The following is a 227,105-nucleotide window of genomic DNA, read 5'->3' as shown; positions in this document are numbered from 1 at the left end:
GCGACCAGAACGCTTCCACAACGCCTTCCGGCGAGGGCAAAATGCGGCTCGACAGCCAGCCGGTTGACGACGCTAGCTGCCAGACGAGGACAATGCCGACGGGCAGAAACCACGGCGCGGCGCGCAGCAGCCATTTTTGTGCGATTGCAGACATGGCGGCTCCTTAGCTTTGCGCGACTTTTCTCGGGATAAACGCGTTTGCCACGGCTTCACCCTGCAACTGAAGCTGACGCGGCTGCGGAATTTCCGGGATAGCGACATCCAGATGCGGGAACAGCAGTTCACCCACCTTATACGCCTCTTCCAGATGCGGATAGCCGGAGAGGATAAAGCTGTCGATTCCCAGCTCCGCATATTCATTAATGCGTGCCGCCACGGTTGGACCGTCGCCCACCAGCGCCGTACCGGCGCCGCCGCGCACCAGTCCCACACCGGCCCACAGGTTTGGGCTAATCTCCAGATTCTCGCGCTTGCCGTTGTGCAGGGAGGCCATTCGGTGCTGGCCTACGGAGTCGGTTTTGGCAAAGGCGGCCTGTGCTTTGGCGATGGTGTCGTCGTCCAGATGAGCGATCAGACGGTCTGCGGCTTGCCAGGCCTCGTCGTTGGTTTCGCGTACAATCACATGCAGGCGAATACCGAAGCGTACCTTACGACCGTGTTCTGCGGCTTTAGCGCGTACCTGGGCAATTTTCTCTTTGACCAGCTCCGGCGGCTCGCCCCAGGTCAGATAGAGTTCGACCTGCTCGGCCGCCAGCGCCTGCGCCACGTCAGACGATCCGCCGAAATAGAGGGGAGGGCGCGGCTGCTGTACCGGCGGGAAGTAGAGCTTCGCATCGCGAACGTGGATATGTTTTCCTTCGAAGGTAACGGTTTCCCCTTCCAGCAGACGCCGCCAGACGCGGGTGAACTCTGCGGAAGCTTCATAACGCTCGGTATGATCGAGGAAGACGCCGTCGCCCGCCAGCTCCTGCGGATCGCTGCCCGTCACCAGGTTGAACAGCGCGCGTCCGTTAGATAGCCTGTCCAGCGTTGCCGCCTGGCGCGCCGCGACGGTGGGAGACACTACGCTCGGGCGCAAGGCTACCAGGAACTTCAGGCGCTGGGTGACGGGGATCATGGATGCGGCAACCAGCCACGCATCCTCACATGAGCGGCCCGTCGGGATCAGCACCCCGGTAAAACCGATGCGGTCTGCCGCCTGGGCGATCTGCTGTAGATAGCCGTGATCGACCGGGCGGGCGCCTTCTTCTGTACCAAGATAGTGTCCATCACCGTGAGTGGGTAAAAACCAGAAAAGATTCAGACTCATGATTTTTTTCCTTCAATGCCAGCGGGTTGCCAGATGCGTTCGCGAATATTCACCTGCTTTGGAACCAGGCGGTTTTGATAAAAGAGATCGGCCGTTTGTTGCTGAAGCGCGGCAACGTGGGCGTTAACCGGCGCAATGGTGGTGGGTGGACGATGGTCAAGATACGTGGCGATCACCGGTTCAGGTAAGCCCATGGTTTTTGCCAGCAACGTGATGCTCTGCTGACGCTGGCTCTGGGTCAGCGCATCGGCCTGGGTAAAGGTATCCAGCACCTGCTGAATAAAGGCGCCATTTTTCTCTGCGTACGGACGTGCCGCCAGGTAGAACGAACCGGTCTGCTTCAGGGTGGTGCCGTCTTTCAGCACCCTTACCCCGCCCTGCAACAGCGCGGCGGAGTAGTACGGATCCCAGATTGCCCAGGCATCGACGTTCTTCTGCTGAAACGCCGCGCGCGCATCGGCAGGCGTCAGGTATACGGGCTGGATATCGGTGAATTTAAGGCCGGCTTCCTGCAACGCGCGCAGCAGCAGGTTGTGCGAGCTGGAACCTTTCTGGAATGCAACCTTATGGCCTTTAAGATCGGCGACGCTTTTAATATCGCTGTTTTCCGGTACCAGGATCACCTCTGCCTTCGGCTTGGCGGGCTCAACGCCAACGTAAACCAGATCCGCCCCGGCAGCCTGAGCAAAGATAGGCGGGATATCACCGGTGCTGCCTAAATCAATACTCCCGACGTTCAGCGCCTCCAGCATCTGTGGCCCGGCGGGAAACTCGACCCAGGAAAATGTGGTCTCCGGAAAGCGCGTCTCCAGCAGCGCATGGCTTTTCGCCAGCACCATGCTGACGCTGCCTTTCTGATAACCGATACGCAGGCTCTCCGGCGCGGTCTCCGCCGCCTGAGCCAGTGACGCCACTGCCAGCAGACCTGCCAGCCCGATACGGGTAACGGTTTTAAACATGGGCCACTCCTTGTGATTGATGACTTGCCGCTGCGTGACGATCCCGGCGGTTCAGGGCATGCCAGAAGGTTTCAAGCGCGCCGTCGAGGCGGGTTTGCAGGTTCGGCGTAAAATGCGGTTTATGCTGGTAATCAATCACCTGTGAGTCGTCAGCGAACACGCCATGAAGGATCTCCTGGGCTTTCAGCGCGTTCAGAACCGGCTTAAGGGCATAATCTACCGCCAGCAAATGGGCGACCGTGCCGCCCGTGGCCAGCGGCAGGACGACCTTGCCGTCCAGCGCGCGTTCGGGTAGCAGATCGAGCAGCGTTTTCAGCGCACCGGAAAAAGAGGCTTTATAAATCGGTGTCGCGACGATCAGCCCGTCAGCACTCTTAAACTGTTCGATCAGGGTTTTCAGCGCCGGGCTGTCGAAACGGGCGTAGAGCAGATCTTCAGGCGCGAAATTGTGTAAATTCCAGTGACACACTTCCACATCCAGAGCATTAAGCTTTTCGCGAGCGTATTCCAGCAGAGCGCTGGAGCGAGAGGGGAAGCGTGGGCTTCCGGCCAGAGTAATGACGCGCATGGTTGCTCCTTATAACTAATTGTTTGCTTTTATCTAACATTCATAACAATTTTCAGGAGTGTGACATTGCGTGGTTATTCCACTAAATGATTTATCCTTAGGATGAATGCCGAAAAATGCATAAGAAGCTTGCCGATAAGTAAACGATTGCGTTTTAAACGGCTTTTTTTGCCACAGGTCAATTCCCTTTCCGGGCGGGATCGCACATAATCCCCTCCCGGTTTGCACACCGGGAATCCAGGAGAGTTCATGTACTACCCCTTCGTTCGTAAAGCCCTTTTCCAGCTCGATCCTGAGCGCGCTCATGAATTTACATTTCAGCAGTTACGCCGTATTACAGGAACGCCTCTGGCCGCGCTGGTGCGTCAAAACGTGCCGGAAAAACCCGTTCAGTGCATGGGCCTGACGTTCAAAAATCCACTGGGCCTGGCGGCCGGTCTGGATAAAAATGGCGAATGCATTGATGCACTCGGTGCGATGGGCTTTGGCTCGATCGAAATCGGGACGGTGACGCCGCGCCCGCAGCCGGGAAATGACAAGCCGCGTCTGTTCCGCCTGGTTGAAGCCGAGGGGCTGATCAACCGCATGGGCTTTAATAACCTTGGCGTCGATCGTCTGGTTGAGAACGTAAAAAAAGCCCATTTTGATGGCGTGCTGGGTATTAATATCGGCAAAAATAAAGACACCCCAGTCGAGCAGGGTAAAGATGACTATCTGATTTGTATGGAAAAAGTCTATGCCTATGCAGGTTATATCGCGGTGAATATATCATCGCCTAACACCCCAGGGCTGCGTTCATTACAATATGGCGAAGCGCTCGACGATCTTCTTAGCGCCATTAAAAATAAACAAACGGCGCTACAGGCGATCCACCATAAATATGTCCCGGTCGCGGTTAAGATCGCCCCGGATCTTTCGGTTGAAGAATTGATCCAGGTTGCCGACAGTTTAGTTCGCCATAATATTGACGGTGTGATTGCGACCAATACAACCCTCGACCGTTCCCTCGTTCAGGGAATGAAAAACTGTGACGAAGCGGGTGGATTAAGCGGACGTCCGGTTCAATTAAAGAGCACTGAAATTATTCGCGCACTGTCTGCGGAATTAAAAGGCCAGCTGCCGATTATTGGCGTGGGCGGCATTGATTCTGTCATTGCTGCACGTGAGAAGATGGCGGCTGGTGCATCACTGGTGCAAATTTATTCCGGCTTTATTTTCAAAGGGCCGCCGTTGATTAAAGAAATCGTCACGCATATCTAATCTTTTCTCTTAATCAGACAACCAGGGCTTTATTTCCAGCCCTGGTTGTTTTATATTCCGTCATTGTTGCTTATTTAGACATTATAGTCTTTTATTACTAGTGTTATAAGCGAAGCGGCAAACAGGACATTTTTAGTACAGGACGTTTTGGGGACGGGAGAGAAACATGCGAATTAAACCTGACGATAACTGGCGCTGGTATTTTTGTGAAGAGCATGACCGCATGATGCTCGACTTAGCCAATGGCATGTTGTTTCGTTCTCGTTTTGCGCGCCGAATGTTAACCCCAGACGCGTTTGCTCCTTCAGGCTTTTGCGTTGACGACGCTGCGCTCTATTTCTCTTTCGAAGAAAAATGCCGCGACTTCGATCTCTCCAAAGAACAGCGCGCTGAACTGGTTTTAAATGCGCTGGTGGCGATCCGTTTCCTGAAACCACAAATGCCGAAAAGCTGGCATTTCCTCGCGCACGGCATGAGCTGGACCCCGGCTACCGGCGATGCGGCAAGCGTCAATCTGAGCGATACCGAAGAAGAGGTGAATTTGCTGGTGGTTGAACCCGGTGAAAACGCCGCGCTCTGCCTGCTAGCCCAACCCGGCGTGACCATTGCCGGGCGAGTGATGCAGTTAGGCGACGCCATCAAAGTGATGAATGACAGGCTGAAGCCACAGCTGCGCGTCGATGCCTTCAGCCTCGAGCAGGCGGTTTAAGCTTCGAGCTGTACGCTCGTTTTTGGCACACAGCTACAGCACAGGATCGTGCCATCGTTGCCAATCGCAGATTTCTTCAGGGCACTCACTTCACCATCGACCAGTTTAATGCGACAGCATCCGCAGATCCCCGCGCGACAGGAATACGGTACGCGGATCCCGGCCTGCTCCAGCTGCTCCAGTAGCACCTGCTGATTATTGCCACGAATGACCTTGCCTTCCCAGTGAATATCCACCGCAGCGGCGACGTTTGTCTCAGGGGCGGCCATTTCATCTTGCTGGCCTGCGCCGTACACTCGTGCAGGCCCGCGAGTCAGAATTTCGACCTCGTCGCCCACGCGGATCACGCCGCTTGAGCGGGGGATCAGGTTCTGGCCGAAGTCGACATCACCCTTATCCTGCGCGGTACGAAATGACTGCAAGGTTTTCAGCGGTTCGCCGGAAGGGTGTTTCTGGCCTTTCTCCGGGCTTACGGTGGTGAAAATACAGCGGCTGCACGGCTTCACGACATCAAAAATAACGCTGCCGATGCGGATGACTTTCCAGGTATCTTCATCCCAGGCGTCCGCGCCGGTCACCACCAGATTTGGGCGGAACTGCTCCATCTGCACGCTGGCTTTGCAGCGGTGCTGTAGATCACGCAGCGAGGCCTCGCTGGTCAGCAGGAAGGGAAATCCATCCGCGAAGGAGAGGGGAACCGCGTCGTGGCGTTTTACGCGACGGGTCAGCGCGGGTCCAACCCAGCGCAGCTGAACGTCGCGGGAGAAAAAGCCGCTCAGCCACTGGTTTATAGCGTCCGGCGCGATGCGCGCGGTAAAATGATTCCCCCACACTTCCGTTGGCGCATCGACGGGCGCAAAATCAGCAAAGCGGACAACCACGCTTGAGCCGTCCGGCGCGGTCAAATGCAAACCGTCATGAAGCGGGGAAGGGGTAAAGCGAACCATCTGCGGGAACTGGCGCGCGGTGATGAACGTACCGTCAGGCTCGGTGACCATAAAAATGCGATCGAAGGCGAAGCCGCTCATATCGGCCAGCGCGTGGGTCACGCCGATGCCGCGCATGGATTTCACCGGATGAATAAAAAGCCTGGATAACGTCGCCACTGCACACTCCCGCTAAAGAAATAAGCCTTCAACTTTATGACATACACGCCATATTAGCTATAATGCGCGACAATTTTCTATGAGTAAAAGTGACGATATGAATTCTCTGTTTGCCAGTACGGCCCGTGGGCTGGAAGAGCTGTTAAAAACTGAACTGGAAGGCCTGGGCGCGAAAGAGTGCCAGGTGGTTCAGGGTGGTGTCCATTTTGAGGGCGACACGCGGCTTATTTACCAGAGCCTGATGTGGAGCCGTCTGGCGTCGCGCATCATGCTGCCGATGAAAGAGTGCAAGGTCTACAGCGATCTTGATCTCTACACCGGCGTACAGATGATCGACTGGACAGAGATCTTCACGCCGGATGCCACCTTTGCGGTGCATTTCAACGGCGTCAACGACGAGATCCGCAACAGCCAGTACGGTGCCCTGCGCGTCAAAGACGCCATTGTGGACTGCTTCACGCGTCGTAATAAAGAACGTCCGAACGTTGACCGCGAAAACCCGGATCTGCGCATCAACGTCTGGCTTAACGGCGACACGGCGAGCATCTCCCTGGATCTGAGCGGGGCGGGCCTGCATCTGCGAGGCTACCGCGATCGCACCGGCATAGCGCCAATCAAAGAGACCCTGGCCGCCGCGATCGTGATGCGCTCCGGCTGGCAGCCAGGTACGCCACTGCTCGATCCCATGTGCGGTTCCGGTACGCTGCTGATTGAGGCCGCGATGCTGGCCACCGACCGTGCACCAGGCCTGCATCGTGGACAGTGGGGCTTTAAAGGCTGGGCGCAGCACGATGAAGCCATCTGGAAAGAGGTTAAAGACGACGCGCAGACCCGCGCGCGTAAGGGGCTGGCGGAGTACACGTCTCACTTTTACGGTTCGGACAGCGACGCGCGGGTAATTGAGCGCGCGCGCAGCAACGCCCGTCGTGCCGGGATCGGTGAGCTGGTGACCTTTGACGTTAAGGATGTGGCGAACCTGACCAATCCGCTGCCAAAAGGCCCGTACGGTACCGTTATCAGCAACCCGCCGTACGGTGAGCGTCTGGGCAGCGAGCCGGCGCTGATTGCCCTGCACAGCCTGCTGGGCCGCAACATGAAGGCGCATTTCGGCGGCTGGAATCTTTCTCTGTTTAGCGCCTCGCCGGAACTGCTGAGCTGCCTGCAACTGCGTGCAGATCGCCAGTTCAAGGCGAAAAACGGCCCGCTGGACTGCGTACAGAAAAACTACCATCTGGCAGAGATTGCGGCGGACAGCAAACCGTCCGGCGTGGCGGAAGACTACGCCAACCGCCTGCGCAAGAATCTGAAGAAATTTGAGAAGTGGGCGAAGCAGGAAGGCATTGAATGTTATCGCCTGTACGACGCTGATTTGCCGGAATACAACGTGGCGGTTGACCGCTATGCGGACTGGGTGGTGGTTCAGGAATACGCTCCGCCGAAAACCATCGATGCGCAAAAAGCGCGTCAGCGTATGCTGGACGTGATTGCGGCCACCATCGCCGTGCTCGGCATTTCGCCAAACAAGCTGGTGCTGAAAACCCGCGAGCGTCAGAAAGGCAAAAACCAGTATCAGAAGATGGGCGAGAAGGGCGACTTCATCGAAGTGGGCGAATATAACGCTCGCCTGTGGGTAAACCTGACCGACTACCTCGATACCGGCCTGTTCCTTGACCACCGTATCGCCCGCCGTATGCTGGGCCAGATGAGCAAGGGCAAAGACTTCCTGAACCTGTTCTCCTATACCGGCAGCGCCAGCGTTCATGCGGGGCTTGGCGGGGCGCGTAGCACCACCACGGTGGATATGTCCCGTACCTATCTGGAGTGGGCAGAGCGCAACCTGCGTCTTAACGGCTTAACCGGTCGACAGCATCGCCTGCTACAGGCCGACGTGCTGGGCTGGCTGCGTGACACCGACGAGCAGTTCGATCTGATCTTCATCGATCCGCCGACCTTCTCTAACTCCAAGCGTATGGAGGATAGCTTTGATGTTCAACGCGATCACCTGCGCCTGATGACCGACCTGAAGCGCCTGCTGCGTAAAGGCGGCACCATTATGTTCTCGAACAACAAGCGCGGATTCCGCATGGATCACGACGGCCTGGCCGAACTGGGACTGAAAGCACAAGAAATCAGCCAAAAAACGCTGTCTCAGGACTTTGCCCGTAACCGTCAAATTCATAACTGCTGGCTGATTTCCGCGGTCTGAAAGGAAAAATAAATGTCTTTAATTAGTATGCATGGCGCGTGGCTCTCGTTCAGCGACGCACCGCTTCTCGATAATGCAGAACTGCATATCGAAGATAACGAGCGCGTCTGTCTGGTGGGCCGTAACGGCGCGGGTAAATCGACGCTGATGAAAATCCTCAACCGTGAGCAGGGGCTGGATGATGGCCGTATTGTTTACGAGCAGGATCTGATCGTCTCTCGCCTGCAACAGGATCCGCCGCGTAACGTTACCGGCAGCGTGTACGATTTCGTGGCCGAAGGGATTTCAGAGCAGGCGGAATACCTCAAGCGCTACCACGAGATTTCGCATCTGGTGATGACCGATCCAAGCGACAAGAATCTCAACGAGCTGGCAAAAGTGCAGGAGATGCTCGATCACCACGGCCTGTGGCAGCTGGAAAACCGCATTAACGAAGTGCTGGCTCAGCTTGGCCTGGAAGCGGATATGGAGCTGTCGGCGCTCTCCGGCGGCTGGCTGCGTAAAGCCGCGCTTGGACGTGCCCTGGTGAGCGGGCCTAAGGTGCTGCTGCTGGACGAACCGACGAACCACCTGGATATCGAAGCGATTGACTGGCTGGAAGGGTTCCTGAAAACCTTTAACGGCACCATTATCTTCATCTCCCACGACCGTTCGTTCATCCGCAACATGGCCACGCGCATTGTCGACCTCGACCGCGGCAAGCTGGTGACCTATCCGGGCGATTACGATACCTATCTGCTGGAAAAAGAAGAGAACCTGCGCGTCGAAGAGCTGCAAAACGCCGAATTCGACCGCAAGCTGGCACAGGAAGAGGTGTGGATCCGTCAGGGCATCAAGGCGCGTCGTACGCGTAATGAAGGCCGCGTTCGTGCCCTGAAGGCGATGCGCCGCGAACGTAGCGAGCGCCGCGAAGTCATGGGCAGCGCCAAAATGCAGGTGGAAGAGGCGTCCCGCTCGGGCAAGATTGTCTTCGAAATGGAGAACGTCAATTATTCGGTTGACGGCAAAGTGCTGGTGAACGATTTCTCCGCTCAGGTTCAGCGCGGCGACAAAATTGCGCTTATCGGTCCAAACGGCTGTGGCAAAACCACCCTGTTGAAACTGATGCTGGGCCAGTTGCAGGCCGACAGCGGTCGCATTCACTGCGGTACCAAACTGGAAGTGGCGTACTTCGACCAGCACCGCGCAGAGCTGGATCCGGACCGTACGGTGATGGATAACCTCGCAGAAGGGAAACAGGAGGTGATGGTTAACGGCAAGCCGCGTCACGTACTGGGCTACCTTCAGGACTTCCTGTTCCACCCGAAACGCGCCCTGACGCCTGTGCGCGCGCTGTCCGGCGGTGAGCGTAACCGTCTTTTGCTGGCGCGCCTGTTCCTGAAACCCAGTAACTTACTGATACTCGATGAACCGACGAACGATCTGGATGTCGAAACGCTGGAACTGCTGGAAGAATTGATTGATGGTTATCAGGGAACCGTGATGCTGGTCAGCCACGATCGTCAGTTTGTCGATAACACCGTGACCGAGTGCTGGATCTTCGAAGGTGAAGGACGCATCGGACAATATGTGGGCGGCTATCATGACGCGCGTGGTCAGCAAGCGCAGTCGCTGGTGCAAAAACAGGCGAAGACTAAAAATGTCGCTGAACCTGCTGTTGCAAAAGCAGAAACCGCCAAAAAATCTCCAGCTAAAATGAGCTATAACTTGCAGCGCGAGCTGGAAGGGCTGCCGCAGCGTCTGGAAGAACTGGAAGCGGCGCTGGAAGCACTGCAAATTCAGGTCGCGGATGCGTCATTCTTTACGCAGCCTCACGACTATACTCAGAAAGTATTGGCTGAACTCTCCCAGGCCGAGCAGGCGCTGGAAGAAGCTTTTGAGCGCTGGGAGTACCTTGAGTCTCTGAAAAACGGCGCATAACAGGGATAATCTATGTGTGACCAGCACCGTGCCGATCGGCATATATTATGCTCGCAATGCGATATGCTCGTGGCGTTGCCAGAGCTTGGTCACGGACATAAGGCTGCCTGCCCGCGCTGCGGGGCTACGCTGACGACCGAGTGGGACGCGCCAAGGCAGCGTCCTACGGCTTACGCGCTGGCAGCCCTGTTCATGTTACTGCTCTCCAATCTCTTCCCTTTCATCTCTATGAAAGTGGGCGGGATGACAAGCCAGGTGGATTTACTGGAAATTCCAGGCGTGATGTTTTCGGAAGATTACGCCAGCCTCGGCACCTTCTTTCTTCTGTTCGTTCAGATAGTCCCGGCTTTTTGCCTGGTCGTCATTCTTTTGCTGGTCAACCGCGTCAGGATGCCTACCGCCCTTAAAATCAAACTCGCGCGCATCCTGTTCCAGCTGAAAAGCTGGGGGATGGCAGAAATTTTTCTGGCAGGTATCCTCGTCAGCTTCGTGAAACTGATGGCCTACGGCGACGTGGGGATTGGCAGCAGCTTTATTCCGTGGTGTCTGTATTGCGTGTTGCAACTGCGCGCGTTCCAGTGCGTGGACCGACGCTGGGCCTGGGACGATATCGCCCCGGCCCCGACGCTCTCGCGGACGGTAAAGGTGGGCGTACCGGGTATTCGTCAGGGGCTTCGCTCCTGCTCCTGCTGCACCGCCGTGCTGCTAGCGGAGGTCGAGGTGTGCCCGCGCTGTGAAACAAAAGGTCACGTGCGGCGCAAAAATAGCCTGCAATGGACCATGGCGCTGCTGGTGACCTCCATCATGCTCTATCTGCCCGCCAATATATTGCCAATCATGATCACCGATCTGCTTGGCGACAGAATGCCCTCGACCATCCTTGCCGGGGTCATTTTGCTGTGGAGCGAGGGATCATACCCTGTTGCAGGGGTCATATTTCTCGCCAGTATTATGGTCCCGACCTTAAAGATGATTGCCATTGCCTGGCTTTGCTGGGATGCGAAAGGGCACGGTAAGCGTGACAGTGAGCGTATGCATCTGATTTATGAGGTCGTGGAATTTGTTGGCCGCTGGTCGATGATTGACGTGTTCGTGATTGCGGTTCTCTCTGCGCTGGTGCGTATGGGAGGGCTGATGAGTATTTATCCCGCTATGGGAGCGCTGATGTTTGCGTTGGTCGTCATTATGACCATGTTTGCGGCCATGACCTTCGACCCTCGTTTATCGTGGGATCGTGAGCCCGATTCAAGCCATGAGGAAGAGTAAGAGCATGGAAAATAAGAGTGGAGAGGCTAAAGTGCAGAAGGTCAGAAACTGGTCGCCGGTGTGGATTTTCCCCATCGTGACCGCGCTGATCGGTGCATGGATCCTGTTTTATCATTACAGCCATCAGGGACCGGAAGTGACGCTCATCACCACCAATGCAGAGGGGATTGAGGGCGGGAAAACCACCATCAAGAGCCGCAGTGTGGATGTGGGCGTCGTCGAAAGCGCGACCCTGACGGATGATTTAACCCATGTTGAAATCAAGGCCCGCCTGAATGCCGGCATGGAAAAACTGCTTCATGAAGATTCCGTTTTTTGGGTGGTGAAACCTCAGGTCGGAAGAGAAGGCATCAGCGGTTTAGGGACGTTGCTCTCAGGGGCTTACATTGAACTCCAGCCCGGCAGCAAAGGTACCCAGCCAGCAGACTATCAGCTGCTGGATTCACCGCCGCTTGCGCCGCCGGATGCAAAAGGGATCCGCGTTATTCTGGACAGCAAAAAAGCGGGTCAGCTCTCGCCGGGCGATCCGGTGCTGTTCCGTGGGTATCGCGTCGGTTCGGTTGAAACAAGCACCTTCGATCCGCAAAAACGGACCATCAGCTATCAGCTTTTTATCAATGCGCCTAATGACCGCCTGGTGACCAGCAACGTTCGCTTCTGGAAAGACAGCGGGATCGCGGTGGATCTGACCTCTGCGGGTATGCGCGTTGAAATGGGCTCGCTCACCACGCTGTTTGGCGGGGGCGTCAGTTTCGACGTGCCGGAAGGCATGGATCTCGGACAACCGGTGGCGGAGAAAACCGCCTTCAGGCTGTTTGACGATCAAAAAAGTATTCAGGATGCGCTCTATACCGATCACATTGACTACCTGATGTTCTTTAAGGACTCCGTACGCGGCTTGCAGCCAGGGGCGCCAGTCGAGTTCCGCGGTATCCGTCTGGGGACTGTGGGACAAGTGCCTTACTTTGTTCCGGGTCTTAAGCAGATGCTTGATGATGATTATCGTATTCCGGTGCTGATCCGCATCGAACCTGAGCGTTTGATTAACCAGATAGGTGAGGATCAGGATATTGGGGAGCATATCAGCGACCTGCTGAACCGCGGCCTGCGCGGCTCGCTGAAAACCGGCAACCTGGTGACAGGGGCGCTGTATGTGGATATGGACTTCTATCCTAAAGCGCCTGCCATGACGGGTATCCGTGAATTTGGCGGCTACAAAATCATTCCTACGGTCAGCAGTGGTCTGGCGCAGATCCAACAGCGTCTGATGGAAACGCTGGATAAGATTAATAATCTGCCGTTGAATCCTATGCTTGAAGCCGCGACGGGTTCACTGCATCAGAGCCAGGCGACGATGCAACGTCTGCAAACCACGCTGGATAATATCAACAAGATCACTGCTAACCAGTCCATGCAGCAGCTGCCGCAGGATATGCAGAAAACCTTGCGCGAGCTGAACCGCAGCATGCAGGGCTTCCAGCCGGGCTCGGCGGCCTACAACAAGATGGTGGCGGATATGCAACGTCTTGATCAGGTTTTACGCGAGCTACAGCCCGTTCTGAAAACGCTCAATGAAAAGAGCAACGCGCTGGTGTTTGAAGCGAAAGATAAAAAGGATCCTGAGCCTAAGAGGGCGAAACAATGAAAAAATGGCTAATCATCGTGGGCGCACTGGTATTAACGGCCTGTAGCTCCGGAAGCGACAATAAAAGCTACTACCAGCTGCCGCTAAGCGCGCAGCCGGGTGCGCAGAGCAGCACCTCGCAGGGCAGTCGTCTGCTGTGGGTTGAACAGGTTGCCGTGCCGGATTATCTGGCGGGCAACGGGGTGGTCTACCAGACCAGCGATGTGCAGTACGTTATCGCCAACAATAACCTGTGGGCCAGCCCGCTGGATCAGCAGCTTCGCAATACGCTGGTGGCGAACCTGAGCAGCCAGCTTCCTGGTTGGGTAGTCGCCTCACAGCCTCTGGGAAGCGATCAGGACACGCTGAATGTTAACGTGACGGGATTCCACGGCCGCTATGACGGCGCCGTGGTTATCAGCGGAGAGTGGCTGTTGAATCACCAGGGCCAGCTGATTAAGCGTCCTTTCCATCTGGAGCTTAAGCAGCAGAAAGATGGCTATGACGAAATGGTGAAAGTGCTGGCACAGGGATGGGCACAGGAGTCGGCGGCCATTGCCAGAGAGATTTCCCGTCTGCCATAAGTAAAATTCATCGACAAAAGCCGCACTCAGCGACGCGCTGATGGCGGCTTTTTTTTCGTTTTGCGTTCAGGCTGTTACTTGTGCCGCATCACATTTTTTGTACAAACGATCTTCCATGTAGCTCACAAATATGACACCCGTATGAATTTTGAACGTTGACGCTGAAGCTGATTCGGGGTATTCGTTAACTGTGCTTGCACATATTGCAACCACTGTTTTCTTTCCACCAGACAAAAGAATGAGGGAAACGAGGCATGAAGAGACAGAAACGAGATCGCCTGGAAAGGGCTCATCAACGTGGTTATCAGGCTGGCATCGCCGGACGTTCTAAAGAAATGTGTCCCTATCAGGCCCTGAATCAAAGGTCCCAATGGCTAGGGGGCTGGCGAGAAGCCATCGGAGACAGGGCAGTACTTGCCTGATACCGTCTCTTTAAAAAGAAACCTCCGCAATGCGGAGGTTTCGCCTTTCTGGGAGGCGCTAAAAGCCGTTATCAGAAAGCAGAGGTATCCTGGAACAGACCCACTTTCAGATCATTTGCGGTATAGATCAGACGACCATCTACCAGCACTTCGCCATCCGCCAGGCCCATGATCAGACGGCGGTTAACGATACGCTTGAAGTGGATGCGGTAGGTGACTTTCTTCGCGGTAGGCAGAACCTGACCGGTAAATTTCACTTCGCCTACGCCCAGCGCGCGGCCTTTGCCTTCACCGCCAAGCCAGCCCAGATAAAAGCCTACCAGCTGCCACATAGCATCGAGGCCCAGGCAGCCAGGCATTACCGGATCGCCAATAAAGTGGCAACCGAAGAACCACAGGTCCGGGTTGATATCGAGTTCTGCTTCTACGTAACCCTTATCAAAGTTGCCGCCGGTTTCGGTCATTTTCACGACACGGTCCATCATCAGCATATTTGGGGCTGGTAACTGCGGGCCTTTCGCGCCAAACAGTTCACCGCGACCAGAGGCAAGAAGGTCTTCTTTCGTATAGGATTCGCGTTTATCTACCATGTTCTCAGTAAGCCTTATTTTAGTGAAGCACGCAGGATAGCTAACACGTGTACGCTGAACAAGTCCGATCAGTTTGAACTAAACCAACTTAACCAGCGCAACGGCCACGGATAACGATGACGAGCATCCTGCTGTGTCGCCTGAGCTATACGTTCCTGAATGGTCTGCATCAGGGTTGTCTGGCCTTCGCCGTCCCAGACCAGGTTCGTCAGTAAGGGTAGTGCATCCTCAACGCCTTCGATGGCCCAGACGGTGAATTGTTCCTGCTCTACCGCATCCAGAATCGCCTGGCTCAGGCTCAAATGGCGAGCGTTAGGTGCCGGAATAATCACGCCCTGTTTGCCGTTTAAACCGCGCTGCTGGCAGATAGCAAAGAAACCTTCGATTTTCTCATTCAGTCCGCCCACCGGTTGGGCACGACCAAACTGATCCACGGATCCGGTAATCGCAATGTTCTGGTTGATCGGCACGTCTGCAAGCGCGCTGATCACGGCGCACAGCTCCGCCATGGAGGCGCTGTCGCCGTCGACTTCGCTGTAGGACTGCTCAAAGGTTAACGAGGCAGAGAAGGGGAGCTGCTGCTCGAGCTGGAGTTCAGACATCAGGAATGCCTGCATGATCATCATGCCTTTAGCATGAATATTTCCGCCCAGTTCCGCCTTGCGTTCAATATCGGTAAATTCGCCGTCACCAATGTGCACCACACAGCTGATGCGGGAAGGCTCGCCGAAGGCGCGCGGGTGTCCAGGGAACTCGATGACGGATAAGGCGTTGATTTGCCCGATACGTTCGCCCTCGGTCTCCACCAGAATCTGTTCCAACAGAATTTCATCCTGCATACGGTCAGCAAGATAGCCTTCGCGCCATTCGCGCTGGGCCAGCATCTGGCTAAGCTGCTCGCCGCTAAACGTACCGTTGCCGCTGATTACGCCGACTTCACGCAGCTGTTTACCGATCCAGAGCGGGCAGAGCGGCAGGGTTTCCTGATCGCCAGTGTAGCGTACGGCCTCGCGGATTAAACCAGGCCACGCATCGCTGGCAGGCGAGGGCAGCGCGAAACGTTCCGCCACGGCCATCACCCACTGGCACCACTGCGCCATATCATCGGCATCAGCAATCTGAATATTGTCTTCAAATTCGCTGTAGACAGCCTGCTCCGCGAGTTCAGGCTCCATTTCCTGGAAGTCCGCCAGCGATTCGCGATCGCCCGTCAGCACGACGGTCAGCGACAGCGGCATCGACGGGATGGAGACCGGCAGAGGACGTGAATCGTCGTAGCCTACCCAGTCAAAACGTTGCTGCGTCACTACCGTTTTCAGGCGCATCCACAGCAGCGGCTGCGCAAGCAGCGTGCGAAGGGAGATGAGCAGCACGCCGCCGTTCGCGCGGTGTACCAGCCCGGGTTGCAGTGACACCTCGCCATTGAACTGACGAAGGCAGCCGAACAGCTGTTCGGCTTCCGCCCAGCTGGCAGTAATCACTTCGCCTTTGGCAGCGAACAGCCCGTCGGCCTGTGCGGCGGTTTCGAACGTCACGTCGCGTCCGGCAATATGATACTGACCACCAAAAACGGCGTTCGTTTTTGGCTGCAACTGGCGCATGGCATCACCGAGAAGCGTCAAATACTCGGCTTCTTCCGGGGCTTTGAGCAGCATGAAGGGAGATGTGGCCCATGGGGATGACATCTGCTCCAGCGCATAATGCAAACGCGGTTGTGTCTCGCTAAGTATGTATTCGTGTTCTTTTGTGAGGTCTGGCAGTGTAAACAGCTCCTGATAGCTTTCGGTATCCGGAACAAGGTCACGCCATGCAAGTTTCGTAATGGTCAAAGTTGATGTTTTTTAGTCAGAAGTAAAACCGTGGAGTATACCGTAAGCGGCGCACTCTGCCCAATCAGGATTCGGGTTTTCATCATGCGGTTTGCCGCAGCGTTTCACAGGATATGATTTCTTTTCAGCAGATTGCCAAAAAACTGATATTCTGAACTGAGTTACACGGTAACACTGAGATCGCAATGAAATATCAACAACTGGAAAACCTCGAAAGCGGCTGGAAATGGAAGTACCTGGTCAAAAAGCACCGTGAAGGGGAGCTGATCACCTGCTACATCGAAGCCAGCGCGGCACAAGAAGCTGTGGATATGTTGCTGACCCTCGAAAACGAACCGGTACAGGTCAACGGCTGGATCGAGAAACATATTAATCCGGCCTTGTTGAACCGGATGAAGCAAACTATCCGCGCTCGTCGTAAACGGCATTTCAATGCCGAGCATCAGCACACCCGTAAGAAATCTATCGACCTGGAGTTTATGGTCTGGCAGCGTCTGGCCGGGCTTGCGCAACGGCGCGGGAAAACGCTGTCGGAAACGGTGGTGCAGCTGATTGAAGATGCCGAGCATAAAGAGAAGTATGCCAGCCAGATGTCGACGCTGAAGAACGATTTGCAGGCACTGCTGGGTAAAAAATAACGTTTTTGCTTTTATTCAGATAATAAAAAACCCCGCATGGCGGGGTTTTTTTATAAGACGATAACTTATGCCGCAGGCTGAGTTACAACGTCTTTGATACCTTTAACTTCGATCTCTACGCGACGATCTGGTGCCAGGCAGTCGATCAGTGCAGCGCGTGGTTTCACGTTGTCACAGGTAGAACCGGTAACTGGGTTAGATTCGCCCATACCACGTGGGGAGATCTTGTTAGCTGGGATACCTTTAGATACCAGGTAATCAACTACAGACTGAGCACGTTTCTCAGACAGACCCTGGTTGTAAGCGTCAGAACCGATACGGTCGGTGAAGCCCAGAACCACTACAGAACCGTCTTTAGGATCCAGGTTGCTCAGCTGGGTGTACAGCTGATCCAGTGCCTGCTGACCTTCTGGTTTCAGGGTAGCTTTGTTGAAGTTGAACAGAACGTCAGACTTCAGAGTGAAGTGCTTGGTCTGTACTTCTGGAGCTGGAGCCGGCGCTGGAGCTACGACTGGCGCATCTTCCTGCTGACCGAAACGGTAAGAAACACCAACGCTCAGCATGCCGTTGTCTGGACGAACGCCAACGGTAGCACCGTCACCGATGTTGTTAACCCACTGGTATTCCAGACGGGTAGCGATGTCGCGGGTCATTGCCCACTCAACGCCGCCAGCGAATACTGGGGAAACGCCAGTGTCGTGGTCGTCACCAGCGATGCTGTTGCTGGAGTCTGCACGCCATACCATGCCGCCCAGACGGGTGTACACGTCCAGATCGTCAGTTACTGGGTAACCCAGTTTAGCGGTCAGCTGAACGCCTTGAGCTTTGAAAGCGCCATTTACGTTGTCGCCTTTGTACGGCATACGACCTAACCAGTCGTAACCCATTTCAAAGCCAACATACGGGTTAACCTGATAGCCACCGAACGCACCTGCACCCAGCTGGCTCTCGTGAGTAGGGCCATCGTTGTTCAGGCTGCTGTTGTACCAACCGGTGTCATGGAACTGAGACCAGCCCAGTTTACCACCTGCATACCAGGTATTATCTTTCGGAGCGGCCTGCGCTACGGTAGCGAAGCCAGCCAGTGCCACTGCAATCGCGATAGCTGTCTTTTTCATTTTTTGCGCCTCGTTATCATCCAAAATTTGCCATGAATATCTCCATCGGAGAAATCACGGTTAAATCCTTCACCGGGGGGCGTGGTCAAATATAAACCTACCGATATCTTCGGCTTAGGCCGAGCACCCCTGGCGATGTAAAGTCTACAACGTAGCTGAAAACTTACAAGTGTGAAGTCCGTCAGGCATATGAAAAAAAAAGTTCCGTATACCTAATATTTAACATTTTTTGAACGATTTTTGTGCAGTAAAATTAACGAGAACCGCGTCAGACAAGCCTTGCCGCAGTTTTGGCGCATTGAACTTTTTTTGCATACTGCGGTCGAAAAAAATTCCAGGAAAACTCTTAAAATGACTCAATGGTACACATTTGAGTGAATTTTTAGCCCGGGATGTTGTCCTCTGCGATAGGAATCTTCACGAACCGGCCGCATGATGAACCCCATCGCATTACCTTCTTCAGCAGCTTCAGTCAGACGCAAATGTTCCTCTTGCGACAGATCTTCAGGTAACCATCCAATCACGACGCTATAGTTCCCGGTACGTAATGCCCGAACCATCGACTCAACCGTATCGCAAGGGGAGAGTTGATTGATCTGCATTACCTTCGCCAACGGCAGTCCCGCCGACTGAACCCATTCACGACTTAGTTTCTGCTGTGGCGTCAGCCAGAGCTGCCAGCGAGACTGTTGGCCGAGCTGCTGCAAAAGCGGCAGGAGTAACAGTTGTGTTAACAGCGGCTGGTCTTCACGGTAAACCACTTCACTGATAAGCCCTGTCGATACACGCCCGATAGAATTCTGCGCAACATTGCCTGCGGCAGAAGTAGAAGGTGTTAAGTGATTTGCATAGCCTGAAGTGTACATGTTCATTCCAGCCCTGTAGTTACTGTATGGATATACAGTAACTCCTGTGTGCATAAAGATCAACCTCATTTTCGGAAAGCGACTCGCAAATTTCATCCATTCCCGGTGAACCTGAAAAAATCATCTTGCCCAACGGCAATAAGTTGCCTATTTTCCTGCTAACGGATCCGTTAGTAAGAAATATCGTGTTTACTCTATGATTTTAAATGGAATTATCATGAAAAAGATATCCTATGAGCGGATTTATCAATCGCAGGAATACCTCTCTCCGCTGGGTGAAATTCACCATCGAGCCCTGTTTGGCGGTTATACCCTGGCCGTGGATGAAGCGGTGTTTGCAATGGTGTCTGACGGTGAGCTTTATCTTCGCGCCTGTGAGCAGAGTGCAAAATATTGTGTAAAAAATGCCTCCTCTTTTCTGACGCTGATGAAACGAGGACGTCCTGTTCTGCTTAATTACTATCGTGTGGATGAGGGGCTTTGGCAAAACAGGGAAAAGTTGCTTCAGCTCTCCTCGTTTGCGCTCGATGCTGCAAGGAAAGAGCGCTACCAGCGACATCAGCGTAACCGGCTAAAAGATCTGCCAAACCTGACTTTTCAGATTGAGGTCCTGCTGATGGAAGCGGGCATCACCAATGAAGAGACGCTACGACAGCTGGGTGCGAAGACGAGCTGGCTGAAAATGCGCTCCAGGAATAAGGCGCTGAGCATCCGGGTTTTGTTCGCGCTTGAAGGCGCCATCGAAGGGCTTCACGAAGCGGCACTCCCGGCGGATATTCGCCGGGAGCTTACGGAGTGGTTTAATGCGCTGCCTGAGTCGCAGGGGCATCATTCCGCCAGGTAGCAATCTGCTGTCGCAGTCGACAAATTTCCGGCAGCAAAGCGATAAGCAGGCCAATTTGCTGTAGGACCAGCGGAGCTTTGTTGTCGGTGCCCGGATCCAGGTGTGCGATACGCTGCACCAGTTCATCCAGTGCCTGGTGTACCCGCGGCTCATCAGCAGGTTGATGATGAAGCGCATCATCAACGTAGCAAACGGCATCGTCCAGCAGCGCCAGGATCCCCGGATTGGTCAGCTTCTCACGGTGGGCGCCCAGGGTAGAGATATAGCTGGTGAACGTATGGTTCAGGCACAGCAGCCGGAAGGCCGTTTCGCGAATTTCTGCCGTGGCGCGCGGCTCTGTTGACATATTAGAGACGACTGAAGCCAGCTCTGCGTCAGTATTATGCGCATCGCGGCGGGCAATGCGATAGGCCAGACGGTTATCGCGACCCTGATGGTACTGCTCAAGAATGGCGTCCAGATAGCGGCAGTTGGCGTTCATTGCTCTGTCTGAGACGCGCGGTAAGTTTCGAAAACGCCAGTCAGGCCAGATGAAGCTCACCGCTGCCCAGGCAATGGCGCAGCCGATTAGCGTGTCGATCACGCGGGGGAGGGCAACTTCAAACCCTTCCCCCAGCAAATTGAAGCAGAGCAGCACCAGCAACGTGATGAACATTGTGGCGTGAGCGTACTGCACATTGCGGAAGGCGAAGAACAACACACCGGTGATCACAATAAGGATAAGTTGTCCTTCTACAGAAGGCACAAAATAGAGCACCGGCAGACCGATGGCGACCCCGACTAACGTCCCGACAATACGCAGCGCAAGTCGATGGCGGGTAGCGTTATAGTTCGGCTGGCAGACGAACAGGCTGGTCAGCAGGATCCAGTATCCGTGATGCAGCCCTGTTATCTGGATAAACGCATAGCCCACGCACAGCACCAGCGACATCCTCACCGCATGGCGAAAGAGTGCGGAATCCGGCGTAAAATGACGGCTCAGGCGCAGCCAGATATCGCTGAAGCCGTTCAGACTGTCATCCGCAAGCCGGTTGTCAGCATCGTTGGCCGGCATCGCCATCGCCTGTTCAGACTCAATGGTGGCCAGCTGGGCATCAATGGCTCGCAGGTTGTTGAGCAGGAATCCCAGGGCTTTGAACTGCTCCGGCGAGGTTCCGCTGGCCTGAACGCGATCGAGCGCCGCATCCAGGTGACTGAACGCTCGCTCAAAGCGAGGATCATGCTGATAGGGCGTGCGCAGCAGTATTGAGCGCGCAAGCTGCTGGCAGGCCTGAGACTGCATCGACAGCAGGCGCTGGAAGCGGAACATCACGTCGCTGTAGCGGAATTTCTCGCGCAGATCAGCGTACTGCACATGCGAGGAGCTGGCGCGCTCGTGAATATCCTGGGCGACAAAGTAGTAGTGGAGGGTGCGTCGGGTACCGCGCTGACCGCGATCGCCGCGCAGACGGGTGAGCAGAGACGCTTTGGTCTGGTTCAGCGTAGCGACCAGTTGTCCATTTGCCAGCGCCAGATCGTACAGCGGCGCCTGGCTATCCTCTTCGATATCCGGATCGAACAGCCGCGACTTCAGTTCCAGATAGTGGGCCAACTGCTCATAGCTGCGGGCAAGGTTGTCCTGCAAGGCACGGACCGGAAAAATAAGATGCCCGGTTAAGGTCAGCAGGTTATACCAGATAGCACCCAACAGCAGCAGGACTGGCTGCTGATACCACTGATCGTAAAGGGAAACCCCCAGCATGGTGTAAATGGCAATCAGCAGGGCGCCGAACGCGATAGTGGCGTAGCGTTGTCCAAGGCCGCCGAGCAAAATGAAGCCGCTGGTCGACACCGTCAGCCCTAAGGCAAACAGCCAGGGCCAGGGGAAAAGCAGCTCCACGGAGGCGGAGGCAATAAAGAAGCAGACCAGCGTGATGACCAGGTTACGCAAACGTCCGGCCAGGCGGTCGTCGAGATCGGCCAGCGCGCCGGCCACCACCCCAAGCGTGAGGGGAATAGTGAGCTTAACGTCATTCAGCCACCACGGCAGCGCCACGGTGCCGCAGAGAGCGATAAAGATCCTGACGTTATATAGCCAGTTACTGTTCCACGTATAGCGACGAATCAGGGGGCTTAGCATGAGAGCGGCCAGTCCTTATTACTGAAAACGACGACGGGCATTGGCTTCACGCGCGGCTTGCGCCACTTCGACCGGGACAACGCGGCGTCCGACCGGCCACAGGGCGATGGTGGCAATCTTGAAATTAGCGATGCCAACCGGAATGCCAATAATCGTAATGCACTGGGCGATACCGGCGAAGATATGCATCAGACACAGCCACCAGCCAAAGAAGATCAGCCACAGAATATTCAGCAGCGTGCCGCCGGTATTCATCAGGGCATTTTTTCTTTCCGGCTCCAGCTCATCCACGTGTACGGCTTCATTTCCATAAGGAACGAGGGACAGTTTGGTGATTTCCCAGCAGGAGCGCGTCAGCGGAAGCGTAAAGATGAGCACAATGCTCACCAGGGTGGCGAAAAGCCAGGAAAGGGTGGTGGCAAAACCGCCAAGGACAAAATTCAACACATTCAGAACGGTACGCATAAACCCTCATTTCCTTCGATATGATTAACGCCTGGTGATTGTAACGTTTTTTTGGGCTGGAGCACCTTAAAACTGGCAGTTAAACTGTCTGACAAATTATTACCTCGTGGATCCGGCAGGATATGGAACTGAAAGCTACTTCAATGGGCAAACGCCTGGCGCAGCACCCTTACGACAAGGTTGTCCTCCTCAATGCGGGAGTGAAAGTCTCCGGTGAACGCCACGAATACCTTATTCCGTTTAATCAACTGCTCGCCATCCACTGCAAGCGTGGGCTGGTGTGGGGCGAGCTGGAGTTCGTCCTGCCGGCAGAGAAAGTGGTGCGACTCCACGGGACGGAGTGGGCTGAAACCCAGCGCTTCCATCATCATCTGAACGCGCGCTGGCAGCAGTGGAGTCAGGAGATGAGCGTGATTGCCGCACAGGTACTGCACCAGGTGCTGGACGATATCGCGTTAAGTAATACCCAGCAGAAGTGGCTGACGCGTCAGCAAACCGCCGGGCTTCAGCAAAAAATCACCCAGGCGCTGACGGCGTTGCCTTTACCCGTGGCGCGGCTGGAGGAATTTGATAACTGCCGTGACGCGTGGCGGCAGTGTCAGGCATGGCTCAGCGATATCGAGAAAAGCCGTCTGGCGCACAACCAGGCCTGGACCGATGCGATGCTTACGCAATATGCCGATTTCTTCAGCACGGTGGAATCATCGCCCCTCAATCCTGCCCAGGCGCGCGCCGTGGTGAATGGCGAGCAGTCTCTGCTGGTGCTGGCAGGGGCCGGGAGTGGCAAAACGTCGGTGCTGGTGGCGCGCGCGGGCTGGCTTCTGACGACGGGCGAGGCGGTTGCCGACCAGATTTTGCTGCTGGCCTTTGGCCGCAAAGCGGCGCAGGAAATGGACGAGCGCATTCAGGCGCGTTTGCATACTCAGGATATCTCGGCGCGCACGTTCCACTCTCTCGCGTTACATATCATTCAACAGGGCAGCAAAAAAGTCCCTGTTGTCAGCAAGCTGGAGAGTGATGCTCAGGCTCGCCAGGCGCTGTTTATCAAGACATGGCGTCAGCAGTGCAGCGAGAAAAAGGCGCAGGCGAAAGGCTGGCGTCAGTGGCTTGAAGAGGAACTGAACTGGGCGGTGCCGGAGGGCAGCTTCTGGCAGGATGAAAAGCTGGCGCGCCGGCTAGGTTCCCGTCTCGACCGGTGGGTAAGCCTGATGCGCATGCACGGCGGCTCTCAGGCCGAGATGATAGAAAGCACACCGGAAGCGATTCGCGCCGTCTTCTCTAAGCGGGTTAAGCTGATGGCGCCGATGCTCAAAACGTGGAAAACCGCGCTGAAAGAGGAAAACGCGGTCGATTTTTCCGGGCTGATCCATCAGGCCATTATCATTCTGGAAAAAGGGCGCTTCGTTAGTCCGTGGAAACACATTCTGGTGGATGAGTTTCAGGATATCTCGCCGCAGCGCGCTGCGCTGCTTTCGGCGCTGCGGGCGCAGAATAAACACACGTCGCTGTTTGCCGTGGGCGATGACTGGCAGGCAATCTACCGTTTCAGCGGGGCGCAGCTTTCCCTCACCACGGCTTTCCACCACTATTTTGGTGAAGGCGACCGCAGCGATCTCGACACCACCTACCGCTTTAACGCGCGAATTGGTGAAATTGCCAACCGCTTTATTCAGCAGAACCCGCATCAGCTGTCGAAGCCGCTTAACAGCCTGACGCCGGGGGATAAAAAGGCCGTCACCCTGCTGGCGGAGGATCAGCTGGAGCCGCTGCTGGACAAACTGAGCGGCTATGCGAAACCTGATGAGCGGATCCTGGTGCTGGCGCGTTACCACCACCTCAAACCCGCGGCGCTGGAAAAAGCGGCGACGCGCTGGCCAAAACTACAGCTCGATTTTATGACCATTCACGCCAGTAAAGGGCAGCAGGCTGATTACGTGATTGTGGTGGGGCTAAAAGAGGGGAGCGACGGTTTCCCGGCACCCGCGCGGGAATCCGTGATGGAAGAGGCGTTACTGCCGGTTCCCGAAGATTTCCCGGATGCCGAAGAGCGGCGTTTGTTGTACGTGGCGATAACCCGCGCGCGGCATCGCGTGTGGCTATTGTTCAACAAAGAGGAGCCGTCGGTGTTTGTCGATATTTTGAAGAGTATTGACGTGCCGGTAGCGAGAAAGCCGTAACATGTCGGCCCGGTAAGCGCAGCGCCACCGGGCAAAAAACTACTTCAGCCTTTCCGCAAGATAGCGCGGGTAATCCGGGATCAAAATCTCTACCGGATCGTTAAACTGCGGTGATTCAATGATGAAATCGGCCGTTGAAAGATTTGTCGCCACCGGAATGTTCCACACTGTCGCCAGACGCAGCAGCGCCTTAACGTCCGGGTCATGCGGCACCGCATTCAGCGGGTCCCAGAAGAAAATCAGCACGTCGATTTTGCCTTCCGAAATCTGAGCGCCGACCTGCTGGTCACCTCCCATCGGGCCGCTCAGCATGGCATTCACTTCCAGACCGGTTTCGCGGTGGATCAAATTACCGGTTGTCCCCGTGGCGGAAAGAGCATGATGCTGGAGAAGAGGCTGATGGCGACGAACCCAGTTAAGCAGCATTTGTTTACAGTGATCGTGCGCAACCAGAGCAATGTGCTTGCGCGCCGGAAGTGTGCGTGTTGTCAGTTCCATAATCTTATCCGTGAAGTTACCTCGCTACACGATGACGGGAACTGACTGATGCTGCAAGAGAAAGGACGAAAAAATGTGGCTTACGACGACGGTTGTCGTTTCACCCATTGCAGAAAACGGGCCCGCGTATCCGTATCGGCACTCTGGAACCAGAACCTGAGGCGTTGCTCGGTGAGCGTCTGCGACTGAGGGGGAAGCACATCCAGTTCCGGTACGCCCGAAAGCAGGGTGTTGTCGTCTGCCATCATGGTAGCGAACTGAGGCAGGGAGGCGGGCCGGCTGGCTCGGTTATAGATCGCCGTGTCTGCTTCGTAATCCGTTCCTTTGGGCCTGTTTGTCAGCGCCAGGATATCCAGCTTTACCGGGATGGGCATGGAATCCCCGTCCACCAGTTCAAGGCGTGGCGAAGCGTTAAAGGCCTGTGACTCTTTCTCTGTATTGAGACGCGGAAGCCTGAAGTTGACCTTACTGATACGCTGCGTGTTAAAGCTGACGACCAGCGGCGGAGAAATGTACATATGCTGTTCGTTGTCGGCGAGGCGAATCGTCTTTTCCACCCGAAAAATGACCTGATGCGGACCGTTATCCAGCTCAATGCTGTCTGCGCCTCGCAGCAGGGAGCTGGAGACTTTTTTCCCGTCCAGCACCAGCAGGTCAACGTCCGGTGAGAGTCTGAGGGTGGTTGCGAAAACACACACCGGCATGATCAACGCAACCACAGCCGAGGCAATGCCGGTTTTCATAGCAGACTCCTGTAGACAAACTACCTATGTAAGAATGTATCAAATTTTTTCGATAATCACGTTTACTAACATATAGACATATTCTGCCGTTTTGCCCGCATACTTCTGTAGGGACAGCGTGGTTGAGATGGCTGCTTTGACGTACACTTTGAAAAAAACCAGGAGGAAGAGCATGAAAGAGAACGACATTGTCGAGATCCTGACGTCCACGCGCACTATCGCGCTGGTTGGCGCGAGCGACAAACCGGATCGTCCAAGCTATCGGGTAATGAAATACCTTCTGGATCAGGGTTATCACGTGATCCCGGTCTCGCCGAAGGTGGCGGGGAAAACGCTGCTGGGCCAGCAGGGCTATGCGACGCTCGCGGACGTGCCGGAAAAGGTGGATATGGTGGACGTGTTCCGCAATTCAGAGGCGGCCTGGGGCGTGGCGCAGGAGGCGATCGCCATTGGTGCGAAAACGCTGTGGATGCAGCTGGGCGTGATCAATGAGCAGGCGGCCGTGCTGGCACGCGATGCCGGGCTTAAGGTGGTAATGGATCGCTGTCCGGCAATCGACATCCCCCGTCTGGGGCTCGCAAAATAAAAAAAGCCCGCTTGACGGGCTTTTTTACACCTTTAATTTCGCAGTCTTGGTGCCTGTAACTGTTTGCGGATGGTCTGAGCAAGCTCGTCCATAGTGGGTTGTTCCGGATGCTCATCCTGTAATTCACCACTCAACTGCGCTTCGGCAAGATAGGTATGGACAGGCTGACCATCGTCGCCCTCCATGACCACATGATACCAGGGCGCGGCGCGAAGCTCTGCGTCAACCGCCAGCTCGTCTGCTGACGGTTCATCAAGGGAATACTCCGGGTCGATATCCACGACCACACCCAAATATCCAAGCAAGGTGTGGCGGACCTGCTGGCCGATACCGAATTTGCTGGCAATCATAGTCACCTCCCGGGAAACATCACATACACACTATGTGCGGGCAATATTTCTCTTTTCAAGTTACATGACGCGACAGGCAAACCCTTTCAGATACAGCCCTTCCGGGTAGGTGGCGATCACCGGGTGATCGGCGGCCTGACGGAACTGCTCTATAAATTGTACATCACGACCCGCATCTATTGCGGCATCGGCGATGATTTTTTGGAATAAATCTGTCGTCATCAGGCCAGAGCAGGAGAATGTCAGCAGTACGCCGCCCGGGTTCAGCAGCTGGATCGCCAGCATGTTAATGTCTTTATAGCCACGGCAGGCGCCCATCAGCTGGCTTTTATTTTCCACAAATTTCGGCGGATCCATCACGATGACGTCAAATTTCTCGCCCTGATCGCGGTATTTACGCAGCAGCTTAAACACGTCGTCGCGCACAAACTCCGCTTTGCTCAGATCCAGCTTGTTCAGCTCGACGTTCTGCTTTGCCACGTCCAGCGCTTCCTGGGAGGTGTCGACGCTGACAACCTGGGCACAGCCGCCCATCAGAGCAGAGACCGCAAAGCCGCCGGTATAGGAGAAGCAGTTCAGCACGCGCTTATCGGCAACGTACTGGCGCGTTGCCAGACGACTGTCACGCTGGTCGAGATAATAACCGGTCTTATGGCCGCCCTGGATGTCCACCAGCAGCTTCATGCCGTGCTCCTCGATAGGCAGCAGGGCAGGCGGCAATTCGCCGGTGACCGGGCCTTGCGTCAGCTCCATGCCCTCTTTTTTACGTACCGCCACGTCGCTGCGGTCGTAAATGGCGCATGACGGGAACAGCGTTTGCAGGGCGCTGATTAGCGCAGCACGCTGGTATTCCGCCCCGGCGCTCAGCAGCTGCAACACCAGGAAATTGCCGAAGCGGTCGATGGTCACGCCCGGCAGGCCGTCAGACTCACCGGCAATCAGACGATAGCTGTCCAGTCCGTCGCGCTTTGCCAGCCACTCGCGCCACTGCTGCGCCTGTTGCAGACGGCGGACAAAGAAATCGATATCGATGGTTTCATCTTTATCGAACGTCCAGACGCGCGCGCGGATCTGAGAGGCGGGCGAGTATGCGCCGCGTGCTAACCATTTCCCCTGATGGTCAACAATATCGATGGTTTCGCCGAGGCTGGCTTTGCCTTCCATGCGGGCAACCGCGCCGGAGAAGACCCAGGGATGGCGGCGCAGTAATGACTTCTCGCGCCCTTTGGCTAACACTAAACGTACGCTCATAATTTGCTATTCTGTCGATTCCAGTAAAATGGCCGCCATTTTCCCGACTTCAGTGAGGAAATGCAACGCGCCAGTCGGATAAGGAGAAGGATGATGTCAAAAGTTTGCACCATTGCCTGGGTCCACGGCCTCGTACAGGGTGTCGGTTTCCGCTACAGCACCCAGCGCGAAGCCCTACAGCTCGGGCTGACGGGGTATGCACGTAACATGGATGATGGCAGCGTGGAGGTAGTCGCCTGCGGTGATGCGGATAAAGTTGGGAAGCTGGTGGCGTGGCTAAAAGCGGGCGGACCGCGAAGCGCGCGGGTTGATAAGGTTTTAACGGAACCGCATCAACCCGGCCGGGAATACGCTGACTTCAGTATTCGCTATTAAATGCATTTTACCGGTTTTGGCAGGCCGGCAATTTTTGTCGCCTGTTTTGCCGGGCCTTTCGGAAACAGGCGATACAGATAACGGCTGTTGCCTTTCTCTTCGCCAAACTTATTCGCCATGGCTTTGACCAGCATGCGGATCGCCGGCGACGTGTTGAATTCAAGGTAAAACTCGCGCACAAAGCGCACCACTTCCCAGTGCTCAGGGGAGAGGGTGATTCCTTCGTTTTCCGCAATTTTCTCCGCCAGCGCTTCGCTCCACTGGCTGCTCTCTTTCAGATAACCGTCGTTATCGGTTTCGATCTCTTTGCCTTCAAAACTCAACATAATCATTCACGCGTTAGTCAAAAACCGCATCAGTTTACCAAAAAAACAAAGCCCCGCATAAGCGGGGCCATGTTCACAGCACGGTGGGTTAATCGCGGCTGGCGAAGCCCAGAATGCTCAGCAGGCTGACGAAGATGTTGTACAGCGACACATACAGGCTCACGGTGGCGCGGATGTAGTTGGTCTCACCGCCGTGAATGATGTTGCTGGTTTCATACAGGATTGCGCCGGATGAAATCAGGATGAACACCGCGCTGATTGCCAGATGCAGAGCAGGCAATTGCAGGAAGATGTTCGCCAGCATACCGACCAGCACAATCACGATACCCGCCATCAGCATACCGCCGAGGAAGGACATGTCCTTACGGGTGGTCAGCACGTAGGCCGAGCAGCAGAAGAACACCAGCGCGGTGCCGCCCAGCGCCATACCGATCACGTCGCCCATTCCGGCAGACAGATAGGCGTTCAGGATTGGCCCCAGGATGTAGCCCAGGAAGCCCGTAAAGGCGAACGCGGAGAGAATACCCACCGGCTTATCCGCGGTTTTATAGGTCAGGAACATCAGACCATACATACCCACCAGCGTCAGGATCAGGCCCGGAGAAGGCAGCATCAGCACGGTGCTGGCCGTCGCGGTGATGGCTGAAAACGCCAGCGTCAGGCTGAGCATGAAATAGGTATTGCGCAGCACCTTATGCGTGCTGAGTAGCGATGTGCGGTCGCGTGAAGAAGAAATTATACGATCCATGAGTCACTCTCTTATGACAGATGTAATTAGCGCAAAGAATAAGAAACGGCGCGGCAGACGCAAAGTGGTTTTACCCATCTTTACTCAGCCCCTTAGGGATTATGCTGGTTTTTTCTTCTGAAAAATCGCTTGTCCTCAGAATGAAGTGCGGTTTGCAAAGCGGATGCAGATCAACCTCTTATAGGTTACTGAAAAATATTGCGTTATTTCCCTAAGGCCGCTAAGAGTTATTTCCGGATCGTCATAAAAACAGACAATAAGGCGAAGGAAATGAAACCACAAACACGCACGCACTTTACGCTCTCTTTGTTAACCGCGGGGATCCTGTGCGCCAGCACGGCAACCTGGGCGGCTAACGTGCCGGCAGGAACCCAGCTGGCAGAGAAGCAGGAACTGGTCAGGAACAACGGCAGTGAACCCGCCTCGCTCGACCCGCATAAAGTCGAAAGCGATGTCGAATTTAATATTATCAGCGATTTATTCGACGGGCTGGTCAGCGTCTCTCCAACAGGTGAAATCCAGCCGCGCCTGGCGGAGAAATGGGAAAATAAAGATAACACCGTCTGGACCTTTCATTTGCGTCCGGGCATCACCTGGAGCGATGGAACCCCCATCACCGCAGAAGATATCGTCTGGAGCTGGCAGCGACTGGTCGACCCGAAAACCGTTTCACCGTATGCCAGCTATCCCGGCAGCATGCGTATCGTTAACGGCACCGATATCGCAGAAGGCAAAAAAGCCCCCGAGTCGCTGGGCGTGAAAGCCATCAATGACGCCACGCTGGAAGTTACGCTCACGCAGCCAAATGCCGCTTTCCTGGCGATGCTGGCTCACCCGTCTCTGGTGCCGATAGATAAAGTCCTGGTCGGTCGTTTCGGTGAGAAGTGGACTAAACCGGAGCACTTCGTCAGCAGCGGGGCCTATACGCTGTCACAGTGGGTGGTTAACGAACGCATCGTGGCGGTGCGGAACCCACATTACTGGGATAACGCACATACCGTCATCAACAAGGTGACCTATCTGCCCATCTCCTCTGAAGCCGCAGACGTTAACCGCTACAAAGCGGGCGAAATCGACATTGTTTACACGGTGCCGATCAACCAGTTTGCTCAGCTGAAGAAAACGCTGGGGAGCGAGCTGGACGTTTCACCGCAGCTTGCCACCTATTATTATCAGTTCAATACCACCCGGCCGCCGTTCAACGACGCCCGCGTGCGCAGGGCGCTGAACCTGGCGCTGGATAAAGACATTATCGCCGGGAAAGTGTTAGGGCAGGGGCAGCGGCCGGCATGGCTGATCAGCCAGCCGGACATTGGCGGCGTCAAGTTACAGAACCCGGATTACGCCAGCTGGCCGATGGATAAACGCATTGCCGAGGCGAAAAAGCTGCTGGCCGAAGCCGGATTTAACGATAGCCATCCGCTCAGCTTTAATCTCCTCTATAACACCTCGGAATCGCACCAGCGCATTGCGATTGCCGCCAGTTCAATGTGGAAGAAGAACCTCGGCGTGGAGGCGAAGCTGCAAAATCAGGAGTGGAAAACCATGCTCGATACCATGCACACCCACAACTTTGACGCGGTGCGCTACGCCTGGATTGCCGATTACGACGATGCGGCAACCTTCCTGAACACTTTCCGTACCGGGGACAGCCAAAACACCACTCAGTACAGCAATCCGGACTACGATCGGGCTCTGGTGAATGCGGCGAAATCGAAAACGGCTCAGGAGCGCGGTAAGTTCTACCAGCAGGCAGAAGATCTGCTGGGACGTGACGTACCGGCGATCCCTGTCTATCACTACGTGCGCACGCACCTGGTGAAACCGTGGGTAGGGGGATTCACGCCGGACAAGCTTGGGTACTACTACACCAAAGATATGTACATCAAAAAGCACTCGCGCTAAGCCGGGGATAGTATGCTGCCAAAATGGCCAATCTGTCGTCAATTCAACCGATTAAACGCATTTTGGCTATTTTTAAAGCGAACGAATGCCCGCGCTCTTTACAGCGCGCGGTGAGGTGTTTATAGTTCGCCTCACTTAGGAAGCGTGGCCGAGCGGTTGAAGGCACCGGTCTTGAAAACCGGCGACCCGAAAGGGTTCTAGAGTTCGAATCTCTACGCTTCCGCCAAATTCGAAAACCCTGCGATAGCGATATCGCAGGGTTTTTTGCTTTTGCGCCTGGTCTTTGCCATGCCACCCATGCTGTAGCTGATCGTTATCCCGTCGTCGGTCTTGTAGACCTGAGCTTTTACGCACCAGGTGTTCTCGATGTTCGCTGGGGTCAACACCTCTTCGGGCAGGCCCGTGGCTGATATCTGTCCGGCTTTCAGGAGGATCAGCCGCTGGCAGAAATTGGCCGCAAGACTGAGATCGTGCAGCGCAACCACGACGGTAAGCGGCAGGCGCGAAATCAGCCCCATCAGCTCCAGCTGGTGCTGTATGTCCAGGTGGTTTGTCGGCTCATCGAGCAGCAGCACCTGCGGCTGCTGTGCCAGCGCGCGGGCAATCTGGCTTCGCTGACGTTCCCCGCCGGACAAATGCTGCCAGCGCCGCTGGCGTAATCCGCCCAGTTGCATCAGGCTTATCGCCTCTTCAACCGCCTCATCATCCTCGCGTGTGCTTCTTTGAAACGCCTTTCGGTAAGGGGTACGTCCCAGCCGTACGATTTCTTCGACGGTCAGTTCCCCATCGACTTCAGCATGTTGCGGGACAAACGCCATGTGCTGCGCACGTTTTTTCAGCGGCAACATGTCAAGCGTCGTGCCATTAAGCGCAACACATTCGCTCAGTCGCGGAAACAGCCCGGCAAGACAGCGCAGCAGCGTAGACTTGCCCGAGCCGTTTGGTCCTAACAGGCCGACAATCTGCCCGGATGACAGTTTGAAATCGATCTCCTTAAGCACCGTCTGCGCTTGTCGGGTTACGGTTAACCCGGCCACGGTAATATTCATCTATGCTCCTTCCGGTTCTGATAAAGCAACGCCATAAAGACGGGGGCACCCACCAGCGCAGTCACCACGCCGATGGGCAGCACCTGGTGCACAATCAGCGTGCGCGACACGATATCGGCCAGGATCATAAAGTGTGCGCCAATAAGAAACGTCAGAGGGAGCGTGCGCCGATGGCCCGGACCGCTCAGCATGCGCGTCACATGGGGAATGACCAGCCCCACAAAGCCGACTGCACCAATAGCGCTCACCAGCGTTGCGGTAACGACGGCACAGGTCAGCAACAAAAGAATACGCACGGCGGTGACCGGTATGCCCAGCGTTGTAGAGACCTCATCCCCGAAGGTAAAGGTGTCCAGCGCACGCGAAAAGAGAAGAACCACCAGTAAACCCGCAAGCGTCACGGTCAGGGCCAGCAGCGCGTCCGGCCAGCGCACGCCGCTCAGGCTACCCATTAACCAGAACATAACGCTACGGGACTGCTCGGCATTCGCGGAGGTGCTGACGATATAAGCGGTCATAGCGTTGAAGAGCTGGGTGCCCGCGATGCCGGCCAGCAAAATGCGCGACGGGCTTTCACTCATGCCGTTGGTAATCAGCATGATGAGCGCAAAGGCGGCGCAGGCACCCACAAACGCACCGCTGCTCACGCCAATCACGCTTCCTCCGATGCCGAGAAGCATCACGCAGACGGCCCCCAGCGAGGCGCCCGCGGAAATGCCCAGCAGATAGGGTTCCGCCAGGGGATTACGCAGGATCGACTGTAACACCAGCCCGCACAGCGCCAGGCCGCCGCCGCTGCACGCAGCCATCAGCGCCCGGCTCATGCGGTACTGCCAGACGATGCCTTCCTCTGGCTGCGGCAGATCGTATGACGTCAATCCCAGGCCGTTGAGGATCGCTTTTCCGGTAATGGCATACGATACCGGCATATCGCCGAGACTCGCGGCAAAAACCAGCATCAGCGGCAGCGCCAGGAGGCCTGCCGCCAGTAACCCCTGCTGGCGGCGGTCAGTGAAGAAATGACGCATTATTCGTCCTGAAATGAAGCCAGCCGATCGCTGATAAGCTCAACCGCATCGACGTTACGCATTGAAGGGTTTAACGACATCGCCGGCACCACAATAATGTGGTTGTTCCTGACCGCAGGCAGGTTCTTTGTCACCGGGTCACTTCGTAAGAACGCCTGTTTTACCGCAACGTCATCGGCAGGGTAGAGCCTGCGAGACATCTCTGCGATGACAATCACGTCCGGCTGCGATTGGGCAATATGTTCCCACGTTACGGCAGGCCATTCGTCGTGGGAGTCAATAATGTTCTTCAACCCCAGCGTACGGCTGATCCAGCCCGGCGCGCCATAATTTCCCGCCACCCAGGGATCGCCATTCAGACGGCTGCTGGAGAACCAGAAAACGACGCTAAGCGGTTTTGCGGAGACGCGCGCCCGGGCCTTTTCGATACGTGCCGTCAGGGTGCGGTTGAGCTGTTCACCCCGTGCGGAAACATCAAAAATCGTCGCCAGCTCTGTCACTTCCCGCGTGATTTCCGCCAGCGAAAACGGCGCGCTTCGTGCTCCGTCTGCGTTTGACGTTTCCGTCACCGCTTTATCCGTGCAGTCGGCGGGGGAAATCCACGTATTAATCCCCAGCGACGCAAACTGCTCACGTGTCCCCACTTCGCCCTGCGGACCAATGTGCCAGTGATACTGCGCGAGAACGAGCTCAGGCTTCTGCCCCACTACGGCTTCAAATGATGGTGAGTTATCCGCAAGCCGGGGAAGGTGTTTCCCGGCCTCCGCCAGCGGAGCCGGAAGTTTGCCAAACCAGACCGACGTCGCGGCTATCTTTTTCTCCAGCCCCAGAGCGAGCAGTAATTCTGTTTCATGCTGACCTACGGTCACGACGCGCTGAGGAGCCTTCGCAAAGGTCTGCTTTATGCCGCAATTTTCAACCGTAAGGGGCCAGGAGGTCACTGCAAAAGCGGCAGGCGCAATGGAAAGCAGCGATGCCAGTAATAACCCTTTTTTAAGAAACATAGAACGCAATCCAGTAATTGTTATGTTATAACATAATACATGTATTGTGATTGAGAGCAACCGCAGTTGCCCGCAATGAACTGCATAGCCGGAGACAGGGTGCGTTTAAGGAATTTAACGGGCAGATCGGGTCACAGCTTCTGATCGACAATCGCCGATTTCACCCGGGACATCGCCAGAATGTTTTTAGCGCGCATATTTAATTTTTCGAGGATCTTCACGCGGTAGGTGCTGGTCGTTTTTTGTGATAGTTGCAGCTTTTTCGCAATTTCATGGTTTTCCAGATGAAAAAGCTTCAGCACGTCATACTCGCGTCGCGTAAACGAGTGTGTGCGGAGCGCCCGATAAAATCGCATCAGCTGCTGAAAAGGATGAACGCTAAAATGCATCGATGAATAGATAATATTGTCGATTCTCACCGCGCGATTCGCTTCTATCTCATGCATCAGGACAATGTAATCACGCCTGATTTTTTTGACCTGCTGGATAGTGCTATTGCGTAACGTATCCTGTTCAATTGCAATGATGAAATCCAGCGTCGGATCGACCTCATCAAGATCGTGAATATCCTTCTTATCGCGAATTAAATGGGTCGATGTCATGGCGCTTGAGACCCCGCGGCACAGGTAATAGTTATCACTGATAAAAATAAAATTCATAATTGCCGTTGAATAAAGTCATGGGGACTCACTTATCGCAGTGAGGCTGGGTTAACGGGTGTTGTACGAAAAAAAGTCTAAATCACACCCGATAAAACTGATAAAAGTAATGAATGTAAAAATAAATGTTTACATTTTAGCCAGTCGATGACGAAGAAATCATCTGGGCGGAAGGGAACGACGCAAGATGCTCAAGGTAATGCAATTTCCTGCTTTACATCATGCTCAGAGATGTTTATAGTGCGCCTCACTTTGGAAGCGTGGCCGAGCGGTTGAAGGCACCGGTCTTGAAAACCGGCGACCCGAAAGGGTTCTAGAGTTCGAATCTCTACGCTTCCGCCAAATTCAGAAACCCTGCGATAGCAATATCGCAGGGTTTTTTCGTTATTCCAGCCCCAGCGTATACTGCGCGATTTTGAAGTAGATAATCAGCCCGGTACCGTCGATCAGCGTGGCGATAAACGGCGCGGAGACGACCGCCGGGTCGATTTTGCAGCGTTTCAGTACCATCGGGATCACCGACGAGACGATGGCGCTCCACAGCGTAATGCAGACCAGCGTCAGGCTGACGATAAGCGTGATTTCCATCCCGATACCCATCATCCAGGCGCGAACGCAGCCCGCCAGACCCAGCGTGGCGGCAATCATCAACGACGTGCTCATCTCTTTGCGCAGCACGCGGCCCACATCGCGAAGGTGGACCTCACCCAGCGCCATGGCGCGCACCAGCGTGGAGGTGATCTGCGTTCCGCTGTTCCCGCCCGTGCCAATCAGCAGCGGAATAAAGAACGCCAGCGCAATGGCAGACTCCAGCGCCTCTTCAAAATGCTGGATCACCGAGCTGGTATACGCTTCCGCAACAAACAGCAGCAGCAGCCAGACGGAGCGCTTCTTCCACAGGCTGAAGGCGCTGGTTTCCAGGTAGGGTTTTTCCAGCGGCAGGGTCGCCCCCTGAAGCTGCGCATCTTCGGTGACGTCATCTTCCAGCAGGTGGGCGATTTCGCGCTCGGTGAGGCAGCCCACCAGCTTGCCGTGGGTGACAACCGGCACGACATCCGCACCCGCGTGCGCCAGCACCCCGGCGACATCCGCCCGCTCATCTTCCGGTTTAAGCTGAATAAAATCCGATATCATCAGTCGCTTAACCGGCTGCACGGTATCCGTGGCCTGCAATAATTTGCGAACGGCAATCAAACCCGCGAGGCGACCGTTATCCTCGATAAAAATATGTGAAGGAATATCATCGTCTTTTAATTTTTCGAAAAACTGCTCGCGTGCCAGAGCCACGCATAATGAAATATCGATAACAATAAAATCGGTATTCATATATTGCGCGATGGCGCTGTCATTAAAAGCCGGGTTTTGGTTGTGAATAGCGTAAGACATAGTAAATTCCCTTTGAATAATAAAATCTCTCAGGGGCGAGCAAGACAGGGCATGTCGGAAAGGAGATCCCCACGTCCTGGGTTCAGCACTGTACACCGTATCCCGTAAGGGAAGTTATACTGACAAAGCCTTGATTCGACAGTGCCTGTTTTACCCTGTGCCGGTTCTCTCGAACCCACCAGAGCGATAACGTGTATTTGTACAGGAGCCTCGCCATAACGAGATCGTTGTAAAACGTGAGGGATAATACGCTTATTTAAAACCGCTGCTGAGGAATTTTAATAATGTTTAAGAACGGTTTAAATGAATAGTATTAAACGCATGTTGAGGTTTTATTTAACTGTTTTCTTTTTAAATGGAGAATTCATCTGTTACCGGAGAGAGTAAAATGGCATGGCTGGACACGCTGCTGGATCATTTTGCGCATTATCCGACGCATCTGTTCGCGCTGCTCGTTGTTATGGCGTTGAGTAAATCGACGGTGCTGGTCTCGTCGGTGCTGCCGCCCGCATCGGTCATGCTGATGGCGGGGATCGCCGTCAGCCAGTCGAGTCTGCATCCCGGAATGACGTGGCTGGCGGTGGTGATGGGCGCTACGGCAGGTTCGGTGCTGAATTACCATATCGGCCAGCTAATGGGGCATACCCGGCTGGTGTCACGCCTCACCGCAAAACATGCCGATAAGTTTCTGCGGGTACAGCATCAGCTGCAAAAGAACGGCGTAGTCGCGCTGTTCACCTCGCGTTTCCTGGCGGTGCTGCGCTATATCGTGCCGCTGGCGGCCGGCATGCTCAGGATGAGCGCGATGAAGGTTTACGTCGTTAGCCTGCTGTCAGCCTGCGCATGGGCGGCGCTGTACGTCGGCATCGTCACCGGCATCAGCGTCTGAACGTATTCATCAGTTTGAGAAATGCTTCCCGAAAAAACGGTCACCAGTCTGTCACACTCAGCGTGACGATAAAAACGCATGAGGAAAAAGGGATGAGAAAAGCACTACTCGCTGTCGCCGTGGCAGGAACGCTTTCAGTGACGTTTGGGGCGCAGGCACAGGACGCGCCGGAAGGTTATCAGTTACAACAGGTGCTCATCATGAGCCGCCATAACCTGCGCGCGCCGCTCGCCAATAACGGCAGCGTGCTGGAGCAGTCCACGCCGAAGCAGTGGCCGGAATGGGACGTACCCGGTGGACAGCTGACCACCAAAGGCGGCGTGCTGGAAGTGTATATGGGCCACTATATGCGCGAGTGGCTGGCAGAGCAGGGGATGGTGAAGACGGGAGAGTGCCCGCCAGCGGATACCGTCTATGCCTACGCAAATAGCCTTCAGCGCACCGTGGCGACCGCGCAGTTCTTTATCACCGGCGCGTTCCCGGGGTGCGACGTTCCTGTGCATCATCAGAAAAAAATGGGCACCATGGACCCCACCTTCAATCCGGTCATTACCGATAACTCCCCTGCGTTTCGTGAGAAAGTGCTGAAGGCGATGGAGACGGAACGGCAAAAAATGCAGCTGGATGAGAGTTATAAATTGCTGGAACAGCTGACAAACTACAGCGACTCGCCGTCCTGCAAGGAGAAAAACGTCTGCTCCCTGACGGAGGCAAAAGATACGTTCAGCGCCGACTATGAAAAAGAGCCGGGCGTATCGGGGCCGCTGAAGGTGGGTAACTCACTGGTGGATGCCTTCACCCTGCAATATTACGAAGGCTTCCCGGCCGATCGGGTGGCCTGGGGAGAGATCAAAACCGATCAGCAGTGGCGGGTGCTGTCGAAGCTGAAAAACGGCTATCAGGATTCGCTGTTTACCTCGACGGAGGTGGCGCAAAACGTGGCGAAACCGCTGGTGAAGTACATTGATAAAACGCTGGTGACTGAGCAGGCAAACGCGCCCAGAATCACCCTGCTGGTGGGACATGACTCCAACATCGCCTCGCTGCTGACCGCGCTGGACTTCAAACCGTATCAGCTGCACGACCAGCAGGAACGCACCCCGATTGGCGGCAAAATTGTTTTCCAGCGCTGGCATGACAAAAACAGCAACCAGGAGCTGATGAAAATTGAGTATGTCTACCAGAGTTCAGCCCAGTTGCGGAACGCCAGCGTACTGTCGCTGCAATCCCCTGCTCAGCGCGTAACGCTGGAGCTGAAGGGGTGTCCGGTTGACGGAAACGGCTTCTGTCCGATTGATAAATTCAATGCGGTGATGAATAACGCGGCGAAATAGAAGAGACCCCCGCGCGAGCGGGGGGATACGTTCAGACGTTTTTACGTTCGATGGTTTGCTCGCCCCAGAACAGCGAGTCTTTGTCGGTTTTTTCGAAGGCGCGAATCAGCACCTCATCGTTGCCTTCTTCCCAAATCTGCTCGGCCAGCTTTTCGTCATAATTGGCGACTTCAAAGATGGCTTCGGCAATCTCCGGAGAGGTATTGCGTAAACTTGCCCATTCGCCCACGTGATGAGCTTTGGATTCTTGCGTTGGCATACTTGTCCTCCTGTTGGGTTAGCCGTTCAGTTTTTTGGCAAGACCCGCGACGTATTCACCCTGGTAGCGGGCGATTGAAAGTTCTTCATTGCTTGGCTGACGTGAACCATCTCCACCGGCAATCGTTGTTGCGCCATAGGGCGTACCCCCACGGACCTGAGAGACATCAAACAGTTCCTGCGCGCCGTAGCCAATCGGCACAATGACCATCCCATGATGCGCAAGCGTTGTCCAGGTGGAAGTGATCGTCTGCTCCTGGCCGCCGCCCGTGCCGGTAGAGCTGAACACGCTGGCCAGCTTGCCGTACAGCGCGCCGGAGGCCCATAGCCCGCCTGTCTGGTCGAGGAAGGTGCGCATCTGGCCCGACATATTGCCGAAGCGGGTTGGGGTGCCGAAGATAATGGCATCATAGTCCGCGAGTTCCTGCGGGGTAGCCACCGGGGCATTTTGTGTTTTCCCGCCGGCTTTGGCGAAGGCTTCCGCCTGCATGGTTTCCGGTACGCGTTTAACCACGACCTCAACGCCGTCTACTCTGTTAGCGCCTTCTGCTACAGCGTGAGCCATGGTTTCAATGTGTCCATACATGGAATAATAGAGCACCAGAACTTTTGCCATTTTGCATCACTCCTCGTTGGTTTTTCTGACAGCGGATCGCTGCGTTACTTTAAAGATATGACATCACGGCCAGACTGCAAAAATGAACGGCATTTATTTGATATATAACAATATCTTCTGGATACGTGCTTTGTAGCAAAATGAAACAACTTTCGCAGCGCGGATTTTTCAAAATATAAGAACGGCTTATGAATAACCCGCGCAATATTTCATACGAAAGGCTGAGATCATGTTGCAGAATATTACCTCTCGCTTGCCGGATAGCCGCATTACACTAAGCTTAACTTCACGCGGCACAGATAAAGGCACTGTCCTTGAGCCGCGAGGTGAAAGAATCCTCTTTTACTGAATGCAATATGATGTCTAATGTTTCACACTCTGGAGGTTAGAGATGGCAAACCATCGTGGTGGTTCAGGTAATTTCGCTGAAGACCGTGAAAGAGCATCAGAAGCAGGTCGTAAAGGTGGCCAGTCCAGCGGGGGCAACTTCAAAAACGACCCTCAGCGCGCATCAGAGGCTGGTAAAAAAGGGGGTAAAAATAGCCACGGCAGCAACAAGTAGTACGCCGGGTTAACTCTCTGCCGCCGGGTTTCCCGGCGGTTTTTTTATGTCTGTCACATTGAACTGTCGCCAAAGGCATCGCACACTACAGGATTGAATCTTCGTGCTGGTGTCTCATGTCCGTTTCCCGTTATACCTTCTCCATAAAGCCTCAGGAAGCCATTCTGATCCTGATCACCATGTTCTGGGGCGGAACCTTTCTCGCCGTTCAGTACGCGGTCACGCTCAGCGATCCCTTTTTCTTCGTCGGGCTGCGCTTTGCAACGGCGGCCATTGCCGTGGCGCTTATCTCGCTGAAAACCCTGCGCGGGTTGACCCTGCGGGAGCTTAAAGCCGGCGTGGCCATTGGCGTGGCAATTGCCATGGGCTACAGCCTGCAAACGTGGGGACTACAGTCTATCTCCAGCAGCAAATCCGCCTTCATCACCGCCATGTACGTGCCGCTGGTGCCGCTATTGCAGTGGCTGTGCCTCGGCAGGATCCCGGGCCTGATGTCGTGCATCGGCATCGTGCTGGCGTTCATCGGTCTGATTTTATTAGCCGGGCCGGAAAATAATCTGCTGGCGCTGGGGCCGGGGGAGATCATCACCCTGGTGGGGGCCGTTGCCATTGCGGCAGAAATTATTCTGATTAGCGCCTGGGCAGGAAAAGTGGACGTCAAGCGTGTGACGGTCGTGCAGCTTGCCACCGCGTCGCTGGTGGCGTTCGCGACAATGGTACCGGCGGGGGAGTCTGTCCCGCCGATGTCCACCGGACTGATCGTGGTGGCGTTGGGACTGGGCATTTTCAGCGCCATTATTCAGGTCACCATGAACTGGGCACAGCGCAGCGTGTCGCCGACGCGGGCGACGGTCATTTACACCGGTGAGCCGGTGTGGGCGGGGATATTCGGGCGTATTGCCGGGGAGCGTCTGCCGCTGCTGGCGCTGTTGGGCGCGGCGTTTATTATCGCCGGGGTGCTGGTGAGCGAGTTGAAGTTAAAAAAACGACGTAAGGCGACTGCCGGATTGAGCGCTGAACAAGGGGCAGATAGCTAACAATGCGCATTCTGCCCGTTTAGCCCAGCGGCGCTTCGCTTGCACGGGCCTACAATTAGCATGTAGGCCGGGTAAGCGTAGCGTCACCCGGCTATTTCAGATTCAGGGGGTGATGGCTTCCGCTTGCGCTTCATCCCTTTTCCGGCGGCACAGCAGGGCGTTGAGCAGGATCGCGCCGAACGTCGCCGTGCCAATCCCGCCAACCGTAAATCCGCCCAGCGTCAGGGCGAAATCCCCCGCACCCAGCACCAGCGTCACCGCCACCATGATCAGGTTACCGTTCTGGCTCAGGTCAACATGGTTCTGCACCCAGATGCGAGCTCCCGCGACGGCAATCAGACCAAAGACCACAACCGAGGCGCCGCCAATGACGGGGGCCGGAATGGTGTGGATCAGCGCGCCGAATTTCGGTGAGAAGCCGAGCAGCATCGCCATGACCGCTGCCGCCACGAAGACCAGCGTGGAGTAGACTTTGGTCACGGCCATGACGCCGATGTTTTCCGCGTAGGTCGTGACGCCGCTGCCGCCGACCGAGCCGGAGAGCATGGTCGCCAGACCGTCGCCCACAAACGCCCGTCCCATATACGGGTCCATATTGCGCCCGGTCATTCCCGCTATGGCTTTCAGGTGACCCAGGTTTTCAGCCACCAGAATCACCGCGACAGGCGCGATGAGCATCATCGCCTGAGCGTTAAAGGTGGGCGAGGTCAGCTGCGGCATGCCGAACCAGGCGGCCTGATGAATCAACGTGAAATCAACCGGCTTGCCAAAACCGAACGCGTTCGTCAGCAGCGCGTAGATCAGACACGCCGCAATCAGCCCGACCAGGATCAGCAGCCGCTGGATCATCCCGCGCGTAAAGACCGCCACCACGCCGATGCACAGCACCGTCATCACCGCCATCCAGCTTTCAAACGGCGAGCCGGAAACGCTCTTAACTGCTATCGGCGCCAGGTTCAGGCCAATCGCCATCACCACCGCCCCGGTGACGACGGGGGGCATCATCCGCTCGATCCAGCGCGTGCCGACTTTCATTACCACCAGACCGATCAGGGTGTAGACCAGCCCGCAGGCGATAATGCCGCCGAGGGCCACGCTCAGGTTGGGGTTAATGCCCTGGCCGTTAAATCCGGTCGCTGCAATGACCACCCCCACGAAGGCGGCGCTGGAGCCCAGATAGCTGGGCACGCGCCCGCCGGTGACAAAAAAGAACAGCAGGGTACCGATACCTGACATCAAAATGGCGAGGTTAGGATCCAGCCCCATCAGCATGGGCATCAGCACCGTCGCGCCAAACATCGCGACCGCATGCTGTACGCCCATCACCATCGTCTGCCCGAGCGGGAGCCTTTCATCCGGCGCGACCACGCCTGCGTCTGTGGAGGTCGATTTCAACTGCCAGTGGGGAAGTCCGAACATGATCTGTCTCCTCATACGGGTTAACAGGCGGGTCGCATAAGCGCGTGGTAGCCGCGGTCGAACCACACCAGCCCTTGCGGCGCAGGGTGGCGAACAATGGACACAATGTCGCAGAACAGAATGTCGTGGGTGCCGACGCTGACCACCTGGCTGATGCGGCAGTCGAACGAGGCCAGCGCCGCCTCCAGACGCGGGCAGCCCGTCTCACCCGTCTCCCATTGCGCGGCGGCAAAGCGTTCCTCCATCGGGGTTTTGCCGCCAAAAAGAGTGGATAACGGCTCCTGTCCGGCGCTGAGCGTGTTTACGCACAGGGTGCGGTTTTCGCTAAACGTCGGCCAGACGGACGCGCCGCGGTTGAGGCAAACCAGCAGCGTCGGCGGCGAATCGGTCACGCTGCATACCGCGCTGGCGGTAAAGCCCGCCATTCCCGCCGGGCCGTCGGTAGTGATGATATTGACCGCCGCACCGACGCAGGCCATGGCGTCGCGGAACGTTTGTTGGTCGGGTGTCGTCATGATGGCTCCTTACGCCAGCCCGCAGGCATCTTCGAAGGTCAGACGCGGTAAGCGTCCATAGACTTTGCTCATATCGCCATAGCCGATGTTGATCAGCAGGTTGCTTTTCAGCAGCGTGCCGGTGAAAAAGGCATCGTCGACCTTTTGCCGGTCAAAGCCGGACATCGGCCCGGTGTCCAGCCCCAGCGCGCGGCAGGCGAAAATCAGGTAGGCGGCCTGCATGGCGCTGTTGCGAAAGGCCGTTTCTTCGGCGTGTGCGGGGCTGGAGGTAAACCAGCGCTTTGCATCGGCGTGCGGAAACAGTTCGGGCAGGCGCTCATAGAATTCGCTATCCCAGGCGACAATCGCCGTGACCGGGGCAGTGAGCGTTTTTTCCAGGTTGCCGCTGGAGAGCGCCGGGCGCAGCTTCGCTTTCCCCTCAGCGCTTCGCACAAAGACAATGCGCGCCGGTGAGCAATTGGCAGACGTTGGGCCCCATTTCATCAGGTCATATATCTCGCGCAGCGTCTCGTCGCTGACCGGTATATCCAGCCAGCCGTTATGGGTGCGCGCGCCGGTAAACAGCGTTTCCAGCGCGGCGGGCGTAATGGCTTCGCTCATTAAAACTCCTTACAAAGCGGGTTCAGGGCTGTGCAGCAGGCTGGCAAGCCCGTTCAGCAGCAGGGTGTTAAAGGTGTCCGGCTCGGTCACGTTGCAGGCATGCCCGCCCTGGCGCATAACCGTTTTACGGGCATGCGGAAGGGCGGCGTGCAGTTCAGCGGAGCAGACGGACGGCACCAGCAGATCGTCGGTAGAACAGATAATCTGCACGGGGCAGCGAACGCGTGCAGCGTGGCGGCTAAAATCGGCCTGTTTCAGCGCATGCAACCGGCGCAGCAGGTTGGCTTTGCCCTGAAAATGGGCCAGCGCCAGCGCTTCCTCAGCCTCCAGGCGCGGCGCGCGTGCGGTCATCCAGTCTGCCGGGTAGAGGAACAGCGGCTGCGCCTCGACCCACGCCTGCGCGCCACCCGCATGCAGCAGGCGTTCGCGAACGTCAAAACAGCGGCGGGTATGGGCATTGAGGGTCAGCCAGCCGTTGACGCAGACCAGCGCGGTAAGGGCGTCGGGCTTATCGATGGCCAGCCGCAGGCCCACCAGCGCCCCCAGCGCGTGGCCCACCACGCAGTAACGGGCGAACCCGGCCCCGGCTAACGCCAGCGCAAGCTCGTCGGCCATCTGCGCCAGGGTGTAGTCTTCCGGCAGGGTATCCGGGTTATTTCCCGTGCCCCGCTGGTCATAGCACACCACCTGATACTCTTGCCCCAGCACGGCGAGCTGGGGCAGCCAGTAGCTCCCGCTGCCGCCGAGCCCGGCAATCAGCACCACCACGGGCGCGCCCTCGAAGGGGGGCGGTGAAATGGACAGTTTCATGGCCGCCTCACTGTGCAATGTGCGCCACGGTGGCGATTTCAACCAGCGCGTCCGGCTTCACCAGTCCGCACTGAATGCAAAACCGCGCCGGTTTATCGCCGGGGAAAAACTCCGCGTAGATTTCATTAATCGCGGCGTAGTTTTTCCAGTCGGTGATAAAGATGCTGTTGAAGGTCACGTTCTCCATCGTGCCACCCGCCGTTTCGATCACGGTTTTGATCGTCTCCAGCACGTGGCGGGTTTGCGCCTTTGGGTCGTTGATAAACACCACGTTGTTGTCTTTATCAAAGGGCAGCGTGCCTGAGACATACACCACGCCGTCGGCGAGGGTGCCGGGAACGAACGGGGCAATCGGAGTGCTGGTGCCCGGCGGAATAATCACGGATTTCGGCATAGCGGTTCTCCTCAGGCGATACGGGCGAGCGGGGGATCCAGCGCGTCGCAGAAATCATTGACGTTACTGACCCAGCCAAAAAAGGTTTCGATATTGAACAGGGCGGCTTTCTGGGCGAAATCCGGTCCGGCCTGATGCGTGGCGTCTTCCAGCACCACGCCAAAATACTCGAGGAAAAAGCCGTCGCGCAGGGTCGACTCCACGCACACGTTGGTGGCAATGCCCGTAAAGACCAGATGACGAATGCCCCGGCTGCGCAGCAGGCTGTCGAGCGGGGTATTGAAAAAGCCGCTGTAGCGCGGTTTCGGCAGCACGATATCGCCAGCTTTCGGTACCAGCTCATCCACCAGCTGATAATCCCAGCCGCCTTTTGCCAGCAGCGTGCCCTGGAGTTCGGGCCGTTTGCGCATGGTTTTCAGGGCGTTGGATTTGTGGAAGTTGGGTGAGCCGGGGCCGCCGGCTTCGACGTAATGGTCGTCCCAGCCGTTCTGGAACCAGACGATGAGCATGCCCGCCGCGCGCGCGGCGGCGACGGCGGTTTTGATGTTCTCGATCACCGGCCGCGTGGCGGAGACGTCAAACCCTGCCAGATCGAGATAACCGCCTTTGCTGGCATAGGCGTTTTGCATGTCCACCACGATAAGCGCGCTCTGCTGCGGCGCAAAGGTGATGGCTTCCGGGCGAGCGTTTAACGTCGTCATTACGCCACCTCCTTTGTGACGGCAGGGATGTGGGCGCGGCACTGCATCAGCGGCTGAATGCGCTCGCCGAAGGTTTCCACGCCGCTAAGAAAATCATCGAAGGTCAGCAGCACGCCTTCCGCGCCGGGCACGGCAGCCACTTCGTCGAGCATTCTGGCGACGCTGGCATACGAGCCCACCAGGGTGCCCATGTTGATATTGACGGCGGAGGTCGGGTCGGCCATCTGGCGCACGTTGGTGTCCGAACCGGAGCGAGTGTCTTTCTGGCTCTGCTCGGTAAGCCAGCTCAGCGCGTCGTCGTCAGCGCCGTCCTTGTACCGCTCCCATTTGGCGCGTGCGGCGTCGTCGGTTTCGTCGGCAATGACCATGAACAGCACGTAGGAGCCCACGTCGCGCCCGGTTTTGTCGGCGGCCTCTTTCATCCGCGCGGCGGTCGGGGCGAAGGCGGCAGGGGTGTTAACGCCTTTGCCGAAGCAGAAGTTGAAGTCAGCATATTTCGCGGAAAATTCCATCCCCGCGTCGCTCTGCCCGGCGCAGATCACCTTCATCGGTACTGACGGCTGCGGGCTGACGCGGCAGTCGTTCATGGTGAAGAAGTCGCCTTTGAAGTCGCTTTTGCCGGTGCCCCACAGATCGCGCAGCACCTGTACGTATTCGGTCAGGTAGTCGTAGCGGCGGGAGAAGTAATCATCCCCCGGCCAGAGCCCCATCTGCTCGTACTCCGGCTTTTGCCAGCCGGTGACCAGGTTAACGCCAAAGCGTCCGCCGGAGATGGAGTCAATGGTGGAGGCCATCCGCGCCACGATCGCCGGGGGCAGGGTGAGAGTGGCGGCGGTGGCGTAAATCTGGATGCGGGAGGTTACCGCCGCCAGGCCCGCCATCAGGGTAAAGGACTCCAGGTTGTGGTCCCAGAATTCGGTCTTGCCGCCGAAACCGCGCAGCTTAATCATCGAGAGCGCAAAATCGAAATGGTAGTGTTCCGCCTTCTGCACGATGGCTTTGTTTAGCTCAAAGGTCGGCATGTACTGCGGGGCAGTGGTCGAGATAAGCCAGCCGTTGTTGCCGATCGGTACAAATACGCCAATTTTCATCACGAACCTCTCTTCATTACGTCGCAGGTGTAACGGCGTTTTTGCAAAGGAAGTGCCAGTTTTGAAATCTGCTTTGTTATTAATGTGTTAACTATTGGTTGATTAACTGGGTGCTAAAAATGTGGACTGACTGGTCAAAAACATTGCACAGAAAACAGGCGCTCATGCGCGATGGGAGTGCAGAAGGTCGTGGCGAGGCGGGGGTTTTGCTATGCTGAGCGCAGGAAAGAAAATGGAGAGCGGAAATGACACAAGGCGCAGTGAAAACACCCGGAAAACGTTCGCAGGCGGTGAGCGCCAAGAAACAGGCGATCCTCAGCGCCGCGCTGGAGACCTTTTCGCAGTTTGGTATTCACGGCACGCGCCTTGAGCAGGTGGCCGAGCAGGCCGGGGTCTCCAAGACCAATCTGCTCTACTACTACCCGTCGAAAGAGGCGCTGTATGTGGCGGTGATGCAGCAGATCCTCGATATCTGGCTCGCGCCGCTCAAGGCATTTCGCGAAGAGCTGGCCCCGCTGGTGGCGATCGAGGAGTACATACGCCTGAAGCTGGAGGTGTCGCGTGATTATCCGCAGGCATCCAGGCTGTTCTGTCTGGAGATGTTACAGGGCGCGCCGCTGTTGCAGGCGGAACTGACCGGCGATTTAAAGCAGCTGGTGGACGATAAGTCGGCCATTATTGCCGGATGGGTCGCCAGCGGAAAGCTGGCACCGGTCGACCCGCAGCACCTGATCTTTATGATCTGGGCCGCTACCCAGCATTACGCTGACTTCGCGGCCCAGGTTGAGGCGGTGACCGGTAAAACGCTTCAGGACGAGGCATTTTTCCAGAGCACCCTCGAAAACGTGCAGCGGATGATTATCGAAGGGATCCGCGTGCGTTAATTGCCCGGCGGGAGAGGGCAGCTTAGATCGCCCTCTTCACACTGCATCAGCGAGGCCAGAAACGCTTCACGCTCCACGGTTTTCTCCGCCAGGCACTGGTTTACAATCATTGGCTGAACGCTCCCGCCTTCCGTGCCCGAACCGATAAACGCGCAGTCCGCGTCGCGCAGGCTAATCCACGCCTGCTGCGCCTTTTTCAGCAGGTCGCGCTGGGGTGCTGCCGCCCGCTTGATGGCGGCCTGATACGTCTCGTTAAGCTTTTTATCGGCGGCCTGATACTGCTGCGCGCTACAGGTGTTCAGTTCAAGCTGCGTAGTGGCGTTGTCGCACTCGTTGGCCAGCGCGCTGGTGCTGAGCAACAGTGCTGCCCCTGCGAGAAATACTCTTTTCATCATCCCCTCCATGTAAAAAAGCCGGATGCGCTGTGCTTATCCGGCCTGCGGTTATTGTGTAGCCCCGGTAAGCGTAGCGCCACCGGGGAGTTTACACGATTATCCGATTGTCATCAGGCTGGCGTTACCGCCCGCCGCCGCCGTGTTGACGCTGAGAGAACGTTCAACGTACAGGCGCTCCAGCAGCAGGTTGGTTTCCCCGCGGGCGAAGCCCTGCACCGAAACAATCGCGCCGCTGCGGGCCGCGACCTGCTCACACAATTCGCGCAGCTGGTCGGAATCACCGTGGTAGATCACCGCGTCAAACGGCTGGGTCAACAGGGCGTCAGCCTTGGCAAAGCGAATGCGCACCGAGACCGCTTTTGGCAGCTGTTTGGCGAGGTCGCGATGCAGGTCATCTTCCGGCCACAGCACCTCACAGCCCGTTGCCGTCGCGGCAGCCAGCTGCACCAGCGCGTCCTGCTCGTTATCCGCCACGCACAGCACGCGCTCGCGCGGCATCAGCGTCCAGGTGTTGCGCTCGCCGGTAGGGCCCGGCAGCAGACGCTGCGTACCGGCCTGTGCCAGCTCGCCGTACTGCTGCGCAATCGCATGCAGTTCAGGACGGTTATCAGCCCACTTAATCAGCGCGTCCAGCGGCTGGGTCAGCACGGCTTTCACCTGCGCGTCCACCGGATATTCAGCGTCCTGACGCGCCAGCGTCACGCCCAGCGCATTTTCCGGACGGTTTGCCAGCAGACGGTACAGATAGAGCGGACCGCCCGCTTTCGGACCCGTACCGGAAAGACCTTCGCCGCCGAACGGCTGTACGCCCACGACTGCGCCAACCATGTTACGGTTGACGTACAGGTTGCCCACTTTGGCATTGCCGGTCACCTGGGCAATGGTTTCGTCGATACGGGTATGCACGCCGAGCGTCAGGCCGTAACCCGAAGCGTTAATCTGATCGATAAGCGCGTTGAGGTTGTTACGGCTGTAGCGCACCACGTGCAGCACTGGGCCGAAGACCTCTTTTTTCAGCTCGTCGAAGCTTGCCAGCTCGATAAGCGTAGGCGGCACGAAGGTGCCGGTCTGCCACTCGCGGGCATCTTCACCGTTCTCGCGCACCGCCTGGAACACCGGACGGCCTTTGGCACGCATGGTCTGAATGTGGTTTTCAATGTTGGCTTTGGCTTCCGCGTCGATCACCGGCCCGATGTCGGTGGTGAGACGGCCCGGGTTGCCCATACGGCATTCCGCCATTGCGCCGCGCAGCATCTTCAGGGTGTGGTCAGCCACGTCATCCTGTAAGCACAGCACGCGCAGGGCGGAACAGCGCTGGCCTGCGCTGTCGAAGGCGGAGGCCAGCACGTCAACAACCACCTGTTCGGTCAGCGCCGAGGAGTCCACGATCATGGCGTTCATGCCGCCAGTTTCGGCGATCAGCGGGGTCGGACGGCCCTGTGCATCCAGACGGGTAGCAATGTTGCGTTGCAGCAGGGACGCCACTTCGGTCGAACCGGTAAACATCACGCCGCGCACGCGGTTATCGGAGGTCAGTTTGGCACCCACCGTTTCACCGCGCCCCGGCAACAGTTGCACCACGCCCGCCGGTACGCCCGCTTCCAGCAGAATGTTAATGCCCTGAGCGGCAATCAGCGGGGTTTGCTCCGCCGGTTTCGCCAGCACGCTGTTGCCTGCGGCTAGGGCCGCGGCAATCTGGCCGGTGAAGATTGCCAGCGGGAAGTTCCACGGGCTGATACAGACCACCGGACCGAGCGGGCGGTGCGTTTCGTTGTCGAAATCATCACGCACCTGACCGGCGTAGTAGTGCAGGAAGTCGACCGCCTCACGCACCTCGGCGATGGCGTTGCTGAAGGTTTTCCCCGCCTCACGCACCAGAATGCCGATGAGCGACTGCATCTGATCTTCCATCAGCACCGCGGCACGTTCCAGAATAGCGGCACGCTCCTGCGGCGGGGTGGCAAACCAGATTGGCGCGTTATTCACCGCGCTCTCCAGCGCCTGTTCCACTTCCGCTTCCGTGGCTTCGCGCACGTAGCCGACGATATCCTTCGGCTCTGCCGGGTTGATCACCGGCTGCATTTCACCGTCCTCAACGGACTGCTCAAGGATCGGTTTGGCCTGCCATTTCTGCAATGCGCTGTTGAGCAGGGCAGAAGAGAGCGAGGCCAGGCGGTGTTCGTTCGCCAGATCCAGGCCCGCCGAGTTGACGCGGCCCGCGCCGTACAGCTCGCGCGGCAGGGCAATTTTCGGATGCGGCAGACCAATCTGGCCTTCCTGCGCCGCCAGCTTCTCTACGGCCTGTACCGGATCGGCCACCAGTTCGTCGAGCGGCAGCGTGGTGTCGGCAATCCGGTTAACGAAGGAGGTGTTCGCCCCGTTCTCCAGCAGACGACGCACCAGGTACGCCAGCAGGGTTTCGTGGGTGCCCACCGGGGCATAGATACGGCACGGACGGTTCAGCTTGCCGTCGGCCACTTTCCCTGTCACCTGTTCGTAGAGCGGCTCACCCATGCCGTGCAGGCACTGGAACTCGTACTGGCCCGGATAGTAGTTCTGTCCCGCCAGGCTGTAAATGGCCGCCAGGGTGTGGGCGTTGTGGGTGGCGAACTGCGGATAAATCAGGTTCGGCACGCCGAGCAGTTTTTTCGCACAGGCGAGGTAAGAGACGTCGGTGTACACCTTGCGGGTATAGACCGGATAACCTTCCAGCCCTTCCATCTGGGCGCGTTTGATTTCGCTGTCCCAGTAGGCGCCTTTCACCAGGCGGATCATCAGGCGGCGACGGCTGCGGCTGGCCAGGTCAATCAGGTAATCAATGACGAACGGGCAGCGTTTCTGGTAGGCCTGGATAACGAAACCAATCCCGTTCCAGCCCGCCAGCTCCGGCTCGAAGCACAGTTTTTCCAGCAGATCGAGGGAGATCTCCAGACGGTCAGCCTCTTCGGCGTCGATGTTGATGCCGATGTCGTACTGACGCGCCAGCAGGGTCAGGGATTTCAGGCGCGGATAGAGTTCTTCCATCACCCGGTCATACTGCGCACGGCTGTAGCGCGGGTGCAGGGCAGAAAGCTTAATGGAGATGCCCGGACCTTCATAAATACCGCGGCCGTTAGACGCTTTACCGATGGCGTGGATCGCCTGCTGGTAAGAGACCATGTAGGCCTGCGCGTCGGGGGCGGTCAGCGCCGCTTCACCCAGCATGTCGTAGGAGTAGCGGAAACCTTTGTCTTCCAGCTTGCGGGCGTTCGCCAGCGCTTCAGCAATGGTTTCGCCGGTGACGAACTGCTCGCCCATCAGGCGCATCGCCATGTCCACGCCCTTGCGGATCAGCGGCTCGCCGCGCTTGCCGATAATACGGTTCAGCGAGCGTGACAGGTTGGCTTCATTATGGGTAGAAACCAGCTTGCCGGTAAACAGCAGGCCCCAGGTGGCGGCGTTAACGAACAGCGACGGGCTGCGGCCAATGTGGGACTGCCAGTTGCCGTTGCTGATTTTGTCGCGGATCAGCGCGTCGCGGGTGGCTTTATCCGGAATACGCAGCAGCGCTTCTGCCAGACACATTAGCGCCACGCCTTCCTGAGAGGAGAGAGAGAACTCCTGCAACAGGCCCTGCACCATGCCGGCGCGTCCGCTGGCGGTTTTCTGGTTGCGCAGCCTGTCGGCGAGCTGATACGCCAGGCTGTGCGCCTGAGCGGCCACGGCTTCCGGCAGGCGCGCCTGCTCCAGCAGCATCGGCACGGCGTCGGTTTCGGCACGGCGGTAGGCGCCGGTAATGGCGGCACGGCTGACGGACTGCGGCAGGATCTGCTCGGCGAAGTCGAGGAAGGGCTGGTGGTTCTCTTCAACGGCCGTTACGGCCTCTTCGCTTTCGTTCGCTGCGCCCGCCAGCAGGGCAGGCAGCTCCGGCAGGCCGTCTTCACTCTCCAGTCTTTCCAGATAGTTAAAAATCGCCTGCTTGATTAACCAGTGCGGTGTGCGGTCGATGCGGGTCGCAGCGGTTTTAATCCGTTCGCGGGTAGCGTCATCCAGCTTAACCCCCATGGTGGTCATCCCCATGCCAAAACTCCTGTTGTTCTGTAATAGCGTTCTGTTGATAGCGTGAAATATCCACCATGTTGCAACTTTGTGCAACCGTGTTAAATGTGACCTGGGCTGCAAGCTGGAAAATGAATGGATTGTTAACGATTAGTTAGCTGAGAAAAAGAACGCGCAGCGGTTTGCGAAGCCAGTTTTTATGCGGTGCTTAACACTTTTTAAAGGTGCAACCCGTAAAAGCGTGAGCGAGTGCAACCTATAGGAAAGACGTATAAAACCAGGGATGAAATTCATGTAAATGCAGTGTTAAATCGTTTGTCAGTGGGAAGCGTATACGGCAGGATAGCGCGCCCAACGGAAACACATACACACATCACTACGTTCCGGTGATGACATAACAAGGCAACCCGGACGGTTGTCGCTCGACATTTTGGAGAATTTGAATGGCTATTAGCACACCGATGCTGGTGACATTTCTCGTTTATATTTTTGGCATGATCCTGATAGGGTTTTTGGCATGGCGTTCTACTAAAAACTTTGACGACTACATCCTTGGCGGGCGCAGCTTAGGCCCAATGGTCACCGCGCTCTCTGCGGGCGCATCCGACATGAGCGGCTGGCTGCTGATGGGGCTGCCGGGCGCGATTTTCATCTCCGGTATCTCCGAAAGCTGGATCGCCATCGGCCTGACCGTTGGCGCGTGGATCAACTGGAAGCTGGTGGCAGGCCGTCTGCGCGTGCATACCGAAGCCAACAACAACGCCCTGACGCTGCCGGACTACTTCACCGGGCGCTTTGAGGATAACAGCCGCGTTCTGCGTATTATCTCTGCGGTGGTGATCCTGTTGTTCTTCACCATCTACTGCGCCTCCGGCATCGTGGCGGGCGCACGCCTGTTCGAAAGCACCTTCGGCATGAGCTACGAAACGGCGCTGTGGGCCGGTGCGGCGGCGACCATCCTTTATACCTTCGTGGGCGGGTTCCTGGCGGTAAGCTGGACCGACACCGTGCAGGCGAGCCTGATGATTTTCGCCCTGATCCTGACCCCGGTGATTGTCATTTTCACCGTCGGCGGCTTTGGCGAATCGCTGGAAGTGATCAAGCAGAAGAGCATTGAAAACGTCGATATGCTGAAAGGGCTGGACTTCGTGGCCATCGTCTCCCTGATGGGCTGGGGCCTGGGCTACTTCGGTCAGCCGCACATTCTGGCGCGCTTTATGGCGGCGGATTCTCACCATACCATCGTTCACGCGCGTCGCATCAGCATGACGTGGATGATCCTGTGTCTGGCGGGCGCGTGCGCGGTTGGCTTCTTCGGCATTGCGTACTTTAACAACAACCCGGCGCAGGCGGGCGCGGTGAACCAGAACGCCGAGCGCGTGTTCATCGAGCTGGCGCAGATCCTGTTCAACCCGTGGATTGCCGGTATCCTGCTCTCCGCGATCCTGGCGGCGGTGATGTCCACCCTGAGCTGCCAGCTGCTGGTGTGCTCCAGCGCCATTACGGAAGACCTGTACAAAGCATTCCTGCGTAAGGGCGCGAGCCAGAAAGAGCTGGTGTGGGTAGGGCGCTTTATGGTGCTGCTGGTGGCGCTGATTGCCATTGCGCTGGCGGCTAACCCGGAAAACCGCGTGCTGGGGCTGGTAAGCTACGCCTGGGCGGGCTTTGGCGCCGCGTTTGGTCCGGTGGTGCTGTTCTCCGTGCTGTGGTCACGCATGACCCGCAACGGCGCGCTGGCGGGGATGATCATCGGTGCGGTGACCGTCATCGTCTGGAAACAGTTCGCGTGGCTGGGCCTGTACGAAATCATCCCGGGCTTCATCTTCGGCAGCCTCGGTATCGTGGTGTTCAGCCTGCTGGGTAAAGCGCCGTCTGCCTCTATGCAGAAACGCTTTGCGGAAGCGGATGCGCACTATCACTCTGCACCGCCAACGAAGCTTCAGGCTGAGTAATTTTCCCCTCACCCTAACCCTCTCCCCAAAGGGGAGAGGGGACAGACCGTTCACCCGTTCGAGATGAGAATGATGATTAAAACAGGGTTGATGATGGCAGCATTACTGCTGCTGGCGGGGTGTAACGCTCCCACGCAGCATGCGGCGGTGGAGACCTGCAAAGCGGATAACCAGATGCAGCAGACTACGCTCTATTTTGGCTTGAATCGCCCGGCGGGGGCGCAGATTACCGGCAGCGAGTGGCAGCAGTTTGTTGACCAGGACGTGACGCCGCGTTTTCGCGATGGCTTAACGGTGGTCGATGCCCGCGGGCAGTGGCTGGGGAACGACGGAAAAGTGGCGCGTGAACCCAGCAAATCGTTAATGCTCATCCACGGTAAAGACGCGCAGAGCGAGAAGAACATCGAAGCGTTGCGCGGGATCTATAAGTCTCGTTTCGCGCAGGAATCGGTGATGCGGGTCGACCAGCCGGTGTGCGTGCAGTTTTAATGAAAACGGCGGGAATTCCCGCCGTTGTTGTTTTGTAGGCCGGGTAAGCGAAGCGCCACCCGGCATTGCATCAGAGCACCAACCCCGCAAAGCTCGCCGACAGCAGGCTCACCAGCGTCGCACCGTATACCAGGCGCAGACCAAACCGCGACACCACGTTACCCTGTTGCTCGTTCAGGCCTTTTATTGCCCCCGCTACAATGCCAATCGAGGCGAAGTTAGCAAAAGACACCAGGAACACGGACAAAATACCCAGACCGCGCGGGGACATTTGATGGGCTATTTTTTGCAGCTCAATCATCGCCACAAATTCATTCGCCACCAGTTTCGTTGCCATAATACTCCCCGCGTTTAAGGCATCGCTCAATGGAATACCGATAAGCCACGCCAGCGGATAAAATACGTAACCCAGGATCTGCTGGAAGCTCATGCCAAATACGCTGGAGAAAAGGGCATTAACGGCGCTAATAAGAGCGATAAAGCCAATCAGCATCGCCAGAATAATCATCGCCACCTTAAAGCCCGCCAGAATATATTCGCCCAGCATTTCAAAGAAGCTCTGGGATTCATGCAGCTTTTCCAGTTTGATATCGGGTTCGGCTTCCGGGCGGGCCGGGTTAATGACCGAAAGAACAATAAAGGTGCTGAACATGTTCAGGATCAGCGCCGCGACGACAAATTTGGCGTCGAGCATGGTCATGTAGGCGCCAACAATCGACAGCGAAACCGTCGACATCGCCGTTGCGGCCATCGTAAACAGGCGACGCGAGGAGAGATCGCCCAGCACACCCTTATAAGCAATGAAGTTTTCAGACTGACCGAGGATCAGCGAGCTCACCGCGTTGAAGGATTCCAGCTTGCCCATGCCGTTGAGCTTGGACAGGAGCGTTCCGATAACGCGAATAAAAATCGGCAGAATACGCCAGTGCTGAAGAATACCAATCAGTGCCGAGATAAAAATAATAGGGCAGAGTACACCCAGGAAAATGAACGCCAGCCCTTTTTCACCCATCCCGCCAAAGACAAAATTCGTCCCTTCGGCAGCGAATTTAAGCAGAGACTCAAAGAAACCTGAGACATATTTAATAATGAACAGGCCGCTTTGCGCATGCAAAAAAAAGAATGCCAGCACGATTTCAATCACAATCAGCTGCAATACAAAACGAATACGAATTTTTCGGCGGTCGAAACTCACCAGCCAGGCAAGCGCAAGAATAATCACCAGCGCCAGCAGGAAATGAACAATTTTAAACATGGGTTATTTTCAGTTGGTTTTCGAGGCGGACATTTAGCCACAGCCCCGGTTAACCGTAAATGGGCATTTTCGTTATACCTTATAAACGTAACGGTTACTCAGGCAATTATTACTCCGCAATGCGTTTACATCTGGTCATCAAAACTCCATATATTTCGCTTGTTTTTCTTTGTGCCGTAATGATAATCACTATCACTAGGATTTACGTTTCTTTGCATCAGTTGACCGCGATAAACATTTAAGGTGTCGGCATGTTTGTTCCTTTTCTCATTATGTTACGTGAAGGCCTTGAAGCGGCCCTTATCGTGAGCCTTATCGCCAGTTATCTTAAGCGCACCCAGCGCGGTCGCTGGATCGGCGTGATGTGGGTTGGCGTTTTCCTTGCCGCGGCGCTGTGCCTGGGGCTGGGTATTCTTATCAACGAAACCACCGGTGAATTTCCTCAGAAAGAACAAGAGCTTTTTGAAGGCATTGTCGCCGTAATAGCCGTGGTGATCCTCACCTGGATGGTGTTCTGGATGCGCAAAGTCTCCCGTAACGTGAAGGTGCAGCTGGAGCAGGCGGTGGATAACGCCCTGCATAAAGGCAACCACCACGGCTGGGCGCTGATCCTGATGGTCTTTTTCGCCGTGGCGCGTGAGGGTCTGGAGTCCGTTTTCTTCCTGCTCGCGGCGTTTCAGCAGGACGTGGGCATCTGGCCGCCGTTGGGCGCGATGCTCGGGCTGGCTACGGCGGTTGTGCTTGGCTTCCTGCTCTACTGGGGCGGCATTCGGCTTAACCTGGGCGCGTTCTTCAAGTGGACCAGCCTGTTTATTCTGCTGGTGGCCGCGGGCCTGGCGGCAGGGGCGATCCGCGCCTTCCACGAGGCGGGCCTGTGGAACCATTTCCAGGACGTGGCGTTCGATCTCAGTAACGTTCTGTCCACCCATTCGCTGACCGGCACCCTGCTTGAAGGGATCTTCGGCTACCAGGAAACGCCGACCGTCAGCGAAGTGGCAGTGTACTTTATCTATCTGGTTCCGGCGCTGATCCTGTTCGCTATGCCGCCGCGTACCGGCTCGCAGGCGTCGCGCGTTGCGCCGTAAGTGGTGTATTAGTTACAACATACTTTTAAGGGAAGAGTCATGACCAGTCAGTTCCGTCGTAGTGCGTCAGGCGCAGGCATTGCCGCGCTGTTCGTGTCTGCCTTCGCCGCTCAGGCAGCAGATATTCCGCAGGTAAAAGTCACCGTCAACGATAAACAGTGCGAGCCGATGACCATTACGGTTAACAGCGGTAAAACTCAGTTTATTATTCAGAACCACAGCCAGAAGGCGCTGGAGTGGGAGATCCTGAAAGGCGTGATGGTGGTGGAAGAGCGCGAAAATATCGCGCCGGGCTTCAGCCAGAAGATGACCGCCAATCTACAGCCGGGCGAATATGATATGACCTGCGGCCTGCTGACGAACCCGAAAGGTAAGCTGATCGTCAAAGGCGCAGCGACGGCAGACGCGGCCAAAGGCACGGCGCTGTTAAGCCTTGGCGACGCCATTACCGCCTATAAAGCTTACGTCACTAAAGAGACGGCGGACCTGGTGGCGGGTACCCAAGCCTTTACCGACGCGGTGAAAGCGGGCGATATCGAAAAAGCGAAATCGCTTTATGCACCTACCCGTCAGCACTACGAGCGCATTGAGCCGATTGCCGAGCTGTTCTCCGATCTCGACGGCAGCATTGATGCCCGCGAAGACGACTACGAGCAGAAGGCCGCCGATCCGAAATTCACCGGCTTCCACCGTCTGGAAAAAGCGCTGTTTGGCGATAACGCCACCAAAGGAATGGAGAAATATGCCGCTCAGCTGAACACCGACGTGCTGGAGCTGCAAAAGCGCATCAGCGAGCTGGCCTTCCCGCCGTCGAAAGTGGTGGGCGGCGCGGCGGGCCTGATTGAAGAAGTGGCCGCAAGCAAAATCAGCGGTGAGGAAGATCGCTACAGCCACACCGACCTGTGGGACTTCCAGGCGAACGTTGACGGCGCGCAGAATATTGTCGATCTGCTGCGTCCTCAGCTGCAAAAAGAGAACGGCGAGCTGCTGGCGAAAGTGGATGCCAACTTCAAAAAGGTCGATACCATCCTGGCGAAGTACCGCACCAAAGACGGGTTCGAAACCTACGACAAGCTGACCGAAGCCGACCGTAACGCGCTGAAAGGCCCGATTACAACGCTGGCGGAAGATCTCTCCCTGCTGCGCGGCGTTCTGGGTCTGGATTAAGCACGATGAACAAGCATGACGAGTACGACGTCGCTGAACCTTCCCGGCGTCGGTTGTTAAAAGGGGTAGGGGCGCTGGGCGGCGCGTTTGCCCTGGCAGGTGGCTGCCCGGTGGCGCACGCGGCAAAACCGCAAAGCGCGCCCGGCACGCTGTCGCCGGATGCGCGCAGGGAGACGCAGCCGTTTTATGGCGAGCACCAGGCAGGGATTTTGACGCCGCAGCAGGCCTCGATGATGCTGGTGGCTTTCGATTCGCTGGCGAGCGATAAGGCCGACCTGGAGCGTCTGTTCAGGCTGCTGACCACGCGCATTGCCTTCCTCACCGCGGGCGGTCCGGCGCCGGAAACACCGAATCCGCGCCTGCCACCGATGGATTCCGGGATCCTTGGGGCGTTCATTGCTCCCGATAACCTGACCATCACCGTGTCGGTGGGGGAATCGCTGTTCGATGACCGCTACGGCCTGGCAAAGCAGAAGCCGAAAGCGCTGCAAAAAATGACCCGTTTCCCGAATGACTCTCTCGACGCGGCGCTGTGTCACGGCGATGTGCTGTTGCAGATTTGCGCCAATACCCAGGATACGGTGATCCACGCCCTGCGCGATATCATCAAGCACACTCCGGATCTGCTCAGCGTGCGCTGGAAGCGGGAAGGATTTATCTCTGACCACGCCGCGCGCAGTAAAGGTAAAGAGACGCCGGTGAACCTGCTGGGCTTCAAAGACGGCACTGCCAACCCGGACAGCAGCAATGCCGCGCTGATGAAAAACGTGGTCTGGGTGACGGCGGATCAGGGCGAACCGGCCTGGGCCGTGGGCGGCAGCTACCAGGCGGTGCGCATTATCCAGTTCCACGTGGAGTTCTGGGACCGCACGCCGCTGAAAGAGCAGCAGACGATTTTCGGTCGCGATAAGCAAACCGGGGCGCCGCTCGGCATGAAGCATGAGCACGATGAACCCGACTACGCGCGCGATCCAAACGGCGATGTCATCGCCCTGGACAGCCATATTCGTCTCGCCAATCCTCGCACCCGGGAGACGCAATCCAGCCTGATGATGCGAAGGGGTTACAGCTACTCGCTGGGTGTGACCCACTCCGGTCAGCTTGATATGGGGCTGCTGTTTGTCTGCTATCAGCATGACCTGGAAAAAGGATTTCTCACCGTACAGAAGCGGCTGAACGGCGAAGCGCTGGAGGAGTACATTAAGCCCATCGGCGGTGGCTACTTCTTTGCTCTGCCCGGAGCGCGTGACGCGAACGCCTGGCTCGCTCAGGGTCTGATAGAAGCCTGATAATCGTCCCTGCGACAGTTCGCGGGGACATTATTTTTTTCCTGGACTATCTTATTGTTATATTTCTGTAATATTTCTATATGAGACTGATTTTCCATGTAGGGGCAGTCTGAAAAGTTGCATTCAGGTAAAATAAATGTTGCATTTATGATAATCCCTGATGTACTTAAGAGAAGACAGCGGTAGTTCCCGGCAGTGATGTTACTCACTATGGAGATCGCGAATGGTTGCGTCCTGTACTGGACAAGGTAAACACAACAACCGCAGTACCCGGCGCGGAGGCTCAGACTCCGGCAGCGATTTCCTCACCACTAAATTCTCTCCTTCACCTCAAGAACCTGTTTCGACCGACGTGCATAGCGGTGCGCGTAGCCGTTCTGTATCGTCATCCGGTAATGCAAGCAATGGCTTACAAGGAAGCCAACCCTCTGATGTTCGTGCGCATAATCGTGCCGATGCTGGCGCGTGTGATGAATACCAACAACTCAAGGTGCTATCCATGGGAAGACAAAAAGCAGTGATCAAAGCTCGTCGTGAAGCAAAACGTGTGCTGAGACGGGATTCACGTAGCCATAAACAGCGTGAAGAAGAATCGGTCACCTCGCTTGTGCAGATGAGCGGCGTTGAATCCATTGGCATGGCGCGGGACAGCCGCGACGCATCGCCAATTGTGGCGCGCAATGAGGCTCAGGCGCACTACCTGAATGCTATCGAGAGTAAACAGCTCATCTTTGCAACCGGTGAAGCCGGATGCGGGAAAACCTGGATCAGTGCCGCCAAAGCGGCGGAGGCGCTGATTCATAAGGACGTGGAAAGGATCATCGTTACCCGTCCGGTACTGCAAGCTGATGAAGATCTGGGCTTCCTGCCCGGCGATATTTCGGAGAAGTTTGCCCCATACTTCAGGCCCGTCTATGACGTGCTGGTGAAGCGGCTGGGCGCTTCCTTTATGCAGTACTGCCTGCGACCAGAGATTGGCAAGGTGGAAATCGCGCCGTTCGCCTATATGCGCGGACGTACATTTGAAAATGCGGTCGTTATTCTCGACGAGGCTCAGAATGTGACCGCTGCGCAAATGAAGATGTTTTTAACGCGCCTCGGGGAGAACGTGACGGTGATCGTCAATGGTGATATTACCCAGTGTGACCTGCCGTCGGGCGTGAAGTCCGGCCTCAGCGATGCCATGTCACGTTTTGCGGAAGATGAAATGATTGGGGTGGTCCGCTTCACAAAAGAAGACTGCGTCCGCTCAGCGCTGTGTCAACGCACGCTGGAAGTCTATTCCGATTAAGATCATTCTTTTAAGCCATTTCTTCCCGGCGTCATGCCGGGAAGCTTCGTTTATTCCCACTGAAACAGTGACGTTTGTTTGAATCATATTTATTTCCTATAGCATTCAACGGGATTTAGAAATCATTTTGCGGTATTAATAATATTACAGCCCATTCCTTATGCGTGTTTTTTATACAATAAGAAAAAGTGTGATATGTATTTATAATACCCACAAAATATCTATGAATATAATGATCGCGCTAATTGTTCGTTAAAATCAAACGTGAATGTTGTCACAGAACATGACTAAGCAGCAAAAATTAAGTTGGTGTCTTCTGGGTAATTATCTATGTTTCGTACTTGTTCAAACAAAATTCTAACAAGAAACACGCCGGGGGATCGTTTCCTCTGGAACATCACGCTGAGGGTCATACATGAACGAACTGGTTAGTGCAATTAACGGTGTTATCTGGAGCCCGGCGTTAATATTTTTATGTCTGGGTGTCGGCCTCTATTTCTCACTTCGTAGTCGCTTTCTGCAATTACGCCATATTAAGCATATGATTACCCTGATGTTTGAGGGACGCCCTACCGAGGCAGGCGTATCATCGTTTCAGGCGCTGACGATGACGCTGGCCGGTCGCGTGGGGACGGGAAATATCGCGGGGGTAGCAACCGCCATTACTTTTGGTGGACCGGGTGCGCTTTTCTGGATGTGGGTTGTGGCTTTTTTAGGGGCCAGTTCTGCTTTTGTCGAATCCACCTTAGGTCAGGTTTATAAAGAGAAAATTAACGGCGAATATCGTGGCGGCCCTGCCTTTTATATTGAAAAAGGGTTAGGCGTAAAGTGGTACGCATGGTTATTTGCTATCGTAACCATTTTCTCCTGCGGATTATTACTGCCAGGCGTGCAGGCAAACTCTATTGGTGCGAGTCTGGATATAGCCTTTGGCCTGAGTCCAAACGTCACGGCGGCATTACTTGCCCTGTTATTAAGTTTTATTATTTTTGGTGGCGTGAAAAGGATCGCCAGTTTTAGCAGTATGGTGGTTCCGTTTATGGCGCTGGGCTATATTATTGTCGCCTGCGTGATTATCGCTATCAATATCGATCAGCTTCCCGCGGTTATTCTGCTGATCTGGAAAAGCGCTTTCGGGCTTGAAGCTGGCTTTGGCGCTATTCTGGGCCAGGCTATTATGTGGGGCGTGAAGCGCGGCGTCTATTCTAACGAAGCGGCGCAGGGTACCGGGCCGCATGCTTCATCCGCGGCGGCCGTAAGCCATCCGGTGAAGCAGGGGCTGGTTCAGGCGTTCTCCGTTTATATCGACACGCTGTTTGTCTGCTCCGCGACCGGCTTTATGCTGTTGATTACCGGGCTGTATAACGTCCAGGGTGTCGACGGTGCTGCCCTCTATACCGGTATTGCTGGCGTGGCGGCCGGTCCTGGCTATGTGCAGACGGCGATGGAAAGTATGATGCCTGGCTTTGGTAATTACTTTGTTGCCATCGCGCTGTTCTTCTTCGCCTTCACCACAATCATTGCCTACTACTACATCGCTGAAACTAATATCGCCTACATCAACCGTAAAATTCACCGCCCGTGGCTGACGTTCCTGCTGAAATTATGTCTGATGGCTTCCACCGTCTATGGCACCGTCCGCACTGCGGATCTGGCATGGGGATTAGGCGATATTGGGGTAGGGCTGATGGCATGGCTCAACATTATCGCCATTGTTCTGTTGCATAAAAAAGCGTTTGCCAGCCTGAAAGACTATGAAACCCAGAACGCGCAGGGGTTGGATCCCCAGTTTGACCCGGTTCGGCTTGGGATAAAAAATGCCGATTACTGGCTGGAGGAGCGCAGGGACGAAGAGGGTTTGAATAGCGGCCAGATTCCTGCTCCCGAGGGAAAGCAACCGGCTGGAAAGCTGAATAGCTGAGGAATGGTTAAGACGGGCCCGTACTTTGTACGGGCTTTCTTTTATAGGTGAGGCGGCTCAGTCTGCCCCGGGGGGGATTGACTCGCTTCGCTCGCCCTGCGGGCAGCCTGTTCGCTTCGCTCTCAGTCTGTCCAACTGGCTGCGCCAGTTGTCGAACCCCGGTCGGGGGTTCTCATCCCCCCATTTCGGAGAATATAAAAGAAAAAAGCCCGTACTTTCGTACGAGCTCTTATCTAGAATATGGCGGTGAGGGGGGGATTCGAACCCCCGATACGTTGCCGTATACACACTTTCCAGGCGTGCTCCTTCAGCCACTCGGACACCTCACCATATTGTTTTGCTGCCTGACCGCTTGGGGGGCAACGGGGCGCTACTATAGGGAGTTGAGCGAAAGCGGTCAAGCAGATTTTCAGCATTCGTACCTGTTCGGTTAAGCCTTAATCAGCTTATGGCGCACCGCGCAGGATTAACGCTGCGAATCGAGCACTTCGCTGTTTTTCACCACCTCCTGCGCTTTGCCGTAGCTTTCGATCAGCAGCTGATAGGCCGGGAAGATATGGGTGTAGACTTCCGCCCACGCCGCCGCATCTTCACGATTCCATGTCCGCTGAATTTCGGAGGCAACGGCTGCCGTGTCCATCGGCACCACGCCTGCCTGTACCACACGTGCCAGGGTGATCTCCTGCGCCATTTTGCTGTACGTGCCGGAGGCATCAATCACCGCAAACACTTTATATCCGTCCGCCACCGCGCTGATAGACGGAAATGCCATGCAGACGCTGGTGATCGTACCGGCGATAATCAACGTTTTACGCCCGGTGGCTTTTACCGCCGCCACAAACTCCGGGTTATCCCAGGCGTTGATCTCACCTTTGCGTGCAACGTACTGGGCGTTCGGCGCGTTGGCGTGGATCTCCGGAATAAGCGGGCCGTTCGGCCCCTGTGGAACCGACGCCGTGGTGATCACCGGGATCTCCGCCAGCGTGGCGATTTTTGCCAGCGCCGCCGCACGGGCGCGCAGCTCAGGCATCGGCATATCGCCAACGGTCTGGAACAGCCCGCTCTGGTGATCGATAAGCAGCATAACGGCATCATTAACGTCAATGACGGGACGCGCACCGTTGAAGTTAGCAGGTGTAGACATAATGCTCTCCTTTATCAGGTTAGATCTGGCCAAAGCGGCCGGAGTTAAAATCGCGAATAGCTTCGGCGATCTCGGTTTTACTGTTCATCACAAACGGGCCGTAGCCCACAATCGGTTCATTCAACGGCTCACCGGCCATCAGCAGCACTTTGGCATCGCTGCTGGCTTCGAGATGCAGTTTGTCACCGCTCTGACTCAACACGACCAGCTGCGCCTCACCGGCGGGCGTGGTACCGTTCACCGTCACGCTCCCCTCAAGTACAACCAGCGCCGTGCTCCAGCCTTCGGGCTGATTAAGCGTCAGGTGGCTGCCCTGGTGCAGCGCGAGATCCCACACGTTCAGCGGTGAGAAGGTATGCGCCGGGCCGGTGACATCGTCAAAGCGGCCAGCAATCACGCGCAATGTTCCGCTGTTATCCGGCAGGGAGATCACCGGGATATCTGCTTTAGTGATGCTCTGGTAGCCTGGTGTCGCCATTTTGTCCCTGGCGGGCAGGTTGACCCACAGCTGCATCATTTTCAGTTCACCACCTTTCTGCGAGAACGCGCTGGAGTGGAACTCTTCGTGCAAAATGCCGGCGCCTGCCGTCATCCACTGCACGTCGCCCGGGCCGATTACGCCGCCTCTGCCGGTGGAATCACGGTGCTCCACTTCGCCTGAGTAAACGATGGTCACCGTTTCAAAACCGCGATGAGGATGCTCGCCCACCCCGCGTTTCGCGCCGTCCGCCGGAAAGGTGTAGGGACCGGCATAGTCCAGCAGCAGGAATGGGCTCAGCGGTTCGCCGTGTGTCTGGTAAGAAAACATTGAACGAACCGGGAAACCATCACCGACCCAGTGCGGACGAGGGGCGGTATAGACGCCTGTTACGTTTTTCATGATTAACTCCTGATGTTCTGTTGATGTAATTAGCTTATATTCACGGTTAATATCCCGGTAGATAGCGAAAATGACATTCACTGTTCCTGAAATGGAACAATGGAGGCGTATGCAGGATCTCAATGATTTCGTATGGTTTGTGAAGGTGGTGGAGCATGGCGGCTTTGCGGCGGCAGGTCGGGCGCTCGATCAGCCTAAGTCAAAACTAAGCCGTCGGATCGCGCAGCTGGAAGAACGCCTGGGCGTTCGGCTGATACAGCGAACCACGCGGCAGTTTACGGTGACGGAGGTGGGGCAAACGTTCTACCAGCACTGTAAAGCCATGCTGGTTGAGGCCGAAGCGGCGGAGGAGGCGGTAGCGGCACTACAGGCTGAACCGCGCGGTATGGTCAGGATCACCTGCCCCGTGACCCTGCTGCACGTTCACGTGGGGCCGATGCTGGCGAGGTTTATGGCACGCTATCCGGGGATCAACCTCCAGCTCGAAGCGACCAACCGCCGGGTGGATCTGGTGGCGGAGGGGGTGGACGTGGCGATCCGCGTTCGTCCGCGCCCGTTTGATGACAGCGATCTGGTATTAAGGGTACTGGCGGACAGGGGACACTGTCTGGTTGCCGGGCCGGCACTGCTGGAACGGATGGGCAACCCGACGGCGCCTTCTGAACTCAGCGCATGGCCGGGTTTAAGCATGGGCGCGGGTAAGCATCTGCATAAGTGGGAGTTAAGCGGGCCGGAAGGCGCGAAAGCAGAAGTTCACTTCACGCCGCGCCTGGTGACCACCGATATGCTGGCGCTGCGGGAAGCGGCGATGGCGGGGGTAGGCCTGGTGCAGCTGCCCATTTTGATGGTGAAGGATCAGCTGGCGTCAGGTGAACTTATTCGAGTGCTAAATGAATGGGAACCCAAACGGGAGGTGATCCATGCGGTGTATCCTTCCAGACGAGGTTTGCTGCCGTCGGTCAGGACGCTGGTGGATTTTCTCACCGAAGAGTACGCACGGATGGTGGAGGAGTAAAGTCCCTGTAGGTCGGGTAAGCGAAGCGCCACCCGACACATTCACCGCAGAGGAAGCAAAGTTCGAATCCCCTTGCGGAGAATATAAAAGAAAAAAGCCCGTACTTTCGTACGAGCTCTCATCTTGAATATGGCGGTGAGGGGGGGATTCGAACCCCCGATACGTTGCCGTATACACACTTTCCAGGCGTGCTCCTTCAGCCACTCGGACACCTCACCATATTGTCATCCCGTTGTTGCCGGGACGGGCGCTAATGTAAGGAAAAGCCGTACTGGCGTCAACCCACTTTTTCAGTAATTTAGCGCGTTTATACAAACTTCAGGCAACCTGATTCCGAAATGTGCGAAAAGCGCCTCTTTTATCAGCAACGCGGTTCGCTGATAAATTTGTTATGCTGGCAATCCAGTTGAAAATGAAAATAAAACAGCGCAATAAAAGGCAGGAATGACTATGGATATTATCTTCTATCACCCCACTTTTGATACGGCTTACTGGATCAACGCGCTCACGGCGGCACTGCCTGGCGCACGCGTTCGCGAATGGAAGCGGGGCGATAATGAACATGCCGACTACGCGCTGGTCTGGCATCCCCCGGTCGAAATGCTACAGGGCCGCCGTTTGAAGGCGGTGTTTGCCCTTGGTGCGGGGGTAGACTCCATCCTGAGCAAGCTGAAGGCTCACCCTGAAATGCTGCCGGAAGATATTCCCCTGTTCCGTCTGGAGGATACCGGTATGGGACAGCAGATGCAGGAATATGCCGTGAGTCAGGTGCTGCACTGGTTCCGCCGCTTCGACGATTATCAGGCCTTTAAGCAGCAATCCCACTGGGAACCGCTCCCGGATTATCAGCGCGAAGATTTCACCATCGGCATCCTCGGTGCAGGCGTCCTGGGCTCGAAAGTCACAGAGGCGCTCGCCCCGTGGGGCTTCCCGCTGCGCTGCTGGAGCCGCAGCCGTAAGGATTATCCGGGCGTCGAGAGCTTTGCGGGAATGGATGAACTTCCGGCGTTCCTGAAAGAGACACGGGTACTCATTAACCTGCTGCCGAATACCGCAGAAACGGTGGGCATAATCAATGGTGCGCTCCTCAACCAGCTGGCAGACGATAGCTACTTAATGAACCTGGCGCGCGGGGTGCACGTGGTGGAAGACGATCTGCTGAAAGCGCTGGACAGCGGTAAGCTGAAAGGCGCAATGCTGGATGTTTATAGCCGCGAACCGCTGCCGACAGAAAGCCCGCTCTGGGCTCACCCACGCGTGTCGATGACGCCCCATATTGCGGCCGTAACACGACCGGCGGAGGCCGTGGCGTACATCTCGCATACCATCAGCGAAATAGAGAAGGGCAACGCGGTGACCGGACAGGTCGACAGACAGCGAGGCTACTGAGATAAACCCGGCGTTCGCCGGGTTTTTGCTAATATTCGCCGCTGATAACTGCTATCCTTTGGAAAAACCGCAGAGGAGAGAAAGATGTATCCCGTTGACCTGCATATGCACACCGTCGCCAGTACTCACGCTTACAGTAACCTCCATGATTATATCGCTCAGGCGAAGCTGAAAGGCATCAAACTGTTTGCGATCACCGATCACGGCCCGGATATGGCGGATGCGCCGCACTACTGGCATTTTGTGAATATGCGTATCTGGCCACGTCTGGTGGACGGCATCGGGATACTGCGCGGCATCGAAGCGAACATCAAAAATACCGACGGTGAAATTGACTGCACCGGCCCGATGCTGACCTCGTTAGATCTGATCCTCGCCGGTTTCCATGAGCCGGTTTTTGCGCCGCAGGATAAAGAGACCAACACCGCAGCGATGATTGCCACCATCGCCAGCGGCAACGTGCACATTATCAGCCACCCGGGCAACCCTAAATACCCGATTGATATTCAGGCCGTGGCGCAGGCGGCGGCGAAGCACCGCGTGGCGCTGGAGATCAACAACTCTTCGTTCGTTCACTCGCGTAAGGGCAGTGAAGCCAACTGTCGCGACGTGGCGGCTGCCGTGCGTGACGCGGGCGGAATGGTGGCGCTGGGCTCTGATTCTCACACGGCATTTACGCTGGGTGATTTCAGCGAATGCCTGAAAATATTGCAGGATGTGGATTTCCCGGAAGAACGCATCCTGAACGTCACGCCGCGTCGTATGCTCGACTTCCTTGAGTCGCGCGGCATGGCGCCGATTGATGAATTTGCCGATCTTTAATGACTAATGGAATAAAAACATGAATGAGTTTTCCATCCTTTGCCGCGTGCTGGGCACCTTATATTACCGCCAGCCGCAGGATCCGCTTCTGGTTCCGCTGTTTACCCTGATCCGTGAAGGTAAGCTGGCGCAGAACTGGCCGCTGGAACAGGATGAGCTGCTTGAACGCTTGCAAAAAAGCTGCGATATGCAGCAGATTTCCACCGATTACAACGCGCTGTTCGTGGGAGAAGAGTGTCGCGTGTCACCGTATCGTTCTGCCTGGCAGGAAGGGGCAACCGAAGCGGAAGTGCGGGCATTTCTCTCAGAACGCGGTATGCCGCTGACGAATATGCCAGCCGATCATATCGGTACGCTGCTGCTGGCGGCCTCCTGGATTGAAGATAATGCAGGTGACGATGAGAACGAGGCGATTGAAACTCTGTTCGAAACGTATCTCCTGCCGTGGGTTGGAACCTTCCTGGGCAAAGTGGAAGCGCACGCTACGTCACCATTCTGGAGAACGCTGGCTCCGCTGACGCGTGACGCTATCGCTGCCATGTGGGATGAGCTGGAAGAAGAGAACGAAGAGTGATTTAGATCACAAAAATTCTGCAACGATACATTTCAACTTGCACGTAATGTGCTTCCGATCTCATTTCCCGGGTGCGCATCTGCTAAGATGCGCACCATGAATATATTACTTTGTATTGCAATCACGACTGGCATCCTTTCCGGCCTCTGGGGTTGGGTGGCGGTGTCGCTCGGTTTGTTGAGCTGGGCCGGTTTCCTTGGCTGCACGGCCTACTTCGCCTGCCCGCAGGGGGGTCTCAAAGGGCTGTTTATTTCAGGCTGCACGTTGCTAAGTGGCGTGGTCTGGGCGCTGGTCATCATGAAAGGCAGCGCGCTGGCACCGCATATGGAAATCCTGGGTTACGTCATGACCGGTATTGTGGCCTTCCTGATGTGCGTTCAGGCAAAACATCTGCTGTTGTCCTTTGTGCCCGGCACGTTCATGGGCGCCTGCGCGACCTTTGCAGGGCAGGGGGACTGGAAGCTGGTGGTTCCTTCACTCATGCTGGGTTTACTGTTTGGCTATGCCATGAAGAACAGCGGCCTCTGGCTGGCAGCCCGACGCGAGAAGAGCCAGAACGTTCCGGCGGTAAGTAAATAAAAAAAGGCGAGACGGAAATCTCGCCTTTTTGTTGCACTGTCGATCAACGTAAAACAGTTCGGCGGCGGCGCGGCAGAAAAATACCCTTCTTATACCCGTTAATCAGCCGATTGATTTAACGCGGATCGGTGTAAATATTTACTCAGGGGATACGGTAAAAATGATTGTCACCGTTTCTGATGAAAATTCGCTCCATTTATCGCAGCAGTGGAATGCACCGGCCAGTACGCTTTAATCATTCATGAAATCAATCATTTATTAAAGTGGCGGCGCTGCGCAGGTAAGCTATGCTGATATCAAGAACCCGGTAATCGGGTTGCTTGAATTGATACTTCACAGGTCATAACGGAGCGTTTTTACCCCTCATGGACGAATTTCATTGAGGAGTACAAATAATGTTCAAATCCGCAGCGTGTATTATTTCTGGTCTGGGACTGATCCTGTCCTCTTTTTTTTCTCCGGCTTATTCCGCAACCATTGAAAATGGTGGGGTTATTCATTTTCGTGGCGCGGTGGTGGCCGATCCGTGCGAAGTCGCTCCTCAGCATCAGCAGTTTGCGATTTCCTGCCCGGAAAATAACCGCATGAAAACGCATACCATCAGTTATGACGAGGCGCTCCGGGGACATCATCCTCATTCAAATTTGGCCGCTGTCACCATGAAATACCTGAATGAAGAGAAAACGCTCGCGGTTGTTCAGGTGGACTACCGCTAGCAGTCGTATCTTTCACGACGGTTTTTCTCCCTCTCCCTCTGCGATACACTTAAGAAAAGGGCGGGTTGCAGAGGGTGTTTATGAGACCGCAAATCGACGTTATTCATGGCGATATCACGACGGTGCACGTTGACGTGATCGTCAACGCAGCCAATTCCTCATTGCTGGGCGGAGGGGGAGTGGACGGCGCTATTCACCGGGCCGCAGGCCCACAGCTTCTGGAAGCATGCAAAACCGTGCGCCAGCAGCAGGGAGAGTGCCCGCCGGGGCATGCCGTCATTACGCTGGGGGGGGATCTCCCGGCCAAAGCGGTGATCCATACCGTTGGCCCCGTCTGGCACGGCGGCGACCATCATGAAGCTGAGATTCTGGAGCAGGCGTATCGTAACTGCCTGCGGCTTGCGGCCGATAACGGTTATAAGACCATGGCGTTTCCCGCCATCAGCACGGGGGTTTACGGTTATCCAAAGGAAGCGGCAGCAACGATCGCCGTGAATACCGTTTATCACTACCTTTCCCTTAAGCCCATGCCGGAAAAAGTTATTTTTGTCTGTTTCGATGAGCACACCGCCGACCTGTATCAACGGATTTTGACCGAGCGCAGCCAGCTATTTTGATGTCTGAGATGCAAAAACGGCGCCCTGATGGCGCCGTTTTGTTATCCCGCTTTAACCTGAGGTTTGCCTGAAAACAGGAAACGCAAAAGCGGGATCCGCAGGTGGATTTCATACAGCACGATGGCAATGCCAACCACAAAGACCAGACCGGTGAAGAAGCCCAGCGCATTCGAGGCAATATGTGGCGTAATGTATGCCCCGAAAAACAGCGTCAGCGGATGGTGAACCAGGTAGATAAACAGCGAAGCATTAACGAAATAGGTTACGCGGCTGGATTTAAAATTCAGAAGCCGATGGCCCAGCGCGAACACCACGTTCACCATCCACAGGCCCATCAGCATCGTTATCACGCTCTCGGTTTCATACATCCACGCGTCCCCGCTGCCGTAGCGCTGATTGAGAAGATAGGCTGCAAAGGCCAGCGCAGCACCCACTGCACACCAGGGGGAGGGGGTGGTAAACAGCGCTTTAAGCCGCGGATGAATAAACGCCAGCGCGCCAATCAGGAAGAAAGGAATGTAGAACAGCGTCTGCATCACCACGAAATTAAACAGCCCATCGCTCAGAACAGGGGGATAGACAACGAACAGGGTACGCCTGACGGCGGCATACGCAATCCCCAGCGCAAGAAACAGCAGCGACAGCTTGCCCAGAGTGATGTTGGCGAAAAAGGCAGAGGATGTTGAGCTCGCGCGCCGGCGCAGCCGGCTGAAGATCAGCAAGCTCACCGTGGTTAACACCACCAGAACCAGCAGGAACCAGAGGTGGGAAATCAGCTCCCAGGCCAGGGTGTTGTATTTCTCATAGAGGGAGAGATTCGACCAGGTTTCCGTCTTGCCTTTAACATACTGCAACATAATGAACTGCGGCAGCGTCAGCAGCGGGATGGCCGTTAACATCGGTATGCCCACGCGCTCCACGCGCACTTTCCACCAACGCTTCAGGGGATAGCGCAAAAAGAGCATGTAGGAGAAATATCCAGAAATGACAAAAAACACCTGCATGCGGAAGGCATGAATAAAATCATTAAACAGCGTAAGCCACCAGGAAGGCATCTGACTGTTCACGTGCCAGGTGTGGCTGGAATAAATCAGTGAAATATGAAAAGGGATCCCCAATAGCATGAGCCATGCGCGGATCGAGTCGAGGAAATATTCACGTTGTACAGGGGTTGTGCTCATATAACTTTGCGCATTCTCAGACTTTTCGCCTTATCCCTAAGGCTCATAATGGTTACATTCGGAGCCAACCCTACACCAAGACCGACACCCTGTCTCCAGGATAAGCACGCAAAGTGAAAAGCGGGTTCTTTCATTTGCTTAATCCATGAGCCAGCGAGCTGAACAAAGCAGTGATAATGTTGTCGGATTGCCTGAGTTTCCATTAAAATGGATCGGATCGATATAAGCACACAAAGGGGGAAGTGCTTACTTATTATGAAACATAAACCACAAATGATGAAAATGCGTTGGTTGGGTGTTGCAGTGCTGTTGTCACTGTATACCTCATCTGCACTGGCCTTTAACATCGATGATGTCGCAAAACAGGCAAAATCGATGGCGGGCAAGAGCTATGAAGCGCCAAAAAGTAACCTGCCCTCCGTTTTCCGCGACATGAAATACGCGGACTATCAGCAGATCCAGTTCAATCACGATAAAGCGTACTGGAACAATATTAAAACCCCGTTCAAGCTTGAATTTTACCACCAGGGTATGTACTTCGACACGCCGGTTGCCATCAATGAAGTGACGGCGACCGCGGTACGCAAAATCAAGTACAGCCCGGATTATTTCAATTTTGGCGATGTGCAACACGATAAAGACACGGTGAAAGACCTCGGCTTCGCAGGCTTCAAGGTGCTTTATCCGATTAACAGCAAAGATAAAAACGACGAAATCGTCAGCATGCTTGGCGCCAGCTACTTCCGCGTGATTGGCGCGGGGCAGGTGTACGGGCTTTCTGCGCGCGGTCTGGCGATTGATACCGCGCTGCCATCAGGTGAAGAATTCCCTCGTTTTCGCGAGTTCTGGATCGAACGTCCAAAACCAACCGACAAACGTCTGACAATTTATGCGCTGCTGGACTCCCCTCGTGCGACCGGCGCTTATCGCTTCGTGATCATGCCTGGGCGTGACACGGTGGTTGACGTGCAGTCTAAAGTTTACCTGCGCGATAAAGTGGGCAAGCTGGGCGTTGCGCCGCTGACCAGTATGTTCCTGTTTGGGCCGAATCAGCCGTCTCCGGCAACCAACTTCCGTCCTCAACTGCATGACTCTAATGGCCTCTCCATCCATGCCGGTAACGGCGAGTGGATCTGGCGTCCGCTGAACAACCCGAAACACCTCGCGGTCAGCAGCTTTGCGATGGAAAATCCGCAAGGCTTTGGTCTGCTGCAACGCGGCCGTCAGTTCTCCCGCTTTGAAGATCTGGATGACCGCTACGATCTGCGCCCAAGCGCCTGGGTTACGCCGAAAGGCGACTGGGGTAAAGGCAAGGTTGAGCTGGTTGAAATTCCAACCAACGATGAAACCAACGACAACATCGTGGCGTACTGGACACCGGATCAGCTGCCGGAAGCCGGTAAAGAGATGAACTTCAAGTATGCGATCACCTTCAGCCGTGACGAAGACAAACTGCACGCGCCGGATAACGCGTACGTGATGCAGACGCGTCGTTCGACGGGTGACGTGAAGCAGTCCAACCTGATTCGTCAGCCGGATGGCACGCTGGCGTTTATCGTGGACTTCACCGGGCAGGATATGAAAAAACTGGCGCCGGATACTGCCGTGACGTCACAGGCGAGCATTGGCGATAACGGTGAAATCGTTGAGAACGCCGTGCGCTACAATCCGGTGACCAAAGGGTGGCGTTTGACCCTGCGCGTGAAGGTGAAAGATCCGAAACAGACCACTGAAATGCGCGCCGCGCTGGTCAGTAACGATAAGCCGCTGAGTGAAACCTGGAGCTATCAGCTACCTGCCAATGAATAATACATCTGAATATATTGATGCCATGCCGCTGACGGACATTGAAAAAGCGGCACTCCCTGCGAGCGACATCCGCGCGGTTCACACCGCGCTGGATGGTGAACGCCGTCACTTTTCCCGTGATGATGATACGCCGCTGGGGTCAGTGAAGGCACGTCTGGAGCAGGCATGGCCGGACTCGCTGGCTGAAGGGCAGTTGATCAAGGATGACGAAGGGCGTGACCAGCTACAGGCAATGCCGAAGGCCACGCGTTCCTCTATGTTCCCCGACCCGTGGCGCACCAATCCGGTGGGCCGCTTCTGGGATCGCCTGCGTGGGCGTGACGTAACGCCGCGCTATCTGTCGCGTCTGACCAAAGAACAGCAGGCGTCCGAGCAGAAATGGCGTACCGTGGGAACGATTCGTCGTTACATTCTGCTGCTGCTGACGCTGGCGCAAACGGTCGTTGCCACCTGGTACATGAAAACCATTCTGCCGTACCAGGGCTGGGCGCTGATAAACCCTGCTGACATGATTGGCCAGGATATCTGGGTCTCCTTCATGCAGCTGCTGCCGTACATTTTACAGAGCGGCATCCTTCTGCTGTTCGCCGTGCTGTTCTGCTGGGTCTCCGCCGGGTTCTGGACCGCGCTGATGGGCTTCCTGCAACTGCTGATGGGACGTGACAAATACAGCATTTCCGCGTCAACGGTCGGGGATGAACCCCTGAATCCTGAGCACCGTACCGCGCTGATCATGCCTATCTGTAACGAAGACGTTGACCGCGTATTCGCAGGGCTGCGTGCAACCTGGGAGTCCGTGAAGGCGACCGGTAACGCGGCGCATTTCGACGTCTACATCCTGAGCGACAGCTACAACCCGGATATCTGCGTGGCAGAGCAAAAAGCCTGGATGGAGCTGATTGCCGAAGTGCAGGGCGAAGGACAGATCTTCTACCGTCGTCGTCGTCGTCGCGTGAAGCGTAAAAGCGGGAACATTGATGACTTCTGTCGTCGTTGGGGTAACCAGTACAGCTATATGGTGGTACTGGATGCAGACTCCGTCATGAGCGGCGATTGCCTGAGCGGTCTGGTGCGTCTGATGGAAGCTAACCCAAACGCGGGTATCATTCAGTCTTCGCCAAAAGCCTCTGGTATGGACACGCTGTATGCGCGCTGCCAGCAGTTTGCGACCCGCGTCTACGGGCCGCTGTTTACCGCTGGCCTGCACTTCTGGCAGCTGGGCGAGTCTCACTACTGGGGCCACAACGCCATTATCCGCGTGAAGCCGTTCATCGAGCACTGTGCGCTGGCGCCGCTGCCGGGTGAAGGGTCATTTGCCGGGTCCATTCTGTCGCATGACTTTGTGGAAGCCGCGCTGATGCGCCGTGCAGGGTGGGGCGTCTGGATTGCCTACGATCTGCCGGGCTCGTATGAAGAACTGCCGCCGAACCTGCTGGATGAGCTCAAGCGTGACCGCCGCTGGTGTCACGGTAACCTGATGAACTTCCGCCTGTTCCTGGTGAAGGGGATGCACCCTGTTCACCGGGCGGTGTTCCTGACGGGCGTGATGTCCTATCTCTCTGCACCGCTGTGGTTTATGTTCCTCGCGCTCTCGACCGCGTTGCAGGTCGTGCATGCCCTGACGGAGCCGCAGTACTTCCTGCAACCGCGCCAGCTGTTCCCGGTGTGGCCGCAGTGGCGTCCGGAGCTGGCGATTGCGCTGTTCGCGTCGACCATGGTGCTGCTGTTCCTGCCGAAGCTGCTCAGTATCGTTCTGATCTGGTGTAAAGGTTCGAAGGAGTACGGTGGTTTCTGCCGCGTAACCCTTTCACTGCTGCTGGAAGTGCTGTTCTCGGTCCTGCTGGCACCGGTGCGTATGCTGTTCCACACGGTATTCGTGGTGAGCGCGTTCCTGGGATGGGAAGTGGTGTGGAATTCACCGCAGCGTGACGATGACTCCACGCCGTGGAGTGAAGCCTTTATGCGCCACGGCTCTCAGCTGCTGCTGGGGCTGGTGTGGGCTGTCGGGATGGCCTGGCTGGATCTGCGTTTCCTGTTCTGGCTTGCGCCAATCGTCTTCTCGCTGATCCTGTCGCCGTTTGTGTCGGTGATCTCCAGCCGTTCGACGGTGGGCCTGCGTACCAAACGCTGGAAGCTGTTCCTGATCCCGGAAGAGTATTCTCCGCCGCAGGTGCTGGTGGATACCGATACCTACCTGGAGCAGAACCGCAAACGCACGCTGGATGATGGCTTTATGCACGCCGTGTTCAACCCGTCATTCAACGCCCTGGCAACCGCAATGGCGACCGCGCGTCACCGCGCCAGCCAGGTGCTGGAGATCGCCCGCGATCGCCACGTTGAGCAGGCGCTGAACGAGACGCCAGAAAAGCTTAACCGCGATCGTCGTCTGGTGCTGCTGAGCGATCCGGTGACGATGGCAAGGCTTCACTACCGCGTGTGGTCCGCGCCGGAGAGATACTCTTCGTGGGTGAACTACTATAAGGACGTGAAGCTGAACCCGCTGGCGCTGAAGTCGAAATAAGTTGTTAAGTAGGGCGGTTAAGCGAAGTGCCACCCGCCAAATAAAATACCGGCTTAATCGCCGGTATTTTTTTAGAGGTTACTCATGAGAATATTCATTGTCGTGATGATGGCATGCCTGCTCAGCGGCTGCGGCAGCATTATCAGCCGCACCATCCCCGGACAGGGCCACGGAAATCAGTACTATCCCGGCGTACAGTGGGATGTGCGCGATTCCGCGTGGCGCTATCTCACCGTGCTCGATCTGCCGTTTTCGCTGATTTTCGATACGCTATTGCTGCCCATCGATGCCAGCCACGGCCCGTACGAGTAGCGGGAGCTTAACGCTCGTCCCATTCATCCGCGGCGGCCTGACCTTCTTCCGTATCCAGCGGCGGTTCGAGCTGAAACTCACCTTCGTCCCATTCGTGCAGCGTATTTTCTTCAAGCCACTCCTGACGTAACTCAATTTCGTCATAGTCGCCGTCGAATACGGCCTGCGCACCTTCACCACTCAGCATCGGCAGACATTCTCCGTCTTCACCTTCATCAGCAAAGAACTCGGCCTGCCACATAATATCGCCGTCCTGTAGGACATATTTTTGGATATTGAGTTGTTGCACGTCAGCATCTTCTTCCTCAATGCCGGGATTATCGGCGAGGAATTCTTCGCGAGCGGCATCAATTGCTTCTTCCAGCGTGGCGTACATGGTCATTAGTGTCTCCCTGTTTTTCGTGAAGGTATTCAGGGAAAGAATAGCTGATTATATGATTTTGCAAGTATGAATAAGAAAATTAGCCGTCACGATGTTGTGTTATGCGCGCCGGGCGTAGCGCCCGGGACAAGCTGAGCCAGGAATAGACGGCGTTGAACAGCACGACGCCTGCCGTCACGATAAAAACGGCCCGGAAACCAAAACTGGCCGAAACCCCCGCCCCGACCAGCGGCCCGGTGACGTTACCCAGATCGCGAAACGACTGGTTGTAGCTAAAGATACGCCCGGCAATCTGGTTGGTGGAGTTATAAACCAGCAGCGTCTGCACCGCCGGGAGCAACGCGCCATCCGCAGCCCCCAGCAGGAAGCGCAGCACCCCGAGTTGCCACGGCGATTGCACCATCGACATGGGGATAAGCAGCAGAACGGAGACGATCAGGGCGCAGATGAGGATCTTCTCCGGGCCGATGCGGTCTCCGAGCTTGCCGAGCCGCGGCGCGCTCAGTAGCGCGGCCACGCCGGGCACGGAGGCGATCAGTCCGCTGATAAAGGCAATGTTTCCGACGTTTCCGGCCAGATCGCGCACATAAAGCGTCAAAATAGGCGCAATGGAACCGGTAGCCACCTGGATAATCATGGTGGTTACAAACAGGCTCAGCACCAGCTTTGGGTTTTTCAGCGAGGCCAGCACATCACGGGCGTGCAGCATCTCTTTTTTGGCCACGGGGGTGAAATTCTCGCGGATGCAGATAAGCGTCACGAGGAAGCAGAGGAACAACACGCTGGCGGTAATGAAGAAGACAGGCCGCAGTCCGTAGTGGTCGGCCAGCAGCCCGCCTGCCAGCGGACCCAGCAGCGCGCCGCTTACGCCGCCAGTGGAAAGCGTACCCAACGCCCAGCCGCTTTTCTGGCGCGGGATTTGGGTGGCAATCAGGGCGTTAGCATTCGGGATAAACCCTCCGAGCAGGCCCAGGAGCGCGCGTAATATCAGGAACTGCCAGACGTTCTGCGCCACGCCCATCAGCAGCATAATGATTGCCATCCCGAGCGCGGAGCGCAGCAGCATGATTTTGCGGCCTTTACGATCGGCCAGGCCACCCCAGAACGGCGACGCAATGGCGGAGAACAGGAACGTAATGCTGAACACCAGCCCGGACCACATATTCAGCGCGCTGTGGCCGGTCACGCCGAGCTGTTCAACGTAAAGTGGCAGGAAGGGCATAACCAGGCTGAAGGCGGCGCCGGTAAGAAAACAGCCCAGCCACGCAACCGTCAGGTTACGTTTCCAGTTTATGGGAGCATCTGAGGGGGACATAACTATCCGCATTATGGGGTGCAGGGCACCGTGACCAGTGAGGTAATAAGCCTGCTAATTATGCGCCAGGGTTATGATTGCCGCAATGACGGGAGCTTTTAAAGCTAAAACAACATGCGACCCGGAAGGCCGCATGCCGATTAATAACGAGAAGGGACGCCCTGAGGCCGGGTTTTGAAACGGCGATGCAGCCACATGTACTGCTCCGGGGCGAGCATAATGCATTTTTCGACAATGCCGTTCATCCAGCGCGCGGTGGTTTCTGCGTCGTCGAGCGGCGGAGCGAGTTCCGGCTCCAGCATGATGAGCTGATAGCCTGAACCGTCCGGCTTACGGCGCGGCACAAACGGCACGATAGCGGCTTTGGACATCCGCGCCAGCATCCAGGTCCCGGTGGTCGTCGCGGCCTCCTCCACTGCAAAAAACGGGACAAACACGCTGGATTGCGGGCCGTAGTCATGATCCGGTGCATACCAGACCACTTCACCTGATTTCAGGGCGCGGATCATTCCCTTCAGATCTTTGCGGTCGATCATGCTTTTGTTGGAGCGCATGCGTCCGTTGGTCTGGATCAAATCGATCACCGGATTGTCGTTAGGACGATAAACGCCAATACCTGGCGCCTGCATACCGAACATGCGTGCGCCAATTTCGAGGGTCAGGAAATGAACGCCAATCAGCAGGACGCCAGTCTGGTTGGCCTGGAGATGATGCACGGGATCCATGCCGGTGCCGGCCACTTCCGTCCAGCGCGCCATGCGCTTATCCGACCAGAACCAGGCCATGCCGGTCTCCATCAGCCCCATACCGACCGATTCGAAGTTTTTCACCACCCTGTCGTGGCGCTCAGATTCACTCATCTGAGGAAAGCAAAGCTCAAGGTTGCGATACGCGATCCTGGCGCGACGCTTCATAAACTGTTGAGCAATGCGGCCCAGTCCTTTACCCATGCGGAAAATGATCGGATAAGGCAGCTGTACAATGAGCCACAACAAGCCAATCCCTGACCAGGTTAACCAATAGCGGGGGTGCAAAAGCGCGGCAGTAAATTTCGGTAACTGGGTCATGTCTGTCCTGTGTTCTTACGTCCTGAAGGGCTATTGTCTCATTTTTTAATGGATAGCCAAAATATCTGTCATCGAAACATGAAAGAGTCTGCAAGTGTTAAGTCTGATAAATCAGATTGACTGAAATGTAGCGTAAATTGTGTGGATGTAAATTGTCTTTGTTTGCTATATCATGCCGACCGATTTTTATTTCTCAACGATTGCAGGACTTGTACACCATGCCAGTGTTACACAACCGCGTTTCGAATGAGATGTTGAAAGCGCGCATGTTGGCCGAAACCGAACCGCGCACAACGATCTCTTTCTATAAATATTTTACCATCAACGATCCACAGGCGACCCGCGATGCGCTTTACCAGGCTTTCACCGCCCTGAACGTGTTTGGTCGCGTCTATCTGGCGCGAGAGGGGATCAACGCGCAGATCAGCGTGCCGGAAAGCAAGGTCAGCGCCTTCCGCGATCTCCTCTACGGGTTTGATCCCGCGCTTGATGGGGTGCGCCTGAACATTGCGCTGGATGATGACGGTAAATCATTCTGGGTGCTGCGCATGAAGGTGCGTGAGCGTATTGTGGCGGATGGTATTGACGATCCGAGCTTCAATGCTGGCAATGTGGGTGAGTACCTTAAGGCCGCTGAAGTGAATGCGATGCTCGACGATCCGGACGCGGTATTCATCGATATGCGTAACCACTATGAATATGAAGTGGGCCACTTTGAAAATGCGATGGAGATCCCTGCCGACACCTTCCGCGAGCAGCTGCCGAAAGCCGTAGAGATGATGCAGGAGCATAAAGACAAAAAGATCGTGATGTACTGCACCGGGGGGATCCGCTGCGAAAAAGCCAGTGCCTGGATGAAGCACAACGGTTTTAATAAAGTCTGGCACATTGAGGGCGGGATCATTGAGTATGCCCGCCGCGCCCGCGAGCAGGGTTTACCGGTGCGTTTTATCGGTAAGAACTTTGTGTTTGACGAGCGTATGGGCGAGCGAATTTCAGAGGATGTGATCGCGCACTGCCACCAGTGCGGTACGCCGTGCGATACGCATACCAACTGCAAAAACGACGGTTGTCATCTGCTGTTTATTCAGTGTCCTGCCTGTGCCGAGAAGTACAATGGCTGCTGTAGCGAGCAGTGCAGTGAAGAGAGTCTGCTGCCTGAAGAAGAGCAACGACGCCGCCGTGCCGGGCGCGAGAACGGGAATAAGATCTTTAATAAATCCCGGGGTCGACTGAATACCAAACTGGGTATTCCGGACCCGGAGTAAAACGATGCCCGGCGGCGCAAAAGCCTGCCGGGCCTTTTTTTATGACTTCTGCTGAACGCCTTCCACCGAAATAATCAGCTCCACGTCCTGCGATGCCGGGCCTAAATCCATGGTGATATTAAAATCTTTCAGATGAATTTTGCCTGCGGCTTCAAAACCAGCGCGTTTGCCGCCCCACGGGTCGTCGCCCTGGCCGATTAATTTCGCTTCCAGCGTTACCGGTTTTGTTACGCCGTTCAGCGTCAGATTACCGGTAATATTCAGTTCATCACCGTCTTTCTTCACCGCTGTCGACGCGAAGGTGGCTTGCGGGAATTTCGCCACGTTCAGGAATTCAGCGCTGCGCAGATGTTTATCACGCTCGGCGTGGTTAGTATCGACGCTGTTGGTATTAATGGTGACATTCACTTTATCGGCAGCAGGGTTTTTCTCGTCGAAAGTGAATGTGCCATCGAAATCATTGAACGTGCCATATAACCAGCTGTAACCCAGATGCTGAATACGGAAATTGACGAAGGCATGCTGACCCTCTTTATCAATTTTATAGTCAGCAGCGACAGCCGAACCGGTGGTGAATAACAGCGAACCTAATGCGATACCCAACAGGCGTTTTTTCATTTTATGCTCCAGAGTCAACTGACGAACGCCCAAGCATGCGCTTCAGCGTATCGTCTTTATCAATAAAGTGGTGTTTCAGGGCCGCAAGGCCGTGCAGAACCGATAAGATCACCACGCTCCATGCCAGCCACAGATGAACCACACCTGCGGTGTCAGCCTGTGAACCGGCGTCAGCCAGCGTGGCAGGGACGTCAAAAAGTCCAAACACGCTGATCGGCTTGCCGTCTGCGGTCGAAATGAGATAGCCGCTGATCAGAATGGCGAACAGCAGGGCATAGAGTGCGATATGTGCGCCTACAGCGCTGATGCGGGTAAAACGACCATGGCTCCTGGGGGCAGGTGGGGGTGGGGAGACATGTCGCCAGATCACGCGAATAACCAGACCCATCATCAGCAGAACCCCAATGCTTTTGTGCAATTCGGGAGCCTGATGATACCAACCGTCATAATAGCTTAATGTCACCATCCAGAGGCCGAGACCAAACATGGCATAGACGGCAAGCGCAAATAGCCAGTGTAAACACATGGATATTATTCCGTAGCGGCTGGAGGAGTTACGCCATTGCATATGAATTTCCGTTCTCAAATGTCTGAGCACTAAAAATGAACGGGTTAAATTAATAATGCAACTGAAAAAAAAGAATAATGATTTTTATTTAATTTATTTCAGCGAATTTGAATGTGTTCGCGCGATGTAATTCAATCGCTTCGTTCAATAAATTTGAGATGAGTTTTTATAAAAAACAGAAGTTAAATAAGCTTAAAGGAGTGTCAGTAAATGTCAGCGAGAATTCTCAAAAGAATACGATATAGATGACGTCAACGATCGCCAGCAGCGACCAGAGCACAATGTAGAGCATGAAATGCTCGCGAATGTTATTGATCAGATAATTCACCAGTCTGCGCATCATGCCCCTCTCGCTAAACAGGCTCCGGTTATTCGGAGCCTGTGGACGTATTATCTGTCAAAGCGCGAGAGCGCGAAGGGGGTGAGATCAAACGAAGGCGCAATCCCCTGCGCAAACTGGGCGGCGATTTCGCCTAGCACCGACGCAAATTTAAACCCGTGACCGCTGAGCCCGGTTACGATCAGGGTATTGTCGTGTCCGGGCAGCGTGTCGATGATGAAGTCTTCATCCGGCGTGTTGTCGTAGGTGCACGCTGCGCCGTAAAGCAACCCGCCTACGCCCGGCAGAATATTACGCAGGAACGTGAAGGCTTCGGAACCATCCTGCGGATAGGCTCCGTACGGCTTGCGCTCTTGTGCAGAGGAAATAACCTGCCCGCCGTTGTGTTTGCCAATCTTAAGCGCGTCTTTCTCCGAAGGGAAACCGTAGAACTGATCGCCATTGGGTAATTCGCCCGTAAACGCCGGGAATTTGTTCTGGCTGCTGTAACGCCCGTCAGACTGGAACCACGAGAAGACTTTGCGCACCGGCTGGATGGGCAGGTCCGGCAGCAGTTTTGTCACCCACGTTCCTGCACTGACCAGCAGGCGTGCCGCGGTATATTCACCCTCAGACGTGGTGACGGTTGAACCGTCAGCATGGTGGGTGATGCCCGTGACCGGACAGTTGAACAACTGCGCGCAGCCCGCTTTGGCGGCGAGATCGATCCAGGTCTTAATGGCCGTTTCGCTGTGCAGCACGCCGGAGTTGGCTTCAAACAACCCAATGTAATCTTCAGGGACAGAAATTTCCGGCCAGCGCGTCATAATGCCGTTCGCATCCAGACGCTCAACGTCCAGGCGGTAGGCTTTCGCGCTCTCCTCAACGTTCGCCAGAAACGTGGAGTTGGAAGGCCCGAGGTTAATGACCCCGGTGCGCTCAAAAATGCGCTCCTCGGTGCGTGCCGCCAGCTCGTCCCACAGCGTCTGAGCCCGAAGCACCAGCGGTACATAGCGTTCACCTTCACCGTAAGCGTGACGGATCAAACGGGTATCGCCGTGATGGCTTCCTTCAGAATGGGGGGGAAGGTGGGCGTCAATCATCAGCACATTCAGACCCGCCTGCGTGGCGTAATAACCGGCGGCAGATCCTACGGAGCCGCTTCCGATAATGATCAAATCGTATTTCATAGGCTTCTCTTTACTAACGCTTTGTTAGCAGAGTAATTAACTATGTGGGCTTATACAAGAACGAAATAAATAAGGCACCGCGAGGGTGCCTGTTGAGTGAAGGGGCATAAGATTAATGCCGTTTATACTCATTTTCCTGATAGTCGCCAGATTCTATTTTTGCGATGCCTGCTTCCAAAATAGAGATAAACTGACGGGCGACGTCTGTTGTAAGCCACAGCGTCTGTCCAACTTCCGCTTCATCACGGTTTTGCTGATTTGGGGTCTGGTAGTGCAAACGCAGCATCAGCGCATCGTAGCTGTCTACGGTGCTGATATCCCAGCCAACAAGCGGATGGGTCTGGATCACTTCACTATTCTTTTCCATTATAACCCCCTTAATGCGTGTTAGAAGACAACGACTTTGAGGTTCAATGCATGTTTTTCTGAAAGCAATTTCAGTATATCAATTAATAAGGGTTCAGAAGGAAAAAATAAACGGGTAGCAACACATTTTTATGCTTTTTAGGATTGTTCGAGCAATAAAACACCATCTTGTTCACGATTTTCTAAGAAGATGCTGAAATATTTTGAACTTACAGGAGACGAAACGAAAAAAAGCCGGGGCGACCCGGCAAAAAAACACAATGAGGGAGCAAATTTTAATCTGTGATGAACCAGTCGTCGGCGCTTTCCCAGGTTTCCTGCAAAATTTCGTTGATGCGGTCTTTGTCTTCTTTCGCGCCGCCGATGACGGAAAGATGGTTTGCCGTTGCATAACGTACCGTTACGGCGCCATCGTTTTCAGGAAAAGTGCTGTGAATACGTCGGGATAGCTCACCCGCCAGCGCGTCGAGTGCGCCAGCAGGCAGGACGGTGGTTTTGGCAATGGTGACTTCAATACGCATAAATGCCCCCTGTGTAATATACTGTTTATTTATACAGTTATATTGTCGGTTTGACAACAGGGGGCGACAGTTTTTTAGCGTTTTACCGTCCAGCTTACGGTTTCACCGGCAAGGAACGGGATCAGCGTATCATCGGTGAGCGCAATCGACTCTTCAACCTGGCTTTCTTTACGCTCCAGCTCAATGAAGGTGTCATTGACCGGCAGACCGTAGAAACGTGGACCGTTGAGGGAGCAGAAGGCTTCGAAATGCTCTAGCGCGTTCATCTCTTCAAACACGGTTGCGTAGCTTGCGAGTGCGGTCGGCGCGTTGAAGCAGCCTGCACAGCCGCAGCTCGCCTCTTTCCGGTGGCGGGCATGCGGGGCGGAATCCGTGCCCAGAAACGCGCGAGGGAAGCCGCTGGCCACCAGCTCACGCAGCGCCTGCTGGTGGGTATTGCGCTTAAGGATCGGCAGACAGTACAGATGTGGACGAACCCCGCCCACCAGCATGTGGTTACGGTTAAACATCAGGTGCTGCGGGGTGATGGTGGCGGCAATCAGTTCGTTTCCATCCCGGACGTACTCTGCGGCATCTTTGGTCGTGATATGTTCAAACACCACCTTCAGCCCCGGAAGACGCTGGCGCAGCGGCTCCATCACCGTTTCAATAAACCGCGCTTCGCGATCGAAAATATCAATATCAGCATGGGTCACTTCCCCGTGCACCAGCAGCGGCATCCCCAGTTTTTGCATACGCTCCAGAACGGGCATGATGGCGTCAACGCTGGTCACCCCATGGCTGGAGTTGGTGGTGGCGTTTGCCGGGTAGAGCTTCGCAGCCGTGAACACACCTTCGTTAAACCCGCGCTCAACCTCATTGGGATCCAGCGAGTCCGTGAGGTAGCAGGTCATCAACGGGGTAAAATCGTGCCCGGCCGGAACGGCGTCAAGGATACGCTGGCGATAGGCGATCGCGGCCTCGACGGTGGTGACTGGTGGAACCAGGTTAGGCATTACAATCGCACGGCCATAAATTTCGCTGGTATATGGCACGACGGTTTTCAGCATATCGCCATCACGAAGATGGATATGCCAGTCGTCTGGGCGGCGGATTTTGAGAACCTGGGATTGTACAGTCATGGAAGCTCCGGCTTGAAAGAGATCAGTCATAAGATGGCTGTTTTTGCCGGACACAAATCATAAGCGGAAACGTTTTCGTTTGCACACACTTCCGTTAAAAAAAACGGGCGCCTGAGCGCCCGGAGTCTTTAGTCGGTGAAAGGAATGATGATTTCACCCGGCTTCACCTCAATCCCTTTGGCATATTTTTTCGCCAGAGATTCGCCCTTACTCTTGTCTTCGCTCAGAACGTAGGCGGGCTGCTGGTTAAAGTAGTTCTGCAACGACTGGTTGAGATAAGGCATCAGCGTTTGCAGCACCGGTTTCATTTTGTCCGGCGTCACAACCGCGTCCACAATTTCCATCTCTTGCAGGAAAATTGCCCCTTTCTCTTTATTAAAGACCGGCAGCGCCTTGAGCTTCAGCTTAATGTCCGCTTTCTGATTGCCGAACAGCGAGGTCATGTCCAGGCTGGCATCGCCGGAAAGGGTGACTTTGTTAGGCTCCTCGCGACCAATCTGACTGGCGAGATTCGTCAGAACGATATGCGCGTCCGCAAGGCCGGGTACGCCGATATCTTTTGAAAAGTTATTATGTTTTTCCAGCGCCTGATTAATTTCCTGCTCACTGACGGTGTACTGCGTAAGCTGGTTACATCCCACCAGCAGACCACTGACAACTAACGCAGCGGCAATAACGATCTTTTTCATGGCGTTCCTCAACATAAAATCGGCGCATCTGTCCTGATACGCCAGTATGTCAGGGTGATCCTACAGAAACCAGCAGAAAAAACTGATAGTGGAGGGAGGCAAATTTCCTCCCGCCAGAAGGTCAGGCGCCGGGCTCCAGCATCCCGCGCGTGCTGCGTTTATCGCTGAACTGCCACCAGAGCGCAATCAGCGTCATAAAGCCGACCATGCCGAGCATGACCCACGGCAGCTCCGGCTGATGGAGCGCTTTTCCGGCATCAAACAGCCAGCCGCCGCCGGTGTACCCCAGTGCGCCGCCAAGCGCCAGTCCAAGACGGCTGAACCCCATGTAGCTGCCTCGGGCACGAGCGTCGGCAAGCGACGCGCTCAGCGTTTCACGGGCTGGCTCGGCAATGATGGAGCCAATATAGAAGGTGCAGATCAGCATAAACAGCTGCTGGAGTGAGCTCACCAGACCGATGGGCATCATGCTCAGCGTCATCAGCAACAGCCCGGCCATCAGACGGTGCTCAAGCCGGAAACGGCGCTCGCTCCAGCGGGCAATCGGATAAAGCAGCGTCAAAGAGAGGCAGGCCTCAATGGCATACATCCATTTCACCGCCGCCGGCGTGCCGGCAATATCATTTACCATGATCGGCAGCATCAGCATGACCTGCACGGCAAGCATGTAGTAGCCGGTCAGGGTTAACACATACGTGACGAAGCGTTTATCGCTCAGCACGCGGTCAAGCCCTTGCCGCACTGGCGCTTTAACTGTCGACAGTTTCCACGCAGGCAGAAACAGACCGTTAAACAGCGCGCAGAGAATAAACAACACCGCGCCGGTGGCGCAGACCAGGCGGAAATCGTATTGCAGCAGCCAGCTTCCCAGCAGGGCGCCCACGACCGCGCCGGCGCTGTCCTGCATCATTAAAATTGAGAAGAAGCGACCCCGGTGTTGCGGGCGGATCAGCTTAACCACCAGCGCGGTACGCGGCGGGTCGAAAAGGGTGCCGCCAATGCCGGAAAGGAAACAGGAGAACCACAGCAGCCAGGGTTCATGCGCGATGGCCATCGTGGCGAAGCCCGCCGCACGTAACAGCATGCCGGTGACAATCATCGGTTTTGCGCCGAAGCGGTCGGCAATGGCGCCGCCAAACACGCCCAGGCCCTGTTGGACAAACTGGCGTAAGCCCAGCGCGATCCCGACCATCAACGCCGCCCAGCCCATTTGATCGACAAAACGAATCGATATAAGCGGAAAAACGACAAAAAAGCCGAGCACGACCAGCATGTTATCGACGAGCAGGAAATATTTACCCAGGCTCCTGGCCTGTGATACGCGGGACATTTTCCCTCCAGGGAAAACAGAAGGTGAGCACGCTAACATTCTGCGGTGCCGCCACGCTTTTTCCCATACCCGCTGGCGACAATATTTTTTTATCAAAAAGGTGCTTTGATAGAGAGTTCTCATCGAAAAATGTGAAAAGCGATCAAAATGGTATGTCACTGTTTTCACAGAAGGCACAGGCACAGGTATAGTAAAGCTAACTGGCAGAGCAGAATCGACGGGAAGGAGTGGTATCGATGTTTGGCTATCGCAGTAATGTGCCAAAAGTGCGTCTGACGACGGACAGGCTGGTCGTTCGTCTGGTGCATGAGCGTGATGCCTGGCGTCTGGCGGATTATTACGCCGAGAATCGCCAGTTTTTAAAACCCTGGGAACCCGTTCGGGACGAGAGCCACTGTTACCCCTCCGGCTGGCAGGCGCGCCTCAGTATGATTGCGGAATTTCACAAGCAGGGAAGCGCGTTTTATTTCGCGCTTCTCGATCCGGAAGAGAAAGAGATCGTGGGCATTGCCAATTTTTCAAACGTGGTGCGCGGGTCGTTTCACGCCTGTTACCTTGGATACTCCATCGGCCAGAAATGGCAGGGGCAGGGGCTTATGTTTGAGGCGCTGACGGCGGCGATCCGCTACATGCAGCGCACGCAGCATATTCATCGCATTATGGCGAACTATATGCCGCACAATAAGCGCAGCGGCGATCTGCTGGCCCGTCTGGGGTTTGAAAAAGAGGGCTATGCCAAAGATTACCTGCTGATTGACGGCGAGTGGCGGGACCATGTCCTCACCGCGCTCACCACGCAGGAGTGGACCGCAGGTCGTTAAGGAGAAAAGATGAAATATCAGTTAAATGGCGCCGAAGCGCGCGTGATTGGCTGCCTGCTGGAAAAGCAGGTCACGACGCCGGAACAGTATCCCCTTTCCGTCAATGCCGTCACGATGGCCTGCAACCAGAAGACGAACCGTGAGCCGGTGATGAACCTGGGCGAACACGAGGTGCAGGATATCCTCGACGAGCTGGTGAAACGCCACTACCTGCGTACCGTCAGCGGCTTCGGCAATCGCGTCACTAAATATGAACAGCGCTTTTGTAATTCTGAATTTGGCGATTTAAAACTCAGCGCTGCGGAAGTGGCTGTTATCACCACGCTGCTGCTGCGCGGGGCGCAGACGCCGGGGGAACTGCGTACGCGCGCCTCTCGCATGCATGAATTTCGTGATATGCAGGACGTTGAACAGACGCTGGAGGGGCTGGCTTCACGTGAGGACGGTCCTTACGTGGTGCGCTTGCCCCGCGAGCCGGGCAAGCGCGAAAGCCGCTATATGCACCTGTTCAGCGGCGACGTGGATACCTCTGCGCTGGCCGCTGACTCCGACGCGCCAGCGTCAAACGACAGCCTGACCGCGCGCGTGGCAGCCCTGGAAGAAGAGGTTGCCGGGCTGAAGCAGCGTCTGGATGCTTTACTCGCACACCTGGGAGATTAAACGTGACAACATTACGCATTGGCGTTGTAGGCCTGGGCGGGATTGCGCAAAAAGCCTGGCTGCCCGTTTTAGGCGCAGCATCAGACTGGACGCTGCAAGGGGCGTGGTCGCCTACCCGTGAAAAAGCAGAGCGCATCTGCGAAACCTGGCGCATCCCTTATGCCGGTTCGCTACAGGATTTAGCCCGTGAATGTGATGCGGTATTTGTGCATACCTCTACGGCAACACACTACCAGGTGGTGAGCGAGCTGCTGAACGCGGGCGTTCACGTCTGCGTGGATAAGCCGCTGGCGGAAAATGTGCAGGATGCTGAACGTCTGATTGAGCTGGCTGCGCGTAAAAAGCTGATGCTGATGGTCGGTTTCAACCGCCGTTTCGCCCCGCTCTATCAGCAGCTCAAGGCTCAGTCCGGCTCGTTTGCCTCTCTGCGCATGGATAAGCACCGTACCGACAGCGTGGGGCCGAACGATCTGCGCTTCACGCTGCTGGATGATTATCTTCACGTTGTGGATACGGCGCTGTGGCTGAGTAACGGAAATGCACGCCTGCAAAGCGGCACGCTGCTGACTAACGAGCAGGGCGAGATGGTCTACGCCGAGCATCATTTTGCCGTTGAACATGTGCAGGTGACGACCAGCATGCACCGCCGGGCGGGCAGCCAGCGCGAGTCCATGCAGGCCGTTACGGATGGGGCGCTGTATGACGTCACCGATATGCGTGAGTGGCGGGAAGAGAAGGGCAACGGCGTGGTCGCGTTACCCGTTCCCGGCTGGCAGAGCACGCTGGAGCAGCGCGGCTTTGTGGGCTGCGCGCGTCACTTCATCACCTGCGTGCAAAATCAGACGGTGCCTGAAACGTCCGGCGAGCAGGCAATTCTGGCGCAACGCATTGTGGAACGACTCTGGCGCGACGCGATGTCGGAATAACCCGCTGTAACATCTGCCGATAGTAATTCCTTAAAATCCGGTTAGACTAAGCGCCGCTTGTTGGCTTTGCCGGGTGGCGCTAACGCTTACCCGGCCTACAAATCCGTAGGGTTGTGGAACTTCACGTTAATGAACTTATTAAAATCGCTGGCGGCCGTCAGCTCGATGACCATGTTTTCCCGCGTGCTTGGCTTTGCGCGCGATGCCATTGTGGCAAGGGTTTTTGGCGCAGGGATGGCAACGGACGCCTTTTTCGTCGCGTTTAAGCTGCCGAACCTGCTGCGCCGTATTTTTGCCGAAGGGGCCTTTTCACAGGCATTTGTCCCGATCCTCGCGGAATATAAAAGCAAGCAGGGCGAAGATGCCACCCGTGTTTTTGTGGCCTACGTTTCCGGTTTACTGACCCTGGCGCTGGCGATCGTCACCGTTCTTGGGATGCTGGCAGCGCCCTGGGTGATCATGGTAACGGCGCCGGGCTTTGCCGACACGGCGGATAAGTTTGCCCTGACGACGCAGCTGCTGCGTATTACCTTCCCCTATATCCTGCTGATTTCACTGGCGTCGCTGGTGGGTGCCATCCTGAATACCTGGAACCGCTTCTCCGTTCCGGCTTTTGCCCCCACGTTCCTCAACGTCAGCATGATTGGCTTTGCGCTGTTCGCCGCGCCGCATTTTAACCCGCCGGTGCTGGCGCTGGCCTGGGCCGTGACCGTCGGCGGCGTACTTCAGCTTGCCTACCAGCTTCCGCATCTGAAAAAGATCGGCATGCTGGTTCTGCCGCGCATCAATTTCAAAGACGCGGGGGCAATGCGCGTTATCAAACAGATGGGACCGGCGATCCTCGGCGTCTCCGTCAGCCAGATCTCGCTCATCATCAATACCATCTTTGCCTCCTTCCTGGTGTCGGGCTCGGTGTCCTGGATGTACTACGCCGACCGCCTGATGGAGTTTCCGTCCGGGGTGCTGGGCGTGGCGCTGGGGACTATTCTGCTGCCGTCGCTGTCGAAAAGTTTTGCCAGCGGCAATCATGATGAATATTGCCGCCTGATGGACTGGGGCCTGCGTCTCTGTTTCCTGCTGGCGTTACCCAGCGCGGTGGCGCTGGGGATCCTGGCGAAACCGCTGACGGTGTCGCTGTTCCAGTATGGAAAATTCACCGCCTTTGATGCCGCCATGACGCAGCGTGCGCTTGTGGCCTATTCGGTGGGGCTGATGGGGCTGATTGTCGTGAAGGTGCTTGCGCCCGGCTTCTATTCACGTCAGGACATCAAAACGCCGGTTAAGATTGCCATTGTGACGCTGATCATGACTCAGCTGATGAACCTGGCGTTTATTGGTCCGCTGAAACACGCGGGTCTGTCACTGTCGATTGGTCTGGCGGCCTGTCTCAACGCCGGGCTGCTGTACTGGCAGCTGCGTAAGCAGGATATCTTCACCCCGCAGCCGGGCTGGGCAAGCTTCCTGCTGCGCCTGGTGATCGCGGTACTGGTGATGGCGGCAGCGCTGGTTGGCATGCTGTACGTGATGCCTGACTGGGCGCAGGGCACCATGCCTTATCGCCTGATGCGTCTGATGGCCGTGGTGGCCGTGGGCGTAGTGGCATATTTTGCCACGCTGGCGGTGCTTGGCTTCAAGGTGAAAGAGTTCACCCGCCGCACGGTATAAACGCCAAAAGGGGAGTCACCAGACGGTGCTCCCCGTTTCATGACGTGCCGCTACTGCGTCAAATCGAAATCTTTTTCCCGCCCGTAATACGTGCCGTGGCCGTCTGACCATCCGCACCGTACAGTCCCGGCTCTTTATAGGGCTTCAACACCTCAAGCGCCTGCTGATTACGGATAATCTGACCTTCCAGCAGCCAGCCGTTATGCTGGTTGAGATCGCGTAGATGCTGGGTTTTTTCTGTAATGGTCTGCCAGCGTTCGTTGATCTCGTCATTGGCGCTGCGTTTCGCGTCTTGCTCAGCGCGTCGCTGTTTTTCCAGATAATCCAGGGTCGCCAGCAGCGAGCTTTTGTCTTCAGTAATGCGTTGCAACGCGCTGCCGTTGATTTGACCAGAAGAGAGGTGGTGCTGTTCTGCGTCCATCACCGTTTTCAGGTCGTTCAGGACCACCGTCATCTGATCCAGTATTTCTGACAGTCGACTCATACGGTTAGTTACTCTGGAGGAAACTCTGTGCGTCCTGAATCAGCGCATCAGCGATTTTGCTGGTATCCATTTTCAGTTCGCCGTTACGAATAGCCGTTTTCAGCGCTTCAACACGTTCCATGTTGATATCGCTGCTGCCCGGCTGCATCAGCTTCGACTGCGCATCGCTCAGCGTGACGCTGGTGCTGTTAGCGGTCGACGTTTTTTCCAGACGCGCTTTCTGCGGGGCAGCCTCATTCGTTTCGCGAGGTTGTACAGTGCTAACCGGCTTCAGGGCTGATGTACGATCAATGCTCATAGTGTTGTCCTCATCGAGGGTTCGCGGCGTTTGCGCCTGACATCATCATTTGTTGAATATTTATCGGCAGTCGCCGCGAAATCTTTAAAAAGATTACAGGTTAATCAGAATATTCCCATCAGGACCGACCGTGCCGCTGACCACCTGGCCTGAGGACATTCTGACCCGGACATTTTGCGCCACTGCGGCGTTATTCAGCGCCTTTCCTTCACTGTTGATGCTAAAGCCGTCGCCATTGGCGACCACCATCACCTGTTGTCCGGCTTTTACCCGCCATGCCTGGCGCAGCATAGAGAGCTGTATCGCCTGTCCAGGGGCAACATCTCGCAGGCTGACCGCCTCCTGAGCCTGGTTAATGTCCAGCATAGTCCGCGGAGGAAGCTGATCCAGCCGGCCACGCTTCAGCGTTACGCTATCAGGTTGCAGCAGGCTGCCTCGCGGAATCGGAACGGCGGCGACAACATAATTGCCCGTCGCCTGTACCGCAACCTGTAAATACCGTTTTTCGTTGGCGCAACGCGCCAGCACGTTCACGTTGCCCCATAACTTTGTACTGCCGGTCACGCTAAATGACGGGGCTTCGCAGGACGGGTAAAGGTTAGACGGGGTGCGCACGGTCACGCGTACGTCATCGCTGAAGCCGGCCAGCTTCTGCGCAAAGAAAGCATTGAGCTGGTCCTCTAATCCCTCAGCCTGCACCAGAGGGCTTAAAAGCAACAGGGTCGCCGCCAGGCCACGTTTAAAAGTCCGCATCGCACGTTCCACCATGTCCAGAATTAAGCAAATTCTACCCGCAGTGGTTTTGCATCAACGCAATAAATAGCGACGCATTTTGCGCTTATTCCGTCGATAGGGGAGACGGGGTGAGATTTAAGCTGTGAACTGAAATTTTCTCATCAGCGGAGGAGACATGCTCGATAAACTCGACGCCGCGTTACGTTTTCAGCAGGAAGCGCTCAACTTACGCGCCCAGCGGCAGGAGATTTTAGCCGCCAATATCGCCAACGCGGATACTCCCGGGTATCAGGCGCGCGATATTGATTTTTCCAGTGAACTTAAAAAAGTGATGGAGCGTGGACGTGCCGAAGGAACGGGTGTCTCACTTGCCCTGACATCCTCACGGCATATTCCCGCTCAGGCGATGACCGCGCCAGCAACCGACTTACTTTACCGTATTCCCGATCAACCTTCGCTTGATGGTAACACCGTCGACATGGACCGGGAGCGCACTCAGTTTGCCGATAACAGTCTGCAATACCAGACCGGCCTGACGCTTCTCGGCGGGCAAATCAAAGGCATGATGACCGTCCTACAGGGGGGCAATTAGTAAATGGCCTTGCTGAATATTTTTGATATCGCCGGTTCGGCATTAACAGCCCAGTCCAAACGACTGAACGTGGCGGCCAGTAACCTGGCCAACGCCGACAGTGTGACTGGCCCGGACGGACAACCGTATCGCGCTAAGCAGGTCGTCTTCCAGGTGGATGCTGCACCGGGTGCGGCAACGGGCGGCGTGAAGGTGGCGGATGTGGTTGAGAGCCAGGCACCTGACAAGCTGGTTTACGAGCCAGGCAACCCGCTCGCGGATGCCAGCGGTTACGTGAAAATGCCAAACGTGGACGTGGTCGGGGAGATGGTGAACTCCATGTCCGCGTCACGCAGCTACCAGGCAAACGTTGAAGTGCTTAATACCGTGAAGAGCATGATGCTCAAAACACTCACTCTCGGCCAGTAAAGGAGACACGCATGTCCATCGCCGTAAACGTGAATGACCCGACCAATACCGGCGTCAGCAGCACCAGCAGTGCGACCGGTTCCAGTTCCCTTACCGGGAGCAATGCCTCCGATTTACAGAGCAGCTTTCTGACCCTGCTGGTGGCGCAGCTGAAAAATCAGGATCCAACCAACCCGATGCAGAACAACGAACTGACCACGCAGCTTGCGCAGATCAGCACCGTCAGCGGCATTGAGAAACTGAACACCACGCTGGGCTCTGTCTCCGGTCAAATCGATAACAGCCAGTCCTTACAGGCCGCCAACCTGATCGGTCATGGGGTGATGATCCCCGGGACCACGATCCTGGCGGGTACCAGCACCACCGAAGGCACATCCACCACAACCACGACGCCGTTTGGCGTTGAGTTGCAGCAGCCGGCCGACAAAGTCACCGCCACAATCAAAGACGCCAGCGGCAACGTGGTGCGCACGATTGAGATTGGCGAGCTTAAGGCGGGCGTTCATACCTTTACCTGGGATGGCAGCCTGACCGACGGCACCAAAGCCCCTAACGGCTCGTATCAGGTTGCGATTAGCGCCAGCAACGGCACCACTCAGCTGGTGGCGCAGCCGCTACAGTTTGCCCTGGTTCAGGGCGTCATCAAGGGTAGCGATGGCAACAAACTGGATTTGGGTACTTCCGGTACCACCACACTCGACGAAGTTCGGCAGATTATCTAAGCCTTCATACTTATCAGGAGTAAGTCATGGCCTTTTCTCAAGCGGTCAGCGGCCTGAATGCTGCGGCCACCAACCTGGACGTCATTGGCAACAACATCGCCAACTCCGCGACCTATGGTTTTAAATCCGGTTCTGCGTCTTTTGCAGATATGTTTGCAGGCTCTAAAGTGGGCCTGGGCGTGAAAGTTGCGGGTATCACCCAGGATTTCACCGACGGCACGACCACCAACACCGGTCGCGGCCTGGACGTCGCCATCAGCCAGAACGGTTTCTTCCGCATGGTGGACGCTAACGGTTCTGTGTTCTACAGCCGTAACGGCCAGTTCAAGCTGGATGAAAACCGTAATCTGGTGAACATGCAGGGGCTTCAGTTAACCGGTTACCCGGTTGCCGGCACGCCTCCTACGGTGCAAACCGGTGCGAATCCGCAGGCGATCTCCATTCCCACGACGCTGATGGCGGCGAAGTCCACCACCACGGCCTCTCAGCAGATCAACCTGAACTCCACCGATACCGCGCCAACCGTCGCCTTCGATTCGACCAACCCTGACTCTTACAACAAGAAAGGCACCGTGACGGTGTTTGACAGCCAGGGTAATGCGCACAACATGAACCTGTTCTATGTCAAAACAACTGACAACAAATGGGATGTGTATACCCAGGATGGCAGCGTAGCGGGTTCTCCTGCAAAAAAAACGGCACAGATGAGCTTCGACAGCAACGGTAACCTGGCGGGTGTTTACAACTACAACGCTGCTGGCGTGATAAGCGCTACGCCAAACGCCACCCCCGCTATCAACATTACCACTGGCATCATTAGCGGTGCGGAGCCTGCCGAGTTCTCTCTGAGCTTCCAGAGCTCCATGCAGCAGAACACCGGTGCGAACAACATCGTGGCGACGAGCCAGAACGGCTATAAGCCGGGCGACCTGGTGAGCTACCAGATCAACGATGACGGCACCGTTGTCGGTAACTACTCGAACGAACAGACCCAGGTGCTGGGCCAGATCGTGCTGGCTAACTTCGCCAACAACGAAGGCCTGAAGTCCGAAGGGGATAACGTCTGGTCTGCCACCCAGTCTTCCGGTGTTGCCCTGCTGGGCACCGCGGGCTCCGGTAACTTCGGCACGCTGACCAACGGCGCGCTGGAAGCGTCCAACGTCGATCTGAGTAAAGAGCTGGTGAACATGATCGTCGCGCAACGTAACTACCAGTCGAACGCGCAGACCATCAAAACCCAGGATCAGATCCTCAATACGCTGGTTAACCTGCGTTAAGCAGCTGACGGGAAAGCGCAATGGATCACGCAATATATACAGCGATGGGCGCAGCAAGCCAGACGCTCAATCAGCAGGCTGTTACCGCCAGCAACCTGGCAAACGCCTCCACGCCAGGTTTTCGTGCGCAGCTCAACGCGCTGCGTGCGGTGCCGGTAGAAGGGCTGTCATTGCCTACGCGTACACTGGTCACCGCCTCCACGCCGGGTGCCGACATGACGCCAGGCCAGATGGATTACACCGCGCGTCCGCTGGACGTGGCCCTTCAGCAGGACGGCTGGCTGGCGGTGCAAACGGCTGACGGCGCAGAAGGGTATACCCGCAACGGTAATATTCAGGTGAGCGCCACCGGACAGCTTACGATTCAGGGGCATCCGGTGATGGGCGAAGCCGGTCCGCTGACGGTGCCTGAAGGGTCAGAGCTGACCATTGCGGCAGACGGGACCATCTCGGCGTTGAATCCGGGCGACCCGGCCAACACCGTTGCGCCTGTCGGTCGTCTGAAGCTGGTGAAAGCGGAAGGCAATGAAGTGCAGCGTGGCGATGACGGGATGTTCCGTCTGACCCAGGCGGCTCAGGCCACTCGCGGCGCCACCTTACAGGCCGACCCGACCATCCGCGTGATGTCCGGCGTGCTGGAAGGCAGTAACGTCAAACCGGTCGAAGCCATGACCGACATGATCGCCAGCGCCCGCCGCTTCGAAATGCAGATGAAAATCATCAGCAGCGTCGATGAAAACGCGAGCAAGGCTAACCAACTTCTGGCTATGAGTTAACAGGACTCCCTATGATCAGTTCCTTATGGATCGCGAAAACCGGTCTGGACGCACAGCAAACCAACATGGATGTGATTGCCAACAACCTGGCAAACGTCAGCACCAACGGTTTCAAGCGCCAGCGTGCGGTTTTTGAAGATTTACTTTATCAAACGATTCGTCAGCCGGGGGCGCAATCTTCTGAGCAAACCACGCTGCCGTCCGGTCTGCAAATTGGTACCGGCGTGCGCCCTGTCGCCACCGAGCGTCTGCACAGCCAGGGCAACCTGTCCCAGACCAACAACAGTAAAGACGTGGCAATCAAAGGCCAGGGCTTCTTCCAGGTGCAGCTGCCGGACGGAACCTCTGCCTATACCCGCGACGGCTCGTTCCAGGTGGATCAGAACGGCCAGCTGGTGACGGCGGGCGGCTTCCAGGTGCAGCCTGCCATCACCATTCCGGCGAACGCGCTGAGCATTACCATTGGCCGTGACGGCATCGTCAGCGTTACCCAGCAGGGTCAGGCGGCGCCGGTTCAGGTTGGCCAGCTCAACCTGACGACCTTCATGAACGATACCGGACTGGAAAGCATCGGCGAGAATCTCTACACCGAAACGCAGTCTTCCGGTACGCCAAATGAGAGTACGCCGGGCCTGAACGGTGCAGGGCTGCTGTACCAGGGTTATGTGGAAACCTCTAACGTCAACGTGGCGGAAGAGCTGGTGAACATGATCCAGGTTCAGCGCGCGTATGAAATTAACAGTAAAGCAGTGTCGACGACCGACCAGATGCTGCAAAAACTGACGCAACTCTAAGGTGTAGCCCGGTGCGGTAAACGTCGCACCGGCTCCCTGTTTTCGAAGATGAAGGCAATGCAAAAAAACGCGGCGTTTCGTTATCCGATCCTGACTGTTCTGGCCGTTACCCTCAGCGGGTGTGCCTGGATCCCGTCTAAACCATTGGTACAGGGTGCGACTACCGCCCAACCCGTTCCCGGCCCCGCGCCGGTGGTGAACGGCTCCATTTTCCAGACCGCGCAGCCGATTAACTACGGTTATCAGCCGCTGTTTGAAGACCGTCGTCCGCGTAACGTCGGCGATACGCTGACCATCGTGTTGCAGGAAAACGTCAGCGCGAGCAAGAGCTCGTCGGCGAACGCCAGCCGCGACGGCAAAACCAATTTTGGCTTCGACACCGTACCGCGCTATCTGCAAGGGCTGTTCGGCAACGCCCGTGCGGATGTGGAAGCCTCTGGCGGCAACACCTTTAACGGCAAAGGCGGCGCGAACGCCAGTAACACCTTCAGCGGCACGCTGACGGTCACGGTTGACCAGGTTCTGGTGAACGGCAACCTGCACGTGGTGGGTGAAAAACAGATCGCCATTAACCAGGGCACGGAATTTATTCGCTTCTCCGGTGTGGTTAACCCTCGCACCATCAGCGGCACCAACACCGTACCGTCCACCCAGGTGGCGGATGCGCGCATTGAGTACGTCGGCAACGGCTATATCAACGAAGCGCAAAATATGGGCTGGCTGCAACGCTTCTTCCTTAACCTATCGCCGATGTAAGCGAGGTGACCTATGTATAAATTTCTCTTCGCCGTGGCGCTATCGCTGGTGGCTACCGTTGCGCAGGCCGATCGCATTCGCGATCTCACCAGCGTGCAGGGCGTGCGTGAAAACTCCCTGATCGGCTACGGTCTGGTGGTGGGGCTGGACGGTACGGGTGACCAGACTACCCAGACGCCGTTCACCACCCAGAGCCTGAATAACATGCTCTCTCAGCTCGGTATTACCGTCCCGGCCGGGACCAATATGCAGCTGAAAAACGTGGCGGCGGTGATGGTGACCGCGTCGTACCCGGCGTTTGCGCGCCAGGGGCAGACCATTGACGTGGTTGTCTCGTCGATGGGTAACGCTAAAAGCCTGCGCGGCGGTACGCTGCTGATGACGCCGCTGAAAGGCGTCGACAGCCAGGTGTATGCGCTGGCGCAGGGCAACATTCTGGTTGGCGGGGCAGGCGCGTCGGCAGGCGGCAGCAGCGTGCAGGTAAACCAGCTGAACGGGGGACGTATCACCAACGGCGCCATCATTGAACGTGAACTGCCGACCCAGTTCGGCACCGGCAACACCATTAACCTGCAACTGAATAACGAAGACTTCACGATGGCGCAGCAGATTGCTGACACCATCAACCGCAGCCGGGGCTACGGCAGCGCCACCGCGCTGGATGCCCGCACCGTACAGATCCGCACGTCAACCGGCAGCAGTAACCAGGTGCGAATGCTGGCCGAAATCCAGAATATGGACGTGAACGTGCCGCTTCAGGATGCGAAAGTCATTATCAACTCCCGTACCGGCTCGGTGGTCATGAACCGCGAAGTAACGCTGGACAGCTGCGCCGTGGCGCAGGGCAACCTCTCCGTGACGGTTAACCGTTCGGCCAACGTCAGCCAGCCGGACACGCCGTTTGGTGGCGGTCAGACCGTGGTGACGCCGCAAACGCAGATTGATTTACGACAGAGCGGCGGATCGTTGCAGAGCGTGCGCTCCAGCGCCAACCTGAACAGCGTGGTGCGCGCCCTGAACACGCTGGGCGCAACGCCGATGGATCTCATGTCCATTCTGCAATCCATGCAAAGTGCAGGCTGTCTGCGCGCCAAACTGGAAATCATCTAAATGCTGACCGATAGCAAGTTGTTGACCAGTGCCGCCTGGGATGCCCAGTCGCTCAACGAGCTGAAAACCAGCGCGGGTAAGGATCCGGCGGCGAATATCCGCCCGGTTGCCCGCCAGGTGGAAGGCATGTTCGTGCAGATGATGTTGAAAAGCATGCGTGAAACGCTGCCGAAAGATGGCATGTTCAGCAGCGATTCCACGCGGCTTTACACCAGCATGTACGATCAGCAGATTGCCCAGCAAATGACCGCCGGAAAGGGGCTCGGCCTGGCGGACATGATTGTGAAACAGACCGCAGCCGCTCAGGGGCTGCCGCCTGAAGAGGCCCCGCAGCAGGTGCCAATGAAGTTTGATCTGGAAAAGGTGACCAGTTATCAAAATCAGGCGTTGACGCAGATGGTGCGTAAGGCGATGCCGAAGCCGGCAGAAACGCGTGACGAGCCGCTCTCCGGCGACAGCAAAGACTTCCTGGCGCAGCTCTCCCTGCCAGCGCGTCTTGCCAGTGAAGAGAGTGGCGTCCCGCACCATCTGATTCTGGCGCAGGCGGCGCTGGAGTCGGGCTGGGGGCAACGTCAAATCCGCAGGGAAAACGGCGAGCCGAGCTTCAACATCTTTGGCGTGAAAGCCACCTCCAGCTGGAAGGGACCGACCACGGAAATTACCACGACGGAATATGAAAACGGTGCGGCAGTGAAGGTGAAAGCCAAATTCCGCGTCTACAGCTCCTATCTTGAAGCGTTATCGGATTATGTCGGGCTGCTGAGCCGGAACCCGCGCTACACCGCCGTGACCCAGGCCGCCACGCCAGAGCAGGGCGCTCAGGCGTTGCAGAATGCCGGCTACGCCACCGATCCAAACTATGCCCGCAAGCTGACCAGCATGATCCAGCAGCTGAAATCCATGTCTGAGAAGGTCAGCAAAGCCTATAGCACAGATCTCGAAAATCTGTTCTGAAAGTTCTCAAGTCCCGGTGGAGGTTGCCGATAACCTTCATCAGGACTTGTGTCTGAACGTATAAAAGGAACCCCCATGTCCAGTTTGATTAACAGCGCCATGAGTGGCCTCAGTGCTGCGCAGTCGGCACTCAATACCGTCAGTAATAATATTTCAAGCTACAACGTGGCAGGTTATACCCGCCAGACCACCATTCTGGGCGCATCAAACAGCACCCTGACCGGCGGCGGGTGGGTGGGTAACGGGGTCTATGTCTCCGGCGTTCAGCGTGAATATGATTCATTTATCACCAACCAGCTGCGCGCGGCGCAGAACCAGAGCAGCGGGCTGACCACGCGCTACCAGCAGATGTCAAAAATTGACGACGTGCTTTCGGATACCACTAACTCGCTCTCTGCCAACCTCCAGGATTTCTTTAAAAGTCTGCAAACGCTGGTGAGTAACGCAGAAGATCCGGCTGCACGCCAGACGGTACTCGGGAAGGCGGATGGTCTGGTAAACCAGTTCAAAACCAACGATCAGTATCTCCGCGATCAGGATGCGCAGGTTAATACGGCGATTTCTACCAGCGTCGATCAGATCAATAACTACGCGAAGCAGATTGCCAACCTTAACGACCAGATTTCCCGACTGACTGGCGTAGGGGCGGGCGCATCCCCGAACGAACTGCTCGATCAGCGCGATCAGCTGGTGAGTGAGTTGAACAAGATTGTCGGCGTGGACGTGACCGTGCAGGACAGCGGCACCTATAACATTTCTATCGCCAACGGTTACACCCTGGTTCAGGGCAGCAACGCAAGCCAGCTTGCTGCGGTGAAATCCAGTGCGGATCCCGCGCGTACCACGATTGCCTATGTGGATGCCGCCGCGGGCAACGTGGAGATCTCGGAAAAACAGATCACCACGGGGTCGCTTGGCGGGCTGTTAACGTTCCGTTCTCAGGATCTGGATCAGGCGCGAAATACGCTTAACCAGATGGCACTGGCGTTTGCCGATGCCATGAATACCCAGCACCAGGCGGGCTTTGATGCGAACGGGGACAAAGGCGGTAAGCTGTTTGATTTTGGCTCCCCGGCGGTGCTGAGTAACGGCAAAAACACCGGGAACGCGGCCGTTACGGCAACGATGACGGACAGTACCAAGGTGCAGGCGACAAACTACAAAGTTGAGTACAACGGTACCGACTGGACCATCACCCGTCTGTCAGACAACACCAGCTTCACGGCCAAGCCGGATACAGGCGGTAACCTGTCGTTCGATGGTCTCAACGTCAACATTAGCGGTTCAGCCAATAATAAAGACAGCTTTATCGTGAAGCCGGTGAATGACGTCATCGTAAATATGGACGTGGCGATCAGCGACGAGTCCAAACTGGCGATGGCTTCCGCGAAGGGAAGCGGCGAAAGCGACAATACCAACGGTCAAAAGCTTCTGGATTTGCAGAGCGCCAAGCTGGTCGGTGGGAACAAAACCTTTAACGACGCGTATGCGGCCCTGGTCAGTACGGTGGGCAGCACCACGGCGTCCCTGAAAACCAGCAGCGAAACCAAGGTGAACGTGGTGACGCAGCTGACCAAACAGCAGCAGTCAATCTCCGGGGTTAACCTGGATGAAGAGTATGGCAACCTGCAACGCTATCAGCAGTACTATCTGGCGAATGCGCAGGTGCTGCAAACGGCGAGCGCGCTGTTTGATGCATTGATCAATATCCGCTAAGGCTGAGGCATAAAAAATGCGTATTAGTACTCAAATGATGTATGAGCAAAGCATGCGCGGCGTGACGAACTCCCAAAGCCTCTGGCTCAGCTACGGCGAGCAGATGTCTACGGGTAAGCGCATCAACCGTCCGTCTGACGATCCGATTGCCGCCTCGCAGGCCGTTGTGCTCTCTCAGGCTCAAACGCAAAACAGCCAGTATGCGCTGGCGCGCTCCTTCGCTACGACGAAAGTCTCGCTGGAAGAGAACGTGTTATCGCAGGTGACAACCGCAATCCAGGCGGCTCAGGAAAAGATTGTCAATGCGGGCAACGGCACGTTAAGCGACGATGACCGCGCTTCGCTGGCAACGAACCTGCAAGGTATTCGCGATCAGCTGATGAACCTGGCTAACAGCACGGACGGTAACGGTCGCTATATCTTTTCAGGATACAAAACCGAAGCGGCGGCGTTCGACCAGGCGACCGGAACGTATCAGGGCGGCGGTACGCCAATCAGCCAGCAGGTTGACTCCGCGCGGACGATGCAAATCAGCCATACGGGCGCTGAAGTTTTCGACAGCTTCACCAGCAATGCAAAGCCGGAGCCGGCGGGGAGCACTCAGGAAACGAATTTGTTCAAGATCCTCGACGCTGCCATCGGTGCGCTGAATACGCCGGTTGGCGATGACGAAACGAAGGCCGAAGCGTTTACCGCGGCAATTGATAAAGCCAACCGTGGCCTGAGCAACTCCCTCAACAACGTATTGACCGTGCGCGCCGACCTCGGCATCAAGCTGGACGAGCTGGGCAAGCTGGATTCTCTGGGTGAGGACCGCGCGCTGGGCCAGACCCAGCAGATGAGTGACCTGGTGGACGTGGACTGGAACTCGGTGATTTCGTCCTACACCATGCAGCAGGCGGCGTTGCAGGCTTCGTATAAAGCCTTTAGCGATATGCAGGGTATGTCGTTGTTCCAGATGAACAGATAATACTCAGACCTTTTGGAACATGTCTTGAAACTGGGCATGTTTTGTCTGCCCAACCCATCCGGGTTGGGCATTTTTTTTACACGCTTTCTGCCTGTGCGGACAGCACCCGGGCGCTTTCAATCACTCTGATAGCCAGCGCAATGGCGCCACACAGGGTCGCCAGCCCAACCACGCCCGTCCAGCCCGCCAGCGTATAGATATTGCTGCCTAATGCCGAACCCAGCGCCATTCCGATGAAAATGACGGTAAACAGCAGGGCGTTAAGACGTCCGCGTGCCTGCGGCTCAAGGCCGTAAACCAGGTTCTGGTGCGCCACGAGGCTGGACTGCAAGCCGAGATCGAAACCCACCGCGGAGATCGCTATCAGGATCAGCTGACCATGTACACCCAGCGCCGGCATCAGGAACATCAGGGCAAACGACACGGTGACCAGTGCAGCACCCAGTTGGGTCACTTTACCGGCGCCCAGCTTATCGGCCAGACCCCCCGCCAGCGGTGCGGCCAGCGCGCCTGCGGCACCGGCAATACCAAACCCACCCGCCACGGCGCTGCCAAGGTGATAACGTTCCAGCAGCATGACCGCCAGCGTCGACCAGAACGCGCTGAAGGCAATCGACAGAAAACCCTGAGCCAGCGCGGCCCGACGCAGCGCCGGGTAGCGACGCCACAGGTGTTCCATGGAGCGCATCAGCGCCGGGTAGCTGAGCGTGGAGTGAACAGCGAAGCGGGGAAGCACGGCCCACATGGCTACGCCGACAAGCGCAATACTTGCGGCGGCCAGCTGATACATCACCCGCCAGCCGAAGGCTTCACCCACCACGCCGCTTACGGTTCTGGAGAGCAAAATGCCCAGCAGCAGGCCGGTCATCACCGTGCCGACAGTTTTACCCTGTTTCCCTTCCGGCGCCAGGATCGCTGCCGCCGGGACGATATCCTGAGCCATGGTAGCGGCCATGCCAATGAGCAGGCTGGTGAGCAGCAGGGAGTGCAGTTGTCCGGTCAGGCTACAGCCCAGCAAGAACAGCGCCAGGGCCGCGCTTTTTATCAGGATTAACGTTCTACGGTCATGACGATCGCCGAGCGGGAGCAGGAACAGGATGCCTAAGGCGTAACCCGCCTGGGTGAGCGTCGGGACCATCCCCATGCCTTCGATACTCAGGTGCAGGTCTGTGCCCATCAACGGCAGCAGAGGCTGGGCATAATAGATGGATGCTACGCTGAAGCCAGCGCCAAGCGCCAGCATAACGATTACCCAGTGGCTCACGGCCTCGGTGTTGGTTGTGGTGGTGTTCATAAGATGTTCCTCATTCGTCGTGTGCGGCTATTTTTTATCAGGACGGCTTGCGACGGTAGCAGGCGCAGTGGTAAAACGCTTATACGTTGAACGTATGATAATAAAACCTATGAAAAGAACTGAGCGTATAGACAGGGTAGAGCTGATGCGCACGTTCGTTCGCATCGTTGAGGCAGGGTCACTCTCTGCGGCGGCTCGTCAGCTGTCAACAACCCAGGCGACGGTAAGCCGACGGTTGCAGTCGCTTGAGACCATGCTGGGCGTGCGCCTGATGCTGCGTACAACTCATACAGCCCGTCTTACCGATGACGGCGAACGCTGCTATCAGCATGCCCGACGGGTGATTGACAGCTGGCTGGCGCTGGAAGACGAGGTGGGGCAGAAAGAGGAGGAGCCGGTCGGTGTTCTGCGGGTGAGGGCTCCCCACGCGTTTGGCCAGGATCAGCTTCTGAAGCCGTTAACCGAATTTTTGCAGCGCTATCCGCTGCTCTCAATCGAATGGATGCTCAACGATAGGTCAGTTGATTTCCTCGGCGACAACCTGGACTGTGCTATCCGGGTAGGCGCTGAAGTCGATCCGGCGACCGTGTCCGTGCTGCTGGCTGAAGTGCCGCGCTCGGTGGTGGCGTCGCCGGCGCTGCTGGCCCGTTTTCCCGCAGTTAACACGCCGGACGATCTGCAACACCTCCCCTGGATTGCCATCAGCTCTTTTTACCAACGTCATGTGGAGCTTTTTCATGAGGCATCACCAGCCACGGCGCGTGTGACCATTACGCCACGTCTGAGTACCGACAGCCTGTATGTGGCCCGCAATACGGCGCTCACCGGCCTTGGCGTGGCGGTGGTATCCAGCTGGACGGTGCAGGATGATATTCAGGAAGGGCGGCTGGTGCACTTGCTGCCGGAGTGGCAGCCGGCAGCGTTACCGGTGCATCTGGTTTACCCCTGGTCCCGCTACTATCCGGCGCGCTTGCGGCGTTTTCTGGAAATGATGCGGCAGATCATGCCGGAGGTCACCGGAATGAGAAAGCCCGTGCAGCAGCCATAAAAAAAGCCGACCCGGAGGTCGGCTTTCAGTCTTAGGGTGTGTTATTCCACAGACTGCGGACGGGTAGCAGGCGCAGTAGCCATGTGCGTTGCACTGTGACCACCGGCAGCACCTTTACCTTCGAAGTTGAATTCCGGACGTACCCAGTCGCTATGGCGCGGCGCTTCAGGCACATACTCTGGTGCCGGGGCGCGGGTCATAGGTGCTGTAGCAACGTGCGCAGGGGCTGGTGCGGCAACTGCCTCAACCGGCGCAGGCTTCACTTCAGGCGCTTTGACTTCTTCGACAACAGGTTCAACCTGAATCTCGACGTCCTGAACCACCTCTTCGGTAACCGTTTCGACGGCAACGTCTGCGGTTTCTTCCACTGCTGGTGCAGGTTCAGCGTGTTCCACGACCTCTTCAGCCACTACGGCATCTTCTTCGGCGATAATCTGCGGGGCGGCATCAACCGGTGCAGCAATCACTTCAGGATGGGTCGTTTCCACTTCCACAGCCTGTGGTGCCGCCGTTTCAACAGCCTGAGGCTCAACAACCTGCGGCTCTGCCACGGTTGCCGCTTCAGTCACGACGTTTTCTGCCGCGGCTACCGGTGCAATCACCTCTTCGGTTACAGCCTGCTCTTCAACACCCTGCTCAGGGCGAGCAACCGGATAGCGGATCCAGACTTTACCGGAGGCCATCTCAGGTGACGCGCACGCCACGGTCAGTGGCATTGGCGACTGAGTCGGGTAACGCTCGTCACGGTAGCGACGACGACGCTGGCCGCTCACGCGCAGGTGACGTGGAGAACGGCGTGAGCGACGCGGCATGCCTGCGTTGTCACGGTTTTCGCTGCTTTCGTCCTGCTCAACCTGATTTTCCACCACGGCTGGCAGGTCAACTTTCGCAACCTGTGTACCCGTTGTGCTTTCTGGCGCTTCGACCGCGATGACTTCGCTTTCTTCCGCCTGAACAGCACCGACACGTACTTTCTGGGTCAGCTGACGCTGCTTGCGACGCGGCATAACCTGGGTGCGCTCTTCCTGCTCAGTGTCCTGCTGTTCTACAGGCGCTTCGCGATTCAGGTTTTTGACTTCCTGCTGAGCCTGGCGCTTCTCGTCGTTACGACGACGGCTACGCTCGCGGCGAGGCTGCTGCTCGTCACGCTGTTTGCTCTTCTCGGACTCATCGCCCGCCTGCTGGCGAATTTCACGCTCTTCAACGTTCTGCTGTTGCTTCTCGCGACGGTTGCGACGGTTGTCCTCGCGTTGCTCACGACCTTCGTTGTTCTCGGAACGATTATCACGGCGCTCATTACGATCGCCACGCTCGTTGCGGTCGTTACGATCGCGACGATTGTTCTGGCGCTTACGACGGTCCTGCTGACGCTCTGGTTTCGCTTCTTTTGGCGCTTCTTTTGGCTGCTCAGGCTGAACTTCTTCGCCGGCAAACATTTTTTTCAGCGCACCGATGATGCGGCTCAGGAGACCCGGTTGCTCAGGCTGCGTTTTTGGCGCGGCAGGGGCCGCTTTCTGTACGGCAGGTTTTTCCGCTGGTTTTTCCAGCGTCGCTTCCGGTGGTGCTTCCGGCATGATGAAGGTCGCTAAAGCTGGCTGCTCAGGCAGTTTACGCTCAGCAGGTTCTTCATCAGACGGCAGCGCCATTTCTTCTTCATGCAGCTTCGGCAGCAGGTAGCTAAGGGTGCTTGTCTCTTCGCCTTTACGGACGCGCAGCACGTGATAGTGCGGGGTTTGCATCTCGTCGTTTGGCACGATGATGCAGCGAACGCCACCCTGACGCGCTTCGATTGCGCTGACCGCTGCACGTTTTTCGTTCAGCAGGTAGGAGGCAATTGGCACCGGCACAATGGCGTGAACCTCTTTGGTGTTCTCTTTCAGCGCTTCTTCTTCAATCAGGCGCAGAATGGAGAGGGAGAGAGATTCATTGTCACGCACGGTACCCGTACCGGAACAGCGCGGGCACACGTGATGGCTGGACTCGCCCAGTGACGGGCTGAGGCGCTGACGGGACATCTCCAGCAGGCCAAAGCGAGAAATATGGCTGATCTGGATACGGGCACGATCCTGACGCACCGCTTCACGCAGGCGGTTTTCAACCGCGCGCTGGTGGCGAACCGGGGTCATGTCGATGAAGTCGATAACGATCAGACCACCCAGGTCGCGCAGGCGGAGCTGGCGGGCGATTTCATCAGCGGCTTCAAGGTTGGTGTTGAAGGCTGTCTCTTCGATATCGCCGCCGCGGGTTGCACGCGCGGAGTTGATGTCGATGGCGGTCAGCGCTTCGGTGGTATCGATAACGATAGAACCGCCGGACGGCAGACGCACTTCACGCTGGAAGGCAGACTCGATCTGGGATTCGATCTGATAGTGGCTGAACAGCGGGATTTCACCGGTGTACAGTTTAATTTTGCTGGTGAAATCCGGGCGACCCAGTGCGGCGATGTGCTGGCGAGCCAGCTCAAGCACTTTCGGGTTATCAATCAGAATTTCACCGATGTCCTGACGCAGGTAGTCACGGAAGGCACGCACGATGACGTTGCTTTCCTGGTGGATCAGGAACGGCGCTGGACGGCTTTCTGCCGCTTTCTTGATGGCTTCCCAGTGCTTCAGGCGGAAGCTCAAGTCCCACTGCAAGGCTTCGGCAGATTTGCCGACGCCCGCGGTGCGCACGATGAGACCCATGCCGTCTGGCAGCTCAAGACTTGCCAGCGCTTCTTTCAGCTCGGTACGGTCATCGCCTTCGATACGGCGAGAGATACCCCCGGCACGCGGGTTGTTTGGCATCAATACCAGATAGCTTCCTGCCAGACTGATAAAGGTGGTCAGTGCGGCACCTTTGTTGCCACGCTCTTCTTTATCGATCTGAACGATAACTTCCTGACCTTCACGCAGAACATCTTTAATGTTCGGACGGCCATGGGAGTTGTAGTTGGCAGGAAAATATTCGCGGGCGATCTCTTTGAGAGGAAGGAAACCGTGACGCTCAGCACCGTAATCGACAAATGCAGCTTCAAGGCTTGGTTCAATGCGGGTGATTTTGCCTTTGTAAATGTTCGCTTTTTTCTGTTCGTGTCCAGGACTTTCGATATCCAGATCGTACAGGCGCTGCCCATCCACAAGGGCGACACGCAACTCTTCTTGCTGAGTTGCGTTGATTAACATTCTTTTCATCGTAACTTACTCGTTATTCTTACATTGACGACAAAGCTGCGGGCAAGGTGACGCTTTCCGGGGTATGAACCGATGGCCTCGTGTCTATTCACGTCGCCAACCTCACGGTTGTCGCTCGCTTAAGAGGCGCAGAGTGTCGGTTGCCTGTATTTCATACGGAAACACAGCGCAATTATCAGGGGAATTGCCTGGGAAAACTCTCCAGAGAACAATCCTTATACCGGGAAGTACTGCAACCCGCAGCCCGCTAACTGCCTGAAAGATCAATACGTCTTACGCCATTGCTGCGTGGATGATCGGTCAGACAAAATTGGTCATTCCGTCGAGATCCTTACAAAACCCGGATTTAACGCGGAAAACGGATTCATTATTCCACTGCTCGCCGGGTTATAGCAAGATGACTTTTACCAATTATCACCCGGTTACTCACAGTTTCTTCACTTCAACGGGGTGATTGGTTTAATAACCACCAAATCGATTGCGCGAAAGCGGAGTGTTCCGGATAAAAGTAAATATAAGCATAGAAAAATGAGTGGCGCTATTGCCTGACGCTATTTAGAATCGCCAACCATGAAAACAGAGACTCCAGCCGTAAAAATGGTTGCCATCGCCGACGATGACGCGGGGCAACGTATCGATAATTTTTTGCGCACCCAGCTGAAGGGCGTGCCAAAAAGTATGATTTATCGCATCCTGCGTAAGGGCGAGGTGCGGGTGAATAAAAAACGCGTGAAGCCTGAGTATAAGCTCGAGGCGGGCGATGAAGTCCGCATTCCACCGGTACGCGTAGCAGAGCGTGAAGAAGAGGTTGTTTCTCCGAAGCTGCAAAAAGTCGCGGCCCTGAGCGAGGTTATCCTTTATGAGGACGACCACATTCTGGTGCTGAATAAACCGTCCGGAACGGCGGTACACGGGGGGAGCGGTCTGAGCTTCGGCGTGATTGAAGGTTTACGCGCGCTGCGCCCGGAAGCGCGTTTCCTTGAGCTGGTTCACCGTCTTGACCGTGATACCTCCGGCGTGCTGCTGGTGGCGAAAAAGCGTTCTGCCCTGCGTTCCCTGCATGAGCAGCTTCGCGAAAAAGGGATGCAAAAAGATTATCTGGCGCTGGTGCGCGGCCAGTGGCAGTCCCATGTAAAAGTGGTGCAGGCACCGCTGCTGAAAAATATTCTGCAAAGCGGCGAGCGCATTGTTCGTGTTAATCAGGAAGGGAAACCGTCTGAGACGCGCTTTAAAGTAGAAGAGCGCTACGAATTTGCCACGCTGGTGCGCTGTAGCCCGGTGACGGGGCGTACGCACCAGATTCGCGTGCATACCCAGTTTGCGGGTCATCCGATTGCGTTTGACGACCGCTATGGCGATCGCGAGTTTGATAAGCAGCTGGCGGGTACGGGACTGTCGCGTCTGTTCCTGCATGCGGCAGCGCTGAAGTTTACCCATCCTAATACCGGGGAAGTTATCCGTATTGAAGCGCCGCTGGATGAGCAGTTGAAACGCTGCCTGAAGGTTCTGCGTGGCTGATTTTGTGCCGGGTGGCGCTGCGCTTACCCGGCCTACATGTATTTCTCCCTCTTCCCGTGAGAGAGGGCCGGGGTGAGGGCATCAGGCCGCAACGGTCACATCGTCAGCGGGTTACACTCTTCACGTCTTAACATCTGGCACAGCGCTATCAGCGGCAGTCCCACCAGCGTGTTGGGATCCCGACCGTCCAGCTTGTCGAACAGCGCAATCCCCAACCCCTCACTTTTGAAACTGCCTGCGCAGTTCAGAGGACGTTCCCGGCGCACGTAATCCATAATCTCCTGCTCGCTAAGATGACGAAAGTGCACGTCGAACGGCTCGCATTCGCTTTGCAGATGACCACTGGCCGAATTATAAAGCGCCAGGCCCGTATAAAAGGTCACAATACTGCCTCGCGCACGCAGAAGTTGCTGGCAGGCGTTTTCTTCCGTATGCGGTTTGCCGGTGATTTCGCCGTCCAGCACGCAAACCTGATCGGAGCCTATAATCAGATGAGCGGGGTAGCGTTCGGCCAGCGATTGCGCTTTCTCCTTTGCGAGACGGGTCACCAGATGACGCGGCGACTCACCCGGCTGTGGCGTCTCATCAACGTTGGGTGCGGCGCATTCAAACGGGATCCCGAGCTTTTCCAGCAGCATTCGGCGATAGGGTGAAGTGGAAGCAAGTACGAGATTTGGCATATTTTTATCACCAGATATAGCGTATCGATGCCAGCCATTTTAAACTACAGGCCGCAATGTGTGCGAATAATTGGCAAAAGGCAGCTCTGGTTGCCTTTTTCTTTGACTCTATGACGTTACAAAGTTAATATGCGCGCCCTATGCAAAAGGTAAAATTACCCCTGACTCTTGATCCGGTTCGTACGGCTCAAAAACGCCTCGATTACGAAGGAATTTATTCTTCCGATCAGGCCGAGCGTATTGCCGAGTCTGTAGTCAGTGTGGACAGTGATGTAGAATGCTCCATGTCGTTCGCTATCGATAACCAGCGTCTCGCCGTCTTAACCGGTGATGCAAAGGTAACGGTAACGCTCGAATGTCAGCGTTGCGGGAAACCGTTCGTACAGCATGTTCACACAACGTATTGTTTTAGTCCGGTTCGTTCTGACGAACAGGCTGAAGCACTCCCGGAAGCGTATGAGCCGATTGAGGTTAACGAATTCGGTGAAATCGATCTTCTGGCTCTGGTTGAAGATGAAGTCATCCTCTCCTTGCCAGTGGTTCCGGTGCATGATTCTGAACACTGTGAAGTGTCCGAGGCGGACATGGTCTTTGGGGAACTGCCTGATGAAGCGCAAAAACCAAACCCATTTGCCGTATTAGCCAGCTTAAAGCGTAAGTAATTGAGGAGTAAGGTCCATGGCCGTACAACAGAATAAACCAACCCGTTCCAAACGTGGCATGCGTCGTTCCCATGACGCGCTGACCGCAGTTACCAGCCTGTCTGTAGACAAGACTTCTGGTGAGAAACACCTGCGTCACCACATCACCGCTGACGGTTTCTACCGCGGCCGCAAGGTTATCACTAAGTAATCACGCGTCAGCGTGATTAGGCTTAGTGAGGAACTTCCCCGTGCAAACGGGGAGTTTACCGAACCAGGCTGCGACGATACCTTGACACGTCTAACCCTGGCGTTAGATGTCATGGGGGGCGATTTTGGCCCTACCGTGACAGTGCCTGCAGCATTGCAGGCACTGAATTCTAATTCGCAACTCACACTTCTATTAGTCGGTAATCCCGACACAATCACGCCATTACTTGCAAAAGCTGACTTTGAACAACGTTCGCGTCTGCAGATTATTCCTGCGCAGTCAGTTATTGCCAGTGATGCCCGGCCATCGCAGGCTATTCGTAATAGCCGTGGCAGCTCTATGCGCATGGCGCTGGAGCTGGTGAAAGAAGGGCGAGCGCAGGCTTGCGTCAGCGCGGGAAATACGGGCGCGCTGATGGGGCTGTCGAAATTATTGCTCAAGCCGATTGAGGGCATTGAGCGTCCGGCGCTGGTGACGGTGTTACCGCACCAGCAGAAGGGCAAAACGGTGGTGCTCGATCTGGGCGCTAACGTAGATTGTGATAGTACAATGCTGGCTCAGTTTGCCGTGATGGGGTCGGTGCTGGCAGAAGACGTGGTCGGGATTAACAACCCCCGCGTTGCGTTATTAAATATTGGTGAAGAAGAAACCAAAGGCCTGGACAGTATCCGCGACGCTGCGGAAATACTCAAACAGGTTCCCTCCATCAACTATATTGGTTATCTCGAAGCCAATGAGTTGCTGACGGGCAAAACGGACGTATTAGTGTGTGATGGCTTCACCGGAAACGTAACGTTGAAGACCATGGAAGGGGTCGTACGAATGTTCCTTTCCCTGCTGAAATCGCAGGGAGACGGTAAAAAAAGGTCCTGGTGGCTGATTTTATTAAAGCGTTGGTTACAAAAAAGCCTGACGCGGCGATTCAGTCACCTCAACCCCGACCAGTATAATGGCGCCTGTCTGTTAGGATTGCGCGGCATCGTGATTAAGAGTCATGGCGCCGCCAATCAGCGAGCCTTTACCGTCGCGATTGAACAGGCAGTGCAGGCGGTGCAGCGACAAGTTCCTCAGAGAATTGCCGCTCGCCTGGGATCTGTATTAGCTAAAAGTGACTGAGCGTACATGTATACGAAGATTTTAGGTACCGGCAGCTACCTGCCAAAACAAGTGCGTACCAACGCCGATCTTGAAAAAATGGTAGATACGTCTGACGAGTGGATTGTCACGCGCACAGGTATCCGTGAACGTCGTATCGCCGCGCCAGACGAAACTGTGTCCACCATGGGCTACGAAGCCGCTCAGCGCGCGCTTGAGATGGCTGGCATTGATAAAGAACAGATCGGGCTTATTGTGGTGGCGACAACGTCTGCCACGCATGCCTTCCCAAGCGCGGCGTGCCAGGTGCAGAACATGCTCGGTATTAAGGGCTGCCCTGCGTTTGACGTTGCCGCAGCGTGTGCGGGCTTCACCTATGCGCTGAGCATCGCCGATCAGTACGTGAAATCGGGCGCGGTAAAATATGCGCTGGTGATCGGCGCTGACGTGCTGGCGCGTACCTGCGATCCAACCGATCGCGGCACGATCATTATTTTTGGCGACGGTGCGGGCGCGGTACTGCTGGGGCAGTCCGACGAGCCGGGCATCATCTCCACGCATCTGCATGCTGACGGTCGCTACGGCGAACTGTTAACGCTGCCTAACGCCGATCGCGTTAACCCGGACAGCGCGATCTACCTGACGATGGCGGGTAACGAGGTGTTTAAGGTGGCCGTCACTGAACTGGCCCACATCGTTGACGAGACGCTGGAAGCAAATAATCTGGACCGCGCCGCGCTCGACTGGCTGGTGCCGCACCAGGCTAACCTGCGTATTATCAGCGCGACGGCGAAGAAGCTGGGCATGTCAATGGATAACGTTGTGGTGACGCTCGATCGCCACGGCAATACCTCTGCGGCATCGGTACCGTGCGCATTTGACGAAGCGGTACGCGATGGACGAATTAAACGGGGCCAACTGGTCTTGCTTGAAGCCTTCGGTGGTGGGTTCACCTGGGGTTCCGCGCTGGTTCGTTTCTAGGATAAGGATTAAAAAATGACGCAATTTGCTTTTGTGTTCCCGGGACAGGGCTCGCAAACCGTTGGGATGTTGTCTGAAATGGCGGCAAACTATCCGGTTATCGAAGAGACTTTCCGTGAAGCTTCTGACGCGCTGGGTTATGATCTGTGGGCGCTGACCCAGCAGGGTCCGGCCGAAGAGCTGAACAAAACCTGGCAGACCCAACCGGCACTGCTGGCTGCCTCCGTTGCGCTGTGGCGCGTATGGCAGCAGCAGGGCGGCAAAGCGCCAGCGTTGATGGCGGGCCACAGTCTCGGCGAATATTCTGCGTTGGTCTGTGCGGGCGTTATTGCCTTTGCTGATGCGGTTCGTCTGGTTGAATTGCGTGGTAAATTCATGCAGGAAGCGGTGCCAGAAGGCACGGGCGGCATGTCTGCCATCATCGGTCTCGATGATGCTTCTATTGCGAAAGCGTGTGAAGAATCTGCTGAAGGTCAGGTGGTTTCTCCGGTAAACTTCAACTCGCCGGGCCAGGTGGTTATTGCCGGTCATAAAGAAGCGGTTGAACGTGCCGGTGCCGCCTGTAAAGCAGCGGGCGCGAAGCGCGCGCTGCCGCTGCCGGTGAGCGTGCCGTCTCACTGTGCTCTGATGAAGCCTGCTGCCGATAAGCTGGCGGTTGAGCTGGAAAAAATGACCTTTAACGCACCGACGATTTCCGTTGTGAATAACGTCGATGTGAAATGCGAAACCGCACCCGACGCTATCCGTAACGCGCTGGTTCGCCAGCTTTACAGCCCGGTGCAGTGGACCAAAACCGTTGAGTTTATGGCGTCTCAGGGCGTTGAGCATCTGTACGAAGTCGGCCCTGGTAAAGTTCTCACCGGCCTGACGAAGCGTATTGTTGACACCCTGACGGCCTCGGCGATTAACGAGCCGGAAGCAATGAAAGCGGCACTCTCGCAATAAAAGAGGAATACCATGAGTTTTGAAGGAAAAATTGCCCTGGTGACCGGCGCAAGCCGCGGTATCGGGCGTGCTATTGCTGAAACACTGGTTGCGCGCGGCGCGAAAGTGATCGGGACTGCGACCAGCGAGAAGGGCGCAGAGGCCATCAGCGAGTATCTGGGTGCGAACGGTAAAGGTCTGGTACTGAATGTGACTGAGCCAGCATCTATCGAATCTGTTCTGGAAAATATTCGCGCAGAGTTTGGCGAAGTGGATATTCTGGTCAATAATGCCGGGATCACTCGCGACAACCTGCTGATGCGAATGAAAGATGATGAGTGGAACGATATTATCGAAACCAACCTGTCATCTGTATTCCGTCTGTCAAAAGCGGTAATGCGCGCTATGATGAAAAAGCGTCATGGTCGTATTATCACTGTGGGTTCTGTGGTTGGTACCATGGGAAATGCTGGTCAGGCTAACTACGCTGCGGCGAAAGCAGGTCTGATCGGTTTCAGTAAGTCGCTGGCGCGTGAAGTCGCGTCCCGCGGAATTACTGTAAACGTTGTTGCTCCGGGCTTTATTGAAACGGACATGACGCGTGCGCTGACGGATGATCAGCGTGCGGGTACGCTGGCGGCAGTTCCGGCGGGTCGTCTTGGCGACCCTAAAGAAATCGCCAGCGCGGTTGCATTTTTAGCCTCTGACGAAGCGGGTTACATCACTGGTGAAACCCTCCACGTCAACGGCGGGATGTACATGGTTTAATCACGATCGAAAATATTTGCGTTATTTGGGCAAATGGCCTCAAAATAACGTAAAATCGTGGTAAGACCTGCCGGGATTTAGTTGCAAATTTTTCAACATTTTATACACTACGAAAACCATCGCGAAAGCGAGTTTTGATAGGAAATTTAAGAGTATGAGCACTATCGAAGAACGCGTTAAGAAAATTATCGGCGAACAGCTGGGCGTTAAGCAGGAAGAAGTTGTGAACTCCGCTTCCTTTGTTGAAGACCTGGGCGCAGATTCTCTTGACACCGTTGAGCTGGTAATGGCTCTGGAAGAAGAGTTTGATACTGAGATTCCGGACGAAGAAGCTGAGAAAATCACCACCGTTCAGGCTGCCATTGATTACATCAACGGTCACCAGGCGTAAGTGAACATCTCCAGGCGGTCATTCGACCGCCTGAGTTTTATCTTTTGTAGTCCCACGAATCTCTTTTTTTATCCCTCCCTGGAGGACAAACGTGTCTAAGCGTCGTGTAGTTGTGACCGGACTTGGCATGTTGTCTCCTGTCGGCAATACCGTAGAGTCCACCTGGAAAGCTCTCCTTGCCGGTCAGAGCGGCATCAGCCTAATCGACCATTTCGATACTAGCGCCTATGCAACGAAATTTGCTGGCTTAGTAAAGGATTTTAACTGTGAAGAGATCATCTCGCGCAAAGAACAGCGCAAGATGGATGCCTTCATTCAATATGGAATTGTCGCTGGCGTTCAGGCCATGCAGGATTCTGGCCTTGAGATTACGGAAGAGAACGCTACCCGTATCGGCGCTGCTATCGGCTCCGGGATTGGCGGCCTTGGCCTGATTGAGGAAAACCATACGTCTCTGATGAATGGCGGCCCACGTAAAATCAGCCCGTTCTTCGTTCCGTCTACGATTGTAAACATGGTGGCAGGTCATCTGACCATTATGTTTGGCCTGCGTGGCCCAAGCATCTCAATCGCGACAGCCTGTACGTCTGGCGTGCATAACATCGGCCAGGCCGCGCGTATTATCGCGTACGGCGATGCAGATGCTATGGTTGCGGGCGGTGCTGAAAAAGCCAGTACCCCGCTGGGTGTCGGTGGCTTCGGTGCAGCGCGTGCGCTCTCAACCCGTAACGATAACCCGCAGGCGGCAAGCCGTCCGTGGGATAAAGACCGTGACGGTTTCGTGCTGGGTGACGGTGCGGGCATGATCGTACTGGAAGAGTACGAACACGCGAAAAAACGTGGCGCGAAAATTTATGCTGAAATCGTTGGCTTTGGCATGAGCAGCGATGCGTATCACATGACGTCACCACCAGAAAATGGTGCGGGCGCCGCGCTGGCTATGGCTAACGCGATTCGTGATGCGGGCATTACTCCGGCACAGATTGGCTACGTTAACGCACACGGGACGTCTACTCCTGCGGGCGATAAAGCAGAAGCGCAGGCTGTTAAGTCTATCTTCGGCGAATCTGCCAGCCGTGTACTGGTGAGCTCCACGAAATCCATGACCGGTCACCTGCTGGGTGCGGCGGGCGCGGTAGAGTCAATCTACTCTATCCTGGCGCTGCGCGATCAGGCTGTACCGCCAACCATCAACCTGGACAATCCGGATGAAGGTTGCGATCTGGACTTCGTTCCTCACGAGGCACGCCAGGTGAGCGGTATGGAGTACACCCTGTGTAACTCCTTCGGTTTCGGTGGAACTAACGGTTCTCTGATCTTCAAAAAGGTCTGAGTCTGATTAGTCACTGACGTTAAAAAAGGTCCGCTTGCCGGGCCTTTTTTATTAGGTGAAATCCACTTGTCCGGCTATCAACATCCTGCCAGACTGTGCCTCCACGCATAAGGAGCCACCATGTTTTTAATCAATGGCCTTGAGCAAGAAACGCTGCCGGCAAGCGACAGGGCGACCCAGTTTGGCGATGGCTGTTTCACAACCGCGCGTATTCTCGACGGTGGCGTGTGCCTGCTCGAAGCCCATATCCTTCGTTTACAAAAAGCCTGCGAAACGTTACTGATCCCCTTTTCAGCGTGGGGCATTCTTGAAAGCGAGATGCGTCGGCTGGCGTCAGCGAAAACAAGCGGCGTTTTGAAGGTGATCATCAGCCGCGGCAGCGGCGGGCGAGGGTACAGCGGCTCTGCCTGCCTGCATCCTACGCGGATCCTTTCCGTTTCAGATTATCCTTCCCACTACGCGCACTGGCGTGAAGAGGGCATAGCGCTGGCGCTGAGCCCGGTACGCCTGGGGCGAAACCCGATGCTTGCCGGAATAAAACATCTTAACCGCCTTGAACAGGTGCTTATTCGTACTCATCTTGAGCAGACGGAGGCCGGGGAGGCGCTGGTTCTTGACAGCGAAGGGTACATTACGGAATGCTGTGCGGCTAATTTACTCTGGCGGAAGGGCAGTGACGTATTCACGCCTTCGCTGGAGCAGGCCGGTGTCAACGGCATAATGCGACAGTTTTGTTTGCAACAGCTGGCACGCGCTGACGTTCGCGTTGTCGAAGTTAACGCTAAGGAAGAGGCGCTGCTGGCCGCGGATGAAGTTGTTATCTGCAATGCGCTAATGCCCGTTGTCCCCGTTTGCGCTTATGGCCACACGTGCTGGTCATCCCGCGAGCTGTTCCAGTTTCTGGCCCCGTTATGTGAGCAAACCAGGTAGTCATGAAGAAAATGTTACGCTTTGTCCTCCTTCTTATCGTTGCGTTCGGTATTGCCGGCGGAGCGGGAGTGTGGAAAGTCCGTCAGCTGGCGGACAGCAAGATCCTGATTAAAGACGAGACGATTTTTACCCTGAAAGCGGGTACCGGGCGGCAGGCGCTTGGTCAGCAGCTGTATGGCGACAAAATCATCAACCGCCCACGTGTCTTCCAGTGGCTGCTGCGTATTGAGCCTGAACTGTCCCACTTTAAGGCCGGGACCTATCGCTTTACCCCTGGCATGACCGTGCGCGAGATGCTGCAACTGCTGGAGAGTGGTAAAGAAGCCCAGTTCCCGCTGCGTTTTGTTGAGGGTATGCGTCTGAGCGATTACCTCAGGCAGCTGCGCGACGCGCCGTATATCAAGCATACGCTCAAGGATGATCGCTACCAGACGGTTGCGGAAGCCTTAAAATTCGGCCATCCCGAGTGGATCGAAGGCTGGTTCTGGCCCGACACCTGGATGTACACGGCAGGCACGACGGACGTGGCAATCCTGAAGCGCGCGCACAACAAAATGGTCGCGGCGGTAGAGTCTGCCTGGAAAGGGCGAGCTGAAGGCCTGCCGTATAAAGATCAAAACCAGTTCATGACGATGGCCTCTATCATCGAGAAAGAGACGGCCGTCGCTGCCGAACGCGATCAGGTTGCCTCGGTGTTTATTAACCGTTTGCGCATCGGCATGCGTTTGCAGACCGATCCTACCGTCATCTACGGCATGGGCGAAAACTACAGCGGCAAGATTTCCAGAAAAGATCTGGAGACGCCAACGGCGTATAATACCTACGTCATTAGCGGTTTGCCGCCTGGACCGATCGCAACACCAGGTGAAGCCTCGTTGAAGGCTGCCGCGCACCCGGCCAGGACACCGTATCTCTATTTTGTGGCTGATGGAAAAGGGGGGCATACCTTTAACACCAACCTGGCCAGCCACAATCGCTCTGTTCAGGACTATCTGAAGGCACTTAAGGAAAAAAATGCGCAGTAAATACATTGTCATTGAGGGACTCGAAGGGGCGGGAAAAACCACCGCCCGTAACGTGGTGGTTGATACGCTGACATCGCTTGGCGTCGCCGACATGGTCTTCACCCGCGAGCCGGGCGGCACGCAGCTGGCGGAAAAACTGCGCAGTCTGGTTCTGGATATCAAATCCGTCGGCGATGAAGTTATTACCGACAAAGCGGAAGTGCTGATGTTCTATGCAGCGCGCGTTCAGCTGGTGGAGACGGTGATCAAGCCCGCGTTGGCAGAAGGGAAATGGGTAATTGGCGATCGCCACGATCTCTCAACCCAGGCGTATCAGGGAGGTGGCCGAGGTATCGATCAGGCCATGCTGGCTACGCTTCGCGACGCGGTTCTGGGCGATTTCCGTCCTGACCTGACGCTGTATCTCGACGTGACCCCTGAGGTGGGCCTGAAGCGCGCTCGGGCGCGCGGCGAGCTGGACCGAATTGAACAGGAGTCTTTTGACTTCTTTAACCGCACCCGCGAGCGTTATCTGGAACTGGCCGGACAGGACAGTACCATTCGTACCATCGACGCGACGCAATCCCTGGATAACGTGACGCGTGATATTCAGCAGACCGTTACGCAGTGGGTACAGGAGCAGCAGGCATGAAATGGTATCCATGGTTGCGCCCGCACTTTGAACAGCTGATCAACAGCTATCAGGTTGGTCGGGGGCATCATGCGTTACTGATCCAGACCCTGCCGGGCATGGGCGATGATGCGTTGATTTACGCCATCACGCGCTTTCTGATGTGCCAACAGCCGGAAGGGCATAAAAGCTGCGGCAAATGCCGTGGCTGCCAGCTCATGCAGGCGGGCACGCATCCTGACTATTACACCCTCGAACCCGAGAAGGGCAAAAATACGCTCGGCATCGACGCGGTGCGTGAGGTCAGTGAGAAACTGTACGAATATGCGCGTCTGGGAGGGGCGAAAGTGGTGTGGCTGAAGGACGCCGCGCTGCTCACGGAAGCCGCTGCCAACGCGCTGTTAAAAACGCTGGAAGAGCCGCCAGAGAATACCTGGTTTTTCCTCTCCTGCCGCGAGCCGGGCCGACTGCTGGCGACGCTGCGTAGCCGCTGCCGTCTTCACCACCTTGCAGCCCCTCAGGAGTCGTGGGCGCTCGCCTGGCTGGAGCGAGAAGTGACGGTGTCACAGGATGCGGCGCTCTCGGCGTTGCGCCTGTGCAGCGGTGCGCCTGCGGCTGCGCTGGCCTTATTGCAGCCGGAGGTGTGGTCCCAGCGTGAAACGCTTTGTCGTGCGGTTGAATCAGCCCTCGATAACCATGACTGGCTGAGCGTCCTGCCAGCGCTGAACAGCGATCAGGCTCCGGAACGGCTCCACTGGCTGGCCGCACTGCTGCTGGATGCGCTCAAAATCCAGCAAGGGGCGACGCTTCTGACTAACCCTGACGTGTGGACGCTGGTCACCACGCTGGCGAATCGCCTGTCCGGGTCGTCGCTGCACGCTATCCTTCATGATATCTGCCAGAGTCGTGAACAACTTTTGACGGTAACCGGTCTTAATCGCGAGCTTTTACTGACCGACCAGTTACTGCGTATCGAACACTACCTGCAACCGGGTGTTATACCGCCGGTTTCCCACCTCTGAGAGAGACATTATGTTTTTAGTCGACTCACACTGCCATCTTGATGGCCTGGATTATCAATCCCTGCATAAAAATGTGGACGACGTGCTGGCGAAAGCAGCCGAGCGCGATGTGAAATTTTGCCTGGCCGTGGCGACCACGCTGCCGGGCTACCGCACCATGCGTGAACTGGTTGGCGAGCGTAACAACGTTGTCTTCTCCTGCGGCGTGCATCCGCTGAATCAGGATGAAACGTACGAGGTTGAGGATTTACGCCGCCTTGCCGCAGAAGAGGGCGTCGTGGCGATGGGCGAGACCGGCCTCGATTATTTCTATACGCCAGAGACGAAACTTCGCCAGCAGGAATCCTTCCGCAACCATATCCGTATTGGCCGTGAACTGAATAAGCCGGTTATCGTTCATACCCGCGACGCACGCGCCGACACGCTGGAGATCCTGCGGGAAGAAAAGGTGACGGATTGCGGTGGCGTACTACACTGTTTCACAGAAGACAGAGAAACGGCGGGTAAGCTGCTTGATTTAGGCTTTTATATCTCGTTTTCGGGGATCGTTACGTTCCGTAATGCTGAACAGCTGCGTGATGCCGCGCGCTATGTTCCGCTGGATCGTATTCTGGTGGAAACCGATTCCCCGTACCTGGCGCCGGTGCCTCATCGCGGCAAAGAGAACCAGCCGGCGATGACCCGTGACGTTGCTGAGTATATGGCCGTTCTGAAAGGTGTCAGTATTGACGAGCTGGCTCGCGTGACCACGGAAAACTTCGCCAGCCTGTTCCATATCGACCCCGCCCGCCTGCAATCTGTCTGATACGCCTGTTTTTTTTAGGCTCGTAATTAATAAGCAAAACGAGTAAAGTTCACCGCCTCATTCAGGGCGGTGATGGCGATTTTAGACACATCCAGACATGCTTTATGTAAATATCTGCAAGTTTTTTGGTCGTCTTGAACTGAAACGTGATAGCCGTCAAACAAACTCAGAGGGAATTATTTTACTCTGTGTAATAAATAAAGGGCGCTTAGATGTCCTGTCCACGGCGCGGTACTCCCCCCGGGCCAATGCGTGAAAGCGTAAAAAAAGCACAAATACTCAGGAGCACTCTCAATTATGTTTAAGAATGCATTTGCTAACCTGCAAAAGGTCGGTAAATCGCTGATGCTGCCAGTATCCGTACTGCCTATCGCAGGTATCCTGCTGGGCGTCGGTTCTGCAAACTTCAGCTGGCTGCCAGCCGTAGTTTCCCACGTGATGGCCGAAGCAGGCGGTTCTGTTTTTGCTAACATGCCGCTGATCTTCGCTATCGGTGTTGCGCTGGGCTTCACCAATAACGACGGTGTATCCGCTCTGGCGTCCGTTGTTGCTTACGGCATCATGGTGAAAACCATGGCTGTGGTTGCGCCGCTGGTCCTGCATTTACCTGCTGAAGAGATTGCCGCTAAGCACCTGGCAGACACCGGTGTTCTCGGTGGTATCATCTCCGGTGCGATTGCAGCGTACATGTTTAACCGCTTCTATCGCATCAAGCTGCCTGAGTATCTGGGCTTCTTCGCGGGTAAACGTTTTGTGCCGATCATTTCGGGTCTGGCCGCGATTTTCACCGGTGTGGTCCTGTCCTTCATCTGGCCACCAATCGGTACGGCTATCCAGACCTTCTCTCAGTGGGCGGCTTACCAGAACCCGGTTGTGGCGTTCGGTATCTACGGCTTCATTGAGCGCTGCCTGGTGCCATTTGGTCTGCACCACATCTGGAACGTTCCATTCCAGATGCAGATTGGTGAATACACCAACGCAGCAGGTCAGGTGTTCCACGGTGACATCCCTCGCTACATGGCGGGCGACCCAACGGCAGGTAAACTGTCTGGTGGCTTCCTGTTCAAAATGTATGGTCTGCCAGCCGCTGCGATTGCTATCTGGCACTCTGCTAAACCAGAGAACCGTGCAAAAGTGGGCGGTATCATGATCTCCGCAGCGCTGACCTCGTTCCTGACCGGTATCACCGAGCCGATCGAGTTCTCCTTCATGTTCGTTGCGCCGATCCTGTACATCATCCACGCGGTACTGGCAGGTCTGGCATTCCCAATCTGTATCCTGCTGGGTATGCGTGACGGTACGTCCTTCTCTCACGGCCTGATCGACTTCATCGTTCTGTCCGGTAACAGCAGCAAGCTGTGGCTGTTCCCAATCGTGGGTGCGGGCTACGCAGTGGTGTACTACACCGTCTTCCGCGTGCTGATCAAAGCACTGGACCTGAAAACTCCGGGTCGTGAAGATGCAACTGAAGACAGCAAAGCCGGTGCGACCAGCGAAATGGCACCTGCACTGGTTGCGGCCTTCGGCGGTAAAGAAAACATCACTAACCTGGACGCGTGTATCACTCGTCTGCGTGTGAGCGTTGCCGACGTGGCGAAAGTAGACCAGCCGGGTCTGAAAAAACTGGGCGCAGCGGGCGTCGTTGTTGCAGGTTCTGGTGTTCAGGCTATCTTCGGAACAAAATCCGATAACCTGAAAACCGAAATGGATGAGTACATCCGCAACAACTAAGCTGTGACCTGGGGAGACTAAGGCAGCCGAATGGCTGCCTTTTTTATTGCTGCGGTTTGTGGTGCGAGGTGGCGGCTACGCCTGACCGGCCCTGGATGAGGGGTAGGCCCGGTAAGCGTAGCGCCACCGGGCTTAAACTCAGAAGTCGTAGCTCGCGCTCACCGAAACGTTCAGCGGTGCGCCATACACCACATACGATCCGACGTAGTCGTAATACTCTTTGTCGAACAGGTTGTTGACGTTAGCCTGAACGGCAAAGTCTTTGGTGACCTGATAGCGGCTGAACAGGTTCACCAGCCCATAGCTGCCTTGCTCCGCGCGGGAACGTCCTGCCGGACCGCCTTCCACGTCCGTCCATACCTTGTTCTGCCAGTTTACGCCACCGCCCACGGTCAGCGCCGGCAGCATGGGCAGCTGATAACGGGTGAACAGCTTCATGGTCGTGCGCGGCTGATCGGAACTGACGGCGTTGCCATTTTTATCTTCAGCAATATAACGCGTCGCGCCGAAGGTCAGCTGCCAGTTATCGGTCAGGGCACCGTTGAGCTCGAATTCAACGCCTTTGCTGACCACGCCGTCCAGCGATTTATAAATCGACTCACCGCTCGGCATGTAGGTATAGGTGTTGCTTGCGACGTTATCCTGCTCAATGCGGAAAATCGCCAACGAGGTGGTGAGGCGGGTATTAAACCAGTCGGCCTTCACGCCCGCTTCATAGCTTTTGCCCGTGGTAGGGTCGAGATAACGTCCGCTGGCGTCGCGCTTATCCTGCGGCTGGAAGATGGAGGTATAGCTGACGTAGGTCGACCAGTCCTCATTGATGTCATACACCAGGCCCGCGTATGGCGTTACGTCATCTTCGGTACTTTCCAGACGGGTGTTTGGGGAACCTGCCGGATTATAGCGAATGTTATAGCTGGTGTAGCGCGCGCCCAGAATCAGGTGCAGCGGGTCGGCCAGCGAGAAACGCGCGGAGGAATAGGCTGAAGACTGACGAATATCATCTTTGCTGTAGAGCTTCCACGGGGTCCACTGCGGATCGGCAATGTTCCCGTTCCAGTTCTTAAAGTTGCCGACGTCAACCATGCCGTATACCGCATCCGGCATGGTATTGTCGTAATGGTTGCGTTGACGGCTGAAGCTGCCGCCGAACATCATTTCGTGCTGACGACCAAAGAGATCGAAGCCGCCGCGCAGGAAGGCGTCGACCGCATCCTGTTTACGTTCCCCGCGGTTCCAGCCGCCGTAACCCACCAGGCCCGCGCCGGTCTCTTTATCAGGATAACCGGACATATACATCAGCTTAGAGTCAAAGTTGGTTTCAGCATGCATGCCGTTGATGTGCGCTTCCCAGCCATTATCGAAACGCTGGGTCAGGTTAGCGAAGATGCGAGTGCTGTCTTTATCCGAATAGGCCCAGTCAGGCGCGACGGTCTGGCTGCGATTGTAGTTAGTCTTACTTCCGTCGCTGTACCAGGTCGGCAGGCCACCCCAGGTTGGGTCGGCGGTATGGCTTTCCTGATACTCATATCCTACCGAGAGGGTCGTGCTGTCGGTGACATCCGCGTCCATCACGCCGTAGAGGAATTTCTTCCGGTAGTGGTAGTTATCCACGAAGCTGTCGTTGTCCTGATAACCGGTGATAAGACGGCCCCGCACCTTACCTGACTCCACCAGCGGCGCCTGGAGATCCAGCACGTAGCGCTGCTTGTCCCAGCTGCCGTAGCTGGCGGAGACGTTGCCTTTAAATTCCGGGCTGTCCGCATGCTTGCGCACCATATTAACGTACGCCGCCGGGTTGCCCGTCCCGGACATCAGGCCGGTGGCGCCGCGGACCACTTCAATGCGGTCATATATTGCGGTGTCGGCGGCGGTATCACCAAAGTTCCACACTTCACTGATGGACGTCGGAAGGTCGTCATAGGCGTAGTTGCTGACGAAAAATCCGCGTGAGTAAAACACGGTACGGTCGCTATCCTGCACCTGCGCCGTAATGCCCGTGGTGTTCGTCAGCACCTGGCCGATAGATTGCAGATTCTGATCAGCCATACGCTGCTGGCTAATGACGCTGACGGACTGCGGGATATCACGAGGGACCAGCAACAGTTTGGTGCCGGTAGTGGTGGTTTTTACGCTGTAATCCTGATCCTGGCTGGCAGACAGATCCTGTGTGTTGTCAAAACCTCCGTCAACGACGACGGTATCTTCGGTTAAAGCAGCGAAAGCGGCGGTTGGCGTCAATGCCATAGCAATGCAGGCTGTCAGCAACGAAGGTGTTGCGACAGGCTGGCGTTGCCCATCCCTGGTGTGATTAATGAAAGACATCATCAAACCCTTAGTGAATGGTGAAGGTGGTGCGCGACAGCTCCGCTAGCACGGGCTGACGTCGTTTTCTATGTTAAAAATGCGCATGAAAATGCAAATGCGAAATATACGCATTGTGATTAACGCTGTAAACAGATGTTTCGGGATGAACTGAAATCAGGTTTCAGAATAGAAATGTCCTAAAGCGATGCCTCTTCAGCCAGATGGCGGACAATCAGGAAAGAAATCACGGGAGAAGGTTGAAAGGACAGGAGAAAGTCGCTCATACTCTTGTGTTGTGTCATGCAGTAAAACAGACAATGTGTGTTAACAACGGACGCACGACGCCAGATTAAATTTAAAAGGAAAAGGTCATGGCTGAAGAAACGATTTTCAGTAAAATTATCCGCCGCGAAATTCCGTCGGATATTGTCTATCAGGATGAACTGGTCACGGCTTTCCGCGACATTTCTCCCCAGGCGCCGACGCACATCCTTATTATTCCCAATATTCTCATCCCGACCGTCAATGACGTTAAAACCGAGCACGAAGTGGCGCTAGGCCGTATGCTTACGGTGGCCGCGAAAATCGCTGAGCAGGAAGGGATTGCTGAAGACGGATACCGTTTGATCATGAACTGCAATCGCCATGGCGGGCAGGAAGTCTATCATATTCATATGCATCTGCTGGGTGGACGTCCACTGGGACCGATGCTGGCACATAAAGGTCTTTAATATGTTAATTGGGCGTATTGCAGCGCTGATCGTGACGCTGGTAATGGTAGGGTGCAGCGCGCGTCCTGCCATCCCGGTCAGTGAAGAACAGACGCTGGTGATGGAGTCTTCAGTGCTTGCTGCGGGCATCACGGCCGAGCAGCCTTCACTGACCATTAGCGAAATCCAGTCTTCTGCCTCCTCTACGCTCTATAACGAAAGGCAAGAGCCAGTGACGGTGCATTATCGCTTCTACTGGTATGACGTGAGAGGTCTTGAGATGCATCCGCTTGAGGCGCCGCGCAGCGTGACCATTCCGGCAAGATCGTCGGTCACGCTCTACGGCAGCGCCAGCTATCTGGGTGCACATAAGGTGAGACTTTATCTTTATTTGTAAGGGGTGAACCTTGATTAAAACGATGAGCCGTTATGCGCTCCTGAGTGCCTTCGCACTCTTTCTGGCAGGCTGTGTGACGCGAACTGAAGAACCTGCACCGGTGGATCAGGCGAAGCCGGGGACGGAACAGCCCACAACGCCGGCGGAACCTGTGCCAACCGTGCCGTCTGTACCGACCATTCCGGCGCAGCCTGGCCCGATCGAACATCAGGACGATACCGCACAGCCTGCGCCGCGCGTGCGCCACTATGACTGGAACGGCGCGATGCAGCCGATGGTGGGCAAAATGTTGCAGGCACAGGGCGTTACGCCCGGCAGCGTCCTGCTGGTGGACAGCGTGAACAACCGTACGAATGGTTCCCTGAATGCGGGCGAAGCAACGGAAACGCTGCGCAATGCGCTGGCGAACAACGGTAAATTTACGCTGGTCTCAGCCCAGCAGCTCGCGGTCGCTAAGCAACAGCTTGGTCTGTCGCCTCAGGACAGCCTGGGTTCGCGCAGTAAAGCCATTGGCATTGCCCGCAACGTTGGCGCGCAGTATGTCCTTTATTCTAACGCGACGGGTAACGTGAACACGCCGTCGTTGCAGATGCAGTTAATGCTGGTTCAGACCGGCGAAATTATCTGGTCAGGTAAAGGTGCCGTTACGCAACAATAATCGCACGCGTCATGATGTCCTGACGCGCTATTTCCCACAGTACCGTGTTATCGCGCCGCAAGCCCCCGTCGGGCTTGGCGGCGCGAGTTGCATTATTGAGCATGGTGATCATCGGCTGGTTTTACGCCAGCATCATGATGCCGCCGCGGCTGCCTCCCATTTTCGACGTCAGTTCCGCGCCCTGAAGCGCCTGCCCGCCGACCTTGCGCCGCAACCCCATCTTTTTATCAGGGACTGGATGGCGGTGACGTTTATTGCGGGTGAGATCAAACGCGAGCTACCCGATCCCCCGACGCTGGCAGCCATGCTGTATCATCTGCATCGCCAGCCGCGTCTGGGCTGGCGGGTAACGTTGCTCCCCTTGCTGGAACGCTACTGGCAGCAGGCCGCGCCGGGACGACGCACGCCATTCTGGCTGGCGCAGCTGAAGCGGCTGCGTAAAGCGGGAGAGCCGCAGGCGTTACGCCTGGCACCGCTGCATATGGACGTCCACGCGGGGAATATCGTTCATACGGCGGCAGGCGAGAAACTTATCGACTGGGAATATGCCGGGGACGGTGACGTGGCGCTCGAACTTGCCGCGGTCTGGATGCCCGACGAGGCCTCGCGCGGACAGCTGATAGCCGCTTATGCCCGAAACGCCAACATGAATGCGCACACCCTTGCGCGGCAGGTTGCGCACTGGCGACCGTGGGTAATCATGCTCATGGCGGGCTGGTTTGAAATGCGCTTTCAGCAAACAGATGACGAACAATTTATTGCGCTGGCAGATGATGCCTGGCGCCAGTTACAAACGAAAGGATAAGAGAGGTTGGTGTGGGTCCAGTAATGTTGGATGTTGAGGGGTTTGAGCTGGATGCGGAAGAGCGCGAAATCCTGGCGCACCCGCTGGTAGGGGGGCTGATTCTTTTCACCCGCAATTATCACGATCCGGCGCAGCTGCGTGAGCTGGTTCGTCAGATCCGCGCGGCTTCGCGCAATCACCTGGTGGTCGCGGTAGATCAGGAAGGTGGCCGCGTACAGCGTTTCCGGGAAGGGTTTACCCGTTTACCTGCCGCGCAATCTTTCGCAGCGCTGCTGGGAACCGAAGAGGGCGGTCAACTGGCGCAGGACGCTGGCTGGCTGATGGCCAGCGAGATGATCGCCATGGATATCGACATCAGCTTCGCTCCGGTGCTGGACGTGGGCCACATCAGCGCGGCAATTGGTGAGCGTTCGTATCATCACGATCCGCGTATCGCGCTGGCAATGGCGACGCGCTTCATAGACGGAATGCATGACGCGGGCATGAAAACCACCGGCAAACACTTCCCGGGCCACGGGGCGGTGACGGCGGATTCCCATAAGGAAACGCCGCGCGATCCGCGCCCGGAAGCAGAAATTCGCGCTAAAGATATGTCTGTTTTCCGCTCACTGATCACCGATAACAAGCTGGACGCGATCATGCCTGCGCACGTCATTTACAGTGATGTCGATCCTCGCCCGGCCAGCGGCTCTCCGCACTGGCTGAAAACCGTGCTGCGTCAGGAGTTAGGCTTCAACGGCGTGATTTTCTCCGACGATTTATCCATGGAAGGAGCGGCGATCATGGGCAGCTATGCTGAACGTGGACAGGCTTCTCTGGATGCGGGTTGCGATATGATCCTCGTCTGCAATAATCGTAAAGGTGCGGTGAGCGTGCTGGATAACCTGTCGCCGATCAATGCTGAGCGTGTTACACAATTGTATCATAAAGGTTCATTTAGTCGTCAGGAGCTGATGGACTCGGCGCGCTGGAAAGCGGTAAACGCCCAGCTTGAAGCCCTGAACGAGCGCTGGCAGGCACATAAAGCAGCCCTTTAATTCATCCCGGAAGGCGTAGCGTGGTGAGACGATGATCATCTATTTACACGGTTTTGACTCAAACAGTCCTGGTAATCATGAGAAAGTGCTGCAATTGCAGTTTATCGATCCGGATGTTCGGCTGATTAGCTACAGCACGCGTCATCCGAAGCATGACATGCAGCATCTGCTGAAAGAAGTGGATAAAATGTTGCAGCTTAATATCGACGATCGCCCGCTGATTTGCGGCGTAGGGTTGGGGGGATACTGGGCAGAACGCATCGGTTTTTTGTGCGATATGCGCCAGGTCATTTTCAATCCTAACCTGTTCCCGAACGAGAACATGGAAGGCAAGATTGACCGTCCGGAAGAGTACGCCGATATCGCAACCAAATGCGTGAGCAATTTCCGTGAAAAGAACCGCGATCGCTGTCTGGTGATCCTCTCCCGCAATGATGAAGCGCTGAACAGCTCCCGCGCCGCCGAGCTTCTGCATCATTACTACGAAATTGTCTGGGACGAAGAGCAGACCCACAAGTTCAAAAACATCTCGCCGCATTTGCAGCGTATTAAGGCCTTCAAAACGCTGGGCTGATCTCCCTGAACCTGATAGAGGCCCGGTACGCGAAAGCGTGCCGGGCCTCTTTTTTGTCGGAATTGTCTACTTTTAAACCATCAAAACTTGATACATATCAATTTTGGTATGACCAATGCGCCTGACGTGCTATTCTCAATGAATCTGAATGGTTTCAGCGCAGTAACCTGTTGTTAATTAAGGGTTATTTCTATAACTTTTAATTAACAATTGGTTAATAATTTGAGGGGGGTCACGTTGACTACGCCATTGAAAAAGATAGTGATTGTCGGCGGTGGTGCTGGCGGACTGGAGCTGGCGACACAGCTGGGTAAGAAGCTGGGGCGCGGTAAGAAAGCCAAGATTACGCTGGTGGATCGTAACCACAGCCACCTGTGGAAGCCACTCCTGCACGAAGTGGCGACCGGGTCGCTGGATGAGGGCGTGGATGCGCTGAGCTATCTGGCGCATGCGCGTAACCACCATTTCCAGTTCCAGCTGGGCTCCGTGGTGGATATCAACCGTGAAAATAAAACCATCACGCTGGCCGAGCTGCGGGATGACAAAGGCGAGCTGCTGGTCCCTGAGCGCAAGCTGGCCTATGACACGCTGGTGATGGCGCTGGGCAGTACGTCCAATGACTTCAACACGCCAGGCGTGAAAGAGCACTGCATCTTCCTGGATAACCCGCATCAGGCGCGTCGTTTCCATCAGGAAATGCTTAACCTGTTCCTGAAATACACCAATAACATGGGTGCCAACGGCAAGGTTAACATTGCTATCGTGGGCGGCGGGGCAACGGGCGTTGAGTTATCGGCGGAGTTGCACAATGCGGTTAAGCAGCTGCACAGCTACGGCTACAAGGGGCTGACTAACGAAGCGCTGAACGTGACGCTGGTGGAAGCAGGTGAACGCATTCTGCCGGCGCTGCCGCCGCGTATCTCCGGCGCTGCCCATAACGAGCTGACCAAGCTGGGCGTGCGCGTGCTGACCCAGACCATGGTGACCAGCGCGGATGAGGGCGGTCTGCATACCAAAGACGGCGAGTACATCCAGGCCGACCTGATGGTCTGGGCCGCTGGTATCAAAGCGCCTGATTTCATGAAGGATATCGGTGGGCTGGAGACGAACCGCATTAACCAGCTGGTGACCGAGCCGACGCTGCAAACCACGCGCGATCCGGACATCTTCGCCATCGGTGACTGTGCCTCCTGCGCGCGTCCGGAAGGCGGGTTTGTGCCTCCTCGCGCTCAGGCAGCGCACCAGATGGCAAGCCTTGTGCTGCACAACATCCTGGCGCAGGCGAAAGGCAAACCGATGAAAGCCTATGTCTACAAAGACCATGGATCTCTGGTGTCGCTCTCCAACTTTTCCACCGTAGGCAGCCTGATGGGTAACCTGATGCGCGGCTCCATGATGGTTGAAGGGCGTATCGCCCGCTTCGTGTACATCTCTCTGTACCGTATGCACCAGATTGCGCTGCACGGCTACTTCAAAACCGGCTTAATGATGCTGGTCGGCCGTATCAACCGCGTGATCCGCCCACGCCTGAAGCTGCACTAATTGCTCTCTCCCTCCGGGCCCGCCGGAGGGAATTTTTAGCACATCATGCTGTTCATCCCGCTCCTGACGCTTAAGAGTTCTCCTAAACGCGCGTAATCCCAGGTCAATGCCCCATTTTTTGATCCTTTGTCTTATTGGCGAAGCGCTTAGCGCGCTGCAAAATTGCTACCAATTGCAACAAAGGAGGAAGTCCCGTGAATAAATCAATGTTGGCGGGTATAGGGATTGGCGTCGCAGCTGCGCTGGGTGTGGCTGCCGTTGCCAGTCTGAACGTACTTGATCGTGGCCCGCAGTATGCGCAGGTGGTTTCCGCTACACCGATTAAAGAGACGGTCAAGACGCCTCGTCAGGAGTGCCGTAATGTTTCTGTCACCCATCGTCGTCCGGTTCAGGACGAAAACCGTATTGCGGGTTCCGTGCTGGGTGCGGTTGCCGGTGGGGTGATTGGTCATCAGTTTGGTGGTGGCCGTGGTAAGGATGTCGCGACGGTTGTCGGTGCGCTGGGTGGCGGTTATGCCGGTAACCAGGTGCAGGGCGCGATGCAGGAAAACGACACCTACACCACAACGCAGCAGCGCTGTAAAACCGTGTATGACAAGTCTGAAAAAATGTTGGGTTACGACGTAACCTACAAAATCGGCGACCAGCAGGGGAAAATCCGCATGGATAAAGATCCTGGCACGCAAATTCCGCTCGACGGTAATGGTCAGCTGATACTGAATAACAAAGCGTAAAAAAGATGTTCTCTGAACTTAGCTCCTCATGCGCTCAGGCTGAGGAGCTTTTTTTTTGCTTCAGAGCTTAAGCAGTTCTGGCCACAGGCGCAGCGTTGTTTGCGTAATACCCTGCAACTTTTCCAGCGTCGCGCCTTCACGGGCGCTGATCGACATCCCCTGCAAAATACAGCTCAGATACTGGGCCAGCTCCTGCGGACGGCAGTGCGCCGGAATTTCGCCGCGCTGCTGGCGCTGAGTCAGAAACGTACTGAGCGTCTCCTCCTGCATCGCATGACGTGATTTAACCGTGTTGGCTATCTCCTTCGACGATGCGGCGAGGGTGGCGGAGGTGTTGATCATAAAACAGCCCGCGGGCGTGTCTTTACTGGTGAAGCAGGTTGCAACCGCGCAGAAATAATCCCGCAATGCCTGCTCAACGGTTTTATCTTCACAGAACAGTTGCGCTTCATGTTTTGCCGCGAAGCGCGAGATGTATCTGTCCAGAACGGCCCGGAATAAGCCTTCTTTGTTGGTGAACTCTGCATAGAGGGTAGGGGCTTTCGCGCCGGTTGCTTCCACCAGATCGGAAAGCGACGTGGCTTCATACCCATGCTGCCAGAAGAGCGTCATGGCCTTATCGAGCGCCGCATCCCTGTCGAACACTTTTGGTCGGCCACGGCTTTTCTTTGCGCAACTCGTGACGTCGGTTGTCATATGCCGTTGGTCCTCTGTTGATTTGTTGAATAATCATTATAAAAATAAATGCCTGCTACGACCAGCAGTGATTACTGAAAAATAATTTTAATTTATCTTTATGAAATATAAGGCAAAACAAATTAATTTAATGGTCATTATAAAAATGGGTTGACGCGTGACCTGGATCACATCTATCATTTACCTATCGATCGTTAATTAAATAACTAACGACCACACCATCATCTGCTAAAGGTAAAAAATTATGAAAAACGTTAAAACCCTCATCGCTGCCGCCGTTCTGAGTTCACTCTCTTTCGCAAGCTTCGCTGCTGTTGAAGTTCAGTCTACTCCAGCAGACCAGCAGAAAGTCGGTACCATCTCTGCCACCGCCGGAACTAACCTGGGCTCTCTGGAAGATCAGCTGGCGCAAAAAGCTGACGAAATGGGTGCGAAATCGTTCCGCATCACCTCTGTGACCGGTCCTAACACCCTGCACGGTACCGCAGTTATCTACAAATAAGCGTAACGCAACCCTCCGTTATGCCACTGCAATAAAAAACGCCCTGCTCATGCAGGGCGTTTGTCGTTATGACTGATTTACATCGACTGTTGCTCAACCTCATGATGCCGCGTGACGTTGGTCGGCATTCCCGAGCGCGCTTCCATCGCCCGCTCCATCACCGCGCCGTCGGTGTTGGCGTTCGTTTTAAAGCTCACCATAGCCGCATTCAGATTGATAGGCAGCGTCTGCGGATCGTCATTGATGTTTTTCGACAGCGGCTGGTGGATCTCAACCAGACGGACGCCACCCGGCTCTTCAGACACCTTAATCGGCGTGTTGATGATATTCACTTTCGTGCCAGGGGTAATCACGTTGTACAGCGTCTTGATGTCGTCATCGCGCAGGCGAATACAGCCGGAGCTGACGCGCATCCCGATCCCGAAATCCGCATTCGTGCCGTGCAGAAGATAAACACCACCGTAGGCCGCCAGGCGGATCGCGTGGTGCCCCATCGGGTTGTCCGGGCCAGCGGGAACCACAGCGGGCAGATCGATGCCTTGCGCTTTATAGCGGGCGCGAATGTTTGCCGTCGGCGTCCAGGTAGGATTGGCGCGCTTATCAGAGACGGTGGTGACCATGGTCGGGGTAAGCGTATCGCCCCCCAGCTGGCCGATACCGATAGGGTAGACGGTGACTTCATTCTTGCCCGGCGGGTAGTAATACAGACGCAGCTCGGCGAGATTGATCACAATGCCCTGACGCGGCGCGTCCGGGAGAATGGTTTGCAGTGGAATCGTCAGCACGCTGCCGGCCCGGGGCACATAGGGGTCAACGCCCGGGTTGGCCTGCAACAGCGCCAGGAACCCGACATTATATTTTTTGGCAATTGCTTCCAGCGAGCCGCCATCATTTTCAACGACATGGAAGCGGTTCTGGCCCACGACGTTGCTGCCGGCAGGCGGAAGAGGCCAGGTATTAGCGCGCGCGGGCAGCGCAACGGCAACCGCTGCGGCCAGCGCAAACAGCGTGATCCAGCGGGTAAAACGCGAAGAGGTCATCATTATCATAATCCATACAAATGATAAGGTTATTGTTTTATAAGGCGTTAATGATAAGTATGGCGAATGTATAGTCGGGAAGATTGGGCGAAGTGCAAAGAGTTTGTAAATTGTCCCCCACCAGCCGAACGCTGGCGGGGGCAAATTTTTTAAGCGATAGCGTTCTCTTCCAGCTGGCGCATAAAGTTACGCACCCAGTCCATGCGTGTTTTACGCTCTGTCAGATCCTGGGTGAATTTCAGACGCGTCGGGCCATCAAGACGGAAATGCTGCGGCTGTTTTTGCAGCAGGCCAATCAGCCACATCGGGTCGACGTGGTTCTTCTCGGCAAATTCAATCATGCCGCCTTTCTCGTTGCCTTCGAGCTTGCGGATCCCCAGCTTCTGCGCCTGCTGACGCAGCCGGGCGATATCCAGCAGGTTGCGCGCCGCGTCCGGCAGAATGCCGAAACGGTCAATCAGCTCAACCTTGATCTCCTCGAGCTCGCCTTCGCTTTTCGCGCTGGCAATGCGTTTGTAGAACGACAGTCGCGTGTTGACATCTGGGATAAAGTCGTCCGGCAGCAGGGAAGGCATGCGCAGCTCCACTTCGGTCTGCTGGCTGGTGAGATCTTCCAGAGACGGTTCTCGTCCGGCTTTAAGCGCGTCGACGGCATTTTCCAGAAGCTCCATATACAGCGAGAAACCGATGGTCTCCATGGAGCCGCTCTGGTCTTCACCCAGCAGCTCACCGGCGCCGCGGATCTCCAGGTCGTGCGTCGCCAGCGCAAAGCCCGCACCCAGATCTTCCAGCGAGGCGATGGCTTCAAGACGCTTTTGCGCGTCGGTGGTCATCGCCTTCGGATGCGGCGTCAGCAGCCACGCGTAGGCCTGATGGTGCGAACGCCCGACGCGGCCGCGCAGCTGGTGCAGCTGGGCCAGACCGAAGTGATCCGCGCGCTCGATGATGATCGTGTTTGCCGTCGGGATATCGATCCCGGTTTCAATGATGGTGGTACACACCAGCACGTTAAAGCGCTGGTGGTGGAAGTCGTTCATCACCCGCTCCAGCTCGCGCTCGCGCATCTGGCCGTGACCGATGGCGATGCGCGCTTCCGGCACCAGCTCTGCCAGCCTGTCGGCGGCTTTCTGGATATTTTCGACGTCATTGTAGAGATAGTAAACCTGGCCGCCGCGCAGCACTTCGCGCAGGATCGCCTCGCGCACCACCAGATTGTCATACTCGCGCACGAAGGTTTTCACCGCCAGACGGCGCGCCGGCGGGGTGGCGATAATCGACAGATCGCGCATGCCGCTCATCGCCATGTTCAGGGTGCGCGGGATCGGCGTTGCGGTCAGGGTCAGGATGTCGACGTCGGCGCGCATCGCTTTGATGCGCTCTTTATGGCGCACCCCGAAGCGGTGCTCCTCGTCGACAATCAACAGGCCCAGATCTTTCCACTTCACGTCGCTTTGCAGCAGCTTGTGGGTACCGATCAGGATATCAATTTTGCCTTCGGTTGCCTGCTCCAGGATCTGCGTCTGCTCTTTGGCGCTGCGGAAGCGGGACAACATTTCGATACGCACCGGCCAGTTGGCGAAGCGGTCGCGGAAGTTGTCGAAGTGTTGCTGGGCAAGAAGGGTGGTCGGCACCAGCACCGCCACCTGCTTGTTGTTCTCAACCGCCAGGAAAGCGGCGCGCATCGCCACCTCGGTTTTACCGAAGCCCACGTCGCCGCAAACTAAACGGTCCATCGCCAGCGGCTGGCACATGTCGCTCAGCACCGCGTTGATAGCCTGAGCCTGATCCGGCGTAGTTTCAAACGGGAAGCTGTCGCAGAACAGCTGGTATTGCTCTTTATCATGCTTAAACGCATAACCCTCTTTGGCCGCACGCTGGGCGTAAATGTCCAGCAGCTCGGCGGCCACGTCGCGCACTTTTTCCGCCGCTTTCTGCCGCGCGCGTGACCAGGCGTCGCCACCCAGCTTATGCAGCGGCGCGTTATCTTCGGCACCGCCCGCGTAGCGGCTGATCAGGTGCAGAGACGACACCGGCACGTACAGTTTGGCGTCGTTGGCGTAGGTCAGCATCAGGTATTCACCTTTGATGCCACCGGCTTCGAGGGTGGTCATACCCTGATAGCGACCCACACCGTGTTCCAGGTGCACGATCGGCTGACCGGGATGCAGCTCGGCCAGGTTGCGGATCAGGGTGTCCGGGTTGATGGTGCGACGGCTGTCCTGACGACGGCGCGCCACGCGTTCGCCCAGCAGATCGCTTTCACAAATCAACGCCAGGTTATTGAGCGTATCAATGAATCCGTGCTCGGCGGCGCCGATCATCAGATAACGACCGTTACCGGTCGCCTCGCTTAGCCGCAGAATGCGTTTTGGTGCGACCTTGATCCGTCCCAGCAGTTCACCCAGCGCTTCACGGCGACCTTCGCTCTCAACGGAAAACACCACCGGTCCGGTAAAGGACTCAAGGAATTTGCGCAGATTATCCAGCGGGGATTTCTGCTGCGCCTGGACGGCCAGATCGGGCAGCGTACGGAACGCGAGATTGGTGTTCGCCGCCTTATCGGCAAGCGAGTCGGTTTTGAGCTGCATGCGCGGCCAGCGTTTCAGCTCGGCGTTGAGCTCATCGGTACGCAGCCACAGCATTTCCGGCGGCAGCAGCGGACGCATCGGGTCCACGCCCCGGTTTTCAAAGCGGGCGCGCGTCTCGCTTTCAAAGCGGCTGGCGCTGGCGTCGATATCGCCGGTATTCACAATCAGCGTGTTTGCCGGGAAGTAGCTGAACAGCGCCGGCAGCGGCTCGTTAAAGAACAGCGGCTGCCAGTATTCGATCCCGGCTGGCAGGGTGCCCTTGCTGACCTGCTGATAGATATGTTCAGCATCGCGCTTCACGTCGAACCTGTCGCGCCACTGGCTGCGGAACAGTTCGATGGCGGTTTTATCCGTCGGGAACTCATGGGCGGGCAGCAGGTTAATGGATTCCACCTCTTCCAGCGTGCGCTGGGTGTCGGCGTCGAACACGCGAAGGCTGTCGATCTCGTCGTCGAAGAAATCCAGACGATACGGCTGATCGCTGCCCATCGGATAGAGATCCAGCAGCGCGCCGCGCGTCGCGTACTCACCGTGCTCCATCACCTGGTCGACATGACGATAGCCAGCGCCGTCCAGCTGCACGCGCAGGGCATCGCGCGACAGGCGCTGGCCTTTTTTCATCACCAGCGCGTGGCCGTGCAGGTAGCTGTGCGGGCAAACGCGCTGCATCAGGGTATTTACCGGCACAATCAGTACGCCGCGCTGCATGGTGGGAAGCTGGTACAGCGTCGACAGGCGCGAGGAGATAATCTCCTGATGCGGAGAGAAACTGTCGTAGGGAAGCGTTTCCCAGTCGGCCAGGCTGAAGACCAGGCTGTCGGTGAACTGGCGGATCTCATCGTGCAGGCGCAGGGCGTTTTGCATGTCAGGGGCAACCAGCACCACCGGCCCAGGATGCCGCTCGGCAATTTCCGCCACCAGAGTGGCGCAGGCCGCGCCCGTCAGTTCGCCGAGCTGGCGTTGATCGCCTGGTTTAACAGGCAGGGAATAACGATAGTGTTCAGGCATGGCTATGTCAGAGTCTCTTGGGGATATACCAACAGTATTGGGGCATATCACTGATACGCAATGTCTTTATTATCCTCGATCGTTTTGCATTAGCAAATCGTAACCGCACAAGAGGAAAAGAGCCCCCGGACGGGGGCGGGGCAGGTTAGCGGGTAGCGGGCACGGATGAAACACGCGCGGGTGGGGAGAAGAAAAAATCGCCAAAGAGAGCGGTGGAGAGCTTACGAGCCCCCAGCCCGACCAGCGTGCAGACGAGCAGGCTGATAAACGGATAGACCAGAATCAACGCAAGTTCAGCCCAGACCGGCCAGTACGCCGCATTCATTTCACCGATCAGGATCAGGCTAAACGCCTCAATTAAAATGCGGTGGGTGGTGTAAATCGCGATAGTGTTCGACCCGATGACGTTCAGCAGATTATTGGGGTGAACGGCATAACGCTGCTCAATGCTGTAGAAAAGTTTCATGATGACCACGATCGACAGCAGAGAGAGCGGCAGAGGGACGTTAGCGAACCACAGCACCACGGACAGCGCGGCAGAGGCAATGAGTGCCAGCCAGCTGCGGCGCAGATTCAACCCTTTCATCCACGCCATCAGCTGCGCGCCGTACCATGCGCCGAGGCTGTAGTAGATCATATTGCGCACGACGCTGTTCATTCCCCACCACGGCAGCGGCAGGAAGTTAATGGCGACACTTGCCAGCGCCAGAACCCCCAGCATCGGCAGTTTCCAGCGGCTCAGCAGCTTACAGAGCGTGAAGTAAACCACTAACGCGTACAGATACCACAGGCTGGTGCTGGCCGTGAGCATCCCCAGCACAAACTCTGAAACGGAATCGGCGTAGGCCGCATTGGATGAGGTTGCCAGTTCACGCTCGGGGGCGAGCCAGGCGTTCAGATGGGTCAGCGCCTGCCATTGCAGTACGCCCCACAGCGCCAGCACCCAGACGATGCTCCAGATGCGCTTGTCGAGACTGGAGCGCCAGTTCACCTCGTCAATGTATCGGCGGATCAAGTAGCCGGAGATGAAGAAAAATACCGGCATACGGAACGGGGCGAGGTAAAGGTTAAAGTAGACCCAGCATTTGGCGAGAAGGCCTGATAGCGGATGCTGTAGCCCGTCCAGGTGAGGATAAAAGGTGATCACCGAGTGGTAAATTACCACCAGGCAGATGCACAGGCCTTTTATCTGGTTAATCCATAATGCTTTTTGTTTCATGGTGCGTGACGACCTTGTTGCCATAAACGAAACGCCGATTGTTGTAAAATGAAGCCCTGATGTAACGGGTAACAGTCTGTATCAGGACGATTTTCGGAAAAGGTGGAGGCTGTCTGGCGGAAGTTCGGTCAGTAGCATGATGATTTATCTGAATTTTTCGGAAAAATGATTACCGAATCTTACGGTTTCAGTCATTTACGCTTAACGGATTCGCTTATATACTCGTGGGTCTGCTATCAGCAAACAGACGGATTTCATGTATCAACCTGTCGCACTCTTCATAGGCTTACGTTACATGCGTGGGCGCGCCGCGGACCGCTTCGGTCGCTTTGTCTCCTGGCTTTCGACTATTGGCATTACGCTTGGCGTGATGGCACTGGTGACGGTGCTTTCCGTCATGAATGGCTTCGAGCGCGAGCTGCAAAACAATATCCTGGGGCTGATGCCGCAGGCCGTTCTCTCTTCCACTCAGGGTTCCGTTAACCCGCAACAGCTGCCGGAAAGCGCGGTGAAGTTACAGGGTGTCACCCGCGTTGCGCCCCTTACAACGGGCGATGTGGTGCTGCAAAGCGCCCGCAGCGTGGCGGTCGGGGTGATGCTCGGTATCGATCCGGCGCAAAAAGATCCGCTGACGCCGTACCTGGTTAACGTGAAGCAAACCGACCTCGAACCGGGTAAATATAACGTCATCCTCGGCGAGCAGCTGGCCGGGCAGCTTGGCGTTAACCGTGGCGATCGGCTGCGCGTGATGGTGCCCTCAGCCAGCCAGTTTACGCCGATGGGGCGTCTGCCAAGCCAGCGCCTGTTCAACGTGATTGGCACGTTTGCGGCGAACAGCGAAGTCGATGGTTACCAGATGCTGGTGAACATTCAGGACGCCTCGCGTCTGATGCGCTACCCGGCGGGCAATATTACCGGCTGGCGTCTGTGGCTTGACGCGCCGCTGAAGGTAGACACTCTTAGCCAGCAGGCGTTACCGGAAGGGACGAAATGGCAGGACTGGCGCGATCGTAAAGGCGAGCTGTTCCAGGCCGTGCGCATGGAGAAAAACATGATGGGGCTGCTGCTAAGCCTGATCGTGGCCGTTGCCGCGTTTAACATCATCACCTCGCTGGGGCTGATGGTGATGGAGAAGCAGGGCGAAGTCGCCATTCTGCAAACCCAGGGCCTGACCCCGCGTCAGATCATGGCGGTATTTATGGTTCAGGGCGCCAGCGCCGGCATCATCGGTGCGCTGCTCGGGGCGGCGCTGGGCGCGCTGCTCGCCAGCCAGCTCAACAATCTGATGCCGATCATCGGCGCGCTGCTTGATGGCGCGGCGCTGCCGGTGGCTATCGAGCCGCTACAGGTGGTCGGTATTGCGCTGGCCGCGATGGCCATTGCGCTGCTTTCTACGCTTTATCCTTCCTGGCGGGCTGCCGCCACTCAACCCGCTGAGGCTTTACGTTATGAATAAGATCCTGTTGCAGTGCGACAACCTGTCCAAACGCTATCAGGAAGGCGCTGTGCAGACCGACGTGCTGCACAATGTGAGCTTTAGCGTGGGTGAAGGCGAGATGATGGCGATTGTCGGCAGCTCCGGCTCCGGCAAAAGTACGCTGCTGCACCTGCTGGGCGGGCTGGACACTCCAACCGAAGGCGATGTGATCTTCTCCGGACAGCCGCTGAGTAAAATGTCATCAACGGCGAAAGCCGAGCTGCGTAACCGCGAACTGGGCTTTATCTATCAGTTCCACCATCTGCTGCCGGACTTCACGGCGCTGGAAAACGTGGCGATGCCGCTGCTGATTGGTAAAAAGAAACCGGCGGAAATTAATGCCCGCGCCAGCGACATGCTAAACGCGGTAGGGCTGGGACATCGCGGTAATCACCGTCCGTCCGAGCTTTCCGGCGGTGAGCGTCAGCGTGTGGCGATCGCCCGCGCGCTGGTCAACAACCCGCGTCTGGTGCTGGCGGATGAACCGACAGGTAACCTCGATGCGCGTAACGCAGACAGCATTTTCCAGCTTCTCGGCGAACTGAACGCCGCGCAGGGTACCGCGTTTCTGGTGGTGACCCACGATTTGCAGCTGGCTAAGCGGATGGGCCGTCAGCTGGAAATGCGCGACGGTCGTCTGAACGCAGAACTGACGCTGATGGGAGCGGAGTAATGGCTTCACCGTTATCGTTACTCATCGGGTTACGCTTTAGCCGCGGTCGTCGCCGGAGTGGGATGGTATCCCTTATCTCCGTGATCTCCACCATCGGCATTGCCCTGGGCGTGGCGGTGCTGATCGTCGGCTTAAGCGCCATGAATGGCTTTGAGCGTGAACTGAATAACCGCATTCTGGCCGTTGTTCCTCACGGTGAAATCGAGCCGGTTAACCAGCCGTGGTCCAACTGGCAGGATGCCCTGAACAAAGTGGAAAAAGTGCCGGGCATCGCGGCTGCTGCACCTTACATCAACTTTACCGGGCTGGTGGAGAGCGGGGTAAACCTGCGCGCCATCCAGGTGAAAGGGGTAAATCCTCGTCAGGAAGCACGTCTGAGCGCGCTGCCGCGCTACGTGCAAAATGGCGCATGGGCAAACTTTAAGGCCGGCGAGCAGCAGATCATCATGGGTAAAGGCGTTGCCGACGCGCTGAAGGTGAAGCAGGGCGACTGGGTATCGATCATGATCCCGAACGCCAGCGCCGACCACAAATTGCAGCAGCCTAAACGCGTGCGTCTGCACGTGACCGGTATTTTGCAGCTAAGCGGCCAGCTCGACCATAGCTTCGCCATGGTGCCGCTGGAAGATGCCCGTCAGTACCTGGACATGAGCGACAGCGTGACGGGGATTGCCATTAAGGTTAACGACGTTTTCAACGCCAATAAGCTGGTGCGTGATGCCGGCAGCGTGACCAATAGCTACGTCTACATCAAAAGCTGGATAGGCACTTACGGCTATATGTACCGCGATATCCAGATGATCCGCGCGATTATGTATCTGGCGATGGTGCTGGTGATTGGGGTGGCGTGCTTCAATATCGTCTCGACGCTGGTTATGGCCGTTAAGGATAAGAGCGGCGACATCGCCGTGCTGCGTACCTTAGGGGCAAAAGACGGTCTTATTCGCGCCATTTTCGTCTGGTACGGTTTGCTGGCGGGGCTGTTTGGCAGCCTCTGCGGCGTGGTCATCGGCGTGGTGGTGTCCCTTCAGCTGACGCCGATTATCAACGGGATTGAAACGCTTATCGGCCATCAGTTCCTGTCCGGCGATATCTATTTTATTGACTTCCTGCCGTCTGAACTGCACTGGCTGGACGTTATTTATGTGCTGGTTACAGCACTTTTACTGAGTCTGCTGGCAAGCTGGTATCCGGCGCGTCGCGCAAGCCGTATCGATCCGGCGAGGGTATTAAGTGGCCAGTAATTTCGTCATGGTTTAGCGGTCTTTGGGCCGCTGAATCAAGCAGAGGAATGCATCATGTATTACGGATTTGATATTGGCGGCACCAAGATTGCGCTCGGCGTGTTTGATAACGATCTCACACTCCGGTGGGAAACGCGCGTACCCACGCCGCGTGAAAGCTACGATGAATTTTTAACCACTATCGCCGCGCTGGTAGCGCAGGCGGATGAGCGGTTTGGCGTCAAGGGCAGCGTCGGCATTGGAATTCCGGGTATGCCCGAAACCGACGACGGCACGCTGTATGCCGCCAACGTTCCCGCTGCCAGCGGCAAGCCGCTGCGCGCCGATCTCTCAGCCCTCCTTCAACGCGACGTGCGCTTAGACAACGATGCCAACTGCTTTGCCCTTTCCGAAGCCTGGGACGACGAGTTTCGTCGCTATCCGCTGGTGATGGGGCTGATCCTCGGGACGGGCGTCGGCGGCGGGATTGTCATTAACGGCAAGCCCATTACCGGACGCAGCTACATCACCGGCGAATTTGGCCACATTCGTCTGCCGGTGGACGCGCTGGACGTGGTCGGGCGCGATTTCCCGCTTACCCGCTGCGGCTGTGGTCAGCACGGCTGCATTGAAAACTATCTGTCGGGACGGGGGTTTGCATGGCTGTATGAACACTTCTATCATCAGAAACTTGAGGCCCCCCAAATCATTACCTTGTGGGAACAAGGGGATGCGCAGGCGCGAGAGCACGTTGAACGCTATCTCGACCTGCTGGCGGTGTGTCTGGGCAACATCCTGACCATCGTCGACCCGGAGCTGCTGGTGATTGGGGGAGGGCTGTCAAACTTCACTGCGATTACGGAACAGTTGTCCGGGCGTCTGCCCCGACATTTATTGCCGGTCGCCCGCGTGCCGCGCATTGAGCGTGCGCGACACGGGGACGCAGGAGGCATGCGCGGAGCCGCATTCCTTCATCTCACCGATTAGTTTACGAGGTTACTATGCTGTCGCGTCGCCAGGGTCGACTCAGCCGTTTTCGCAAAAATAAACGCCGCTTACGTGAACGCCTGCGTCAGCGGATCTTTTTCAGAGACAGGATGATGCCAGAAGCGATGGATAAACCCAGAGTGGTGGTGTTGACCGGGGCGGGGATTTCCGCCGAGTCCGGTATTCAGACCTTCCGCGCGGCGGACGGGCTGTGGGAAGAACACCGAGTTGAAGATGTGGCGACGCCGGAAGGTTTCGCCCGCGATCCGGCGCTGGTTCAGGCGTTCTATAACGCCCGCCGTCGTCAGCTTCAGCAGCCGGAGATTGCGCCAAACGCGGCGCACCTGGCGCTGGCAAAGCTGGAGGAGGCGCTGGGAGATCGTTTTCTGCTGGTGACGCAAAACATCGACAATCTTCACGAAAGAGCCGGTAACCGCAACGTCATTCACATGCACGGCGAACTGCTCAAGGTGCGGTGCGCATGGAGCGGTCAGGTGCTGGACTGGAAAGAGGACGTGCTGGACGAAGACCGCTGCCACTGCTGCCAGTTTCCTTCGCGTCTGCGTCCGCACGTGGTCTGGTTTGGCGAAATGCCGCTGGGAATGGATGAGATCTACAGTGCCCTGGCCATGGCGGACGTCTTTATCGCCATTGGTACCTCAGGCCATGTCTATCCGGCGGCGGGATTTGTGCACGAAGCGCGACTGCAAGGTGCCCATACGGTGGAGCTCAATCTGGAGCCAAGCCAGGTCGGCAGCGAGTTTGAAGAGAAGCATTACGGTCTGGCAAGCGAAGTGGTGCCGGCCTTTGTGGATAAACTCCTGAAGGGGCTGTAAGGGTAACGGGCGAACTTGCGTCGCCCGTTATGCATTAACGACCGGCTTTCAGCTTCTGATAATACTCTTCATAAAGGCGGCTCGCGTCACCGACGTCGTTCTGCCATTCCCCTTTGCTGATGGTTTCAGCGTCCGGATAAAGCGATTTATCATTCGCCACTTCAGGGCTTAGCAGCTTCCGCGCGGCCAGGTTCGGCGTCGGATAGCCAATGGTTTCCGCCACCTGTTTTGCCACGTCCGGGCGCAGCAGAAAGTTAATCAGCTTCAGGGCGCCATCCACGTTTTTCGCATTAGCCGGAATTGAGAGGCTGTCCATCCAGAAGATCCCGCCTTCTTTTGGCCAGACCACCTCCAGCGGTGTCCCGGCCTGACGCGCAACGAACGCCGAGCCGTTCCAGACCATCCCCAGGTTCACTTCACCTTCCATATACGGGTTAGCCGGGTTATCGGAGTTGAACGCCGCCACGTTTGGCATCAGCTTTTTCAGTTCGTTATACGCCGCTTCGATCTCTTTCGGATCGGTGGTGTTGCCGGAATAGCCGAGTTTACGCAGCGCAATCTGGAACACTTCGCGCGCATCGTCGGTTAACAGCAGGCTGCTTTTGTATTCCGGCTTCCACAGGTCGGCCCATGAGGAAACCGTTTTTGGATCGACGGCGTCGCTGTTGACGCCAATTGCCGTCGCGCCCCAGATGTAGGGAATGGAGTAGTCGTTGTTGGGATCGAACGGTTTGTTCAGCATCTCAGGATCGAGGTTTGAAAAATGGGTTAGCTTCGTTTTGTCGATCTTCTGGATCATGCCCTCTTTGCGCATTTTGTCGACGAAATAGGTCGAGGGCACCACCAGGTCATACGCGCCATCTTTGTAGGTTTTAAGCTTGGCATACATGGTCTCATTCGACTCATAGGTGGAATAGATCACCTTGATGCCCGTCTCTTTGGTGAACTGCTCCAGCAGGCCCGGCGGCACATACTCGGTCCAGTTGTAGAAATAGAGCGTTTTACTGTCATCAGCGTGCGCGGCACCCATGCCAAGCACCAGCGCCGCAGCGGCAAGCATTTTTTTCATTTCTGTGTCCCCTGAGATTTTGTTTTATCACGAGCAATAACCTGGCTGGCAATGACCAGAACCAGCGATAACACCAACAGAATAGTCGCCAGCGCGTTCACTTCGGGTGAAACACCGACTTTAACCATTGAGTAGATCTTCAACGGCAGAATTTCATAGCTCGGCCCGGTGACGAAGGAGGACACGACCACATCGTCCATCGACAGGGTAAAGCTGAGCAACCACCCGGCTGCCACGGCAGGCATCGCCAGCGGCAGGATGATTTTGCGCAGAATAGTCATCTCGCTGGCACCCAGATCTTTCGCCGCTTCAAGCATGCGCACGTCGAACCCTTTCAGACGCGCGTAGACGGTCACCACCACAAACGGCAGGCAGAATGTGATATGCGAGAACAGCAGCGACCAGAAACCGAGCTGGACGCCCAGCAGCATAAACAGCACCAGCAGTGAAATGGCCATCACGATGTCCGGGGACATCATCACCACAAACAGCATGCCGCTGACGAACGGCTTACCGCGAAAACGGTAGCGGTACAGCGCCACGGCGGTCAGCGAACCAATCAGCGTCGCGAAGGTGGCAGAGAACACCGCCATCGTGAGCGAGTGCTGTGCGGCCTGGAGCAGGCTGTCATTGTTCATCAGCAGGCCATACCATTTGGTGGTAAACCCTTGCCAGTTGATCCCGAAGCGTGAACTGTTAAACGAGTTCACGATCAAAATGATTATCGGAATATAGAGATACGCATAAATGGCGGTCATAAAACCGCCGCGAAGCAGTCGACCGATCATTCCAGCTCCACCTTCTTATTCAGCAAGCGCGAGGCACGCCAGTAGACCAGCAGCATCAGCCCCATCACCACCGTCAGCGTAATGCTGGTGGCCGAGCCGAACGGCCAGTCGCGGATGTTCAGGAACTGGCTCTTGATCACGTTGCCGATCAGCAGGTTTTTCGCCCCGCCCATCAGGTCCGACACGTAGAACAGGCCCATCGCCGGCAGCATTACCAGCAGACAGCCGGCGATAATGCCCGGCATGGTCAGCGGAATAATGATGCGGATAAAGGTTTGCAGCTTGCTGGCCCCCAGGTCTCTCGCGGCTTCCAGCAGCGGTTTATCAAGCTTTTCAATGCTGGAGTAGAGCGGCATCACCATAAACGGCAGCAGGATATAGACCAGGCCGACGATCACCGCGCTCGGGGTGAACATAATGCGGATCGGCGTATCGATAATCCCCAGCCACAGCAGAAACTCGTTCAGATAACCTTTGGTGCTGAGGAAGATCTTCAGCCCGTAGATGCGGATTAACGAGTTGGTCCAGAAGGGCACAATCAGTAAAAACAGCAGTAGCGGACGCACTTTTTGCGGCAGGCGAGCCAGGAACCACGCGAACGGATACCCCAGCACCAGGCAGGCAACGGTGGCAATCAGCGCCATGTTGAGCGAGTGCAGCAGCACGTCAAAGTAGAGCGGATCGAGCAGACGCGCGTAGTTGTCCAGCGTAAAGACCATCGCGACGAAGTTCGCGTCGTCGCGGGTCAGGAAGCTGGTTACAATGATCATCAGGTTGGGTAGAAAGACAAACAACACAAGCCAACCGACGATCGTGGCAATCACCACATTCTGGAACTTACTTGTGTTCTTCATCAGCCAGTACAACCTCCCAGCTTTCTACCCAGTTGATGACCATCTTCTGATCCAGCGAGTGGTCGAAGTCCGGATCGTCCTCGTTGAAGAACTCGCTGACCATCACCATTTTGCCGTTTTCCAGTTCGACCACGGATTCGAGGGTCATGCCTTTATAGTTGCGTTCGCGAACGTAACCGATCAGACCTTCGGCGTCAGCCGTGTCGTGGATCTCATCAACGCGGAGATCTTCCGGGCGCAGCAGGACGTTGAGCCTTTGTCCCTTTTCCACGGCAAAGTTCACCGTGATGTTGCATTCGCGGCCTTCCACGTTGGCGCGCACGCGCTGCTCGTCCAGACGCTCAATCACCGTGGCGTTGAAAATATTGATTTCACCAATGAAGCTGGCGACGAACAGGTTTTTCGGCTCTTCGTAAATTTCACGCGGCGTGCCGTCCTGCTCGATCTTGCCGTCGCGCATCACCACGATACGGTCCGACATGGTCAGGGCTTCTTCCTGATCGTGAGTAACAAACACGAACGTGATGCCGAGCTTACGCTGAAGCGCTTTCAGCTCGTTCTGCATCTGCTTGCGCAGCTTGTAGTCCAGCGCGGAGAGGGATTCATCCAGCAGGAGCAGGCGCGGTTTGTTGACCACGGCGCGGGCGATGGCCACGCGCTGCTGCTGTCCGCCGGATAGCTGATGCGGCTTTCGCTGGGCAAACTCTTCCAGCTGTACCATGCGCAGGGCTTCGGTGACGCGGGGCGGGATCTCGCTGGCCGCTGTTTTTTGCATCCGCAGGCCAAACGCCACGTTCTCAAACACGGTCATGTGCGGGAACAGGGCATAGCTCTGAAAGACGGTATTGACGTGGCGATCTTCGGCAGGAACCTGGGTAATGTCCTGGTTCTCAAGATGGATGTGGCCGTTATCGACGCTTTCCAGCCCGGCGATAAGGCGCAGGACGGTGGTTTTGCCGCAGCCGGAGGGGCCAAGCAGCGTGAGAAACTCACCGTCATTGATGGTCAGATTCAGGTCGGAAATGACGTCTTTGCCATCAAAACTTTTACGAATTCGTTCCAGTTGCACCAGCGGTGAAAGGGAACGGGGTTGTGTATTCAATTTTCGCGCTGTCCCATATAGACGCCTCAGGCAGCAGACTGAAGCGGGGTTTGTGTGTAACCACCTTGGTGACTCGTAATGAGGGCGGACATTCTACGGCAAACCCATTGAATCGCCAATCCTTCTCACTTATTCATAAGCTACATTTATTAACGCAGAACGATATAAACGTAAAAAGTTCTCGTTTGCGGGATAAAAGTGACCTGACGCAATATTTGCGTTTTGCTGCTTACTGATAATGTTGTCACAAAAAGTGAGGGTGACTGCATGGATAAACTACTTGAGCGTTTTTTACATTACGTTTCGCTGGATACCCAATCTAAGCCGGGTGTCCGACAGGTGCCAAGCACCGAAGGCCAGTGGAAGCTGCTCAACCTGCTGAAAGAGCAGCTTGAGGCCATGGGGCTGGTCAACGTCACGCTGAGCGAAAAAGGTACCGTGATGGGAACGCTGCCGGCCAACGTTGAGGGCGATATCCCGGCGATTGGCTTTATTTCTCATGTCGATACCTCACCTGATTTTAGCGGTAAACACGTTAATCCGCAGATTGTTGAAAACTACCGCGGCGGTGATATCGCGCTGGGGATTGGTGACGAAGTGCTGTCGCCGGTGATGTTCCCGGTGCTGCACCAGCTGCTGGGGCAGACGTTAATTACCACCGATGGCAAAACCCTGCTGGGCGCCGATGACAAAGCGGGTATCGCCGAAATCATGACGGCGCTGGCGGTGCTGAAGGGACAAAATATCCCGCACGGCGATATTCGCGTCGCCTTCACGCCGGATGAAGAGGTGGGTAAGGGCGCGAAACACTTTGACGTTGAGGCGTTTAACGCTCAGTGGGCGTACACGGTCGACGGCGGCGGCGTGGGCGAACTGGAGTATGAAAACTTTAACGCAGCATCGGTGACGATCAAAATCGTCGGGAATAACGTCCACCCGGGCTCTGCGAAAGGAGTGATGGTGAACGCGCTGTCGCTGGCCGCGCGTATTCATGCGGAAGTTCCCGCCGAAGAGAGCCCGGAGATGACGGAAGGGTATGAGGGTTTTTATCATCTGACCAGCATCAAGGGGACCGTGGATAGCGCGCAGATGCACTATATTGTCCGCGATTTTGACCGCAAAGCCTTTGAGGCGCGCAAGCGTAAGATGATGGAGATCGCGAAAAAGGTCGGCAAGGGGCTGCATCCGGATTGCTATATTGAGCTCATCATTGAAGACAGCTATTACAATATGCGCGAGAAGGTGGTGGAGCATCCGCACATTCTGGATATCGCCCGGCAGGCGATGCGCGATTGTGACATCGAGCCGGTGATGAAGCCGATCCGGGGTGGAACCGATGGTTCGCAGCTGTCGTTTATGGGCCTGCCGTGCCCGAATCTGTTTACCGGCGGGTATAACTACCACGGTAAGCATGAGTTCGTAACGCTGGAAGGGATGGAGAAAGCGGTGCAGGTGATTGTGCGAATAGCCGAGTTAACCGCGAAGCGGTAGCCGTGTTATGCCGGGTGGCGGCTACGCCTTACCCGGCCTACGTTCATTGATTTTGTAGGCCCGGTAAGCGCAGCGCCACCGGGCAATCGGCAAGGAGTGCCTATGTCAAACTACCGCCGCCATTACATCCCCGGTGGGACCTGGTTTTTCACCGTCAATCTGCAAAACCGCCAGAGCGATTTGCTTACTCGCCACATCGAAAGCCTGCGTTCCGCTACCGCCGCGGTTAAGCGTGCTAAGCCCTTCACCATTAACGCCTGGGTTGTCCTGCCTGAACATATGCACTGTATCTGGACCTTACCGGAAGGGGACAGTGACTTTTCGGCGCGCTGGCGCGACATCAAAAAAACGTTCAGCCGCAGCATTGAGATGCGCCACGTCTGGCAACCGCGTTTCTGGGAACACACCATTCGCAATGAACAGGATTACCGGCGGCATAGGGATTACGTCAACATCAATCCGCTGAAGCATGGCTATGTCAGCAAAGTCATTGACTGGCCCTATTCAACGTTTCATCGGGATGTGCTTGAAGGGCTATATCCCGCAGAGTGGGCGGGTGAGGAGGAGGATTTTGCGGCGGGGGAGCGGAAGTAAAAAAGCCGGGTGGCGGCTACGCCTTACCCGGCCTACATTCCGATCGTAGGCCCGGTAAGCGAAGCGCCACCGGGCATTAAAGCGATTCAGTCTTCAAAGAACCAGTACCCGCTGTTCACCAGCGCGGCCAGCATGGCGAGGAACGACGGATCGTCCAGCGCGTCGCCAAAGGTATCCGCAGACAGCACCATATGGCTGGCAATCGCTTCCAGCGCCGGACGGTGCGGGGAGTCCAGACGCTCGCCGTTGACGAATACCTCTTCGCCAATGCGCAGCACGCGTAATCCGCCCAGACGAACCAGCTTATCGCCCTGCTGGAGCGCATCATAAATTTCATCTGCCTGATACGGTGGCTCTGGCGGTGCGACGTCCAGTTCATGACGCGACTGGCTGATAAACTCGCCAAACCACTGTCTGAAGTGATCCGGTTCGCCGATCAGATCCAGCATCATACCGCGCAGCTTATCCAGCTCCTCTGGCAGAATATCTGCCGGATGCTCACGCGCCGGAACGTCCGGATCGCTGTAACGGTAGCTGCCCAGCTCGCGCTGTAAAACATAATCAGCAAACCCGCTGATCATCTCGCGGCCGCTTGGCGCGCGGAAACCGACCGAATAGTTCAGCGAGTTTTCCAGCGAATAGCCTTCATGCGGGAAGCCTGGCGGGATATACAGAATGTCGCCCGGCTCCAGCTCTTCATCTATGATCCCTTCAAACGGATCGACCTGAAGCAGGTCAGGGTGCGGGCAGTGCTGCTTCATTGGCACCTTTTCGCCCACGCGCCAGCGACGGCGACCGGTACCCTGAATGATAAACACGTCGTACTGATCCAGATGCGGACCGACGCCGCCACCGGGAACGGAGAAGGAGATCATCAGATCGTCCATTCGCCAGTCCGGCAGGGCGCGGAAGGGGCGCATTAAGGCTGCGGTGGGTTCGTGCCAGTTGTTGACCGCCTGCACCAGTAAAGACCAGTTGCTTTCGCCCAGGTGATCGTAACTTTCAAATGGACCGTGGCTGACCTGCCATTTTCCGTCCTGGTGGCTCACCAGACGGCTGTCCACCTCGTTTTCCATCGCCAGACCCGCGAGTTCGTCAGGGGAAATAGGGTCGATAAAATTGCTGAACCCGCGTTTCAGAACGACCGGGCGTTTTTGCCAGTAACGTTCGATAAAATCGGGCCAGTTAAGCGTTAATTGATAATCCATATTTTTGTTTTCCGCAGGCTCTTACTGAGACGGATTATAACGGAAGCAAAGAACCCTGGGGGCGAGATCTGCGTATTTTTCACATTCCGGGTTAACTATCGTTCGATACGGGCTGTTGACGGCCAAAAATGACCTCCATATGGGCGCCGCCCAGCAAACTTTCACCGGTTTCGATCTTGCCGTCGTACTGATCGACGATTTCCCGGGCGACGGCCAGCCCCACGCCCTGGCCCGGACGCAGCGTATCGGCGCGCTGACCCCGGTCAAATACAACTTCGCGTTTATTACGGGGAATGCCAGGACCATCGTCCTCAACGATAATATGCAGTTCGTTATCCGTTACACGCGCGGACACCTCGACAAACTCCAGACAATACTTACAGGCGTTATCGAGCAGGTTCCCCATCACTTCCATGAAGTCATTCTTCTCGCCGACAAAGCTAATTTCCGGTGAGATATCCAGGCTGATATTGACCCCTTTACGCTGGTATACCTTGTTCAGCGCAGAAGTGAGGTTATCCAGCAGCGGGGCTACCGGGTGCAGCTCGCGGCTCAACAGGGCGCTTCCGGAACGCATGCTGGCGCGGTGCAGGTAATAACCAATCTGCTGTGAAATTCGGCTGATTTGCTCCAGCATCACAGGCTCGGCGTCATCCACGCTCATTTTCGAACTGCGCATGGAACGCAGGGTACTTTGCATCACCGCCAGCGGGGTTTTCAGGCTGTGCGTAAGATCGGTGAGCGTCGTGCGATACTTGTCGTAACGTTCACGTTCGCTTTTCAGCAGGCGGTTGAGGTTGCGCACCAGGCTGGTCAGCTCGCGCGTGGTCTCCGGGTTCAGCTTCTCGCGGTGATGCTCCTCCAGCTCGCGCACCTCTTTGGCGAGGGACTCAATCGGACGAAGGCTCCACCACGCAGCGACCCACAGGAGAGGGATTACCAGCAGCAGGTTGGCAGCCAGAACGTACACGAACCAGTTCCAGACCATATACGAGCGTTTTAGCTCAACCGGTATGGTATCGATCACCACAATGGTCAGCTGCGGCATGTTCAGGGTAGCGGGATACAGGTTGATGGCCACCGAGTGGGTCATCTCCGTGTCGTCATCTTCGGCGCGGATCTCATTGAGCTTGTTCTGTAACGCCCGATCGTCACGCAGCAGGATGCTGGTCGAGTTGAGGTCGGCTTCTATTTCGTGAAATCCGTTGGTTTTCAGCCATTCCGGACGGATGCGTTTTTTCAGCCAGGGAACATCACGCTGCGCCCACAGCAATTTGCCTTTTTCATCGTAGATCAGCGCCAGCGTCGGGCTCTGCTGGTTCAGGTTTTCCGGCATCTCGACGGTGATTTGGTTGTTCTCCCATTTCGCCAGGGTATAAAACAGGTTACTTTCGCCGCGAAGCAGGCGGAAGGTGGTTTTATCGAAGCTTACGCTGTACCCGACCAACGCCACCATTCCGTAGGAGAGCGACAGCACCAGCACGACGGCGGCGGTTGCCAGCAGAAAGCGAACCCGCAGCGAAAGGGGTAATATGTGGCGCAAAATCCCTTTCATTTAGCGTAATTCGAACAGGTAGCCCTGACCGCGCACGGTGGTGATCACGTCGTGCGGGTACTGCGCCTGAATTTTTTTGCGCAGGCGGCCCATCAGTACGTCAATGGTATGGCTTTCGCGCAGCTCGGCATCCGGATAAAGCTGAAGCATCAGGGAGTCCTTGCTCACCACTTTACCGTTGTTACGGATCAGCGTTTCCATAATGGTGTATTCGAATGCGGTCAGCTTGATCACTTCATCATTAATGGAAAATTCGCGGCGGGAGAGATCCACCTGGAACGGCGGCAGAGAGATCACCTGCGACGCCAGCCCGCTGTTACGGCGCAGCAGCGCCTGCATACGCGCGGCAACCTCTTCAATATGGAAGGGTTTGGTAACGTAGTCGTCCGCGCCTGCGCTCAATACTTCAACCTTGTCCTGCCAGCCTTCGCGAGCGGTCAGCACCAGCACCGGCAGCGAAACGTCATGGCTACGCCAGCGGCGGATAAGGGACAATCCATCTTCATCCGGCAGCCCTAAATCGACGATGGCGATGTCCGGCAGGTGTTCATTGAGATAATAATCGGCCTCTTTTGCGTCTTCGGCATCGTCCACCTGATGGCCCATCTCCTGAAGCTGAACTTTCAGGTGATGACGTAGCAATGCGTTATCCTCAACAACCAGTACGCGCATCATCACTTCTCCCTATATAAATGGTATGAATAGTTTAACGCTGATTATCCAGGTTGACACCAGCGTGATGAAATTAAATGGTTTTTTCATGCCCTAAAAAAGCGCGAGTAATATAAACCGACTTGTTTTCGCAAGCTTCCGCATTCCGGATAAAACAGCCATCTGTTTATTAACTGTTGAGGGCGCGCGGCATTTTTGCCAGAACGGGCATTGAGGGGGGTACAAATCCCGCGAGGTACTTAAGCTGCGGGCAAGTTTTGTAAATATTGCCCTTTTTTTTTGTAAGGATGTTTTCGATCTTTCCATCTTTGTCTACGCTTATTTTATGGTGCGAAATTAGATCCGCATAATATGTACCAGTAAATCAGCATTTTTACACAACTAAACAGCAATTTATCGAGTAAAGAGGCATTTATGGAATGGAAGGTTGTTGAGACTATTGCGAGCCCCGAAAGCGGTACCCTCTTTTGCAAGGTTGAAACACATTATGGCCTGAATTACATCCTGTGGCTTAAAGGGGATTATTACGTTCGTGCAGGTGAAATCATCACCACCTCAAGCCAGGGGATCCTGATTAACGACCGACGCCGAAGAGTATGGATAGCGCAGGCAATGCCCTTTACATCAATAGGTTGGATGGGTTTCAAAAAGAAAAATGCGTGTCCAGGGAACCGGCAGGAGATGGATCGCCCGTGCACCGTTGAGACGCCGTGCCAGTTCAGGCTGTGCCCGTTTGGCCTGAAACGCTATATTCCGGAAAGTTATTCCACGACAAAAAATAACAATCAATCTGACAGCAGGCTTTAATCCCGGCAAAGCCTGTAACGAGGCATGAAAACGTCGGCACGATGTTGAAAAGCAGCCCCCTTTCCGGATGGAAAGGGGGAGGGCGATTACTTCAGCTCGTCAACCATGGTAATGGCACGGCCAATATAGTTTGCCGGGGTCATCTCTTTCAGGCGCGCTTTTTCTTCTTCTGGCAGCGCCAGACCGTCGATAAACTGCTTCATACCTTCAGCATCAACGCGTTTACCGCGGGTCAGCTCCTTGAGTTTCTCATACGGTTTTTCAATGCCGTAACGACGCATCACGGTCTGAATCGGCTCCGCCAGCACTTCCCAGTTGTGATCCAGTTCGTCCAGCAGACGGTCGCGGTTCACTTCCAGTTTGCTCACGCCTTTCAGGGTAGACTGATACGCGATCAGCGCATAGCCAATGCCCACGCCCAGGTTACGCAGCACCGTGGAGTCGGTCAGGTCGCGCTGCCAGCGGGATACCGGCAGCTTGCTCGCCATATGCTGCAACACGGCATTCGCCAGACCCAGATTACCTTCGGAGTTTTCAAAGTCGATTGGGTTCACCTTGTGCGGCATGGTGGACGAACCGATTTCCCCGGCGATGGTCTTCTGCTTAAAGTGATTCAGGGCGATATAACCCCAGACGTCGCGATCGAAGTCGATCAGGATGGTGTTAAAGCGCGCGATGCAGTCAAACAGCTCGGCAATGTAGTCATGCGGCTCAATCTGGGTGGTGTACGGGTTCCACTGAATGCCCAGAGAAGTCACGAACGCTTCGCTGAACTGGTGCCAGTCCACTTCCGGGTACGCGGCGATGTGGGCGTTGTAGTTACCTACCGCGCCGTTGATTTTGCCGAGGATCTCAACCTGCTCCAGCTGACGATACTGGCGTTCCATGCGGTACGCCACGTTCGCCATCTCTTTACCCATGGTGGACGGGGTTGCCGGCTGGCCGTGCGTACGGGACAGCAGCGGAATGTCGCGGTACTCCACGGACAGGGCTTTCACCGCATCAATGATTTTACGCCAGTAAGGCAGAACCACCTCTTTGCGCGCGGTGGAGAGCATCAGCGCATGAGACAGGTTGTTGATATCTTCAGACGTGCAGGCGAAGTGAATAAATTCAGATACCGCGTGCAGGGCAGGGGCGCTTTCCACTTTCTCTTTCAGGAAGTACTCAACCGCTTTCACATCGTGGTTGGTGGTGCGTTCAATGGTTTTAATGCGCGCGGCATCTTCTTCGCTGAACTCAGCAACGATTTTATCAAGGTAATCGTTTGCCTTTGCGTCAAAAGCAGGAACTTCCTTGATTGCTGTCTGGGCGGCCAGCTTTTGCAGCCAGCGTACTTCAACCTGAACACGGAACTTCAGCAGGCCATATTCGCTGAAGATCCCGCGCAGCGCGCTGACTTTATCGCCGTAGCGTCCATCGACAGGGGATACGGCGGTCAGTGAGGATAATTCCATAATTCGCAACTCCGGGAGGTTAACAATGAGCAAGAATTTGTTTTGCCTGAGTCGTCAGGCGATGACGAGAAAACATTAACTGTAGGCGGCCACCGCCGACCTGTTGCCACAGCACCGCGGCACGAATGCCTGCCAGCAGCGAGGCGCGAACCTTCGCCTGCACCTGTGGGCTTTGCAATACGGCAGGAGAACCCGTGACCTGGATACGCGGGCCGAGCGGGCTAATCACGTCGACGTAGATACCCGCCATCGCGCTCAGCAGGGTCTCAGACTGGAGGTCAAAATGGTCGAGCTGGCGCTGTAGCCCGGCGATGCGGTCGCCCAGGGTATTCATTGCCCCTTTTGCCGCGTTCAGCTTACGTTCCAGTACCATCAGGCTTAAGGTATAGCGGGTCAGTTCCGCGTTCAATCCCTGACGGTTGCTGGCGTTGAGCACGCCGAGCAGGGTTTCAAGACCGAGACGAAGGTTAGTTTCACTGCCGCCAAAGACGCCCAGCGTGGAGCCCGGGTTGAGATCGATAACGCTGTTAAGTGAAACGTGCAGGGCATCGGCGTCGCAATGACCCTGATGCGCCAGTTGTTGCACCAGACGGGCTGACTGGCAAATTCCCGCCAGCGCCAGGGTGATGTCGTAGTAGTTCTTCGCCACACGGTCTCCTTTATGTGTGCAAACGGTTTAAACAGCAGGCAGCGGCAGGCGCTGTTCAATGATCCCACCGCCGAGGCAAATGTCGCCGCTGTAGAAAACAGCTGACTGGCCAGGGGTAACGGCGGAAACCGGCTCGTCGAAACGCACGTCAATGCGGTCGTCATCCAGTGCGGTTACGGTGCAAGGGATGTCCGTCTGGCGGTAGCGCGTTTTCACGGTGCAGCGCAGCGTGCCTTTCAGCGGCTCGCGATCGACCCAGTGCAGCTGCTGCGCGATAAGTCCAACGGACATCAGGCGCGGGTGGTCGTGACCCTGAGCCACCACCAGAATATTGTTCTCGACGTCTTTGTCGACCACGTACCACGGATCTTCGCTGCCGTCTTTGGTGCCGCCAATACCCAGACCTTTGCGCTGGCCGAGGGTGTGGTACATCAGTCCCTGATGCTGGCCGATTTCGTCGCCATCAACGGTGACAATTTTGCCCGGTTGTGCAGGCAGATAGCGGCCCAGGAATTCGCGGAATTTACGCTCGCCGATAAAGCAGATACCGGTGGAGTCTTTTTTCTTCGCGGTGATCAGATCCAGCTCTTCAGCAATTTTACGCACTTCCGGCTTTTCCAGTTCGCCGACCGGGAACAGGCTCTGGGCAATCTGTTCGTGGCTCAGCGTATAAAGGAAGTAGCTCTGATCTTTGTTGCCGTCCAGTCCGCGCAGCAGCTGGCTTTTGCCATTCACGTCCGCGCGACGCACGTAGTGGCCGGTCGCGATGTAATCCGCGCCCAGGTCTTCAGCGGCGAATTCCAGGAAGGCTTTGAATTTGATCTCTTTGTTGCACAGGATATCCGGGTTCGGCGTGCGGCCCGCTTTGTACTCTTCAAGGAAAAGCTCAAAGACGTTGTCCCAGTATTCTGCGGCAAAGTTAACGGTGTGCAGTTCGATGCCGAGCTTATCGCACACGGCCTGCGCATCGGCGAGATCCGCAGCGGCAGTGCAGTATTCCTCGCCATCGTCTTCCTCCCAGTTCTTCATGAACAGGCCCTCCACCTTATAGCCCTGTTGCTGCAACAGGTAGGCGGAAACGGAGGAATCGACACCGCCGGACATGCCGACGATCACTTTTTTCTGGCTGTTATCTGACATGGAATACTCACGACATTGAACTTCAAGGCGGCGTATTCTATCACGCCCCCCCACCATTGACACCCTCTGTAAACGGCCAGTTAAACTCTCCGATGACATCCAGCGGCAGGCGGCCCGCAGACTGCCAGCAGCGGATGCTTTCGGCAACCAGCGGCGAGCGCAGGTTTGGCGCGGTCAGGATCTCCTCGGCAGTCACCCACAGACAGCGATCGATATCGTCGTCGTGCGGTTCAGTGGCGCACGTTTCGTTAAGCTCAACGGCGAATAAAAAGCGCAGGAAAGGCGTGCGGTCAGGCGCTATCCACTGATGCATGCGGATAAAGTGCTGCGGTTCGGCACGGATACCCGTCTCCTCCCACAGCTCGCGCTTTGCCGCCTGGAGCAAGGTTTCATTGGCTTCAAGGTGCCCGGCTGGCTGATTCCACAGCGCTTTGCCGTTGATGGTCTCTTCCACCACCAGGAATTTGCCCTGCGCGTGGACCACGCAGGCGACCGTAACATGAGGTTTAAACATCAGTTCTCCTTGGGGGTAACGTCACGCCATTCCCCGTTTGCCAGTGCGTCCAGCGTGTAGCTCCCCATCGCGTAGCGAATGAGTCGCAGGGTAGGGAATCCCACGTGCGCAGTCATGCGCCTGACCTGTCGGTTGCGGCCTTCATAAAGGGTGATTTTAAGCCAGCTGGTGGGAATGGATTTGCGCTCACGAATCGGCGGATTGCGCGGCCACAGCCACTCGGGCTCATTCACGCGCTCAATACCCGCAGGCAGGGTGGGACCGTCGTTTAACGTCACGCCGTTGCGCAGCTTTGCCAGCGAGGCGTCGTCCGGCTCGCCTTCAACCTGCACGTAGTAAATTTTTCCGGTACGTTTTCCCGGCTGAGTGAGCCTGGCCTGTAGGACGCCGTCGTTAGTGAGCACCAGCAGCCCTTCGCTGTCGCGATCCAGTCGCCCGGCCGCGTAGACACCCTGTACGGGTATAAAATCCTTCAGCGTGCTGCGCCCGGCTTCATCGGTAAACTGCGGCAAAACATCGTAGGGTTTATTGAACAGTATGACCCGCGTCGGCTGGGTTTCTGGCATTCTTCTGGTCGCTTGTTGTGAGCTGAATCGCTCAACCCGGTGTTTTCTAAAAGAAGTTTTCTTCATGGTATTTTCAGGCTTTATCAATTGCCGCATTATAGCCTAATAACGAAGACCTTTCATGGCGTCGGACAATCAGGTACTATCGGAAGGCTCATTACAATTTATTAACATAAGATCAGTAACAACCAGAAGCGCTCGAAGGAGAGGTTAATGGAAAGCAAAGTAGTTGTTCCGGCGGAAGGTAAAAAGATCACCCTGCAAAACGGCAAGATTAACGTTCCTCACAACCCGATTATCCCGTTCATCGAAGGTGATGGTATCGGCGTAGACGTTACCCCGGCAATGCTGAAAGTGGTTGATGCCGCTGTTGAGAAAGCCTACAAAGGCGAGCGTAAAATTTCCTGGATGGAAATTTACACCGGTGAAAAATCCACTCAAGTTTATGGCCAGGACGTCTGGCTGCCAGCCGAAACGCTGGACCTGATCCGCGACTATCGCGTTGCTATCAAAGGCCCTCTGACCACGCCAGTTGGCGGCGGCATTCGCTCCCTGAACGTGGCGCTGCGTCAGGAACTGGATCTGTATGTGTGTCTGCGTCCGGTACGTTACTACCAGGGCACCCCAAGCCCGGTTAAGCACCCGGAGCTGACCGACATGGTTATCTTCCGTGAAAACTCTGAAGACATCTACGCCGGTATCGAATGGAAAGCGGATTCTGCTGATGCAGAAAAAGTGATCAAATTCCTGCGCGAAGAGATGGGCGTGAAGAAAATTCGCTTCCCAGAGCATTGCGGTATCGGCATTAAGCCGTGCTCCGAAGAAGGGACCAAGCGTCTGGTGCGTGCAGCTATCGAATACGCTATCACCAACGACCGTGACTCTGTGACCCTGGTGCACAAAGGCAACATCATGAAGTTCACCGAAGGCGCGTTCAAAGACTGGGGCTACCAGCTGGCGACCGAAGAGTTCGGCGGTGAGCTGATCGACGGCGGCCCATGGCAGAAGATTAAGAACCCGAACACCGGTAAAGAGATCGTCATTAAAGATGTGATCGCCGATGCGTTCCTGCAACAGATCCTGCTGCGTCCTGCTGAGTATGACGTGATCGCCTGTATGAACCTGAACGGTGACTACATCTCTGATGCGCTGGCAGCTCAGGTTGGCGGTATCGGTATCGCGCCGGGCGCGAACATCGGTGACGAGTGCGCTCTGTTCGAAGCCACTCACGGTACTGCACCGAAATACGCGGGCCAGGACAAAGTCAACCCAGGCTCTATCATTCTGTCCGCAGAGATGATGCTGCGTCATATGGAATGGTTCGAAGCCGCAGACCTGATTGTTAAGGGTATGGAAGGCGCGATTAACGCGAAAACCGTCACCTATGACTTTGAACGTCTGATGGAAGGCGCTAAACTTCTGAAATGCTCAGAGTTTGGCGACGCGATTATCGCGAACATGTAATCCACTCGCTGGGTTAAATGACAACGGGAGCCTGAGGGTTCCCGTTTTTTATGCACAAAAGACGGAAAAACGCTATGAACCATGATATCCCGCTCAAGTATTATGACATCGTCGATGAGTATGCGACTGAAACGGCGAAACCGGTCGAAGAGGCAGAGCGTACGCCGCTGGCACGCTATTTCCAGCTGCTGCTCACTCGCTTATACAACAATGAGGAAATCAGTGAAGAGGCGCAGCGGGAGATGGCTGTCGAGGCGGATATTGATGAAGCGCGCATTGACGATATCGCAAACTTTCTGAATCAATGGGGCAATGAATAACGCTTCATCGTGCTGAGTCTGCCAGCAGGCTGGCCAGGTCGCGCCGGGTTAACGATTTTGAAAAGTACCAGCCTTGCACGAGGGCATCAGGATATCTCTGGGCGATGAACTGATATTGCGTTTCGCTTTCGACGCCCTCAAACACGAGGGTTTTGTGCAGCTTAGCGAGCGCGTCGCAAAAGATCGCCAGAATATCCTGTTTATAATGCTCGTTGATGCCATCCACTAACGACTTATCCACTTTGATTTCGTCATACTTGAGGTTTGACAGCCTGGCCAGATTAGAATTTTGCACGCCAAAATCGTCTATGGAAATTTTGACGCCTGCCGATTTAAGCTCCTCACAAAACTCTTCAAGGATGGCCGAGGTGGACACGCCATTCTCGGATAATTCGATCTTTATTAACGATAAGGGAAGCGCGTGCTGTAGGCATTCATGGCGTAATACCGCCAGGAATTTGCCGTCTTCAATTTCCGTTCGCCCAACGTTCAGTGAAATCATGAGCTGATGTTCAGTGGCCAGCGCGGCAATTTCCGACAGGGATTTTTTAATCATGTTCCGGTAATAAACGTTATACAGCCCAATTTTTTTAATCAACGGGATAAACAGCTCGGGAGAAACCTCTTTGTGGTTGTTATCCTGCCATCTCGATAACACTTCAACCCCAACGATTTTCTTATCAGCAACCCGAATAATGGGCTGAAAGTGTACGCTGATGGTATTCGCTTTCACCGCTTTGACCAGCGTACGCTCCAGAGAAAGCCGGTCTTCGTAAAGTCGCAGAGAAAACAGCGTCAGCGATACCCAGATAAAGTATAAAAACAGGCACAGGAGCACCATCACTACGCGGGACAGCGATGCCAGTCCGGCGTTGTGATGGGTGACGGTAACGCACAAATCCCAGCGGGTGCTGCACTGCGTCACGGTCTGCGTGAATAGCAGAGACGACAGGCGGCTAAGGTTATCTGTAGGAGACGTAACGGTGAAAAAGGTCCGGTCGAAATCTTTCGTGGAAGAACGAAGTGAATAGTTGGCGGTAACGGGAGAAAATTTATCGTAGGCTGTACGTGACGTGAAGATAATAAGATGGTTATAAATTGTCGCATTGCCCACAAAGAAATCTTTCTGTGAAAATTGCGCCAGGCTGAATCCGTTCAGAGTGTCATGAAGCTCAGAGGGAAGGGCGATGGGATTTGCCAGCTTGCCCCAAAATGCGGTGCAGGTGATTTTCCCATTTTCAATAAACCCCACATCGGCGAAATAGAGACTCTGCATCTTTAATTTACGGTAGTCGTTCAGACTCGCGCTATCGCATCCCTTCGCGGAAGTCGTTTTAAGCGTGCTGGCGATAATTTGCGTCAAGTCTTCGGAATAGCGTAACAGCGTGTGGGAGATCTCCCTCTGCCGGTCCTTTTGCTGCTCAACGATGATGGCGTTAACAGCATACAGCGACAGGACGACCAGAAAGGTTGAGATGATAGCAACGCTAATGGCCTTCTTCATATTCCTGCTGTCCCGCCACGTCCTGAGGTGCAGGGATCTTAACACAGGTCATAAAAGCTACAAGTATGAGAGAAGAGCCAGCGCGGTATCGCCGTGCAGGCTACGTTCTATTCAGAACCACTCAAACCGTGTGGAGAGCAGTAACAGTAGCGTACTGGCAGAAATTAGATTCAGGCAGATGACAAATTTGCTCGATACGTTCATGTTATCAATTCTTTGCTGTTCAGTAGCCACAGAGAATAGCGTTTCGCCACCTGCGATAAAACGCCAGATTTTGGTGGGTTTAGGCAAAAAAAAGCCCACTAAAAAGTGGGCAAGAAATACTGGAAGCAATGTGAGCAATGTCGTACTGAATACCTGAGTGATTTGCTCAACCATTCAGTATTGAGAAAGATAATCTTTCTCAACAAAAGATGCAACCCCACGATTCATGTGGAACGGCAAATTTCTACTGTTCAGATTTTACTCAAACGAACCGTGTGATTCTTATCACAAATTTCCTTTCTCAAATCCTGTGCTATCCTTTTCTGTGTCGTTGATTTAATGACAAAAACCATACGGAGAGGAAAGCTATGGGAATTTTATCCTGGATTATCTTTGGGCTGATTGCGGGTATCCTGGCGAAGTGGATTATGCCGGGCAAAGATGGCGGCGGTTTCATCGTCACGATCATTCTGGGGATTGTGGGTGCAGTCGTTGGTGGCTGGATCAGTACCCTGTTCGGCTTTGGCAGAGTTGATGGCTTCAACTTCGGCAGCTTTGTCGTCGCGGTGATTGGCGCGCTGGTTGTTCTGTTTATCTACAGAAAAATCAAAAGCTAAATCTGAACTGTGTTAAAAAAGGCTGCCTGATGGCGGCCTTTTTACTTTGGCTTACCACCAGCCCAGCTGGGTACCGGCTAGGGCTACGATGGCCACAATCAGCATGATGAGGGTCGTTTTTCTCACTTATGCCCCCGGCGCGGCGTATCCGCCAAGGAAAAACCAGCCTAAAAACACCACCGCCGTGATAAAAATTACAACCGGAAAGAGGATCCCTATTCTCATGCCATCACCTGTTTGAGTTTGTATAAGGCCGTAGAGTGTACGGTTTTAATCTAACGCGACAAAGCCTGTTTTGCTTTTTCCCTTTTTATCCTGATACATCGCGAGGTCTGCGGTGCGCAGGGCGCTATCTTCATCCGTGCTGTGAGGGTCCACAATAACGACGCCATAGCTTGCACCGGGATAGAGAATAGTGACATTTCCTAACCCGTATTCGCCCGCGATACGACCGTTGAGGCGGGTTTTGATTGCGTTGACCTCTGAGCTGGTGTCGCCATCATTGCTGTTACTCAGGCTGGCAACCAGAAATTCATCGCCGCCGAGCCGGCCGATAATTTCGTCCTGCGTTTGCTCGTGCGTCAGCCGATTGCCGACCTGAACGAGGAACCGATCGCCCGCTTCATGACCGTACTGGTCATTGATTCGCTTGAAATCATCAAGGTCAATAAAGGCAATCATGACGTTGCGGTTAAGATGGCGCGCCAGTGAGAACAGGGTGGTGAGATTTTCAAAAATGGCGCGACGGTTTGGCAGGCCGGTAAGGGCGTCGGTGTATGAGTAGGCAATGAGCGCGGCGTTGGCTTCGCGAAGCTGAAGCACCAGCGACTCTTTCTGAATGTACTGACCAATTAGCCCGGCAAAGAGTCTGATCACCTGCTCGCCACGCTCGCTGAACTGTTTCTGTGCGGTGCTTGCCGCGCAAAGCGTGCCGTACAAGGTACCGTCAGCAAGGTGAACCGGTACGCTCATATAGGTCGTAATCCCCAGCGCTTTAGCAGCCTCACATTCTGGCCAGCGTTCAGGCACCTCGTTACTGAACAACGTGTCGCTATCCATGGCGCGCTTACACAGCGTTTCGTCCCAGGGCACGCTGAACCCTGCCGGGATCTGCATTTGCTTACTGTTACGGGCATATAAAATGTGCTGTAAACGCGCATTGATATCGATTTTGGTCAGGTAGGTTGATTCCATATCGGTCACAATTTCCAGCATTTCCAGTAGCTGACGCACCAGACTGTCGAGAGATTGCTCGGTGGCGAGGGTTTCTGAAACACGGGCAAGAATGATATCTGACATAAAGCAGGTTGACTCCCATGCAGAAGGCCTCTGTAGCTGCATGTTATGCTGAAATTATAGACTCCGGTCATAGTTAATCATGAATAGGGGAAATTTTATATATTCTTCTGGAAACCAGGGCGGGCGTGCTAAAAAAAAGCCCCGACGCGAAGGCCGGGGCAAAACATCTTGATTACGGAATGATGTTCTCTGGTCAGAGTGAGAACAGACCCCACTATAGGGACGAATCGTGCAGGTTTAATGGAGAAATCATGGAGAAAACGGCGATGACCCGTTACTCTGACGTTTTCAACACCCTGAAGGATCGTGAAAATGAAATATCTTTTCCTGGCACTGGTACTACCGCTGGCCGCATGCTCAACAAAGACACTCCCTCCCGATGCGCCTGAGCCGCCGCACGCTATTGGTATGGCAAACCCGGCGTCAGTGTACTGTCTGGAGAAAGGGGGAGAGCAAATCCCTGTTCAAAGCCCTCAGGGCGTACGTACCGAGTGCAAACTGCCAGGCGGAGAAACGATCGATGAATGGGATCTCTACCGCCGCGATCATCCGCAACCGACCAGATGACAACGGCAATAAAACTGCGATACACTTCTCTTTAGGATTATTCTTAGCCAGTTTCTGGCAGCACGTTTGCGAGAAGAAGTATGTTTCAGTTAAAACCGGGCAGCATGGCGATGATCGTGGGTGCGCGTACGACGGCAGGCCGTCGAAATATTGGTAAATCCGTTGAGCTGTTTGGCCTCTGTCAGCCAGGCCAGCGTTTTGTGAACCCGGTCAACGGCGTCATGACGCAGTTACCCGCCACGTCAGCGCGCCCGCTGTGGCTGGTCACCGGTGATGTCTACGCATTTGATAACCAGCACGGTTTTGCGTTTGTTCGCCCGGAACATCTGATGCCGCTGACGCCGGACGAGATGCCACGCATCGTTGATGAGCTGGCGATCGGCTAATCAAAATCTCCGCAACCAGTCCGCCAGCACCTGCGCGTGATTCTGCTCCGTATTTTTCGCACCATAGAGTAGCGTCACGGTCTGCTGTCGGGCGAGGGCTGCCAGGCGTTTGCCTTCATCCTGATGCTGCGCCAGCTCTTTTCGATAGGCTTCACTGAACGCGTTGAAATCGATCGCTTCACCGTGGAAGGCTTTACGCAGTTCGCTCGACGGCGTTAGCGATTTGCACCACTCATCGTAGGCGAGATCGCTCTTTTTCATACCTCGCGGCCAGAGTCTGTCTACCAGCACCCGGTAACCATCGTCTGACGTTGCCTCTTCATACACGCGTTTGCATTGAATCATCCGTTTTCCTCCCTACCGTCTGACGTTCAGCAAGAACACTATAGCACCAGGCTTTTATCCACCCAATTTAAGGTATTGTGATAATTGCAAAAGATCGGTAGTCTGAGGTTCCTTATGTTATCTGAAAATCCTCCGGCATAAGGAATCTCTCATGGAACTCTCCCCGGTTAAAACGACGCTGCGCATTGCGCTGGTTGGTGATTACAATCCCGATGTTATTGCGCACCAGGCTATCCCGCTGGCGATTGATGACGCCGCTGCGGTTCTGGATCTCACCGCAGATTATGACTGGCTCGCCACGCCTGAGCTCACCAGTCCCGAAGACCTGGTCGGTTACGATGCCATCTGGCTGGTTCCGGCAAGCCCGTATAAAAACACCGAGGCGGCGTTTATTGCGGCGCGTTACGCGCGCGAAAACAGCATCCCCTTTCTCGGCACCTGCGGCGGGTTCCAGCATGCGCTGATTGAATATGCGCGCAACGTGCTGGGCTGGCACGATGCAGGCCATGCCGAAACCGATACCGAAGGGAGGATGGTGATTGCGCCGCTGGCCTGCTCGCTGGTGGAACAAACCGACGCGATCGAACTGCGGAACAACACCCTGATTGCCAAAGCGTACGGGAAGCCGGAAATTCAGGAAGGGTATCACTGCAATTACGGCGTCTCGCCTGAGTTTGCCCGGCAGCTTGAGCGGGGCGACATGCGCGTGACGGGCTGGGACGAGCAGGGCGAGATCCGCGCGGCAGAGCTGGTGACCCATCCCTTCTATGTGATCACCCTGTTCCAGCATGAGCGAGCCGCGCTGCAAGGGCGCCCGGTGGTGCTGGTCCAGGCCATGCTGCGGGCGGCGCAGGCATAAAGAAAGCAGACCGAAAGGTCTGCCTTGTGTGTCAGCGGGGTGTGATTTCCCGATCGCGCCCGGCTAGCATGCCGCACAGGGCCATCACCACCGCAGCCAGCGCGCAGGCGAGCAGCGGAATGCGCCAGTCTCCGGCGGTATCGTGAATTTTCCCCATCAGCGGTGGCCCACAGGCCGCCAGAAGATAGCCAATGGACTGCGCCATGCCGGAGAGCGCGGCGGCCTGATGGGCCGAACTGGCGCGCAGCCCGATAAAGGTCAGGCCGAGGATCATGGTGGCGCCGGATCCAAAGCCAAACACCAGCGTCCAGACGACGGCCAGCTGCGGCGCAAACCAGAACCCTGCCGCGCTTACGGCGCACATCAGGGCGACAAGCCCGGCAATGCCACGCTGATCGCGAAGACGGTGCAGGATAAGCGGAATGGCGAGACCGGGAACAGCGGTGGCCAGCTGGAGAAGGCCGTGCATGGAGCCCGCCTGCGTTTCGCTGTAGCCGTGGCTGATCAGAATTGCGGGCAACCAGCCGATTATGACGTAGTAAATCAGTGAGTTGATGCCCAGAAAAAGCGTCACCTGCCAGGCAAGGGCGGAGCGCCAGATGGCCCGGTTGTGCAGCGCGCCCGCTCCCGTCAGGGTAGCTGCGGGCTTCTGGCGCCATTGCGGTAACCACAGCAGCAGCGCCACCAGCGGGAAGAACATCAGCATCAGCAGCGCCCCGTGCCAGCCGGCATTCCCCAGCGACAGCGGGACGATCAGCGCCGATCCTGCGGCAGCGGCGGCCCCCATCGTCAGCGAATACGCCCCCGTGAGTTTTGCGACCTGGCCCGGAAAATCGCGTTTGATTAATCCGGGTAACAGGACATTGCCCAGCGCAATCCCGCAGCCAACGACCGCCGTACCGATAAACAGCAGCGACGCCGACGGCAGCGAACGTATGCCAATCCCGATGCATATCAGCAGCAGCGCGATAAAAAGGCTGCGCTCCATGCCCAACCGTCGGGCGACGCCTGCGGCAAGGGGAGAGATTAAGGCGAAGGCCAGCAGCGGCAGCGTCGTGAGAAGACCGGTTTGCGCCGTGCTTAAGCCATAGTCCTGACGGATGGTGTCGAGCAGGGGGGCGACGCCGGTAAACGTGACGCGCAGCGTCGTGGCAATCATCAGGATACCTGCAACCAGCAGCGCACCCTGTTTCCCGGAAGGTTGAATAGCAGTAGTCATTATTGTCTCTTACGTTCAGGCGAGCGCATACAATACCGATTTAAGTCGTGGTTGAAATCAGGCTAAAATGACAGTTTATCGCTAATATCGGACAACTTTATGTACGGACTGGGGCTCGACGGCTACGATCCCGACAGCCAGCACGATGCGGCGGTGGCCTTTCGCATCCGCGTAGTGGCACAAGAACAATTTATTCCGCTTCATCAGCACCGCAAAGGGCAGCTGATTATGGCACTGGGTGGGGCGATAACCTGCGAAGTGGAAAACGCGATGCTGATGGTGCCGCCCCAGTATGCGGTGTGGATCCCGGGTCAAACGCCGCACAGCAACAGGGCGACGCCCGGCGCGCAGCTCTGCCTGCTGTTTATTGAACCCGGCGCGCTCGACCTGCCGGCGCGTACCTGTACGCTGAAAATATCGCCCCTGGTGCGGGAGCTGGTGCTGGCGCTCGCGGACAGGTCGCGGGAAGAACTGCCGCTTCCCGCGACTGGCCGACTGGTTGACGTCCTGTTTGACGAACTGCCCCTGCAACCGCAGGAGCATCTCCAGCTGCCGGTTTCTCCGCATCCGAAAATTCGCCTGATGAGTGAGACCATGGCAAACGAGCCTGCCGCCTGGCAGACGCTGGCCCAGTGGGCCAGCCACTTTGCCATGAGCGAGCGCAATCTGGCACGGCTGGTGGTGAAAGAGACCGGGTTAAGCTTTCGCCGCTGGCGACACCAGCTCCAGCTGATTGTCGCGTTGCAGTTTCTGATCGGCGGGAAGTCAGTACAGCAGGCGGCGCAGGCGCTGGGGTATGACTCCACCACCGCCTTTATCACCATGTTTAAGAAAGGGCTGGGGCAGACGCCCGCCCGCTATATCGCCAGCCTGACTACGACTTCCCGATAAACAGCGAAACCAGCCCGGCAGCAATCAGCGGGCCAACCGGCACGCCACGAAACAGCGCCACGCCCAGCACGGTGCCCACCAGCAGGCCGGCCACCAGTGAGGGCTGGCTGCTCATCAGCGTCACGCCGCGTCCGCCAAGCCAGGAGACAAAAACGCCCACCGCAATCGCCACCAGCGATTTCCAGTTCACAAAGGAGTGCAGCAGCGTTGAGGCCGGCAGCGTTCCGCTGGCAATCGGTGCCATCACGCCGATGGTCAAAATAATGATCCCGATGGTTAGCCCCTGTTTTTCAATCCACGGGAAGAAGGTGTTTAGCGGCGTAACGCGAACGATGATCAGTACCAGAATGGAAATCGCGACGGTGGTGTTGTGGCTGATAAAACCCAAAGCAGCCAGGGCCAGAAGTATAAGCAGAGTAGGGTCGAGCATGACGGGATCCTTGCCAAAAATAGTAAGCCTGCTTACTTTACGCGCAAACGCGACGGCAGGCAGGCTTTAGTGAAAAAATTGTCTATTTTTGGGCGCTTGCCTGAAGTCAGTTTACCAGTTGCGGGATAAGCGGACTCCCGTCGCGGATAAACACCGGGATGGTTTCCAGCGTCGCGGGCACCCGGATATGCTCCCCGCCGGGGTAGCGTTCGCCGTTAAGGGCGACCCAGCTATTGCCATTCGGTAACCAGACATCGCGCTCACGCTGACCGGCCTGCATAACCGGCGCCACGAGAAGATCTTCGCCAAACAGATACTGATCTTCACACGCCCAGCTCTGCTTATCCTGCGGATAGTGCCAGAACAGCGGACGCATTAGCGGGTCTCCGTGCAGATGCGCCTGCTGGTACAGCGCGTCAATATACGGGCGCAGGGTTTCGCGCACGGTAAGCCAGTGCTGCATGATGGCGTAATTCTCTTCTCCGTAACTCCACAGCTCATTAGGCGAACCGCTGTTACATTGAGGAATACCGTCCCGATAGCGCTCCGGGGGCTGGATCTGCGGCTCGCGATAGCCGTGCATGCGCAGAACCGGCGTAAACACCGCCCACTGGAACCAGCGGATCAGCAATTCGTGGAACGCCGGGTCGTTGACGTTCCCTCCCTGGAAGCCGCCGATATCGGTAGTCCACCACGGGATCCCCGCCAGCCCCATATTCAGTCCGGCGGCGAGCTGATTGCGAAAAGCATGGAACGAGGAGTGGACATCACCCGACCACGCCAGCACGCCATAGCGCTGGCTGCCTGCCCAGGCGCAGCGTACCAGGTTAACTATCTCAGTTTCACCGTTTGCCTGTAGCCCATCGTAAAAGCCCTGCGCAAAATCGCGCGGGTAGCGGTTGCCCACTTCCAGCACCGGACCGGCGTGGTAGCGATAGTTATCAAAATCATAGGCGCGGTACTCCGGTTCCGCTTCGTCGAGCCAGAACAGTTTGATGCCCAAATCGTAATAATTTCGCTTCACCGTATCCCAGACTAACTCGCGCGCTTCGGGATGCGTGGCGTCAAAGAACGTCGTATTGCCCATAAAATCGAGGTTAACCTGTACGCCGCGTTCGCTGCTGACAAGCCACCCTTTGGCTTTCATCTGCGGGTAGAGGGGGCTGCGCGCCTCTACCGTTGGCCACACCGACACCATCAGCGCAATACCCATTTCGCGCAGTTCGTCGACCATTGCTTTAGGATCGGGCCAGTCCACCGGATCGAAGCACCAGGTGCCCTGATTCGGCCAGTGGAAAAAGTCGATGACCATGACCGACAGCGGCAGGTTACGGCGGCGATACTCCCGCGCGACCTCCAGCACCTCCTGCTGGGTGCGGTATCGCAATTTACACTGCCACAGCCCGCTGATAAACGCCGGGGCTGCCGGGGGCATACCGGTGGCTTTCACATACTGGCGGGTGATCTCCGCCACCGTGTCAGCGGCGGTGATCCAGTAGTCCATTTCACCTGTGACCCGGGCGCGCCATTCCGTCTGGTTTTTTGCAAAGCTGGCTTCGCCAATCGCCGGGTTGTTCCACAGCAGGCCATAGCCAAGGCTGGACTGCATAAAGGGGACGCTTGCCTGGGAGTTGCGCTGCGCCAGTTCCAGCGTGCAGCCTTTCAGATCCAGCCACGGCTGTTGATACTGACCCATGCCATAGAGGCGTTCTTCCGGACGCGATTCAAACCGGACGGTAAGCTGATATTTGCCGCCCATCAGCGGCTTAAATTCGCGGCCATCCAGCTTCAGGGCGCTGACGTATTTATCCTGACTCTTCTCGCTGGCACCGATACCGACCGTAGAACGCTGGCGCCACATCTCCTCCAGCAGCAGCTCACCGCGCTGATTGTAGAAGGCCAGCTGACCTTTAAGGTTCAGCCTCGCGGTGATATTGCCGTTGCGCAGCGTCAGGCTTTCCGCTTCGGCGACGATTTCAGCCTCGCAAGGTGTAGCGGGTAACAGCGCCTGCAAGGCTTCATCGAACGTCGGGGAACAGGTGGCCCTGACGCGCAGGCTGTTTTCCCCCCAGGGTTCAATACGCAGGATCTGACGTTCAAAACGCCATTCGATACTGTTGGAATGTTGAATCAGCTCACTCATGGATAACGCGTCCTTCTAAACGGGGTGTTTGGCGAGATGGATAGACTGCATAGTGCTGTCGTCGAGCTTGTACCAGCGCAGCGTGGCAAACGCGCAGAGCGACAAGATGCCAGGCACGAGAGTGAAGAGGGCAATGATGCAGTACATCGCCGTGGTGGTCTGTTCCGGGGCATTGGCCACATAGCCGCTTAAGCCCAGCGTCCAGCCAACAATCGCGCCGCTGATTGCCATCCCCAGCTTGAGAACGGCGAGGAAGGTGGAGAAGATCACGCCGTCCATGCGTTTGCCCTGTTTCCATTCGCCGTAGTCGGCGACGTCTGCCATCATCACCCACATCAGCGTGGTGGTGGCCTGGTAAAGGGTGGAGACGATGAACGTCATAGGTACCAGAATCAGCACCGACTTAGGCGCAAAGAACAGGGCGATACTGAGTACTCCCGCCAGCACAGAACAGTAGCCAAACATCTGCACTTTGCTCACGTTCTGCGTCAGACGTTTAGCCAGCGCGCTGCCTGCGGCTTTTCCGAGAATATGCGCACCGAGCATCCACATAAAATAGCTCGCGCTACCGAGATAATACGTGACGAAATACATCATTGCGCCAAGGCGAATAACGCCAAAACCAATGTTGGTTATTACCAGTACGGCGACAACACGCCATTGGTCGTTTCGTAATAAATCCCTTAGTTCCGCAAGATAATTATTGTGGGTGGCGGGAGCCTTAATACGCTCGCGCGTATTGGCGAAGCAGATCCAGAACATGACGACCGCGACAGTTGCCATAATGGCCATCGCCCAGCGGTAGCCCAGCAATTTATCGTCGCCGCCTAAAAATTCTGCCAGCGGCATCATAAAGAATGTCGACAGCGCGCCGCCCAGCGTGGCCAGGAAAAAGCGATAAGACTGGAGGGAAATTCGCGCATCGTTGTCAGGGGTAATTACCGCGCCCATAGAGCAATAGGGGATATTAATCGCGGTATACATCAGCATCATCAGGGTATAGCTGACGGTCGCGAAAATCATTTTACCATGCAGATCGAGCGACTCCGGTACGGCGTAGGTCAGCAGACAGCTTGCCCCAAAGGGCAGCGCCAGCCACAGCATCCACGGGCGGAATTTGCCCCAGCGTGTGCGCGTCCTGTCGGCGATATAGCCCATCGCCGGGTCTATTATGGCATCGGCGGTTCTCGCCAGAAGAAACATGGTGCCCACAAATGCCGCAGGCAGTCCCACTACGTCCGTATAGTAAAACGTCAGAAAAATAATGACGTTATCCAGCCCAATATGGCTCGCCATATCGCCTAACCCATAACTGATTTTTTCTTTACGGGTAATTATTTCGGTCATTGTATTCACCTTGCCAGTGTAAGGTTTATTTATGAGGTGCTCCGTTATCAGAGTTAACCATGATGAAAAGGTTAACAATTGCGAGATCTGGCATCGGGGTTACGTTAATTTCTTTTCGTGATACCGGTAACAAATAAATCATATAATGAGTGACTTTGCGCAGCGGAACATATTTCGCTCAGAATCGTTTCAGCGGCAAAATAGTCGTTTTATTTATGCATCGCTGTCATGTCGCTGTCATTTGGCGGGGGTAAAAAAGGGGTGATCGGGGCAACGCTGAGGGCATCATGAACGATCCTATGTTTGTCGAAACGCTGGTTATCTCCTCTTCGTTTTTTATCATCGCGATTATTCTGATCGCGTCCGTGCTGCTGCTGGAAAACGGCTGACCGTTAGCCAGCCTCTGTATTTATTGTTTCCGGAAGGTCACAAGCTCAGGACGGGCGATGCGCAGATAGTCTTGGGTATCCATAATCACCGACTTTTCCAGCAGGCCAGCGTTGAAGGCGATCTCGTCGAAACGCTCAAACAGCAGCGGATCGGCGACCAGCGTCAAATCCGAATGAAAGCTGAACGGGGGAATGGCGCCGAAAACGCAGCCGGTAAGGGCATCAACTTCCGCCGGACTGGCGAGAGAGGCCTTCAGCCCACCGAAATGGCGGGCAAGCAGGCTCAGATCGGCCTGACGATCGGCGGCGAGGATAGCCAGAATATGTTTCTTTACGCCGTTGCCTTTTACCTTGCAGACCAGCGCTTTTGCACCCTGTCGGATATCGGTCCCGCGAATTTCACTGACCGCTTCGCATTTTCCAACGGCCTCATGCTCCATCACGCGAAAGCGCGCACCCTGTTCGGTTAATAAGCTGATTAGCTGCTGATGGGTCGTCGTCCCAGTCACGTCACCAGACATAATGAATTCACCTGTGATTTGCCAATACGCAGCTTGCTACCTTAGCACGGGACGGAGAGGGCTGAAAGAAAACAGCCAGCGGGAGCGCTGGCTGTTGGGTCATGCATTGCTGGTGGACGATTGCTTCTGGAACAGTTCCCGGAAAACCGGATAGATGTCATCCTGGTCACGAATGTGCTGCATCGCGAAGTTATCGAACATCGCTTGCAGATGCTCATATTCACGCCACAGCGTCTGGTGGGCACGACGGGTAATTTCAATGTAGCTGTAGTAACGCACCACCGGCAGGATCTTCTTCGCCAGAATTTCATGACACAGCGGCGAGTCATCCGCCCAGTTATCACCATCCGATGCCTGCGCGGCATAGATGTTCCACTGCGCCGGATCGTAGCGCTCCTTCACCACCTCATCCATCAGCTTCAGGGCGCTCGACACGATGGTGCCACCGGTCTCCTGCGAGTAGAAGAACTCATGTTCATCCACCTCTTTTGCCTGAGTATGATGGCGAATGTAGACCACCTCCACGTTCTTATAGGTTCTGCTCAGGAACAGATAGAGCAGAATATAAAAACGCTTAGCCATATCCTTCGTCGCCTGATCCATCGAGCCTGATACGTCCATCAGGCAGAACATCACCGCCTGGCTGGACGGCTCCGGACGTTTTTCGTAGTTCTTGTAGCGCAGGTCAAAGGTGTCGATAAACGGTACCCGGTCGATCTTCGCCCGCAGTTCGGCAATCTCTTTACGCAGGCGCTCCTCTTCCAGCAGCTGCGCCGGTTCCGTGTTTTCAACCACCTTCAGGCTGGTTTCCAGCTCGCGCAGTTCGCGCCGTTTACCCGCCGTCATCGCCGTACGTCGCGCCAGCGAGTTTTGCAGGGAACGCACGACGCTGATGTTGGCGGGCACGCCGTTTGCGGTATAGCCCGCGCGATGGGTTTTATATTCATTGAGCTGGCGGTGCTGATTCTTTTTCAGATTCGGCAGAGCCAGATCTTCGAACAGCAGGTCGAGATACTCGTCTTTAGATATCTGGAAGACAAACTCATCCTGGCCTTCACCGTCCTGGCTGGCTTGTCCCTGACCGCTGCCAGAACCGCCCCCTCCGCCTTGTGGCCGCTCGATTCTGTCATTCTGGACGAAGTGGTCATTTCCTGGGTGCACGCGATGGCGAAGGCCGCCACGCCCCTGATGAAACATCGGTTCGCTGATGTCATCGTTGGGGATGGAGACGGATTCGCCGCTGTCGACGTCGGTCACCGAGCGTTTGTTGATGGCCTCGGAGATCGACTGTTTAATTTGCGATTTATAACGGCGCAAGAAGCGCTGGCGATTCACCGTGCTCTTGTTTTTGCCGTTAAGACGCCGGTCAATAAACCAGGTCATATATCCCCCGTACTGCATTTGCCAACTTTCAGCGGCCCGGTCAGCAAAGGCGCTGCCGGGCACTTGTGTTAAGACGATTTGCGCACGCGCAGATACCATTCGCAGAGCAGGCGGACCTGTTTGCGGGTATAGCCTTTCTCCATCATACGGTCGACAAAATCGTCGTGCTTTTTCTGCTCGTCGGTGGAGGTTTTGGCGTTAAACGAGATGACTGGCAACAGCTCTTCCGTGTTGGAGAACATTTTCTTCTCGATAACCGTGCGCAGTTTTTCGTAGCTGGTCCAGTTTGGATTGCGGCCGTTGTTATGCGCTCTGGCGCGCAGCACGAAGTTCACAATCTCGTTTCGGAAGTCTTTCGGGTTGCTGATCCCGGCCGGCTTCTCGATTTTTTCCAGCTCCGCGTTCAGGGACTCACGGTCAAACAGCTGGCCGGTGTCCGGGTCGCGGTACTCCTGATCCTGGATCCAGAAGTCAGCGTAAGTAACGTAGCGGTCAAAGATGTTCTGGCCGTATTCGGAATAGGATTCCAGGTAGGCGGTCTGGATCTCTTTGCCAATGAACTCGGCGTATTTCGGGATCAGGTAGCCTTTCAGGAACTCCAGGTAGCGTTCAGCCTGCTCCTGCGGGAACTGCTCGCGTTCAATTTGCTGTTCCAGTACGTAGAACAGATGGACCGGGTTAGCGGCCACTTCCGCGTGGTCGAAGTTGAAGACCCGGGAGAGGATCTTAAACGCAAAACGCGTCGACAGGCCGTTCATCCCTTCGTCGACCCCGGCGTAATCGCGATATTCCTGGTACGATTTCGCTTTCGGGTCGGTATCCTTCAGGCTTTCCCCATCATACACGCGCATTTTCGAGTAGATGCTGGAGTTTTCCGGCTCTTTCAGGCGCGACAGGATCGAGAAGCGCGACAGCGTTTCCAGGGTTCCCGGCGCGCAAGGGGCATGCATTAGCTCACTGTGGTTGAGCAGTTTTTCATAAATCTTGATCTCTTCGGAGATCCGCAGGCAATAAGGCACTTTGACGATGTAGACTCGGTCAAGGAACGCCTCATTATTTTTGTTGTTACGGAAGGTTACCCACTCAGATTCGTTCGAGTGAGCGAGGATAATCCCGTTAAACGGCAGGGCGGAGATACCTTCCGTCCCGTTGTAGTTGCCTTCCTGCGTGGCGGTCAGCAGCGGATGCAGCACTTTAATCGGTGCTTTAAACATCTCGACAAATTCCATAATCCCCTGGTTGGCACGGCACAGCGCACCGGAATAACCGTAGGCATCCGGATCGTTTTGCGCGTGATGTTCCAGCTTACGGATATCAACTTTACCTACCAGCGCCGAGATATCCTGGTTGTTCTCGTCACCGGGCTCGGTTTTGGCGATGGCGATCTGCTCAAGAATGGATGGCCAGACCTTCACGACGCGGAATTTGGTGATATCCCCGCCAAACTCATGCAGACGTTTTGCCGCCCACGGCGACATGATGGTGCCGAGATAGCGGTGCGGAATGCCAAACTCTTTATCCAGAATCTGCGCATCCTCCTGAGGGTTAAACAGGCACAGCGGATGGTCATTCACCGGGCTGCGCTCGCCGTTGGCGCTCAGGACGTAGATCGGCACGCGCTGCATCAGCGCCTTCAGCCGTTCAGCCAGGGAGGATTTACCCCCGCCGACAGGACCCAGCAGATAAAGGATTTGCTTCTTCTCTTCCAGCCCCTGAGCGGCATGCTTCAGGTAGGAGACGATCTGCTCGATGGCGTCTTCCATGCCGTAGAACTCTTCAAACGCCGGGTATCGGGCGACCACCCGATTCGAAAATAGACGGGAAAGCCGTGGCTCCAGGGCTGTATCGACCATGTTTGGCTCACCGATAGCCATCAATAGCCGTTCTGCCGCATTGGCATAGGCACTGCGATCTTGCCGACAAATGGTAAGAAACTCCTGCAGTGTGAACTCTTCGTCCTTGGCAGCTTCGTAGCGCTGGCGATAGTGATCGAATATATTCATGGCATGCCGTCCTTTCGTTTTTTAGCACAGGATAAGAGCCGTTCGTATGAGTAGTGGAGGCTCCCGGAAGAGAATTTTTCGCACCTCACCTCCAGAGCAGCAACCTGTGTGCCAGGTCGAAGGCTATGAACCGCAGGGTGTTCAGCAAAACCTCTTCTTAAATTAAAGCGTAGATGGCAATTGCAAAACTTGCATACGCATAAAATCTACTTTCAATGACATATCAATAACTCATCCAAAAATTTCCACTGTGGTTATAAGCGAAAAGGGGGTTTTTCATTTAGCGTTCACATAAATGAAAGCGGGTTGTCATCTGAAAAATGAAAAATAACGGGTTAATCAAACGGATTAGCGCGCAAAAAATTTTGGGATGTACGGGAATGGCGGTTACACTTCACCCGCTGATTATTTGACTACAGGAAAGAATGGATTGTGACCAAACTCAAACTTCTGGCATTGGGCATCCTTGCCGCGACCGCAGCAAGCACCGTACAGGCTGAGAGCCAGTGGACTGTTGGCGCGGGTGCTGGCGTGATCAACAGCCCGTACAAGCAGTATGACCGCGACGTTTATCCTGTCCCCGTTGTCACCTATGAAGGCGATAACTTCTGGTTCCGTGGATTGGGCGGCGGCTACTATCTGTGGAACGATACGGCCGATAAGCTCTCCATCATGGCCTATTACGATCCAACGCACTTTAAACCAGGCGACAGCGACAGCAATGCGCTTCGTCAGCTGGACAAGCGCAGAAGCTCGCTGATGGCGGGGCTTTCATACGTGCATAACACCCAGTATGGCTTCCTGCGCACGGCGCTGGCGGGCGATACCCTGGACAACAGCAACGGCTTCATCTGGGATCTGGCGTGGCTTTATCGCTATACCAACGGCGCGGTGACCCTGACGCCGGGTATCGGTGTGCAGTACAGCAGCGAGAATTACAATGACTACTACTATGGCGTGTCTAAGGCTGAGTCTCGCCGCAGTGGTCTGAATAGCTACAGCGCTGATGATGGCTGGGATCCGTACCTGGAACTCACCGCCTCCTATAACTTCCTCGGCGACTGGAACGTGTACGGTACTGGCCGTTATATCCGTCTGAGCGACGAAGTGAAGGACAGCCCGATGGTCGACAAGTCCTGGTCCGGCATCTTCTCCGTAGGTGTGACCTACAAGTTCTGATTTGAACGTTATCTATTAAAACGGGGCGCTTGCGCCCCGTTTGTTTTTGTTATGCCTGACGTTTCACAATCTTGATCGTCTGGCCTAAGCGGGACGGTTTTTCTTCGCTGGTTTTCTGCGGCGCAGTCACACACGCGGTTTCCACACACACGAAGGTTTTGTAACCGTCGTCCGGGATGTCCGCCATGCTGACGGAAAGGGCCGGGCCCGGGTTCCAGCCGACCACGTTGCTGTGGTGGTGGTGAACCACTTCAATACCGCGGTTCAGCGCGCTGTCGTGGATCACGCTACAAGCTTCCGGGTGCAGGTAAACGCGGTCGGTACGATCCGGGAAGCTCTGCACGCCATCGTCCAGTTTGCCTTCTTTCGCGTTATCCACTTTGTCGATGAAGGTATCGCCCAGTCCGCTCACCTTAACGGCCTGGATGTCGCCTACGTTGAAATAGGTGTGCAGCGCGGAAGTGGTTTCGAATTCGCCGTGCGCTTCCAGCTCAATTTCGCAGGTTTGACCCAGCTTGAAGCGGGCATACAGAGTGAACTCGTGTGGCCACAGGGCGCGTGTTTCATCGTTCGCCTGGAGCTCAAAGGTCAACACCGCGCCGTTATCATCTTCGTTATGCGCCTTCAGCGTCCACTGCTGGTTACGGGCGAAACCGTGAGACGGTAAACCCTGCTGCGCTGACGGGCCAAACCATGGCCAGCAGATCGGTACGCCGCCACGGATCGCCGCCCCTTTTTTGAACGAGGTGGCATCGCTCAGCCACAGGCCTTCTTCTTCGCCTTCTGGTTTCCAGGAGAGCAGGTGGGCGCCATTGAGCGCTACGGAGGCTTTAACGCGCGGATGATCGACGACGATGAGATCGGCACCGTCAATCTGACGGCGCGAGAGCACAGGGGTAAGTTGTTCGACTACCGGAAGTGCAAAAATTTTATTAATCATTAAGCAATCCTCTGTCTAAAAAACAATAAAAAAGGCGACCGAAGTCGCCTTTTAAGATCAAGCACTCATCTCAACTTATTTGGAGATGTGAGCGATCAGGTCCAGTACTTTGTTAGAGTAGCCAGTTTCGTTGTCGTACCAGGAAACCAGTTTCACGAAGTTGTCGTTCAGTGCGATACCTGCTTTAGCATCGAACACGGAAGTGCACACTTCGCCGTTGAAATCGGTAGATACAACGTCGTCTTCGGTGTAACCCAGAACGCCTTTCATTGGGCCTTCGGAAGCAGCTTTGATTGCTTTCTTAATTTCTTCGTAAGAAGCAGCTTTTTCCAGACGAACGGTCAGGTCAACAACGGATACGTTAGGAGTTGGAACGCGGAACGCCATACCAGTCAGTTTGCCATTCAGTTCTGGCAGTACTTTACCTACTGCTTTAGCAGCACCGGTAGAAGATGGGATGATGTTCTGAGCCGCGCCACGGCCGCCGCGCCAGTCTTTGTGAGACGGGCCATCAACGGTTTTCTGAGTAGCGGTGGTAGCGTGAACGGTAGTCATCAGACCTTCGATGATGCCGAAGTTGTCGTTGATAACTTTAGCCAGCGGTGCCAGGCAGTTGGTGGTGCAGGATGCGTTGGAAACGATGTCCTGGCCAGCGTAAGTTTCGAAGTTTGCACCACGAACGAACATTGGGGTGTTGTCTTTGGATGGACCAGTCAGAACAACTTTCTTCGCGCCCGCAGTGATGTGTTTACGTGCAGTTTCGTCGGTCAGGAAGATACCGGTCGCTTCAGCTACAACGTCAACACCGATTTCGTTCCATTTCAGGTTAGCTGGGTCTTTCTCAGCAGTAACGCGGATGGTTTTGCCGTTAACAACCAGGTGGCCGTCTTTCACTTCAACGGTGCCGTCGAAACGACCGTGAGTTGAGTCGTACTTCAGCATGTACGCCATGTATTCAGCGTCCAGGAGATCGTTGATACCAACGATTTCGATGTCAGAACGTTTCTGAGCAGCACGGAAAACAATACGGCCGATACGGCCAAAACCGTTGATACCTACTTTGATAGTCATATATTCCACCAGCTATTTGTTAGTGAATAAAAGGTTGCCTGTAAAATTACAAAAACCTTACGCAGCGTCAAGCGGAATCGTGTCAATCATTGCGACAAATCAATCCTGTGACTAACGTTTGTGCGACTGACTCGCCTCACTTTCCCTTTGAGCTAGCAACCACATGGGGGCTGCGCCCGGAATTTTAAAGGCCTCACAGGATTAAAATGTGAAACTGATCACAATTGCCCGACCGCCTTTTCGCGACACATAAGTTTAGAACAAAAGTGCACGCGCGGGTGTTAATGTTTTGTTAGAATCTGGGTTAAAAGATGTCTGTTTCAACAGCGAGATGTAAGCATATGTCGAACCAACATAACCCCGACGATCTGAAAAAAAACCTGACAGAGATGCAGTTTTACGTGACGCAAAATCACGGCACAGAACCGCCGTTTACCGGGCGTCTGCTGCACAATAAGCGGGAAGGCGTCTACCATTGCCTGGTGTGTGATGCACCGCTGTTTAACTCCCAGACTAAGTATGATTCTGGCTGCGGCTGGCCGAGCTTTTACGAGCCTGTCAGCGACGATGCGATCCGCTACCTGACGGACTCCTCGCACGGCATGGTGCGTACCGAAATTCGTTGCGGAAACTGTGACGCCCATCTCGGGCACGTTTTTCCGGACGGCCCGCAGCCGACGGGGGAGCGTTTCTGCGTCAATTCGGCGTCAATGAGCTTTACCGATGACGAAAACGGCGACCAGACCAAAGGTTGAAAAAACGATTCAGCAAATTATTCCTTTGAAAGGGAGAGATCGTGAATATTGATGACATGATTGCAGGCATGACCCCGGAGGTGTATCAGCGTCTGGTGACAGCCGTTGAGCTGGGAAAATGGCCGGACGGCGTGGCGCTGACCCCGGAGCAAAAAGAGAACAGCTTGCAGCTGGTGATGCTGTGGCAGGCGCGTAACAATACCGACGCACAGCACATGACCATCGACACGCAAGGCCAGATGGTGATGAAGAGCAAGCGCGAGCTGAAAGAAGAGTTTGGCATTACGCCAAAGCCCATCGCGACGTTCAGGTAACGCTCTCCGTAAAGCCGGGTAAGGCGAAGCCGCTACCCGGCACACTACACTTTAGTGCGGGATCCCGAGCGACTCCGCCAGCTGCTTCGCTAACTGGTTATTGTCATCCGCGCCATACTCCCAGAACATGGCGCCTGCGAGACCTTTCTCCTTGATGTAATCCGCTTTGATCGCCACGGAACGCGGGTTTTCATAGGAGATCGCAAACAGCGCCTTCCCGTCGGCGGATTTTACCGACAGCCACGGCACCTTCGCCCGATCGTCCCAGTGCTCGGTAAAGCGTTTCTGCGGATCGTTCAACAGCTTGCTGACGATATCATTGTATTTCACATAGGTATCTTTGGTCAGATCGTAGCCAAGCGATTTAAACAGGCCAATTTCCTGCGGACCGAAGTAGGGCTGGGTCACCGGATTGTTTTGCGCGTCCGGTTTGCTCCAGTCGATGCCCGGTTCAACGGCGCGCTTCGGTACGCGACCGTAAAAACCGATCCCGAGGTTCATCTGCTGCGGCTTAAGCCCGGCGGCCAGGTAGTTATTGACCACAAAATCGACGCTGTATTTATCGGCCTCGGCCACCGTTGGCCAGGCGCTGGAGTCATACAGATTGGCGTTGAAATACTGCGTCCCGTACGCCATGTCGTAGGTCATCAGGTTGATGTAGTCGAGCAGGGGGGCAATGGCCTTCACATCCACCCAGCTTTTCGGACTTTCCGCATTCGCGCCCACCGCAATCGTGACCAGCTTCTTCTGACCAAACGCGTCACGCAGCTCTTTTAACAGCGCGGTGAAATTATCCCTGTCGGCAGGGTTACTCTCGACCAGCCCCCACGCGCCGTTGACCGGGAATTCCCAGTCGAGATCGATCCCGTCCAGGCCGTATTTATTGACGATCTCCTGCGCGGAGCGAATAAACACCGCGCGGCTCTCCTGGGTTGCCGCTGCGCCAGAAAAACCGCGCGCTCCCCAGCCGCCCACGGACAGCAGGACTTTCAGGTTCGGGTTTTGTTTACGAAGCTGAGGAATTAACGCCAGGTCGGACGCCACTTTCGGAGATAACCAGATTTGATGCAGCTTCGCCGGATCTTTCAGCGCGGCGTTGGTTTCGTCTTTCTCGTTGTTATAGACCAGACCAAACGAGTAGTTCAGGTGGGTGATCTGGCGAACGTCGAGTTTATTGATATCGCCACCCGGTCCGGCGGTCACATCGCCACCGCCATTGAAGTAGCCCACGGACATCAGGGGCGCGGCGTAAGCAACCGACGCGCAAAGCAAGGGTAATGCTGCCAGCAAGGGCAAACGTTTCATATAAGATCCTCTTTGACTAAAAATAACCACGCCACAGAAAAAGGCGTGGCGAAAAAACAGCCTGAAGAGGATAGCATTGCCGCTTCGCCTGTGATGCGAGGGAGTTCACTTTATGGAGATTGGGGGAGAAATGCCGGGTGGCGCTGCGCTTACCCGGCCTACAAAACCAGAGAAAGTAGGCCGGGTAAGGCGAAGCCGCCACCCGGCTAAAAAAGCTTACGCCTGCGTCTCCAGCCAGTCGGCCAGCGTATACAGCGTTGCGCCTTCCGCCGCCATATCCATAAACGCCTGGGCGCTGTCCTGCGGCTGAATATTCACCCCACGACAGCCGTCGGTGATGACATTCACGGTATAGCCCAACTGGAGCGCGTCCAGCACCGTAAACTTCACGCAGTAATCCGTTGCCAGACCCAGCACAATCAGCTCGGTGATCTCATGATGGCGTAACCACGCGTCCAGCGCCGTTTTCTGGCGGTGGCCGTTATCGAAAAAAGCGCTGTAGCTGTCGATTGTCGGGTTTTCGCCCTTGTGAAACACGGCGTCGATCGCCTTCTGGTTCAGCAGCGGATGCAGCTCGGCGCCTTCCGTCTGCTGTACGCAGTGATCGGGCCAGAAGGTTTGCGCCAGCCCGTCCAGCTCGCCCTGGCTATAAGGCTCAACATTGTGCTGGCTGGCAAAGCTGCCGTGGTTTGCCGGATGCCAGTCCTGACTCGCCACGACCGCTTCACCGCGAGCCTTACACCACGCAATCAGCGAATTGGCGACGTCTACGGTGCTGTCGCCTTCCGCGACGGCCAGCGCGCCGCCCGCACAGAAATCATTTTGCAAATCGACCAGTAACAGGGCGCGTTGCTTCATGGGAACTCCTTATTCGTCCGGCGTCAGTTCGCCGCGCAGGTTTTGCATCATGGCGCGGCGAATGGAATCAATATCCAGATCCTGACTCAGTAAATAGTGAAGTTTAGTCAGCGTTGCCTCAACGGTCATATCGAATCCGCTGATCACGCCCGCGTGCGCCAGGGCATTACCGGTGGCGTAGCCGCCCATGTTGACCTTGCCGGACATGCACTGGGTGAGGTTGACCACCACAATCCCGCGATCGCTCGCCTCCTGAAGCTCTTTCAGGAACTCACCGTTCTGCGGAGCGTTACCCACACCATAGGAGCGCAGGATCAGCGCCTTCACCGGCTGGCGCAGGAAGTTGCGCACCACGTCGGCGGAGATGCCAGGATAAATCGTCACCACGCCAATCGGCTGCGGGGTAATCGGGTGAACAATCAGCTCGCCTGCGGTGTTTGGCGCAGGCGGCGTGCCCAGACGACGGATGTGGATCCCCGCTTCCAGCAGCGGTTGCAGGTTAGGCGAGGCAAAAGCGTCAAAACCATCGGCGTGCGCTTTAGTGGTACGGTTCCCGCGGTACAGCCGGTTGTTGAAGAACAGCGACACTTCGTTGATCGGGTAATTAGCGGCCACGTACAGGGAGTTAAGCAGGTTGATCTGCCCGTCCGAACGCAGTTCCGCCAGCGGGATCTGCGAGCCGGTCACGATGACGGGCTTGCTCAGGTTCTCCAGCATAAAGGAGAGCGCCGAGGCGGTGAACGCCATGGTGTCGGTGCCGTGCAGGATCACGAAGCCGTCATACTGGTCGTAATGGGCTTTAATATCGTCCGCGATATGCTGCCAGTCTTCCGGCGTCATGTCGGAGGAGTCCATCAGCGGCTCATACTCGTGGATGGTGAAGTCCGGCATTTCCGGACGGTGGAATTCGGGCATCAGCGCCAGCTGGCGCTGCAAGTGACCGGAAACCGGGATATAGCCATTTTCCGAGCGCTGCATACCGATGGTACCGCCGGTATAGGCGACATAAATTGATTTCTTCTGCATGGTAGTGAGTTCTTGTTCTTCAAAAGAAAAAATCCCCTCTTCACGGGAAGAGGGGACGGTTTTTAACGCACGTTCGCACACGTCAGGCAAAACGCGTAACGGCTTTGCGGATCGTTGAAGGCCGCGAGCTTATCGCTCTCCGCTTTCATGGCTTTAGCCGCAGTCGCCACCGGCGCCGGCAGATACGCCTGAAGCGCTTCCGGCAGCATGGCGCGGACGGAGCCGGACATGCTGTCCATAACCATATCGAAGAACGTCGGTTCGTCCTGATAATAGTCCACGTGCCACTGCTTCAGCTTCGCCAGTTCCGCCGCTTTCTTCACGGCGTCATCGAAGTCACCCAGGCTGTCTACCAGACCGTTGCTCTTCGCATCCTGGCCGGTCCAGACGTGGCCCTGCGCGATCTGGTCAATCTGGTCTGGCGTCTTTTTACGGGAATCCGCCACCAGCGTGATGAAGCGCTTATAGCCACTCTCAATGCTGAGCTGCATCATCTCAGACACCTCAGGCGGCAGAGATTTCGTCACGGACACATCCGCCAGCGGCGAGGTGGAAACGCCGTCGGTATGAACGCCGAGATAATCCAGGCTGTTCTCTACGGTGTTGATCACCCCGAAGATGCCGATTGAACCCGTCAGCGTGCTTGGGTTCGCCACAATGTAGTTAGCCGGCGTCGAGATCCAGTAACCCCCGGAAGCCGCCATGCCGCCCATGGATACGACGACCGGCTTGCCCGCGGCGCGCGCGGCGGCCAGCTCAGCGCGGATCACCTCGGAGGCGCTGACGCTGCCGCCTGGGCTGTTGACGCGCAGTACAATCGCTTTCACTTTCGGATCCAGGCGAGCATCGCGGATCTGCGACGCGGTGGTATCACCGCCGACGTTACCCGGGGTTTCCTCACCGTCCATAATGGCGCCGTTGGCAAACACCACGGCAACGCTGTCGCCGCTGTCGTCCGGTTTTTTCGCGGCGTAGTCATACATGCTGATGGCGCTGTAGTTTTTGTCCTCTTTACTCCAGCCGAACTGTTTGGTCAGCGCTTTTTCAATTTCAGCGCTGGAGCCCAGCCGATCGACCAGTTTGTTATCAAGCGCGTATTTCGCCGTATCGCCGTCCACCTTGCGCAGTCCGTCCAGTACACCGCGCGCGCCCGGGAAGACCTGCTCAGCGGTCATTTGACGGTTAGCGGCAATGGTGCCGAGGTAGTTCTGCCACAGCTCGCCAATCCAGCGGCTGTCCGCTTCACGGGCCGCAGGGGACATATCATCGCGGATGAACGGCTCCACGGCGGATTTATAAGTCCCGACGCGGAAGACGTGGGTGGTGACCTTCAGCTTGTCGAGCAGCGTTTTATAGTACAGACCGTTAGTGGCGAAGCCATGAAGATCGACCGTGCCCTGCGGCGAAAGCCAGATTTTATTGGCAAAGCTCGCCAGATAATATTGCCCCTGGGTGTAGCTGTCGCCAACGGCAATGACCGGCTTCCCGCTGTCGCGGAATTCGCGCAGCGCTTTACCGATGTACTGCATTGACGGCTGATCGGCCCCGGCAAAATCTTTCAGGTCCAGCACGATACCCGTAATGTTACGGTCGTCTTTAGCCTGACGGATGATGTCAACGATATCAAACAGGGAGTTTTCCTGAAGACGGTCTGACGTTGCGCCAAAAAGCTGGCGGCCAATCACGCCCAGACGGTTGCTGGTAGACGGCTTATCGACAATCACCCCGGTGATGTCGAGCAGCAGCGCGCCGCGCGTTGAATTCTGCGCCTGGCTGGTGCTGCTGATATGCATCCAGATGCCCACGCAGACCAGGACCAGGAAGATGAAGAAGATATTCATCACCAGGTTGCGGACGAAGTTGAGCAGTCGCCACGTCCATTTAAAGAAACCGGCAAAGATTCGCCAAAGGGTTCGCATGTATTCTCCCTAACCAGAAAAGGACTGTTTCCGTCGCCACGGGACGGTAATGTGCGGTTATCGTAATGACCCAACCGCCACTTGTCAGCAGGAATCGCCTGCCGCGCTGTAACAAATTCTGCTGTCGTGTTAATTTTGTGGGTAAATTTCACGAAAGGAGTTAACCAATGGACGCACTTGAACTGCTTGTTAACCGTCGTAGCGCTTCCCGCCTGGCCGAACCGGCACCCGTCGGCGAGCAGCTGGAAAACATTCTGCGTGCCGGAATGCGTGCGCCGGACCACGGCACATTGCAGCCGTGGCACTTCTTTATTATTGAAGGCGAAGGGCGTGACCGCTTCAGCCAGCTGCTGGAACAGGGAGCTATTGCCGCAGGCCAGGATGAGAAGGGGATTGAAAAAGCCCGCAACGCGCCGTTCCGCGCCCCGATGATTATTGCCGTCGTGGCAAAATGCCAGCCTGACCATAAGGTGCCGGTCTGGGAGCAGGAGATGTCCGCCGGTTGCGCGGTAATGGCAATGCAGATGGCCGCCCTCGCTCAGGGCTTTAACGGCATCTGGCGTACCGGCCCGCTGACCGGAAGCGCCGCCGTGCGGGAAGGCTTCTCCTGCGGTGAACACGACAAAATTGTCGGCTTCCTCTACCTCGGCACTCCTCAGCTTAAAGCCTCCAGCACCATTAGCGTGCCGGACACCACGCCTTTCGTCAGCCGTTTTTAACCACACGCGCTAAACTGTCTGGATTCTGAGCATCCGCCGCAGAATTCAGACAGTCATACTTACCTCTTTATGGAATGAGCGCTACCATAGCGCGATTGAGATGACAGGAGACGTCCATGAGCGAGCAAACCATTCGTTTAACGCAGTACAGCCACGGAGCCGGTTGCGGTTGTAAAATTTCCCCGAAAGTGCTGGAGACCATTCTGCACAGTGAACAGGCGAAGTTTGTCGACCCGAACCTGCTTGTCGGTAACGAAACGCGTGACGATGCAGCGGTTTATGACTTAGGTAACGGCACCAGCATTATCAGCACCACTGATTTCTTTATGCCGATCGTCGACAACCCGTTCGACTTTGGGCGCATTGCGGCCACCAACGCCATCAGCGATATCTTTGCGATGGGCGGCAAGCCGATTATGGCGATCGCCATTCTGGGCTGGCCCGTCAACACCCTTGCGCCAGAGATTGCCCGTGATGTGATCGAAGGCGGGCGCTTCGCCTGCCAGCAGGCGGGAATTGCGCTGGCTGGCGGCCACTCCATTGATGCGCCGGAGCCGATCTTCGGCCTGGCCGTCACCGGCGTGGTGCCGACCGAACGCGTGAAGCGCAACAGCACCGCGCAGGCGGGCTGCAAGCTGTTCCTCACCAAGCCGCTGGGCATTGGCGTTCTCACCACCGCAGAGAAAAAATCGCTGCTTAAGCCTGAACACGTCGGGCTTGCGACGGAGGTCATGTGCCAGATGAACCTCGCGGGTGCGGCTTTCGCCAGTATTGACGGCGTGAAGGCAATGACCGACGTGACCGGTTTTGGCCTGCTGGGGCACCTCTCAGAAGTGTGTCAGGGGGCGGGCGTGCAGGCGCAGGTCTGGTATCAGGACGTGCCGAAGCTGCCGGGCGTGGAAGAGTACATTGCTCAGGGCGCCGTTCCGGGCGGGACGCAGCGCAACTTCGCCAGCTACGGCCACCTGATGGGCGAAATGCCGGAAGCGTGGCGCAACCTGCTGTGCGATCCGCAAACCTCCGGCGGCCTGCTGCTGGCGGTGACGCCGGAAGCGGAAGCTGACGTTCAGGCGACGGCCGCCGAGTTTGGCATCACCCTGACGGCCATTGGCGAGCTGGTGACCGCCCGCGGTGGCCGCCCGATGATTGAGATCCGTTAATTCGATGAGGTTGTTTATTGCCGAAAAGCCGAGCCTGGCCCGTGCCATCGCCGACGTGCTGCCTAAGCCGCATCGCAAAGGCGACGGCTTTATCGAATGCGGTAACGGGCAGGTGGTCACATGGTGTATCGGTCACCTGCTTGAACAGGCGCAGCCGGATGTCTACGACAGCCGCTATGCCCGCTGGAATCTCAACGATCTGCCGATCGTGCCGGAAAAGTGGCGTCTGCAACCTCGTCCTTCCGTCACTAAACAGCTTAACGTCATCAAGCGCTTCCTGCATGAGGCGACGGAGGTGGTGCATGCGGGTGACCCGGACAGGGAAGGGCAGTTGCTGGTAGACGAAGTGCTGGACTACCTGGAGCTGGCGCCGGAGAAGCGTCAGCAGGTGCAGCGCTGCCTGATCAACGACCTCAACCCGCAGGCGGTGGAGCGCGCGATTTCGCGCCTGCGCGCCAACAGCGAATTTATCCCCCTGTGTGTCTCCGCGCTGGCCCGTGCCCGCGCGGACTGGCTGTACGGGATCAACATGACCCGCGCCTACACCATCCTCGGTCGCAATGCGGGCTATCAGGGCGTGCTCTCCGTGGGCCGCGTGCAAACTCCGGTGCTGGGGCTGGTGGTGCGTCGTGACGAAGAGATCGAAAATTTCGTCGCCAAGGATTTCTTTGAAGTCAAAGCGCATATCGTCACGCCGAAAGACGAGCGTTTTACCGCCGTCTGGCAGCCGAGCGACGCCTGTGAGTCGTATCAGGACGAAGAGGGGCGGCTGCTGCATCGTCCGCTGGCGGAGCACGTGGTCAACCGCATTACTGGCCAGCCCGCAATCGTCACCAGCTATAACGATAAACGGGAATCAGAGCCTGCACCGCTGCCGTTTTCCCTGTCGGCATTGCAGATTGAGGCCGCGAAAAAGTTTGGCCTGAGCGCGCAGAACGTGCTCGATATCTGCCAGAAGCTTTACGAGACCCACAAGCTGATCACCTACCCGCGTTCGGACAGCCGCTATCTGCCGGAAGAGCACTTCGCTGGCCGCCATTCGGTGATGAACGCCATTGGCGTCCATGCGCCGGATCTGCTGCCTCAGCCAGCGGTTAACCCGGATACCCATAACCGCTGCTGGGACGATAAAAAAGTCGATGCCCACCATGCGATTATCCCGACGGCGCGCGCCAGCAGCGTCAACCTTAGCGACAACGAAGCAAAGGTCTATAACCTGATCGCGCGTCAGTACCTGATGCAGTTCTGCCCGGACGCGGTGTTCCGCAAGTGCACGATCGAGCTGGAGATTGCCAAAGGCAAATTTATTGCGAAAGCGCGTTTCCTCGCGGAAGCGGGTTGGCGCACGTTGCTCGGCAACAAAGAGCGCGACGAGGAGAATGACGGCACGCCGCTGCCGGTGGTGGCGAAAGGTGACGAACTGCTGTGCGAGAAGGGCGAAGTGGTTGAACGTCAGACCCAGCCGCCGCGCCACTTCACCGACGCCACGCTGCTTTCGGCGATGACCGGGATCGCCCGTTTTGTGCAGGATAAAGATCTGAAGAAGATCCTCCGCGCCACCGACGGTCTGGGCACGGAGGCAACCCGAGCGGGGATCATCGAATTGCTGTTCAAGCGCGGTTTTCTGGAAAAAAAAGGGCGCTATATCCACTCAACGGAGCCGGGCCGGGCGCTCATCCACTCCCTGCCGGAGCTGGCCGCAAGGCCGGATATGACGGCGCACTGGGAGTCGGTGCTGACGCAAATCAGCGAAAAGCAGTGTCGTTATCAGGACTTTATGCAGCCGCTGGTGGGCACGCTTTACCAGCTGATTGACCAAGCGCGCAGCACGCCGGTGAAGCGCTTCAGAGGGATGGTTGCACCCAGTGGCGGGGCGAAGAAACCGTTCAAAAAGAAAAAGAGCGCGGCCAAAAATACAGCTGCTTAAACCGTAGGCCGGGTAAGGCGCAGCCGTCACCCGGCGAAAAGCGGCTCTGCGGCCCTGAAAAAAAGCCCGGTGGCGCTGACGCTTACCGGGCCTACAGGGCGAGATCGCAGCGAAACGTTAAATCACACCCTGCCCGATCATCGCATCTGCCACCTTCACGAACCCGGCGATGTTGGCGCCGCGCACGTAGTTGGTCTGTGACGCCTCGCCGCCGTACTCCACGCAGGCATGGTGAATATCCAGCATAATGTGGTGCAGTCGGGCATCCACTTTCTCTGCCTTCCAGCCCATTCTCGCGGCGTTTTGTGCCATTTCCAGGCCGGACGTTGCCACGCCGCCCGCGTTCGCCGCCTTGCCCGGAGCAAACAGCACGCCTGCTTCGAGGAACAGATCGGTCGCTTCAATGGTGGTGGGCATGTTTGCCCCCTCCGCTACCGCCTTCACGCCGTTGCTAATCAGCGTACGGGCGGCGTCCACGTCCAGCTCGTTTTGCGTCGCGCACGGCAGGGCGATATCCACCGGCACGCCCCACGGCTGCTTGCCTTCCAGGTAGGTCAGGCCAAACTCGCGGGCATAGTCCGCCACGCGCCCGTCGCGGCTGGCTTTGATTTCGCACAGGCGCGCCAGTTTTTCTGCCGTAAAGCCGGCTTCATCCACCACCGTACCGCTGGAGTCGGATGCGGTTACCACGCGCGCGCCAAACGCCATCGCTTTCTCAATAGCGTACTGCGCCACGTTGCCGGAGCCGGAGACCGCCACGCGCATCCCCTCGAAGCTCAGGCCGTGACGCTTAAGCATCGCTTCGGTGAAATAGACCAGACCATAACCCGTCGCTTCGGGGCGAATCAGGCTGCCGCCAAACGACAGCCCTTTGCCGGTAAAGACGCAGGCGCTGTTGTTGGAGAGTTTTTTCATCATCCCGGCCATAAAGCCCACTTCACGTCCGCCCACGCCAATATCGCCGGCAGGGACGTCGGTATCTGGCCCAAGGTGACGATAGAGCTCAGTAACCAGCGCCTGACAGAAGCGCATCACTTCGCCTTCGCTTTTGCTTTTTGGATCGAAATCACTCCCGCCTTTGCCACCGCCCATCGGCAGGGTAGTGAGCGCGTTTTTAAAGGTCTGCTCGAAGCCGAGGAATTTCAGAATCGACAGGTTCACCGACGGATGGAAGCGCATCCCGCCCTTAAACGGCCCAATGGCGGAGTTAAACTGCACGCGCCACGCGCGGTTGACCTGCACCTGATTGCGATCGTCCACCCATGCTACGCGGAACTGGATCACGCGCTCCGGCTCCACCAGACGTTCAAGCAGCGCCATCTGGCGGTAGCGCGGGTTTTCTTCAAGGAAGGGCCACAGGGTGGTCATCACTTCACGAACGGCCTGGGCGAACTCGCTTTGGTGCGGGTCGCGCTGCTGAACATGGGCAAGGAAGCTTTCCAGAGAGCGTGTCTGATCCATAGATATAAGAACCTCTTATAATAATTTATGCGCGTGGCGTAGATGTTATGTGTTGTTTTTTTGACTATACCACCCGCACCGCTTTGAGAGGCAAGCAGAAATTTAGGCCGAAAGGGAAATTAATGACGAGGCGCGCGTCATAACCAAAAGCGATGACGAGATAAATTAAAGATCCCGTCGCGATCTACCGTTATAGATATAAACGATGCAAAGGAAAGAAAGTCTATGAACCGTTACGCAATGGCCGCGTTGTGCTTGATGTTTTCCGCCGGGGCGCAGGCTGACCGCTTTCGACCGGATGTTGAGGTGAACGTGCCGCCAGAGGTCTTTAGCGCCGGCGGCCAGCGCGCGCAGCCGTGCAGTCAGTGCTGTATTTATCAGGATCAAAACTATTCAGAAGGGGCGGTGGTCATGGCGGATGGCGTACTGTTGCAGTGCCAGCGCGATGAACGCACCCTCAGTACGAACCCGCTGGTCTGGCGTCGCGTAAAAGAATAAACGCTTCCAGCAGCGGAATATCCGCCGGCGCTAACTCATAGCTGAAAGCGTCTTCTGGCGTGCACCACACCAGCGCCGAGTGGTAGTGCGCCTTTAGCTCGCCGCTAAATTCCGGCACATGCCAGGCGTGGAGGTGGATCAGCCGCTGCGACACTTCCCGTCGGTGGCTTGCCACATACTGCGCGGGCACGGCCTCAATGCCGAGCTCTTCACGCAGTTCGCGGATCAGCGCTTGGGGCTGGGTCTCACCGGCTTCAACCTTGCCGCCGGCAAATTCCCACATTCCTGGCTGATCCGCATGGGCAGGGCGCTGTGCCAGTAAAATCTTGCCCTCTTTTTCAAGGATGGCCGCAACAACATCGAGTGTTTTCAGCATGTTCGTCAATAATTAATAGCGAAAAACGACATATTATCGTGCCCTTTCAAAGAGTCCAGTCATCAGGAGAAACAGGTGAAAGAGACATCCGCCTGGGTTGCCCCCATTGAATCCCTTCCCGTCAGCCTCAAGCCCATTGCCGCGATGCAGAAAAAACACTTCGGTGCGGTGCTTAACCCTACCCGCTGGTGGGGGCGCATGCCGCGTCTTTTCTGGCTGGTGGCGCTGTTTGTTGGCTATCTGGAGCGGCGCCGGGCGCGATTGACGCCGGTGCTGCGTTCGCTGCTGATGACGCGGGTTTCGCAGATCTGCCACTGCGCTTTTTGTATCGATGCCAACAGCCTGCGTCTGGCCGAGCGGAGCGGGGCGCTGGATAAAGTGCAGGCCGTCAGCGACTGGCACCATTCCACCCTGTTTAGCGAAGAGGAGCGCGCGGCGCTGGCCTTTGCGGAGGCGGTCACCGCCACGCCGCCTCGGGTGGATGAAAATATCAAAAGCCAGCTAAAGCGCCACTTTACGGAAGAGACCATCACCGAAATGACGGCCCTGATTGCTTTTCAGAACCTTTCCGCCCGCTTTAATGCCGCACTGGATATTCCGGCGCAGGGGCTGTGCGCCACGTTTAAAGGTAAACCGCATGCTGGATAAACATCTGCACCCCCGGCTGAAGCCCGGACTGAATCAGCTGGCTGCCGCGCTGGATAAACCGTTTATCACGCCTGACGGGTTGACGCTCGCCGGGTTTGCCATCGGCGTGCTGGCGTTACCGTTTCTGGCGCTGGGCTGGTATCCGGCGGCGCTGGTCGCCATTGTGCTGAACCGGCTGCTGGACGGGCTGGACGGCGCGCTGGCGCGTCGCCGTGGCCTGACGGATGCGGGAGGGTTTCTTGATATCGCCCTCGACTTCCTGTTTTATGCCCTGGTGCCGTTTGGCTTCGCGCTGGCCGCACCGGCTGAAAATGCGATTGCCGCCGCCTGGCTGCTGTTCGCGTTTATCGGTACGGGCAGCAGCTTTCTGGCCTTTGCCGCGCTGGCGGGGAAACATGATATCGACAACCCCGGCTACGCGCACAAGTCGTTTTATTATCTCGGAGGGTTAACGGAAGGAACGGAGACCATCGCGCTGTTTGTGCTGTGCTGCCTGTTTCCCGCACACTTCACGCTGTTTGCCTGGGCGTTTGGCGCGTTGTGCTGGCTGACCACCACAACGCGCATCTGGAGCGGTTACGTGACGCTGAAGTCACTGCCCCGCTAGCGTGTACGCTCCGGGCCGCGCGCGCCGGTGGAGACCGGGTTCTGCGGATGACTGCTCCATTCGTACCACCCGCCGTCGTAGACGGCCACGTGCTTCCAGCCCATGGCGCGGGCGTACATGAAGGCTTCAGACGCGCGCCAGCCGGTGCCGCAGTAAAACGCGACGTGCTGCTCCGGCAGGATATTCCACGTCTTCCACATGGCGGCGATGTCATCGGCGCTGCGCATGGTGCCGTCCGGATTGTGGAAATCTTCCATGTGGGTCGCGTCGCTGCCCGCATGGCCCCAGCGCGCGCCGGCAATGTCACCTTTTGGCTTGATATAGCTGTAGCCGCTGGTTTCACCGATAAACTCCGGCCAGGAACGAATGCTCACCAGGGATGCATCCTGACGGTGCAGCATTCCCCGGGCCTGTTCCATATCCACCATCAGCTGGGGTTGACCCGGGATCGGCGCGCCAAAATCAGGGGCTGGCTTCAAGTTCTCAGGCGTTCCGCGCTCAACGGGCAGGCTGGCGTCTGACCATGCCTTCCAGCCGCCGTCCAGAATACGCACATCCTTCACGCCCGCGTAGAGCATGATCTGCGCTACGCGCGCGGCGGCATACACGTCGCGACCGTACAGAATGACGGTGGTATCGTGACGGATCCCGTGCTTCGCCAGCATCGCTTTCAGCTTCTCGTCAGAGACCTTATTCCACAGCGGCTCGCTTTCCACTTCGTTGGTGTCAATGTAGCCCGCGCCGGGAATGTGGCTCAGGAGATAAAGCTTCGGCGCACCCCAGCCAGCCTCAATCACCTTCCAGTCGCCCGCCGGCGCGGCGGTAATCGGTTTACTCTGCTGCAACCGGTGGATCCACTGCGGATAAACCAGCTGTTCGAAATGCGCCAGCCGTTGCAGACGGTCAGCCTGTTGCAGGGCATCGCTCAGGATGGAAACGCGGGTAAGGCCCGCTTTTTCCAGCCGCGTTTTGACGGTCTGGTTGTCGTCATCGTTGCCATAGAGCGCCACCGGCACGTCTGGCGTTAGCCGGTGCTGTTTTGCCCAGCCGCTGAGCTGTTCATCGCTCATTGCCCCAAGCCAGCGGGCAGAGAGATTAAGCGCGGCGGGCTCGTGCCCGGACGTTCCGCTCAGGGTCTGCGGCCAGCCGTTATAGAACGCACTGATACGCGTATCGATTACCGCGCCGTTCTGCGCCTGTAGCTGGGCCAGCGTGAGGGAGTGGGGCATATCAGCCGCCGAGGAGGAAAGTGAGGCGAGGCCGCAGATCAGAGCCAGCGCGGTCAGTTGAGAAACACGTTTCATCGAAAAACCTGACGTCATTAAAAGAGGATGGCATTGTCGTCGCTCCTGAGGCCAAAAACATTGCGTTAGCACATTATTGCCAGCGAGAAATCTCAATCACCTTCCCGCCGGGCGGAATATCTTCCTCATCGTGGGTGACCAGCACCACCGGGATCCTGCGCTGACGAGCGATCTCAAATACCCATGCGCGGAATGAGGCGCGCAGCGCTTTATCCAGACGACTGAACGGCTCGTCGAGCAGCAATGCCTGCGGCTGGGCGAGGAGGGCGCGCAACAGGCTCACCCGGGCGCGCTCGCCGCCGGAAAGGGTAGCCGGATCGCTGGCGTAGTGGTTTGCCAGCCCGGCAGTGTCCAGGGCCTGCTCGACCGCCTCGCGCCGGGCGCGCCCGGCAACGTGTGCCGGCAGCGCCAGCATCAGGTTTTGCCCCACGCTGAAGGCGTCAAACAGCAGGGCATCCTGAAAGAGAATGCCGATCCCGCGCGTTTCCACGGGAAGCAGATCGCAGCGACGATCGTTCAGCCACAGCTCGCCGTGCGCCTTAAAATCAGCGGATAACGCGCCTACCATCCAGGCGAAAAGGGTCGATTTCCCGCTGCCGGATGGCCCCATCAGCGTGACGATTTCGCCCGCCGGGACGCGGAAGTTGACCTCATGAAAGAGCGGCGAAATGGTGAGATTTTTCACGTTCAGCATCAACGTAATCCTTGTCTGTAACGGCCTACGAGGCGGGAGAGCAGCGCGGCAAGGGCAAAGACGCTGCTGGTCAACAGCAGCAGACCCAGCGCCCGGTTAGCCAGAACGGGCACGCTGCCGCCGCTGCTGAGGGCGACGGCCTCCGTCGTCAGGGTGGTGAGACGGCCCGCCCCCAGCCAGAGGGTAGGCATGTACTGAGCCATGCTCACGGAAAAGCCGGCTGCAAAGGCCAGCAGCGCCGGGCGAACCATCAATGGGCATTTTACGCGCCAGAAAATTTTCGCCCGTCGCCAGCCCAGCGTTCTGGCGGTCAGGATCAGACGGGGATCGATCCTGCGCCAGGCCGGTTGCAGCACCAGCAGCATCCACGGGATGACCCAGAGCATATGGCTCCAGAGCACCGCAGCGTACTCGCCGTCAATGCCCAGCCACAGCGCAACGGCATACTGCCCGGACACGAGCGGCAGCGCCGGGAGGGCAAGCGGCAGCCAGATCCACACCGCGCCGCGCGGCGGCCCCCACTCAAGCCAGAGCAGGATGATTGCCAGCGCTATCAGGCTCGACTGCAGTCCCAGCGAAAGGCTGTCGCTGACGGGGCCGACGTCGTCCCGGCGTGCCAGCAACAGCAGAACAAGCGCGCAGAGCACGCCGCACAGCGGCAGTAGCGCGCCCAGCGTACGTGCGGGCAGCACGAAATGCGAAGGACGACGGATCCCGGAGGTGTCCGGCCCGGCGCGTCGCCATGCCGTCCAGAGACCGTAACCTGCGGCCGCCAGCGTGGTCAGCAGCAGGAGTAACACCAGACACAGCAGCGTTCCCTTGGTGTGCTGCTGCGCATCGCCCTGGGTGAGCCACTGCCAGGCCAGTACCGCCAGCGTCGGCGGGTTGCCCGGCCCGAGCACAATGGCCACATCCACCGCGGAAAGCGACCAGGCCAGCACCGCCAGCATCACGGCGCCCAGCGCCGGGGCGATGGCCGGAAGGATGAGCCAGCCGAGCGCCTGCATCCGCCCATAGCCGAAGGTATGCAGCACGATTTTCTGCTGGGCGAGGCGCTTTTCAGGCAGCGCGGCGTAGATCGCCCACAGAACGAACGCACTCTCTTTGACCGCCAGCGTCAGGCCAAGCCCGATACCGTAGCGGTCCAGCTGCGGCGAACAGAATGTACAGAGCCGGTAAAACTGACCGCCTTCCGCAAACAGCAGCAGCGCACTGGTGGCGAAGGCGACGTGCGGCACAGCTAACAGCCACGGCAGGCGGGCGCTCAGGCGCTGCCAGCCTTCACCCGGCCAGAGAAGCGCAAGGAGGCTCAGGGCGATAATCAGCGAACCCAGCGTCGCGATCAGCGCTGACACCAGCGTGGCGGCCAGCGCCTGCGGCAGCTGTGGGTCGGCAAACAGCGCCGCCCAGTTGGCGAAAGAGAACGCCGGAGCCAGCAGCATGCCGCTGGCGGGAAGCAGCGGCAGATAGATCACCGCCATTGCTACCCACACCAGCCCGCTTAGCGGGTTCCGTAGCGGCGAAGCCATTCCTGCTCCAGGGCGTTCACCCAGGCGGCGTGCGGTTCGGGAAGCACATCTGGGGTGTCCGAAGGGGTAAAGGCGCGAAGCTGTTTTGCCGCTGTCGCAGGCAGTTTTTCGCCGTCCAGCACGCTCGGGTCACCCCAGACGGTAGGATCGGCTTTGCGGATCTGCGCCTGGGGTGACAGCAGGAAATTCGCCACCACTTTTGCACCCGCGCTCGCGCTCGCATTTGCCGGGATAGCGACAAAATGCACGTTGCCAATCATGCCCCGGCTAAAGCCGAAGCTGAAGCTGTCGGCAGGCAGTTCACCGCTCGCCACCTTTTGCTGCGCGTGGGCCGGATTGAACGTCAGCGACAGGTTCAGGCTACCGCTGGCCAGCAGCGTATCCATGCGCGCAGGCGAGGGAGGAAAATCGTTCCCTTCACGCCACAGCAGGGGATGCAGCGTATCAAGATAGCGCCACAGCGGCGCGGTAACCTGCGCAAAGGTATTATCCGGCGCCTTTTTCAACGCCTCCGGATGGGTGGTCAACGCCAGCAGTAGCTGCTCAAGAAACGCGGTGCCGGTGAAATCAGGAGGGCGCGGATAGCTCACCTTACCGGGGTGTTGCTGAGCGTAAACCAGCAGCGCGCGGGGATCTGCCGGTGGCGTCGGCATGCTCGATTTCCGGGCAATAAAGGTTAGCTGCGCGCCGCCCCAGGGGGATTCTGCGCCCTCGGTAGGAAGGGCAAAATCTTCGGTCACCGGCTTGCGGGTATCGACATAACGCCAGTTGGGCAGGGTTTGCGCCCAGCCGGTGAGCAGCAGGTTCGCCTCTTTCAGCGTGCGGAAGTTTTCACCGTTTACCCAGAGCAGATCCACCGACCCGTTACGGCTGCGTCCTGCGGCCTGTTCCGTCTGGATCCGCTTCACCGCGTCGGCGGCATCGGCCAGGTGAACGATCTTCAGGTTGATGGCGTAGTGCGTTTTCACTTCGCCGCTCACCCAGTCGAGGTAGCGGTTAACGGCCTCATCGCCGCCCCAGGCGTTAAACCAGACGGTCTGCCCGCTGGCCTGCTGTTGAATGGATTGCCAGCTCTGGGCAGCAAAGACGGGCGTTGCCAGCAGCAGACCCGTCAGAAACGCGCAAAAACGCACCCGGCGCATAATGCCTCACTTTTTAATCGAAGGGGTGTATCGGGAAAACAGCCGGCGCGTAGCCAGCGGTAATAACCCCAGTAGTGTAAAGGCGAACAGCAATCCCGGCGACAGAATATCGCGCAGCGAGGTGAGTTTCCCCAGTTCGCGCCCGGCGTTCAGGTAGATGACGGTGGCAGGCAGCATGGCAAGCTGGCTCACCCACCAGTAGTGACGCACCTTAAGTCGGGTAAGGCCCATCAGCAGATTGACCAGAAAGAATGGAAACAACGGCATCAGGCGCAGGGCAAAAAGGTAGCGCGCGCCATCGCGATCCATCCCCGCATCGATCGTGTTCATTTGTGCAGCAAAGCGTCGTTGCACCCAGTCCCGCAGCAGATAACGGCTGACGAGCATGGCAAGCGTGGCGCCGAGCGTCGAGGCAAATGAGACCAAAAGCGTCGCCTCCCACAGGCTGAAAAGCGCCCCGCCGAGCAGCGTCAGAAGCGCGGCTCCGGGGATCGACAGCGCGGAGACCAGAACGTAAACCGCAAAATAGAGCAGCGCGCTCTGAAGGGGCGCTTGCTCCACACGATTAAGCAACGTTTGATGATGCATTTTTAACGCGTCGAGGGAGAGGACGCCCGGAGGCAGCAAAACAACGATCAAAACAAATGCGCCCAGAAGGGCGCACAGGAGAATGATTTTTTTACTGTTCACTGAGGATTACAGCTTGAATGTTGCCCATACCGGCGCATGGTCGGACGGCTTTTCCATGCTGCGGATATCATAGTCGATACCGGTTTCAATGCAGCGCTCGGCCAGCGGGGCGCTTGCCAGCAGCAGATCGATTCGCAGGCCACGGTTGTCATCGAAGCCTTTCGAGCGGTAGTCAAACCACGAGAAGCGGTCCTGCGTCTGTGGGTTGGCATGACGGAAGGTATCCACCAGCCCCCAGCCGAGCAGGCGCTCCATCCACTCGCGCTCCTCCGGCAGGAAAGAGCATTTGCCGGTGCGCAGCCAGCGCTTGCGGTTCTCTTCGCCGATGCCGATATCCAGATCCGTCGGGCTGATGTTCATGTCGCCCATGATCAGCACCGGATTTTCTTTTTTGAGTTCGGTTGCCAGGTAGTTTTGCAGATCCTGATAAAACTTCGCTTTAGCCGGGAATTTGGTTTCATGATCGCGGCTTTCACCCTGCGGGAAATAGCCGTTGATGACGGTAACGTTGCCGAGTGCGGAAGGAATTTCCGCCATGATGATGCGGCGTTGCGCCTCTTCACCGTCCCCCGGGAAGCCACGACGTACCGAGACCGGCGTATCTTTGGTCAGCAGCGCAACGCCGTAGTGGCCTTTCTGACCGTGGTAAAAGACGTTGTAGCCCAGCTTCGCTACGTCTTCGAGCGGGAACATATCGTCGTGAACTTTTGTCTCCTGCAAGCCGATCACATCTGGCTGATGTTGCTCAACAATTGCTTCAAGCTGGTGAGGGCGGGCACGCAGGCCGTTGATATTAAAAGAGACAAATTTCATAGTCGCTGCCAATGCAAGATGAATAGTGCATGGATGGTAGCAGAATTTACGTCGTCTGTTATCCGCTTCGCCCAATTACTGCGACAGATAATGCCAACGGTGCAATTTTTGCACCATTTCGACGCGTGTTGCCCTCAAACAGGGCGTAAAGAACCGATAAATTTCGCGAGCGATCACAATTCCAGAATTATATTTGGTCTCTGCATACTCTTTCTTGTTTTCATGCGGCAAAGCGCCGCTTGCTGTAAAAATATTCACTATTTATGCAACAACAGTGAATAATTCCATATTGTAACTCGTTGATATTCTGTTAGCTCATCCCGTTTATGCATTTTTATCGCTGGCTGGCACGAACGCTGCAATCTACATTCACAGTGCAAACACTCAATTATTTAACATTTAAACAACCTTTTATTTACCGGATGAGGTCGCTATGTCTCTGTCAGTTACGCGTGAAAATTTCGATGAATGGATGATGCCGGTATACGCTCCGGCGGCTTTTATTCCGGTACGTGGGGAAGGCTCTCGCCTGTGGGATCAGCAGGGCAAAGAGTACATCGACTTTGCGGGTGGGATTGCGGTGAATGCGCTGGGCCACGCAAACCCGGCGCTGCGGCAGGCGCTGAACGACCAGGCGGCAAAATTCTGGCATACCGGTAACGGGTACACCAACGAACCGGCGCTGCGCCTGGCGAAAAAGCTGATCGACGCCACTTTCGCAGAAAAAGTCTTTTTCTGTAACTCCGGTGCGGAAGCGAACGAAGCGGCGCTGAAGCTGGCGCGAAAATATGCGCACGATAAATTCGGCGCGCACAAGAGCGGCATCGTCGCCTTCAAAAATGCCTTCCATGGCCGCACGCTGTTTACCGTCAGTGCGGGCGGTCAGCCCTCGTATTCTCAGGATTTTGCGCCGCTGCCGCCGGATATCCGTCACGCCGCTTATAACGATTTACACGCTGCCAGCGAGCTGATTGACGATAACACCTGTGCGGTGATCGTGGAGCCTATGCAGGGTGAAGGCGGCGTCATGCCCGCTCAGAAAGCGTTCCTGCAAGGGCTGCGCGAGCTGTGCGATCGTCACAACGCGGTGCTTATTTTTGACGAAGTACAGACCGGCGTGGGCCGTACGGGCGAGCTATACGCCTACATGCACTATGGCGTGACGCCGGATGTGCTGTCGACGGCCAAAGCGCTCGGCGGCGGTTTCCCGGTGGGAGCGATACTGACCACCGATACATTTGCCAGCGTGATGACCGTGGGCACCCATGGCACCACATACGGCGGTAACCCGCTGGCAGCCGCTGTTGCCGGGCAGGTGCTGGATATCATCAATACCCCTGAGGTGCTTAACGGCGTGAAGCAGCGTCACCAGTGGTTTGTTGAGCGTCTGACCGCCATCAATAACCAGACCGGGCTGTTCAAAGAGATCCGCGGTCTGGGGCTGTTGATTGGCTGTGAGCTTGCCCCTGAGTTTGCCGGAAAAGCGAAGCTGATTTCACAGGAAGCGGCAAAACAGGGCGTGATGGTGCTGATTGCCGGTGCCAACGTGGTGCGGTTTGCCCCTGCGCTGATCGTCAGCGAGGAAGAGGTCAGAACCGGGTTAGATCGTTTTGCGCTGGCCTGCGAACAGGTGAAATCCGGGGTGTCATCATGATGGTCATCCGTCCCGTTGCGCACGGCGATCTCGCCGGGCTTATGCAGCTTGCCGGTAAGACAGGGGGCGGGCTGACCTCGCTGCCTGCCGATGAAAAAACGCTGTCGGCGCGCATTGAGCGCGCCCTGCAAACCTGGCAGGGGACGTTGCCAAAGAGCGATCAGGGCTATGTGTTCGTGCTGGAAGAGACCGACACGGGGACCGTGGCGGGGATCTGCGCCATCGAAGTGGCCGTCGGGCTTAACGATCCGTGGTACAACTACCGCGTCGGCACGATGGTCCACGCCTCGAAAGAGCTGAACGTTTACAACGCGCTGCCGACGCTCTTTCTCTGTAATGACCATACCGGCGCCAGCGAGCTCTGCACGCTTTTCCTCGATCCGGACTGGCGCAAGGAGGGCAACGGCTATCTGCTCTCCAAATCGCGCTTTATGTTTATGGCCGCCTTTCGCGACCGCTTCAACGAAAAAGTGGTCGCCGAGATGCGCGGCGTGATTGATGAGACGGGCTACTCGCCGTTCTGGGAGAGCCTGGGCGAACGCTTCTTCTCCATGGAGTTCAGCCGGGCGGATTATCTGTGCGGCACCGGTCAGAAGGCGTTTATCGCCGAGCTGATGCCGAAGCATCCTATCTATACCCATTTCTTAACGCCGGAAGCGCAGGCGGTAATTGGTGAAGTCCATCCGCAAACCGCCCCGGCCCGCGCGGTGCTGGAGAAAGAGGGATTTCGCTACCGTAACTACGTCGACATCTTCGACGGCGGCCCGACGCTGGAGTGCGACATTGACCGCGTGCGCGCCATCCGTAAAAGCCGGCTGGTCGAGGTTTCGGAAGGCCAGCCTGCGCCGGGTGAATGGCCAGCCTGCCTGGTCTCGAACGAGAATTACACCAGCTTCCGCGCCATGCTGGTGCGAACCAACCCGGCATGCGAGCGTCTGGTGCTGACGCCTGCGCAGCTGGATGCCCTGAAATGTAACGCCGGCGATACGGTTCGCCTGGTACGACTCTGCCCTGAGGAGAAAACAGCATGACTCTATGGATTAACGGTGACTGGGTAACGGGCGAAGGTGAGGCGCGGATCAAAACCAATCCGGTGGGCCAGGAAGTGCTCTGGAAGGGGAACGACGCCAGCGCCGGGCAGGTTGAACAGGCCTGCCAGGCTGCACGCCGCGCGTTTCCGGCGTGGGCGAAACGGCCGTTTTCCGAGCGTCAGGCGCTGGTTGAGAAATTTGCCGGATTGCTGGAGTCGAACAAGGCCGAACTGACGCGCATCATCGCATCCGAAACCAGCAAACCGCGCTGGGAGGCGACAACCGAAGTCACTGCGATGATCAACAAAATCGGTATATCGGTGAAGGCGTACCACGCCCGCACCGGCGAGCAGCATACCGATATGCCGGACGGCGCCGCCACGCTGCGCCACCGTCCGCACGGCGTGCTGGCGGTGTTCGGCCCGTATAACTTCCCCGGTCATCTGCCGAACGGGCATATCGTACCCGCGCTGCTGGCGGGGAATACCGTCATCTTCAAGCCGAGCGAGCTTACGCCGTTAACCGGCGAGGCGGTGGTGAAGCTGTGGGAGCAGGCCGGGCTGCCGCCGGGCGTGCTGAATCTGGTGCAGGGCGGGCGTGAAACCGGTCAGGCGCTGAGCGCGCTGAGCGACATTGACGGCCTGCTGTTCACCGGCAGTGCCGGAACGGGCTATCAGCTGCATCGCCAGCTGGCGGGGCAGCCGGAAAAAATTCTGGCGCTGGAGATGGGCGGCAATAACCCGCTGATTGTGGAAGATCCGGATGATATTGACGCCGCGGTCCACCTGACCATTCAGTCGGCATTCATTACCGCCGGGCAGCGCTGCACCTGCGCCCGTCGTCTGCTGGTGAAACGCGGCCCGCAGGGCGACGCGTTCCTGAAGCGCCTGGTGGACGTGAGCGCGCGTCTGACCCCCGCGCAGTGGGATGCCGAGCCGCAGCCGTTTATCGGCGGGCTGATTTCCGAGCAGGCCGCGCAGAATGTGCTGAAAGCCTGGCAGGAGCATGTGACGCGCGGGGCGAAAACCCTGCTGGAGCCGAAACAGGTCGCGCCGGGCACCTCGTTACTGACGCCCGGCATTATTGAGATGAGCGCTGTTGACCCTGTGCCGGATGAAGAGGTCTTTGGCCCGCTGCTGTGCGTCTGGCGCTATGACGATTTTGATGCGGCGATCGCGATGGCCAACAACACCCGCTACGGCCTGTCGAGCGGCCTGATATCGCCGCATCGCGAAAAATTCGACCAGCTGCTGCTGGAAGCGCGCGCCGGGATCGTGAACTGGAACAAACCGCTGACCGGCGCGGCGAGCACCGCGCCGTTTGGTGGCGTGGGGGCGTCGGGCAACCATCGCGCCAGCGCCTGGTATGCCGCCGATTACTGCGCATGGCCGATGGCAAGCCTGGAAACCCCGGCGCTGACGCTGCCGGAGTCGTTGAATCCTGGGCTGGATTTTACAGAGGGTGATACCCATGAAAGCGCGTGAGGTTAACTTTGACGGGCTGGTGGGGCTGACGCACCACTATGCCGGGCTGTCGTTCGGCAATGAAGCCTCGACGAAGCACCGCTTCCAGGTCTCGAACCCGAAACTGGCGGCGAAGCAGGGGCTGCTGAAAATGAAAGCGCTGTCCGATGCCGGTTTCCCGCAGGCGGTGATCCCGCCGCAGGAGCGCCCGAACGTGGCCGTGCTGCGCCAGCTGGGCTTCAGCGGCACGGATGAGCAGGTAGTGGAAAAAGCCGGTACGCAAACGCCACAGCTGCTTTCTGCGGCCAGTTCAGCCTCTTCGATGTGGGTGGCGAATGCTGCCACCGTCGCGCCGTCGGCGGATACGCTGGACGGCAAAGTGCATCTGACCGTTGCTAACCTGAACAATAAATTCCACCGCGCCAGCGAAGCGGAGACCACCGGACGCGTGCTGCGCGCCATTTTTAATCATGAGGCGCATTTCGAGGTGCATCAGGCGCTGCCGCAGGTTGCGATGTTTGGCGACGAAGGGGCGGCAAACCACAACCGTCTGGGCGGCGACTATGGCGATCCGGGCTTGCAGCTGTTTATCTACGGACGAGAAGAGGGCGGCCACGCCGCGCCGGTTCGTTATCCGGCGAGACAAACCTTGGCCGCGAGCCAGGCGGTGGCGCGGCTGAACCAGGTGAATCCTTCTCAGGTGATTTTCGCCCAGCAAAATCCGCAGGTGATCGACCAGGGCGTGTTTCATAACGACGTGATTGCCGTTTCGAACCGCCAGGTGCTGTTTTGCCACGAACAGGCGTTTGCCCATCAGGAAAAGCTGCTGGCCACGCTACGTGAACGCGTGCCGGGATTTATGCCGATTCAGGTGCCCACGCAGGCGGTAAGCGTGCAGGATGCCGTCGAAACCTACCTCTTCAACAGCCAGCTGTTGAGCCGGGAAGACGGCAGCATGATGCTGATGCTGCCCCAGGAGTCCCGCAATCATCAGGGTGTCTGGCGCTATCTCAGCGAGCTGGTGCAGGCGGATAACCCGATTGATGAACTCCGCGTATTCGATCTGCGGGAAAGTATGGCCAATGGCGGGGGACCGGCATGCCTGCGCCTTCGCGTGGTACTCACGCCGGAGGAGATGCAGGCGGTAAATCCGGCGGTGATGATGAACGACACCCTGTTCAATACCCTTAACGACTGGGTGGATCGCTACTATCGCGACCGTCTGGTTCAGGCCGATCTGGTTGATCCGCAGCTGCTGCGCGAAGGCCGCGAGGCGCTGGATGCCCTGTCGACCATCCTGCAACTGGGATCGGTTTATCCGTTCCAGCGCTAAGGAGACGATATGGAAAACTTACTGGCGCTGACGCTGGCTGGAAAGACACCGGAGCGGCACGAGGGGGAAGGCCCCTCATTCCACTGGCGATGGCTGGGACCGGGCGTGCTTGAGCTGACGCCGTTGGAGGAATATGACCTGTCGCTGCTGCTCTCCACCGGCATTCACGGAAACGAAACCGCGCCCGTGGAGATTGTCGACCTGTTGCTGCGCGCGCTCTGTCGCAAGGAGATCATGCTGCACTGCCGTCTGCTGGTGGTGCTGGGAAATCCGCCTGCGCTGGCGCAAAACAAACGGTATCTCGTGAGCGACCTCAACCGTATGTTTGGGGGGCGCTGGACGCGATTTCCAGAGAGCGATGAAACGACGCGCGCGCAATGGCTGGAGGAGGTGGTGACGACGTTTTTTGCCGGGGCGGGGGCAACGCGCTGGCACCTCGATCTGCATACGGCCATTCGCGCCTCGTATCACGTGCGTTTTGGCGTTTTACCGCAGCGAAACCAGCCCTGGGATGAAGCGTTTCTGGACTGGCTTGGCGATGCCGGGCTGGAGGCGCTGGTTTTCCACCAGACGCCGGGCGGCACGTTTACCCATTTCACCTGCGAGAGTTTTGGCGCGCTTTCCTGCACCCTGGAGCTGGGAAAAGCGCTGCCGTTCGGGCAAAACGACCTGACCCGTTTTGCTCCTACGCATCAGGCGCTGCGGGCGTTGCTCGCGGGGGTTGCGCCGGAACACGCCCGTGAACACGTCGTGCGCTATCGGGTCGTGCAGCAGATCACGCGCCGCAGCGAGGCTTTCCATCTTCATATGGCGCCCCATACGCTGAATTTTACGCCGTTTCGACAGGGAGTCCTGCTCGCGGAAGATGGTGAGACCCGCTATGCGGTACAGCACGCCACGGAATATGTTTTATTCCCTAATCCGTCGGTCGCATTTGGTTTGCGGGCCGGCTTGATGCTCGAAAAAATGTCCTGATCGTTTCCCCTCGCGTAGACCGGAGGGGAAGTGAAGAATAAATTTCTTAGCGATAAAAGCGCTCTTGTATAGTTTGCGGAATTTTCCTGGAGTATTGCTTTATTATTAAACGGCACTTCGTTATACTTCTCCATAATCTCTTTAAAATCATCCTGTTGAATATTTTTGTTTCATCTCTCCACGCTTTTTCCTTAATTTCTCCATAATTGGCGAAAACGTGTTTTTTATACTTTCATTGTTTTACCGTTGCTCTGACTAATTGACGATAAACCCCGTAAAGTTAATCTCGTCAACACGGCAAAGCGCCGAAGAATAACTGAAAGTAAGGAAAGACATTATGCGTAAATTAACTGCACTGTTTGTTGCCTCTACCCTGGCTCTGGGCGCTACCAGCATGGCGTTCGCCGCAGATACCGCGACCACTACCGCCGCGCCGGCTGAAGGCAAAATGATGATGCATCATAAAGGCAAGCCGGGTATGCATCATGAGATGATGATGTTTAAAGACCTGAACCTGACCGACGCGCAGAAGCAGCAGATCCGCGACATCAGAAAAAGCCAGCGTGACCAGATGAAGCGTCCTCCGCTGGAAGAGCGCCGCGCGATGCATGACATCATCGCCAGCGACAGCTTCGATAAAGCAAAAGCAGAAGCGCAGATCGATAAAATGGCCGAGCAGCATAAAGCGCGCATGCTGGCCCACATGGAAACCCAGAACAAGATTTACAACATTCTGACGCCGGAACAGAAAAAACAGTTTAATGCCAATTTTGAGAAGCGTCTGACAGAACGTGCAGCGCCGGAAGGTAAAATGCCTGCACCAGCCGAATAATCGGCTCACTCTCTTAAGACCGCCGGGCTCCTGTCTACAAAAGCGAAAACGCTGTGGACAGGACCGGCGGTTTTTCTTTTGCCCCATGCCTAAGGTCTGGCCTTACCGCTGCCGATAATACGTCTGTGAAATGCCCTGGCGCACGGTGCGTCCTTCAGGAGTGGTAATGGAATTCTTTGATATCCGTAAAATGCCCGTCAGTCTCTGGCGTAACGGCGCGGGTGAGACGCGTGAGATTTGCTGTTTCCCTCCCGCGACACGGGATTTTTCCTGGCGGGCCAGCATTGCCTCCATCGCCAGTAACGGCGAATTTTCCGCTTTTCCGGGCGTTGACCGGGTGATAACGCTGCTGGAAGGCGGCGAGGTGACGCTGGACGCGGGCAGGGCGTTTTGCCATACCCTGAAGCACCATCAGCCTTACGGATTTGCGGGCGATCTGACGGTAAAAGCGGTGCTCACGGAGGGGCAGATGTCGATGGATTTCAACATTATGACCCGACGGGAGCACTGCCAGGCAAAGGTGCGCGTTGCTACCCGAACGTTCACCACCTTTGCGTCACGCGGTGGGGTGGCGTTCGTGTTAAGCGGGGCCTGGCAACTGGGCGACAAGTTACTGACTGCCGATCAGGGCGCCAGCTGGGAAGCGGGCACCCATACCCTCCGATTACTGGAAACGAAAGGGTCGCTGCTGTTCAGTGAAATTACCTGGCTGCCGGGTCAGTGAGCGCGATGATCTCATATTTTCCGGTTAACAGCGGCTTACAGAGAATTTTATAACCGTCCTGATCGAACCCGGCGGGGGTGCGTAGCAGGGCGGTGGCGTCATCCAGGCTATCGACGGCACCAAGCCAGAGCCAGTTGCGAATGATGTGATAATGCGTCATATCCTCGCGGGTTTCTTTCAACGCCACCGCGCCTTCCCACGGCCAGCAGTTGACGCTGATCGAGGCCAGGCCCGCCATAAACCGGGCGTGATGGTCTTCAACGCTCTCTCTTCCACAGCACGCCCCGGCGCAGCGTTTCAGCGCGGAACGGAAACAGGCGCGACCGCGGGTGGTGGCTTCCAGCCCCAGCAGGCCGTAGCAAAGCTGTAATTCATCAGCCAGGGATTGCAGGGTTTGCAGGGCGGCACGTTTGTTGGCAAACAGGCCGTAAAGATTCGGTTCATGTGAAAAATCCACTTCACGGGCATACACCACCTGCGGTTTTCCCGCGTTGACCTGCAAGGAACACAGCTGGCGGTTGCGGCGCAGGCGTTTGTTAAACAGCGGCTGCTGTTCCTTGATGAGCCTGGCTTCGAGCAGAAGGGCGCCCAGTTCGCCTGCCGTCTCGATCCAGGTGATCCGCCGGGACTGCCTGAGCATCGACGCCTCGTCTGGCGTACGCAGGTGCGACATCACCCGGCTGCGGATATTCACGCTTTTGCCGATATAGAGCGGCATGGTGTCGCTGTCGCCGTGGAAGAAATAGACGCCAGGCTGTTTAGGCAATGCCTCAAGCCAGGGGCGAAGATGCTCGGGATATTCGTAGATAGCCGCCGCTTCAAACTCAAGACGCGGGGCGGATTGACGCCTGCTCACATACTGCTCCATATACTGTTCAGGTATACAGTGTAGCAGGTGTTTGGTGGTTAAAAAAGAGCCGGGTGGCGGCTACGCCTCACCCGGCCTGCAACAGCGCGGAACCGTAGGTCCAGCAAGCGAAGCGCCGCTGGGCAAAAATATTGACTATTTCTTCCAGAAGTCGTCAAACACCGTGATTGGTGGACGGCGCTTGTGCTCGGTTTTCAGATACCAGCCTTCGATAATTTTTGCAGTCCCTTCGTCGAGCGTTTTGCCTTCAAGATAATCATCGATGTTGTCATAGCTCACGCCCAGCGCCGCTTCATCCGGCAGGGAAGGACGATCGTCCTCGAGGTCTGCCGTTGGCGCCTTCTTATAAAGGTGTTCCGGGCAGCCCAGCGCCGCCAGCAGCTGCTTGCCCTGACGCTTGTTCAGGCGGAAGAGCGGGTTGATGTCCGTGCCGCCATCGCCGTATTTGGTGAAGAAGCCGGTAATGGCTTCCGCGGCATGGTCCGTGCCGACGACCACCCCTTTGGTCATGCCTGCGATACTGTACTGGGCCTTCATGCGCTCGCGGGCTTTCTCGTTGCCGCGAACAAAATCGCTCAGTTCAATGCCGGCTTCACGCAGGGCCTGCTCGCTTGCCAGCACCGATCCTTTGATGTTCACGGTAAGCACGCGGTCCGGCTGGATAAAGGCGATAGCATCCTGACAGTCCTGCTCGTCGGCCTGCACGCCATACGGCAGACGTACGGCAATAAATTGCAGCGCGGCGTCACCGGTCTCGTCACGCAGCTCGGAGATGGCCATCTGGCTCAGCTTACCGGCCAGCGTGGAGTCCTGACCGCCGCTGATACCCAGCACCAGCGTCTTCAGGAAAGGGTGTGCAGACAGATAAGCTTTCAAAAAATCAACGCTACGACGGATCTCTTCATTGGCATCAATCGCAGGTTTCGCGCCCAGCGCCTGGATAATTTCTTGTTGCAGAGCCATTACGCCCTCCCTATGCAGAACCAAACAGAATGTACGATCTGTTAAAACTAACCCTTTGTCGGGAAAACGACAAGGATCACAGTTTTGAGTGTACTGTTTTACAGCGATTTCGCAGCTTATCGTTGTTTTATTAGAATTTTCCGAAATTCGTCTGGCGTAACTCGCAAAGTTGAACAATAGTAATTTTTATCCCATGCTTAGTTAACACGCTGATAAACAAGAGGACGGAATATGAACAAGAACGTAGCAGGAATTTTAAGCGCAGCGGCGGTACTGACTATGCTGGCAGGGTGTACAGCTTACGATCGCACTAAAGATCAGTTCACACAGCCAGTGGTTAAAGACGTCAAAAAAGGGATGACGCGTTCCCAGGTTGCGGCCATTGCCGGTAAACCTTCTTCTGAGGTCACCATGATCCACGCGCGTGGTACCTGCCAGACCTATATTCTGGGTCAACGCGATGGTAAGGCAGAGACCTACTTTGTCGCCCTGGATGATACGGGTCACGTGATCAATTCTGGTTACCAGACCTGTGCTGAATACGACACCGACCCGCAGGCACCTAAGGCACAGTAAGCGTACTTGCCCGCGAGCGATTGAAACCGGCCTGAAGGCCGGTTTTTTTATGCATACGTAAATCTTATTTCTTGTCGCGAATTATTTGCCTGAAATGTGAAGGTAGTCAACAAGCCAGGTCAATGAGAGACAATTTTAGTCTGTCCAGAATTATCCCCTCCCTGTACCATTGCGTATACTCACTTCAACAACAAACAATGTTCAGCACACTGCCCGTCAGCCAGGATAGCGAATCGAGTGATAGCGCGACGGCGGACAGACCAATAAGAGGGAAATTATCATGGAAAAGAAACATATCTACCTGTTCTGCTCTGCGGGCATGTCAACTTCGCTGCTGGTTTCCAAAATGCGCGCGCAGGCCGAAAAATATGAAGTCCCTGTGGTGATTGAAGCGTTTCCGGAAACGCTGGCGGGCGAAAAGGGCCAGGCGGCAGACGTTATTTTACTGGGGCCGCAAATCGCTTATATGTTGCCCGAAATTCAACGTCTACTTCCTAATAAGCCGGTCGAAGTGATCGACTCCGGTCTGTACGGCAAGATTGATGGTTTAGGTGTATTAAAAGCTGCTGTTGCGGCGATTAAAAAAGCTGCTAATTAATTTTTTATTTTTCCCGTCAAAGAGTTATTTCACACACAATACGCCGTAACGGTTGTTGCGGCATTTAAGGGTATTTTCCTATGAGTAAAGTCATCGCTTCACTTGAAAAGGTACTCCTTCCTTTTGCTGTTAAAATAGGAAAGCAGCCTCACGTTAATGCCATTAAAAACGGCTTTATTAAATTAATGCCGTTGACGTTAGCCGGGGCAATGTTCGTTTTAATTAACAACGTTTTTCTGAGCTTTGGTGAAGGTTCCTTTTTTTATTCATTAGGAATTAGGTTAGATGCTTCAACTATTGAAACCCTTAATGGTTTAAAAGCCATTGGCGGCAACGTATACAACGGTACGTTGGGTATTATGTCGCTAATGGCGCCTTTCTTTATCGGTATGGCGCTGGCGGAAGAGCGTAAAGTGGATCCGCTGGCGGCGGGCTTACTGTCTATAGCCGCGTTTATGACCGTCACGCCGTACAGCGTGGGCGACGCTTACGCCGTAGGCGCCAACTGGCTGGGTGGGGCAAACATCATTTCCGGTATTATTATCGGGCTGGTGGTGGCCGAAATGTTCACCTTTATTATTCGCCGCAACTGGGTTATCCGCTTGCCGGATAGCGTTCCGGCCTCCGTTTCTCGTTCATTTTCCGCGTTGATTCCGGGCTTTATTATTCTCTCCATTATGGGGATTATTGCCTGGGCGCTCTCTCACTGGGGGACTAACTTCCACCAGATCATTATGGACTCTATCTCAACGCCGTTGGCGTCGATGGGTAGCGTGGTCGGTTGGGCGTATGTCATCTTTACCTCCCTGCTGTGGTTCTTCGGCGTGCATGGTTCACTGGCACTGGCGGCGCTGGACAGCGGTATTATGACCCCGTGGGCACTGGAAAACGTCGCGCTTTACCAGCAGTACGGCTCCGTCGATGCGGCGCTGGCGGCCGGTAAAACCTTCCATGTGTGGGCGAAGCCGATGCTGGACTCCTATATCTTCCTGGGCGGTACCGGGGCGACGCTGGGTCTGATCATCGCGGTCTTTATTGTCTCTCGCCGTGCTGACCATCGTCAGGTTGCGAAGCTGGCCCTGCCGTCAGGCATCTTCCAGATTAACGAGCCGATCCTGTTTGGTCTGCCGATTATCATGAACCCGGTGATGTTCATTCCCTTCATCCTGGTTCAGCCGCTGCTGGCCGCGATTACGCTGACGGCGTACTACCTGGGCATTATCCCGCCGGTGACCAACATTGCACCGTGGACGATGCCGGCCGGTCTGGGCGCGTTCTTCAACACCAACGGTAGCGTGGCCGCCTTCCTGCTGGCGATATTTAACCTCGGGATTGCAACCCTGCTCTACATGCCGTTCGTGGCGATTGCGAACAAAGCCGCAACGGTGATCGATGAAGAAGAGAGCGAAGAGGATATCGCCCTCGCACTGAAATTCTAAAATTGCACGGCGCGGGGCAACCCGCGCCAGCGTAAAGGAGCTGAAGATGTTAGATTTAGACAGTATCGTCGCAGAAGAAACCGCAGAGAACGATCTGGAAGAGGTGGTGATGGGTCTTATCATCAACTCCGGGCAGGCGCGCAGCCTGGCGTATGCGGCGCTTAAGCAGGCTAAGCAGGGCGATTTCGTTGCCGCGAAAACCATGATGGAGCAGTCCCGTACGGCGTTAAACGAAGCGCATCTGGTACAGACGAAGCTCATCGAAAGCGACCAGGGTGAAGGGAAGATGAAGGTGAGCCTGGTGCTGGTACATGCGCAGGATCACCTGATGACCTCCATGCTGGCGCGCGAGCTGGTAGCGGAGCTCATTGAGCTTCACGAGAAGATGCAGTAAGTCAGTTCAGGCAGCAGGAGGTCAGCACGATGGAAATCAAAACCGCACATGAGCAGCAGCTGTTTAACGGCAAGAATTTTCACGTGGTGATATACAACAAGACGGAGAGCGCCAGCGGTCTGCACCAGCACGACTACTACGAGTTCACGATTGTTCTGACCGGCCGCTATTATCAGGAGATCAACGGTAAGCGCGTCCTGCTTGAGCGCGGTGATTTCGTCTTTTTGCCGATGGGATCCTATCACCAGAGCTTTTATGAGTTTGGTGCGACGCGCATTCTGAACGTAGGGGTGAGCAGGCGTTTCTTCGAGAAGCACTATCTGCCGCTGGTCCCGTTCTGCTTTGTGGCGTCACAGGTGTATCGCGTCAAAAATGAGTTTATGACCTGGATTGAAACGGTTATTGCCTCGCTGAATTTCCGCGACAATGAATTTGATGAATTTATTGAAACCGTGACGTTCTACGTGATGAATCGCCTTCGCCATCACCGTGAAGAACAGCAGGTGGTGGATGATATTCCCCAGTGGCTGCGCAGTACCGTGGAGCTGATGCACGACAAAGGGCAGTTCAGCGATAACGCGCTGGAAAACATGGTCGCACTTTCGGGTAAATCGCAGGAATATTTAACGCGTGCCACGCAGCGCTATTACCGTAAAACGCCTGTGCAAATTATTAATGAAATCCGCATTAATTTTGCCAAAAAGCAGCTGGAAATAACGAACTACTCTGTCACCGATATCGCTTACGAATCCGGTTACAGCAGCCCCAGCCTGTTTATTAAAACCTTTAAGAAACTGACTTCATTTACCCCGAACAGTTACCGCAAAAATTTAACGGTAATTAATTAACTTTCGGCGGTTTATCCGCCAGGAATATTGACGTAATGGCTTGCCCAAATAGCGGGAAGAGTACGCTATACCTTGCAGGCGATTAACCTGATACGCTAAGGGAGAAATTATGCAAATGAAATTAAAAGTCGTAACCATTGGTGGCGGCAGCAGCTATACCCCGGAATTACTTGAAGGTTTCCTGAAACGTTATCATGAATTACCGGTCAGCGAATTATGGCTGGTGGATGTTGAAGAGGGTCAGGAGAAGCTGAATATTATTTTTGAGCTGTGCCAACGCATGGTTGAAAAGGCGGGCGTGCCCTTAACCGTGCACAAAACGCTGGATCGCCGCCTGGCGCTGAAAGATGCTGACTTCGTGACCACGCAGCTGCGCGTCGGCCAGCTGAAAGCGCGTGAGCTGGACGAGCGCATTCCGCTGAGCCACGGTTATCTGGGGCAGGAAACCAACGGGGCAGGCGGCCTGTTTAAAGGTCTGCGTACCATTCCGGTTATTTTTGACATCATCAAAGACGTGGAGGAGATCTGCCCGAACGCGTGGGTGATTAACTTTACCAACCCGGCTGGAATGGTCACCGAGGCGGTTTATCGCCACACCGGTTTCAAACGCTTTATCGGCGTCTGCAATATTCCGATTGGCATGAAAATGTTCATCCGCGATGTGCTGGCACTGAACGATAACGACGAACTGTCCATTGATCTGTTCGGCCTGAACCACATGGTCTTTATCAAAGATGTGATCGTGAACGGGCAGTCGCGTTTCGCAGAACTGCTCGACGGCGTCGCCTCTGGCCGTCTGACCGCGGCCTCGGTGAAAAACATCTTCGACCTGCCGTTCAGCGAAGGGCTGATCCGCTCCCTGAACCTGCTGCCGTGCTCGTATCTGCTTTACTACTTCAAGCAGAAAGAGATGCTGGCGATTGAAATGGGCGAATACTACAAAGGCGGCGCGCGTGCTCAGGTTGTGCAGAAAGTTGAGAAGCAGCTGTTTGATTTGTACAAAGATCCGAACCTGAACGTGAAGCCGAAAGAGCTGGAACAGCGCGGCGGGGCATACTATTCGGATGCCGCGTGCGAAGTGATCAACGCCATTTACAATGACAAGCAGGCCGAGCACTATGTGAACGTTCCGCATCATGGGCACATCGACAACATCCCGGCAGACTGGGCCGTTGAGATGACCTGCATCCTTGGACGCGACGGCGCAAAACCGCATCCCCGCATTACCCATTTCGACGATAAAGTGATGGGGCTTATTCACACCATCAAGGGCTTTGAAGTCGCGGCGAGCAATGCGGCCCTGAGCGGCGAGCTGAATGACGTGCTCCTGGCGCTGAACCTCAGCCCGCTGGTGCATTCTGACCGTGACGCTGAAAAACTCGCGAGCGAGATGATCCTGGCGCATGAAAAATGGCTGCCAAACTTTGCTGCAACGGTTGAGAAACTGAAGCTCACACACCGTTAAGAGGAGATGCGATGGAAAACCTGCTGATCGTCAATGCCGATGATTTTGGCCTGTCAAAAGGGCAGAACTACGGCATTATCGAAGCCTGTCGCCGGGGCGTCGTAACCTCTACCACTGCGCTCATCAACGGAGAGGCGGTGGAACATGCGGCGCAGCTAAGCCGTGAGGTGCCCGAACTGGGCGTCGGCATGCACTTTGTGCTGACGCTTGGGCAGCCCCTTTCACCGATGCCGGGGCTGACGCGCGACGGGCAGCTGGGTAAATGGATTTGGGAAATGGCGGAGCAGGACGCTCTGCCGCTCGATGAGATTGCCCGCGAGCTGGATTGCCAGTTTAACCGCTTTGTGGATCTGTTTGGTCGTGAACCCACCCATATTGATAGTCACCATCATGTGCATATGATCCCGGCGATTTTCCCGCTTGTGGCAGAGTTTGCCCAACGTAAAGGCGTGGCGATGCGCCTGGATCGGGAGGTGCGCGGATTACCGGACGTCGCGGTGACGTCAACGGAGGGGTTCAGCAGCGCATTTTACGGCGACGAGATCAGCGAAGCGCTGTTCCTTAAGGTGCTGGATGATTCCGCCGTGCGGTCGCTGGAGATCATGGCGCATCCCGCCTTTATCGATAACACCGTGCGTAAGAGCGCCTACTGCTGGCCGCGTCTGGCGGAGCTGGACGTGCTGACGTCGGCGTCGCTGAAGTATGCGATTGCCGAGCGCGGGTATCGTCTGGGGACGTTCAGGGATCTTTGAGGTAAAGCCCGGTGGCGGCTTCGCCTTACCGGGCCTACAAAAGCAATCGAAATGTAGGCCGGGTAAGCGCAGCGCCACCCGGCTTTTTTTACGCCGGTATCTGGTCGGTCTTGCTGCTGCGCGACCACACGCGGTGCGCGGCGAGCAGGTCAAACAGCCGGGTCATAAACGCATCGTCAACGTTATCACCTTCGACAATGCCTTCTTCCCCTTGATCCGGTACCTTCAGCAGAGATTTAAACTTCCGCGCATCGCCTGCCAGGGCGATTGGCTTCAGGTGCTTATAGGCTTCCAGCAGATAATAGGCGGCATCACCGTTGCCGAGCAGACTCTCAACGTCGCCGCACGGCATAATCACCGCGTCAACCGTCAGCGACGGTGCCCCGGCGAAGGTCGCGGCAATCGGCAGGACGGAGCCATCGTCAGCCGTCACTTCACCCATGCGCGAGTAAAGCAGTTTGGCATGTACGCCCTGGGTTTTGAGCGCCCGCATGACCCCCAGTACGTCGCTGGCGCGCGGTTTATCGTTCAGCAGGATAGCCACCACGCGGCCTTTAATCGATCCGCCAGGTACCGCGTACAGGCTCAGGGACGGATCTTTCTTCAGCCCGTTGACGTCTTTTGGCGGTGCGGCATGGCATTGCTCGTCGGTGAGCGTAATGCCGAGGTTATTCGCCACGCCCTGCGCAAGCTGGATATCGATATGTGCCAGATGGTCGACAACGCGCTCGCGAATGTAGGTGCGCACCACTTTACTCAGCTCAAAGCTGAAGCCGCCGATAATGTGCTGCTGTTCGATCGGGGTCTGGCTGTTCCAGAACAGGCGAGGGTGGGCATAATACTCGCCGAAGGACGGGCTGCGTTCGCGAATTTTTGTTCCGTCCACGCGCTCCTGGTACGACTCGAATCCGCCACGTTTTGGTCCCGGCGGCGTTTCGCGCGGCCAGTTATCGTTAATGGAGTTCGGCTCGTAGTTCGCCGGGTTGGTGTCGATATCCTGACGATGCATCCCGTCACGCTGGAAGTTATGGTAAGGGCAGGTAGGACGGTTGATCGGAATTTCGTGGAAGTTTGGTCCGCCGAGACGGCTGATCTGCGTATCGGTATAAGAGAACAGACGGCCCTGGAGCAGCGGATCGTTGGTGAAATCCAGCCCCGGCACAATATGGCCCGGGTGGAACGCAGCCTGCTCATTCTCCGCGAAGAAGTTATCCGGGTTGCGGTTAAGCACCATTTTGCCCACCAGCTGAACCGGCACCAGCTCTTCAGGAATTAGCTTTGTTGGGTCGAGCAGGTCGAAGTCGTATTTAAACTCGTCCTCTTCCGGGATCAGCTGTAACCCCAGCTCGTATTCCGGGAAATCTCCGGCTTCAATGGATTCCCACAGTTCACGACGGTGGAAGTCCGGATCGCGCCCGGTGAGCTTCTGCGCTTCATCCCACACCAGCGACGCTTTCCCCGCGACCGGTTTCCAGTGGAAGCGCACAAACGTTGCTTTGCCTTCGGCGTTAATAAGACGGAAGGTGTGAATACCAAACCCTTCCATGGTGCGATAGCTGCGCGGGATCCCCCGGTCAGACATCGCCCACATCACGTTGTGCAGCGTTTCCGGTTGCAGGGAGACGTAGTCCCAGAAGGTATCGTGCGCACTTTGTCCCTGCGGTATGGCCCAGTGTGGCTCCGGTTTTACCGCATGGACAAAGTCAGGAAACTTATGCGCATCCTGAATGAAGAACACCGGGGTGTTGTTACCGACCAGGTCGAAAATACCTTCTTCGGTATAGAATTTAGTGGCGAAGCCGCGGATATCACGCACCGTGTCAGCCGAGCCAGCGCCGCCCTGTACGGTAGAGAAGCGCACAAATACCGGTGTGATTTTGTTCGGGTCGGAAAGGAAATCCGCTTTCGTGATCTCCGTCAGGCTCTTGTACGGCTGGAAATAGCCGTGCGCCGCGGAGCCGCGAGCGTGGACGATACGCTCAGGGATACGCTCATGGTCGAAATGGGTGATTTTTTCGCGCAGGATGAAATCTTCCAGCAGCGTTGGGCCGCGCGTCCCGGCGCGCAGGGAGTTCTGGTCATCGGCAATGCGAACGCCCTGGTTCGTGGTCAGCGCATGGCCTTCACCGCCCTTACGGTGAGGATCGAGCGATTTCAGCTTTTCGTTTTCCGTTTCCGGGGCTTTCATGCTGCCCGGGGCGGTAGGCTGTTCACCCGGTGCGGAAGGACCCGGTGAAGGTTTGTGTGAGCCGTCGGCGGGGGCAAGTGAGTCCATTCCCGGTTGAGATTCTTCAGTGCCATGAATGGGTGACTGATGTGGTTTATCATTGTTCGACATTGCACGCTTCTCCTTTGTTCATTCCTAAAAACCCTATTAAGGATAGAACAATGTTAAGAATTAGCAGGCGAACTAAGCGTTTTCAGATATTGATTAGCGAAAGGAGCCCTCTGCCTTACGTCAGGCGCGACGGGCGGGGGGAGAATCGGCTATGATAGAAATTTCCTGCTTTAAGAATTTGCTTTAGTGAATCCGTCGCTTATGAAACCTCTTCGTCAACAAAACCGCCAGGTTATTAGCTATGTACCCCGCGTTGAGCCCGCGCCGCCAGACCATGCCCTGAAGGTGGATGGTTTTCGCGATGTCTGGATGCTGCGGGGTAAATACGTTGCCTTCGTGCTGATTGGCGAGCACTTCCGTCGCTCCCCTGCGTTTACGGTGCCGGAATCGGCGCAGCGATGGGCGGTGCAGATGCGCCAGGATGAAGAGGTTGAAGAATGACAGCCATAAAAAAACCGCCCTCAGGCGGTTTTTTTATTTCGGCAGTGATTAACGATGGGCCAGTTCGGCATCTTCTTCACTGTCGAGAATGGTTTTGTCGGTCTGCTTCAGCCACTGGCTGGTCAGGGTACCGGCGGTCATTGAGCCACTCACGTTCAGCGCGGTACGACCCATGTCGATAAGCGGTTCAACAGAGATCAGCAGGGCGACCAGCGTCACCGGCAGGCCCAGCGCAGGCAGAACAATCAGCGCAGCGAAGGTCGCGCCGCCGCCCACGCCTGCAACACCGGCGGAGCTAATGGTCACGATACCGACCAGCGTCGCAATCCAGACCGGATCCAGCGGGTTAATGCCGACGGTTGGGGCAACCATCACGGCCAGCATCGCCGGGTAGAGGCCCGCACAGCCGTTCTGGCCGATGGTGGCGCCAAAAGAGGCCGAGAAGCTGGCGATTGACTCCGGCACACCAAGACGACGGGTCTGTGCTTCGACGTTCAGCGGAATAGATGCCGCGCTGGAACGGCTGGTAAAGGCGAAGGTCAGTACCGGCCAGACTTTACGGAAGTATTTCAGCGGGCCAACGCCGTTCACCGCCAGCAGAATGCCGTGCACAACAAACATGATGCCCAGACCGAGGTACGAGGCAATCACAAAGCTGCCAAGCTTGATGATGTCTTGCAGGTTTGATCCTGCAACGACTTTGGTCATCAGCGCCAGGACACCGTAAGGCGTCAGCTGCATGACCAGACGCACCAGCTTCATCACCCAGCTTTGCAGGGTATCGATGGCAGTCAGCACGCGCTCGCCTTTCGGCGCATCGTCCTTCAGTAGCTTCAGCGCCGCCACGCCCAGGAACGCCGCGAAGATCACCACACTGATAATGGAGGTTGGGCTTGCACCGGTCAGGTCAGCAAACGGGTTCTTCGGAATGAAGGAGAGCACCATCTGCGGAACGGTCAGATCGGCCACTTTACCCACGTAGTTGGTCTGAATAGCCGTCAGACGCGCGGTTTCAGCGCTGCCCTGCACCAGACCTTCAGCGGTCAGGCCAAACAGATTGGTCACCAGCACACCCACCAGCGCCGCAATCAGCGTGGTGAAGAGCAGGGTGCCAATGGTCAGGAAACTGATTTTACCCAGCTGAGACGCATTATGCAGACGGGCCACGGCGCTCAGGATAGAAGCGAATACCAGCGGCATGACGATCATTTGCAGCAGCTGTACATAGCCGTTACCGACAATGTTGAACCACTGAATAGAATCTTTCAGTACCGGGCTGTCGGAGCCGTAAATAGCGTGTAAGGCCAGGCCAAACACCACGCCCATCACCAGACCGACCAGCACCTTTTTCGCCAGGCTCCACTGTTTGTGGCGAGCCTGGGCGAGAAGCAATAGCAATACGACGAACACAACAATGTTCGCGATGAGTGGAAAATTCATCCCCGTTCTCCTGATTTATTATTCGGTCGGTTTTTACCGAACCTGTTGGCGCAAGGTTATCAGAAGTGTGATGTGGCGCTTATATCCATATGGAATGGTTTATGACAAAAGTGATTATATTGTCGGTTTAATGTTCAATCTGGTGATTAATAAAACGATTGAACTGAAATTGCAGCGAGTTGATCATCTGCGACGACCAGCGCACTGCACCATTTTCGGGCAGCGTCTGCGGCATCCAGACGGCATACGCAAACAGCGCCATGCACAGCACGCGCTCCAGCTGGTTGCCCTTTTGCGGCACGAGGATCGGCAGGCGGAAACGCCAGCGGCAGGGCCAGAGCAGCGGAACGCCCGCAGGCGTAAGCATATCCGCCAGGATATGGCTCAAGTAACCGAGCACCATGCCCTGAATGGCATCCGCCGGGACTATCCAGCTCTCAGGAACCTTCAGATAAAAGAGGGTTAACAGACCAAACACGGCCAGCAGGCTGTGGGTGAACCCGCGATGACCAAAGGCTCTGGCGATGGGTTTTGAAATCCACTTCAGCCGTTGACCGAGGAAGGATTTGGGATGGTCGATGTCCGGCAACAGGCAGGTCAGTACGGCAGAAGGGACAATATGCCACCAGTCCCCCTGTGCCAGCACAGGGGTCAGTTCAGCGTTTTTAGCAAACACTGCACAGGCAAGTGAAAAAAGCAGGTGGCCTTCCGCCGTCATGATAAAACCCGGTAAACTGTCAATTCATACAGTATAGGGTTTTTATACAGTGTGCGAAAGAGGTGACGGTGTAACTCTTTGTCACAAACGCGCGATTAGCGCGCCAGCCAGCCGCCGTCTACGGCGAGGGTATGGCCGTTGACGTAATCAGAGGCTCCTGAGGCCAGAAACACCACCGGCCCCTGTAAATCCTCCGGCAGTCCCCAGCGTCCCGCCGGAATACGCTCGAGGATCGCCTGGCTGCGTTGCTTATCATCGCGAAGCTGTTGGGTGTTATTTGTCGCCATATAACCCGGCGCGATAGCGTTCACGTTAATGCCCAGCGGCGCCCATTCGTTTGCCAGCAGGCGGGTGAGCCCGAGGATGCCGCTTTTCGAGGCCGTATAAGAGGGCACCCGAATGCCGCCCTGAAAGGAGAGCATGGAGGCAATGTTAATGATTTTTCCGCCCTGACCCTGATCGATAAACCGTTTGGCCACCGCCTGCGAGAGGAAAAAGACCGATTTCAGGTTCAGGTCGATGACTTCGTCCCAGTCTTTTTCGCTGAATTCCAGCGCTTCGCACCGACGAATGGTGCCGGCATTGTTGACCAGAATATCAATGCGTCCCATCTCTTTAACAGCGGTATCCACGACGCTCTGAATGTTCTCATGCTTGCCGAGATCGGCGCGAATCGCGATAAAGCGTCGTCCCAGCGCCGTGACGCGCGCTGCCGTTTCGTCAGGAACCTTGCGGTTAACACCCACGATATCGCATCCTGCCTCGGCGAGGGCAATGGCCATGCCCTGACCCAGGCCGGTATCGCACCCGGTCACCATCGCCACTTTTCCTGCCAGAGTAAAAGCATCCAGTATCATACGCGCCTCAGAAGTCAGATTATTGTCATTTTGCACGTAAGGATAGGAGCCTGGAATGAGAAAAGCAAATAAAGTAAAACGATGTTTTAATTTTGTGATGCAGGCAGCCGAAGCTGCCTGAAAAGAGGGTCACTCTCCGCGCAGATGGCGGACAGTCAGTTCTTCAAGAGACGTCAGCCTGACATCCGCGAGGGCAAAACGAGGATCGTGTCGGCCTTCTTCAGCAGGCACAACGATGGAGCGCATACGTGCGGCTTTGGACGCTATCATGCCGTTAACGGAATCTTCCAGCGCCACGCAGGTGAGCGGATCCAGCCCCAGTTTCGCGGCGCAGTCCATATACACCTGCGGGTGCGGCTTGCTGTAAGGCAGCTTTTCGGCCGAGGCCAGCGCGTCGAAGCTGTCGCGCAGCCCAAACATCGTCAGCACTTTTTCCAGCATATGCAGAGGTGAGGCGGAAGCCAGCCCCACTTTCAGTCCTTGCGCCTTGCACAGGGCGATAGCGTCATGGACGCCCGGTAACAGTGGCTTATATTCTTCAACCAGGGAGATAGCGCGGTTGATAATGCGCGCCGTGACTTCGTCGCGATCCGGTCCAACCCATGGCTGGTGGGCATACCAAAGATCGACCACCATATCGATACGCAGCCCCAGGGTATCGGGGAGTTCGTTACGACGACTGATATCGACGCCGAGGCTGGCCATCACGTCCAGTTCAGCCCGATCCCACAGGGGTTCGGAATCAATCAGCAATCCATCCATGTCAAAAATAGCGGCAAGTATCTGGCGCGGTGTCGACATTACAACTTCTCCTTATCTTAGAGGTAAGACTAACGGGGCTAAGCACAAGCAATTTAGCATATCGCATCCAAAGATCGGGCGAAAATGACCGACAGCAGGTAGACTTAGGCACAAATAACGCGTCTTTATTAAGAGGAACTGATGACGTATCAACAAGCTGGACGCATTGCGATCTTAAAACGTATTGCTGGTTGGGTTATTTTCATTCCCGCCCTGATTTCAACGCTGATTTCCGTACTCAAATTTATGTACGATCACAGCGAAAAACAGCCGGGCATCAATGCCGTCATGCTTGATTTTGCCCACGTAATGATTGAGATGATGCGGTTTAATACCCCGTTCCTGAACGTGTTCTGGTTTAACTCGCCCACGCCGGATTTTCACCACCAGCTTAACGTTGGCTTCTGGATAATCTATGCGCTGATCTTTATCGCAATGGCGTTGCAGGCCTCCGGCGCACGCATGAGTCGCCAGACCCGCTTTTTACGTGAAGGGGTTGAAGACCAGATGATCCTTGAGAAGGCCAAAGGTCCTGAGGGAATGACCCGCGAGCAGATCGAATCGCGCATTGTCGTTCCGCGCCATACCATCTTTGTGCAGTTTTTCCCGCTCTACGTTCTGCCGGTCATTATCATTGTGGCCGGGTATTTCTTCTTTACGCTGCTCGGCTTCCTGTAAATGCTGAAGGGGGCGTGTTGCGCCCCCCTTACGTTATGCCGCCAGAATGCGGTCCAGCGCACGCTGGGCGTTGACCAGATGATTTCCGCCAAACAGGATGGCCCGGTTGAGCAGGGTGTATAGCTGATACACCGGCTGGCGTTCGAGAAAGCCAGGTGGCAAAGGCGAGACCGACTGGTAGCCATCATAAATTTGTGGCGGCTGTTCAGGGTGCAGCGGCAGCATTGCGAGGTCGCACTCTCTGTCGCCCCAGTAGCAGGCCGGGTCAAATATATAAGGTCCATCAGGCCCAAGCGCACAGTTATCCGACCATAAATCCCCGTGCAACAGTGAAGCCTGAGGCTGATGCGAGGCCAGGCGCTGCTGGACGTGTTCAACAATCGCATCGATGTTGCCGAACGCCAGCCCCTTTTCAGCGGCCAGCTCCAGCTGCCAGCCGATTCGCTGCTCGGCGAAAAATGTCGACCAGCGACGCTGCCACGCGTTTGGCTGCGGCGTGGTGGAGAGGTCGTTATCAAAATCGAGCCCGAACTGAGGCTGATCGCTCCACTGATGCAGGCGGGCAATCTGTTGACCAAGGATAAAGGCGTTATGGGCATCCAGAGGGCGCGCGGGGAGATAGTTCATCACCAGAAAGCTGTAGTCGCGATCGCTGCCGACGGCTAAAACCTGCGGAACGGTGACGGTTTTACTGCGCGATAACAGCTCAAGCTGATCGGCTTCGGCAGTAAAAATGGGAAGCAATTCGCGTTCATCACATTTCACGAAAAGATCGCGCCCGGCGTAGCGTAAATGCCATGCGGCATGGATCTCTCCGCCTGGCAGTTCGTTACGCAGTTCAATTTCACCTTCACCCAGCTGCTCACTTAAAAGATGACTGATAGCCTGCCACATGATGTCTCTCCCATGTTGTCTGCCAGATCATAAAGTTAGCGCAAAACGGCAATAAAAAAACAGGAACTAACGCACAACTGAGCGGTTTAATTTTATACAGGGCACTTATTGTTCTTTTTTGTGCCAGTTTTCCCAGCTATCCACGTCAATTTCTGTCGCTTTGTCAGTCACGCTTTCCACCAGGCTGCTGGCCAGCGCCTTGACCTCTTCCTGACTTAGCGGGCTAATCAGGCCAAAAGCCAGCGAGCCGAGGTCGTGGATATTGCCTTCATCGTCGGTCAGCGTGAGCAGAAAATTTGCCCGCGTGAAAGCGTTGTTAAGTTCATTCAGCTCGGTCAGCGACGCCTCATGAATATTGACGGTTACGACGTAGCGGGTGATATCACCACTGCTCATAATGCACCTCGTTGTTATCCTGAAAGTTTTCTTAGCATAGTCGATAAGCGCTATTTAGCGACTTCCCCCTCCAAAGGAGGGGGAAGATGTTCAGCTTTTCGCCAGGTAATCGACAATTTTTTGGGTATCCGCAAGCGAGCATAGCCGCGTTCCCTGATTGATGGTGGCCGCACTCCCTGCCGCGACGCCATAGCGTGCCATCTCCAGAAGCGAAGCGCCCTGCGCCAGCTTCAGCACCATCGCGCCAACCATACTGTCACCTGCACCTACGGTGCTCTGGCTCTTCATCGGTGGTGGAACGACCTGCACACAGCCCGTCTTGTCGACGGCCAGCGCACCCTGAGGACCGAGAGAGACCACCACGCGATGCGCTTTGCCCGTGCGTACCAGCTCTTCTGCGGCAGTACGCACGTCATCGGGCTGGTTGAGCTCGCGATTGACAAGCGCACTCAGCTCTTTCTGGTTAGGTTTCACGAGTTCAAGTTGCCCGGGTTCTAACGCCGCCTTCAGGGCTTCGCCTGAGCTATCAACAATGCAGCGGATGCCGCGCTGGAGCACCGCCTGAACCAGCGCCGTCAGCTTTTCTGTTTCAATTCCCGGCGGCAGGCTACCGCTGATGACCAGCAATGAGCCGCTTTCAATGGTCAGCACTTTCTCTTCCAGTTGACGAAACTCATCATCGCTCAGCTTTGCCCCCGGCATCACAAAACGATACTGTTCGCCGCTCGATTCAACATGAACGTGCAGGTTCTGCCGGGTCCAGTCTCTGGCGTCTACCGTGTCTACCGCAACCTGTTCATCTGCCAGCAACGCAACCAGATGTTCGCCCGTGGCGCCGCCAGCAGGGAAGATGGCGGTTGCTTTTCCGCCGAGATGGGTAATGGCGCGCGCCACGTTAATACCACCGCCACCGGGTTCAAACACCGGCGCGCTACAGCGCAGCTTACCTTCCGGGTAAATTTGCGGCGTCATGGTCGCGGAGTCGAGGGAAGGGGAGAGCGTCAGCGTGTAAATCGAAGCCATCATGACCTCCTTTTAGCATGGGTTCTTTTAAGCCTGGCACCGTTTGGCAGGAAGGCAACGTAAATAACAGTATGATTTTAAAAATGAATGCTGACAAATAACCTGTGCAGGACATATAAAATAAAACGCGTTTTGGGATCGTTCTTATTCAAAAAATGAAAGAAGAAATTATTGCTATGTTATTTGCGGCTTTTTATAATTTGTTACCTTTCTATGGTCGCCTTGTCATTGATCCGCAAGAAAGTTTCCGAGACCGTGACGGTCTCTTTTTTTGTTGTACGGACTCCTTAAATATAATGAAGCTTTTGAAGACAGTACCCGCAGCACTGATGCTGGCGGGTGGCGTATTTGCGTCACTGAACGCAACCGCCGATGATACCGTTTTTACTGTCATGGACGACCCCTCCACTGCCAAAAAACCCTTTGAAGGTAACCTGAATGCCGGGTATCTGGCGCAATCCGGTAACACGAAAAGCTCCTCCCTGACCGCAGACAGCACCCTGACCTGGTACGGCAACACCACAGCCTGGTCGCTGTGGGGAAATGCCAGCAACACGTCTGCTAACGATGAACGCTCCTCGGAGAAATATGCGGTAGGCGGACGTAGCCGTTACAACATGACCGATTATGACTACCTGTTCGGGCAGGCGAGCTGGCTGACAGACCGCTTCAACGGCTATCGCCAGCGCGATGTCGTGACGGCGGGTTATGGTCGTCAGTTCCTGAATGGGCCGGTACACAGCCTCCGTTTTGAATTCGGTCCGGGTGTGCGTTACGACGAGTACACCAACGGCGAAGATGAAACCCAGCCGCTGGGTTATGCATCGGGCACCTACGCATGGCAGATGACCGACAACGCTAAATTCACCCAGGGCGTGTCGGTGTTTGGTGCAGAAGATACCACCCTGAACTCTGAAAGCGCGTTGAACGTGGCCATCAACGAACACTTTGGACTCAAGGTGGCGTACAACGTAACCTGGAACTCATCCCCCCCTGATTCTGCGCCGGAACATACCGATCGCAGAACCACGATTTCTTTAGGTTATAAAATGTAATTCCGTCGGGCTGAGATTCTTCTCGGCCCGTTTTTTATTTTTTGAAACTGTGCTTAATTATATTAAATGGCGTTTTAAAAATAACAGAATGCGTCCTCTTCATCATTTCTCCATAATTAAGCGTGCACGGCTTATTCAGTTTATTTGACACGAATTGATAAATATTTTGACTAGGAAAAAGTGTGATCCAGATCTACACTTACGCCACAGGCAAAAAATCGCCTCAGGCTTTTTCTGCATTAATTTAGTATGAGAATAAAATTATGAAAACAATCAAAACTGCTACAGCAGCGATGGTGCTTTCCGCACTTTCATTTGGCGTCTTTGCTGCTGATAATATGACGCAACCTGCCAGTGACGCTAACAGCCAAATCGGAATCACCAACGCCTCTGATGTTGAAGCGGGCTCTAACATTGCCCCTGGCTCCCAGTCTACCGGTCAGTCAATGAACGATGCGTTTGATGTGCATAAGCTGGTAGCGGGTGAGTGGTCCTGATAAATTAACTGCCACGTTGTGATGGAATATAAACGCTATGACAACCTGTCGAAAACCGGATAATGATGTACCGGTTTTTCACAATCCGGTGGCGTAAAGAGAGTTAAAGATTATTCAATAAATTAACGGCACGTTTACGCTGACCTCAGCACTAATGACTTCCCTTTCTGACAATACATTAACCCCAAATCATTGCAGCCCAGCGCAGCAGCAACATCGCGCCGCAAATAGCAATTAATACCACGACCATTTTCCAGTGCTTAACGGCAAATCTTTTTGTTGGCATAACCTAATCCTTGTCAGTTGATACCCTTAGTGTACCAAAGTCTGCGCCAGAAAGCGCTTTACCCGGGACAACAGGTTATGCCAGAACACCGGTTCGGCTCAAAACCACTGGAATCTGTTGGCCAGAATCAAAACCAGGCCAGCCGCGGAAAGTAGATTCAATATCACAACGGTTCTGCTGGATACGTTCACGTGATACCCCTTCGATGTTTAAGGACCAGATCAAGAATAGCTCAGCACTTTTGGATTGCGAGCCTCCGTCAGCAAAAGTTCATGAACGCATACAAAAGGATGAGCGGTTCAAAACGGTCGCAGAGGATGCATTCGCCCTTTCAATAGTGTTACCATTAGGCTGCTTGCCGTATATTCGCCTTTGTCTGATTTCGGCTGGCAGAGGATGACGAACCAATTTGACGATTGTTGGTCAGATGGTTCCTAATCTACTGTTTAATCACGATTATTTTCTTTGTATATGCTCTTATGTGTGGGGCATCACTGCAAATAAGGATATAAAATGCCTGTAATTACTCTTCCTGATGGCAGCCAACGCCATTTCGACCACGCTGTAAGCCCAATGGATGTAGCCCTGGACATCGGTCCTGGACTCGCAAAAGCAACCATTGCAGGCCGCGTAAACGGTGAGCTGGTAGATGCGTCTGATGTTATTGAAAACGATGCGACGCTCTCAATCATCACCGCGAAAGACGAAGAAGGTCTGGAGATCATTCGTCACTCCTGCGCGCACCTGTTAGGTCATGCTATCAAGCAGCTGTGGCCAAACACCAAAATGGCGATCGGCCCGGTTATCGACAACGGTTTCTACTAC

General features: G+C 56.0%; 230 protein-coding genes, 4 tRNA genes, 2 pseudogenes and 1 riboswitch (2 of these 237 cut by a window edge). Of the genes and pseudogenes, 124 read left to right on the top strand and 112 right to left on the bottom strand.

The features are described 5' to 3' along the window. The 4 genes in view from ssuC to ssuE are tightly spaced (at most 9 nt apart) and all read right to left on the bottom strand, a layout consistent with a single transcriptional unit that may run on beyond the window. On the bottom strand, positions 1-154 hold the 5' portion of the coding sequence (gene ssuC, locus N5C09_RS08555) for an aliphatic sulfonate ABC transporter permease SsuC (protein ID WP_193032970.1). Its footprint begins 638 nt before the window's first position; only the first 154 of its 792 coding nucleotides appear in the window; the start codon lies at positions 152-154; the stop codon falls past the left edge of the window. A 9-nt stretch (positions 155-163) separates the two neighbouring features. Further along, entirely contained in the window at positions 164-1,309 is a 1,146-nt protein-coding gene (gene ssuD / locus N5C09_RS08550) for an FMNH2-dependent alkanesulfonate monooxygenase (RefSeq protein ID WP_279748855.1), read from the bottom strand. Further along, positions 1,306-2,268, bottom strand: coding sequence for a sulfonate ABC transporter substrate-binding protein (locus tag N5C09_RS08545; RefSeq protein WP_063866294.1), 963 nt, complete (start codon positions 2,266-2,268; stop codon positions 1,306-1,308). The genes ssuD and N5C09_RS08545 overlap by 4 nt, the downstream gene beginning before the upstream one ends. Next, on the bottom strand, positions 2,261-2,836 hold the full coding sequence (ssuE, locus tag N5C09_RS08540) for an NADPH-dependent FMN reductase (RefSeq protein ID WP_063449145.1): 576 nt from the start codon (positions 2,834-2,836) through the stop codon (positions 2,261-2,263). Before ssuE ends, N5C09_RS08545 begins: the two co-directional genes overlap by 8 nt. A gap of 249 nt (positions 2,837-3,085) precedes the next feature. Between ssuE and pyrD the strand changes: the two genes are divergently transcribed. After that, complete coding sequence (pyrD, locus tag N5C09_RS08535) at positions 3,086-4,096, top strand: quinone-dependent dihydroorotate dehydrogenase (protein WP_063866295.1); 1,011 nt, start codon at positions 3,086-3,088, stop codon at positions 4,094-4,096. A gap of 166 nt (positions 4,097-4,262) precedes the next feature. Next, positions 4,263-4,805, top strand: a complete 543-nt coding sequence (gene zapC, locus N5C09_RS08530; RefSeq protein WP_063866297.1) for a cell division protein ZapC — start codon at positions 4,263-4,265, stop codon at positions 4,803-4,805. Here zapC and N5C09_RS08525 read toward each other — a convergent pair. Next, positions 4,802-5,911 (bottom strand): YcbX family protein, encoded by a 1,110-nt coding sequence (locus N5C09_RS08525; RefSeq protein WP_279748854.1) that lies wholly within the window; start codon positions 5,909-5,911, stop codon positions 4,802-4,804. The two genes, zapC and N5C09_RS08525, sit on opposite strands and share 4 nt — an antisense overlap. Before the next feature lie 97 nt (positions 5,912-6,008). Between N5C09_RS08525 and rlmKL the strand changes: the two genes are divergently transcribed. The 6 genes from rlmKL (at position 6,009) to rmf (ending at position 13,933) form a co-directional block, all read left to right on the top strand. Then, complete coding sequence (rlmKL, locus tag N5C09_RS08520) at positions 6,009-8,117, top strand: bifunctional 23S rRNA (guanine(2069)-N(7))-methyltransferase RlmK/23S rRNA (guanine(2445)-N(2))-methyltransferase RlmL (RefSeq protein ID WP_279748853.1); 2,109 nt, start codon at positions 6,009-6,011, stop codon at positions 8,115-8,117. 12 nt (positions 8,118-8,129) lie between these two features. Then, a complete protein-coding gene (locus tag N5C09_RS08515) occupies positions 8,130-10,037 on the top strand; it encodes an ABC transporter ATP-binding protein (protein WP_107535070.1) in 1,908 nt (635 codons plus the stop codon). Positions 10,038-10,049: 12 nt separating this feature from the next. Then, a complete protein-coding gene (gene pqiA, locus N5C09_RS08510; RefSeq protein WP_279748852.1) occupies positions 10,050-11,303 on the top strand; it encodes a membrane integrity-associated transporter subunit PqiA in 1,254 nt (417 codons plus the stop codon). Positions 11,304-11,307: 4 nt separating this feature from the next. Next, entirely contained in the window at positions 11,308-12,948 is a 1,641-nt protein-coding gene (pqiB, locus tag N5C09_RS08505) for an intermembrane transport protein PqiB (RefSeq protein WP_063866301.1), read from the top strand. After that, positions 12,945-13,511: a membrane integrity-associated transporter subunit PqiC gene (gene pqiC, locus N5C09_RS08500; protein ID WP_063449138.1), complete on the top strand. Its 567-nt coding sequence runs from the start codon at positions 12,945-12,947 to the stop codon at positions 13,509-13,511. Before pqiB ends, pqiC begins: the two co-directional genes overlap by 4 nt. 254 nt (positions 13,512-13,765) lie before the next feature. Next, the gene (gene rmf, locus N5C09_RS08495; protein ID WP_003858162.1) at positions 13,766-13,933 is read left to right on the top strand and encodes a ribosome modulation factor; all 168 of its coding nucleotides are present in this window, start codon (positions 13,766-13,768) and stop codon (positions 13,931-13,933) included. Positions 13,934-14,004: 71 nt separating this feature from the next. Here the strand turns inward: rmf and fabA are convergent, their stop codons facing one another. Together fabA and N5C09_RS08485 are read right to left on the bottom strand one after the other, a co-directional pair. After that, positions 14,005-14,523 (bottom strand): bifunctional 3-hydroxydecanoyl-ACP dehydratase/trans-2-decenoyl-ACP isomerase, encoded by a 519-nt coding sequence (gene fabA / locus N5C09_RS08490; RefSeq protein WP_000227926.1) that lies wholly within the window; start codon positions 14,521-14,523, stop codon positions 14,005-14,007. Between the two features lie 68 nt (positions 14,524-14,591). Further along, on the bottom strand, positions 14,592-16,352 hold the full coding sequence (locus N5C09_RS08485; RefSeq protein WP_279748851.1) for a Lon protease family protein: 1,761 nt from the start codon (positions 16,350-16,352) through the stop codon (positions 14,592-14,594). 185 nt (positions 16,353-16,537) lie between these two features. Here N5C09_RS08485 and matP point away from each other — a divergent pair, with 185 nt between their 5' ends. Further along, complete coding sequence (matP, locus tag N5C09_RS08480) at positions 16,538-16,990, top strand: macrodomain Ter protein MatP (RefSeq protein WP_006809347.1); 453 nt, start codon at positions 16,538-16,540, stop codon at positions 16,988-16,990. A 65-nt stretch (positions 16,991-17,055) separates the two neighbouring features. Here matP and ompA read toward each other — a convergent pair whose 3' ends face one another. Together ompA and sulA are read right to left on the bottom strand one after the other, a co-directional pair. Next, positions 17,056-18,108, bottom strand: coding sequence for a porin OmpA (ompA, locus tag N5C09_RS08475; protein ID WP_017694761.1), 1,053 nt, complete (start codon positions 18,106-18,108; stop codon positions 17,056-17,058). 356 nt (positions 18,109-18,464) lie between these two features. Beyond that, entirely contained in the window at positions 18,465-18,974 is a 510-nt protein-coding gene (gene sulA / locus N5C09_RS08470) for an SOS-induced cell division inhibitor SulA (protein ID WP_063449135.1), read from the bottom strand. Positions 18,975-19,191: 217 nt separating this feature from the next. Here sulA and N5C09_RS08465 point away from each other — a divergent pair, with 217 nt between their 5' ends. Continuing rightward, the gene (locus N5C09_RS08465; protein ID WP_063449134.1) at positions 19,192-19,818 is read left to right on the top strand and encodes a TfoX/Sxy family DNA transformation protein; all 627 of its coding nucleotides are present in this window, start codon (positions 19,192-19,194) and stop codon (positions 19,816-19,818) included. On the opposite strand, the gene yccS is transcribed toward N5C09_RS08465, so the two are convergent. Together yccS and N5C09_RS08455 are read right to left on the bottom strand one after the other, a co-directional pair. Then, the gene (gene yccS, locus N5C09_RS08460; RefSeq protein WP_112792843.1) at positions 19,775-21,937 is read right to left on the bottom strand and encodes a YccS family putative transporter; all 2,163 of its coding nucleotides are present in this window, start codon (positions 21,935-21,937) and stop codon (positions 19,775-19,777) included. The two genes, N5C09_RS08465 and yccS, sit on opposite strands and share 44 nt — an antisense overlap. Positions 21,938-21,955: 18 nt before the next feature. Further along, positions 21,956-22,402, bottom strand: coding sequence for a YccF domain-containing protein (locus tag N5C09_RS08455; RefSeq protein ID WP_003858149.1), 447 nt, complete (start codon positions 22,400-22,402; stop codon positions 21,956-21,958). Positions 22,403-22,524: 122 nt separating this feature from the next. Here N5C09_RS08455 and helD point away from each other — a divergent pair, with 122 nt between their 5' ends. Further along, complete coding sequence (gene helD / locus N5C09_RS08450) at positions 22,525-24,579, top strand: DNA helicase IV (RefSeq protein WP_279748850.1); 2,055 nt, start codon at positions 22,525-22,527, stop codon at positions 24,577-24,579. A 39-nt stretch (positions 24,580-24,618) separates the two neighbouring features. Here the strand turns inward: helD and mgsA are convergent, their stop codons facing one another. Both mgsA and N5C09_RS08440 read right to left on the bottom strand, forming a co-directional pair. Next, positions 24,619-25,077, bottom strand: a complete 459-nt coding sequence (gene mgsA / locus N5C09_RS08445; protein WP_006809340.1) for a methylglyoxal synthase — start codon at positions 25,075-25,077, stop codon at positions 24,619-24,621. A gap of 80 nt (positions 25,078-25,157) precedes the next feature. After that, positions 25,158-25,820 (bottom strand): DUF2057 family protein, encoded by a 663-nt coding sequence (locus tag N5C09_RS08440; protein ID WP_279748849.1) that lies wholly within the window; start codon positions 25,818-25,820, stop codon positions 25,158-25,160. A gap of 172 nt (positions 25,821-25,992) precedes the next feature. Between N5C09_RS08440 and N5C09_RS08435 the strand changes: the two genes are divergently transcribed. Then, entirely contained in the window at positions 25,993-26,406 is a 414-nt protein-coding gene (locus tag N5C09_RS08435) for a CoA-binding protein (RefSeq protein ID WP_006809337.1), read from the top strand. Between the two features lie 32 nt (positions 26,407-26,438). On the opposite strand, the gene hspQ is transcribed toward N5C09_RS08435, so the two are convergent. Both hspQ and rlmI read right to left on the bottom strand, forming a co-directional pair. Then, positions 26,439-26,756: a heat shock protein HspQ gene (gene hspQ, locus N5C09_RS08430; RefSeq protein WP_006809336.1), complete on the bottom strand. Its 318-nt coding sequence runs from the start codon at positions 26,754-26,756 to the stop codon at positions 26,439-26,441. Between the two features lie 60 nt (positions 26,757-26,816). After that, on the bottom strand, positions 26,817-28,007 hold the full coding sequence (rlmI, locus tag N5C09_RS08425; protein ID WP_102749639.1) for a 23S rRNA (cytosine(1962)-C(5))-methyltransferase RlmI: 1,191 nt from the start codon (positions 28,005-28,007) through the stop codon (positions 26,817-26,819). Between the two features lie 93 nt (positions 28,008-28,100). Here rlmI and yccX point away from each other — a divergent pair, with 93 nt between their 5' ends. Further along, positions 28,101-28,382, top strand: a complete 282-nt coding sequence (gene yccX / locus N5C09_RS08420) for an acylphosphatase (RefSeq protein WP_279748874.1) — start codon at positions 28,101-28,103, stop codon at positions 28,380-28,382. Here the strand turns inward: yccX and tusE are convergent. After that, the gene (gene tusE, locus N5C09_RS08415) at positions 28,379-28,708 is read right to left on the bottom strand and encodes a sulfurtransferase TusE (protein WP_003858129.1); all 330 of its coding nucleotides are present in this window, start codon (positions 28,706-28,708) and stop codon (positions 28,379-28,381) included. The genes yccX and tusE overlap by 4 nt on opposite strands. Positions 28,709-28,796: 88 nt before the next feature. Further along, positions 28,797-29,456 (bottom strand): FtsH protease modulator YccA, encoded by a 660-nt coding sequence (gene yccA / locus N5C09_RS08410; RefSeq protein ID WP_047726838.1) that lies wholly within the window; start codon positions 29,454-29,456, stop codon positions 28,797-28,799. A 270-nt stretch (positions 29,457-29,726) separates the two neighbouring features. Between yccA and N5C09_RS08405 the strand changes: the two genes are divergently transcribed. Together N5C09_RS08405 and N5C09_RS08400 are read left to right on the top strand one after the other, a co-directional pair. Next, positions 29,727-31,361, top strand: a complete 1,635-nt coding sequence (locus tag N5C09_RS08405; RefSeq protein WP_279748848.1) for an ABC transporter substrate-binding protein — start codon at positions 29,727-29,729, stop codon at positions 31,359-31,361. 138 nt (positions 31,362-31,499) lie between these two features. Further along, positions 31,500-31,587, top strand: a tRNA-Ser gene (locus N5C09_RS08400). On the opposite strand, the gene N5C09_RS08395 is transcribed toward N5C09_RS08400, so the two are convergent. The 4 genes from N5C09_RS08395 to N5C09_RS08380 form a co-directional block, all read right to left on the bottom strand. Then, positions 31,574-32,410: an ABC transporter ATP-binding protein gene (locus tag N5C09_RS08395; protein ID WP_279748847.1), complete on the bottom strand. Its 837-nt coding sequence runs from the start codon at positions 32,408-32,410 to the stop codon at positions 31,574-31,576. The genes N5C09_RS08400 and N5C09_RS08395 overlap by 14 nt on opposite strands. After that, positions 32,407-33,438 carry an iron ABC transporter permease gene (locus N5C09_RS08390; RefSeq protein WP_112792849.1) on the bottom strand — a complete coding sequence of 344 codons (1,032 nt, stop codon included), beginning with the start codon at positions 33,436-33,438 and terminating at the stop codon, positions 32,407-32,409. The genes N5C09_RS08395 and N5C09_RS08390 overlap by 4 nt, the downstream gene beginning before the upstream one ends. Next, complete coding sequence (locus N5C09_RS08385) at positions 33,438-34,442, bottom strand: ABC transporter substrate-binding protein (RefSeq protein WP_279748846.1); 1,005 nt, start codon at positions 34,440-34,442, stop codon at positions 33,438-33,440. Before N5C09_RS08385 ends, N5C09_RS08390 begins: the two co-directional genes overlap by 1 nt. 131 nt (positions 34,443-34,573) lie before the next feature. After that, entirely contained in the window at positions 34,574-35,044 is a 471-nt protein-coding gene (locus tag N5C09_RS08380; protein WP_226842023.1) for a LuxR C-terminal-related transcriptional regulator, read from the bottom strand. Between the two features lie 311 nt (positions 35,045-35,355). Between N5C09_RS08380 and N5C09_RS08375 the strand changes: the two genes are divergently transcribed. Beyond that, positions 35,356-35,443: transfer RNA gene (locus N5C09_RS08375), tRNA-Ser, on the top strand. Positions 35,444-35,485: 42 nt separating this feature from the next. Here N5C09_RS08375 and N5C09_RS08370 read toward each other — a convergent pair. Beyond that, positions 35,486-36,487 carry a magnesium transporter gene (locus N5C09_RS08370; protein ID WP_102749645.1) on the bottom strand — a complete coding sequence of 334 codons (1,002 nt, stop codon included), beginning with the start codon at positions 36,485-36,487 and terminating at the stop codon, positions 35,486-35,488. 60 nt (positions 36,488-36,547) lie between these two features. Further along, a riboswitch (M-box (ykoK) riboswitch) is annotated at positions 36,548-36,717 on the bottom strand. Between the two features lie 158 nt (positions 36,718-36,875). Here N5C09_RS08370 and N5C09_RS08365 point away from each other — a divergent pair. Beyond that, a complete protein-coding gene (locus tag N5C09_RS08365; RefSeq protein WP_063866315.1) occupies positions 36,876-37,376 on the top strand; it encodes a DedA family protein in 501 nt (166 codons plus the stop codon). Positions 37,377-37,468: 92 nt separating this feature from the next. Beyond that, entirely contained in the window at positions 37,469-38,710 is a 1,242-nt protein-coding gene (gene agp / locus N5C09_RS08360; protein WP_279748845.1) for a bifunctional glucose-1-phosphatase/inositol phosphatase, read from the top strand. Between the two features lie 31 nt (positions 38,711-38,741). Here the strand turns inward: agp and N5C09_RS08355 are convergent, their stop codons facing one another. Together N5C09_RS08355 and wrbA are read right to left on the bottom strand one after the other, a co-directional pair. Next, positions 38,742-38,969, bottom strand: a complete 228-nt coding sequence (locus tag N5C09_RS08355) for a YccJ family protein (protein WP_028012649.1) — start codon at positions 38,967-38,969, stop codon at positions 38,742-38,744. A gap of 18 nt (positions 38,970-38,987) precedes the next feature. After that, on the bottom strand, positions 38,988-39,584 hold the full coding sequence (wrbA, locus tag N5C09_RS08350) for an NAD(P)H:quinone oxidoreductase (protein ID WP_006809323.1): 597 nt from the start codon (positions 39,582-39,584) through the stop codon (positions 38,988-38,990). A gap of 391 nt (positions 39,585-39,975) precedes the next feature. Here wrbA and N5C09_RS08345 point away from each other — a divergent pair, with 391 nt between their 5' ends. Further along, on the top strand, positions 39,976-40,146 hold the full coding sequence (locus N5C09_RS08345) for a general stress protein (RefSeq protein WP_001273664.1): 171 nt from the start codon (positions 39,976-39,978) through the stop codon (positions 40,144-40,146). A 116-nt stretch (positions 40,147-40,262) separates the two neighbouring features. Continuing rightward, entirely contained in the window at positions 40,263-41,183 is a 921-nt protein-coding gene (locus N5C09_RS08340; RefSeq protein WP_204641929.1) for a DMT family transporter, read from the top strand. Between the two features lie 102 nt (positions 41,184-41,285). On the opposite strand, the gene rutG is transcribed toward N5C09_RS08340, so the two are convergent. The 7 genes from rutG to rutA are packed head-to-tail and all read right to left on the bottom strand — an operon-like array spanning position 41,286 to position 46,713. Then, positions 41,286-42,602 (bottom strand): pyrimidine utilization transport protein G, encoded by a 1,317-nt coding sequence (rutG, locus tag N5C09_RS08335; protein ID WP_279748844.1) that lies wholly within the window; start codon positions 42,600-42,602, stop codon positions 41,286-41,288. 20 nt (positions 42,603-42,622) lie between these two features. Next, a complete protein-coding gene (gene rutF, locus N5C09_RS08330) occupies positions 42,623-43,117 on the bottom strand; it encodes an NADH-dependent FMN reductase RutF (protein WP_102749649.1) in 495 nt (164 codons plus the stop codon). Positions 43,118-43,126: 9 nt separating this feature from the next. Further along, complete coding sequence (locus N5C09_RS08325; RefSeq protein WP_063449118.1) at positions 43,127-43,717, bottom strand: malonic semialdehyde reductase; 591 nt, start codon at positions 43,715-43,717, stop codon at positions 43,127-43,129. 9 nt (positions 43,718-43,726) lie between these two features. Continuing rightward, a complete protein-coding gene (rutD, locus tag N5C09_RS08320) occupies positions 43,727-44,527 on the bottom strand; it encodes a pyrimidine utilization protein D (RefSeq protein ID WP_279748843.1) in 801 nt (266 codons plus the stop codon). A 7-nt stretch (positions 44,528-44,534) separates the two neighbouring features. Next, complete coding sequence (gene rutC / locus N5C09_RS08315; protein WP_279748842.1) at positions 44,535-44,921, bottom strand: pyrimidine utilization protein C; 387 nt, start codon at positions 44,919-44,921, stop codon at positions 44,535-44,537. 11 nt (positions 44,922-44,932) lie between these two features. Then, on the bottom strand, positions 44,933-45,622 hold the full coding sequence (gene rutB, locus N5C09_RS08310; RefSeq protein ID WP_279748841.1) for a pyrimidine utilization protein B: 690 nt from the start codon (positions 45,620-45,622) through the stop codon (positions 44,933-44,935). Next, entirely contained in the window at positions 45,622-46,713 is a 1,092-nt protein-coding gene (gene rutA, locus N5C09_RS08305) for a pyrimidine utilization protein A (protein ID WP_193032954.1), read from the bottom strand. The genes rutB and rutA overlap by 1 nt, the downstream gene beginning before the upstream one ends. Positions 46,714-46,958: 245 nt before the next feature. Between rutA and rutR the strand changes: the two genes are divergently transcribed. Then, positions 46,959-47,597, top strand: a complete 639-nt coding sequence (rutR, locus tag N5C09_RS08300; protein ID WP_023315786.1) for an HTH-type transcriptional regulator RutR — start codon at positions 46,959-46,961, stop codon at positions 47,595-47,597. Here rutR and N5C09_RS08295 read toward each other — a convergent pair. Then, positions 47,594-47,989 (bottom strand): lysozyme inhibitor LprI family protein, encoded by a 396-nt coding sequence (locus tag N5C09_RS08295; protein WP_063866323.1) that lies wholly within the window; start codon positions 47,987-47,989, stop codon positions 47,594-47,596. The genes rutR and N5C09_RS08295 overlap by 4 nt on opposite strands. 99 nt (positions 47,990-48,088) lie before the next feature. Further along, complete coding sequence (gene putA / locus N5C09_RS08290) at positions 48,089-52,051, bottom strand: trifunctional transcriptional regulator/proline dehydrogenase/L-glutamate gamma-semialdehyde dehydrogenase (protein ID WP_279748840.1); 3,963 nt, start codon at positions 52,049-52,051, stop codon at positions 48,089-48,091. 422 nt (positions 52,052-52,473) lie between these two features. Here putA and putP point away from each other — a divergent pair, with 422 nt between their 5' ends. Next, on the top strand, positions 52,474-53,982 hold the full coding sequence (gene putP / locus N5C09_RS08285; protein ID WP_279748838.1) for a sodium/proline symporter PutP: 1,509 nt from the start codon (positions 52,474-52,476) through the stop codon (positions 53,980-53,982). A 69-nt stretch (positions 53,983-54,051) separates the two neighbouring features. Then, positions 54,052-54,471 (top strand): DUF3574 domain-containing protein, encoded by a 420-nt coding sequence (locus tag N5C09_RS08280; RefSeq protein WP_279748837.1) that lies wholly within the window; start codon positions 54,052-54,054, stop codon positions 54,469-54,471. 70 nt (positions 54,472-54,541) lie between these two features. Here N5C09_RS08280 and N5C09_RS08275 read toward each other — a convergent pair whose 3' ends face one another. After that, positions 54,542-55,726, bottom strand: coding sequence for a nucleoside transporter C-terminal domain-containing protein (locus tag N5C09_RS08275; protein ID WP_193527856.1), 1,185 nt, complete (start codon positions 55,724-55,726; stop codon positions 54,542-54,544). Between the two features lie 251 nt (positions 55,727-55,977). On the opposite strand from N5C09_RS08275, the gene efeU reads away from it, so the two are divergent. From efeU to N5C09_RS08250, 5 genes are all read left to right on the top strand, one after another. Next, positions 55,978-56,811, top strand: coding sequence for an iron uptake transporter permease EfeU (gene efeU / locus N5C09_RS08270; protein ID WP_279748836.1), 834 nt, complete (start codon positions 55,978-55,980; stop codon positions 56,809-56,811). Between the two features lie 39 nt (positions 56,812-56,850). Continuing rightward, entirely contained in the window at positions 56,851-57,978 is a 1,128-nt protein-coding gene (gene efeO, locus N5C09_RS08265; protein WP_279748835.1) for an iron uptake system protein EfeO, read from the top strand. 5 nt (positions 57,979-57,983) lie between these two features. Continuing rightward, positions 57,984-59,267: an iron uptake transporter deferrochelatase/peroxidase subunit gene (gene efeB, locus N5C09_RS08260; protein WP_279748833.1), complete on the top strand. Its 1,284-nt coding sequence runs from the start codon at positions 57,984-57,986 to the stop codon at positions 59,265-59,267. A 499-nt stretch (positions 59,268-59,766) separates the two neighbouring features. Then, complete coding sequence (gene phoH / locus N5C09_RS08255) at positions 59,767-60,558, top strand: phosphate starvation-inducible protein PhoH (protein ID WP_172807014.1); 792 nt, start codon at positions 59,767-59,769, stop codon at positions 60,556-60,558. Between the two features lie 415 nt (positions 60,559-60,973). After that, a complete protein-coding gene (locus N5C09_RS08250; protein ID WP_279748832.1) occupies positions 60,974-62,479 on the top strand; it encodes an alanine/glycine:cation symporter family protein in 1,506 nt (501 codons plus the stop codon). 241 nt (positions 62,480-62,720) lie between these two features. Here N5C09_RS08250 and N5C09_RS08245 read toward each other — a convergent pair. From N5C09_RS08245 to N5C09_RS08235, 3 genes are all read right to left on the bottom strand, one after another. Next, a tRNA-Ser gene (locus N5C09_RS08245) sits at positions 62,721-62,808 on the bottom strand. Between the two features lie 137 nt (positions 62,809-62,945). Beyond that, positions 62,946-63,623: an isochorismatase family protein gene (locus tag N5C09_RS08240; RefSeq protein WP_193032947.1), complete on the bottom strand. Its 678-nt coding sequence runs from the start codon at positions 63,621-63,623 to the stop codon at positions 62,946-62,948. A 19-nt stretch (positions 63,624-63,642) separates the two neighbouring features. Beyond that, on the bottom strand, positions 63,643-64,503 hold the full coding sequence (locus tag N5C09_RS08235) for a pirin family protein (RefSeq protein ID WP_193527861.1): 861 nt from the start codon (positions 64,501-64,503) through the stop codon (positions 63,643-63,645). 109 nt (positions 64,504-64,612) lie between these two features. Here N5C09_RS08235 and N5C09_RS08230 point away from each other — a divergent pair, with 109 nt between their 5' ends. Next, positions 64,613-65,518: a LysR family transcriptional regulator gene (locus tag N5C09_RS08230; RefSeq protein ID WP_279748831.1), complete on the top strand. Its 906-nt coding sequence runs from the start codon at positions 64,613-64,615 to the stop codon at positions 65,516-65,518. Between the two features lie 130 nt (positions 65,519-65,648). Here the strand turns inward: N5C09_RS08230 and N5C09_RS08225 are convergent. After that, positions 65,649-65,736: transfer RNA gene (locus N5C09_RS08225), tRNA-Ser, on the bottom strand. A gap of 232 nt (positions 65,737-65,968) precedes the next feature. On the opposite strand from N5C09_RS08225, the gene ghrA reads away from it, so the two are divergent. The 7 genes and pseudogenes from ghrA (at position 65,969) to ymdB (ending at position 70,215) form a co-directional block, all read left to right on the top strand. Continuing rightward, positions 65,969-66,907 carry a glyoxylate/hydroxypyruvate reductase GhrA gene (gene ghrA / locus N5C09_RS08220; RefSeq protein WP_279748830.1) on the top strand — a complete coding sequence of 313 codons (939 nt, stop codon included), beginning with the start codon at positions 65,969-65,971 and terminating at the stop codon, positions 66,905-66,907. An 84-nt stretch (positions 66,908-66,991) separates the two neighbouring features. Further along, positions 66,992-67,729, top strand: a complete 738-nt coding sequence (locus tag N5C09_RS08215) for a phosphatase (protein WP_063866337.1) — start codon at positions 66,992-66,994, stop codon at positions 67,727-67,729. A gap of 19 nt (positions 67,730-67,748) precedes the next feature. Further along, positions 67,749-68,303, top strand: a complete 555-nt coding sequence (locus N5C09_RS08210) for a molecular chaperone (RefSeq protein ID WP_279748828.1) — start codon at positions 67,749-67,751, stop codon at positions 68,301-68,303. Between the two features lie 96 nt (positions 68,304-68,399). After that, positions 68,400-68,882: a DUF1097 domain-containing protein gene (locus N5C09_RS08205; RefSeq protein ID WP_279748827.1), complete on the top strand. Its 483-nt coding sequence runs from the start codon at positions 68,400-68,402 to the stop codon at positions 68,880-68,882. 70 nt (positions 68,883-68,952) lie between these two features. Continuing rightward, a pseudogene (locus N5C09_RS08200) lies at positions 68,953-69,117 on the top strand (curli assembly protein CsgC); the annotation flags it as partial. 160 nt (positions 69,118-69,277) lie between these two features. Then, positions 69,278-69,598, top strand: a complete 321-nt coding sequence (locus tag N5C09_RS08195; protein ID WP_063449096.1) for a type 1 fimbrial protein — start codon at positions 69,278-69,280, stop codon at positions 69,596-69,598. Positions 69,599-69,678: 80 nt separating this feature from the next. Next, positions 69,679-70,215, top strand: coding sequence for an O-acetyl-ADP-ribose deacetylase (ymdB, locus tag N5C09_RS08190; protein ID WP_279748826.1), 537 nt, complete (start codon positions 69,679-69,681; stop codon positions 70,213-70,215). Positions 70,216-70,256: 41 nt separating this feature from the next. Here ymdB and mdoC read toward each other — a convergent pair whose 3' ends face one another. After that, positions 70,257-71,396, bottom strand: coding sequence for a glucans biosynthesis protein MdoC (gene mdoC / locus N5C09_RS08185; RefSeq protein WP_279748825.1), 1,140 nt, complete (start codon positions 71,394-71,396; stop codon positions 70,257-70,259). A 255-nt stretch (positions 71,397-71,651) separates the two neighbouring features. Here mdoC and mdoG point away from each other — a divergent pair, with 255 nt between their 5' ends. The 3 genes from mdoG to N5C09_RS08170 all read left to right on the top strand — a co-directional run bounded on the left by mdoG (position 71,652) and on the right by N5C09_RS08170 (position 76,038). Then, positions 71,652-73,205: a glucans biosynthesis protein MdoG gene (gene mdoG / locus N5C09_RS08180; protein ID WP_063866342.1), complete on the top strand. Its 1,554-nt coding sequence runs from the start codon at positions 71,652-71,654 to the stop codon at positions 73,203-73,205. Then, positions 73,198-75,726 (top strand): glucans biosynthesis glucosyltransferase MdoH, encoded by a 2,529-nt coding sequence (mdoH, locus tag N5C09_RS08175; RefSeq protein ID WP_279748824.1) that lies wholly within the window; start codon positions 73,198-73,200, stop codon positions 75,724-75,726. The genes mdoG and mdoH overlap by 8 nt, the downstream gene beginning before the upstream one ends. A gap of 84 nt (positions 75,727-75,810) precedes the next feature. Beyond that, positions 75,811-76,038 carry a YceK/YidQ family lipoprotein gene (locus N5C09_RS08170; RefSeq protein ID WP_063866343.1) on the top strand — a complete coding sequence of 76 codons (228 nt, stop codon included), beginning with the start codon at positions 75,811-75,813 and terminating at the stop codon, positions 76,036-76,038. Positions 76,039-76,045: 7 nt separating this feature from the next. Here N5C09_RS08170 and N5C09_RS08165 read toward each other — a convergent pair whose 3' ends face one another. The 3 genes from N5C09_RS08165 to N5C09_RS08155 all read right to left on the bottom strand — a co-directional run bounded on the left by N5C09_RS08165 (position 76,046) and on the right by N5C09_RS08155 (position 78,802). Continuing rightward, entirely contained in the window at positions 76,046-76,420 is a 375-nt protein-coding gene (locus N5C09_RS08165) for a MysB family protein (RefSeq protein WP_107535100.1), read from the bottom strand. Between the two features lie 79 nt (positions 76,421-76,499). Next, the gene (gene mdtG, locus N5C09_RS08160) at positions 76,500-77,735 is read right to left on the bottom strand and encodes a multidrug efflux MFS transporter MdtG (protein ID WP_064910749.1); all 1,236 of its coding nucleotides are present in this window, start codon (positions 77,733-77,735) and stop codon (positions 76,500-76,502) included. Between the two features lie 140 nt (positions 77,736-77,875). Further along, complete coding sequence (locus N5C09_RS08155; RefSeq protein WP_193035346.1) at positions 77,876-78,802, bottom strand: Kdo(2)-lipid IV(A) acyltransferase; 927 nt, start codon at positions 78,800-78,802, stop codon at positions 77,876-77,878. A 218-nt stretch (positions 78,803-79,020) separates the two neighbouring features. On the opposite strand from N5C09_RS08155, the gene N5C09_RS08150 reads away from it, so the two are divergent. Continuing rightward, a complete protein-coding gene (locus N5C09_RS08150; RefSeq protein ID WP_279748823.1) occupies positions 79,021-80,070 on the top strand; it encodes a rhodanese-related sulfurtransferase in 1,050 nt (349 codons plus the stop codon). A gap of 39 nt (positions 80,071-80,109) precedes the next feature. Here the strand turns inward: N5C09_RS08150 and N5C09_RS08145 are convergent, their stop codons facing one another. From N5C09_RS08145 to mdtH, 9 genes are all read right to left on the bottom strand, one after another. Beyond that, entirely contained in the window at positions 80,110-80,688 is a 579-nt protein-coding gene (locus N5C09_RS08145; protein WP_279748821.1) for a YceI family protein, read from the bottom strand. Between the two features lies 1 nt (position 80,689). After that, a complete protein-coding gene (locus N5C09_RS08140; RefSeq protein ID WP_107535103.1) occupies positions 80,690-81,256 on the bottom strand; it encodes a cytochrome b in 567 nt (188 codons plus the stop codon). A 226-nt stretch (positions 81,257-81,482) separates the two neighbouring features. Further along, positions 81,483-81,596 (bottom strand): YceO family protein, encoded by a 114-nt coding sequence (locus tag N5C09_RS08135; protein ID WP_063449457.1) that lies wholly within the window; start codon positions 81,594-81,596, stop codon positions 81,483-81,485. A gap of 50 nt (positions 81,597-81,646) precedes the next feature. Further along, a complete protein-coding gene (gene solA, locus N5C09_RS08130; RefSeq protein ID WP_279748820.1) occupies positions 81,647-82,765 on the bottom strand; it encodes an N-methyl-L-tryptophan oxidase in 1,119 nt (372 codons plus the stop codon). A 112-nt stretch (positions 82,766-82,877) separates the two neighbouring features. Then, complete coding sequence (bssS, locus tag N5C09_RS08125) at positions 82,878-83,132, bottom strand: biofilm formation regulator BssS (RefSeq protein ID WP_015570838.1); 255 nt, start codon at positions 83,130-83,132, stop codon at positions 82,878-82,880. 274 nt (positions 83,133-83,406) lie between these two features. Continuing rightward, positions 83,407-83,652, bottom strand: coding sequence for a DNA damage-inducible protein I (gene dinI, locus N5C09_RS08120; RefSeq protein WP_279748819.1), 246 nt, complete (start codon positions 83,650-83,652; stop codon positions 83,407-83,409). A 74-nt stretch (positions 83,653-83,726) separates the two neighbouring features. Next, the gene (pyrC, locus tag N5C09_RS08115; RefSeq protein ID WP_279748817.1) at positions 83,727-84,773 is read right to left on the bottom strand and encodes a dihydroorotase; all 1,047 of its coding nucleotides are present in this window, start codon (positions 84,771-84,773) and stop codon (positions 83,727-83,729) included. Between the two features lie 128 nt (positions 84,774-84,901). After that, on the bottom strand, positions 84,902-85,462 hold the full coding sequence (locus N5C09_RS08110; RefSeq protein WP_063866351.1) for a lipoprotein: 561 nt from the start codon (positions 85,460-85,462) through the stop codon (positions 84,902-84,904). 121 nt (positions 85,463-85,583) lie between these two features. Then, entirely contained in the window at positions 85,584-86,792 is a 1,209-nt protein-coding gene (mdtH, locus tag N5C09_RS08105) for a multidrug efflux MFS transporter MdtH (protein WP_279748816.1), read from the bottom strand. A 236-nt stretch (positions 86,793-87,028) separates the two neighbouring features. On the opposite strand from mdtH, the gene rimJ reads away from it, so the two are divergent. From rimJ to murJ, 4 genes are all read left to right on the top strand, one after another. Next, the gene (gene rimJ / locus N5C09_RS08100; protein ID WP_003858007.1) at positions 87,029-87,613 is read left to right on the top strand and encodes a ribosomal protein S5-alanine N-acetyltransferase; all 585 of its coding nucleotides are present in this window, start codon (positions 87,029-87,031) and stop codon (positions 87,611-87,613) included. A gap of 9 nt (positions 87,614-87,622) precedes the next feature. After that, positions 87,623-88,273 carry a YceH family protein gene (locus N5C09_RS08095; RefSeq protein ID WP_193032938.1) on the top strand — a complete coding sequence of 217 codons (651 nt, stop codon included), beginning with the start codon at positions 87,623-87,625 and terminating at the stop codon, positions 88,271-88,273. A gap of 2 nt (positions 88,274-88,275) precedes the next feature. Beyond that, positions 88,276-89,199 carry a Gfo/Idh/MocA family oxidoreductase gene (locus N5C09_RS08090; protein WP_279748815.1) on the top strand — a complete coding sequence of 308 codons (924 nt, stop codon included), beginning with the start codon at positions 88,276-88,278 and terminating at the stop codon, positions 89,197-89,199. Between the two features lie 129 nt (positions 89,200-89,328). Further along, on the top strand, positions 89,329-90,864 hold the full coding sequence (murJ, locus tag N5C09_RS08085) for a murein biosynthesis integral membrane protein MurJ (protein WP_063449079.1): 1,536 nt from the start codon (positions 89,329-89,331) through the stop codon (positions 90,862-90,864). Positions 90,865-90,922: 58 nt separating this feature from the next. Here the strand turns inward: murJ and flgN are convergent, their stop codons facing one another. The 3 genes from flgN to flgA all read right to left on the bottom strand — a co-directional run bounded on the left by flgN (position 90,923) and on the right by flgA (position 92,399). Next, a complete protein-coding gene (flgN, locus tag N5C09_RS08080; RefSeq protein WP_003858003.1) occupies positions 90,923-91,348 on the bottom strand; it encodes a flagella biosynthesis chaperone FlgN in 426 nt (141 codons plus the stop codon). A gap of 4 nt (positions 91,349-91,352) precedes the next feature. Then, entirely contained in the window at positions 91,353-91,646 is a 294-nt protein-coding gene (flgM, locus tag N5C09_RS08075) for a flagellar biosynthesis anti-sigma factor FlgM (protein ID WP_063449077.1), read from the bottom strand. Positions 91,647-91,739: 93 nt separating this feature from the next. Next, a complete protein-coding gene (flgA, locus tag N5C09_RS08070) occupies positions 91,740-92,399 on the bottom strand; it encodes a flagellar basal body P-ring formation chaperone FlgA (protein WP_279748813.1) in 660 nt (219 codons plus the stop codon). Positions 92,400-92,556: 157 nt separating this feature from the next. On the opposite strand from flgA, the gene flgB reads away from it, so the two are divergent. The 11 genes from flgB to flgL all read left to right on the top strand — a co-directional run bounded on the left by flgB (position 92,557) and on the right by flgL (position 102,456). Next, on the top strand, positions 92,557-92,973 hold the full coding sequence (flgB, locus tag N5C09_RS08065; RefSeq protein ID WP_006809266.1) for a flagellar basal body rod protein FlgB: 417 nt from the start codon (positions 92,557-92,559) through the stop codon (positions 92,971-92,973). A gap of 3 nt (positions 92,974-92,976) precedes the next feature. Beyond that, positions 92,977-93,381: a flagellar basal body rod protein FlgC gene (gene flgC, locus N5C09_RS08060; protein ID WP_003857997.1), complete on the top strand. Its 405-nt coding sequence runs from the start codon at positions 92,977-92,979 to the stop codon at positions 93,379-93,381. An 11-nt stretch (positions 93,382-93,392) separates the two neighbouring features. Beyond that, positions 93,393-94,103: a flagellar hook assembly protein FlgD gene (gene flgD / locus N5C09_RS08055; protein ID WP_107535111.1), complete on the top strand. Its 711-nt coding sequence runs from the start codon at positions 93,393-93,395 to the stop codon at positions 94,101-94,103. Positions 94,104-94,129: 26 nt separating this feature from the next. Next, complete coding sequence (gene flgE, locus N5C09_RS08050) at positions 94,130-95,380, top strand: flagellar hook protein FlgE (RefSeq protein ID WP_107535112.1); 1,251 nt, start codon at positions 94,130-94,132, stop codon at positions 95,378-95,380. A 20-nt stretch (positions 95,381-95,400) separates the two neighbouring features. Next, positions 95,401-96,156 carry a flagellar basal body rod protein FlgF gene (locus N5C09_RS08045; protein ID WP_063449073.1) on the top strand — a complete coding sequence of 252 codons (756 nt, stop codon included), beginning with the start codon at positions 95,401-95,403 and terminating at the stop codon, positions 96,154-96,156. Between the two features lie 11 nt (positions 96,157-96,167). Next, complete coding sequence (gene flgG, locus N5C09_RS08040) at positions 96,168-96,950, top strand: flagellar basal-body rod protein FlgG (protein ID WP_000625853.1); 783 nt, start codon at positions 96,168-96,170, stop codon at positions 96,948-96,950. A 57-nt stretch (positions 96,951-97,007) separates the two neighbouring features. After that, the gene (flgH, locus tag N5C09_RS08035) at positions 97,008-97,706 is read left to right on the top strand and encodes a flagellar basal body L-ring protein FlgH (RefSeq protein ID WP_003857987.1); all 699 of its coding nucleotides are present in this window, start codon (positions 97,008-97,010) and stop codon (positions 97,704-97,706) included. Between the two features lie 12 nt (positions 97,707-97,718). Next, the gene (locus tag N5C09_RS08030) at positions 97,719-98,816 is read left to right on the top strand and encodes a flagellar basal body P-ring protein FlgI (RefSeq protein ID WP_279748812.1); all 1,098 of its coding nucleotides are present in this window, start codon (positions 97,719-97,721) and stop codon (positions 98,814-98,816) included. Further along, positions 98,817-99,770, top strand: a complete 954-nt coding sequence (gene flgJ / locus N5C09_RS08025; protein ID WP_112791712.1) for a flagellar assembly peptidoglycan hydrolase FlgJ — start codon at positions 98,817-98,819, stop codon at positions 99,768-99,770. A 75-nt stretch (positions 99,771-99,845) separates the two neighbouring features. Next, positions 99,846-101,486, top strand: a complete 1,641-nt coding sequence (gene flgK, locus N5C09_RS08020; protein ID WP_193032933.1) for a flagellar hook-associated protein FlgK — start codon at positions 99,846-99,848, stop codon at positions 101,484-101,486. A 16-nt stretch (positions 101,487-101,502) separates the two neighbouring features. Beyond that, entirely contained in the window at positions 101,503-102,456 is a 954-nt protein-coding gene (gene flgL, locus N5C09_RS08015; RefSeq protein ID WP_193035358.1) for a flagellar hook-associated protein FlgL, read from the top strand. Between the two features lie 76 nt (positions 102,457-102,532). Here the strand turns inward: flgL and N5C09_RS08010 are convergent, their stop codons facing one another. Then, entirely contained in the window at positions 102,533-103,750 is a 1,218-nt protein-coding gene (locus tag N5C09_RS08010; protein WP_279748811.1) for an MFS transporter, read from the bottom strand. A 109-nt stretch (positions 103,751-103,859) separates the two neighbouring features. On the opposite strand from N5C09_RS08010, the gene N5C09_RS08005 reads away from it, so the two are divergent. Further along, the gene (locus N5C09_RS08005) at positions 103,860-104,798 is read left to right on the top strand and encodes a LysR family transcriptional regulator (RefSeq protein WP_279748809.1); all 939 of its coding nucleotides are present in this window, start codon (positions 103,860-103,862) and stop codon (positions 104,796-104,798) included. A 41-nt stretch (positions 104,799-104,839) separates the two neighbouring features. Here N5C09_RS08005 and rne read toward each other — a convergent pair whose 3' ends face one another. Beyond that, the gene (rne, locus tag N5C09_RS08000) at positions 104,840-107,971 is read right to left on the bottom strand and encodes a ribonuclease E (RefSeq protein ID WP_279748808.1); all 3,132 of its coding nucleotides are present in this window, start codon (positions 107,969-107,971) and stop codon (positions 104,840-104,842) included. Between the two features lie 570 nt (positions 107,972-108,541). On the opposite strand from rne, the gene rluC reads away from it, so the two are divergent. Further along, positions 108,542-109,489 (top strand): 23S rRNA pseudouridine(955/2504/2580) synthase RluC, encoded by a 948-nt coding sequence (gene rluC, locus N5C09_RS07995; protein WP_063866362.1) that lies wholly within the window; start codon positions 108,542-108,544, stop codon positions 109,487-109,489. A gap of 95 nt (positions 109,490-109,584) precedes the next feature. On the opposite strand, the gene N5C09_RS07990 is transcribed toward rluC, so the two are convergent. Continuing rightward, on the bottom strand, positions 109,585-110,169 hold the full coding sequence (locus tag N5C09_RS07990) for a nucleoside triphosphate pyrophosphatase (RefSeq protein WP_107535120.1): 585 nt from the start codon (positions 110,167-110,169) through the stop codon (positions 109,585-109,587). Between the two features lie 140 nt (positions 110,170-110,309). Between N5C09_RS07990 and yceD the strand changes: the two genes are divergently transcribed. The 14 genes from yceD (at position 110,310) to ptsG (ending at position 122,636) form a co-directional block, all read left to right on the top strand. Beyond that, positions 110,310-110,831 carry a 23S rRNA accumulation protein YceD gene (gene yceD, locus N5C09_RS07985; RefSeq protein WP_003857966.1) on the top strand — a complete coding sequence of 174 codons (522 nt, stop codon included), beginning with the start codon at positions 110,310-110,312 and terminating at the stop codon, positions 110,829-110,831. A 16-nt stretch (positions 110,832-110,847) separates the two neighbouring features. Further along, a complete protein-coding gene (gene rpmF, locus N5C09_RS07980) occupies positions 110,848-111,021 on the top strand; it encodes a 50S ribosomal protein L32 (RefSeq protein ID WP_003857964.1) in 174 nt (57 codons plus the stop codon). Positions 111,022-111,102: 81 nt separating this feature from the next. Further along, the gene (plsX, locus tag N5C09_RS07975) at positions 111,103-112,137 is read left to right on the top strand and encodes a phosphate acyltransferase PlsX (RefSeq protein ID WP_203464446.1); all 1,035 of its coding nucleotides are present in this window, start codon (positions 111,103-111,105) and stop codon (positions 112,135-112,137) included. A gap of 6 nt (positions 112,138-112,143) precedes the next feature. Beyond that, the gene (locus N5C09_RS07970; protein WP_063866364.1) at positions 112,144-113,097 is read left to right on the top strand and encodes a beta-ketoacyl-ACP synthase III; all 954 of its coding nucleotides are present in this window, start codon (positions 112,144-112,146) and stop codon (positions 113,095-113,097) included. Between the two features lie 15 nt (positions 113,098-113,112). Then, complete coding sequence (gene fabD, locus N5C09_RS07965) at positions 113,113-114,042, top strand: ACP S-malonyltransferase (protein ID WP_023335277.1); 930 nt, start codon at positions 113,113-113,115, stop codon at positions 114,040-114,042. 12 nt (positions 114,043-114,054) lie between these two features. Continuing rightward, positions 114,055-114,789, top strand: coding sequence for a 3-oxoacyl-ACP reductase FabG (gene fabG / locus N5C09_RS07960; RefSeq protein WP_023335278.1), 735 nt, complete (start codon positions 114,055-114,057; stop codon positions 114,787-114,789). A gap of 154 nt (positions 114,790-114,943) precedes the next feature. Continuing rightward, positions 114,944-115,180, top strand: a complete 237-nt coding sequence (acpP, locus tag N5C09_RS07955) for an acyl carrier protein (RefSeq protein ID WP_003857954.1) — start codon at positions 114,944-114,946, stop codon at positions 115,178-115,180. Between the two features lie 91 nt (positions 115,181-115,271). Then, complete coding sequence (gene fabF / locus N5C09_RS07950) at positions 115,272-116,513, top strand: beta-ketoacyl-ACP synthase II (RefSeq protein ID WP_063866366.1); 1,242 nt, start codon at positions 115,272-115,274, stop codon at positions 116,511-116,513. Between the two features lie 120 nt (positions 116,514-116,633). Then, positions 116,634-117,443, top strand: a complete 810-nt coding sequence (pabC, locus tag N5C09_RS07945) for an aminodeoxychorismate lyase (RefSeq protein ID WP_279748807.1) — start codon at positions 116,634-116,636, stop codon at positions 117,441-117,443. Between the two features lie 2 nt (positions 117,444-117,445). After that, on the top strand, positions 117,446-118,468 hold the full coding sequence (gene yceG, locus N5C09_RS07940; protein ID WP_279748806.1) for a cell division protein YceG: 1,023 nt from the start codon (positions 117,446-117,448) through the stop codon (positions 118,466-118,468). Next, positions 118,458-119,099 (top strand): dTMP kinase, encoded by a 642-nt coding sequence (gene tmk / locus N5C09_RS07935; protein WP_279748805.1) that lies wholly within the window; start codon positions 118,458-118,460, stop codon positions 119,097-119,099. The genes yceG and tmk overlap by 11 nt, the downstream gene beginning before the upstream one ends. Then, on the top strand, positions 119,096-120,100 hold the full coding sequence (gene holB, locus N5C09_RS07930; protein ID WP_063866370.1) for a DNA polymerase III subunit delta': 1,005 nt from the start codon (positions 119,096-119,098) through the stop codon (positions 120,098-120,100). Before tmk ends, holB begins: the two co-directional genes overlap by 4 nt. 10 nt (positions 120,101-120,110) lie before the next feature. Continuing rightward, complete coding sequence (locus N5C09_RS07925) at positions 120,111-120,905, top strand: metal-dependent hydrolase (protein WP_279748804.1); 795 nt, start codon at positions 120,111-120,113, stop codon at positions 120,903-120,905. Between the two features lie 297 nt (positions 120,906-121,202). Continuing rightward, a complete protein-coding gene (gene ptsG / locus N5C09_RS07920; protein ID WP_003857942.1) occupies positions 121,203-122,636 on the top strand; it encodes a PTS glucose transporter subunit IIBC in 1,434 nt (477 codons plus the stop codon). A gap of 138 nt (positions 122,637-122,774) precedes the next feature. Here ptsG and fhuE read toward each other — a convergent pair whose 3' ends face one another. Then, positions 122,775-124,961, bottom strand: coding sequence for a ferric-rhodotorulic acid/ferric-coprogen receptor FhuE (gene fhuE / locus N5C09_RS07915; protein ID WP_279748873.1), 2,187 nt, complete (start codon positions 124,959-124,961; stop codon positions 122,775-122,777). A gap of 353 nt (positions 124,962-125,314) precedes the next feature. Between fhuE and hinT the strand changes: the two genes are divergently transcribed. The 8 genes from hinT to N5C09_RS07875 all read left to right on the top strand — a co-directional run bounded on the left by hinT (position 125,315) and on the right by N5C09_RS07875 (position 131,400). Then, positions 125,315-125,674, top strand: coding sequence for a purine nucleoside phosphoramidase (gene hinT, locus N5C09_RS07910; protein ID WP_006809243.1), 360 nt, complete (start codon positions 125,315-125,317; stop codon positions 125,672-125,674). Position 125,675: 1 nt separating this feature from the next. Continuing rightward, positions 125,676-126,050, top strand: a complete 375-nt coding sequence (locus tag N5C09_RS07905; RefSeq protein ID WP_063866373.1) for a YcfL family protein — start codon at positions 125,676-125,678, stop codon at positions 126,048-126,050. A gap of 13 nt (positions 126,051-126,063) precedes the next feature. Beyond that, entirely contained in the window at positions 126,064-126,708 is a 645-nt protein-coding gene (gene lpoB / locus N5C09_RS07900; RefSeq protein ID WP_102749776.1) for a penicillin-binding protein activator LpoB, read from the top strand. After that, positions 126,689-127,513 (top strand): thiamine kinase, encoded by an 825-nt coding sequence (gene thiK, locus N5C09_RS07895; RefSeq protein ID WP_279748803.1) that lies wholly within the window; start codon positions 126,689-126,691, stop codon positions 127,511-127,513. Before lpoB ends, thiK begins: the two co-directional genes overlap by 20 nt. A gap of 11 nt (positions 127,514-127,524) precedes the next feature. Next, positions 127,525-128,550, top strand: a complete 1,026-nt coding sequence (gene nagZ / locus N5C09_RS07890; protein ID WP_279748802.1) for a beta-N-acetylhexosaminidase — start codon at positions 127,525-127,527, stop codon at positions 128,548-128,550. A gap of 31 nt (positions 128,551-128,581) precedes the next feature. After that, a complete protein-coding gene (gene ycfP, locus N5C09_RS07885) occupies positions 128,582-129,124 on the top strand; it encodes an alpha/beta hydrolase YcfP (protein ID WP_032624474.1) in 543 nt (180 codons plus the stop codon). A gap of 237 nt (positions 129,125-129,361) precedes the next feature. Then, on the top strand, positions 129,362-130,666 hold the full coding sequence (locus tag N5C09_RS07880; RefSeq protein ID WP_107535128.1) for an NAD(P)/FAD-dependent oxidoreductase: 1,305 nt from the start codon (positions 129,362-129,364) through the stop codon (positions 130,664-130,666). 194 nt (positions 130,667-130,860) lie between these two features. Next, positions 130,861-131,400 (top strand): glycine zipper 2TM domain-containing protein, encoded by a 540-nt coding sequence (locus N5C09_RS07875; RefSeq protein WP_074160888.1) that lies wholly within the window; start codon positions 130,861-130,863, stop codon positions 131,398-131,400. A gap of 60 nt (positions 131,401-131,460) precedes the next feature. Here N5C09_RS07875 and N5C09_RS07870 read toward each other — a convergent pair whose 3' ends face one another. Then, a complete protein-coding gene (locus tag N5C09_RS07870) occupies positions 131,461-132,096 on the bottom strand; it encodes a TetR/AcrR family transcriptional regulator (RefSeq protein WP_063449050.1) in 636 nt (211 codons plus the stop codon). Between the two features lie 244 nt (positions 132,097-132,340). Between N5C09_RS07870 and bhsA the strand changes: the two genes are divergently transcribed. After that, positions 132,341-132,598 (top strand): multiple stress resistance protein BhsA, encoded by a 258-nt coding sequence (gene bhsA, locus N5C09_RS07865; RefSeq protein WP_006809234.1) that lies wholly within the window; start codon positions 132,341-132,343, stop codon positions 132,596-132,598. Positions 132,599-132,675: 77 nt separating this feature from the next. Here bhsA and N5C09_RS07860 read toward each other — a convergent pair whose 3' ends face one another. The 3 genes from N5C09_RS07860 to N5C09_RS07850 form a co-directional block, all read right to left on the bottom strand. Beyond that, positions 132,676-133,641 (bottom strand): L,D-transpeptidase family protein, encoded by a 966-nt coding sequence (locus tag N5C09_RS07860; RefSeq protein ID WP_279748801.1) that lies wholly within the window; start codon positions 133,639-133,641, stop codon positions 132,676-132,678. A 146-nt stretch (positions 133,642-133,787) separates the two neighbouring features. Continuing rightward, positions 133,788-137,234, bottom strand: coding sequence for a transcription-repair coupling factor (gene mfd, locus N5C09_RS07855; protein ID WP_102749694.1), 3,447 nt, complete (start codon positions 137,232-137,234; stop codon positions 133,788-133,790). 145 nt (positions 137,235-137,379) lie between these two features. After that, on the bottom strand, positions 137,380-138,453 hold the full coding sequence (locus N5C09_RS07850) for an acyltransferase family protein (RefSeq protein ID WP_279748800.1): 1,074 nt from the start codon (positions 138,451-138,453) through the stop codon (positions 137,380-137,382). A 256-nt stretch (positions 138,454-138,709) separates the two neighbouring features. Between N5C09_RS07850 and lolC the strand changes: the two genes are divergently transcribed. From lolC to cobB, 5 genes are read left to right on the top strand one after another with little or no spacing between them, the layout of a single operon-like run. Continuing rightward, positions 138,710-139,909 carry a lipoprotein-releasing ABC transporter permease subunit LolC gene (gene lolC / locus N5C09_RS07845; protein WP_063449046.1) on the top strand — a complete coding sequence of 400 codons (1,200 nt, stop codon included), beginning with the start codon at positions 138,710-138,712 and terminating at the stop codon, positions 139,907-139,909. Continuing rightward, positions 139,902-140,603, top strand: coding sequence for a lipoprotein-releasing ABC transporter ATP-binding protein LolD (gene lolD / locus N5C09_RS07840; RefSeq protein WP_032624471.1), 702 nt, complete (start codon positions 139,902-139,904; stop codon positions 140,601-140,603). The genes lolC and lolD overlap by 8 nt, the downstream gene beginning before the upstream one ends. After that, the gene (gene lolE / locus N5C09_RS07835; protein ID WP_063449045.1) at positions 140,603-141,847 is read left to right on the top strand and encodes a lipoprotein-releasing ABC transporter permease subunit LolE; all 1,245 of its coding nucleotides are present in this window, start codon (positions 140,603-140,605) and stop codon (positions 141,845-141,847) included. The genes lolD and lolE overlap by 1 nt, the downstream gene beginning before the upstream one ends. A gap of 54 nt (positions 141,848-141,901) precedes the next feature. Then, on the top strand, positions 141,902-142,813 hold the full coding sequence (gene nagK / locus N5C09_RS07830) for an N-acetylglucosamine kinase (protein WP_279748799.1): 912 nt from the start codon (positions 141,902-141,904) through the stop codon (positions 142,811-142,813). A gap of 14 nt (positions 142,814-142,827) precedes the next feature. Then, positions 142,828-143,649 carry a Sir2 family NAD+-dependent deacetylase gene (gene cobB / locus N5C09_RS07825; RefSeq protein WP_063449043.1) on the top strand — a complete coding sequence of 274 codons (822 nt, stop codon included), beginning with the start codon at positions 142,828-142,830 and terminating at the stop codon, positions 143,647-143,649. Between the two features lie 34 nt (positions 143,650-143,683). On the opposite strand, the gene potD is transcribed toward cobB, so the two are convergent. Genes potD through potA form a run of 4 tightly spaced genes read right to left on the bottom strand, consistent with a single transcriptional unit; the run spans position 143,684 to position 147,492 of the window. Continuing rightward, positions 143,684-144,718: a spermidine/putrescine ABC transporter substrate-binding protein PotD gene (gene potD, locus N5C09_RS07820; protein ID WP_063449042.1), complete on the bottom strand. Its 1,035-nt coding sequence runs from the start codon at positions 144,716-144,718 to the stop codon at positions 143,684-143,686. After that, complete coding sequence (potC, locus tag N5C09_RS07815; RefSeq protein ID WP_015570805.1) at positions 144,715-145,506, bottom strand: spermidine/putrescine ABC transporter permease PotC; 792 nt, start codon at positions 145,504-145,506, stop codon at positions 144,715-144,717. The genes potD and potC overlap by 4 nt, the downstream gene beginning before the upstream one ends. Continuing rightward, positions 145,503-146,360, bottom strand: coding sequence for a spermidine/putrescine ABC transporter permease PotB (gene potB, locus N5C09_RS07810; RefSeq protein WP_063449041.1), 858 nt, complete (start codon positions 146,358-146,360; stop codon positions 145,503-145,505). The genes potC and potB overlap by 4 nt, the downstream gene beginning before the upstream one ends. Further along, a complete protein-coding gene (gene potA / locus N5C09_RS07805; protein ID WP_165498414.1) occupies positions 146,344-147,492 on the bottom strand; it encodes a spermidine/putrescine ABC transporter ATP-binding protein PotA in 1,149 nt (382 codons plus the stop codon). The genes potB and potA overlap by 17 nt, the downstream gene beginning before the upstream one ends. 237 nt (positions 147,493-147,729) lie before the next feature. Between potA and pepT the strand changes: the two genes are divergently transcribed. Beyond that, entirely contained in the window at positions 147,730-148,953 is a 1,224-nt protein-coding gene (pepT, locus tag N5C09_RS07800) for a peptidase T (RefSeq protein ID WP_063866386.1), read from the top strand. A 102-nt stretch (positions 148,954-149,055) separates the two neighbouring features. Continuing rightward, positions 149,056-149,547 carry a transposase gene (locus tag N5C09_RS07795; RefSeq protein WP_279748798.1) on the top strand — a complete coding sequence of 164 codons (492 nt, stop codon included), beginning with the start codon at positions 149,056-149,058 and terminating at the stop codon, positions 149,545-149,547. Positions 149,548-149,633: 86 nt separating this feature from the next. Here N5C09_RS07795 and N5C09_RS07790 read toward each other — a convergent pair whose 3' ends face one another. The 3 genes from N5C09_RS07790 to phoP all read right to left on the bottom strand — a co-directional run bounded on the left by N5C09_RS07790 (position 149,634) and on the right by phoP (position 152,982). Further along, positions 149,634-150,755, bottom strand: a complete 1,122-nt coding sequence (locus N5C09_RS07790; RefSeq protein ID WP_112791733.1) for a cupin domain-containing protein — start codon at positions 150,753-150,755, stop codon at positions 149,634-149,636. A 91-nt stretch (positions 150,756-150,846) separates the two neighbouring features. After that, positions 150,847-152,310 carry a two-component system sensor histidine kinase PhoQ gene (gene phoQ / locus N5C09_RS07785; protein ID WP_063866389.1) on the bottom strand — a complete coding sequence of 488 codons (1,464 nt, stop codon included), beginning with the start codon at positions 152,308-152,310 and terminating at the stop codon, positions 150,847-150,849. Next, on the bottom strand, positions 152,311-152,982 hold the full coding sequence (phoP, locus tag N5C09_RS07780) for a two-component system response regulator PhoP (RefSeq protein ID WP_026094318.1): 672 nt from the start codon (positions 152,980-152,982) through the stop codon (positions 152,311-152,313). It lies immediately after the preceding gene. A 414-nt stretch (positions 152,983-153,396) separates the two neighbouring features. On the opposite strand from phoP, the gene N5C09_RS07775 reads away from it, so the two are divergent. Beyond that, positions 153,397-153,789 (top strand): hypothetical protein, encoded by a 393-nt coding sequence (locus N5C09_RS07775; RefSeq protein ID WP_172807016.1) that lies wholly within the window; start codon positions 153,397-153,399, stop codon positions 153,787-153,789. Positions 153,790-153,875: 86 nt separating this feature from the next. Here N5C09_RS07775 and purB read toward each other — a convergent pair whose 3' ends face one another. Genes purB through rluE form a run of 5 tightly spaced genes read right to left on the bottom strand, consistent with a single transcriptional unit; the run spans position 153,876 to position 158,211 of the window. Continuing rightward, positions 153,876-155,246, bottom strand: coding sequence for an adenylosuccinate lyase (purB, locus tag N5C09_RS07770; RefSeq protein ID WP_279748797.1), 1,371 nt, complete (start codon positions 155,244-155,246; stop codon positions 153,876-153,878). A gap of 19 nt (positions 155,247-155,265) precedes the next feature. After that, positions 155,266-155,895, bottom strand: coding sequence for a high frequency lysogenization protein HflD (hflD, locus tag N5C09_RS07765; RefSeq protein ID WP_006809213.1), 630 nt, complete (start codon positions 155,893-155,895; stop codon positions 155,266-155,268). Positions 155,896-155,922: 27 nt separating this feature from the next. Next, positions 155,923-157,035 (bottom strand): tRNA 2-thiouridine(34) synthase MnmA, encoded by a 1,113-nt coding sequence (mnmA, locus tag N5C09_RS07760; RefSeq protein WP_063449034.1) that lies wholly within the window; start codon positions 157,033-157,035, stop codon positions 155,923-155,925. A gap of 40 nt (positions 157,036-157,075) precedes the next feature. Further along, entirely contained in the window at positions 157,076-157,549 is a 474-nt protein-coding gene (locus N5C09_RS07755; protein WP_063449033.1) for an NUDIX hydrolase, read from the bottom strand. Beyond that, the gene (gene rluE / locus N5C09_RS07750; protein ID WP_279748795.1) at positions 157,549-158,211 is read right to left on the bottom strand and encodes a 23S rRNA pseudouridine(2457) synthase RluE; all 663 of its coding nucleotides are present in this window, start codon (positions 158,209-158,211) and stop codon (positions 157,549-157,551) included. Before rluE ends, N5C09_RS07755 begins: the two co-directional genes overlap by 1 nt. Before the next feature lie 117 nt (positions 158,212-158,328). Here rluE and icd point away from each other — a divergent pair, with 117 nt between their 5' ends. Both icd and N5C09_RS07740 read left to right on the top strand, forming a co-directional pair. Further along, on the top strand, positions 158,329-159,579 hold the full coding sequence (icd, locus tag N5C09_RS07745; RefSeq protein ID WP_045327001.1) for an NADP-dependent isocitrate dehydrogenase: 1,251 nt from the start codon (positions 158,329-158,331) through the stop codon (positions 159,577-159,579). Positions 159,580-159,653: 74 nt separating this feature from the next. After that, a complete protein-coding gene (locus tag N5C09_RS07740) occupies positions 159,654-159,899 on the top strand; it encodes a YmjA family protein (RefSeq protein WP_112791735.1) in 246 nt (81 codons plus the stop codon). A gap of 4 nt (positions 159,900-159,903) precedes the next feature. Here N5C09_RS07740 and N5C09_RS07735 read toward each other — a convergent pair whose 3' ends face one another. Together N5C09_RS07735 and yncL (N5C09_RS07730) are read right to left on the bottom strand one after the other, a co-directional pair. After that, positions 159,904-161,403 (bottom strand): EAL domain-containing protein, encoded by a 1,500-nt coding sequence (locus tag N5C09_RS07735; protein ID WP_279748792.1) that lies wholly within the window; start codon positions 161,401-161,403, stop codon positions 159,904-159,906. Positions 161,404-161,514: 111 nt separating this feature from the next. Then, complete coding sequence (gene yncL / locus N5C09_RS07730) at positions 161,515-161,607, bottom strand: stress response membrane protein YncL (protein ID WP_203466158.1); 93 nt, start codon at positions 161,605-161,607, stop codon at positions 161,515-161,517. 368 nt (positions 161,608-161,975) lie between these two features. On the opposite strand from yncL (N5C09_RS07730), the gene N5C09_RS07725 reads away from it, so the two are divergent. Further along, positions 161,976-162,224, top strand: coding sequence for a GlsB/YeaQ/YmgE family stress response membrane protein (locus N5C09_RS07725; RefSeq protein WP_003857896.1), 249 nt, complete (start codon positions 161,976-161,978; stop codon positions 162,222-162,224). Between the two features lie 126 nt (positions 162,225-162,350). Here N5C09_RS07725 and N5C09_RS07720 read toward each other — a convergent pair whose 3' ends face one another. After that, positions 162,351-162,449: a YoaK family small membrane protein gene (locus N5C09_RS07720; RefSeq protein ID WP_015570793.1), complete on the bottom strand. Its 99-nt coding sequence runs from the start codon at positions 162,447-162,449 to the stop codon at positions 162,351-162,353. A 45-nt stretch (positions 162,450-162,494) separates the two neighbouring features. After that, the gene (locus N5C09_RS07715) at positions 162,495-163,523 is read right to left on the bottom strand and encodes a sensor domain-containing diguanylate cyclase (protein ID WP_279748790.1); all 1,029 of its coding nucleotides are present in this window, start codon (positions 163,521-163,523) and stop codon (positions 162,495-162,497) included. Between the two features lie 312 nt (positions 163,524-163,835). Between N5C09_RS07715 and N5C09_RS07710 the strand changes: the two genes are divergently transcribed. After that, positions 163,836-164,090 carry a DUF333 domain-containing protein gene (locus N5C09_RS07710; protein WP_279748789.1) on the top strand — a complete coding sequence of 85 codons (255 nt, stop codon included), beginning with the start codon at positions 163,836-163,838 and terminating at the stop codon, positions 164,088-164,090. A gap of 80 nt (positions 164,091-164,170) precedes the next feature. After that, positions 164,171-164,476, top strand: coding sequence for a hypothetical protein (locus N5C09_RS07705; RefSeq protein WP_063449028.1), 306 nt, complete (start codon positions 164,171-164,173; stop codon positions 164,474-164,476). Here the strand turns inward: N5C09_RS07705 and N5C09_RS07700 are convergent, their stop codons facing one another. After that, positions 164,477-164,821, bottom strand: coding sequence for a DUF488 domain-containing protein (locus N5C09_RS07700; protein WP_279748787.1), 345 nt, complete (start codon positions 164,819-164,821; stop codon positions 164,477-164,479). A gap of 151 nt (positions 164,822-164,972) precedes the next feature. On the opposite strand from N5C09_RS07700, the gene N5C09_RS07695 reads away from it, so the two are divergent. Continuing rightward, the gene (locus tag N5C09_RS07695) at positions 164,973-165,680 is read left to right on the top strand and encodes a CTP synthase (protein ID WP_193032911.1); all 708 of its coding nucleotides are present in this window, start codon (positions 164,973-164,975) and stop codon (positions 165,678-165,680) included. Positions 165,681-165,711: 31 nt separating this feature from the next. Here the strand turns inward: N5C09_RS07695 and N5C09_RS07690 are convergent, their stop codons facing one another. After that, complete coding sequence (locus N5C09_RS07690) at positions 165,712-166,899, bottom strand: CynX/NimT family MFS transporter (protein ID WP_131638139.1); 1,188 nt, start codon at positions 166,897-166,899, stop codon at positions 165,712-165,714. 99 nt (positions 166,900-166,998) lie between these two features. Here N5C09_RS07690 and N5C09_RS07685 point away from each other — a divergent pair, with 99 nt between their 5' ends. Next, entirely contained in the window at positions 166,999-167,790 is a 792-nt protein-coding gene (locus N5C09_RS07685) for a helix-turn-helix transcriptional regulator (protein ID WP_107535147.1), read from the top strand. On the opposite strand, the gene N5C09_RS07680 is transcribed toward N5C09_RS07685, so the two are convergent. The 3 genes from N5C09_RS07680 to N5C09_RS07670 all read right to left on the bottom strand — a co-directional run bounded on the left by N5C09_RS07680 (position 167,774) and on the right by N5C09_RS07670 (position 171,710). After that, positions 167,774-168,220 carry a DUF441 domain-containing protein gene (locus N5C09_RS07680; RefSeq protein ID WP_063449023.1) on the bottom strand — a complete coding sequence of 149 codons (447 nt, stop codon included), beginning with the start codon at positions 168,218-168,220 and terminating at the stop codon, positions 167,774-167,776. The two genes, N5C09_RS07685 and N5C09_RS07680, sit on opposite strands and share 17 nt — an antisense overlap. Before the next feature lie 106 nt (positions 168,221-168,326). Continuing rightward, entirely contained in the window at positions 168,327-170,363 is a 2,037-nt protein-coding gene (locus N5C09_RS07675) for a TIM-barrel domain-containing protein (RefSeq protein WP_279748786.1), read from the bottom strand. A gap of 15 nt (positions 170,364-170,378) precedes the next feature. After that, positions 170,379-171,710 carry a glycoside-pentoside-hexuronide (GPH):cation symporter gene (locus tag N5C09_RS07670; RefSeq protein WP_131638135.1) on the bottom strand — a complete coding sequence of 444 codons (1,332 nt, stop codon included), beginning with the start codon at positions 171,708-171,710 and terminating at the stop codon, positions 170,379-170,381. 287 nt (positions 171,711-171,997) lie between these two features. On the opposite strand from N5C09_RS07670, the gene yoaI reads away from it, so the two are divergent. Next, positions 171,998-172,099: a small membrane protein YoaI gene (yoaI, locus tag N5C09_RS07665; protein ID WP_226842027.1), complete on the top strand. Its 102-nt coding sequence runs from the start codon at positions 171,998-172,000 to the stop codon at positions 172,097-172,099. 20 nt (positions 172,100-172,119) lie between these two features. Here yoaI and N5C09_RS07660 read toward each other — a convergent pair whose 3' ends face one another. From N5C09_RS07660 to yeaG, 3 genes are all read right to left on the bottom strand, one after another. Beyond that, positions 172,120-172,620 (bottom strand): YbaK/prolyl-tRNA synthetase associated domain-containing protein, encoded by a 501-nt coding sequence (locus tag N5C09_RS07660; protein WP_279748785.1) that lies wholly within the window; start codon positions 172,618-172,620, stop codon positions 172,120-172,122. Between the two features lie 99 nt (positions 172,621-172,719). Beyond that, entirely contained in the window at positions 172,720-174,003 is a 1,284-nt protein-coding gene (locus tag N5C09_RS07655) for a YeaH/YhbH family protein (protein WP_063449020.1), read from the bottom strand. A 68-nt stretch (positions 174,004-174,071) separates the two neighbouring features. Continuing rightward, entirely contained in the window at positions 174,072-176,006 is a 1,935-nt protein-coding gene (gene yeaG, locus N5C09_RS07650; RefSeq protein ID WP_063449019.1) for a protein kinase YeaG, read from the bottom strand. Positions 176,007-176,438: 432 nt separating this feature from the next. Here yeaG and N5C09_RS07645 point away from each other — a divergent pair, with 432 nt between their 5' ends. Next, complete coding sequence (locus N5C09_RS07645) at positions 176,439-177,185, top strand: MipA/OmpV family protein (RefSeq protein WP_063866429.1); 747 nt, start codon at positions 176,439-176,441, stop codon at positions 177,183-177,185. Between the two features lie 49 nt (positions 177,186-177,234). Here the strand turns inward: N5C09_RS07645 and N5C09_RS07640 are convergent, their stop codons facing one another. After that, positions 177,235-178,125 (bottom strand): D-hexose-6-phosphate mutarotase, encoded by an 891-nt coding sequence (locus tag N5C09_RS07640; protein WP_279748782.1) that lies wholly within the window; start codon positions 178,123-178,125, stop codon positions 177,235-177,237. Between the two features lie 75 nt (positions 178,126-178,200). Then, the gene (gapA, locus tag N5C09_RS07635) at positions 178,201-179,196 is read right to left on the bottom strand and encodes a glyceraldehyde-3-phosphate dehydrogenase (protein ID WP_006809136.1); all 996 of its coding nucleotides are present in this window, start codon (positions 179,194-179,196) and stop codon (positions 178,201-178,203) included. 341 nt (positions 179,197-179,537) lie between these two features. Between gapA and msrB the strand changes: the two genes are divergently transcribed. Then, entirely contained in the window at positions 179,538-179,951 is a 414-nt protein-coding gene (gene msrB / locus N5C09_RS07630) for a peptide-methionine (R)-S-oxide reductase MsrB (protein ID WP_022647790.1), read from the top strand. A 41-nt stretch (positions 179,952-179,992) separates the two neighbouring features. After that, complete coding sequence (locus N5C09_RS07625; protein ID WP_279748780.1) at positions 179,993-180,265, top strand: YeaC family protein; 273 nt, start codon at positions 179,993-179,995, stop codon at positions 180,263-180,265. Between the two features lie 51 nt (positions 180,266-180,316). Here the strand turns inward: N5C09_RS07625 and N5C09_RS07620 are convergent, their stop codons facing one another. The 4 genes from N5C09_RS07620 to sppA all read right to left on the bottom strand — a co-directional run bounded on the left by N5C09_RS07620 (position 180,317) and on the right by sppA (position 185,373). Next, positions 180,317-181,570: a glycoside hydrolase family 18 protein gene (locus N5C09_RS07620; protein ID WP_279748779.1), complete on the bottom strand. Its 1,254-nt coding sequence runs from the start codon at positions 181,568-181,570 to the stop codon at positions 180,317-180,319. 216 nt (positions 181,571-181,786) lie between these two features. Next, entirely contained in the window at positions 181,787-182,428 is a 642-nt protein-coding gene (gene pncA, locus N5C09_RS07615) for a bifunctional nicotinamidase/pyrazinamidase (protein ID WP_107535154.1), read from the bottom strand. Positions 182,429-182,437: 9 nt separating this feature from the next. After that, a complete protein-coding gene (gene ansA, locus N5C09_RS07610) occupies positions 182,438-183,454 on the bottom strand; it encodes an asparaginase (protein ID WP_032673734.1) in 1,017 nt (338 codons plus the stop codon). A 62-nt stretch (positions 183,455-183,516) separates the two neighbouring features. Beyond that, positions 183,517-185,373: a signal peptide peptidase SppA gene (gene sppA / locus N5C09_RS07605; protein ID WP_063866435.1), complete on the bottom strand. Its 1,857-nt coding sequence runs from the start codon at positions 185,371-185,373 to the stop codon at positions 183,517-183,519. 167 nt (positions 185,374-185,540) lie between these two features. On the opposite strand from sppA, the gene N5C09_RS07600 reads away from it, so the two are divergent. The 3 genes from N5C09_RS07600 to N5C09_RS07590 all read left to right on the top strand — a co-directional run bounded on the left by N5C09_RS07600 (position 185,541) and on the right by N5C09_RS07590 (position 189,179). After that, on the top strand, positions 185,541-186,092 hold the full coding sequence (locus tag N5C09_RS07600; RefSeq protein ID WP_279748778.1) for an NAD(P)H nitroreductase: 552 nt from the start codon (positions 185,541-185,543) through the stop codon (positions 186,090-186,092). Between the two features lie 116 nt (positions 186,093-186,208). Continuing rightward, positions 186,209-187,252, top strand: coding sequence for a selenide, water dikinase SelD (selD, locus tag N5C09_RS07595; protein WP_063866437.1), 1,044 nt, complete (start codon positions 186,209-186,211; stop codon positions 187,250-187,252). A 4-nt stretch (positions 187,253-187,256) separates the two neighbouring features. Further along, positions 187,257-189,179, top strand: a complete 1,923-nt coding sequence (locus N5C09_RS07590; protein ID WP_279748776.1) for a DNA topoisomerase III — start codon at positions 187,257-187,259, stop codon at positions 189,177-189,179. 117 nt (positions 189,180-189,296) lie between these two features. On the opposite strand, the gene gdhA is transcribed toward N5C09_RS07590, so the two are convergent. Then, entirely contained in the window at positions 189,297-190,640 is a 1,344-nt protein-coding gene (gene gdhA / locus N5C09_RS07585) for an NADP-specific glutamate dehydrogenase (RefSeq protein ID WP_279748775.1), read from the bottom strand. 225 nt (positions 190,641-190,865) lie between these two features. Here gdhA and N5C09_RS07580 point away from each other — a divergent pair, with 225 nt between their 5' ends. Next, positions 190,866-191,138, top strand: coding sequence for a YnjH family protein (locus tag N5C09_RS07580; RefSeq protein ID WP_279748773.1), 273 nt, complete (start codon positions 190,866-190,868; stop codon positions 191,136-191,138). On the opposite strand, the gene N5C09_RS07575 is transcribed toward N5C09_RS07580, so the two are convergent. Next, positions 191,098-191,514, bottom strand: coding sequence for a pyrimidine (deoxy)nucleoside triphosphate diphosphatase (locus tag N5C09_RS07575; RefSeq protein WP_063449009.1), 417 nt, complete (start codon positions 191,512-191,514; stop codon positions 191,098-191,100). The genes N5C09_RS07580 and N5C09_RS07575 overlap by 41 nt on opposite strands. Before the next feature lie 75 nt (positions 191,515-191,589). Here N5C09_RS07575 and N5C09_RS07570 point away from each other — a divergent pair, with 75 nt between their 5' ends. Both N5C09_RS07570 and N5C09_RS07565 read left to right on the top strand, forming a co-directional pair. Further along, positions 191,590-192,162, top strand: coding sequence for a carboxymuconolactone decarboxylase family protein (locus N5C09_RS07570; RefSeq protein ID WP_063866442.1), 573 nt, complete (start codon positions 191,590-191,592; stop codon positions 192,160-192,162). Then, positions 192,152-192,769 (top strand): CDP-alcohol phosphatidyltransferase family protein, encoded by a 618-nt coding sequence (locus N5C09_RS07565; protein WP_063866443.1) that lies wholly within the window; start codon positions 192,152-192,154, stop codon positions 192,767-192,769. Before N5C09_RS07570 ends, N5C09_RS07565 begins: the two co-directional genes overlap by 11 nt. On the opposite strand, the gene N5C09_RS07560 is transcribed toward N5C09_RS07565, so the two are convergent. The 6 genes from N5C09_RS07560 to xthA all read right to left on the bottom strand — a co-directional run bounded on the left by N5C09_RS07560 (position 192,766) and on the right by xthA (position 198,941). Continuing rightward, the gene (locus N5C09_RS07560) at positions 192,766-194,073 is read right to left on the bottom strand and encodes a sulfurtransferase (protein ID WP_279748772.1); all 1,308 of its coding nucleotides are present in this window, start codon (positions 194,071-194,073) and stop codon (positions 192,766-192,768) included. The genes N5C09_RS07565 and N5C09_RS07560 overlap by 4 nt on opposite strands. A 73-nt stretch (positions 194,074-194,146) precedes the next feature. Continuing rightward, entirely contained in the window at positions 194,147-194,767 is a 621-nt protein-coding gene (locus N5C09_RS07555) for an ATP-binding cassette domain-containing protein (protein WP_112792868.1), read from the bottom strand. Beyond that, a complete protein-coding gene (locus tag N5C09_RS07550) occupies positions 194,767-196,296 on the bottom strand; it encodes an ABC transporter permease subunit (protein ID WP_279748771.1) in 1,530 nt (509 codons plus the stop codon). Before N5C09_RS07550 ends, N5C09_RS07555 begins: the two co-directional genes overlap by 1 nt. Further along, positions 196,269-197,429, bottom strand: a complete 1,161-nt coding sequence (locus N5C09_RS07545; RefSeq protein WP_279748872.1) for an ABC transporter substrate-binding protein — start codon at positions 197,427-197,429, stop codon at positions 196,269-196,271. The genes N5C09_RS07550 and N5C09_RS07545 overlap by 28 nt, the downstream gene beginning before the upstream one ends. Before the next feature lie 15 nt (positions 197,430-197,444). After that, entirely contained in the window at positions 197,445-198,128 is a 684-nt protein-coding gene (locus tag N5C09_RS07540) for a TVP38/TMEM64 family protein (RefSeq protein ID WP_279748770.1), read from the bottom strand. 6 nt (positions 198,129-198,134) lie between these two features. Next, positions 198,135-198,941, bottom strand: coding sequence for an exodeoxyribonuclease III (xthA, locus tag N5C09_RS07535; RefSeq protein WP_063866447.1), 807 nt, complete (start codon positions 198,939-198,941; stop codon positions 198,135-198,137). Between the two features lie 433 nt (positions 198,942-199,374). Here xthA and N5C09_RS07530 point away from each other — a divergent pair, with 433 nt between their 5' ends. The 7 genes from N5C09_RS07530 to ves all read left to right on the top strand — a co-directional run bounded on the left by N5C09_RS07530 (position 199,375) and on the right by ves (position 206,953). After that, a complete protein-coding gene (locus N5C09_RS07530; protein ID WP_063866448.1) occupies positions 199,375-200,595 on the top strand; it encodes an aspartate aminotransferase family protein in 1,221 nt (406 codons plus the stop codon). Beyond that, positions 200,592-201,626 (top strand): arginine N-succinyltransferase, encoded by a 1,035-nt coding sequence (gene astA, locus N5C09_RS07525; RefSeq protein WP_279748768.1) that lies wholly within the window; start codon positions 200,592-200,594, stop codon positions 201,624-201,626. Before N5C09_RS07530 ends, astA begins: the two co-directional genes overlap by 4 nt. Then, entirely contained in the window at positions 201,623-203,110 is a 1,488-nt protein-coding gene (gene astD / locus N5C09_RS07520) for a succinylglutamate-semialdehyde dehydrogenase (protein ID WP_279748767.1), read from the top strand. Before astA ends, astD begins: the two co-directional genes overlap by 4 nt. Next, a complete protein-coding gene (astB, locus tag N5C09_RS07515; protein WP_279748765.1) occupies positions 203,097-204,422 on the top strand; it encodes an N-succinylarginine dihydrolase in 1,326 nt (441 codons plus the stop codon). Before astD ends, astB begins: the two co-directional genes overlap by 14 nt. Positions 204,423-204,431: 9 nt before the next feature. Further along, a complete protein-coding gene (astE, locus tag N5C09_RS07510) occupies positions 204,432-205,397 on the top strand; it encodes a succinylglutamate desuccinylase (protein WP_279748763.1) in 966 nt (321 codons plus the stop codon). 337 nt (positions 205,398-205,734) lie between these two features. Next, the gene (gene spy, locus N5C09_RS07505; protein WP_022647814.1) at positions 205,735-206,229 is read left to right on the top strand and encodes an ATP-independent periplasmic protein-refolding chaperone Spy; all 495 of its coding nucleotides are present in this window, start codon (positions 205,735-205,737) and stop codon (positions 206,227-206,229) included. 166 nt (positions 206,230-206,395) lie between these two features. Then, positions 206,396-206,953, top strand: a complete 558-nt coding sequence (ves, locus tag N5C09_RS07500; RefSeq protein ID WP_063866454.1) for an environmental stress-induced protein Ves — start codon at positions 206,396-206,398, stop codon at positions 206,951-206,953. Here the strand turns inward: ves and cho are convergent. Then, the gene (gene cho / locus N5C09_RS07495) at positions 206,931-207,809 is read right to left on the bottom strand and encodes an excinuclease Cho (RefSeq protein WP_197711252.1); all 879 of its coding nucleotides are present in this window, start codon (positions 207,807-207,809) and stop codon (positions 206,931-206,933) included. The genes ves and cho overlap by 23 nt on opposite strands. Positions 207,810-207,956: 147 nt before the next feature. Continuing rightward, a complete protein-coding gene (gene nadE / locus N5C09_RS07490) occupies positions 207,957-208,784 on the bottom strand; it encodes an ammonia-dependent NAD(+) synthetase (RefSeq protein WP_063448995.1) in 828 nt (275 codons plus the stop codon). A gap of 231 nt (positions 208,785-209,015) precedes the next feature. Here nadE and osmE point away from each other — a divergent pair, with 231 nt between their 5' ends. The 7 genes and pseudogenes from osmE (at position 209,016) to chbG (ending at position 214,856) form a co-directional block, all read left to right on the top strand. Further along, positions 209,016-209,360, top strand: coding sequence for an osmotically-inducible lipoprotein OsmE (gene osmE / locus N5C09_RS07485; protein WP_003857836.1), 345 nt, complete (start codon positions 209,016-209,018; stop codon positions 209,358-209,360). Positions 209,361-209,634: 274 nt separating this feature from the next. After that, complete coding sequence (chbB, locus tag N5C09_RS07480) at positions 209,635-209,958, top strand: PTS N,N'-diacetylchitobiose transporter subunit IIB (RefSeq protein WP_258004020.1); 324 nt, start codon at positions 209,635-209,637, stop codon at positions 209,956-209,958. Between the two features lie 80 nt (positions 209,959-210,038). Beyond that, on the top strand, positions 210,039-211,397 hold the full coding sequence (gene chbC, locus N5C09_RS07475) for a PTS N,N'-diacetylchitobiose transporter subunit IIC (RefSeq protein WP_017384664.1): 1,359 nt from the start codon (positions 210,039-210,041) through the stop codon (positions 211,395-211,397). 46 nt (positions 211,398-211,443) lie between these two features. Next, positions 211,444-211,791: a PTS N,N'-diacetylchitobiose transporter subunit IIA gene (gene chbA, locus N5C09_RS07470; protein WP_063448992.1), complete on the top strand. Its 348-nt coding sequence runs from the start codon at positions 211,444-211,446 to the stop codon at positions 211,789-211,791. Positions 211,792-211,808: 17 nt separating this feature from the next. Continuing rightward, positions 211,809-212,639: pseudogene (gene chbR / locus N5C09_RS07465) on the top strand (transcriptional regulator ChbR); the annotation flags it as partial. Positions 212,640-212,748: 109 nt separating this feature from the next. After that, positions 212,749-214,104, top strand: coding sequence for a 6-phospho-beta-glucosidase (locus tag N5C09_RS07460; RefSeq protein ID WP_279748762.1), 1,356 nt, complete (start codon positions 212,749-212,751; stop codon positions 214,102-214,104). 11 nt (positions 214,105-214,115) lie between these two features. Next, complete coding sequence (chbG, locus tag N5C09_RS07455; RefSeq protein ID WP_279748761.1) at positions 214,116-214,856, top strand: chitin disaccharide deacetylase; 741 nt, start codon at positions 214,116-214,118, stop codon at positions 214,854-214,856. 88 nt (positions 214,857-214,944) lie between these two features. Here the strand turns inward: chbG and katE are convergent, their stop codons facing one another. Continuing rightward, positions 214,945-217,194: a catalase HPII gene (gene katE, locus N5C09_RS07450; RefSeq protein WP_279748760.1), complete on the bottom strand. Its 2,250-nt coding sequence runs from the start codon at positions 217,192-217,194 to the stop codon at positions 214,945-214,947. Between the two features lie 201 nt (positions 217,195-217,395). Between katE and cedA the strand changes: the two genes are divergently transcribed. Further along, positions 217,396-217,635 carry a cell division activator CedA gene (cedA, locus tag N5C09_RS07445; RefSeq protein WP_063866459.1) on the top strand — a complete coding sequence of 80 codons (240 nt, stop codon included), beginning with the start codon at positions 217,396-217,398 and terminating at the stop codon, positions 217,633-217,635. A 48-nt stretch (positions 217,636-217,683) separates the two neighbouring features. Here cedA and tcyP read toward each other — a convergent pair whose 3' ends face one another. The 4 genes from tcyP to hxpB form a co-directional block, all read right to left on the bottom strand. Further along, positions 217,684-219,075, bottom strand: coding sequence for a cystine/sulfocysteine:cation symporter (gene tcyP / locus N5C09_RS07440; protein WP_063866461.1), 1,392 nt, complete (start codon positions 219,073-219,075; stop codon positions 217,684-217,686). Positions 219,076-219,202: 127 nt separating this feature from the next. Next, positions 219,203-219,793 (bottom strand): metal-dependent hydrolase, encoded by a 591-nt coding sequence (locus N5C09_RS07435; RefSeq protein WP_015570742.1) that lies wholly within the window; start codon positions 219,791-219,793, stop codon positions 219,203-219,205. A 95-nt stretch (positions 219,794-219,888) separates the two neighbouring features. Continuing rightward, on the bottom strand, positions 219,889-220,650 hold the full coding sequence (gene kduD / locus N5C09_RS07430; protein ID WP_279748759.1) for a 2-dehydro-3-deoxy-D-gluconate 5-dehydrogenase KduD: 762 nt from the start codon (positions 220,648-220,650) through the stop codon (positions 219,889-219,891). Between the two features lie 129 nt (positions 220,651-220,779). After that, complete coding sequence (gene hxpB, locus N5C09_RS07425; RefSeq protein WP_107535171.1) at positions 220,780-221,451, bottom strand: hexitol phosphatase HxpB; 672 nt, start codon at positions 221,449-221,451, stop codon at positions 220,780-220,782. Between the two features lie 141 nt (positions 221,452-221,592). Between hxpB and N5C09_RS07420 the strand changes: the two genes are divergently transcribed. Next, positions 221,593-222,129 carry a YniB family protein gene (locus N5C09_RS07420; protein WP_063866463.1) on the top strand — a complete coding sequence of 179 codons (537 nt, stop codon included), beginning with the start codon at positions 221,593-221,595 and terminating at the stop codon, positions 222,127-222,129. A 33-nt stretch (positions 222,130-222,162) separates the two neighbouring features. Here N5C09_RS07420 and N5C09_RS07415 read toward each other — a convergent pair whose 3' ends face one another. The 3 genes from N5C09_RS07415 to pfkB form a co-directional block, all read right to left on the bottom strand. Beyond that, the gene (locus N5C09_RS07415; RefSeq protein ID WP_279748758.1) at positions 222,163-223,023 is read right to left on the bottom strand and encodes a fructosamine kinase family protein; all 861 of its coding nucleotides are present in this window, start codon (positions 223,021-223,023) and stop codon (positions 222,163-222,165) included. A gap of 105 nt (positions 223,024-223,128) precedes the next feature. After that, positions 223,129-223,419 carry a type V toxin-antitoxin system endoribonuclease antitoxin GhoS gene (gene ghoS, locus N5C09_RS07410; protein ID WP_003857822.1) on the bottom strand — a complete coding sequence of 97 codons (291 nt, stop codon included), beginning with the start codon at positions 223,417-223,419 and terminating at the stop codon, positions 223,129-223,131. A 90-nt stretch (positions 223,420-223,509) separates the two neighbouring features. Beyond that, positions 223,510-224,442: a 6-phosphofructokinase II gene (pfkB, locus tag N5C09_RS07405; RefSeq protein WP_063866465.1), complete on the bottom strand. Its 933-nt coding sequence runs from the start codon at positions 224,440-224,442 to the stop codon at positions 223,510-223,512. 296 nt (positions 224,443-224,738) lie between these two features. Between pfkB and N5C09_RS07400 the strand changes: the two genes are divergently transcribed. Together N5C09_RS07400 and N5C09_RS07395 are read left to right on the top strand one after the other, a co-directional pair. Beyond that, complete coding sequence (locus N5C09_RS07400) at positions 224,739-225,497, top strand: YdiY family protein (RefSeq protein WP_063448980.1); 759 nt, start codon at positions 224,739-224,741, stop codon at positions 225,495-225,497. A 263-nt stretch (positions 225,498-225,760) separates the two neighbouring features. Next, positions 225,761-225,994 carry a hypothetical protein gene (locus N5C09_RS07395; protein WP_063448979.1) on the top strand — a complete coding sequence of 78 codons (234 nt, stop codon included), beginning with the start codon at positions 225,761-225,763 and terminating at the stop codon, positions 225,992-225,994. A gap of 178 nt (positions 225,995-226,172) precedes the next feature. On the opposite strand, the gene yniD is transcribed toward N5C09_RS07395, so the two are convergent. Both yniD and yncL (N5C09_RS07385) read right to left on the bottom strand, forming a co-directional pair. Next, positions 226,173-226,280 carry a small membrane protein YniD gene (yniD, locus tag N5C09_RS07390; RefSeq protein WP_003857815.1) on the bottom strand — a complete coding sequence of 36 codons (108 nt, stop codon included), beginning with the start codon at positions 226,278-226,280 and terminating at the stop codon, positions 226,173-226,175. Positions 226,281-226,378: 98 nt separating this feature from the next. Further along, positions 226,379-226,471, bottom strand: coding sequence for a stress response membrane protein YncL (gene yncL, locus N5C09_RS07385; protein WP_074160885.1), 93 nt, complete (start codon positions 226,469-226,471; stop codon positions 226,379-226,381). Between the two features lie 322 nt (positions 226,472-226,793). On the opposite strand from yncL (N5C09_RS07385), the gene thrS reads away from it, so the two are divergent. Beyond that, positions 226,794-227,105, top strand: the 5' end (the start) of a protein-coding gene (thrS, locus tag N5C09_RS07380; RefSeq protein ID WP_063448978.1) for a threonine--tRNA ligase. The gene runs 1,617 nt beyond the window's last position; 312 of the gene's 1,929 nt are visible here — the first part of the coding sequence; its start codon is at positions 226,794-226,796; its stop codon lies beyond the right edge, outside the window.

Source organism: Enterobacter sp. GD03975 (assembly GCF_029838645.1).
GTDB lineage: Bacteria > Pseudomonadota > Gammaproteobacteria > Enterobacterales > Enterobacteriaceae > Enterobacter > Enterobacter quasihormaechei.
Note: the sequence above shows the minus strand (reverse complement) of the source record. Positions and strands in the feature narration are given on the sequence as shown.

Coding starts and splice junctions, on each gene's coding strand:
- ssuD (WP_279748855.1), bottom strand. CDS start 1,309: ATGAGTCTGAATCTTTTCTGGTTTTTACCCACTCACGGTGATGGACAC.
- N5C09_RS08545 (WP_063866294.1), bottom strand. CDS start 2,268: ATGTTTAAAACCGTTACCCGTATCGGGCTGGCAGGTCTGCTGGCAGTG.
- ssuE (WP_063449145.1), bottom strand. CDS start 2,836: ATGCGCGTCATTACTCTGGCCGGAAGCCCACGCTTCCCCTCTCGCTCC.
- pyrD (WP_063866295.1), top strand. CDS start 3,086: ATGTACTACCCCTTCGTTCGTAAAGCCCTTTTCCAGCTCGATCCTGAG.
- zapC (WP_063866297.1), top strand. CDS start 4,263: ATGCGAATTAAACCTGACGATAACTGGCGCTGGTATTTTTGTGAAGAG.
- rlmKL (WP_279748853.1), top strand. CDS start 6,009: ATGAATTCTCTGTTTGCCAGTACGGCCCGTGGGCTGGAAGAGCTGTTA.
- N5C09_RS08515 (WP_107535070.1), top strand. CDS start 8,130: ATGTCTTTAATTAGTATGCATGGCGCGTGGCTCTCGTTCAGCGACGCA.
- pqiA (WP_279748852.1), top strand. CDS start 10,050: ATGTGTGACCAGCACCGTGCCGATCGGCATATATTATGCTCGCAATGC.
- pqiB (WP_063866301.1), top strand. CDS start 11,308: ATGGAAAATAAGAGTGGAGAGGCTAAAGTGCAGAAGGTCAGAAACTGG.
- pqiC (WP_063449138.1), top strand. CDS start 12,945: ATGAAAAAATGGCTAATCATCGTGGGCGCACTGGTATTAACGGCCTGT.
- rmf (WP_003858162.1), top strand. CDS start 13,766: ATGAAGAGACAGAAACGAGATCGCCTGGAAAGGGCTCATCAACGTGGT.
- fabA (WP_000227926.1), bottom strand. CDS start 14,523: ATGGTAGATAAACGCGAATCCTATACGAAAGAAGACCTTCTTGCCTCT.
- matP (WP_006809347.1), top strand. CDS start 16,538: ATGAAATATCAACAACTGGAAAACCTCGAAAGCGGCTGGAAATGGAAG.
- ompA (WP_017694761.1), bottom strand. CDS start 18,108: ATGAAAAAGACAGCTATCGCGATTGCAGTGGCACTGGCTGGCTTCGCT.
- sulA (WP_063449135.1), bottom strand. CDS start 18,974: ATGTACACTTCAGGCTATGCAAATCACTTAACACCTTCTACTTCTGCC.
- N5C09_RS08465 (WP_063449134.1), top strand. CDS start 19,192: ATGAAAAAGATATCCTATGAGCGGATTTATCAATCGCAGGAATACCTC.
- yccS (WP_112792843.1), bottom strand. CDS start 21,937: ATGCTAAGCCCCCTGATTCGTCGCTATACGTGGAACAGTAACTGGCTA.
- N5C09_RS08455 (WP_003858149.1), bottom strand. CDS start 22,402: ATGCGTACCGTTCTGAATGTGTTGAATTTTGTCCTTGGCGGTTTTGCC.
- helD (WP_279748850.1), top strand. CDS start 22,525: ATGGAACTGAAAGCTACTTCAATGGGCAAACGCCTGGCGCAGCACCCT.
- mgsA (WP_006809340.1), bottom strand. CDS start 25,077: ATGGAACTGACAACACGCACACTTCCGGCGCGCAAGCACATTGCTCTG.
- N5C09_RS08440 (WP_279748849.1), bottom strand. CDS start 25,820: ATGAAAACCGGCATTGCCTCGGCTGTGGTTGCGTTGATCATGCCGGTG.
- N5C09_RS08435 (WP_006809337.1), top strand. CDS start 25,993: ATGAAAGAGAACGACATTGTCGAGATCCTGACGTCCACGCGCACTATC.
- hspQ (WP_006809336.1), bottom strand. CDS start 26,756: ATGATTGCCAGCAAATTCGGTATCGGCCAGCAGGTCCGCCACACCTTG.
- rlmI (WP_102749639.1), bottom strand. CDS start 28,007: ATGAGCGTACGTTTAGTGTTAGCCAAAGGGCGCGAGAAGTCATTACTG.
- yccX (WP_279748874.1), top strand. CDS start 28,101: ATGTCAAAAGTTTGCACCATTGCCTGGGTCCACGGCCTCGTACAGGGT.
- tusE (WP_003858129.1), bottom strand. CDS start 28,708: ATGTTGAGTTTTGAAGGCAAAGAGATCGAAACCGATAACGACGGTTAT.
- yccA (WP_047726838.1), bottom strand. CDS start 29,456: ATGGATCGTATAATTTCTTCTTCACGCGACCGCACATCGCTACTCAGC.
- N5C09_RS08405 (WP_279748848.1), top strand. CDS start 29,727: ATGAAACCACAAACACGCACGCACTTTACGCTCTCTTTGTTAACCGCG.
- N5C09_RS08395 (WP_279748847.1), bottom strand. CDS start 32,410: ATGAATATTACCGTGGCCGGGTTAACCGTAACCCGACAAGCGCAGACG.
- N5C09_RS08390 (WP_112792849.1), bottom strand. CDS start 33,438: ATGCGTCATTTCTTCACTGACCGCCGCCAGCAGGGGTTACTGGCGGCA.
- N5C09_RS08385 (WP_279748846.1), bottom strand. CDS start 34,442: ATGTTTCTTAAAAAAGGGTTATTACTGGCATCGCTGCTTTCCATTGCG.
- N5C09_RS08380 (WP_226842023.1), bottom strand. CDS start 35,044: ATGACATCGACCCATTTAATTCGCGATAAGAAGGATATTCACGATCTT.
- N5C09_RS08370 (WP_102749645.1), bottom strand. CDS start 36,487: ATGTCTTACGCTATTCACAACCAAAACCCGGCTTTTAATGACAGCGCC.
- N5C09_RS08365 (WP_063866315.1), top strand. CDS start 36,876: ATGGCATGGCTGGACACGCTGCTGGATCATTTTGCGCATTATCCGACG.
- agp (WP_279748845.1), top strand. CDS start 37,469: ATGAGAAAAGCACTACTCGCTGTCGCCGTGGCAGGAACGCTTTCAGTG.
- N5C09_RS08355 (WP_028012649.1), bottom strand. CDS start 38,969: ATGCCAACGCAAGAATCCAAAGCTCATCACGTGGGCGAATGGGCAAGT.
- wrbA (WP_006809323.1), bottom strand. CDS start 39,584: ATGGCAAAAGTTCTGGTGCTCTATTATTCCATGTATGGACACATTGAA.
- N5C09_RS08345 (WP_001273664.1), top strand. CDS start 39,976: ATGGCAAACCATCGTGGTGGTTCAGGTAATTTCGCTGAAGACCGTGAA.
- N5C09_RS08340 (WP_204641929.1), top strand. CDS start 40,263: ATGTCCGTTTCCCGTTATACCTTCTCCATAAAGCCTCAGGAAGCCATT.
- rutG (WP_279748844.1), bottom strand. CDS start 42,602: ATGTTCGGACTTCCCCACTGGCAGTTGAAATCGACCTCCACAGACGCA.
- rutF (WP_102749649.1), bottom strand. CDS start 43,117: ATGACGACACCCGACCAACAAACGTTCCGCGACGCCATGGCCTGCGTC.
- N5C09_RS08325 (WP_063449118.1), bottom strand. CDS start 43,717: ATGAGCGAAGCCATTACGCCCGCCGCGCTGGAAACGCTGTTTACCGGC.
- rutD (WP_279748843.1), bottom strand. CDS start 44,527: ATGAAACTGTCCATTTCACCGCCCCCCTTCGAGGGCGCGCCCGTGGTG.
- rutC (WP_279748842.1), bottom strand. CDS start 44,921: ATGCCGAAATCCGTGATTATTCCGCCGGGCACCAGCACTCCGATTGCC.
- rutB (WP_279748841.1), bottom strand. CDS start 45,622: ATGACGACGTTAAACGCTCGCCCGGAAGCCATCACCTTTGCGCCGCAG.
- rutA (WP_193032954.1), bottom strand. CDS start 46,713: ATGAAAATTGGCGTATTTGTACCGATCGGCAACAACGGCTGGCTTATC.
- rutR (WP_023315786.1), top strand. CDS start 46,959: ATGACACAAGGCGCAGTGAAAACACCCGGAAAACGTTCGCAGGCGGTG.
- N5C09_RS08295 (WP_063866323.1), bottom strand. CDS start 47,989: ATGAAAAGAGTATTTCTCGCAGGGGCAGCACTGTTGCTCAGCACCAGC.
- putA (WP_279748840.1), bottom strand. CDS start 52,051: ATGGGGATGACCACCATGGGGGTTAAGCTGGATGACGCTACCCGCGAA.
- putP (WP_279748838.1), top strand. CDS start 52,474: ATGGCTATTAGCACACCGATGCTGGTGACATTTCTCGTTTATATTTTT.
- N5C09_RS08280 (WP_279748837.1), top strand. CDS start 54,052: ATGATGATTAAAACAGGGTTGATGATGGCAGCATTACTGCTGCTGGCG.
- N5C09_RS08275 (WP_193527856.1), bottom strand. CDS start 55,726: ATGTTTAAAATTGTTCATTTCCTGCTGGCGCTGGTGATTATTCTTGCG.
- efeU (WP_279748836.1), top strand. CDS start 55,978: ATGTTTGTTCCTTTTCTCATTATGTTACGTGAAGGCCTTGAAGCGGCC.
- efeO (WP_279748835.1), top strand. CDS start 56,851: ATGACCAGTCAGTTCCGTCGTAGTGCGTCAGGCGCAGGCATTGCCGCG.
- efeB (WP_279748833.1), top strand. CDS start 57,984: ATGAACAAGCATGACGAGTACGACGTCGCTGAACCTTCCCGGCGTCGG.
- phoH (WP_172807014.1), top strand. CDS start 59,767: ATGGGAAGACAAAAAGCAGTGATCAAAGCTCGTCGTGAAGCAAAACGT.
- N5C09_RS08250 (WP_279748832.1), top strand. CDS start 60,974: ATGAACGAACTGGTTAGTGCAATTAACGGTGTTATCTGGAGCCCGGCG.
- N5C09_RS08240 (WP_193032947.1), bottom strand. CDS start 63,623: ATGTCTACACCTGCTAACTTCAACGGTGCGCGTCCCGTCATTGACGTT.
- N5C09_RS08235 (WP_193527861.1), bottom strand. CDS start 64,503: ATGAAAAACGTAACAGGCGTCTATACCGCCCCTCGTCCGCACTGGGTC.
- N5C09_RS08230 (WP_279748831.1), top strand. CDS start 64,613: ATGCAGGATCTCAATGATTTCGTATGGTTTGTGAAGGTGGTGGAGCAT.
- ghrA (WP_279748830.1), top strand. CDS start 65,969: ATGGATATTATCTTCTATCACCCCACTTTTGATACGGCTTACTGGATC.
- N5C09_RS08215 (WP_063866337.1), top strand. CDS start 66,992: ATGTATCCCGTTGACCTGCATATGCACACCGTCGCCAGTACTCACGCT.
- N5C09_RS08210 (WP_279748828.1), top strand. CDS start 67,749: ATGAATGAGTTTTCCATCCTTTGCCGCGTGCTGGGCACCTTATATTAC.
- N5C09_RS08205 (WP_279748827.1), top strand. CDS start 68,400: ATGAATATATTACTTTGTATTGCAATCACGACTGGCATCCTTTCCGGC.
- N5C09_RS08195 (WP_063449096.1), top strand. CDS start 69,278: ATGTTCAAATCCGCAGCGTGTATTATTTCTGGTCTGGGACTGATCCTG.
- ymdB (WP_279748826.1), top strand. CDS start 69,679: ATGAGACCGCAAATCGACGTTATTCATGGCGATATCACGACGGTGCAC.
- mdoC (WP_279748825.1), bottom strand. CDS start 71,396: ATGAGCACAACCCCTGTACAACGTGAATATTTCCTCGACTCGATCCGC.
- mdoG (WP_063866342.1), top strand. CDS start 71,652: ATGAAACATAAACCACAAATGATGAAAATGCGTTGGTTGGGTGTTGCA.
- mdoH (WP_279748824.1), top strand. CDS start 73,198: ATGAATAATACATCTGAATATATTGATGCCATGCCGCTGACGGACATT.
- N5C09_RS08170 (WP_063866343.1), top strand. CDS start 75,811: ATGAGAATATTCATTGTCGTGATGATGGCATGCCTGCTCAGCGGCTGC.
- N5C09_RS08165 (WP_107535100.1), bottom strand. CDS start 76,420: ATGACCATGTACGCCACGCTGGAAGAAGCAATTGATGCCGCTCGCGAA.
- mdtG (WP_064910749.1), bottom strand. CDS start 77,735: ATGTCCCCCTCAGATGCTCCCATAAACTGGAAACGTAACCTGACGGTT.
- N5C09_RS08155 (WP_193035346.1), bottom strand. CDS start 78,802: ATGACCCAGTTACCGAAATTTACTGCCGCGCTTTTGCACCCCCGCTAT.
- N5C09_RS08150 (WP_279748823.1), top strand. CDS start 79,021: ATGCCAGTGTTACACAACCGCGTTTCGAATGAGATGTTGAAAGCGCGC.
- N5C09_RS08145 (WP_279748821.1), bottom strand. CDS start 80,688: ATGAAAAAACGCCTGTTGGGTATCGCATTAGGTTCGCTGTTATTCACC.
- N5C09_RS08140 (WP_107535103.1), bottom strand. CDS start 81,256: ATGCAATGGCGTAACTCCTCCAGCCGCTACGGAATAATATCCATGTGT.
- N5C09_RS08135 (WP_063449457.1), bottom strand. CDS start 81,596: ATGCGCAGACTGGTGAATTATCTGATCAATAACATTCGCGAGCATTTC.
- solA (WP_279748820.1), bottom strand. CDS start 82,765: ATGAAATACGATTTGATCATTATCGGAAGCGGCTCCGTAGGATCTGCC.
- bssS (WP_015570838.1), bottom strand. CDS start 83,132: ATGGAAAAGAATAGTGAAGTGATCCAGACCCATCCGCTTGTTGGCTGG.
- dinI (WP_279748819.1), bottom strand. CDS start 83,652: ATGCGTATTGAAGTCACCATTGCCAAAACCACCGTCCTGCCTGCTGGC.
- pyrC (WP_279748817.1), bottom strand. CDS start 84,773: ATGACTGTACAATCCCAGGTTCTCAAAATCCGCCGCCCAGACGACTGG.
- N5C09_RS08110 (WP_063866351.1), bottom strand. CDS start 85,462: ATGAAAAAGATCGTTATTGCCGCTGCGTTAGTTGTCAGTGGTCTGCTG.
- mdtH (WP_279748816.1), bottom strand. CDS start 86,792: ATGTCCCGCGTATCACAGGCCAGGAGCCTGGGTAAATATTTCCTGCTC.
- rimJ (WP_003858007.1), top strand. CDS start 87,029: ATGTTTGGCTATCGCAGTAATGTGCCAAAAGTGCGTCTGACGACGGAC.
- N5C09_RS08095 (WP_193032938.1), top strand. CDS start 87,623: ATGAAATATCAGTTAAATGGCGCCGAAGCGCGCGTGATTGGCTGCCTG.
- murJ (WP_063449079.1), top strand. CDS start 89,329: ATGAACTTATTAAAATCGCTGGCGGCCGTCAGCTCGATGACCATGTTT.
- flgN (WP_003858003.1), bottom strand. CDS start 91,348: ATGAGTCGACTGTCAGAAATACTGGATCAGATGACGGTGGTCCTGAAC.
- flgM (WP_063449077.1), bottom strand. CDS start 91,646: ATGAGCATTGATCGTACATCAGCCCTGAAGCCGGTTAGCACTGTACAA.
- flgA (WP_279748813.1), bottom strand. CDS start 92,399: ATGCGGACTTTTAAACGTGGCCTGGCGGCGACCCTGTTGCTTTTAAGC.
- flgB (WP_006809266.1), top strand. CDS start 92,557: ATGCTCGATAAACTCGACGCCGCGTTACGTTTTCAGCAGGAAGCGCTC.
- flgC (WP_003857997.1), top strand. CDS start 92,977: ATGGCCTTGCTGAATATTTTTGATATCGCCGGTTCGGCATTAACAGCC.
- flgD (WP_107535111.1), top strand. CDS start 93,393: ATGTCCATCGCCGTAAACGTGAATGACCCGACCAATACCGGCGTCAGC.
- flgE (WP_107535112.1), top strand. CDS start 94,130: ATGGCCTTTTCTCAAGCGGTCAGCGGCCTGAATGCTGCGGCCACCAAC.
- N5C09_RS08045 (WP_063449073.1), top strand. CDS start 95,401: ATGGATCACGCAATATATACAGCGATGGGCGCAGCAAGCCAGACGCTC.
- flgG (WP_000625853.1), top strand. CDS start 96,168: ATGATCAGTTCCTTATGGATCGCGAAAACCGGTCTGGACGCACAGCAA.
- flgH (WP_003857987.1), top strand. CDS start 97,008: ATGCAAAAAAACGCGGCGTTTCGTTATCCGATCCTGACTGTTCTGGCC.
- N5C09_RS08030 (WP_279748812.1), top strand. CDS start 97,719: ATGTATAAATTTCTCTTCGCCGTGGCGCTATCGCTGGTGGCTACCGTT.
- flgJ (WP_112791712.1), top strand. CDS start 98,817: ATGCTGACCGATAGCAAGTTGTTGACCAGTGCCGCCTGGGATGCCCAG.
- flgK (WP_193032933.1), top strand. CDS start 99,846: ATGTCCAGTTTGATTAACAGCGCCATGAGTGGCCTCAGTGCTGCGCAG.
- flgL (WP_193035358.1), top strand. CDS start 101,503: ATGCGTATTAGTACTCAAATGATGTATGAGCAAAGCATGCGCGGCGTG.
- N5C09_RS08010 (WP_279748811.1), bottom strand. CDS start 103,750: ATGAACACCACCACAACCAACACCGAGGCCGTGAGCCACTGGGTAATC.
- N5C09_RS08005 (WP_279748809.1), top strand. CDS start 103,860: ATGAAAAGAACTGAGCGTATAGACAGGGTAGAGCTGATGCGCACGTTC.
- rne (WP_279748808.1), bottom strand. CDS start 107,971: ATGAAAAGAATGTTAATCAACGCAACTCAGCAAGAAGAGTTGCGTGTC.
- rluC (WP_063866362.1), top strand. CDS start 108,542: ATGAAAACAGAGACTCCAGCCGTAAAAATGGTTGCCATCGCCGACGAT.
- N5C09_RS07990 (WP_107535120.1), bottom strand. CDS start 110,169: ATGCCAAATCTCGTACTTGCTTCCACTTCACCCTATCGCCGAATGCTG.
- yceD (WP_003857966.1), top strand. CDS start 110,310: ATGCAAAAGGTAAAATTACCCCTGACTCTTGATCCGGTTCGTACGGCT.
- rpmF (WP_003857964.1), top strand. CDS start 110,848: ATGGCCGTACAACAGAATAAACCAACCCGTTCCAAACGTGGCATGCGT.
- N5C09_RS07970 (WP_063866364.1), top strand. CDS start 112,144: ATGTATACGAAGATTTTAGGTACCGGCAGCTACCTGCCAAAACAAGTG.
- fabD (WP_023335277.1), top strand. CDS start 113,113: ATGACGCAATTTGCTTTTGTGTTCCCGGGACAGGGCTCGCAAACCGTT.
- fabG (WP_023335278.1), top strand. CDS start 114,055: ATGAGTTTTGAAGGAAAAATTGCCCTGGTGACCGGCGCAAGCCGCGGT.
- acpP (WP_003857954.1), top strand. CDS start 114,944: ATGAGCACTATCGAAGAACGCGTTAAGAAAATTATCGGCGAACAGCTG.
- pabC (WP_279748807.1), top strand. CDS start 116,634: ATGTTTTTAATCAATGGCCTTGAGCAAGAAACGCTGCCGGCAAGCGAC.
- yceG (WP_279748806.1), top strand. CDS start 117,446: ATGAAGAAAATGTTACGCTTTGTCCTCCTTCTTATCGTTGCGTTCGGT.
- tmk (WP_279748805.1), top strand. CDS start 118,458: ATGCGCAGTAAATACATTGTCATTGAGGGACTCGAAGGGGCGGGAAAA.
- holB (WP_063866370.1), top strand. CDS start 119,096: ATGAAATGGTATCCATGGTTGCGCCCGCACTTTGAACAGCTGATCAAC.
- N5C09_RS07925 (WP_279748804.1), top strand. CDS start 120,111: ATGTTTTTAGTCGACTCACACTGCCATCTTGATGGCCTGGATTATCAA.
- ptsG (WP_003857942.1), top strand. CDS start 121,203: ATGTTTAAGAATGCATTTGCTAACCTGCAAAAGGTCGGTAAATCGCTG.
- fhuE (WP_279748873.1), bottom strand. CDS start 124,961: ATGTCTTTCATTAATCACACCAGGGATGGGCAACGCCAGCCTGTCGCA.
- hinT (WP_006809243.1), top strand. CDS start 125,315: ATGGCTGAAGAAACGATTTTCAGTAAAATTATCCGCCGCGAAATTCCG.
- N5C09_RS07905 (WP_063866373.1), top strand. CDS start 125,676: ATGTTAATTGGGCGTATTGCAGCGCTGATCGTGACGCTGGTAATGGTA.
- ycfP (WP_032624474.1), top strand. CDS start 128,582: ATGATCATCTATTTACACGGTTTTGACTCAAACAGTCCTGGTAATCAT.
- N5C09_RS07870 (WP_063449050.1), bottom strand. CDS start 132,096: ATGACAACCGACGTCACGAGTTGCGCAAAGAAAAGCCGTGGCCGACCA.
- bhsA (WP_006809234.1), top strand. CDS start 132,341: ATGAAAAACGTTAAAACCCTCATCGCTGCCGCCGTTCTGAGTTCACTC.
- N5C09_RS07860 (WP_279748801.1), bottom strand. CDS start 133,641: ATGATGACCTCTTCGCGTTTTACCCGCTGGATCACGCTGTTTGCGCTG.
- mfd (WP_102749694.1), bottom strand. CDS start 137,234: ATGCCTGAACACTATCGTTATTCCCTGCCTGTTAAACCAGGCGATCAA.
- N5C09_RS07850 (WP_279748800.1), bottom strand. CDS start 138,453: ATGAAACAAAAAGCATTATGGATTAACCAGATAAAAGGCCTGTGCATC.
- lolC (WP_063449046.1), top strand. CDS start 138,710: ATGTATCAACCTGTCGCACTCTTCATAGGCTTACGTTACATGCGTGGG.
- lolD (WP_032624471.1), top strand. CDS start 139,902: ATGAATAAGATCCTGTTGCAGTGCGACAACCTGTCCAAACGCTATCAG.
- lolE (WP_063449045.1), top strand. CDS start 140,603: ATGGCTTCACCGTTATCGTTACTCATCGGGTTACGCTTTAGCCGCGGT.
- nagK (WP_279748799.1), top strand. CDS start 141,902: ATGTATTACGGATTTGATATTGGCGGCACCAAGATTGCGCTCGGCGTG.
- cobB (WP_063449043.1), top strand. CDS start 142,828: ATGCTGTCGCGTCGCCAGGGTCGACTCAGCCGTTTTCGCAAAAATAAA.
- potD (WP_063449042.1), bottom strand. CDS start 144,718: ATGAAAAAAATGCTTGCCGCTGCGGCGCTGGTGCTTGGCATGGGTGCC.
- potC (WP_015570805.1), bottom strand. CDS start 145,506: ATGATCGGTCGACTGCTTCGCGGCGGTTTTATGACCGCCATTTATGCG.
- potB (WP_063449041.1), bottom strand. CDS start 146,360: ATGAAGAACACAAGTAAGTTCCAGAATGTGGTGATTGCCACGATCGTC.
- pepT (WP_063866386.1), top strand. CDS start 147,730: ATGGATAAACTACTTGAGCGTTTTTTACATTACGTTTCGCTGGATACC.
- N5C09_RS07795 (WP_279748798.1), top strand. CDS start 149,056: ATGTCAAACTACCGCCGCCATTACATCCCCGGTGGGACCTGGTTTTTC.
- N5C09_RS07790 (WP_112791733.1), bottom strand. CDS start 150,755: ATGGATTATCAATTAACGCTTAACTGGCCCGATTTTATCGAACGTTAC.
- phoQ (WP_063866389.1), bottom strand. CDS start 152,310: ATGAAAGGGATTTTGCGCCACATATTACCCCTTTCGCTGCGGGTTCGC.
- phoP (WP_026094318.1), bottom strand. CDS start 152,982: ATGCGCGTACTGGTTGTTGAGGATAACGCATTGCTACGTCATCACCTG.
- N5C09_RS07775 (WP_172807016.1), top strand. CDS start 153,397: ATGGAATGGAAGGTTGTTGAGACTATTGCGAGCCCCGAAAGCGGTACC.
- purB (WP_279748797.1), bottom strand. CDS start 155,246: ATGGAATTATCCTCACTGACCGCCGTATCCCCTGTCGATGGACGCTAC.
- mnmA (WP_063449034.1), bottom strand. CDS start 157,035: ATGTCAGATAACAGCCAGAAAAAAGTGATCGTCGGCATGTCCGGCGGT.
- N5C09_RS07755 (WP_063449033.1), bottom strand. CDS start 157,549: ATGTTTAAACCTCATGTTACGGTCGCCTGCGTGGTCCACGCGCAGGGC.
- rluE (WP_279748795.1), bottom strand. CDS start 158,211: ATGCGGCAATTGATAAAGCCTGAAAATACCATGAAGAAAACTTCTTTT.
- icd (WP_045327001.1), top strand. CDS start 158,329: ATGGAAAGCAAAGTAGTTGTTCCGGCGGAAGGTAAAAAGATCACCCTG.
- N5C09_RS07740 (WP_112791735.1), top strand. CDS start 159,654: ATGAACCATGATATCCCGCTCAAGTATTATGACATCGTCGATGAGTAT.
- N5C09_RS07735 (WP_279748792.1), bottom strand. CDS start 161,403: ATGAAGAAGGCCATTAGCGTTGCTATCATCTCAACCTTTCTGGTCGTC.
- yncL (WP_203466158.1), bottom strand. CDS start 161,607: ATGAACGTATCGAGCAAATTTGTCATCTGCCTGAATCTAATTTCTGCC.
- N5C09_RS07725 (WP_003857896.1), top strand. CDS start 161,976: ATGGGAATTTTATCCTGGATTATCTTTGGGCTGATTGCGGGTATCCTG.
- N5C09_RS07720 (WP_015570793.1), bottom strand. CDS start 162,449: ATGAGAATAGGGATCCTCTTTCCGGTTGTAATTTTTATCACGGCGGTG.
- N5C09_RS07715 (WP_279748790.1), bottom strand. CDS start 163,523: ATGTCAGATATCATTCTTGCCCGTGTTTCAGAAACCCTCGCCACCGAG.
- N5C09_RS07710 (WP_279748789.1), top strand. CDS start 163,836: ATGAAATATCTTTTCCTGGCACTGGTACTACCGCTGGCCGCATGCTCA.
- N5C09_RS07705 (WP_063449028.1), top strand. CDS start 164,171: ATGTTTCAGTTAAAACCGGGCAGCATGGCGATGATCGTGGGTGCGCGT.
- N5C09_RS07700 (WP_279748787.1), bottom strand. CDS start 164,821: ATGATTCAATGCAAACGCGTGTATGAAGAGGCAACGTCAGACGATGGT.
- N5C09_RS07695 (WP_193032911.1), top strand. CDS start 164,973: ATGGAACTCTCCCCGGTTAAAACGACGCTGCGCATTGCGCTGGTTGGT.
- N5C09_RS07690 (WP_131638139.1), bottom strand. CDS start 166,899: ATGACTACTGCTATTCAACCTTCCGGGAAACAGGGTGCGCTGCTGGTT.
- N5C09_RS07685 (WP_107535147.1), top strand. CDS start 166,999: ATGTACGGACTGGGGCTCGACGGCTACGATCCCGACAGCCAGCACGAT.
- N5C09_RS07680 (WP_063449023.1), bottom strand. CDS start 168,220: ATGCTCGACCCTACTCTGCTTATACTTCTGGCCCTGGCTGCTTTGGGT.
- N5C09_RS07675 (WP_279748786.1), bottom strand. CDS start 170,363: ATGAGTGAGCTGATTCAACATTCCAACAGTATCGAATGGCGTTTTGAA.
- N5C09_RS07670 (WP_131638135.1), bottom strand. CDS start 171,710: ATGACCGAAATAATTACCCGTAAAGAAAAAATCAGTTATGGGTTAGGC.
- yoaI (WP_226842027.1), top strand. CDS start 171,998: ATGAACGATCCTATGTTTGTCGAAACGCTGGTTATCTCCTCTTCGTTT.
- N5C09_RS07660 (WP_279748785.1), bottom strand. CDS start 172,620: ATGTCTGGTGACGTGACTGGGACGACGACCCATCAGCAGCTAATCAGC.
- N5C09_RS07655 (WP_063449020.1), bottom strand. CDS start 174,003: ATGACCTGGTTTATTGACCGGCGTCTTAACGGCAAAAACAAGAGCACG.
- yeaG (WP_063449019.1), bottom strand. CDS start 176,006: ATGAATATATTCGATCACTATCGCCAGCGCTACGAAGCTGCCAAGGAC.
- N5C09_RS07640 (WP_279748782.1), bottom strand. CDS start 178,125: ATGATTAATAAAATTTTTGCACTTCCGGTAGTCGAACAACTTACCCCT.
- gapA (WP_006809136.1), bottom strand. CDS start 179,196: ATGACTATCAAAGTAGGTATCAACGGTTTTGGCCGTATCGGCCGTATT.
- msrB (WP_022647790.1), top strand. CDS start 179,538: ATGTCGAACCAACATAACCCCGACGATCTGAAAAAAAACCTGACAGAG.
- N5C09_RS07620 (WP_279748779.1), bottom strand. CDS start 181,570: ATGAAACGTTTGCCCTTGCTGGCAGCATTACCCTTGCTTTGCGCGTCG.
- pncA (WP_107535154.1), bottom strand. CDS start 182,428: ATGAAGCAACGCGCCCTGTTACTGGTCGATTTGCAAAATGATTTCTGT.
- ansA (WP_032673734.1), bottom strand. CDS start 183,454: ATGCAGAAGAAATCAATTTATGTCGCCTATACCGGCGGTACCATCGGT.
- sppA (WP_063866435.1), bottom strand. CDS start 185,373: ATGCGAACCCTTTGGCGAATCTTTGCCGGTTTCTTTAAATGGACGTGG.
- N5C09_RS07600 (WP_279748778.1), top strand. CDS start 185,541: ATGGACGCACTTGAACTGCTTGTTAACCGTCGTAGCGCTTCCCGCCTG.
- selD (WP_063866437.1), top strand. CDS start 186,209: ATGAGCGAGCAAACCATTCGTTTAACGCAGTACAGCCACGGAGCCGGT.
- N5C09_RS07590 (WP_279748776.1), top strand. CDS start 187,257: ATGAGGTTGTTTATTGCCGAAAAGCCGAGCCTGGCCCGTGCCATCGCC.
- gdhA (WP_279748775.1), bottom strand. CDS start 190,640: ATGGATCAGACACGCTCTCTGGAAAGCTTCCTTGCCCATGTTCAGCAG.
- N5C09_RS07580 (WP_279748773.1), top strand. CDS start 190,866: ATGAACCGTTACGCAATGGCCGCGTTGTGCTTGATGTTTTCCGCCGGG.
- N5C09_RS07575 (WP_063449009.1), bottom strand. CDS start 191,514: ATGCTGAAAACACTCGATGTTGTTGCGGCCATCCTTGAAAAAGAGGGC.
- N5C09_RS07565 (WP_063866443.1), top strand. CDS start 192,152: ATGCTGGATAAACATCTGCACCCCCGGCTGAAGCCCGGACTGAATCAG.
- N5C09_RS07560 (WP_279748772.1), bottom strand. CDS start 194,073: ATGAAACGTGTTTCTCAACTGACCGCGCTGGCTCTGATCTGCGGCCTC.
- N5C09_RS07555 (WP_112792868.1), bottom strand. CDS start 194,767: ATGCTGAACGTGAAAAATCTCACCATTTCGCCGCTCTTTCATGAGGTC.
- N5C09_RS07550 (WP_279748771.1), bottom strand. CDS start 196,296: ATGGCTTCGCCGCTACGGAACCCGCTAAGCGGGCTGGTGTGGGTAGCA.
- xthA (WP_063866447.1), bottom strand. CDS start 198,941: ATGAAATTTGTCTCTTTTAATATCAACGGCCTGCGTGCCCGCCCTCAC.
- N5C09_RS07530 (WP_063866448.1), top strand. CDS start 199,375: ATGTCTCTGTCAGTTACGCGTGAAAATTTCGATGAATGGATGATGCCG.
- astA (WP_279748768.1), top strand. CDS start 200,592: ATGATGGTCATCCGTCCCGTTGCGCACGGCGATCTCGCCGGGCTTATG.
- astD (WP_279748767.1), top strand. CDS start 201,623: ATGACTCTATGGATTAACGGTGACTGGGTAACGGGCGAAGGTGAGGCG.
- astB (WP_279748765.1), top strand. CDS start 203,097: ATGAAAGCGCGTGAGGTTAACTTTGACGGGCTGGTGGGGCTGACGCAC.
- astE (WP_279748763.1), top strand. CDS start 204,432: ATGGAAAACTTACTGGCGCTGACGCTGGCTGGAAAGACACCGGAGCGG.
- spy (WP_022647814.1), top strand. CDS start 205,735: ATGCGTAAATTAACTGCACTGTTTGTTGCCTCTACCCTGGCTCTGGGC.
- ves (WP_063866454.1), top strand. CDS start 206,396: ATGGAATTCTTTGATATCCGTAAAATGCCCGTCAGTCTCTGGCGTAAC.
- nadE (WP_063448995.1), bottom strand. CDS start 208,784: ATGGCTCTGCAACAAGAAATTATCCAGGCGCTGGGCGCGAAACCTGCG.
- osmE (WP_003857836.1), top strand. CDS start 209,016: ATGAACAAGAACGTAGCAGGAATTTTAAGCGCAGCGGCGGTACTGACT.
- chbC (WP_017384664.1), top strand. CDS start 210,039: ATGAGTAAAGTCATCGCTTCACTTGAAAAGGTACTCCTTCCTTTTGCT.
- chbA (WP_063448992.1), top strand. CDS start 211,444: ATGTTAGATTTAGACAGTATCGTCGCAGAAGAAACCGCAGAGAACGAT.
- N5C09_RS07460 (WP_279748762.1), top strand. CDS start 212,749: ATGCAAATGAAATTAAAAGTCGTAACCATTGGTGGCGGCAGCAGCTAT.
- chbG (WP_279748761.1), top strand. CDS start 214,116: ATGGAAAACCTGCTGATCGTCAATGCCGATGATTTTGGCCTGTCAAAA.
- katE (WP_279748760.1), bottom strand. CDS start 217,194: ATGTCGAACAATGATAAACCACATCAGTCACCCATTCATGGCACTGAA.
- cedA (WP_063866459.1), top strand. CDS start 217,396: ATGAAACCTCTTCGTCAACAAAACCGCCAGGTTATTAGCTATGTACCC.
- tcyP (WP_063866461.1), bottom strand. CDS start 219,075: ATGAATTTTCCACTCATCGCGAACATTGTTGTGTTCGTCGTATTGCTA.
- N5C09_RS07435 (WP_015570742.1), bottom strand. CDS start 219,793: ATGACGGCGGAAGGCCACCTGCTTTTTTCACTTGCCTGTGCAGTGTTT.
- kduD (WP_279748759.1), bottom strand. CDS start 220,650: ATGATACTGGATGCTTTTACTCTGGCAGGAAAAGTGGCGATGGTGACC.
- hxpB (WP_107535171.1), bottom strand. CDS start 221,451: ATGTCGACACCGCGCCAGATACTTGCCGCTATTTTTGACATGGATGGA.
- N5C09_RS07420 (WP_063866463.1), top strand. CDS start 221,593: ATGACGTATCAACAAGCTGGACGCATTGCGATCTTAAAACGTATTGCT.
- N5C09_RS07415 (WP_279748758.1), bottom strand. CDS start 223,023: ATGTGGCAGGCTATCAGTCATCTTTTAAGTGAGCAGCTGGGTGAAGGT.
- ghoS (WP_003857822.1), bottom strand. CDS start 223,419: ATGAGCAGTGGTGATATCACCCGCTACGTCGTAACCGTCAATATTCAT.
- pfkB (WP_063866465.1), bottom strand. CDS start 224,442: ATGGCTTCGATTTACACGCTGACGCTCTCCCCTTCCCTCGACTCCGCG.
- N5C09_RS07400 (WP_063448980.1), top strand. CDS start 224,739: ATGAAGCTTTTGAAGACAGTACCCGCAGCACTGATGCTGGCGGGTGGC.
- N5C09_RS07395 (WP_063448979.1), top strand. CDS start 225,761: ATGAAAACAATCAAAACTGCTACAGCAGCGATGGTGCTTTCCGCACTT.
- yniD (WP_003857815.1), bottom strand. CDS start 226,280: ATGCCAACAAAAAGATTTGCCGTTAAGCACTGGAAAATGGTCGTGGTA.